Raw genomic sequence first — 229,634 nt, 5'->3', positions numbered from 1 at the left:
CGTTCATTTTCAAACGTTTGCGCGTCAGAGCCGAACGCTTGATGTCCGCATGCGGGTCCAGGCCAGCCTGGACCAGCGTGGGTATGCCCGACGGCGATCCGATGGTGCCCGCGCGCACGGCGTTCAAGGCGCGCGTCTGGCCGCCCGTAATGGCGCTTTGCTGGGTGTTGGGCGGACCCACATTGATGCTGCCGCCGGCTGCGATGCTGCTTTGGCGGATTTCGCGTTCGACATCAATATCCAGGCCGGCGCTGATGATCGCGTTTTCAATGAACTTGGCTTTCAGCGCGCCGCCACAGACGATATGGGCAGTGCGCGCGGTAGCGGCGGAGTCTTGCAGCGCGTCGGCCATGCCGATGATGCCGCCCTTGACCGTCACACTGCCGCCGGCTTCCACCAGCGCGGCTTCGATGGTGCCGTTGACGACAACGTCGCCAGTCACGCGGACTTCCATCGTGGCGGCGATGTCGCCACGAACCTGCAACGACCCTTCAAAGGTGATGTTGCCGGTGGACAGATTCACGGCGTCAACTTCGACCACCGGATTGACCTGCACTCCCTGGTTGATCAGGGTGGGCGTACCTGAGATCGCTGCGCGCAGCAGCAATGGATCTTCGGGGTCTACCGCCACCCCCGACAAATCCATGGCGAAGGGCACGTCCGGCAACTCGTCCGGCAGGATGGCTTCGCCCAGCACGTTGGCGCCGTCCACCCCGGGTAGCGGCGGAATGCGGCGCATCAGCGGCGTGCCGGGCGTGACCAGCAACAGGCTGCCCAGGTCGCGGTAGTCCACTTGCGCCAGTTCGTCGATTTCCTGGGCGCGGGGCTTGAGCCGGTCCAGCAGGCTTTCAAAGCGGGTGGGGGTGCCGCGCGTGGGCGGGGTGCCCTGGGCGATCAGCACGGCTTCGCGGCGGCCCTGTTCCACGGTATCGGCCAGTTCCTTTTCCAGCACGCCATGCACGATGCCGCGGTCCGTCAATGCTTGGCGCAACTCGTCCAGGGTGACTGGCTTGCCGCCTTTGGGCGGATGCAAGACCAGCAGCGCGGCCATGCGGGAAGGGTCCAGGTCCAGCTCGAATGAGCCATCCACCACTTGGCCGACGGCGGCCATCACAGGTTCGCGAGCCGTGCGGCAACGGTCGATAAAGCCCAGGATGGCATGGCTGTCCAGAGCCTCGGCGCTCCAACCCTGCGCCACGGCGGAAGCGGTCAGCGCGTCCCAGCTGGGCAGGTCGGGGTTGATGTAAGGCGCGGCAGCGGCAGCTTCTGCGCTGTCCACAGCGACGGCGGTGTCGCCGTCTTGCTCGGAGTCGTGTTCGGTGACGGGCGCTGCGCTCTGGGAGGGGGCGGCTGCGTCGGTTGCGGAGGCGTCATCGCTGGCCGCTTGCGCGTCAGCCGTGCCCGCAACGGGTGCCGGATCATCGGTATCGGGACGTGGAGGCGGCGTGTAAATGGCCGTCAGGACGTTGGTATTGGCATCCAGCACCAGCTGGAGCGTGTTTTCTGCGCCCATCTACGCCTCCTGCCTGGCACGAGACGGCCAGGTTCATTCATTTAGTAATTAAACGAAATATTGCGTCATATTCTAACGCACTCGCACGCCGCATGGCGTAGTTCAGCCCCTGATTTTCTCCAGTGCGCAGGGCGGCCGCGCAGAACTAGGACGAAGGCACGAGCGACAAAGCGGAAAGATCGACGCAGCATAGGACCTCGCCAACGCGTCTTTGGACGCCGCCGGAGCCCTGTCCATGAACAGACATTTCCGAACCATCCCAACGGCCTTCCGCGCCCTTCTGGCGCGTGCCGGCGGCGTGGCGGTACTGGCTGCTATTGCGGCAGGCGCTCTGGCGCTGGCGCCGGTAAGCAGTGCTCATGCCGCCGAGATCTACCGTTACAAAGATCCTTACGGTGTCTGGCGGGCGATGAAAGTGCCCACGGGGTATGCCAAGTATTACAAGCGGGCCCAGGTGCGGACCGTGTTGCGGGGCAATGGGATCAAGGTCTGCCTGGACTGCGAACCGGGGGCTGGCGACGGGGCGCGGCTGGCCTCGCTTGGACCCACCTCGCGCGCACTGCGCTGGGGAGACGCGAAAACGCCCACCGCGCATGACGGGCTTATCGCCCAGGCCGCGCAGGATTCGGGGGTGGATCAGGCGTTGCTGACCGCGGTGATTGCGATCGAATCGGGCTTTCGCAGCGATGCGCGTTCGCCCAAGGGTGCGCTGGGGCTGATGCAACTGATGCCGGCGACGGCAGCCTCGGTCCTGTCAGTCAACGATATCGAGCGTGCGCTGGTGGACCCGGCAACGAATGTGCGGGCGGGATCACGCCATTTACGCCGCTTGATTGATCAGTATCCCGGCCGGCTGGATCTGGCGCTTGCCGCCTACAACGCGGGTGAGGGCGCCGTACGCAAATACGATGCGGTGCCGCCCTATGCCGAGACTCAGGCCTACGTTCGGGATGTGACAGCGCTCTATCAGCGCTACAAAACGCCTTGATTCAGGCGCTTTGACTGAAAGCGGGAGCGGCCGCAGGCCAGCTCCCGGTCACGATTTAGATCGCCGCGAAGACCTTCTCGGCGATATCCAGCGTGGACTTGATGACGGCGTCGTCATGCGTGGCCGACACAAAACCCGCTTCAAACGCGGACGGCGCAAAGTGCACGCCGTGGTCCAGCATGGCATGGAAGAAGCGGTTGAACGCCTTGGTGTCGCAGGCCGAGACTTCGGCGAACGAGGCCGGGACCTTGTCGCTGAAGTAGATGCCGAACATGCCGCCCACCGAATCAGCCGAGAAGGCCAGGCCAGCAGCGCGCGCGCGCTCTTGCAGGCCCTGGGCCAGTTTGGCGGTTTGGGCGGACAGCTTGTCGTAGAAACCGGGCGCGGCGATCAGGCGCAGCGTGGCCAGACCAGCAGCCACGGCTACCGGGTTGCCGGACAGCGTGCCCGCTTGGTAGACGCCGCCCAACGGGGCGATGTGCTTCATGATTTCAGCGCTGCCGCCAAAGGCGCCCACCGGCATGCCGCCGCCGATCACCTTGGCCAGCGTGGTGATGTCCGGCTTGACGCCGGTCAGTCCTTGCACGCCTTGCGGACCCACGCGGAAACCCGTCATGACTTCATCAAAAATCAGCAGCGCGCCGTGCTGTGTGCAGACTTCGCGCAGGCCTTCCAGAAAGCCTGGCGCCGGTTTGATCAGATTCATGTTGCCGGCGACCGGCTCCACGATGATGCAGGCGATGTCGGCGCCGTGCTTGGCGAAGGCCTCGCGCACGGCGTCCAGGTTGTTGTATTCCAGGGTGAGCGTGTGCGACACGAATTCGGGCGGCACGCCTGCCGAACTCGGATTGCCGAATGTCATCAGGCCGGAGCCCGCCTTGACCAGCAGGCTGTCCGAGTGGCCGTGGTAGCAGCCTTCGAACTTGACGATCTTGGCGCGGCCCGTGGCGCCGCGCGCCAGACGGATGGCCGTCATGGTGGCTTCCGTGCCGGAGCTGACCAGACGCACTTGTTCCAGCGAAGGCAGTCGCGAAATCAGCACTTCAGCCAGTTCAATTTCGGCTTCGGTGGGGGCGCCGAACGACAGGCCGTTCACGGCCGCATCTTGCACTGCGCGCACCACTTCAGGGTGCGAATGGCCCAGGATCGCCGGGCCCCAGGAACCCACGTAATCGATGTACTGCTTGTCGTCCGCATCCCACACGTATGGGCCTTGCGCGCGCTTGATGAAGCGCGGCGTGCCGCCGACGGAGCGGAAGGCGCGCACGGGCGAGTTGACGCCGCCGGGGATGCTGCGGCAGGCGCGTTCGAAAAGCTGTTCGTTACGAGACATGGCGTTCAAGGCTTGCGGTTAGGGTTGGCGGAATAGGGCGCAGAGCAGGCCACCGCGGCGGCTCGGATGCTGGGCGCTTCGAAAAGTGCAGTAATAACGGCGATGGAGTCGGCGCCGGCCTGGGCCACCAGGGGGGCGTTGGCGGGCGTAATGCCGCCGATGGCGACGACCGCTGGCCGGGGCGCATCGCGCTCTTCGACCAGACGGCGGGCTTCGGTCAGCACCGACAGCGGGGCGCGGACGGTATCCGGTTTGACGGTGGACGCGAACATGGCGCCGAAAGCAATGTAATCGGCGCCTGCGTCCAGCAATTCGCGGGCGCGGGTCAGGTCGTCGTAGCTGGAGCCGCCCAGGATCAGGTCGGGACCGGCTTCCGCCCGGATGCGCGCCAGGCTTTCATCTTCACGGCCAACGTGCGCGCCATCGGCGCCCACTTCCAGCGCCAGACGCCAATCGTCATTGATCAGGAACACCACGCCCAGTTCGCGGCACAGCGGCGCCAGAGCGCGGGCCTGTTCGGCGCGCACGGCATCCGGCACGTTTTTGCGCCGCAACTGCAGCGACCGCATGCCGCCCTCGGCAGCATGACGGACCGCCAGCATCAGGCGCTCGGTATCGTCCCATTCCGGGGTGACGCCATACAGGCCAGAGGGAAAGCGCAGCGGTTTCATTGCGGTTGGATCCGATTGGGAATACGCCGGCCCATGCCCGGCAAAAAGCTTGCGGCGACCGAGGCTTCAGCATGCGCCAAGCCCTGGCGCACGGCTTCCGGCATTTCCAGCCCACGGGCAAGCATGGCAGTGATGGCTGTCGCCGCCAGTCCGCCGGCGTCGCCATTGCGATCCGGGGGCGCCTGCCAGGGCCACGTATGCGTTTGCCCATTGGGGCCCAGCAGCACGTTGGCATAGTGGCCAGGGCGCTGAGGGCTGCCCAGTACCAGGACCCACTCTGCGCCAGCGGCGACGAGCGCGTGCATGGGCGACGGTGCGTCCCCGATATCAATGTCGCCGTCGGCGTGCCATTGCGCCAGACGCAGGTGTTCGATGACCAGCAAATCCGTTTGCGGCAGTACGAGTTCCAGCGTGGCGGCGAGCAGGTCGTCGGCCTCGTCCTCGTCGGCGGCATCGGCCGGCAGCGGGGCGCGCTGGCCCAGATGCAGCACAAGCGGCACCTGGCTGTAGTCGGCGGCCACCTGGGCGGCCACGCTTGCCGTTTCCGCGGTGTATAGTCCGCCCACCTTGATGGCCTGCACGGGCATATCTTCGAGCAGGCAGCGGGACTGATCGTCCAGCAGGTCAGGCGAAACGGGATGGATTTCTTCGATGCTTGCCGTGTCCTGCACGGTCAGCGCGGTCACGGCCGACAAGGCATGACAGCCCAGGCGGGCGCAGGTAACGGCGTCCGCGGGCAGGCCGTCGGAACCCGAAGGATCGAACGGGCCGAAGACCAAAACGAGAGGGGGAGTAACGGGGGCCACTTAGACAGCGCTTGAGTGAGGGTACCCGGACTCATTTGAGGTGAATCAGGGGAACCCCTATTGGGTTTCGGTAAGATTGTCCCCATTCTAATGGAAGCCCCCCACCTTTGCCCCGTCGCCGGGACCCGGGCCGGGATTTGATGTAAGAGAGAACTATGCGTACTTGGATGTGTCTGATTTGTGGCTGGGTCTATGACGAAGAGTCTGGCCTGCCCGACGAAGGTATTGCTCCCGGCACCCGCTGGGAAGACGTACCGCCGAACTGGGTCTGTCCTGAATGCGGCGCCCGCAAAGAGGACTTTGAATTGATGGAAATCTGAACCCTTACCGCTGACCTATTCCGCCAGGGCTCGTAAGATGGGGGCATACCCCATCCCACGTAACCGCAGGACGGTCTGCCGACAGGCATGATGGGCCACGTACGCGTGCGCCCCGTCCGCGGTTCATTCAGACTACCCATGAAGGGGTTGCCATGACGGAAACACACCACGAAGACGGCTCGACACAGCCCATCAATTTCGCCAATCATTTCCTGATCGCCATGCCGAGCATGGTCGAAGGCAGTCTGGCGGGTTCGGTCATCTATGTGTGCGAACACTCCGAACGTGGCGCGCTGGGCCTGGTCATCAACCGGCCCACCGACTTGACGCTAGGCACCTTGTTCGAGCGCATCGACCTGACGCTTGAAATCGGCCCCGTGAAAGACACGCTGGTTTTCTTTGGCGGTCCGGTGCAGACCGACCGCGGTTTCGTGCTGCACGCGCCCGCCGGCGATTACAGCTCCAGCATCCGGATGGGCGCGATGGCGCTGACCACCTCGCGCGATGTGCTGCAAGCCGTGGCCGACGGCAACGGGCCTGCCCGCATGCTGGTCACGCTGGGTTACGCAGGCTGGGGCGCTGGCCAGTTGGAAAGCGAGATGGGCCAGAACGCCTGGCTTAGCGTCAGCGCCGATGACCACATCATTTTTGACGTTCCCCCCGAAGATCGCTACCCCGCTGCCTTGAAGCTGCTGGGCATTGATCCGGTGATGCTGGCGGGCGATGCCGGCCATGCCTGAAGAGACTCTGCTCGGCTTTGATTTCGGCGAGAAGAAAATCGGCATCGCCATCGGCAACACCCTGACGCGTCAGGCGCGGCCCCTGGAAATCATTTTCAGCGAGATCCGCGACGCGCGCTTTAACCGCATCGCGGCGCTCTTGCAGGAATGGCAGCCTCACCGCGTGGTGGTGGGGCTGGCGTTTGACGCGGACGGGGGCGAACAGCCTGCCACTGCGCGCTGCCGGCGCTTCGCCAATCAATTGCACGGCCGGTTTGGCATCGCTGTGGAGCTGGTGGACGAACGCGGTTCCAGCATGGAGGCGCAGCGCCTGCTGGGCACGCACGCCGCCGACGATGCGATGGCCGCGGCTGTTATCCTGCAACGATACTTGGACACCCTGCCTGCGTCCTGACGTACGCGGCCCGGCCTGCCTATGCTCAATCCGCAACTTGATCGCCGCGGCGAACTCATTCATCTGCTGACAACGGAAGGGCTGCCCCGGCGTCACGTCGAGCGGTTGCTCGATACCGCAAGCGCTTATGCCGCGGCGGATGTCATGCCGCCTGCCGCGCCGTCCGAACTGCCAGTGTTTCTTTTCCTGCCTGATGACGCCCCGGATCGCGACGCCTTTGCCGACGCGGCCGCGCGTCTGTCGTTGTTGCCCGTGCCGCTGAACGCGCAAGCCGATACGCTGCATAGTGGCGCTGCGCTGGCCCAGACCGTGGCTGGCCTTGCGCCGGGAATCCTGATCTTGCGGCATGCCGCAAGCGGGGCGGCCCATTGCGCGGCCGCCCATGCGGCGCCCGGCTTGCGGGTCATCAATGCGGGCGACGGGCAGCATGCCGATCCCCTGCCTGCGTTGGCGCTGATACGGGCCATGCAGGAAATCAAACAAGACCTGACCAATCTGACCGTGACGATTGTGGGCGATATCCGCCATTCACGCGTTGCGCGTTCCGTTATCCATGTCATGACGACGCTGGGCGTACCAGAGCTGCGCGTGGCCGCGCCCCGCACGCTCTTGCCCGAAGGTTTGCCGCAACTCGGCGTGCGCGCTTGCGCGACCTTGCAGGAAGGCCTGCTCGACGCCGATGTGATCATTGCGCTGCCCCTGCATGTTGAACAGATCAGTGGCGCATGGCTGCCGTCCGCGCGTGAGTACGCCTACACGCACGGCCTGACGCCCGCATCCTTGGCCTTTGCCAAGCCTGATGCGCTGCTGCTGCCCGCCGGAGCACTGAGTCCCGGCGTGGAAATTGACGGTGATGTGGCCGCAAGCTTGTCTGCTATCGAAGGGCAGTTGGCTGATTTTGAGGGGCACTTGCGCGTGGCAGCCATTAGCATTCTGGCCGGAGGCGCGTCATGAGGCTGCACATTGCCAACGGCCGGCTGATCGATCCCGCCAACGGCGTGGACGGATCGCACGATCTTTATCTGGCCGATGGCCGCGTAGTGGCTGTGGGCGCGGCGCCCGATGGGTTCCAGGCCGATCGGCATCTGGATGCGGGCGGCCTGGCCGTGTTGCCGGGCTTGATCGACCTGTCGGCCCGCGTCTCGCAGCCCGGCGTTTCGGCATTCGCGCCAGCCGAGCTGCGGGCGGCGTTGGCAGGCGGCGTAACCCGCCTGGTAATGCCCCCGGACGCCGCCGCTGCACTGGATGAGCCGGGCAAGGTGGGCGGATTGCTGCACCAAAGCGAAGACGCTCAACCCCGGGTGTTGCCGCTGGGCGCGATGACGGTGGGGCTGGCGGGTGAGACCCTGACAGAATTCGGCCTGTTGGCCCAGGCCGGTTGCATCGCCTATGCGCAGGGCGAGCAGGGCATCGCCGACACGCGGGTGCTGTTGGGCGCGATGCGCTACGCCAGCGCTCAGGGCCAAACGCTGTGGCTGCGCCCGCAAGATCCATGGCTGGCGCGCGGCGCGTCCGCAGCCAGCGGCCCCTATGCCGAGCGGCTGGGTCTGGAAGGACTGCCCGTGGCAGCGGAAACCGTGGCGCTGCACACCATTTTTGAGCTGCAACGCGCCACGGGCGCGCGGGTGCACCTGACGCGCTTGTCCTCGGCGGCCGGACTGGAATTGCTGCGCGCCGCCAAGCGCGAGGGGCTGCCCGTTACGGCGGATGTCTCCGCCCACAATCTGCACCTGACGGACGTGGATATCGGTTTCTTTGACACGAATTTCCATCTGCAACCGCCGCTCCGAGGTCAGCGCGACCGCGACGCCATTCATGCGGCGCTGGCCGAAGGCCTGGTCGACGCCCTGTGTTCCGATCACACGGCCGTCGATAGCCACGGCAAGGCGATGCCCTTCCCGTTGTCCACGCCAGGCGCGACCGGGCTGGAATTGCTGCTGTCGCTGACCCTGAAGTGGGTGCGCGACCGCCGCCAGCCGCTGCCTGACGCACTGGCCCGCATCACGTCCGGCCCCGCAGCCGTCCTCGCCCGTATCACTTCTGCCGCAGCCGGCGCCGGGCAGTTGGGCGTCGGCGCGCCAGCCGATTTGTGCCTGGTGGACCTGGACGCGGAATGGCTGGTGACGCCTGCGGCGCTGCAAAGCCGCAGCGCCCACACCCCGTTCGCGGGTATGATGCTGCCCGGTCGGGTACGCGCCACCGTGGTAGGTGGCCGGCTGGCCTGGGAGACTTCAGTTTGAAGCTGCTGCGCTTTGTCCTAAGACTGACCCTTGTTCTACCCCTGATCCTGTTTGGCCTGCTTTGCGTGGGCCTGGTCTATCCCTTCATCGGGCCCAAAACGCGCGCCTGGTTGAATCGCACGTGGTCCCGCTGCCTGATGGCAGTCTGCGGGCTGCGGGTCGTCTTCAAGGGCGAACCGCGAATGACCGGCCCTGTGTTGCTGGTGGCAAACCATGTTTCGTGGATCGATATCTTCGTCCTGAATTCCGCTCGCGCCACGTCTTTCGTGGCCAAAAGCGAAATCCGCAGCTGGCCAGTGATCGGCTGGCTGGTGGCTGGCGCCGGCACACTCTTCATCGAACGCGGCCAGCGCCACGCGGTGCACGCCATGGGCGAAGCCATGCAGGCCCGCTTCAAGCTGGGCGATGCAGTGGGATTGTTCCCGGAAGGCACCACGACGGAAGGCTTCGAACTGCTGCCTTTCCATGCAAGCCTGTTCGAACCGGCCCGCACCACAGGCGTGGAAATCCAACCGGTAGCCCTTCGATTCCTGCAACACGGCAAACGCAACGGCTTCGCCGCGTTCGTGGGAGAAGAAAGCCTGGTCGCAAACCTGTGGAGGGTGATGGGGGCGACGGGGCTATCAGTCGAGGTGGTGTTTTTGCCGGTGCTGGCAACAAAACATGCAGATGGGAGTTTGCCGACGCGGTTGGAGTTGTCGCATCAGGCTCGGGAGGCTATTCAGGGGGCGTTGTCTTAGTCGTGGGGTAGGCTGGGGGGCTTCGTCGGGTAGGCAGGGTGTCTTCGTAGGGGTAGGCCGGGGGTCTTCGTGGGATAGGCAGGGTGTCTTCGTAGGATAGGCAGGGTGTCTTCGTAGGCCGCCCCTCGCCGCAGGCGCCGTGACTGCTCGCGCCCGCGATTGCGGTCCGGAGCCTTCGCTCCGGACTGCCCCTTCGTCATCTTCGTCCGCCTTCGGCTACCTTCAGATTCCCTCGGGCGCATCGAGGTTGCTCGCAGCCACGTCGCCCGCGTCGAGGGGCTGTCGCTGTCTTAAGCCGTTGCGCTGCTAGAGCTGGGTTTACTGACGAGACTTGCGTTGCCCGCCTCTGCGGCCGCCCGGGCGGCGCGCTATCGGCTTACGCGCTGGGGTGCGTCGGGAGGTGGACGCTTCGCGCTTGCGTAGGGTGGTTTGCTAGTGGCGCCGCCGTCGGAGGGGAGGGGAAAAGCGATGGGCGGCGCGCGTTGGATATCGCCGCTCGAATGCCGACCCGTCCGCGCGCCGCCCATCGATTCTAGTGACGATAGTCGTTGGGTTGTGATGCCGCTGGATGGCGGAACAACAGTAACTTGTGGGATATGAGGCTTGAGATGGTTGATGCACATGCTCAGTGCAACATCTCAGAGCACCAGCTCAGGGCCGTTGCGTAAGGCAAGGATAGGGCAACGGCTTAGGGCAAGGACTCAGGGCAAGGATTCAGGGCAAGGATTCAGGGCAAGGATTCAGGGCAAGGACTCAGGGCAAGGATTCAGGGCAAGGATTCAGGGCAAGGACTCAGGGCAAGGACTCAGGGCAACGGCTCAGGGCAACGGCTCAGGGCGAGGACTCAGGGCAACGGCTTAGGGCACGGGCTCAGGGCAACAGCTGATGGCAAAGACTCACCGCAACAGCTCACCGCAACAGCTCACCGCAAAATCTCACCGCAAAACGCGCAGCCCTTGATCACGCATATCCACGCCGATCCCCGCAAACGCAGCTCCCTTGACCCCGCTCCAATCCCAGCCGACCTCCAGCAGAACCGATGGGCGGCGCGCGCGCAGGTCAGCATGCGCAAGCAAAAACTCAACGCGCGCCGCCCATCGCTTTTTCCCTCCCCCAACGTTGTCGGCCTCTTCACTAGCAAACCGCCCACCGCATTCGCGAAGCGCCATCGCCCCGACGCACCCCAACGCGTAAGCCGATCGCGCGCCGCCCGGGCGGCCGCAGAGGCGGGCAACGCAAGTCTCGTCAGTAACAAGCGCCCTAGCAGCGCAACGGCTTAAGACAGCGACAGCCACTCGACGCGGGCGCCGTGGCTGCGAGCAACCTCGATGCGCCCGAGGGAATCTGAAGGGAGCCGAAGGCGGACGAAGATGACGAAGGGGACGAAGGGGACGTCCGGAGCGAAGGCTCCGGACCGCAATCGTGGGCGCGAGCAGACATGGCGCCCGCGGCGAGGGGCGGCCTACGAAGACCCCCAGCCTATCCTACGAAGACCCCCAGCCTACCCTACGAAGCCCCCCAAAGGCACCTACGAAGACCAAGCACCCAAGAAGCCCATCACTCCGACATCGGATCTTGAAACTGTGAGCACTTAACCTGCACAAGTTTCCGATCCTGCAACCGTAACGCCGTCAACGCTCCCCCCCACACGCACCCGGTGTCCAGGCAGATCACATCCGGGCGTTGCAGCAGCCCCAACGTTGACCAATGTCCGAACACCGTCGTGACATCGCGCGTTGCGCGATTGGGGACGTCGAACCATGGGACCAGGCCTGGGGGCCAGGCGCCTGGGGCCACCTTGGTGGCGAACTCCATATGGCCGTTTGGCGTGCACAGGCGAATGCGGGTCAATGCATTGATGATCACCCGCATGCGTTTGCCGCCCTTGTGGTCTTCTTTCCACGTGGCGGGTTCGTTGCCATACATTTTTTGCAGCGCTTTCTGCCAGTTCGGGCCGCGCAGCGCGTCCTGGACTTCGCCAGCCAGGGCCAGCGTTTTGGCGACATCCCATTTGGCCAGCGTGCCGGCATGCACCATCAGATGGTTTTGCTCGAAATGGGCCAGCGGGCGGAAACGCAGCCAATTGATCAGGTCGGCCGCGTCCGGCGCGCGAAGAATGTCTTCGAGCGTGTCTGATTTGGACGGCTTGCGTACCCCGGCGGCGGCGGCCAGCAGGTGCAGGTCATGGTTGCCCAGTACCGATGTCGCACGGTCGCCCAGGTCGATGATGCGACGCAGGGTCTCCAGCGATTGCGGGCCGCGATTAACCAAGTCTCCTGCGAACCAGAAGCGCGACTGGGGGTCGCCGACCAGATCGGGGTGGGTCAGCAAGCGATCCAGCGGCGAGCAGCATCCCTGCACGTCGCCGATCATCCAGATACTGCCGTTCATGCGGGGGTTTTGCTCCAAGGCCAACGTTGTTGGACGATCCGGGTAATGGTGTGACGGTATTCCATGTAGGTCATGGCGCCCAGTGCCAGTGTCATGGCGCCGATGTTCGGTCCCAGTGCGGTCAGCCAGGCTGGCCATTTACCCAGCATGCCCACGTTCAATGCCAACTGATTCAGCATGAAGAAGCCCACGCCCAGCAAAATACCCAGGAATACCTTGGCGCCCACGCCACCGCGGCGCGTCTGCATCAGCCCGATGGGGGCGGCGATGGTGATCATGACCAGCAACGTGAACGGATACGCCAGTTTGCGCCATAGCGCCACAATCTGCCTGCCATATTGCAGCTGGTTGTTGCGCAAATAATCCACATAATCCAGCAGCGTGACGATGGACATGCGTTCCGGCGTCAGGATGCGGGCCAGCAGGCGTTCGGCGCTGAGGGTGGTGTCTACTGTGCGCTCCGGCACCTTGACCACGCTGGCAGGCGGGTTCTTGGGCTGACGGGCATTGGCCAGGGCTTCGGAGGCTTCGGGGTCCAGACGGGTTTCAGAAACGTCTTTAAGCACCAGGTCGCCGTGGGCGAACAGGCCGGTGGGGGCCGTGGACAAAACAGTCAGCGTCAGATCTTTCTTGAACTCGTACAAGGTCACGCCGGCAACCTGGCCATCGCCCTTGAGTTCAGTGATATTGATGATGCGGGTGCCGCCGTTGGCGGTGGGTTCCTTGAACCAGTACCCGCTTTTGAGCCGGTCCCCGCCTGCCTTGCCGCGGAACATCAGGTTGGCCTCGCCGGACTTCATTTCGGCCCACGGGGTGACGTATTCAGACAACAGGGCTGCGCCGATCATCAGCGGAATCGTGACCACCCACAGCATCCGCAGCAATCGCATGCCGCTGACGCCAGATACACGCAAGATGACAAGTTCGTTACGTTGGGCCAGGCCAGCCAGCGCAAGAATGGCGCCGATCAACAGGCCGATGGGCAGCAGGTCATACAAGCGGGTGGGGATGGCCAACGCCTGCATGTACAACAGGGCCATCATGGAGAACTTGTCGCCCACGTTGTCCAGGTCGTCCACCAGCGCGAAGAACGTGAAAAGACCCAGCAGGGCCATAAGGACCACTGCGCAAGAGCGATAGATCTCGCGGGCCAGGTAGCGACGTGCGGTACGCATGAAAAGGATGTGGGGCGCTAAACGTGAAAGCTTAACAAATCCGGCCGCTTAGAGTGTGCCGGGCTGACGGATTTGTCTCGATTCGGGATCAGGGGATATCAACCATCTGCATCCGGCGCGTCAGGACGCCTACCCGGGAGTTCAGATAGTTGGAGTTGCGGTGGCTGTCGTAGAAGCGCGGGTTGGGCAGCATGGCCGCCAGCCGGGCAGATTGGCTGGCGTTCAGATTGGCAGCGGATGTATTGAAATAATGGCGGGCTGCGGCTTGAGCGCCGAAGACGCCCACTCCCCACTCGGCCACATTCAAATACAGTTCAAGAATGCGTTCCTTGGACATCACGTGTTCGATCATATAGGTCAGAACCAGTTCCTGGCCCTTACGGATGTAGCTGCGTGAACTGGACAAAAACAGGTTCTTCGCCAATTGCTGGGTAATGGTTGAGCCGCCGCGCATCTTGGAGCGCCCGGCTTCTTCCTGGCGCTGGTTGTATTCCCAGGCCTTGCGGATGGCGTCCCACTCTATGCCGTCGTGCTCGGTAAAGTTGGAGTCTTCTGACGCCACCACCGCGCGCTTGAGGTTGCGGTTGATTTTGTCGTAGGGCGCCCATTCGTATTGCAGCGCGAAGTCCGGGTTGCCTTCACTCAGGCGGGACAGTTCTTCGCGCATGATCGCGCTGCTGCCAGGATTGCGGTAGTTGTACCAGACGACTTGGCTGAACAGCCAGAACTGGTAGAGCAAAACCAGGCATACCAGCGCCATCAACCCGCCGGTGATCATCCGGAACCAGGAGCGGCCCTTGCGCGTTGCCATGCGGGTCAGGTCCCGGCCACAAGCGCCTCGCGCAGCGCTGCCAGCACCGGCGCCGGGTCGGGCCGCACGCCATGCCAGATGAAGAAACTTTCGGCTGCCTGGCCGACCAGCATACCCAGGCCGTCCGCCGTCAGTGCGGCGCCATCGGCCTCGGCCTGTTTCATGAACGCGGTGGGTTGGGCGCCGTACATCATGTCGTACGCCACGGCGCCTGCTGCATACAGGCCAGCGGGCAGATCTGGGGCGGCATCTTGCAGACCGCTGGCCGTGGCATTGATGACCAGGGACCAGCCGCCCGGCGTGGCGGCGTCTGTCAGACCACCTGCCGTAACCTGGGTCTGCGGCGACACGCCGCCGTCGCGCCACGCAGCAGCCAGCTCGATTGCCTTTGCTGCCGTGCGGTTGACGATATGGATGCGCGAGCAGCCGGCTTCCGCCAGGGGTTGCAGCACGCCCCGGGCAGCACCGCCCGCGCCCACCAGCAGCACGGACGCATCGGCCAGGCGCACGCCCAGGCGTTGCAGATCAGACACCAGGCCCACGCCATCGGTATTGCAGCCATGCCACGCACCGTCACGCCACGACAGCGTGTTCACCGCGCCCGCCAGCCGGGCCCGGTTGGACAGGCGGCCAGATGCCAGCGCATAGGCGTCCAGTTTGAACGGCACCGTGACATTCAGGCCCAGCCCGCCCTCGGCCACAAACGCCTCTACCGCACCGGCAAAGCCATCCACCGGCGCCAGCAGACGCTCGTAGCGCAGCGGTTTGCCGGTTTGTTGGGAAAACAGGGTGTGGATCTGAGGCGAGCGGCTGTGCGCAATGGGATTGCCGATGACGGCGTAAAGGGCAAGAGGGGACGCCTCGGTCATGGGGCTTGTGTTTCCAGGGTGTCGTTGACGAAATGCCAGGTGCGGGTAATGACCAGCACATCCGTATCGCGGGCGATATCGGGAGGGAATGGGGGGAAGGGGGCGGACAGCTGGACGATGCGGCGGGCCGCCTGGTTCAGCACAGCGTGCGGCGAGGGCTGATCGATTTCAACATTGGCGATGCTGCCGTCTGCGCGTACCGACACGGTGATGCGCAGCGTTCCATAGATGCGCCCGCGCGCTTCATCGGGATAGTGCTGGGTACCGACGGCCTCGATCCGGGTGCGCCAGGCGTCCAGATAAGCCGCATAGCGGGAAGCGTCGGCGGACGGCGCCACGAACTGTTTGCGGGGTTCGGCGCTGTACTGCTGCACGCGGGCGGCCAGGGCGGCGACCTGCGCATTCTGAATAAGGCTGGCCTGATCTTCAGCGTCTTGTCCGGGTTCGACGCCATCCGGCCAGGGGTTGACGGCCTGGCGCTCGGCACCGGCTTTGTCGGCCGAGCGCAACTGGGTCATCAAGCGGGTCTGTTCGGCTTCTAGCTGCACCTGACGGCGCCGCATGGCTTCCAGCACGATGGTCTCGGCGGCTGCGCCCGTTTGCGGCAGCGGCGTGGTGGTCATGCCGCGCTCGGCGTTGCCGCCGCCTGTCATTTGATTCTGGGCCTGCGCGCGGGGCGCTTCTGGCGGGGTCTCGCTGCGCGCATTCAGCAGCACCACTTCAAGGCTGGTCACGGGCGGACGCATCAACGCAGGCGCGCCAAAACGCCACGCCAGGGCGCCGGCGTGAAGCAGCAGCGATATTGCGATGCCGATGCGCAGGTAGTGCTGGGCGGGAGCGCCCAGCCACCGCAGGTAACGGCTCAGCGTCGAGGGAGATTCTGCAAGGCTTTGCACCGTCGCATTGTAAGACGAGTCCACGCCGCCCGGGCATGCCTTCCAACGGCTTGTAACAGCTATTGGACGGCTTGCTGGGGCAAGGGCGGGATCATGGCTGGTGGTCACCGCGCCGGGGCTGGCCCCGGCGCAGGGTCAGGCCGGTTTGCGCGGGAAGACCCAGACTTTGCTGGCCGGCAATGCCAGGCGGCACGGTCCGGCTTCACGGCCTTCCGGGCCATAGGCGCGCAGAGCCAGCGTATTGGCGGGGTCCGCGTCCGGGGTGCGGAACAGGTATTCCCAGCGGTCGCCCAGATACATGCTGGTCAGAAGCGGCATGTCCAGATGGTTGCCGTCGGGGTCGTCCGCAAGGCGCACCTGTTCGACACGGATCACGGCGGTGGCGTCCTGGCCCTGGGTCACGCCTTCGCCGGCCTTGCCCCATAGCGCCCAGCCGCGGCCTTCGATGCGGGCCTTGCCGTCACGGACTTCAGTCACCTTGCCGTCCAGGCGGTTGTTGCTGCCCATGAATTCCGCCGTGAACAGCGTGGACGGCGATCCGTACATTTCCTGCGGCGTACCCTGTTGTTCGATCTTGCCGTTGTTCAGCAGCAGGATGCGATCGGAAATCGCCATGGCTTCGCTCTGATCATGGGTCACCATCAGGGCCGACAGCCCCAGGCGGATGATCAGTTCGCGCAAAAAGGCGCGGGCCTCTTCGCGCAGCTTGGCGTCCAGGTTGGACAGGGGTTCGTCCAGCAAGATGACAGGCGGGCTATACACCAGCGCCCGGCCGATGGCCACGCGCTGCTGCTGGCCGCCGGACAACGCGTGCGGATGGCGATGGCCCAGTTTGCCCAGGCCCAATTGGTCCAGCACGGCCTGCACGCGCTCACGCACTTCGGCGGACGGCACCTTGCGCAGCTTGAGCGGGTAGGCCACGTTTTCGTAAACGGTCTTGTGCGGCCACAGCGCATATGACTGGAACACCAGGCCCAGATTGCGCTCTTCGGCCGGAATCTCTTTTCTGGCGCCGCCATCGTAAACAATACGCTCGCCAATCGTGATGCGGCCGCGCTTGGGGCCTTCCAGGCCAGCCACGGCACGCAGCAATGTCGTCTTGCCACTGCCTGACGGGCCCAGCAGCGATACCACTTCGCCCTGGCGCAGTTGCATCGACACGCCCTTGAGCACCGGGTTGTCGCCGTAGTCCAGGTGCAGGTCTTCTACAGAAAGCTCAATCATGAAGTTTGACTCCGAATCGCAGGGCGATGCCCAGGCCGATCACGACCAGAACGATATTGATGAAGGAAAGCGCAGCCACGATGTCGATGGCGCCCGAGGCCCACAACGACACCAGCATGGAACCGATGGTTTCCGTGCCGGGCGACAACAAGTAGACGCCGGTGGAGTATTCGCGCTCGAAAATCAGGAACATCAGCAGCCACGAACCAATCAGGCCGTACTTGGCCAGCGGCACGGTGACGTGGCGGGTGACCTGACCGCGGCGCGCGCCAGCGCTGCGGGCAGCCTCTTCCAGTTCCGGCCCCACTTGCAGCAACGTCGACGAGATCAGGCGCAGGCCATAGGCCATCCACACAACCGTGTAGGCCAGCCACACGCTGAAGATGGTGCTGCGCATGGCGCGCAGCCATTCAATGAAGTTTTCCCGCAGCCATTCGGCAAAAGGCAGTGCAGACAGCCAGCCATCTTCCAGTGAGTTGTCCAGCCACATCGGCACGAACAGGAACACCCACAAGAATGCCAAGCCTGCCAGCAGGCCCGGCACGGCGCGGGGAACCAGCACGCTGTAGTCCATGAAGCGCGTGACGTTGTCCGGCTTGCGGTGCATGGCCAAGCCCACGAACATGTAGCACATCACCGCCAGCGCACCGCCAAACACGCCGATCGCCACCGAGTTCACAATGGCGCGCATCAGGTTCGGTTGAGCGAACACGGTGCGGAAGGCATCTAGCGACAACACGTCGAAGAGCGACACGCCCATGCCCCAGTTGGACACGAACGCGCGCAGCAACACACCCAGCAGCGGCACGACGATGGTGACCAGCAGCCAGAACGCCACCACGGCGCCCGCCACCCAGCGCCACTTGCCCAGCGGCAGCGGACGGGCGCGCGATGCCTTGCCCTTCACGGTCACAAAGCGGTTGGCGGTGCGCATCAGGCGGCGCTGCAGCATGACCAGCGGAATCGTCATGCAGATCAACACCACCGCAACCGCGGCCATCAGGTGATACGACGGGATACCCAGCTTGTTGGTCAACTTGTACAAGTAAGTCGCCAGCACGAGGTTGCCTTCCGGATCACCCAGCACCAGCACCAGACCGAACACTTCCAGTCCCAGGAAGAACAGCAGCACGGTGGCGTACAGCATGGCCGGACGAACCATCGGCAGGCTGACCGACACCATCACGCGCAACGGCGACGCGCCGGTGACGCGGGCGGCTTCTTCAACGTCCGAACCCATGCTGCGCAGCGCCGACGAGATGTACAGATAGGCGTGCGGCACGTGCGTCAGGCCGGCGATGATGACGATGCTGGTCAGCGAATAAACGTTCCAGGGCACAAAACCCAGGATGTTCTGCGCCCAGATCGAAAAAAAGCCGACGGGACCGGCAGCCACCACGTAGCCAAAGCCCAGCACCATAGGCGACACGAACACCGGCACCAGGATCATCGGCTCGATCCAGCGGCGGCCGGGCAGGTCCGTGCGGATCATCAGGAATGCCAGCATGCCGCCTAATGGAATGGCAATGATGGCCAGGCCAAAGGCAAGAATGAAGCCGCTTTTCAGCGCCTTATAAAAATCGGGGTCCGCAAAAATGAAGCGGAATGCATCCAGGCTGAAGACCTTGGACGGGGAAAAGAAGGGCGCCGAGAGAAAGCTCTGAATGATGATGAACGACAGCGGCACATAGATGGCCAGTGCCGTGATCAACACCACCACGCCGCGCGGCAGGGACTGCCATTTTCTGCGCAATGACTGCATGGGGAAATCCTGTTGTCTCAAATGACGCGACGGTCGCGCCGCCGGGTAGGACGTATCCGCCCCGGGGGCGGTCGACGGGCGGCGATGGCCGCCCGCAACGCGTGTGCCAGGTGCAGAGCAAACCCATTGCTCTGCACCTGCGCGGCATTACTTGCCTGCCGCAGCGCGCCAGTCCTTGATGAACTGCAAGCGCTTGTTTTGCTCCAGGTAGTCCAGCAGCGTTTCGTTGACCGGAATCGGCTTGAGCGAGGCGCCCAGCTTCTTGGTCATGCCGTCCACATCGTTGTCGCCTTCGATGTCGTCGCGCACCGATGCCAGGTCAGCCTGATTCGCCATGATGGTCTGGCCCTTCTGCGAGAGCAGGTAGTCCATCCACAGCTTGGCGGCGTTCTTGTTCTTGGCCTTCTTGCTGATGAACGCCACGCGGGACAGAACCAGCGCGTAGTCGGTCGGGTACGCCACGCCCAGCGACGGGTCGGTCTTGGCGCGCGTTTCAGCGTACGAACCCAGGATGTTGTAGCCGATCAGGTTTTCGCCAGACGACACGCGTTCCATCATGGTGCCCGTGGACGACTGCACGATCAGGCCGCCTTTGGCGATGTCCTTGAGCGTATCGAAGTACTTGGGATCGTTCGCCTTGTCCTGCACCGCCAGCATGAAGCCCACGGCCGACTTTTCGATGTCGTAGGTCGTGACCTTGTTCTTGAACTTGTCCGGTTGGCTGGCGATCAGCTTGGCCAGCGCGCCGTGCGTGGTGGGCACTTCAGCGGCGGGAATCAGGCGCTTGTTGTAGATGAATACGGCGGGCTCATACGTGGTGCCGTAGGCCGAATCCTTCCACACGGCCCAGGCCGGCAGCTTGCCGGCTTCGGGCGACTTGTACTGCATCGCGTAGTCGGTGGCCAGCTTCAGCGCCGAATCCATCGACGAGCTCCAGACGATGTCGCCGCTGCTGCCGCCCGCCGCCTGTTCGCTGATGTAGCGGTTGTACAGCTCGGTGCTGTTCATGTCGTTGTATTCGACCTTGATGCCCGGGTACAACGCTTCGAAGCCCTTGATGATGGGGCCGGCGGCCTTGGTGTCGGTGGTCGAATAGATCACGACCTTGCCTTCTTTCTTGGCGCCGTCCAGGATCTTCTGATAATCAGCCGGGTAACCCGTGGGCACGGCTTGAGCAAAGGCGCTACCGGTGGCGATGGCGAATGCAGCGGCGCAAGCGGCCGCCAGTTGGGACTTGGCAAGCATGGGTGTTGTCTCCGATTGGAATTTGTGTGAGCAGGATCTGGGTCCAGCGTGCGCCCATCTTAGGAGGCAGCGTCTGTCGTCGTCCTGTCATGGAGACCTTAGTCAGCTAGGGGTAATCCCGGGCGTATGTGATCGCCGTGCGGGCAGGCCGTGGCAAACCACGGCGGTTTGATGCGGCGCAGCAGCAGCGCTGCCGCCCGCAATGCACTACGGCCGCTTGGGCGTATCCGTCACCAGCCGGACCCAGTTTTGTACAAAGCGCGAATGACGCCGTTGATCCAACCCGACCAGCAAAGCAGGGCTCAGCACCACCGGCTGCACGATGCCGCGCGAGCGCGCCAGCACGGCTTCGGACGTCCAGCGCCCTGGCGTGTCTTCCATGATGGAACCCAGCGCCGCATGGCTGGATGCTACTTGCTGGCCCGCAGGCGACAAAAGCCAGTCCACCAGCGCCCGCGCCAGATCGGGGCTGGGCGCACGCCGTGAAATCAGCACGGAACGCGCCAGCACCAGGACATAGTCCTGCGGAAAGACCACGCCGATTTTGCTGCCGGCAGCTTGGCGCGACAGCGCATAAGACCCCAGGATGTTGTAGCCCAGGTCCATCTCGTCGTTCTCAATGGCGTCCAGGATCTGAGCGGTGGTTGGCGACAGACGCACGCCCACTTGCCCCATCGCGTTGGCCAGCCCCCAGAAATTCGAGGACACCAACTCGTCTTGCTCTGCCAGCAGATAACCGACACTGCTCGCTGCGATGTCGTAGGTGCCGACCCGGCCGTGCAGACTGGCCTGTTCGCGTTCCAGCAGGCGCAGCAGATCTTGACGCGATCTGGGCACAGTGGCTTCCGTAAAACGCTTGGGGTTGTAGACGATCACCGCCGGTTCGAACGTAAAGCCGTAAACCTCGTTACGCCATACCGCCCACGATGGCAGCTTGGGAGCGTAAGGCGACGCATAACTCAGCGCGTAGCCGTCATTGGCCAGCCGGATTTGCAGATCCGAGGCCGAGCTCATCAGCACGTCCACATTGGCCAGCCGCCCGTCGATCGTGGCTTCGTACAGCTCCCGGCTGCCGATCTCGCGGTAGGTTACAGAGACATCCGGCCGCAATGACTGAAAGCCCTGGATCAGCGGCGCGACGACAGGCGTATCGGTGGGCCCCGCGATAACCAGCGTGCGCGATGTGGGCTGCGGCGCGGGGTAGTGCGTGACGATCTCTTCAAGATCCGCCGCCTGCGCGGTATTGGGCGGCGCCGCCCACAACATCAGCGCCGTGCAAGCCGCGCCCAGCCACACCGAAAGATGGCGAGCCGCTTGCTGCGGGGCCAGAGGCAGAATGACGCGTGCGGACAGCCCGCCGCCCGGCCGGTCGTGCAGCCACAACGACCCGCCATGGGCCATTGCTACAGATCGCACGATAGCCAGCCCCAAGCCAGACCCGGACTGAGATTGACCGGCCCGCCCTCGGGTAAAGCGCTGCTGCACGGCTTCTTTCTCATCGTCAGAAATCCCCGGCCCGCGATCAGACACTGTCAGCGCCACGCGAAACCCCGCGACCGGCGTCGCTTGTATATCCACGGTGCCATCCGGCGCGTAGCGCAGCGCGTTATCCACCAGATTGCGCAGCATTTCACGCAATGCCACGCGGTCACCGGCAATACGCGCGCGGCGGACTTCCGGAGCGATCTCGATGCGTAGCCGACCAGCTTCCACGGGGCCGATGCGGCGCCGCGTTTCGTTGATGGTCTCCGCCACCCCCACCGGCTCCCGCGGCCCTTTGCCCAGGCGGTGCGTAATGGTGGCGTCCATCAGCAACTGATTGATCAACTGGCTGGCATGCGTGGCATTCAGATGTATGCGGCCGATGCGTTCGCGCAGGCGCGCCGGATCGGTTTCCTCAAGCGCCACCTCGGCCTGCGCGCGCAAAGAGGCAAGCGGTGTGCGGACCTGGTGCGTGGCGTCGGCCACCAGCGTGTTCAAGGTATCCATGATGATGGAAAGGCGCTGCATGAAGGCGTTCAACGCCTGCACCAGACTGTGCACCTCCCGCGGCACGGGCGTGGTCAGCGGCGTCAGGTCTTCGGGCGCGCGAGTGCGCAGGTCGCGCTCCAGCACGGCCAATGGCGCAAATGCACGCTGCACACCGAACCACAGCAGACCCAAGGCGACCAGCGACACAATCAACAAGGGCAGAACGCCACGCCCCAAAATTTCGTTGGCCAGTTCTTCACGCGAGCCCAGCGTTTCAGCCACGCGCACCGTCACCCAGCCCGCATGCTGGCTGGCGGACACAAGCCGCCCCACAGTCGCTACGCGCACCGCTTCGTCGTGATAGGTCACATACGCGAACACCGGCGTCGCTGCCTGCGCCAGCGGCAGGTTGGGAGCCAGATCGGCGTAACCAGTGATCAGCCGCCCATTGGACGCGCGCGCCTCATAAAACACACGCTCACTGCCCGACAGCATCGCCAGCGACGAAACGGGCGGCTCGACGGTCACGCCGTCATCTTCGATCTGCACGGACCCTGCGATCGTCAGCGCCGACGCCGCCAGCAGCCGGTCAAATGCCTGCTCGGCCGCGCGTTGCGCATAACCGCGCAAAAAAAACACCAGGCCGATCAGCGCGCACGCCAGCAACACCACGCCCAACGTGAAGACGCGGCGGCGGATCGAGGCGCTTTCAGGGATGCTCATGGCTGCGGGCCTGATAACCAACGCCGCGCACGGTAACGATATCAATCGACGCGCCTGCCAGCTTCTTGCGCAATCGCGATATCAAAAGCTCCAGCGCGTTCAGCGAGCCATCGTCCAGATCAAACAGCTGATTCATCAGCCGTTCCTTGGCAACCGTCTGCCCGATCCGGCCCAACAGAATCTCAAGCAACCGAAACTCCCGCCGCCCCAGCTCCAAAGGCGCGCCCGACAACATGACGCTGCGCCCCGCCAGATCCAGGCTGAGATTGCCATAAGTCGTGGTGCTGCTGGTCTGCCCGGCGGGTCGGCGCATCAGCGCCCGCAACCGCGCTTCCAGTTCACGCAAATCAAACGGCTTGACCAGATAGTCATCCGCGCCCAGATCCAGCATATCGATCTTGTCTTCGATTTCAGCGCGTGCAGTCATCACCAGCACAGGCGCTTCCAGCCCGGCGGCACGCAATTCACGTATGACCGAAAACCCATCCTTGCCAGGCAAATTGATATCCAGCACCAGCGCGTCCCAGGTCTCGTCCAGCCCCCACCGCAACGCCGCCAGCCCGTCATGCACCCACTGCACACTGTGTCCAGCCAGCCGCAACTTGCTTTCCACGGCATCGCCCAGATCGAGATTGTCCTCGACCAGCAAAATGCGCATCTTGTTCCTCCGGATGTTGTTGGTTTTTTCCGGGAGTGTAAGGGCACTATGCACGCAGCGGGCAATTGCCCGCGACGGCAATGCAGATTGCACAAGAGAAAGCCGCGCAAATCCACAGCCCCATCAAGGACAATCAAAATCTAAGATGCAAGATGATCGCCATCAGAACCGATGGGCGGCGCGCGATCAGATCAGCATGCGCAAACACCATCCCAACGCGCGCCACCCATCGCTTTTCACCACCACCGTACCGGCAGGACAATCGCAAACCGCTCCGCGCAAGCGCGAAGCGCCCACCGCCCCGACGCACCCCAACGCGTAGGCCGATAGCGCGCCGCCCGGGCGGCCGCAGAGGCGGGCAACGCAAAACTCGTCAGTAAACGCGAACCTAGCAGCGCAACGGCTTAAGACAGCGAGAGCCCCTTGACGCGGGCGACGTGGCTGCGAGCAACCTCGATGCGCCCGAGGGAATCTGAAGGGAAGGCCGCAGGCCTGGACGAAGATGACGAAGGGGCAGTCCGGAGCGAAGGCTCCGGACCGCAATCGCGGGCGCGAGCAGTCACGGCGCCTGCGGCGAGGGGCGGCCTACGAAGCCCCGCCTACGAAGCCCCGCCTACGAAGCCCCGCCTACGAAGCCCCGCCTACGAAGACGCCCCGCCGACGAAAAAAGACGCTACTCCTGCCCACCCACAGCAGCAGCAACCTCCCCCCCATACCGGCAATCCAACTCCAACCCCAACTCATCCATCCCCAAAATATCAATCTCCACAGCCGTCCCCCGCTCCAACTCCGGCATCCCGCCAACCCGAGTCACCAGCGGCGCATTCGCGAGCCGCACCAGATCGTCGCGCAAGACGTGGGCCACCGTCCGGGTGATGTTGTGCTGCTTCAACCAGCGCAGGCACCAGTAGCGCTCCATCGCACTCTGGAACTCCGCCCAGGCGGCGTACTGCGCATCGAACGCGCCGATGATCGCGAACAGATCCGGATCACGCGGTTTGAACGGCGCCACCAGACGCGCTGATACGCCGTGCTCCACGGCGGCAATCAGCTGCCACTGGTTGACCAGATCAACATAGCGGCGCAGCGGCGACGTGCTCCAGGCGTATTGCGGCACGCCGATGGCTTCGTGCGGCAGGGCTTGCGTGCTCATGCGCACACGGCCAGCCTGCTGCGAACGATAAATGCCGGGCACGCCGTGCTGGTTCAGCAGACCGCCCCACAGGTTGTTCGCCAGAATCATGTACTCGGCCACCATCCGGTCCAGCGGCGCATTGCGCTGGCGCGGCACCAGCCGCACGGGGGTGTCGGGGTCGTCCGGGTTGCCGTCCAGGTAGAAGCTGTATTCCACCCGCGAATTGTTCTCGGGCTTGCCACGCACGTTCTCACGCTGCGCGGACAGGGCTTGCGCCAGCTTCCACAGCGGACGCAGCCAATGGCCATAGGGCAGCTCGGCCGACGGATCGGCCAGACTGGCTTCCGTGACCTGGGCGTCCAGCATGTTGTGACGCAGGTTTTCGCGCACCACAACACGTTCCAAACGCGTTTCGGATTCGATGACTTCACCCGTTTCGGGGTCGGCCACCACATACAGCGACAACACCGGGACCTCACGGCCGGCATCCAGCGAGAACGCCTTGATGACGTTGTCCGGCTGCATCGGAATCTTGTCGCCCGGCATGTAGACGGTGGACAGGCGGGCGCGGGCCAGCTTGTCGAACTCACTGTCGCGCGTCACGGTCAGGCCGGGGGCAGCTACGTGCACGCCGACACGCAGGCGGCCATCGGGCAGCGTGGTGACAGACAGCGCGTCGTCGATTTCGGTGGTGGTGACGTCGTCCACGGAATAGATTTCAGCGTCCGACAGCGGCAGTTCGCGGTCGATCGGCGGAAGTTCCAGCTCCGGGAATTCCAGCCCGCGCGGGAAATTCACCGCCAGGAAGCGGCGCTTGTGCAGCGCGAGCGCGTGCGGCCAGGCGCCCAGCTCAAGCAGCAGACGGTCCGGACTCTTGCCCAGCTTTGCGCAGGCAGCGTCCAGCGCTTTCCATTGTTGCGAGTTCTTGTCCGGGCGAATCACCAGGGATTCGGCGACCTGGGCAATAGGTTCGGGCAAGCGGCCTGCGGCCATCTCGTCCACCCATTCTTGCTGCTGCTCGGCCTGGCGCTGCTTTTTTTCCAGCGCGCCCAGTGCGGCGGCCAGAATGTCGGGCGGGGCAGGGCGGTAGCGGCCTTTGCCACGGCGGTGGAAGTAGGCCGGCGCGCTGTGCAGGCGCATCAGCAACGCAGCTTGTTCCACGGGCGTGGGGGCATGGCCGAAGTAGTCGGCAGCCAGGGCTGGCGTATCGAAATCTTCTTGCGGCGCGCATTCCCACAAAAATTGCAGGTCCAGCGCGTCGGCAGCGGCTGCCGCCTGACTCATCAGCGCAGCGGGTTCGGGCGCCGCGAAATTGAACAGCGTGTTGGCGCGCTTGATTTTGCTGCGCTTGCCCGACTCCGATTCCACCTGAAGGCTGGCGTCGGTCTCGGACAGGATATTGCCGGCCTTGAAGCTGCCGTCGTCTTCGTAAAACACATACATGGTGGGGATCGTCCTGGGCGGCGCTTAGGCGCCGCCTTGCGCAGCTATATAGAGTGTTGAGGTTTGGTACTGATTATTGAGGGAGTACCGGCTTGCCGCCAAGGGCGAATTCAAGCACTTCGGGCATCCATTGGTCAAAATCGGATAAACCGTGGTCGCTGCCTTCCACGATACGCTGTCGGCAACCCGCGTAGCGATCGCGCATTTCACGCCAATCCAGCACCTCATCGCCTGTCGCCGCCAACAGGAAATACCGGTCGGGCTGCGTGATGCGGGGAGCGTGGATAGCCGTCAGTTCGTCTACATATTCAGGCAGAAAGACAAACGGCGCGTCGGAATGATACAGGTGGTGCTCGCCAACCTGGGTGGCGAGGTCCCGGGCGGCCTCGACAGCCGGGTTCAGCAAGACGGCCTTGCAGCCCAGTTGTTCGGCGAGCCAGGTGGCGTAGAAGCCGCCTAGCGACGAGCCGATCACGGTCAGCTCGCGGGGGGATTGCGCGGCGGCCAATTGGCCGCGGGCAATGTCCATGGCCAGTTCAATCGCCGCCCGGGGGCTGGCGGGCAGTTGCGGGCAGGCCCAGTCGGCCGACAACCCCCGTTCTGCCATGGCGTCGGCCATCATGCGCGCCTTCATTGATGCGGGCGAGGAACGAAAACCGTGAAGATAGAGAATCATTTCGTTCCTTTCGTGTGCGTCGTGTTCGGAATCAGGCGCGCGCCGCCAAGGCGTCGAGCAATTTGCCGTGCACGCCGCCAAACCCGCCGTTGCTCATGACCAGCACCTGATCGCCCGGACGGGCGGCGCCCGCCACGGCGGCAACCAATGCGCCGATATCATCGTAACTGGAAGCCCGGCCGCCCAAGGGCGCCAATACTTCTGCCGGGTTCCAGCCCAGCGCGTGCTTGCCGCTGTGAGCGCCGAAGCAGAACACCAGATCGGCGTCAGCCAGCGCTTCGGGCAGGCGGGCAGCCATGGTGCCCAGCTTCATCGTGTTTGAGCGCGGTTCCAGCACCGCCAGGATGCGCGCGCTGCCAACCTGCCGGCGCAGGCCTTCCAGCGTGGTGGCGATAGCAGTGGGGTGATGGGCAAAGTCGTCGTAGACCTTCACGCCGTTGACGGTGCCGCGCAGTTCCATGCGGCGTTTGACGCCGCCGAAACGCGTCAGCGCATCGATGCCTTGCGCGACGGGCACGCCCACATGCTCGGCCGCGGCCAGCGCCGCCAGCGCGTTCATGCGGTTGTGTTCGCCGCTCAAGTTCCAGCGGACGGTGCCGGCGGTGACGCCATTGCGCAGCACGCTGAACGCTCCGTCCGCATCCGGGGCCGTGGCCTGCCAGGCGCCATCGGGACCGAACGTGACGGTTTCCGACCAGCATCCGCGCGCAATCACCCGATCCAGTGCGTCTGAGCGCGCCGGCCGCACGATGCGGCCGGAACCCGGGATGGTGCGTACCAGGTGGTGGAATTGCGTTTCGATGGCGGCCAGATCGGCAAAGATGTCGGCGTGATCGTATTCCAGGTTGTTCAGAATGGCGGTGCGCGGGCGGTAGTGGACAAACTTGGAGCGTTTGTCGAAGAACGCCGTGTCGTACTCATCCGCTTCGATCACAAAGGGGCGGCGCGCCGGGTCGTATCGGGCAGAGACATGCAAGTCTTGGGCTACGCCGCCGATCAGAAAGTTGGGCGCCATGCCCGCAGCCTCAAGCACCCAGGCCAGCATCGAGCTGGTAGTGGTCTTGCCGTGCGTGCCCGCCACCGCCAGCACATGCGCGCCCGGCAGAATGTTGTCGCCCAGCCATTGCGGACCGGATACATAGCGCGCGCCCGATTCCATAATGGCTTCCATCAACGGATTGCCACGGCTGACCACATTGCCGATCACGTACAGGTCAGGTTTAAGCGCTAACTGTTCCGCGCCAAAGCCTTCGATCAGCTCGATACCCTGTTCGGATAATTGCGTGCTCATGGGCGGATAAACGCCCGCATCGCAACCGGTGACTTTGTGGCCGGCGGCCCGCGCGATCAGCGCCAGACCACCCATGAACGTACCGCAGATGCCAAGAATATGCAGGTGCATTGAAAACTCTCCTGTCCTGCATTGTATATATAGCGGGCTTGACGGCCGAGGCCACTCGTTGCGGCGCAAATCGGCGGCAGCGGTTATGATCGCGCCATGAATCGACGCCTACTTCTATCCGCCGGCGTGGCTGTTGCTGCCACGGTTGCTGGCGGCTACACCTTGCTGGGCCGCAAGACGCAAACGCCCGCAGCGCCTGCCGATGCCGGAGATCCGGTCGCCGCGCTGATGCAATTGCAATTGCCGGATCTGAACGGAGCGACGCACTCGCTGGCTGGCTGGAAAGGTCAGCCCATGGTGGTCAATTTCTGGGCAACCTGGTGCGCGCCGTGCGTGAAGGAAATGCCTGAACTCGACGCCTTGCAGAAAAAATATCCGAATATTCGATTTGTCGGCATCGGCGTCGATTCCGCTGCGAATATGCAAAAATTTGTCGAGAAAGTACAGGTTTCCTACCCCTTGTGGGTCATAGGCGCCGGTGCGATTGACACCCTGCGCAAGCTGGGTAATCCCAGTGGCGGGCTGCCTTTTACTATTGTTTTCAATGCAGATGGCGGAATTAACCGGAAGATACTGGGTGAAATTCAGCCCGGCGATCTGGATCAAACTTTATCGGGTTTGAAGGCGTAAGTCTGTTGGACAAATAGTAGGAATTGGCGTAAAAAGCTGGTTTATCGGCTGTTTTGCCAACAAATGGCAAACCACTCACTGGCAAGCGCATGGCGCAAAACATACTGGTATTGCATGGCCCGAATCTGAATCTGCTCGGCACCCGGGAACCTCATATCTACGGCAGTTTGACGCTGCCCCAGATCAATGAGCGTCTTGAGCTGCTTGCAGGTGAATTGGGCGCAACGCTGACAGCGTGGCAAGGCAATCACGAAGGCGCGCTGGTTGACCGCATTCAGGCGGCCCGGCAAGACGGCACAGACTTCATCATCATCAACGCGGCGGCATATACGCACACCAGCGTCGCAATTCGCGATGCGCTGGCTGGGGTCGCGATCCCTTTTATTGAAGTACATTTGTCCAATCTGTATAAGCGAGAGCCCTTCAGGCATCACTCTTATCTGTCCGACTTGGCAGTAGGCCTTATCAGCGGCCTGGGCGCGGACGGCTACGAGGCGGCTCTGCGTTACGCAGCGCGGCACTGATCTCGCAAAAACTCATCGCTTTTACATCTTATACGGCGCGGACCCCACGCTGGGACGCCGTCGACACTATCTCGGGAAGCAGCTTCTATGGACCTTCGAAAACTCAAAACCCTGATCGACCTGGTGGCTGAATCGGGTATCGCTGAGCTGGAAATCACGGAAGGCGAAGGCAAGGTACGCATCGTCAAGTTCTCGCAGACCTTGCAGCCCGTGGCCTACCACCAGCCCGAAGCTGGCGCGGCCGCTCCGGTGGCTCAAGCCGCCGCTGCCGCAGCACCGGCCGCAGAAGCGGCTCCGGTCATTTCCGGCCACGTCGTGAAGGCGCCGATGGTTGGCACGTTCTATCGTTCGCCGAACCCGGGCGCATCTCCCTTTATTGAAGTGGGCTCCACCGTCAAGGAAGGCGATCCGCTGTGCATCATTGAAGCCATGAAGCTGCTCAATGAAATCGAGGCCGACAAGTCCGGCGTCATCAAAGAAATCCTGGTCGAAAATGGTGAGCCCGTCGAGTACGGTCAACCCCTCTTCGTCATTGGCTGATAGCTGAAAAATGTTCGAAAAAATCCTGATCGCCAATCGGGGCGAAATCGCCCTGCGCATTCAGCGCGCTTGTCGTGAGCTGGGCATTAAAACCGTGGTCGTGCACTCCGAGGCTGACCGCGACGCCAAGTACGTGCGCCTGGCCGATGAATCCGTGTGCATCGGGCCCGCGCCGTCGCGTGACAGCTACCTGAACATGCCGGCCATTATTTCGGCCGCTGAAGTTACGGATTCCGAGGCCATCCACCCGGGTTACGGGTTCTTGTCCGAGAATGCCGACTTCGCTGATCGCGTCGAAAAAAGCGGCTTCGTCTTCATCGGTCCGCGTCCTGACACCATTCGCCTGATGGGCGATAAGGTCAGCGCCAAGCGTGCCATGATCGAAGCCGGCGTGCCGGTGGTGCCGGGTTCTGAGGGCGCGTTGCCCGAAGATCCGCAGGAATGCATCCGCATTGCGCGCGAAGTGGGTTACCCGGTCATCATCAAGGCAGCAGGCGGCGGCGGTGGCCGCGGCATGCGCGTGGTGTACACCGAGGCCGCGCTGCTGAACGCCATCACCATGACACGTTCGGAAGCGGGCGCCGCGTTCAACAACCCGGAAGTCTATATGGAGAAGTTCCTTGAGAACCCTCGCCATGTGGAAATCCAGGTGCTGGCCGATGGCGGGCGCAACGCTGTCTGGCTGGGCGAACGCGACTGCTCCATGCAGCGCCGTCACCAGAAAGTGATCGAAGAAGCGCCCGCGCCGGGTATCGCTCGCCGCGCGATCGAGCGCATTGGCGACCGTTGCGCCGACGCCTGCCGCAAGATGGGCTATCGCGGCGCCGGCACGTTCGAATTCCTGTTTGAGAACGGCGAGTTCTATTTCATCGAAATGAACACCCGCATCCAGGTCGAACACCCGGTCACCGAACTGATTACCGGCATTGATCTGGTTCAGCAGCAGATCCTGATCGCCGCTGGCGAGAAGTTCACGCTGCGCCAACGCGACATCACGTTCAAGGGCCATGCTCTGGAGTGCCGCATCAACGCTGAAGATCCGTTCCGCTTTGTGCCCAGCCCCGGCCGCATCACCAACTGGCACACGCCGGGCGGTCCTGGCGTGCGTATCGATTCGCATGCGTTCAACGGTTACTTCGTGCCGCCTAACTATGACTCGATGATCGCCAAGGTCATCACGTATGGCGATACGCGCGATCAGGCGCTGGCTCGTATGCGCACGGCGCTGTCGGAAATGGTTGTGGAAGGCATTTCCACCAACATCCCGCTGCACCGCGAGTTGCTGACGGACGCCCGCTTCATCGAAGGCGGCACCAGCATCCACTATCTGGAAAACAAGCTGGCCCAGCGTCCCTGACCAGCCATGGGGGCCTCACGGCCCCTTTTTTTACGTTTCTACGTTTTTACGGTCAATCGGGCCGCGGCATGCGCCGCGGCCCGATGGCCAGATGGAAGAATAATCATGCGTGAACTCGTGCTCCATTGCCTAGAGGCGCAGGCCGAAGCCTTGTCGGATGCGTTGCTGGAAGCTGGCGTGCTGTCGGTGTCTGTCGAAGATGCCGACCTGGGCACTGACGTCGAACGTCCTCTGTTCGGCGAGCCGGGCACCGAGCCCGACGTGCAGGCCTGGGATCGCAACCTTGTGGTTGCGTTGCTGCCTGATGGGGCCGACCCCACGCAAATCATGGAAGAGGCTGCTGCGGCGGCTGAATTGGATCCATCGCTGTTCGCTGGTTGGAGCTTGCGCGATGTGCCCGATGCGGACTGGGTTCGCCTGACGCAATCGCAGTTCGGCCCCATCCACATCGCCGAGCGCCTGTGGATCGTGCCTAGCTGGCATCGCGATAGTCCTGAGGTTCCCGGCCTGGACCTGGCGGCAACCGAAGATGGCGCAATCCATATCGAGCTGGACCCTGGCTTGGCTTTCGGCACCGGCAGCCATCCCACGACCCATCTTTGCCTGGCCTGGCTGGAAGCCGAGCTGCCGGCAGGCGCCACGGTGCTGGATTACGGTTGCGGCTCGGGCATTCTGGCGATCGCTGCGCGCAAGCTGGGCGCGGGTCCGACCCTGGCCGTGGATATCGACGCGCAAGCCGTGCAAAGCACGGTCTTCAATGCCGAGGTCAACCGGGTCGAGCTGCAAGCCATGTTGCCCGACGCCCTGGCGGACGGCACGTTCCAGGTGGTTGTGGCCAACATTCTGTCCAACCCGCTGAAAGTACTGGCTCCCATGCTGGCCGGCCGCGTTGCCGCAGGTGGCCATTTGGTGCTGTCCGGTGTGCTGGAGCGCCAGGCTGAAGAAGTGGCCGCGGCCTACGCGCCCTGGATCGCGATGTCGGTCTGGCGTGCGCGTGACGGCTGGGTGTGCCTGCACGGCCAAAAAGCCTGAGCCTTCGAGCAGCAGGAAAAAGCATCATGGCTCTGACGACCCGTTGCCCGCAATGTGGCACCTCGTTCAAGGTGGTGCCTGATCAGCTACGGGTCCGTAATGGCCTGGTGCGTTGCGGCGCGTGCGCTACCGTTTTTGACGGGCGGGCTTGTCTGCTGCCCGAATCCGGCGGGTCGGCGCTGCCTCCCGCCGCTGCTCGGCAAACAGCATCAGTTATGCCGCCGGCCGCCGTGGCGGCAGCGCCTGTGCTGCAAACGCCTGTGGCGCCTGTTCAAGCTGCACCTTTGCCGGCGGGACCTGCGCAGCCTTACATAGCACCGCCTGCGGCATCTCCGCCGCCACTTTCCCGGCCGTCAGCCGAGCCCCGCCTGATTGCGCCTTGGGAGGACGAGCCCGTCGCACCGGCGCCTGCTGCGCCCGCTATGCCGCCTGCTGTCTTGCGCGGCCGTGACGATATCCGCCGCCGCACGGACCCGGATGCCGACTTGCCGGAAGACGACCCGGACGAAGAGGGCGATGACGGCAGCGATAGCGCGCCTCGCTATGCTCAATACCCGGCGCCTTCGCATGAACCCGCTGCCCGCTGGGATGCACCCGCATCCCGCCGGCCGGTGCCGCGCGAGGAACCCATCATTGCGGTGCGCGGCGCCGAACCCGTCATCGATTGGGGCGCCCGTCGCGACGATACACATGCCGAACCGTCGTGGAATGCTGACCGTAGCGAGCGCCACAATGAAGACGCTGATACTGACGACGACGTCCACGAGCGGGAGCGCCTGAACGAGGACGAAGACGACAGCCGCGATCACGGTGATCGGACAGGCCGCGGCAACCGCTACGACCAAGACGACGAAGATTATGAACACGGCGACTCGCGTGAGCCGGTGCTGGGCGATGCGCGTACACGCTATTCCAGCGCTACCGATGTTGGCCGTGCGCCGCCGGAGTTTCTGGATCAGGATCGTCAGGAGCGCCACGGCTTGTGGCGCAAACTTTGGGGTTATGCCTGCCTGTTGGGTTTGATCGCCCTGGGTTTGCAGCTGTTGTATGCGTACCGTACCGACGTCGCTAATTCCGTGCCGGTTTTGCGGCCGGTGCTGGAAACCGCGTGCAAGCCGCTGGGATGCACGGTGGGATATGCAAGGCGTCTAGAGCGCATCGCGATTTCTTCCTCATCGCTGCAGCCCCCGACGGGAGCCGCTGCGATTGATGATGGCCGAACCCGCCTGGTGTTGAATCTGGTCCTGCGCAATCGTTTCGACAAGCCGCAACATTGGCCCGCCCTGGTGCTGGACCTGACCGACCTGTCAGACACGGTAGTCGTACGCAAAGTACTGATGCCCGAAAATTACCTGACTCCCGATCAGTTGAAAGGACCATTCGGTCCTGCCGGTGAATTGAAAATTTCTGTACCCATTGAAGTGACCGGTGTTCAGGTCAATGGCTACCAACTCGATAAGTTTTTCCCTTAAAGGATGACAAGCATGGCAACCCCCGTTCTGGTTTGCGGTTCGATGGCGTTCGACACGATTGCAGTGTTTGAAGGGCGTTTCAAAGAGCACATTCTTGCTGACCGCATCCAATCGTTGAGCGTGTCATTCCTGGTGCCCACCATGCGCAAGGAATACGGCGGTTGCTCTGGCAACATCGCCTACAACATGAATCTGCTGGGCGGCAAGCCGGTGCCGGTGGCCACCGTGGGCGAAGACGCGGGTGAATACATGGAACGCCTGTCGGGTCTGGGCATCGATGTCAGCCGCGTCAAGGTCATCCCCAACACGTTCACCGCGCAGTGCTTCATTACCACTGACCTGGACGACAACCAGATCACGGCCTTCCACCCGGGCGCCATGTCGTTTGCAGCCGAAAATGATTTGAGCGACGCCGATGCGGCTTGGGCCATCGTGGCTCCTGACGCCAAGGAAGGCATGTTCGCGCACGCCGAACGCCTGCAAAAGCGCGGCATCCCGTTCATCTTTGATCTGGGCCAGGCCATGCCGTTGTTCGACGGCGCTGACCTGGAGCGCATGATCAAGATGGCTCAGGCCTTGACGGTCAATGACTACGAAGCCGGCGTGGTGGAACAGCGCACTGGCCGCAGCGTGGCTGACATCGCCAGCACTTTGCAGGCGGTCGTGGTGACGCGTGGCGCTGAAGGCGCAACCTTGCTGACCGGCGGAAAAACCATTCAGATCGCGCCGGTGCGCGCAACGCAGGTGGTGGACCCCACGGGCTGCGGCGATGCGCAGCGCGGCGGTCTGCTTTATGGCCTGACCAGCGGCATGAGCTGGGAAGACAGCTGCCGTTTGGGCAACGTGATGGGTTCCATCAAGATCGCCTCGCGCGGTCCGCAGAACCACACGCCGTCGCGCGCCGATATCGACGCCGTACTGCATGCCACTTACGGTATCCATTTGCCTGCGTAATCGCGACTGCGCTGCGGGAACCCCCGCGCGACTGCGCGGTCGAATGACGAACTGGTTTCTCCTGACGGCGGCCGTGGGGCCGCCGCGCAAAGACGCTGTTTACCGCTTCTTGCTGTGGGTTTCAGTGTGTTGCGGCCGGGCTTTGCGCCCGGGTAGTGCGGAGTATGATCAACAGTCGTCGGCAGTCCCGATCGAGGAGTCCAAATGAATCAAAGCAAATCTTTATCCCTGGTGACGCCGCGTACTGGCCGGTTGTTGGCCATCGCAGCCGTCGTGACCTCGATGGCAGTGCTGGGTGGCTGCGCCAATCCCAGCGCTTCCAGCGGCGTGTACAGCTATGACCAAGCCCAGCGTGAGCAAATTGTCCGCACCGGCACGGTCACTGGTGTGCGTCCGATCGTGATCCAGAACGACAAATCCAGCGGCGTCGGCATGTTGGCCGGTGGCGCGTTGGGCGGCGTGGCAGGCAACGCAGTGGGTGGCGGCACCGGCCGCACCATTGCTACGGTTGGCGGCGCCATCCTGGGTGCATTGGCAGGCAATGCCGTAGAGAACCGGGTTGGCAAGAACTCCGGCTATGAAATTACCGTGCGCCTTGATAACGGCGAAACCCGTGTTGTCGCCCAGGAAGCGGATGTGCCCATCAGTGTGGGCCAGCGCGTCCAGGTGATCAGTGGAGCAGGTCCCACTCGCGTCACCCCGATGTAAAACAAAAAGCCCGCGCAAGCGGGCTTTTTTTCACCCTGGGCAGCCAGTCTTAAAACGGGGGCGGGGCGCTCATACGTAAGAATCTGTCGCTCCGCTGCAACGCAGCACCCGGGAATTACCCGCAGAGGTTACGTTTGCCAGCGTTTTCTCGCGATTTAGCCCATAAGTTTCATGGCGATTCAACGGCCGAAGTGCAATGATTGCGTCTGCGATCGACGTGGCGGTGCGACTTTCATGTAACCAAGTGCATCCCCTCGCTGATCTGGACTGCTGAAACGTCAGTTGGCATTCAGCTTTTTTTCTGTATTCTCGTCGTCCTGGAACTCAGGGCGGGGAATGTTTGCCGACCAGGCAACGTAACGCCGCACTATCTATGCATACCGAGCAAGAACTCCACACCAAGATCGGCGAGATCGTCGAGTCGATCGTCATGAAGAAAGTCACTCCCGACACGCAATTGATTGCCACCGGCCTGGTTGATTCGCTCGCCGCCGTGGATATCACGCTGGCGGTCGAGTCGGAGTACGGTTGCAGCATCCCGGCTCCCGAGATCGCGGAACACCTCCAGTCGGTCCGCACGCTTGCCGGCTATGTCGCTACCCATACTTCGTAATACCCGGTTGTTGTCCCACGTCGCGGCTGCCGCGACAGCGGTGGCCCTGGCGATCGGCACGTATTGCGGAGCAGACGATGTGCTCAGCCGTATCGTCACGCCCGTGTCGACCGCGTCGACGCAGACCACCGACAAGAACAATTACCTGCCCAACCTGGGTCCTGACTGGGGCACTCAGCACGTCAACCTGAATCGCCTGGGCAACGCCCTGAGCGACGGGACGCTGGTCGTGCTCGGTTCTTCCGAGCTGTCCAGCCACGACCTGCGCTTTGTGCCCTATCGCTTTTTCCCCGAAGAGCTGAAAGTGCCGACGCTGGCATATGGCCATGCCATGTTCCAGTCCTACGGCATCGTGAGCGTGCTGGAATCGGTCGCGGATTCGCTGACGCCCAACACGCGCCTGGTGATCATGGTGTCGCCCGCATGGTTCGCCTCGGGCGGCCAGTTGCCGCGCAGCGCATTTGCCGAACACGTGACCGGCCCGGTCTGGGATCGCCTGTGGGATCAGCCCAGCACCCGCGAACAAATGCAGACGTGGATCAGCGACAACGCCAATTGGGGGCTGCTCTGGCTGATCGCCAATGGCCAGGTGGCCGAGCTGAAAGACAAGCTGTCGCTGTGGTGGCACGCCCGCAAGGAGCCAGCGCTTGATCGGCCTCGCAGCAAATTGTCAGTGCCGGCGCACCGGTTCGTATCGTGGCCGTCCGCCGCCCGTCTGAATGAAGGGCAATGGGGCCGGCTGACGCATGAAGCCCGTGAAGTCGAACGCCAATTAGGGAGCAACAACCCCTACGATGTGCGCGATGACTACTACAAGCAGTACCTGGCGCCCCTGTATTCGCCAGCCCGTAACGAGTTCGCCGACGTCGACCCGATCACCCGCACTGAGCTGGGCGATCTGTCGCGCGTGATGGCCTTGCTGCAAAAGCGCAAGGTCAAAGCCTACTTCGTTATCCAGCCGTTCAATCCCAAGCTCATCCTGGATGTCGAACGTTTCGACCCGGTGGTGGCTGCCATTACGGGCATGTGCACGCGATATCAGATGGGTTGCCTGGATCTCTACAGCATCCCGTTTGAACCCGGCATGGTGCGCGACGACATGCATCTGGCCGAGCTCGGTTGGGCGATGGCGGACCAAGGCATTGCGGAGTACTTTTCCCGATGAAATTCTTTCGTAAAGAGGGCGCTGCGCGCCGCTTCTTTTGGCATCTATGCCTGTACATCGGGGTGATCCTGGTGTTTGTGCTTCAGGCACAGCCCACGACGGGCAGCGGCGGACCGATCAAGGTCGAATTCCAATACCAACAGTTCTGACCGCAGCATGGAATTGTTCGCAAGCTTGAGCTTTTTTGGCGGCGCCCTGTTCGGGGGGCTTGGCCTGTTGGCGTACCGCTCTTTTGGTATGCCCTTCCGTATCGGCTACCGGCACATCATCGGCGTTATCTGCCTGGGTGTCTGGATGGCGGTGTTCTGGGCGCGTCCCTATCAGCCGATTGCGCTGCTGGCCATTTCGGGCAGCGCGCTGTGGGCCGTCCGGCGCAACTACATACCGACCTGGCTGGCCGTGATCATCACGATGACGCCGTTGCTGCTGGTGAAAACCGGCGTGTCGCATCTCGGGGCGATGTTGGGTCTGTCGTTCGCGACTTTCCGCGCGATTGATGTGCTGTTGTTCGCGCAGCGTAATGAGCGTGTGTCCCCGCTGGACTACTTCATCTACCTGTTCTTTCCGCTGACTTTGCTGGCCGGTCCCATGTACCGCTGGCGCAATTTCCAGGCGGACTTGAAGCGCGGCTATGAAGGCGTGAATCTGAACACCTGGCTGATCGGCTTGGAGTTGATCATGCTGGGCGTGATCCAGAAGTTCGGCCTGGCCGAGCTGATCTGGCGTTACGGCCTGGCCACGCTCGACGCGCATGACTACTCGTTTACCGGCGTGGCGTTGAACGCGTCGCTCTACAGCGCCTATCTGTTCTTCGACTTTGCCGGCTACTCGACGATGGCGATCGGTATCGGGATGCTGTTCGGCTTTACCTTGCCGATCAACTTCCGCAATCCGCTGGCCACTTTGAATCCGCAGGACTTCTGGCGCCGCTGGCACATCAGCTTGTCGGAATGGTTGCGCGATGTGGTCTTCATGCCGATCTACAAGGCGTTGAGCAAGACCAAGTTTTTCGGCCGCCACCGCATGGCGGCGCAGAACATCGGCATCTTTGCGACCTTGTTGGCAATGGGGGTCTGGAACGGGCTATCTTTGCACTACATCGTTAGCGGGTTGATGTTTGGCGCTTACTCGGTGGGTCACAACCTGCTGATCAATGCCTCACGCACACGCCCCGGGTTGCAGGCTGCGCTGGCGCACCCTGTCATGCGTTTCCTGGGCCGCGTGCTTACCTTGATTTTGGCTGCGTTGGCGCTTTACGTGTTCAGCGGCCGCAGCCCCATCTGACGCAGGGAGTTGCGGCATGCGTTTCGATCTGAAGAGTTTCCAGTTCGTTGATTCCGAACATGCTCCCAATGCGCTGGCTATTGCCGCTGCCGACCGCAGCCTGACCTGGGCGCAATTGCGCACCGAGGCCAGCGCGTGGGCGGACGAGGCCCGCAAACATGGCGTGGCGCAGGACATCCCCGTAGCCATCTACGGCCACAAGGAAGCGTCATTCTTTGTCGCGATGGTGGGCGCCTTGTTGATCGGCGCGCCCTTCGTGCCAGTGGACACCATCTACCCGGCCGAGCGTCTGCGCCGAATCGTCGAGATCGTCCGCGCTGCCGCCGTCTATGACGCGGCTAGCGGCACCTTTACCCCCGGCGAAGGCGCGGTGCTGGCCGAACGCGGCCTGGCCTATGTCATGTTTACGTCCGGAAGCACGGGAGACCCCAAGGGCGTGCAGATCGGCCGCGAAAGCGTCGGCTTGCTGGGTGATTGGATGCTGGGCAGCTTTGGGCTGGGTGATGCGCCCGTGTTCATGAACCAGGCGCCTTTCAGTTTCGACCTGTCCATGTACGAGGTGTTTGCGACTCTGGCATCGGGCGGCGCATGCGTGTTGAACGCGCGCGAACAGATCGCGGCGGCAGGCACCTGGATGCCTCGCCTGGCTGAACATGCAGTGACGGTTTGGGTATCGACGCCATCGTTTGCGCATCAGCAACTGGCCAACCGCGATTTTTCGCCCGCAACCTTGCCTGCGCTTCGCACCTTCCTGTTCTGTGGTGAACCCTTACCGTCGGCGTTGGCCAAAAAGCTGCGTCAACGCTTTCCAGATGCGGTCATTCTGAACACGTACGGCCCCACTGAAGCCACCGTGGCGACCACGTGGATCGAAGTCACCGATGCGGTCTTGGCTGCGCATGATCCGCTGCCGGTGGGGCATGCCAAGCCGGAAAGCGTGTTGATCGTGGATGAAGGCGAGATCTGTATCGTGGGCGACCACGTCATGCGGGGTTACCTGAACCGCCCTGACTTGAACGAGGCCAAGCTCTACACCTACGCCGATGGCCGCCGGGCGTTCCGCACGGGCGATCTGGGCCAGATGGAAGAGGGCGGATTACTGTTCTGCCGCGGCCGCATGGACGACCAGATCAAGCTGAACGGATATCGCATCGAATTGGCTGAGATCGACGAGGCGCTGCATGCGCTGCCCGGCGTCGAAGGCGGGGCGTGCGCAGTCTTGCGCCGGCCAGATGGCACGGCGGTGCGCCTGATTGGTTTTGTGGCGGGTGTGGCGGCCGAAGATCAGTCGGCCAGCTTGCTGGCGCCTGCGGCGCTGGCGGGTTGGAAAGAGCGGCTAGCCCAACGTCTGCCACCCTATATGGTGCCGTCCGAGCTCGTGGCATGCCCGGCGCTGCCCATGTCCAATAATCACAAAATCGACCGCAAGAAGCTGGTCGAGATCTACTCGGGTATTCCGGCGTAGCGGGTAAAGACAACTACGCCGCGATTGCGGCGTAGTCGGGCGTGCGGCTATCGCCGCGCGCTACAGACCCATCATGCGCTGGCTGAGATTATTGAGCACCATCAGCAGCACCTGCGCCAAGACCAGAAGCACCAGCGGCGAAAAGTCGATTGAGGTGCGGGGCAGGATACGGCGGATGGGGTCCAGCATCGGCGCCGTCAGCGATTGCAGCAGCGGCATCATGGGCGCCATCGGGTTGACCCACGACAGCACCGCCTGTATCAACGTCAGCCAGACCACCAGATTCAGCGCCCACTTGATGGCCATCAGCAGTGCCGAGCCCATGGCTTTCGGCAGCATCTCGGCCGGAATAAGCGCGCCGATCGACACCAGCCAGATCAGCACGATATAGACCAGCGCGGCGAGCCAGACGCAGACTAGGCTCGTCCAATCAATCTTGTTGCCGGCGGGAATGATCTTGCGCAGCGGCATCACGAGCCAGTTCGTGGCCTGATAGATCGCACGCGAGAGCGGGTTGAAAGGGTGCAGACGAATCGCGTGCATCCAGGCGCGTGCAATCAAAGCCGCGCCGAACAGCGTGAAGACGATTTCGAGAAGGAAGCGAAAGATTTCACCGAGCATGGACGCGATCACCCTAAGAATAAGGAATCAATTGTCGCATGACAAAGTCCGGAAATTACCTCTACTTACGCTGTACACATAGTGAGCGTTTTCGGACTCTTGAAAGAGGTTTTCTGCTTTGGGGCAATAGGAGCGCAAAAAGCCGCCTGGCCAAGGCCAGGCGGCTCTGGTGAAGCTAACGCTTCGTACCGTCCTGATTAGGGACGGCCACCCGTCGGGAACGGCCACGACGCGGCGGGGTTCAGCGCGGTCTTCGCGCCCGGGGCAGCAGCCGCGGACGGCGGCGTGGCGGGCTTCTTCGGAGCGGCTTTCTTCGCAGCGGGCTTCTTGGCAGCAGCAGGCTTCTTGGCGGCAGCGGCAGGCTTTGCAGCAGCAGCCGGCTTGGCGGCAGGAGCCTTCTTGGCAGCAGGAGCCTTTTTGGCGGCAGGCGCCTTCTTGGCTACGGCTTTCTTGGCAACTGCCTTTTTGGCGGCGGGCGCCTTCTTGGCAACGGCCTTCTTGGCTACAGCCTTTTTGGCGGCGGGCGCCTTCTTGGCAACGGCCTTCTTGGCTACCGCTTTCTTGGCGGCAGGCGCCTTTTTGGCGACAGCCTTCTTAGCAACAGCCTTCTTGGCAACCGCCTTCTTGGCGACAACCTTCTTGGCTACTGCTTTCTTGGCCACGGCCTTCTTGGCGACAACCTTCTTGGCTACCGCTTTCTTGGCCACGGCCTTCTTAGCGACAACCTTCTTGGCTACCGCTTTTTTGGCGACGACCTTCTTGGCGGCTGCCGGCTTCTTGGCGGCAACCTTCTTCACTGCCGGCTTTTTAGCGGCGGCGACTTTCTTCACTGCTACCTTCTTGACAGCGGCTTTCTTGGCCGGTGCGGCCTTCTTCGCGACTGCCTTCTTGGCGGCGGCGGGCTTCTTCACCGCTGCTTTCTTTACGGCTTTTTTGGCTGTTGCCATGGTCATGCTCCTTAGGTTCAGGGGTCCCAGAACTTAAACCCGTGCCCCGCTCCGCCAACAAGGCGGACCGTGCCCGGGCTATTCATCGGCGCATGCCGCTGTTCTGTGCGAGCAACAGCTACTACGGTTTGCGCTAATGAATTCGGCACAGCCATTTGATATGGCCCCCGCTCCTTTGGCGCGAGCCATTTCAAATGGCGCCGGTAGGCAGCCTGATCACAGGCCGCCAACCGCTTGTTCTACGTGTTCGAAAACACCCTGACCTGGAAGACCGTCATCAAGCCTGTCGCGAACGCAACGCTCTATTCAATTGAGCGTGCCCGCGCCGGGCCTGATGACGAACTGCTTTACTCCCAGCTCAGCGTGCCACCAGTTTGGTATTCGATCACGCGAGTTTCAAAAAAGTTGCGTTCCTTTTTAAGATCGATCATTTCCGCCATCCAAGGGAAGGGATTTTCTTCCTGCGGGTACAGCGGTTCGATACCGATTTGCTGGCAACGACGGTTTGCGATGAAGCGCAAATAGGATTTGAACATAGGTGCGTTCAAGCCCAACACGCCGCGCGGCATCGTGTCTTCGGCGTAAGCGTATTCGAGTTCGACCGCTTTGCGGAAAAGTTCTCGAATTTCTTCGCGGAATTCCGGCGTCCACAGATGCGGATTTTCCAGTTTGACGGTGTTGATCAGGTCGATGCCGAAGTTGCAGTGCATGGATTCATCGCGAAGGATGTACATGTACTGCTCGGCCGCGCCGGTCATCTTGTTCTGGCGGCCCAGCGCCAGGATCTGCGTGAAGCCCACGTAGAAGAACAGGCCTTCCATCAGGCAAGCAAAGACGATCAAAGACTTCAGCAGCGTCTGGTCGGCTTCGGGCGTGCCCGTCTTGAAGTGGGGGTCCGCGATCGCGTCGATGAACGGGATCAGGAACTCGTCTTTAGCGCGGATGGACGGAACTTCGTTGTAAGCGTTGAAGATCTCCGCTTCGTCCAGGTCCAGGCTTTCGACGATGTATTGATAGGCGTGCGTGTGGATCGCTTCTTCGAACGCCTGGCGCAGCAGGAACTGGCGGCACTCAGGAGCCGTGATGTGGCGGTAGGTGCCCAACACGATGTTGTTCGCGGCCAGTGAGTCGGCCGTGACGAAGAAACCGAGGTTGCGCTTGACGATGCGGCGTTCGTCCTCGGTGAGCCCGTTCGGGTTCTTCCAGAGGGCGATGTCGCGCGACATGTTGATCTCTTGCGGCATCCAGTGATTGGCGCAAGTGGCCAAATACTTTTCCCACGCCCACTTGTACTTGAACGGTACAAGTTGATTGACGTCGGTTTCGCCGTTGATGATGCGCTTGTCAGCAACCTTTACACGTTGCGAGGTGGCGGAGCCGCTTGCGGCCAGACCCGCTGCGTGTTCAGGCGCAGCTGGCGTGGGCAAGGCGGTGTCGCCGAATACGCCAGTCGCTGCCCGGACTTCGGGCGCAGCCTGCCCGCCAACCGCAGGTGCGGGAGCTTGTGCAGGTTGCGTTGCGATGGTGTCGTCTTCCCAATTAATCATGATTCATTCTCCGGAGGCGGTTATTGGCAGGCTTCGCACTCTTCGAAGCCGGCGTCGCCAGGCCTCATCGTGCAAACCGCTCCGAGAACTTCGGGTTCCGGCAAAACAGGTGCGGTGCCCACAGCCGAAGCCGTGGATTGGCCACCGGCAGTGACGGCGTTCAATTCGCCGCCGCGGCCTGTGGATTTCTCGGCGCTGGTGGCGCCCAGGGTACGCAGGTAGTACGTCGTCTTCAGACCACGCAGCCAAGCCAGCTTGTAGGTGTCATCCAGCTTCTTGCCCGATGCGCCTGCCATGTAGATGTTCAGCGACTGTGCTTGATCGATCCACTTCTGACGGCGCGACGCGCATTCAACCAGCCAGCTCGGTTCGACTTCGAACGCCGTGGCGTAGAGTTCGCGGAGTTCGGAAGGTACGCGATCGATGCGGGACAGGCTGCCGTCGAAGTACTTAAGGTCGGCGACCATGACTTCGTCCCAGAGACCGAGTTTCTTCAGGTCACGCACGAGGTAATCGTTAACGACCGTGAACTCGCCGGAGAGATTCGATTTGACGTACAAGTTCTGGAAAGTAGGTTCGATGCACGCAGATACGCCAATGATATTGGAAATAGTCGCGGTTGGGGCGATTGCAACGCAATTGGAGTTGCGCATGCCATGTTGTTTGATGCGCGCGCGCAACGTATCCCAATCGAGCGTGCTCGATTCATCAACCTCAACGTGACCACCGCGTTCATCACGCAGCATCTTCAATGTGTCTTGCGGCAAGATGCCACGCGACCACAACGAGCCTTCATACGATTGATAGCGGCCGCGTTCTTCAGCAAGCGTGCTCGATGCGAAGTAGGCGTGATAGCACACCGCTTCCATCGAACGATCTGCGAATTCAACAGCAGCTTGCGACGCGTACGGCACGCGCATCATCTGCAGGCAGTCTTGGAAACCCATGATGCCCATGCCCACCGGACGGTGGCGCGAGTTGGACGTGCGGGCCTTTTCGACGGCGTAGTAGTTGATGTCGATCACGTTGTCGAGCATGCGCATTGCGATGCTGACGGTGCGCTTGATCTTGTCGTGGTCGAGTTCGAAACCGCCGCCGGCAGCCGGCTTCATGTGAGCAACCAGGTTCACGGAACCCAGATTGCACACGGCGATTTCGGATTCGTTCGTGTTCAGCGTGATCTCGGTGCACAGGTTCGAGCTGTGAACCACACCCACGTGCTGTTGCGGCGAACGGATGTTGCAAGGATCTTTGAACGTGATCCACGGGTGGCCGGTTTCGAACAGCATCGACAGCATCTTGCGCCACAGCGTCAGCGCCGGCATCTTCTTGTAGAGCGTCAGTTCACCATTGGCGACACGGCGCTCGTAGCCCAGATAGGCTTCTTCGAAGGCGCGGCCAACCTTGTCGTGCAGGTCCGGGCAGTCGGACGGCGAGAACAGCGTCCATTCACCGGCTTCCATCACGCGCTTCATGAACAGGTCGGGAATCCAGTTCGCCGTGTTCATGTCGTGCGTGCGGCGGCGTTCGTCGCCCGTGTTCTTGCGCAGTTCCAGGAATTCTTCGATGTCCAGGTGCCACGATTCCAGATACGTGCAAACCGCGCCCTTGCGCTTGCCGCCCTGGTTCACGGCCACGGCGGTGTCGTTCACGACCTTCAGGAACGGAACAACGCCTTGGCTTTCGCCGTTGGTGCCCTTGATATGGCTGCGCAGCGCGCGAACCGGGGTCCAGTCGTTGCCCAGGCCGCCGGCGTACTTGGCCAGCAGCGCGTTTTCCTTGATGGCGTCGTAGATGCCTTCCAGATCGTCGGAGACGGTCGTCAGGTAGCACGACGACAGTTGCGAATGCAGCGTGCCCGAGTTGAACAGCGTCGGCGTCGAGCTCATGAAGTCGAACGAGGACAGGATCTCGTAGAACTCAACGGCGCGCGTTTCGCGGTCGGCTTCACGCAGCGCCAGGCCCATGGCCACGCGCATGAAGAACACCTGCGGCAATTCGATGCGGGTGTTGCGGATGTGCAGGAAGTAACGGTCGTACAAGGTCTGCAGGCCGAGGTAGCCGAATTGCAGATCGCGCTTGGCGTTCAGCGCTTTGCCCAACCTGGTCAGGTCATAGTTGCCCAATTCGGGCGACAGCAGGCCGGCTTCGATACCGCGAGCGATGAAGGTGGGGAAGTATTCGGCGTAACGCGTGATCATGCCGTCTTGCGACACTTCTTCGCCCAGCACTTCCTTGCGGATCGTGTGCAGCAGCAGACGGGCGGTGACCTGGCTGTAGGCCGGGTCTTTTTCGACGAGGGCACGCGCCGACAGGATGGCGGACTTGAACACTTCGTCGACGGGGATGCCGTCGTACAGGTTCTTGACCGTTTCCTTCAGGATGGATTCGCTATCGATGAATTCGGCCAGACCTTCGCCAGCGGCGATGATCGTTGCGCGCAGTTCCGCCAGATCCAGCGGACGGCGCACACCTGCGTCGGTCACGTTCAGCACGTGTTCCTGCGTCGCGGCGGCGGGGTTTAGCTGGCCTTCAGCGGCAGCGGCGGCGGCGCGCTCTTGCGTGCGCTTTTCGCGGTACAGCACATAGGCGCGGGCAACATCATGCTGGCCCGAACGCATCAGCGCCAGTTCAACCTGGTCTTGAATGTCTTCAATATGGAAGGTGCCGCCATTGGGGCGGTTGCGAACCAGGGCGCTGACGGCTTGCTCGGTCAGCGTCTCGACCAGTTCACGCACGCGCGCGGACGCGGCGCCCTGGCCGCCATTCACGGCCAGGAATGCCTTGGTCATGGCGATGGCGATCTTGCTGGGTTCAAACCCGACCACCGAGCCATTGCGGCGAATGATGTTGTAGCTGGCCCATTGCCCGCCATTGGCGTCGGCTTGGGAATCAGTTTGCGAGGGCGGCACGGCCGAAGGCCGGGTCACAGAGGCGATCGAAGTCTGCATGGAAGCTCCTGTGCGAAAACGCGTAGATAGCGACATGACGACGTCATGTCAGGAACGAAATTTGGATCTTTTGAGGGGGTCGGAACGCTTGGACGGGTCTAGTCCAAATGGCGTGGCCGACAAGAATCAGCGCTTAGGTAACCACAACATGTAGTGTAGCACCCCTCGTTGGACACTAATTCTAGTGATCGAGAACGGTAGGGACAAGAAGAAGATATGACAACGCTCACAAAAGTTTGTTACGAAATGCACTAGGCGCGCCCAGTAAGGCGCGCCCAGGACAGGACCGCTCAGAGCGAATGTTTATGCGGTTTTCCGCAGGGGCATGTCGCGCGGGGCCGGTGCTGTATAGCTCTGCATCAATCGACCCAATTCCGTCCGATACTTCTCGACACTTGCCGCCTTCACATGGCCATAGCCGCGGATGGTTTCAGCAAGGGCGGCGATTGTAGCCGCTTGTGCGAGCTTGTCCCGGGTCAACCCTACAAGCAGCTGGTCTATGGTGTGCCGGTACTCGCTGATGAGCGCCCGTTCCATCTTGCGTTCGGCGGTGTGGCCAAAGGGATCGAACCACGTGCCGCGCAAACCCTTCAGACGGGTCAGGACTTTCAGCGCGGAGAGCGTGCGCGGACCAAGTGTCATCTTGCGGGGGATGCCCGTGCGCGGGTCCTTGCGGGCGAATATCGGCGGCGCCATATGGAAGCGCAGTGAATAATCGCCTTCGAATTGGCCCTTCAACTGCGCCTGGAACGATTCGCCCGTATAAAGACGCGCCACTTCATATTCGTCTTTGTACGCCATGAGCTTGAAGAGGCCGCGTGCAACCGCCATGGCTAGGCGCGGGGTCTTGGCGTCGGGCGCCAATTCGCGTTCGCGGGCCGCGATGGATTCCACCACGTCCTGGTACTCACGCGCGTAAGCGTCGTTTTGATAGGCAGTGAGGTCGGCGACCCGGCGGGCGACAGCGCGCTCGAAGGTCTCGGGCACGTGCAACTGCACGACCTGGGCGCGCGGACGCAGCGCGCTTTCCAATGCGTCGGGCTGATGCGCAGCCAGCCTGCCGCTCTCGAACGCGGCGCGATTCGCGGCGACGGCTACGCCGTTGAGTTCGATAGCGCGGTTGATGGACGCCTGCGACAGCGGCACGCCGCCGCGTTGCCACGCATATCCCAGCATGAACATATTGGACAGAATGCTGTCGCCAAACAGCGCCAAGGCCGCTTCGTGGGCATCGATGGCATGCGTGTTGGCCTCGCCCGCTGCATAGCGGATCTTGGCCAGCAGCGCTTCGGGGCGCATGGCCGCGTCGGGATTGCGCGTGAAGTCGGACACTGGCGCCACATATGTGTTCACCATCACCTGAGTGTGTCCGCGGCGCAGCGCGCCCAGCGAGTCGGGCGCGACCGACGCAACGGGGTCGCACAGAATGGCTGCGTCCGCTTGCTGCCAGTCCAAACGCACCGGACCCGCGCCAGCGCCAGCGGGCGCCAAACGGATGTGGCTGACCACCGTACCGCCTTTCTGTGCCAGACCGGTCAGGTCCAGCACGGCCGCCGACAGACCTTCCAGATGGGCCGCCATCGACACAATGGCGCCGATGGTGATGACACCGGTGCCGCCCATGCCCGCGACCAGCAGGCGATAGGGACGGTCAAGCTGAGGCGTTGCTGGCAACGGCAACTGTTCGATCAGACGTTGCAGGCGTTCCTGATCGGTCTTGGGCGCTGCGCTTTTCTTCGGCTTTCCGCCCATGACGGACACAAAGCTGGGGCAGAATCCTTCCGCGCAGGAATAGTCCTTGTTGCAGCTGGACTGATCGATCGCGCGCTTGCGGCCGTACGGCGTTTCCAGCGGCACGACGGACAGACAGTTCGACTGCACGCCGCAGTCGCCGCAGCCTTCACACACTGCGCTATTGATCAGCATGCGGCGTGCCGGGTCCGGAAACTGGTTCTTCTTCCGGCGGCGGCGCTTTTCGGCCGCGCAGGTCTGATCGTGAATCAGAACCGTCACGCCCTTGATCTCGCGCAGCTCGCGTTGCAGCGCGTCCAGCTCGCGGCGATGGTGCACCGAGATGTTCGGGCCCAGGTCCACGCCCTGGTATTTTTCCGGCTCGTCGCTGGTGACGACGATGCGCGTCACGTTTTCACCGCGCAGTTGCTGGCAGATCTGCGGCACCGAGATCGGACCGTCCACAGGCTGCCCGCCTGTCATCGCAACGGCGTCGTTGAAAAGGATTTTGTAGGTGATGTTGGCGCGCGCGGCAACGGCTTGGCGGATCGCCAGATAACCCGAGTGGTAGTACGTGCCTTCTCCCATGTTCTGGAAGATGTGCGGCATCGTCGTATAGCGCGACAGGCCAATCCAGTCCACGCCTTCGCCACCCATCTGCGTCAGACCGCCGGTATCGCGGTCCATCCAGGCGGCCATATAGTGGCAGCCCACGCCGGACAAGGCCTGGCTGCCTTCGGGCACTTTGGTCGACGTGCTGTGCGGACAGCCCGAACAGAAATACGGGCGGCGGCGCATGCCGTCGGCGTCGTTGGACAGCGCGGCCTGGCATTCAAAGGACGACAGGTCCGTGCTCAGCGGCAGTCCCGCTGTGCGGGTGAGCCATCGGGCCAGCGGCTGGGCCAGCAGTGACGGGCGCAGTTGGCCGGCGGACGGCACCATCGGTTCGCCGTCGAATCCCTTCTTGCCAGTGACCGATGCGCGTTCCGGCATATTGAAAAGCAGATCCTTGATCTGGCTTTCAACGACCGCGCCTTTTTCTTCGATCACCAGAATGTGCGACAAGCCGCGCGCGAATTCCAGCAGGCGCTCGGTGTCCATCGGCCACGTCAGGCCCGGCTTGTAGATGCGCACGGGCGCGTTGGCGGTGACGGTGTCCACGCCCAGCCGCGACAGCGCTTCCATGGTGTCCAGGTGCGCTTTGCCGACCGTGACGATGCCCACGGTGGCCTTGGGTGCCGGACAGGTCAGTTTGTCGATGCTGTGGCGGCGCGCAAACGCGGCCACGGCTTTCATGCGCAGGTTCATGCGCGTCTCTACCGCCAGCGACAGAAAGTCGCGCGCGGAATATTCCAGCGCTTCGGGCGGGGTCTCGGGATCTGCGGGCATGTCGTAGGACTGCACCGGCGCGGGCGTGAACGAATGGCCGCTTTCGATGGTTTCCGACACGGCCTTGAAGGCGACCCAGGTACCCGAGTAGCGCGACAGCGCCCAGCCCCACAACGCAAAGGTCTCATACTCGTCGATAGACGTGGGATGCACGATGGGCATCTGCCAGCCTATCAGCGATGCCTCGCTGGCATGCGGAATCGACGAGGACACGGCGGTGTGATCGTCGCCCACCACCACCAGCACGCCGCCGTTGCGGGATGCGCCCGCGGCGTTGCCGTGATGCAGCGCGTCGCCCGCGCGGTCTACGCCCGGCCCCTTGCCGTACCACATGGCAAATACGCCATCGACATTGCGGTCGCTGCGCACGCCGGCTTGCTGCGTCCCCATGACGGCAGTGGCGGCCATGTCTTCGTTGATGCCAGGCAGGAAGGTGATCTGGTTGGCATCCAGCGCCTTTTGCGCTTTCCACATGGCCATGTCGACGCCGCCCAGCGGCGATCCGCGGTAGCCCGACACAAAACCAGCCGTATTCAGGCCGCGTTCGCGGTCGATCCGGCGCTGCGTAAGCATGATGCGGACCAGGGACTGCGTGCCCGTCAGAAAGATGCGGCCAGACTCTCGGGTCAGGTTGTCGGCAAGCTGGTAGTCAAGGTCCAGCTGGGGTTCGGCGGCGGGGGTACCGTCCATAATGAATGCTCCTGGTATTTCGCACCATGATAGGTTCGCGAGGCATCAGGTTTATTGCGTTTTCGGATCGTGCTATCCCTATAATTCGCAATGAACATTTCGTATTGAACAAAAACCAGGAGACAAAGCGATGGACAAGACCGATATCGGCATCCTCAAGGCCTTGCAAGAGGACGGCCGGGCCTCGGCGCAGCAGCTTTCGGAGAAGGTCGGCCTGTCGGCCGCACCGGTATGGCGGCGGGTGAAGGCGTTGGAAGCCAGCGGGGTTATTCAGGGCTACAGCGCCCAAGTGGATCGCAGCAAGGTCGGGCTGGGCTGCATGTTTGCGCAGATCAGCCTGGAGCGCCATTCCGCCAACACGGTAGAGAACTTTGAGCGGTCGGTGCGTGATGCGCCGGAAATCCTGGAGTGTTATGCCGTCACGGGCGATTCAGATTTCCTGCTGAAAATCCTGGTGGAAAGCCCGGAAGCCTACGACCGCTTCCTGCATCGCTTTCTGTTCAACATGCCCGGTATCCGCCAGACGCGCACCATCGTCGCGCTGCGCGAGATCAAGCACGAACAGCGTCTGCCGCTTTAAAATAGACGTACGCGCCCGCCTCTATATATAGAGGGGGCGCGATTTTCCAGCATCGATCCCGTTTATTGGGGCTGGATGCCCGAGATACGAATCCATTCCTTCCATCGCTCCGTATCTTCTTTCACGAAAGCGTCAAAGCGCGGCACGTCCATCGATTCCGGGGTCAGACCGAGCGCGCGCAGCTTGTTGGCGGTGGCCACATCTTTCACGGCTGCCTGCATGTAGGCGTTCATCTTGGCGACGATTTCTGGCGGTGTGCGCGCAGGGGCGGAAAGTCCCAGCCAACCCGCAACGACAAAGTCCGGATAGTAAGTCGCCATGGCGGGCACGCTGGGCCACGCCGCGTTGGGTTGAGCGCCGGTGACGGCAATAGGGACCAGGCCCTTGCCATCGATCTGGCCCATCGCGGTCAGGTAGTCCACGAACGCAAATCCAATCTGTTTACCGCGCAGGTCCGTGATGATCTGCGTGATGTTCTTGTAGGCCGCGCCGGTGATGTTGATGCCTGCACGCTGCTTGAGCAGTTCGGATGGCACCTGCGAAGACGAGCTGTAGTAGCCGAAGAAGACGTCGCCGGGATGCTGCTTGGCGTAGGCCACCAGCTCGGGCACTGTCCGATAGGGGCTGTCGGGTGCGACCACGCCTACGGTGCCGAAGGTGCCCAGCATGCCGACCTGCTGAAAGTCCTTTTGCGCGTCATAGGGCAGGGACTTGTACAGGAATTGATTGGCGGAATGGGTGGAGTTTGTGGACAACAGGAATGTGTAGCCATCTGCCGCCGCGTTCTTGGCGGCGTTGGTACCCACGATACCCCCAGCGCCTGGGCGGTCTTCGACGATGACAGTCTGGCCAGTCTGCGCGCCCAGATATTGAGCAAACGTCCGAGCCGTCAGGTCTGCGGCCCCGCCCGACGCAGACGGCACGATGAGGGTCACGGGTTTTTCGGGCCAGCCGGCGGCCATCGCCCCGGAGGTGTGCAGCGCGCCAGCAAACAGCAGGCCTGCGCCGATGATGGCCGGGCGTATCAAGTGGTGAAAGGACATGCTTGTCTCCAGATTGCGCGGTTGCGCGTCGTTATCGTTGTTTTGTCGGTATTCGTTGGCCGGGTCAGCCGAATTGCGTCCGGTGCCAAGCCAGAATGGCGGCCGCGCTGATTTGCCAATGGTCTGCATACATCATGCAGTGCGGTTGTCCGGCAAGCACGGCGTGGGTAAATCCGAAGCGCCGCGCTATTGCAAGGTCTTGGCCGGGCGGGTGCCGGTCGTGCGTATCCAACCCGGCCTCCAGGCACAAGCCAGGCGCGGTGATGGATGCTGCGCTGATCGCCACGCGCAGCAGATAGCGGTCATTCAGCACCTGCGGGCTTTCGGCGTTCAGGCGGCGCGATACGGCGCTGACGTCCCGATCGGGCGACGTTGCCAGAAAGCGCGCGCGGATTTCCGTGTCGGCGGGCGCAGGACGAGGCGCGGCGGCAGGTACGGGAGGCAGCGCCAGCGCGCCGGGCAGGTCGCCCGGAGGCGAGGGCGCCATCAGCACAACGCCAGCCACCGGCCGCTGGCTGGCGGCGAGCAAGGCCGGCAAGGCTCCCATGCTATGACCCACGACCACGGTCGGGCCTTTCAATACGTCCAGTGCATTGACGACGTCCTGGCCCAGGTCGGCGATCGTGACGCTGGGGAAATCAGCATCGGGGGCCAAGCCGCCATGGCCGCGCAGGTCCAGTGCCGCGCAGCCCAAGCCCGCTTGCGCGAAATAATCCAAATAATGCGCGTAACACCAGGCGCCGTGATACGCGCCGGGCACGAACAGCAGGCTGGGTTTGCCGGGTTGCGGGGGCGCGCCGATCAGCAAGCGGCCGTGGCCGGCATCGAGAGCAGGCAGGCGGTCGGCCAGGCTGAAATCCAGCGGGTCCGGGCGGCCAGGCGAGGTAGTAGAGGGGGAAGAGGCGGCGATCATGTTGCAGCCATGTTAAGTGTCGCTCTATGATCAGAAAACTTTATTTTTCCTATGATTCAATAAGTTTTTCAAATCACCTATAGCCATGCGTTCCCTACCGGATCTATCCATCGCCCACTATCGGCATTTTCTGCTGGTGGCGGAACTCAAGAGCTTTCGTGCGGCTGCCGCCCGCGCGTTCCGGTCGCAACCCGCGCTGTCCTTGTCTATTCGAGAAATGGAGCAGCGACTGGGGCAGCCCTTGTTTGAGCAAAACAACCGCAACACGCTCACGCGGTTCGGGCAAGATTGCCTGCCGCTGGCGCGAGAACTCGTTGAGCACCACGACCGGGTGGCCGGTGCGCTGTCCGGGCTGGCCAACAATGGCGCGGGTACCTTGACGATGGCATCGGTGGCGACCGTCGCCACGCACTGGCTGCCAGAGCTGGTGGCGTCGTACCGCGAACACTTTCCCGCCGTGTCGTTGCGTCTGTTCGATGACAACTCCGAAGGCGTTGAACGCATGGTGCTGGCGGGCGAGGTGGAATTGGGCGTATGCAGCCCCGTGTCGCAGGATCGCCGCTTGACGTTCGAACCTTTGCTGCGAGATGCGTTTGGCCTGGTTTGCCATCGCGGCCATCCGCTGGCCGGGCGCAAGTCGGTCACCTGGCGCGAGATCGCGGATCTGCCGCTTGTTGGCACGATGGCGCACCGTCAGCTTGCCGGTTATCCGCAAGCGGCGTTCATGCTGGACCGGCAGGTGTTTGTGTCCAACATGATGTCGCTCTTGGCCATGCTGGAGCGGGGCGTGGGGGTGACGGTGCTGGCGCGTCTGGGCGTGCCGCCGGATTCCCCGGGACTCGCGTTTGTGCCGTTGTCCCGGCCGCGGATCGAGCGGGAACTGGGCATCATGAGGCTGGCCGGTCGCAGTCTGTCGCCGGCTGCTTTGCGCATGGAAGAAATGCTGCGCGCAAAGGCGGTTCGAGGCGGACGCACTGTCGCTTGAAACCAACGCATTTTTGCGGTTTTCAGCGGTAAAGCAGGCACTTTCCAGGGTGGACTGTTGCGCAATTGCACACGGCGCGGATCGTCATTGATTCTTCAGATGCGGCTCTTTAGAGTGCGTCATGTTTGCTGCGCGGAGGACGTGCCGGTGTGATCGGTGCGGCGCGTCGACAGACGTGTTGAGGATGTCATGAGCAGTGTGTATTTGCGTTCGGCCGGCATTGCCTGCGCCGTTCTTGTTCTGGCCGGTTGCATTACCCGCAAGCCCGCCACCATCACCGAGGCCCAGCCTGCGGAACCGCCCAAGGCCATGGCATGCGTGCCCGCCAAAGCCGGGGACCCCATGATCGGCACCTGGTTGTCGAATTCGCGGCCACGCGATGTCAGCGGCGATCTGCATTCGCTGATCGTGTTGTCTGCCGATGGCACGATGGCCTACGAAACTTTGCTGAAGATCGGCCGCAAGTCGCGTCCCGCGTTGCGCGAAACCGGTTGCTGGTCTGTGGCGGACGGCATCTATTCGATGCAGACCACCAAATCGGCCGGTGAGCTCGTGGACATCAACGACCCGATCTACCTGAACCGCTATCGCGTCGAAAAGGTCGAGCAGACCAAACTGACGCTGCGCGAATTGAAAAGCAGCGGCCAGGTCTTGACCGCCCGCCGCATGCCTGCCGGCTACCGCCTGCCTTATTGATTAGTGCGTCGGGCGCCGTTGCGCCGGGCGCCGTTGCGCCGGGCGGACACTCCGTCCGGCGCCTTCGCCAAGCGGGCCGGGCTGCTGTAAGGTGCGAGCTTCGACTTTTGCCTCGACGCCGGTTCCTCATGCCCGCCATGTCTTCTGAAGCACGCGCGATCGCGCTGCTTGCCCTGGCCGCCTTTGTCAGCGCCAGTGCTTTCCGTATCTGTGATCCCATGCTGCCGCAATTGGCGGCGGAGTTCGGTACCACCACCGGACAGGCCGCGCGCGCCGTGACGGCGTTTGCGGTGGCCTACGGCGTGTTGCAGATGTTCTTCGGTCCAGTAGGTGACCGATATGGCAAATACCGTGTCGTCAGTGTGGCGACCGTGGCGTGCGCGCTGGGCAGCGCGGGAGCCGTCATGGCCGAATCCCTGGATATGCTCGTGTTCTGCCGGGCCTTGTCGGGGGCGGCGGGGGCGGGCATCGTGCCGCTTTCCATGGCGTGGATCGGCGACAACGTGCCGTATGAGCGCCGGCAGGCGACGCTGGCGCGTTTTCTGACTGGCACCATTCTGGGCATGTCGGCGGGCCAATTGGCTGGGGGCCTGTTCGCGGACACCGTGGGCTGGCGCTGGGCGTTTGCGGCGCTGGTCGTCGGTTATTTGATCGTGGGCGTGCTGCTGCATCTGGAAGTGCGGCGGCAGCAGGTGTCAGGCTTTGGCCGGGTCGACCCGGGAACCGTGCAAAAAGGATTCATGGCGCAGGCCCGGCTGGTGCTGGGCACGCCATGGGCGCGCGTGGTGCTGGCGACGGTGTTTGCCGAGGGCCTGCTTGTGTTCGGCGCACTGGCTTTCGCGCCATCCTACCTGCATGAGCGCTTCGATATTTCCCTGACCGCCGCGGGCGCGCTGGTGGCCGTGTATGCGGTGGGCGGGCTGATCTATACCGTTGTGGCAGGCCGCATCCTCAAGCGCTTGGGAGAACGCGGGCTGGCAGTTGCAGGCGGCCTCGTCCTGAGCGTGGCATTCCTTTCGTATCTGCTGGGTCCGGTCTGGATGTGGAGCCTCTTGGCCAGCGTGTTGGCGGGCTTTGGTTATTACCTGCTGCACGCGACCCTGCAAACGAATGCGACCCAGATGGTGCCGTCCGCACGCGGGACCGCCGTCGCCTGGTTCGCATCCTGCCTGTTCATGGGGCAGGCGGCGGGCGTGGCGCTGGCGGGAGCCGTGGTGGATCAGATCGGAGCGGCCGCCTTGTTCGGCGGATCGGCTGTCTTGCTGCCGTTACTGGGCGCGTTCTTTGCCCTAGCGCTGAAACGGCGCACGGTGACGGTTTGATGCGCGAGTAGGCGGCGAGGCGGGGCGTGGTCACGCCCCATCCTCAACCCGGCTTCTTCAGATTGAAGCCAGACGCTTCAACACCGTTTGCTTGCCCAGCAGGGCCAGCACGGCATCCACCGCGGGCGTTTGCGTTTGGCCCGTTACGGCCACGCGCAGCGGAATTGCCAGTTGCGGCATTTTCAGGCCTCGGTCGGCCAGCACCGCTTTGATCAGGGCGGACAGGGCCTCGCGAGTCCAGTCGGTGTCCTGGGCGCGCTGGGCAAAGTCAGCCAGCGCTTCGCGCGCGGGGGCGGTCAGGTGCTGCTCGATCAGTTCGGGGGCAGCGGGTTTGAATTCCGCGCAGAACAGCATGGCGCCATCCGCCAGTTGTTCCAGCGTTTCGGCGCGGTCTTTCAGCAGGCCGACTACGCCCGGCAGATCGATTTTTTCCGGATGACCGCCACGGTTCGCCACGCGCGGGGCGACGCGTTCGGCCAGTTCCGCATTGTCCATCTGCTTGATGTAGTGGGCGTTGACCCAGTTCAGCTTCTTGGGGTCCCATTGCGAGGCCGACTTCGACAGGTGCTTGGTGTCAAACCACGACACCAGCTGCTCGCGCGAGAACAGCTCATCGTCGCCGTGGCTCCAGCCCAGACGCGCCAGGTAGTTGATCATGGCCTCGGGCAGGTAGCCTTCGTTGTCATATTCCATGACGTTGACCGCGCCGTGGCGTTTGGACAGCTTTTCGCCGTCCGGGCCCAAGATCATCGGCACATGGCCGTATTCAGGCAGAGCCGCGCCCAGCGCGCGCAGGATGTTGATCTGGCGCGGAGTGTTGTTGACGTGGTCATCGCCGCGCAGAACGTGCGTGATGCCCATGTCCCAGTCATCGACCACAACGCAGAAGTTGTAGGTCGGCGTGCCGTCCGGGCGAGCAATGATCAGGTCGTCGAGCTCGGTGTTGTCGAAGCTGATCGTGCCCTTGACCATGTCGTTCCAGGCGGTCGCGCCTTCCTGGGGATTCTTGAAGCGGACGACAGGCTTGCGGTCTGCCGGGATGGCGGGCAGGGTCTTGCCGGTTTCCGGGCGCCAGGTGCCGTCATAACGCGGTTTGTCGCCGCGTGCGCGGGCGGCTTCGCGCATGGCCTCCACTTCCTCGGGCGAGCTGTAGCAGTGGTAAGCGGTACCAGCAGCCAGCATCTGCGCGACCACTTCGCGGTAGCGGTCCATGCGCTGCATCTGATAGAAGGGACCTTCATCGGGCTGCATGCCCAGCCATTCCATGCTGTCGAGAATGGCCTGGACGGCTTCCGGCGTGGAGCGCTCGACATCAGTGTCTTCGATGCGCAACACAAAGGTGCCTTGGTGATGGCGGGCGAAGGCCCACGAGAACAGCGCGGTGCGCGCGCCGCCCAAATGCAGGAAACCCGTCGGCGAAGGTGCGAAGCGGGTACGAATGGGGGAGGAGGCGTTGGAAGTCATAGGTGGCAATGATAGCGGCTGCGGCGCCACAAAGTGGCGTCAGGCAGGGTCCACATCAAGCGGACCGCAAGGTTGTCTTGTTACGATGAACGATATTTTAGATTAGCGCCCGCCACTCCTATGCTGCGACACGCTCTTGCCCCCATGTTCGAACCCAGTTCGCTGGTGCTCGTTGCCGACCGGCCGCTGCCGGCGGCGGGTTCCCTGTCGCCCGCGCTCAAGGCGAAAACCACGGTCGTCGACTGTGTCGTCGGTAGCGCGCCCGAGATGCCCGCCGCCCTGCAAGGGTTGGCGCCCGGCGAGCGGCCTGATCTGGCCCTGGTTTGTGTCTCGCCCGCCGTGCTGCCGGAAACGCTGCGTCGCCTGTCGCCGTTATCGCCCCGTTCGGTCATTCTTCTACCGCATGAGCTCCCGGACCCCTATCCTCGGGGCACGCTGGCCCTGTGCCGGGCCTGGGCCGAGGAAAACCGCTGCGAACTGCTCGGACCCCGTTCGTTCGGCGCCCAGCGGCCTCATGCCGGCCTGAATTTCAGCCAGCACCCGGTGCTGGCGCGGGCCGGGCGGGTCGCCCTGTTGGCGCAGTCCCGCTCCATCATGGCTGCGGTCATGGACTGGGCCGAAGACGTGCACATCGGTTTTTCCACCGCCGTGTCGCTGGGCGACGAGGCGGTCGTGGGCTTGGCCAAGGTGCTGGACTACCTGGCCAGCGATCCGCGCACCGACAGCATCGTGCTCTATCTGGAAGACGTGGGCCCCGCTCGTGAATTCATGAGCACGCTGCGCGCGGCCGCCAGCGTCAAACCGGTGATCGTGCTGAAGGCGGGCCGTTCCGATGCCGATAGCTCGGACGCGATCTTTGACGCCGCGCTGCGCCGGGCTGGCGCGGTCCGCGTGCGGTACTTCGTGCAATTGTTCTCGGCCGTGAAAGTGCTGGGGTACACGCGGCGGCCCAAGGGGCGGCGCGTGGCGCTAATCTCCAACGGCAGCGGGCCACCCCAGTTGGCCATGGACCTGATCGGCCCCGATGCAGCGGTGCTGCGCGCCGACCTCGCGCCCGCCACCCGCCGCACGCTGGAAGCCATGCTGGAACCGGACGCAGCTTGCGCCAATCCCGTCATTACCTATATGCCGCTGACCCCTGAGCGCATCCGCGCCATGCTGGATGCTGTGCTGGACGATGCCGGGGTGGATGGGGTGCTGGTGTTGTTGGCGCCTGATGCGCTGGCCGATATGCCTGCGGTCGCGCGCGAACTTGCACAGATCGCGCCCAACGCGAAAAAGCCGGTGGTGACGTGCTTCATGGGCGACGCGGGCATGCGGCCCTTGCGGCGCATGCTGGACGACGCCGGCACATCCGCTTTCCGCACGCCGGAATCCGCCGCGGATGCGTTCGGCGTGCTGGCGTCGCACCATTACAACCAGCAGTTGCTGTTGCAGACGCAGCCGCAGGACCCTGCCGGCCACGTGCCTGATCTGGCTGCCGCCCGCGAGATCGTGGCGCGCGCCCGCGCCGATTGCCGGCGCGAATTGAATACGTCTGAAATCCGTACCCTGTTAAGCCTGTTCTACGTGCCGCTGCGCGATACGCCAGTGGACGTGGCGGCCGCAGAACCCGAGTCACGCCCCATGGCGATCCGCGTGCGGCGCGACCCGCAATTCGGCCCGGTCATCCGCTTTGGCGCGGGCGGCCCGGACGCAGTGCTGTCGCTGGCGGATCGCGGCATGGATCTGCCGCCGCTCAACGGTTTCCTGGCCCGGCAACTGATCGAACGCAGCCGTTTGTGGCGCCGCGTGCTGGCCCCGCGCATTGGGCACATGGCGGCTGAATCGCTGCAACAGACCGTGGTGCTCGTGTCTGAACTGGTGTCGGAGCTGCCGGATATCGAATCCCTGGATATCGACCCGCTCTATGCGGGTGAAACGCATCTGCGCGCGGGCGGTCTGCGCATGACCCTGACCGAAACCCCGGGTTGTGAATCGCCGCAAACGGCGGGTTATCCGCATATGGCGATTCATCCGTATCCGGCGCGCCTGGTGCAGGTGCGCCGGTTTGACGATGGCATTCCGTGGGTATTGCGGCCCATTCGCCCCGAAGACGGCGAAGCCTTGCAAGAGTTCATTCGCGGTTTGTCGGAGCGGTCGCGCTACATGCGGTTTGTGTCCATGATGCGCGAGCTGACGCCGCGTATGGTGTCGCGCTACACCCAGGTGGACTACCACCGTGAACTGGCGCTGGTGGCAGCAACGCAAGTGCCCAACCCCGCCAATCGCGGACATCCGCGTGAAGTGCTGGTCGGGTTCGCGCACTATCTGCGCAACCCGGATGGGCGCGGCGCCGAGTACGCGCTGGTGATTGGCGACGACTGGCAGCGGCGCGGCCTGGGCCGTCAACTGATGACGGCGCTGATCGATGCCGCGCGCGAGCAGGGCCTGGAATACATCGACGGCCTGGTGCTGTCGACCAACCGGCCCATGCTGGCCCTGATGACCAGCCTGGGCTTCACCAACGACGCAGATCCCGAAGACCCGACCATGCGCCGGGTGTGGCTGGGGCTGGCCTGACGCCTGCGGTAAAGGATCAGGCGATTTTTCGAGTGGCGTGCGCGGGCTTTAGCCGCGCCGTCACTTCGTCCACCGTCAACACGTCGCCAAAGAACAGTAGCCAGCCGTGCAGTGCATGCTCGTGCTCGGCCGGTGTGACCGCCGCCAGCGCGTCGTCCACCATGATGGTGCGGAAGTTGCGCATCATGGCGTCACGCGCGGTGGATTCGCAGCACACATTGGTGACCGTGCCAGTGATGAGCAACGTGTCGATTCCCAAGCCGCGCAGCAATGGTTCCAGCTCTGACGAGCCGGGCGCCATGGCGCTATAGAAGCGTTTGGTCACGCGCAGATCTGTGTCGTGCGCATGCAGGTCGGGATGCAAGGCATAACCTGGGGCATCGCTCCGCAAGGTCTGCAAGCGCCTGGCGCTGCGTTCCGGCGTCAACATCACGCTGTGATGGTGCGACCAGAACGCGTCGGCATTGTCGGACGCAGTCTGCACCCAGACGATGACGCCGCCCGCCTCGCGCACCGCATCACACAGCCGGTTGATGGGATCGATGATCTCGCGAGCCGGGGCGCATTCGCCCTGGTAGCCGGGCATCGTGAAGTATTGCTGCATGTCCACGACGACCACCGCCAGGCGGCCCGCAGGCAGCTCGTCATAGGGATGCAGACAGCCCTGGCGGGCTATCACCCGGTCCTGTACCCATTGCGGAAATTCCATGGTGCTTCCTTATCCGTAGCGCCGCGCCACGGCGGCTTCGATGCGATAGACGACCAGATACATCAGGCTGGAAATAACGGCCAGCATGGCAATGGCGGTCATGACGATGTTCAGCTTGAACACTTGGCTGCCGTTCATGATCAGAAAGCCCAGACCGGAATCCGCAGACTGGAATTCCCCGACGATGACGCCCACCAGCGCCAAGCCGATGTTCATTTTCACGGCGGCGATCAGCGTGGGCACGCTGCCCGGCAGCACGACCTTGGTCAGCACTTGCCAGCGGCTGGCGCCAAAGGTGTGGGCCAGCTTCACTTTGTTCAGATCAATGCCCCGAAAACCCGCGTACACCACCATGATGGTCACGAACACGGCGATGGCAACGGCCATGCCGTACACCGCGTAATCCGAGCCCAGCCACAGGTAGAAAATCGGCACGAAGGCGATCTTGGGCATGGCGTTGGCCACGACCAGAAAGGGGTCCAGCACCTTGTATAAAAAGTCCGACCACCACAGCGCAGCGGCCACGATGATGCCGATCACCATGCTTAAGGTAAAGCCGACCAGCGTGGCCCACAGCGTAGTCATGATGTGCTTGGCCAGGTTGCCGTTGTTCCACAAGTCTATGAATGTGGGCCATAGCGCGCTGGGGTAGCTGGTCAGCAGCGGATTCAGAATGTGCATGCGCGGCAAGATCTCCCAGGCACACAGAAACACCACCAGCAGCAAGGCTTGCGCCAGCCGGATATTGCGCTTGCGTGCGCGATCCCGGCGCAGATAATCCAGATATTTGTCGCTGGGCGCGCGAACGGCGCGCAGGGGAACGGTATTGGCAATGGGCGCGTTCATGGGTCAACCCTCCACGTGGACGTCCAACTCGTCCCAAAGCTGTTTGAAGTAGGTATTGAATTCCGGCCGCGAGCGCGCCTGAAACGGCGTGGGCCGGGCGCCATCGCCATAGTGGATGCGGTACTGGCTCTTTAGCCGTCCAGGCCGGCGCGACAGCACAATGACGCGATCGGTCATGGCGATGGCCTCGCCAATATCGTGTGTCACCAGCACTACCGTCTTGCCTTCGCGGCGCAGGATGTCCACGACTTCGTCAGAGATCGCCAGCCGGGTTTGTGAGTCCAGTGCCGAGAAGGGCTCGTCCAGCAAAATCACGTCGGGTTCGGTCACCAGGGTGCGCGCCAATGCGGCGCGCTGGCGCATCCCGCCCGATAACTGGCGCGGCGTATGCGACAGAAATGCGCCCAGCCCGCATTTTTCAAGCAGGTGGACTGCGCGCGCTTCACTGCGAGCATCGCGCCGGCCTTGAATTTCGGCGCCCAGCATCACGTTGTCCAGAATGGTGCGCCACTCAAACAGGTAGTCCTGCTGGAGCATGTAGCCGATGCGGGGGTTGGGTTTGGTGACGGCATGGCCGTCGATCATCACCGCGCCCGCGGTTGGCGGAATCAGGCCAGCGATCAGCGACAGCAACGTGCTCTTGCCACAGCCGCTTTGCCCGATCAGGCTGACGAATTCCCCCGGCGCCAACGAAAACGACACGTTCGACAGCGCCTCGGTTTCGCCTTCGGTCGTGAAGTACGACAGGCACACTTCGCGCAGTTCGATCTTGGCCGTAGCCGTCTCGGGTTTCAGGTTATGAACGACGGCGCTCATCATTGCACCTTCTTGGCAAAGTCGGTCACCACCACGTCTTCATACTTCACGCGCGCGGCGTCCTTCATGACAGCGCTGGCGATCAGCATGTCTTGCAGCTTCGTCATGGCCTCGGCCGTGACCAGCGGTGATGTCTTCCAGATTTGATATTGCTTGTAGCGGTCGATGGCTTCCGTTATTGCGCCCTGATCCATGCCGGGAAAGAACGTCATGATCTGGGGGGCCAGCGTAGCGGCGGGCGTATCTTTCACGTACTTTTCGGCGCGCGCCACCACGTCGGTCCAGGCCTGAATGACCTTGGGATTGTCGCGGATGTACTTATCCGTGGCGGTGAAAACCGTGTAGTCCACCTGGCCGACTTCATGGCCTACCGATGCCACGATATAACCCTTGCCGTTGCGCACCAGTTCACCCGCTTCGGGCTCCAGGAATATGCCGTATTCCCCCTGGCCGGCCATCCATGCGCCAGCACGCGCTGGAATGCCGATATTGTTCAAGAGCTTGACGTCTTTTTGCGGATCGATCCCGTGCTTGCGCAGCGCGGTCTCCAGGAAGACGATGGGATTTGAGCCGGGGCGAAAGCCGATGATGTCTTTGCCCTTGAGCATCGACCAGTCAAATTTTTCGATCGGTTTGCGCGCAAGCAGGAAGAAGCCGTCAGTGGCCGTCAGCCCGGCGAAAATCTTCGGTTTGACGGGCGATTCGCTGTTCTGCACATAGATGGACGCTTCTGGGCCGATCAGCACAATGTCGGCGCTGCCCGACAGCAGGGCGGTCATGCCCTTGTCGGTGCCTTGGGACGTTTTCATGGACACGTCCAATCCGGCGTCCTTGAAGTAACCCTGAGACAGGGCAACGTATTTCGGCACGTACAGGATGGAGCGCACGACCTCTTCGTAGCGGACCTTCACGGGTGGATTCAGGGCTTCGGCCTGAGCGGCCAAAGGTGCAATCAGCGCAAGCAGCGCTGCGCCCGCCAGGCGGGGCAATGGCAAAAATTTCACGGGACTTTCTCCTGCGTCTTGTATGACACGCCGAAACCCGGCGCAACACGGCCAATGGGATGGAATCGACAGCAACAACAGGGAAGCCCGAACGCATGCTGCCCGGGCCGGCAAGGCATGGATCGAATACTATATTCAATACAAATGAGCGACAAGCATTTTGGGATTGGCGTTTTTCTCTATGGACGAGCGCCGTTAGACCCCGGACAATTCGGAGCTTGAATACCAGTTGGTATACCAAATAGGTTTTTAAGGCGCAGGAAAGCGACAGCGAACGGATAGGTTTCGAGCGCTGCGCTTCTGGCTATGAGGGATGTGTGCTGCGCGGGATGCAGGTCAAATGAATCTCGACGCCAAACGCGCGCAAGGCGTCATCGGTCCTGCACCCCAAGCGCTCAGACCAGCACTTCGTTCAAGAACGCCGAAATATCTCGCACTTCTTCGGCGCAGACCGAATGCGGCATCGGGTAGGTGTGCCAGCGCACGTCATAACCCAAGCGTTGCAGTTCAGCCAGCGAAGCCTCGGCGCGCGTCAGCGACACCACCGGATCGTACTGGCCGTGAGCCATGAAGATCGGCGTCGCATTATTGGCGCTGTGGCGCTCGGCCTCGGCGGTATCCACCAACGGCAGATAACCCGACAAGGCCATCATGCCCGCCAGCTTTTCCGGCAGGCGCAAGCCCGTGTGCAACGTCATGGCGCTACCCTGCGAAAAGCCGGCCAGCACGATGTTCGATGTCGGGATGCCCCTCGCATTTTCACGGGCAATCAGCTTGTGAATGGCGGCTTCGGATACCCGGATGCCCTTGCTGTCTTCTACGCGAACCAGGTCCATCACCAGGATGTCGTACCAGGAACGCATGGCCATGCCGTTGTTGATCGTCACGCGCTGCACAGGCGCGTTCGGGAACACAAAGCGCACGGCCAGCCCGGCCGGCAAGTCGAGCTCCGGCACGATGGGCGCGAAGTCATTGCCGTCGGCGCCCAGGCCATGCAACCAGATCACGGCATGCGTGGGATGAGGGGCGGTTTCGATTTCAATGCAATCGAGCAGGTCGGTCGGAGCAGTCATGAACGGCGGACAGGTAGATTCAAGGGGAGGGGATCAGAGCGTAAGGGTCTTCAACGCCTGGAACAACGCACGGTAATGCTTCTTTTGCGGTTCCTGGCCTTGCAGCAGCCCGGCATTGCCCTGCTTTTCCTTGCGGGCGGCACGAATCAGCGCACGCAACTGCTGCACATCCGCTTGCGGATTGTTCGCCAGCAATTTGGTCAGCGCGTCGTCATCGTCCAGCAGGCGGTCGCGCAGCGTCTCCAGGCGATGCATGGCGGCGGTTTCTTCGCGCGAGCCGTTTTCCCAGACATCGAGCTGGGCGCGGATTTCATCCGCAGGCGCGTCGCGCATCAGCTTGCCCACAAAATGGACCTGACGGCGCAGGCCTTCCCGGCCAGTGGTGCGCTGCGCTGTGCGGATGGCCTCATAGAGGCGTTCGGCCAGCGGCAGCTGTTTGAGACGTTCGGGGGACAGATCGATCAACTGTTTGCCCAGGTCCAGTAAGGCGTGCATATCACGCTTGATCTGGGACTTGCTGGGACGGTCGTAGCCGTTCTCGTCGTAACCGTCGTCGACGGATTCTTCTTCAGTATGGGAATTCATGGAAAACTGCGCAATGACAGACTTGGCTATGATAACCGTCTCTGCAAATTGGACAGCAATGGTTAAATCCTCCTCATCCTTGCCGCTGGCGGCGAATCACGCGCGTTTTTCCGAACTCGTCGAACAAACCCTCGCCTACGCGCGCCAGATTGGCGCCTCTGACGCCGCGGCGGAAGTCTCGGAAAGCCTGGGTCTGTCGGTCTCGGTACGCAAAAACGACATTGAAACCGTTGAGCAGACACGCGACCGGTCGCTCGACCTGACGGTCTACGCCGGCCAAAGCCGCGGTTCCGCCTCGACCTCCGACTTTTCCGAAGCCGCCCTGCGCCAGACGGTCGAAGCCGCCTGGCACATCGCCCGGCATACCGCCGCCGATCCGGCCGCCGGTCTGCCCGACGCCGATCAATTGGCCACCGAATTCCCCGATCTGGACCTGCATCGCGCCTGGACCGTGACCACCGAGGAAGCCGCCGAACTCGCGCTGCGCGCCGAACGCGCCGCGCGCGACGTGGACCCGCGCATCACCAATACCGATGGCGCCACCGTAGGCACCTACGAAGGCCAATTCGTGATGGGCAACACACGCGGCTTTTTGGGCGGGTATCCGTATTCGCGCCACAGCCTGTCCGTCGCGCCCATCGCGGGCCGCGGCAATGGCATGCAGCGAGACTACTGGTACACCTCCGAGCGCGACCCGGCCAAAATGGCATCGCCCGAGGCCATCGGCCGTTACGCCGCCGAGCGCACGCTGTCGCGCCTGTCGGCCCGCCGTATCCGCACGGGCAAGTTTCCTGTCCTGTTCGAAGCGCCGTTGGCGCTCGGTTTGGTCGGCGCCTTGACGCAAGCCGTCAATGGCGGCGCGCTCTATCGCAAGGCCAGCTTCCTGCTGGATTCCTTGGGTAAGCCTATCTTTGCCAAGCACATCAACCTGACCGAAGACCCGCATATCCCCGGCGCCATGGGCAGCTCGCCCTTTGACGACGAAGGCGTGCGCACACGCCGCCGCAACGTCGTGTCGGACGGTGTGTTGGAAGGCTATTTCCTGTCGTCTTACACCGCTCGCAAGCTGGGGATGACCACGACCGGTAACGCCGGCGGCTCGCACAACCTGGTGTTCAGCTCCACGCTCACCCAGCGCGGCGACGACTTTGAAGCCATGCTCAAGAAACTGGGCACCGGCTTCCTGGTCACCGAACTGATCGGCCAGGGCGTCAACTACGTTACGGGCGACTACTCGCGCGGCGCGTTCGGTTACTGGGTCGAAAACGGCAAGATCCAGCACGCGGTGCAGGAAATCACCATTGCCGGCAACCTGGCCGACATGTTCCAGCAGATCGTCGCCGTGGGCGCGGACACCATTTCTCGCGGCACCAAGACCACGGGTTCGATCCTGATCGAACAAATGGCAATCGCCGGGACCTGATCCCAGGCGTGGCGTTTGGCCGGCGCGCAGATCAGGCGCGCGCGGCCGACGCTGGTGTTCCAGACCCGATCCGTCCGCTCTTTGCACGTTGCCCCTCTTGCGGGAATTCCTCTAGCCATACCACCCCCGCTCAACGTGTAATATCCGGCGGGTATCGCTCGAAGTCGCGGGTGTTGCTGTGTAGGAGCAAAGAGATGCAACGACGTTCATTCTTGAAGCACGCCGGACTCGGCGCCGTCGCAACGGGAGCCGCCGTCAGCACGCCTGCGTTCGCGCAGGACATGCCGTCGATCAGCTGGCGCCTGTCCTCTGGCTTTCCCAGCACGCTGGACCTGCGCATCGGCGCAGGCGAAAGCTTCTGCAAGTACGTCTCGGAAGCCACGGGCGGAAAATTCAACATCCGCCATTTTCCTGCTGGCGAAATCGTTGCTGCGGAAGACCTGCTGGAAGCGGTGTCTACCCATAAGGTGGACTGCGGCCACGCCTCTTCCCGCATGCTGTACGCCAAGAATCCCGCCTTTTGCTTCGACGCCGCCGTGCCCTTCGGGCTGAATGCGCGCCAGATGAACGCCTGGATGAGCGAAGGCGACGGCCTGCGTCTGACCCGCGAGCTCTTCAAACCCGAAAAAATCATCAATTTCCCGCTCGGTAATACCGGCGCCCAGATGGGCGGCTGGTACGCGAAGGAAATCAAGCGTTTGGCTGATCTGAAAGACCTGAAAATGCGCGTCAGCGGACTGGCAGCGGACGTTCTGACGCGTATGGGCGTATCGCCGCAACCGGCAGATCTGGCCAAGTTGGCAGAAGCTTTCCAGAAAGACGGCTTGCAGGCAGTGGCGGGCGCCGGCGCCTACGATGACGACAAGCTGGGCATCAATAAGGTAGCTAAGTATTACTACGCACCCGGCTGGTGGGCGGGCGGCGAACAGTTGTCGCTCTATATCAATGACGAGGCCTGGAGCAAGCTGCCGAAGAACTACCAGTCAGTGCTTGAGGCTGCGGCGCTGGCCGCGCATGTGTCTACGACCGCGCGCTATGACGCCCGCAACCCGGTGGCTTTGGCGCAATTGACGGCAAATGGCGCGCAAGTCCGCACGTTTCCCCGATCGATCATGGACGTCGCGTTCGAGACCACGCAGCAGGTCTACAAAGACTTGGGCGCCAAAGACCCGAAGTTCAAGGCAATACACGACAGTTATATGGGCTTTCGCGATAGCGAGATGCCGTGGTTCCGCCTGACTGAAAGCGCTTACGGCCAATACTTGGGCGTGGCGCTTTCGGCCCGGGCGTAAAGGAGGCTCCGTCAGCCGAATGGCATTCGGCGGAGAGTAGGGTTTTTGCTAGTAACACGTCGTTTTTTACAAAAAAATGGGCGGTTTTCAGGCTTTTGTCGAACCACATTCGAGTATCGGCCTGATACAAAGGAGTAATATCCCGGGTCTTGACGCGCAAACATGGCGCCTTTAGGCGGCATAAGACGTCAATCCGGCGGGATTACACCAGCCCGGATTACCAATATTCCGAGACAGACTTTAGGGTGGTATCAACCATGCAATCCAAGACCAAGAAGCTGCTGGCCGCGCTCATCGCCGCCGGTGTCCTCCCGGCTGCGCACGCGGCTGACATCAAGCTGGGTGTGGCAGAAGCCCTGTCCGGCGGCGCCGCCCAATACGGCGTATCGATCCGCAATGGTTTCCAGCTTGCCGCTGATGAAATCAACGCTGCGGGCGGTATCAACGGCGACAAGATTGTGCTGGTGATCGAAGACGAACAAGGCAAGAAAGAAGAAGCCATCAACGTCTTCAAGAAACTGATCTTCAAGGACAACGTCCTGATGGTCTTCGGCCCCACGCTGTCGAATTCGGCCCAAGCTGCCGACCCGGTCGCACAGGCTGCCAAGACGGTCGCCTTCGGCACGTCCAACACCGCTGACGGCATCACGTCCATCGGCAACTACGTGTTCCGCAACTCGGTTACCGAAGCCGACGTGCTGCCGGCCACCATCTCCACCGTCAAGGCCAAGACCGGCCTGAAGAACGTGGCGGTGCTCTACGGTAACGACGACGTCTTCACCAAGAGCGGCTACGACAACTTCAAGAAGGCGCTGGAAGACCAGAAGATCCCGGTCACGACGACCGAAACCTTCGCCAAGGGCGATGTGGACTTCAAGGCCCAGCTGACCAAGATCAAGGGCACCAACCCTGACGCCATCGTGCTGTCCGCACTGTTGGCTGAAGGCGCTCCGATCATGGTTCAAGCCCGTCAATTGGGTCTGAACGTGCCGGTTATCGGCGGCAACGGCATGAACTCGGTCAAGATTTTCGACCTGGCCCCTGGCGGCGCGTCGAACAATCTGTGGATCGGCAGCCCGTGGTCGATCGAAAACAAGGCGCCCGAGAACACCAAGTTCATCGACGCTTACAAGGCGAAGTTCAACGGTTCGCCCGACCAGTTCGCAGCCCAGTCGTATGACGCCATGTACATCGTGGCTCAGGCGCTGAAGAACACCAAGCGCACTGGCGAACTGCCCAAGGACCGCGCCGCACTGCGCGACGCTCTGCCGGCTGTGACCTGGACTGGCGCCACCGGCCCGTTCAAGTTCCGCCAAGCCAACGATCGCGCCGGCAAGCCCGCCGGCTACGACGCCGACCAGGCGCCGATCGTCAGCGTGACCAAGGACGGCAAGTACGTCATCGAGAAGTAAGCAGTACGCATCCCCGCGCGGGGGGATGCGCCTTGCGGACGGCGCCGCCGCCGTTCGCAAGGCGCTTTTGATTTGGAAAGTCCCATCATGTTCGAACAACAATTCGTCAACGCCTTGTCGCTGGGCTGTGTGTATGCACTGTTCGCGCTGGGCTTCACGCTGATTTTCGGCGTGCTCGGGGTGATCAACCTGGCGCATGGCGCCGTATTCATGGTTGGCGCCTACGCGGCACTGTTCGTCGTTCAGCAATTCGGCCTGCCCCTGTGGGGCGCGCTGATGGTTGCCTTTTTCGTCGCTGGCTTTACCGGAGTCATCATTGACTACCTGGTGCTCAAGCCGCTGCGCAAACGCAACGCTCCCCACTTGATTCCCATGATCGCCACGATTGGCGTGGGCATCATCCTGAATAACGGCGCGCAAAGCATCTTCGGCGCCAGCAACCTGCGCTTCCCGCATGGCACTGTGCCCGAGGAAGTGATCGAGGTCGCTGGCCTGCACCTGACCGTCATCGAACTCGGCATTATTTTCCTGTCGTTCGCGCTGATGGCCGTGCTGATGTATGTCATGCGCCGCACGCAGTTCGGCCGCGCCTTGCGCGCCATTGCCGAATCGCCCAAGGCCGCATGGCTGTTGGGCATCAACGTTGAAAAGCTGTTCGTCACGACCTCGTTCGCGGCCGCCGCCCTGGGTGGCGTGGCTGGCGTGCTGATCGGTCTGTACTCGAATGCGCTGTTCCCGCTGATGGGCCAGCCGATGCTGCACAAAGGCATCGCGGTCATCATCCTGGGCGGCATGGGCGACATTCGCGGCGCCATGCTGGGCGGTCTCTTCCTGGGCTTCGCCGAGGTGTTGTCGGTGGCTTACATCGGCTCCACCATGCGCGACGCGGTGGCTTTCGGCCTGCTGTTCCTGATCCTGCTGGTGCGCCCGCAAGGACTGTTCGGCAAAGTGGTTCAACGCAAGGCTTAAAGAATGAGCGGATTCGAAAACTTCTGGGCCATCTATGGCAACCTGGTGCTCACCTTGGGCACCAACGCATTGCTGGCCCTCTCTATCTGGCTGACCCTGGCTTGCGGCATGCTGGCCATGGCGAATGCGGCCTTCATGGGCATCGGGGCGTATGCCGCCGCGCTGCTCACCATGAACTACGACGCGCCGTTCTCGGTTGCCATTGCTGGCGGCATGGCGGCGCCAGCCCTGGTTGCGGCGCTTATCGGCATACCAACCATACGGTTATCAGGCGTCTACCTTGCCATGGCAACGCTGGGTTTTGGCGAAGTCGTGCGCGTGACCGTGCTGAATACGGAATCGGTCACGGGCGGCGCGTTGGGCCTTAACGGCATTCCGCAGCTGACGCAGTGGTGGCACGTGGTGCTGGCGGTCGTCATTGTGTTGTTCGTGCTGTGGCGTGTTCGCGCCTCCAAGATCGGCCGCTCGTTTGACGCCATACGCGGCGACGAAACGGCGGCTGGCCTGATGGGCATCGATGTGCGCGCCAACAAGATGCTGGCGTTTGTGGCCGGCGCGATGATCGCTGGCCTGGCCGGCGCATTGAACGCACACCTGACCTTCTTTATTGGTCCCAACGAATACGGTTTCGACCGGGGCGTTGAAATCCTGACCATGGCAATTCTGGGTGGCATCGGCGGCCTGGCTGGCCCCGTGATTGGCAGCTTCATCATTACGGTTCTGCCTGAACTGCTGCGCGGATTTGCGGATTTGCGTCTGATCGCGAACGGAGTGATCCTGGTGTTGATTGTGTTGTTCCTGCCGCAAGGCATCTGGGACCCGGCGCGCTTCAAGCGCTGGATGCGTCAAGGTCGTCAAGGAGGCAAGCGCCATGCTTGAACTGTCCTCCGTCTCCAAGAGTTTTGGCGGCCTGCACGTGTTGCATGACGTCAGCCTGTCGGTCCCCGAAGGCGCCATCTTTGGCCTGATCGGCCCGAACGGCGCTGGCAAGACCACGGTGTTCAACCTGATCACCGGGCTGCTGCCGCCCAGCGGCGGCTCCATTACGTTCAACGGCGAAAGCGTGCTGGGCAAAAAACCGCACAGCATCACGCGGATGGGCATTGCCCGCACCTTCCAGAACATCCGTCTCTTCAAAGAGATGACGCTGCTGGAAAACGTGGTGGTGGGCGCATACCGTCACATGAACTACGGTTTCCCCAGCTTGCTGCTGGGCTTGCCTGCGTACCGCGAGCACGAAAAGCGCGCCCGTGAGCGTGCGCACGAGCTGTTGACGTGGATGCGCCTGGACCACAAGGCCAATGATCTGGCCGACAACCTGTCTTACGGCGAGCAGCGCCGCCTGGAGCTGGCGCGCGCGCTGGCCACCGAGCCCAAGCTGTTGTTGCTGGATGAGCCGGTGGCCGGCATGAACACCGGCGAACGCGCAGAACTCATGCGTGAGATTCTGGCGATTCGCGATCGCGGCTACACCATCCTGATGATTGAGCACGATATGCGCTTCGTCATGGGTCTGTGCGAGCGCATCGCGGTGTTGAACTTCGGCAAGATCATCGCTTGCGGCGGCCCCGAAGAGATCCGCAATAACGAGCAAGTCATCGAAGCCTATCTGGGCCGCGAAGACGACGAAGACACTGAACAAGCGGAGGCCGCACAATGAGCGTGATGCTGGAAGTCCGCGGACTCGAAGTCAACTATGGCCATATTGAAGCCGTGCGCGGCATTGATCTGGACCTGAACGCCAACGAAATCACTGCCCTGGTCGGCGCCAACGGCGCCGGCAAATCGACCACGCTGCTGGCGCTGTCGGGCCTGTTGCCCAAGGCACGCGGCCGCATCCTGTTCGAAGGCGAAGACATTACCAATCTGGCGCCTCACCAATTGGTGGCGCGCGGCATTGTGCAGGTGCCGGAAGGCCGGGCCATTCTGACCACCATGACGGTGCTGGAAAACCTGGAGCTGGGCGCTTACCGCCGCGGTCTGAAGAACGTCAGTTCGGATCTGGAATATGTGTTCAACCTGTTCCCGCGCCTGAAGGAACGGATCACCGGCACGGCGGGCAATCTGTCGGGCGGCGAACAGCAGATGCTGGCCATCGGCCGGGCCTTGATGGCCAAGCCCCGTCTGTTGCTGCTGGACGAGCCGTCGATGGGCCTGGCCCCGATCGTCGTGCAAGAAATCTTCCGTTCATTGCGTGCTATCAACGCCGATGGCCTGACGCTGTTCCTGGTGGAGCAGAACGTTCGTCAAGCATTGAAGATTGCGCAGCAAGGTTATGTGCTGGAAAACGGCGCCATGGCGCTGACCGGCACGGGCCGTGAATTGCTGGGCCATCCTCGCGTGCTGGAAGCCTACCTGGGCGCCTGATGCTCACGGGCGGGGGATGCGTCCCCTGATCGCATATGCACCGGCCGCAGCTTATTGATGCGGCCGGCTGCTTTCTGGATTCTTCACGCTTGCCCATTTTTTGAGCAACCGTGTTAGAATTTCAGGCTTTCCCTCATTTTGACTATTGCACGGGCGGGTAATAACGCTTAGGCGGGATGTCGATAAGGGCTTGAAATTTCAGCAGATTTGTCATTTTACTTCTGCCGGTTTTGGGTCTAGTTGGGGAAAGAACACTGGTTAGATGTTCTAGCCAGAAGAAATTTTAATTCTTAGGAACCATCATGAAGACCTTTGTGGCCAAGCCGCATGAAGTCCAACGTGACTGGTTTGTGATCGACGCCAAGGGCAAAGTCCTCGGTCGTGTGGCCAGCGAAGTCGCACGTCGTCTGCGTGGCAAGCACAAACCTGAATTCACGCCGCACGTTGATACTGGCGATTACATCGTCATCATCAACGCTTCCGATATCGTCGTTACCGGTACCAAGGCGAAGGACAAGAAGTACTTCCGCCACACCACGTACCCGGGCGGTATCCGCGAAACGAACTTCGAGAAAATGCAAGAGCGTTTTCCCGGTCGCGCCATTCAGAAGGCCGTCAAGGGCATGCTGCCCAAGGGTCCTCTGGGCTACGCCATGATCAAGAAGCTGAAGGTCTATGCTGGTGCCGAGCACCCGCACACCGCCCAACAGCCCAAGACGCTGGATCTCTAAGGAAACGCCATGATCGGTAACTGGAATTACGGAACCGGCCGTCGCAAAACTTCGGTGGCTCGCGTTTTCATCAAGAAGGGCACGGGTAAGATCGTTGTCAACGGCAAGCCCGTTGATGATTTCTTCGCCCGCGAAACTGGCCGCATGATTGTGCGCCAACCGCTGGAACTGACCGGCCACCTGGAATCGTTTGACATCAAAGTCAACGTCCATGGCGGCGGCGAAACCGGCCAAGCCGGCGCAATCCGTCACGGCATCACGCGTGCTCTGATCGATTACGACGCCACGCTGAAGCCCTCGCTGTCGCAAGCTGGCTTTGTTACTCGCGACGCCCGCGAAGTCGAACGTAAGAAGGTCGGCTTCCGCAAGGCACGTCGCCGGAAGCAGTTCAGCAAGCGTTAATGTTGCTGCAAAAAACCCGCCTCGGCGGGTTTTTTGTTTTTTTGCGGCGGGATACTGGGCAGAGACTTCAGAGCCGCTCAGTGTGGAACTCCACGCATCTGGTCCGGTCGGAAATAAGGGCTCAGCGCGCCAATTTAGGCACGGTACGGCAAGACCCGTTTTCCGAGCGATACAATCTAGCCTCGTTCTACGAAGAGCACACCATCATGGCCCAAGCATCGAACACCCGTATCAAGGTTGGTATCGTCGGCGGCACCGGTTATACCGGCGTCGAGTTGCTGCGCTTGCTATCGCAGCATCCCAATGTGGAATTGACCGCCATCACGTCCCGCAAGGAAGACGGGCTGCCGGTCGCTGATATGTATCCGAACCTGCGCGGCCACGTGAAGCTGGCCTTCTCCGCGCCGGAAAAGGCATCCTTGACGGATTGCGATGTGGTGTTCTTCGCAACGCCCCATGGCGTGGCCATGGCGCAAGCCCAGGAACTGATCGCAGCCGGCACCCGCGTCATCGACCTGGCTGCTGACTTCCGCTTGCAAGACATCCCCACCTTCGAGCGTTGGTACAAAATTCCCCATACCTGCCCGGACATTCTGGCTGAATCCCAATATGGCCTGGTGGAACTGAACCGCGAAGCCATTTCCAAGGCTCGCGTGATCGGTAACCCGGGCTGCTACCCCACCACCGTGCTGCTGGGCCTGGCCCCGCTGCTCGAAGGCGGCAAGGCGCTGGTGGATGCGCAAACCCTGATCGCCGACTGCAAGTCGGGCGTGTCGGGCGCTGGCCGCAAGGCAGAAGTGGGTTCGCTGTTCTCGGAAGCCTCTGACAACTTCAAGGCCTACGGCGTGTCGGGTCACCGCCATCACCCGGAAATTGTTGCCCAGCTGGAAAAGATCTCTGGCGGCAAAGTCGGCCTGACCTTCGTGCCGCACTTGGTGCCCATGATTCGCGGCATGTTTTCCACGATCTACGCGCGCATCCTGCCGGAAGCCCGTGATACGGATTTCCAGGCCCTGTTTGAAGCGCGTTATGCAGATGAACCGTTCGTGGACGTCATGCCTGCCGGCAGCCTGCCCGAAACGCGTTCGGTGCGCGCATCGAACAACCTGCGCATCGCACTGAGCCGTCCTGGCAATGGCGATCAACTGATCGTGATGGTTGTGCAGGACAATCTGGTCAAGGGTGCTGCGGGTCAAGCCGTTCAGAACATGAATCTGATGTTCGGTATTCCCGAGTCGGTGGGTCTGGATCAGGTTGCGATCCTGCCCTGATGATGCCCTTGCGGGTGGCCATCGGCCACCCGGCTGCCGCTCTTTATGTCCGCTGACTCGTCCGCTCCGCTTTCCTCCGGCTCCCCTCGCGGGTGGCTGCGCCTGTTTGCTGGCTTGCTGATTGGCGTGTTGCTGGGCAGTTCGGCAGGGTACTTTTATGCGCGGCAACTGTACCGGCCGCAAGATGCGGTGGTGATCACGAGCCAGCAGGCCTCGGATCAAGAAGAGGCGATGCGTCAACAGACCACGCAACTGCGTTATACGCGCGGCCAATTGGATACTGCTGATGGCGAACTCGTCATCGAGCGTGCCGCACGTGAAGAGCTTGAAGCCCAGCTGCTTACCGCTCAAGCGGAATTGGGCCGAGTGCGCGATCAGCTCGCCTTCTACGAGCAATTGCTGCCGCCCGGGCCGGAAGGTTCGGTGGACATTCGCAGCGTGCAGATCGAGCGCGATGGCGGGGGTTTGCGCTACAAGGTGCTGCTGATGCGCAGCGGCCGCAATGGTGGAACGCCATTCGCTGGCGCCTTGCGGTTCCAGGCAACGGGCGTATTAAAGGGCGAAACCGTAACGGTGGACTTGGCGCCGATGCAGGTCAAGGCCGAGACTGGCCCGGTCACCGTTACCGGCGAAAGCACGTCGGCGGCGTCTCTGGCCCTGCAATTCGATCAGTATCAACGCAGTCAGGGCATGCTGGCTGTGCCCGAGGGATTTGTCCCCGAAAACGTGACTGTCAGCGTCCTGGAAGGTGAAACCGTCCGGGCTACCCGTAGTGTCAAGCTGGAACTTTGAGTCTGGTCAAGGCCTGCGCTATAGTGACACTATACGAGCGGCGACGCCGCTCACTGAAATATGGCCTGACCGGCCAGGAGTTAACCATGAATGCAGTGACCGAAACCGTCGACCTGCAGGCTGCGCCGCCTGCCCCCCTGGTATTTACTGACTCGGCTGCCGCCAAAGTGAAAGACCTGTTGCTCGAAGAAGGCAACCCTGAGCTGAAGCTCCGTGTATTTGTGCAGGGCGGCGGCTGTTCGGGCTTTCAGTACGGTTTTACGTTCGACGAAGTCGTGAACGAAGACGACACCGTGCTGGACAAGGCTGGCGTGCAACTGCTCGTCGATCCGATGAGCTTCCAGTACCTGGTCGGCGCTGAGATCGACTACAAGGAAGACCTGGAAGGCGCGCAGTTCGTCATCCGCAACCCCAACGCCAGCACCACCTGCGGCTGCGGTTCCTCGTTCTCGGTCTAAGACTCAACCGAACGCGAAGTAAAAAGCCCTTCGGCAATCCGAAGGGCTTTTTGTTGGCCTATTGATCAACGGTTTGATCACCCCATCCTTCGATCGCAGGATGGGTTTCTCGCGTCGAAACACCGCATATTTCTTTGGGCTTTGCGCGTGGTGCATCCACCCTACGACGGGTAGAGGGCGCCCAGGATTCGAGCGCCGCGTGCGCCTGTCACTTCGGGCAGTCCGGCAGCAATACGATGCGTGAACGCATGCGCCAGCCACGCAAAGGCTAATGCTTCGACCTCTTGCGCCGGCACGCCCAGCGCGTCGGTCGGATGGACAGGGCGCTGCAAGCAGTACGCCAATTCGCGCATGAGACCCGCATTACGGGCACCGCCGCCGCATACGTAGACCTCTTGAACCGCCGCTGCTGCGGCCTCGATGGCGTTGGCTACGGTTCGGGCAGTTAAACGTTGCAGAGTGGCCTGCACGTCCTGCGGGGCGGGCTTCGGTCCGTCGAACATCGCCAGGCGTTCATCCAGCCACCGCATGCTGAAAAGGTCCCGTCCGGTGGATTTGGGCGGAGTCAGGGCGAACCAGGGTTCGCTGGCAATCAACTGTTCCAGCAAGGAAGCAAGCACCTGGCCTGTGGCGGCCCAGCGGCCGTCGGCATCATAAGGTTTGCCCAGATGCCGCTGACACCAGCCATCCATCAGAACGTTCGCGGGGCCAGTGTCAAAGCCACGCACGGGCTGTCCGGGCTGTAGCAGTGTCACGTTAGCGATGCCGCCTAGATTGAGTACGGCACGTCCGTGGCCGGTCCCAAAAATCGCGGCATGAAACGGCGGCACCAGCGGTGCGCCTTGGCCGCCCGCGGCGACGTCGCGGCTGCGGAAGTCCGCCACCACATCGATCCCGGTCAGTTCTGCGAGCAGGGCGGGCGCATTCAATTGCACGGTGTAGCCGTTGTCAGGCCGGTGCCGCACGGTCTGGCCGTGCGCGCCAATGGCGATTACGTCGTGGGCTGGGACACCAGCATCTTGGAGCAGGGTGGCGACGGCCTGGGCATACACGCGGACCAAGGCGTTTGACGCCAGCGCGGCGCGCGCCAGTTCGTCATCGCCCGCCTGATTCAAGGCCAGCAATTCGCGCCGCAAGTTCTCGGGCATGGGCAAGCTCGCGCTTGCCAGCATGTGCGGCGCCTGATGGTCTGCCAGGCGCACCAGCACGCCATCGACGCCATCAACGCTAGTGCCGGACATCAAGCCGATGTAGAGCCCCGCGCCTTGCGCAGGCTGGGGGCCGCGCGCGGTAGATGGGGCTGCGGTGTGTAGAGGGTCTGCCATGAGGGTCCGCCTAAAGAAAAAGGCGGTCCGGCATCGATGTGCGCGGACCGCCTTCTTGGTGCGTCATGCCGACGGGGCTGTCTAGCGGCTGGCCACGTTGGTCAGCGAGTCGGGAAGGGTCTGCTGGAACTCGGTCAGCAGCTGAATCTGCTGCTTGTACGGAGCCACGGCCTGATTGAACGCGCGAACTTCCGCGGGTTCCAGAGCGCGAGCGACGGGCAGGTCCACAGCCAGCGGGTCGATCGGCTGATTATCCACGCGGAACTCATAATGCAGGTGCGGGCCGGTAGCCCAGCCGGTGGAACCGACATAACCCAGCAACTGGCCTTGCGAGATCTTCGAGCCCTTGGTGATGCCTTCGGCAATGCGGCTCTGGTGAGCGTACAGCGTCGAGTACTTGCCGTGATGCTTCACGATGACCACGTTGCCGTAGCCGTTCTGCCATCCCGAGAATTCGACCGTGCCATCGGCGGTGGAGTGGATCGGCGTGCCAGTCGGCGCGGCGTAATCCACGCCCTTGTGGCCCGTCCAGGTCTTGTGGATGGGGTGCATCCGCATGCCGAACGTCGAGCTGATCCGGCTGAACTTCAGGGCGGTACGCAGGAACGCGCCGCGCAGGCTGGTGCCGTCGAAGTCGTAGTACGAACCGCTTTTCTCGTCGGGGCTGAACCAGACAGCGCTGTAGGTCTTGCCGCCGTTGATGAATTCCAGGGCCAGCACGCGGCCAGCGCCGGCGTAGCGGCCGTCGTGCGAACGCACTTCGTAGACCACGCGGAACTGATCGCCTTGGCGCAGATCGCGCAGGAAGTCGATCTTGGCGCTGAGGATGTCGGCCATCTGCATGGTGACCGAATCGGGGATGCCAGCGGCGTCCGTTGCGCCAAACAGTGAAGACTTGATCGTGCCCACGGCGACGCGGGTCTGGCGATCAGTGCTTTCAGTGACTTCTTCAGCCTTGTAGCTGTCGCCCGCAGGCGCAACGTGCAGCATGCGCGTCACGACCTGGCCATCCGTCTCGTTGCCGGGCGTGTGGATGTAACGCAGCCAGATCAGATTGCCTTGCTCGTCCGTCGCGGCTTGCACCGAGCGGCCCGGGTACAGCTTGTAGATGCTGCGGGCGCTGGCGTCGTGCGTCAGGAAGGTCTGAAGGTTGGGGGCGTCCAGCTCCAGGCGTTGCAGCACCGCAGCCAGCGTGTCGCCGGCACGAATGCGGGTCTCGCTGATGTACGGCGCGGCGCTCGGGCTGCTGACTTCGACTTGGTCGGCGGTCAGTGGCAAGACGCTTTGGATGATGCGGGTCTGGGGAAGTTCAGTGCGGTCAGGTTGCTGCACCATGCCTAGAGCGGCGGCGCCTGCAAACAGACCGATTGCGCTGACGAGAAGCGTGCGGCGGAAAAGTCCCGAGCGATGGGGCTTGGGCTCAACGGGCGCAAACAGGGCAGCAACTTTGCGTTTGATGCTACTCGCCAGTTCGTGGAGGCCACGATTCATCGTGAAGATACCCTCTCAGGTGGCTTGAGCTCGCAGGGTGCGTGACACGAACGGCCCCCGCGCGCCACGTTTTCCGGGGCAAGGGCTGGCGCGGGGCGCAACTTGTGAACAACGGGTGGTAGGCCGAAGCAACTGCGTATATATGACAGTTGCGTATGATTAGGGCGTTATCCTAGCCGATTAGGCTAGAATTTTCGATAGTTTTCGTCACTTTTTACACCTTTTTGTCGGCTGAAGCCGCTTTGGTCCCCCTGCCATGTCACCCTCAGAAGCCCCTATTACTCCCGAAGTTGAAGCTGATCTGCGTATAGCCAAGCGCGGATGCGATGAGCTGCTGGTTGAAGCGGAATTTGCCCGCAAGCTGGCCAAGAGCCGCGCCACCGGCGTGCCTCTGCGCATCAAACTGGGGCTGGATCCCACCGCGCCGGACATCCACCTGGGTCACACCGTGGTGCTGAACAAGATGCGCCAGCTGCAGGATCTGGGTCACAACGTCATTTTCTTGATTGGCGATTTCACCTCCACCATTGGAGACCCCAGCGGCCGCAACAGCACGCGTCCGCCGCTCACGCGCGAACAGATCGAATCCAATGCCAAGACCTACTATGCGCAGGCTAGTTTGGTGCTGGACCCGGCGCGCACCGAGATCCGTTACAACTCTGAGTGGTGCGATCCGCTGGGCGCACGCGGCATGATTCAGCTGGCCTCCCGTTACACGGTGGCCCGCATGATGGAACGCGAAGACTTCACCAAGCGGTTCAAGGGCGGCATCCCGATCTCGGTACATGAATTTTTGTATCCGCTGATGCAGGGTTACGACTCGGTGGCGCTTAAGTCCGATCTGGAGCTGGGGGGCACCGATCAGAAGTTCAACCTGCTGGTTGGACGCGAGCTGCAAAAAGAGTATGGCCAGGAGCCGCAGTGCATCTTGACGATGCCGCTGCTGGTTGGCACCGACGGCGTAGAGAAAATGTCCAAGTCCAAGGGCAACTACATCGGTATTTCGGAGTCGCCCGATTCGATGTTCGGCAAGCTCATGTCGATTTCCGACACGCTGATGTGGCGCTATTTCGAATTGCTGTCCTTCCGCACCCTGGAAGACATCGCGGGTCTCAAGCAAGAGATCGATGGCGGCCGCAACCCGCGGGATGCGAAAGTGATGCTGGCTCAGGAAATCATCACCCGCTTCCATTCCGCGAAGGCAGCGGAGGATGCGCTGGCCTCGTTCGAAGCCCGTTTCCGCGATGGCGCCATTCCGGAAGATATGCCCGAAGTGAATATCGGCGGCGCGCCGGTGGGAATTTTGAAATTGTTGCGCGAAGCGGGGCTGGTCGCGTCTGGGTCAGAAGCGCAGCGCAACGTGGAGCAGGGCGGCGTGCGCGTGAATGGCGATCGCGTGGAAGACAAATCGTTGCAATTGCCGGCGGGGACTTACGTTGTTCAGGTGGGCAAGCGCAAGTTCGCCCGTGTTAACTTGAACTCGTAAGTGCGAAGTTTGATACGCTGAGGGTACAGACAGGGGCAAGGACGCCTTTCTCGGCACTTCAAGGAGCACGACATGAAACTCTCGAGTTTGTCTTTTTCCGATCACGAGTCAATTCCCGAACGCTACGCTTTCGGCAGGATTGATGCGCAATCGCACGTCGCGCTGGCAGACAACTACAACCCGCAGTTTTCCTGGGACGATGTTCCGGCGGGAACGCAGTCGTTTGCGCTGATCTGTCACGACCCCGACGTGCCTTCCCGGCCCGATGACGTCAACCAGGACGGCCGTGAAGTGCCGGCCGATCTGCCACGCGTGGATTTCTTCCATTGGGTGCTGGTGGACCTGGCGGCCGACATGCGAGACATCGAGGAAGGCGCCTTTTCCAATGGCATTACGCCACGCGGAAAGGGCGGCCCCTTGGCGCCGCTGGATGCGCGCCAAGGCATCAATTCGTATTCCTCATGGTTCGCCAATGACCACGACATGAGCGGCGACTACTTCGGTTACGACGGCCCATGCCCGCCCTGGAACGATGCAATCGTGCATCGCTACGTGTTCACGCTGTACGCGCTGGATGTGCCCAGCCTGAATCTGAATGGCGCGTTCACGGGCGACGACGCGCTGCGGGCCATGCAAAAACACGTGCTGGCGCAGGCATCGATTACGGGTACCTACACCTTGAATCCCAGGCTGGCGCCGAAGCAAATCGGAGCTACGTCCACCTGACAACTGCTACGCCGTGATCAAGGGCCGCAAATTGCGGCCTTTTTTTCGTCTGCTCAGTTCGCCACAGCTGAGGGCGCGAAGCTGCGGTCGACCGTATTGCCGTTGGTCTTCCATTCAGGTCCAAATTGACCGGATGCGGGTTGGATTTGCTGGAATAGGACTAGCCCGGTATGGATAGTCCCGTTACAGCCTTGAAGGTAGCTGACGCCATTTCCATTTCGGTATAAAATTTTATACATTATGGTTTCGCATGGCATCGGAAAAGGCAATTATTTGGATCGGCTCTTCATACTCGGATCTGCTGAAATTTCCGGGCGATGTCCGGCGCCAAGCGGGTTTTCAATTGAGCAAGATCCAATGGGGGTTGGAACCTGATGATTGGAAGGCGTTTGATAACGCCGGAAGCGGCTTGCGAGAAATACGAATTCGAGAGCTCGCTGGCGAATTTCGCATCATGATAGTCGCCAAGTTTGAAGAGGCACTCTACGTCTTGCATTGCTTTCATAAGACGTCCCGTGCCACCAGTCATCGCGACAAGGACATCGTGAGCGCGCGCTATCGGGCAGTGCTCAATGCACGGAGAGGCGGGAAATGAAGGACATCGATACTGAAATTCGCCGTGTGACCCCGGCGGGAGCCAATATTTTCCTGGAATTAGGATTTCCGCCTGTCGAGGCCGACCGCCTGCTTGCCGCGTCCAACAAGCAGATCAACGACGCGAAAGCCTTGAAAGAGCAACTAATGGCTGAGCTGGCGTCTTGGATTGAACAACATCATTTGAAGCAGGCTGAGGCCGCTCAAATTCTGATGATCTCTCGGCCGCGCGTGTCCGATGTCGTGAACAAGAAAACCGCCAAGTTCACCATGGACGCTTTGGTGGAGATGCTTGGGCGTGCCGGCAAAGCGATTCAGCTCAACGTGACAACGGCTACGCCATGATCAAGGGCCGCAAATTGCGGCCTTTTTTTTCGTGGGCTGATTCGTGCCGCAGTTCAGGTCGTTAACCGGCAGACCGCTTCAACCGCAGCAGCGCCAAGCCAAACGCGACAAAAATAGATCCGACCAGGCGATTTAGCCACACCACAATCCGGGGCTGGCGCAGCAGGCCGCGGGCGCGGCGGGCCAGCGCACCGTAGGTCAGCAGGGATACCAGCGACATGGCCATGAAGATGCCGGTCAGGATGAAGAACTGCGGCAGCAAGGGTTCGTGCGCGTTCAGAAATTGTGGAAACAACGCGGTAAAAAACAGGATGGGCTTGGGATTCATGGCGGCCACGAACGTGGCTTCCAGGTACAGACGGCCGGGGCGGCGCTGCATCGTGGCGGTCGCCAAGTCGTCCGGCGGCGCAATATGGGCGCGCCCGAGCAGGTGGCGCAGGCCTACATAGATCAGATAGGCGGCGCCTGCCACTTTCAAGATTGTGAATAACATGGCCGACGATTGCAGCACCACGCCCAGGCCCAACATGGCCGCCGCTGACAGCAGGAACAGACCGGTGACATTTCCCAGTGTGGACGGCACCACCGCGCGCACGCCACCCGCCGCGCCATTGCGAATCGCCAGCATGGTGGCGGGACCGGGACTGATGACGCTTGCTGCGGCTACTAGCGAGTAGGTTATGAGAGTGGCGGTTTGCATGAAAGTTTCTCAAGTCGGATTGAGAGGGGTTTCCGGGCGCGCGGCGATAGCGTGGTTTTCGTGCCCATCGGCGTTATTTTGCCCAGGTTCAGCGCATTTTGGCGGCAATTCATTCCGTGTGACGCGGTAAACTATCCAGCATTCTCCGGGTTTACCCACCCGACGCAGTTTTCCCCTCTCTTACCGCCTCAGGAAACCCCCGTCATGTTTGACCGCAACCTCACCCTGTCCAAGGCTGACCCGGACGTTTGGGCCGCCATCCAGAAGGAAGACGTTCGCCAAGAGCAGCACATTGAGCTGATCGCTTCGGAGAACTACGCCAGCCCGGCCGTCATGGAAGCCCAAGGCACGCAGCTTACGAACAAGTACGCCGAAGGCTATCCGGGCAAGCGCTACTACGGCGGTTGCGAATACGTGGACGTGGTTGAACAACTGGCCATCGACCGCCTGAAGGAAATCTTCGGCGCCGAAGCTGCCAACGTGCAGCCGAACTCCGGTTCGCAGGCCAACCAAGGCGTGTACATGGCTGTGCTCAAGCCGGGCGACACCGTGCTGGGCATGAGCCTGGCTGAAGGCGGCCACCTGACGCACGGCGCGTCGGTCAACGCTTCGGGCAAGCTGTACAACTTCATCTCGTACGGTCTGGACGCCGATGAAGTCCTGAACTACGACCAAGTCGAACAACTGGCCAAAGAACACAAGCCCAAGCTGATCGTGGCTGGCGCTTCGGCTTACGCCCTGCATATCGACTTCGAACGCATGGCCCGCATTGCCCGTGAAAACGGCGCGCTGTTCATGGTCGACATCGCTCACTACGCCGGTCTGGTCGCCGGCGGCGCCTACCCCAACCCGGTTCCGCACGCTGACTTCGTCACCTCGACGACGCACAAGTCGCTGCGCGGTCCGCGCGGCGGCGTCATCATGATGAAGGCCGAGCACGAGAAGATCATCAACTCGGCAATCTTCCCCGGCATCCAAGGCGGTCCGCTGATGCACGTCATCGCTGGCAAGGCCGTGGCGTTCAAGGAAGCGCTGGAACCCAGCTTCAAGGACTACGCGCAGCAAGTGGTCAAGAACGCCAAGGTGCTGGCTGACACGCTGGTCAAGCGCGGCCTGCGCATTGTGTCTGGCCGTACTGAAAGCCACGTCATGCTGGTGGACCTGCGTTCCAAGGGCATCACGGGCAAGGAAGCGGAAGCCGTTCTGGGCCAGGCCCACATCACGGTCAACAAGAACGCGATCCCGAATGATCCGGAAAAGCCCTTCGTGACCAGCGGCATCCGTCTGGGCACGCCGGCAATGACGACCCGTGGTTTCACGGAAGCCGACGCCGAACTGACCGCCAACCTGATCGCCGACGTGCTGGACAATCCGCGTGATGAAGCCAACATTGCCGCCGTACGCGCTCGCGTCAACGAATTGACTTCGCGTCTGCCGGTTTACGGCACGAAGTAAGCAGGCTTGCTCGGCGGAGCGTAGCTACGCCGAAAAGTACTGATCCAAAGGGACGGCCCCGTCAGGCGCCGTCCCTTTGCTTTACGACCAGCGGGCGCTATGCTCGAGCGGACTCGCCCATAATAAAAGGGACGAATTAGTCATATTGGCGCTATCCAAGGGTCGGATCGTTACAATATGCTTAATTATTGCTATTCACGTCTTTAGGGAACACACATGCGGTGTCCATTTTGCGGCAATGCCGACACGCAGGTCGTTGATAGCCGCGTCTCGGAAGAAGGGGACGCCATTCGCCGTCGCCGCCGCTGCCAGTCCTGTGACAAGCGGTTCACGACCTACGAACGGGTAGAACTCGCCCTGCCTTCGGTCGTGAAGCGCAATGGCAGCCGCAGCGAATATGATCCAACCAAATTGCGCGCCAGCCTGAGTCTGGCGCTGCGCAAGCGTCCCGTCAGCACAGAAGACGTGGATGCCGCCGTGGCACGCATTGAAGAACAACTGTTGGCCACAGGCCTGCGTGAGGTGCCGACAGAGCACATTGGCGAGCTCGTCATGAACGAACTGCGCAAGCTGGACAAGGTGGCGTATGTGCGGTTTGCCTCGGTCTATAAAAGCTTTGAGGACATCGGCGAATTCGTCGAGGCCATCCGCGAAATGCAAGGCCCGTTGCTGCCTGGCAAGCTGCGCAAGGAATAAGCGGCATCGGCCAAGCTGGACCATAACGGCGCTTCGGCGCCGTTATGGCATGGGCGCCGCCCGTGCCAGGCTTGGTGTCAGCGGTTGGAATTTGCGCCATACGCGGCGCATGTGCTGGGCCGAGCTGAACCCTGTTTTTTCCGCCACCCGTTCCAGGTCCAGCCGGGTTTCACGCAGCAGGTCACGAGCCAGCGCAACACGTATCTGATAGAGATAGTCCATGGGCGTGCAGCCCGCGTGTTCATGGAACAGCCGCGTCAGGTGACGCGCGCTGGTGTGTGCGTGGTCCGCCAACGATTGCGCGGACCAGGGCGCGGCGGGGTTGCGCACGACGGCGTCCTGCACCCGATGTACGCCGGGGTGCATGTGGCTGCGATGTTCCAGCCACGGTGACAAGGTGGAATCCGTTCCGGCCCGGCGTTGGTAGACCACCATGTCGCGGGCCACTTCGCCCGCCACTCGCGGCCCGCAATGGCGAGACACCATGTGCAACGCCAGATCAATACCCGCCGTGATGCCAGCGCTGCTGACCAGGTTGCCATCTTCCACAAAAATGCGGTTGTCCTGTACGCGGGCGCTGGGGTCAAGGCCCGCAAGTTGATCCAGACAAGAGTGGTGCGTGGTGCATTCGCGCTGACGGGTCAGCCCGGCAGCGGCGGCAAACAAGGCGCCCGCGCAGACCGTCATCAGCGTGAAGCCGTCTGCGGGGTGGCGGACAGCCAGCCAGTCAATAATGGCGTGCGCATCCGGATCTTGCAGCTCGGTGTGCTTGCCCACTACCCCTGAAATGATGACCAGGGCATGGGCCGGCAGCGCGGCGGGCAGGGGCTGGATATGCGCCAGATGCAGTCCGGCAATGCCGCTTTCCACGTCGGAGGACGGGCCGCAGAAGTGCTGTTCGAACGTGCCGGGGCACAGCTTGTTGGCGACCCGGAAGGCCTCGGCAGGACCGGCAAGGTCCAGCAGCACGATGCCTCGCGGCAGCACGAAGTAAACGGGAATCATGCTGCCGCCGGGGTGGGTCAGGCGGTCAGCGCGTCAGCGGCGCGGACAATACGGGCGAAGCGGCCTTGCAGCACCAGCTCGGTATGGTCGCGAATTTCGGCGGGTGAGTAATGCTTGCCGGACGGGCTTTGCATGGCGAACGTCAGGGTGGCGTCGGTCGGAAACACGACTTTAAACCCCGCATCGCTGGCATGGCGCGACGTGGTTTCGCAGCATTGCTCGGTGCGGATGCCGCTGACGATAATGCCTTCAATGCCGTTGTCCCGAAGCCAGTCATGCAGCGTGGCGCCGTCGGCGCCCTTGGCGTATAGCGACGAATGCACCGTTTTGTGGAACACGGCTGCCGGGGCAATGCGCAGTTCCTTGAGCGTCTTGACGTGGCCGGAGGCCAAAGAAAAAGGGTTGGCGGGATCGTCAGAGGGGCTGGTATGGAACACTTGCAGTACCGGAATGCCCTGCGCGGTGGCCGAATCGATCAGCCCCTGGATCTGCGCGACGAATGCCGGATATTCGGTTTCATCCCAAAACGGACGTTGCCGGAATGAGTCTTGTACGTCGATGACGATCAGTGCTTGTTTCATGTTCCGGGCTCCAGGCCAAGGTTTTCAAAGGGTACGGACATCATTTTCACGCAGACATGAGCCTGGTGCGAGTCCGCCCAGAGACCTTGATCAGTCAAAAACGGACATTTAATAACGATACCCATCGTACCAACATGGCGCCTTGCCCGGTTGCGCCACGCCAGACATACAATTCCTGCCATGACGAAAGCAAGCGAATCCGACGATATCTACTGGATGCAGCGCGCTCTGGCGCTGGCCGAGAGCGTGCTGTACACAACGGCGCCCAACCCTCGGGTCGGGTGCGTCATTGTGCGCGACGGCCGTGTGCTGGGCGAGGGGGCGACGCAGCCTCCGGGCGGCCCCCATGCCGAAGTTTGCGCCTTGCGCGATGCAGAGGGCCGTCAGGAATCGGTTGAGGGCGCGACGCTCTATGTCACGCTGGAACCGTGCAGCCATTTCGGCCGCACGCCGCCTTGCGTGGACGCTGTGCTGGCCGCCCGGCCGGCGCGAGTGGTCGTGGCGATTGGCGACCCCAATCCGCTGGTCAATGGGCAGGGGCTGGCGCGCCTGCGTGCCGCCGGCATCGAGGTTACGACGGGCGTATGCGCCCCAGAGGCGCTGGCCCTCAACGCCGGCTTCATTTCGCGTATGAGCCGGGGCTTGCCTTGGGTATGGATGAAGATGGCGGCATCCCTGGACGGCCGCAGCGCGCTGCATAACGGCCTGTCGCAGTGGATTACCGGCCCGGAGGCTCGCGCGGACGGGCATCGCTGGCGTGCCCGCAGCTGCGTTGTGCTGACGGGTATGGGCACGATATTGAAAGACGATCCTCAACTGAATGTGCGCAGTGTGGAGACACCGCGTCAGCCGCGTAAGGCGGTGGTGGACGGCCGTTTCGAAATACCCGAAGACGCCCGTCTGTTCGACGGCGCTGAGGTCATTGTCTTCACCGCCCGCGAGGACGCGGCCAAGAGCGAACGGCTGGCGCAGCAAAACGCGCGGGCCGTCTATCTGCCGGGCAACGCGCCGGATCGGGTGGATCTGCCCGCGATGATGCGCTGGTTCGCGCAGGAACAGTTCAACGAAGTCCATGTCGAGGCCGGCGCGGGTTTGAGCGGCGCGCTGGTGTCCGCGGGATGCGTAGACGAGTTGCTGCTGTATCTGGCGCCCGTGTTGCTGGGGGACGCCGCTGGCATGGTGCGGCTACCGATGCTGACTCATCTGGACGGCGCCCAACGCTACGAATTCATCGACACCAGCGCGGTGGGACAAGACCTGCGGCTGCGCGCCAGAGTGGCCGAAAACTGGCGGCAGTTGATGCAGCGCGTGGCGTTGCCCGCGCTTTCCTAAGCCTGCCCGTCAGACTTGAGGCGGCGGGACGCGCTGACGTTGTTACGCCACGCGAACACGCAAGCAGCGCTCGCCGCCAGAATCAGCAGCCCCGCAGACCACAACAACCCGCTATGGTCGCGCCGCAGGCGTTCCCAGGCTTTCCAGGCCTGCGTGTAATGGAACCACGCCGCCGCTTGAAAGTCGGGTTCCGGGCATTCACGCCCGAATCCCCCTGCAAAGGGCACTTGCGCACCCAGTTCTATATATTGCAGATACACCTTGGATGCGCGCTCCGGCGAGTCGTCGATGATGTACCGGGCGCCATGGCACAGTACGGCGGCGAAGGCCTGCGACCGGTTAGGCAGCATTTCGGATGCTTTCAGCGCGTGATCGGTTGCGATCTGGCGATAGTGAAAGCGCGAGTAGGGCTTGGCTTCACTGGCGGCAAAGCGCAGGCGCTCATCTGTCGTCACCAACGGGCCGGGCAGCGCGGCTTCAGCGCGCTTTGCCGGCGTGTCCAGGAGCGGCTGCGAGCCATTGCCATCATCGCTTTGCCGCCAAGGTTCCGGGCTGCGCCCCGCACCGTAGGTGTAGTTGCCGTCGTAGACCGCGAAATCGGGAGATTGTTCGTAGCCCATGATCTCCAAGCCATTGCGCCGCGCCAGCCGTCCGGCCTCGAACCACGCTTGTGCCCGTGCTGTTCTGCCCCAAGCGTTGTCCGCCTTTTTCAAGGTGGCGGTGTACTGCGCGGCATGTTGGCGGCTGGTGGATGGCACAACCCGCCACTTTTCACCGTCAGACGTCAGCGTGGCAAAACGTGCATCGGCGTCGGCGGGAAAGTAAGGCAAGGCCAAATCCATGCGGCCTTCGCGCATCAGCCGCCGTGCCAGCAATTCCCGTAGCCGGTCGGCGACCGGGATGGGGTTTTTCACCTGCCACGCATAAAAATGCTCGTAGTCGAAGTGCAGGAAACCGGCGGGAACCGGCGGCATGGCCGAAGCGGGCGCCTGCTGGTCCACATAGGTTTTGAGTTCATCGGCAGTCAGCACCCGTTCGGCCACGTACGCGGCATCGTTCCAATAGGGAGCCAGTTGCCAGCCATCGTCCAGCAGGGAGTTGGCGTCACTCTGGCTTGCGGCATGCAGGAGTTGATCCAGAGCTTCCACGTACTGGCCGCGCGATAGAGCCAGCACGCCTTGCTCGGCCTTGAGCCGCACCATGCCCGATGCCTCAATGCTATCGTCGTTACGCGGAAATGCGGCCGCCGCTCGGGCATAGGCTTGCGCAGCTTGCTGCATATCGCCTTGGCGGATTGCCAGCTTGGCGCGAATCCACCATGCCAGAGCCGTGTCGAGTCTGCTCGCCAACGCTTGCGCCAGGTCGTAGCGGCCAACGCGGTAAGCCAAAGCCGCGACGCGGTCAGCGTCTTGAATGCGGCGCACATCCTGGGTGTCCAGTGCCTTGACCAACGCCTGCAAGACAGGATTTGGGGTGACGTTCGGAGTGCCTGTTGCGGCGTCTGCATACCCCCGCTGGCCGGTAGTGTCGAAGGTCGCAAAGGTGTCGAAGGCGCTGTCCGGCTTGCCGTCGACAATATCGCCAACCCGCGAGAGCGCGTAGGCCACCAGCAGGCGTTGCGATATTGGATCATCGATCAGCCTGCTGGCGCGCGCCGGCGCGCTCAGGGCCCAATCCGCAACAAGCCGCAGCGACGCCTGTCCGTCGGAGGAGCCGCGAGCGGCTTGTTCTGCATATAGCCGGATAGCTTCTTTCAATGCCGATGCGGATAGGTCATCGGTACACGGCGCGCCGTTGACGAGATCTAGGTACGTACACATCCCTTCGGGTCCCGCCAGATATTGGCGGGCTTGTTGGCCGTAACTGGCAAGCGCCAGCCCCAGAGGATCTTGCGCGCCGTCCCGGACCAGTTGCCGAATGCGGGCATAGGCTTGCGATGAAATATCAAGCGGCTTCGCACCGGTGTCCTCTGTTAGCCCGTCCCCTATTTCGGCAAGCATATAGGCAGCCCATGCGCTACGTGCTGACCCTTCGGCAGTTGGCAAATCAAGAATGGCTTGCAAGCGAGCGCGTGCCCGCGAGATCGCAGCATCGCGGTCCGGGAGCGCTGTCGCACGAATGTCTACGGCCGCAGCGGTGTATAGACGGGCAGCTTCGGGCAGAGCCGCGCCTGCCGCATAGGCCTGATCGCCATCGGGTAATGCGCGCATGGCGCGCGCGATGGCGCACTGTTCCGGGGTAAGTGCGCCGTCGAAATCTTCCGGTATGGCGTCTGAGCGGTAGCTGCCGTCAGGGAGTAATCCTGATTCGCGCGCTTGCAGCTTGTCCGAGGGCACAACCAGATGCGAGGCTTCAAAACGGAAGGAGTTGGCGGGCGTGCTGTAGAGCGTGCCGCTGCGGTCATCCAGCAGTTGAGCGGGAAAATCCGGCCCGCAGGCGACAACGATACCGGCGGCAATAGCACCCGTCAGCAAGACAAATTTGGCAAGCGATTTACGGTTGTACATGAAAGGCGGTAGGTGGGGTTTCACAGCGTATCCAGCCGATATTGCGTTGACTGCCGGCGCGCAGCAAGCCGTCTTGCCCGCGGCGCAAATACAGTCCTTCAGCATCGCGTTCAAGGGTATAGCCGTTAATGCCGTCCGCCGCTCGGCAAACGCCGTTCCAACGGATCGTGAAGGGCAATGCGGAGTCAGCGTTGCCGGTGTTCGACAGCATCAGGTCCTGCGTACGGCCGCCAGTAAGGGGCCGCATGCTGACATCCAACGCCGGCTGTAGCGGTTGGCGCAGCAGCACGGCGCGCCAGGTGGCCAGGCTCCAGGCGCGTTCATCTTGCATGGTGGGCAAGCGGAACCAGACAATACCGGCCAGTCCATCCGGGCGTGTGCGATGAATGAGATCGGAAAATGCCGCCATGGCGGCGGGCGTCGCTACGAGTTCACTCGCCCGATTCCCAGATTGCAGCGCAGGCCGCTCACTTTCAATCGCAGCAATATTGCCGTCTTCGTCCCAAGTGACTCGGCTGCCGTAAGTCGGCAGCGCCACGCGCCAGGGCCGGCTGGTGTGTTTGGCAAAAGCGCTCAGCCACGTTTGGGCGCGTTTGGCGTCGAACAATCCTTGCGTGGGATTCAGGACCGCATGCACTTGCAATACCGCTTCGTCAGGAATCTTTAGCAAAGCGTCTAGCTCAGAACTGGTCAGCCAGGTGGGTAAGGCAGTGATCGACAGGTCCAGATCTGCATTCAGGCGACCCTTCAATGCGGTCAGGAACGCGGCATAAGCGGCAAGTTTCGACGTGGCGCAGTCATAGTCGATTTCGACGCCGGTCACGCTAACACCGGCGTTGCGCCATGCGTCGCGGGCGGCGGCAATGCGCGCAAACGTGTCGTCTACGTCCAGCGTATCGATCCGGCCATCCAACCGGAACACCATGATGACCGGGCGTTTAGCGGCTTTTAGCGCTTCCAGGTTGGGCGCCGCGTCAAACCATCGGCCGCCCGCAGTCTTTTCGGCGGCCAGTACGCGCCAGGCCCGCACGGCGCTGGCGCCTTCGGCCAAGGCTTGCGCGACCGCTGGCTGCCAGCTTCGTTGCCAGACATAAGCATCGTTGGACAAGTCTTGCGCGGGCTTGCCGCATGCCATCAAGGTCAGCAGCAAAGCGGCAGCACACACCGCGGCCCCGCGCTTTCTCGCCGGAACGGCAAGGGTTTTGATCGACCTGATGGCGTGCTGCAAGCGAAGCAACATGACGCAAGAAAGAGGGGGTTGCGAAGTTTGAATGACGCCATGCAGGTTAAGGCGTTTTTTCAGATGCGTGATTCTATCGTTGAACCCGATGTGATGCTGGACAGGCTTCTGGTCTTTTCTTGCAGGTACCCGTGCTGCGGCAAGGGGTACTAGCACTCTGCACGCTTGGCTGCCAATCGCGCGAAAGCACCTGGAAATAAGGCTTGCTTGAAGACTTCCAACAATTGAAGCCGCAGTGATGACACCAAGTTTGCGAGCGATTCCAGCGCGTAAAAGTTATGTCGAAATCGTTATCACTTTTTTGGGCAAAGCTGCAAATGAATTGCCACAAAAACGTCAATTGGCTTTAGCATAGGTCTATGACTTGGCGCTAAGTGCTTACGGACTTCACCGTGCAGAACCACGCGCCCTCGTCACCACGGATTCCCGTGCCGCGATTTCGGTGCTTTTCATAACCGGACCGGCACGTTGCTGAACGCAGACGCATAGCGCCGTTCAGACCGTTCGCTGCCATCGCATAGCGGGCGCATCGGGTTTACGCCCGAATCATAAGAATCCATCGGGATATCGCTCATCCCTTCAAAACATTGCTGACCATTTCACAAGCGGCTGCATCAACCGTGCGTGCTACAGCGATAAGCTGAAGGCGTTTAGCGTACTTATTCACGTAAGTTGCATTCGCTGACGGAACTTGTGTCCGAAGGGTGCAGCCTAAATGGAAAGGGTCCCAACGTGCTACATGGATGATGTGTGGCGAAAGCAACATTACATCTGGCCGACAATGCTTATCGCTAGTTTGTCTAGTAAAGCGCTAGCACTGAGGCACAATGGGGACACGTAGGGACGTACTGAATTTTTCGCGTGTTGTAGGAGGTTTCCGTGCATAACATCGTCGAAGGCTTCAAGTCGCAGTATGCAAGAGAGCAAGAGTCAGAGCTTTCCCTTGAGGAATATCTGGCCCTTGCCAAACGCGACCCCATGGCATACGCCAGCCCCGCTGAGCGCATGTTGGCAGCGATCGGCGATCCCGAAATCGTGGATACGCGCAACGACCAGCGGCTGTCCCGTTTGTTTTCCAACCGTACGATCCGGCGCTACCCAGCGTTTCAGGAGTTCTACGGCATGGAAGATGTGATCGGGCAGATCGTTGCGTTCTTCAAGCATGCCGCTCAAGGATTGGAAGAGCGCAAGCAAATCCTTTATTTGCTGGGCCCCGTTGGCGGCGGCAAGTCGTCCATTGCCGAACGCCTCAAGGTGCTGATGGAGAGCTATCCCATCTATGCCTTGAAGGGATCACCGGTGAATGAGTCGCCGCTGGGCTTGTTCCATCCAGAGCGTTTTGGCGACACCCTGGAAAAGGAATACGGCATTCCTCGGCGCTACCTGAGCGGCATCATGTCGCCTTGGGCGATAAAGCGCTTGAAGGAATTCGACGGCGATATTTCGCAATTCCGCGTTGTGCGCCTGAACCCTTCGGTGCTGCGCCAGATCGCGATTGCGAAGACCGAGCCGGGCGATGAGAACAACCAGGACATCTCGTCTTTGGTGGGTAAGGTCGATATCCGCAAGCTGGACCGTCACTCGCAGGATGACCCTGACGCGTACAGCTACTCGGGCGGGTTGTGCCTGGCCAACCAAGGGCTGCTTGAGTTCGTGGAAATGTTCAAGGCCCCGATCAAGATGCTGCATCCTTTGTTGACCGCAACTCAGGAAGGCAACTTCAAGGGCACGGAAGGATTCTCTGCGATTCCGTTCAACGGCACGATCCTTGCTCACTCGAACGAATCAGAGTGGCAGACCTTCCGCAACAACAAGCACAACGAAGCGTTCCTTGACCGTATCTATATCGTCAAGGTGCCTTACTGCTTGCAGGTGGCTGAAGAAGTCCGCATCTACGAAAAGCTGCTGCATCACAGCTCGCTGTCCGCCGCGCCGTGCGCGCCCGGAACGCTGGACATGATGGCGCAATTCTCGGTGTTGACCCGCCTGAAGGAACCTGAAAACTCCAGCATCTACTCGAAGCTGCGCGTGTACGACGGCGAAAGCCTGAAGGACGTAGACCCGAAGGCCAAGGCCTTGCAGGAATACAAGGACTACGCCGGCACGGACGAAGGCATGAACGGGGTGTCGACGCGCTTCGCGTACAAAATCCTGTCCAGCGTCTTCAACTACGACCAAACGGAAGTGGCCGCCAACCCCGTGCATCTGATGTACGTGCTTGAGCAACGTATTGGCCGCGAAGACTACCCGGACGAAATCCGTCGCCGCTACCTGGAATTCATCAAGGGATTCCTGGCCCCGCGTTATGCGGAGTTCATCGGCAAGGAAATCCAAACGGCTTATCTGGAGTCGTATTCCGAATATGGCCAGAACATCTTTGACCGCTACGTAACCTTTGCCGATTGCTGGATTCAGGACGAGGAATTCCGCGACCCTGAAACCGGTGAAAGCTTTGATCGCGGCGCGTTGAATGACGAGCTGGAGAAAATCGAGAAACCAGCGGGCATCGCGAACCCGAAGGACTTCCGAAACGAGATCGTGAACTTCGTGCTGCGGGCGCGTGCCAACAACAATGGCCGCAATCCCACCTGGACCAGCTATGAAAAGCTGCGCGAAGTGATCGAGAAGAAGATGTTCTCGAATACGGAAGATCTGTTGCCGGTGATTTCGTTCAACGCCAAGGCATCGGCCGAGGACAAGTCCAAACATCAGAGCTTCGTGGATCGCATGGTGGATAAGGGCTACACGGAAAAGCAGGTCAGGCTGCTGTGCGAGTGGTACCTCCGTGTGAGGAAATCTTCCTGAGCGAGGTGAATCATGAATTCACTGATCGATCGCCGTCTGAATGGGCGCAATAAAAGCGCTGTCAACCGTGAGCGCTTTTTGCGGCGCTATAAGGATCAGATCCGTAAGGCGGTTCACGGGATGATCCGTGACCGCTCCATTCAGGATATGGATCAAGGCGGAGAGATCAACCTGCCCGCCCGCGATATTTCCGAGCCTAGTTTCCGGCACGGACAGGGCGGCGACCGCGAGATGGTGCACCCGGGCAATCGTGAGTTTGCCAAGGGTGACTCTTTCGACCGGCCGCAAGGCGGGCAGGGCGAGGGCGGCTCCGACCCGGGCGAGGGTGAAGCGGTTGATCAGTTCACCTTCAGCCTGTCCCGGGCGGAGTTCCTGAACCTGTTCTTCGAGGATCTTGAACTGCCGCACCTGGCGCGCAACCAATTGGGCGAAGTCAGCCAAAAGAAGTGGCAACGCGCGGGCTATACGACGACCGGCTCGCCCAGCATGTTGAGCATCAGCCGCACGCTCAAATCGTCATTGGCGCGCCGCGTAGCGCTGAATGTAAAGGCGCGCGCCGATCTGGAAGATGCCGAAGAGGCGTTGGCCAAAGCGTTGGCGGCGGGTGCGCCCGCTGCCGAGATTCGCACCTTGGAGCAAACCGTCGAAGAGTGCCGCGAACGCGTGGCTCGCGTGCCGTTCCTGGACGATCTGGACTTGCGTTACCGCAACCGCGTGTCGGTCTCGATTCCCATGGCGCGCGCGGTCATGTTCTGCCTGATGGATGTGTCCGGGTCCATGGACGAAGGCAAGAAGGATCTGGCCAAGCGCTTCTTTACGTTGTTGTACCTGTTCTTGTCGCGCAAGTACGAGCACGTGGATCTGGTCTTTATCCGTCACACGGACAACGCCGAGGAAGTGGACGAGAAGACCTTCTTCTATGATCCCAAGAGCGGGGGCACCATAGTGTTGTCCGCGCTGGAGCTGATGCGCGAGATTCTGGAAAAGCGCTATCCGCCCTCGGCTTGGAACGTGTATGCGGCCCAGGCCAGCGACGGCGATTCGTTCGGCGCCGACGCGGGCAAGAGCGCGCGGTTCCTGGCCGAGCATCTGTTGCCATCGACGCGTTACTTTGCCTATATCGAGATTCCGGATTCGCAGGAAGCCCGCAAGAGCAGCCTGTGGGCGGAGTATGAACAGAAGCTGGAGCCGCATTTCGCGATGCGGCGCATCTGCGATCGCGGGGAGATCTTTCCCGTGTTCCATGACCTGTTCAAGAAGGAAACCGCATGAATGCCATCGTAGGTGCTCTCGTGGAGCCGGAATCGGCCGGCGGGACTCGGCCGATTTCCCAAGGTTCCGAATGGACGTTCGAACTGATCCAGACCTATGACGACGCGATCTCAAAGGTTGCGGCGGAATACGGCTTGGACACCTATCCGAACCAGATCGAGGTAATCACCTCGGAACAGATGCTGGACGCTTATGCGTCGGCCGGGTTGCCTATCGGGTATCCGCATTGGTCGTACGGCAAGGAGTTCATTCGTAACGAGCAGGGCTACCGGCGCGGCATGCAGGGCTTGGCGTACGAAATCGTCATCAACTCCAATCCTTGTATCTCGTATCTCATGGAAGAAAACTCCATGACGATGCAGGCGCTGGTGATTGCTCATGCGTGCTACGGCCACAACTCGTTTTTCAAAGGCAACTATCTGTTCCGCCAGTGGACGGACGCCGATGGCGTGCTGGACTATCTGGTGTTTGCCCGCAAGTACGTGATGTCCTGCGAAGACCGCTACGGCATCGAAGCGGTCGAGGCCTTGCTGGATTCTTGCCACGCGCTGTCCCACCATGGCGTAGACCGCTACAAGCGGCCGACACCGGTGTCATACAAAGAAGAGGCCGCGCGCCAAGCGGAACGCAAGGAACACGCGCGGCTGCAATACAACGATTTGTGGCGCACCTTGCCGCGTCTGGAAGCAGACAAGGACACTCGCGCCCAAGCCGCGGTATTCCCGCCTGAACCCGAAGAGAACCTGCTGTACTTCATCGAGAAGTACTCGCCCAAGCTGCAACCCTGGCAGAAAGAACTGGTGCGCATCGTGCGCAAGATTGCGCAGTATTTCTATCCCCAGACGCAGACCAAGGTCATGAACGAAGGCTGGGCCACGTTCTGGCACTACACCATCCTGAATCGCCTTCACGAAAAGGGGCTGGTGAACGACGGCTTCATGATGGAGTTCTTGCAAAGCCATACGAACGTGGTCAGTCAGCGCGGCTTTGATGAGCGCGGTTATGGCGGCATCAACCCGTATGCGCTGGGCTTTGCCATGATGACGGACATCCGCCGCATCTGTCAGTCGCCGACGCCCGAGGACCGCCGCTGGTTTCCGGATATCGCGGGCAGTGACTGGTTGAAGACGCTGGACTTCGCGATGCGCAACTTCAAGGATGAGTCTTTTATCTCGCAATACCTGTCGCCGCGTCTGATCCGTGAATTCCGCTTCTTCGCGATCTCGGACCATCAAGCCAATCCGAAGCTGGAAGTCGCTGCCATCCACGATGACGAGGGTTACCGGGACATCCGCCGCCTGCTGGCCGCGCAGCACAACCGCGACAATCAGGTGCCGGATATCCAGGTGGTGCGCTTTAACCGTGACTCCGACCGGTCGCTGGTCTTGCGCCATCTGAAGAGCCGAGGCCGTCCGCTAGCCGGCGACGATGCCGAGCAGGTCATGAAACATCTGGGCCGGCTGTGGGGGTTCAAGGTGCGTCTGGAAGAGACTGAGCCGGACGGCACCGTCAGCGCATACCGGGAACAAGACCCGCCTGCCAACGCTTGAGGCCTGGCAAGAAGTGGGGACGTCCAGTGCGTCCCCTTTTCTTTGCGGGCTTGCTCTGCTGCATTTAATTCTGCTAGAATCGCGGATTCGCAAAATTCGTATCAGTGAAAACGCTAGTAGTATTGGTCGGCGTTGGTAGAAAGCAATAGGGGGTGGCAAGTAATGACCCCATTGAACCTTCATCACTGCTCACGAAAATGCAGAATTAGGACAGGTGGCCGAGCGGTTGAAGGCGCACGCCTGGAAAGCGTGTATACGTGAACAACGTATCGGGGGTTCGAATCCCCCTCTGTCCGCCAAGTTTCCCCCTGAGGTAGCCTCAGGTAGTACATGAAACCCGCACGAGCTAAGGCTGTGCGGGTTTTTTGTCGTCTGAGGGAATCAACGGTGGTCTACCGTCATAGACGAATCCAGATGCCTGTTCTGTACATGAAATACCCTGCGTTGCGGAGAAGATCCGGAGCATGTCGCCCGTGCAGAATGAGCCGGCCCCTAAACGTTGGTCACCGATCCGATCTCTGGTGGGGTTTCTAGCTGCAATGCAATAGCCCCGATCGGAATCTCCGTTTCGGGGCTAAGTTTGGAGCGTACATTTCAGGCCCGAGTTGAAACTCGAAGCTTGTGTTCTTATCCTTATCTTGGCTCTGCCGACGGTTGATTGTCTTGCCGGTAAGTGCGCATGGGATTGATAACCACGTGCTTGACCACGGTGGCCAGCTCCTCGCTGTGATACAGATCCAGGCATTTCAGCAAACTAAATTGGATCCCCTTGATCTCTGCTTCGGCCAGGGGATTGTGATAGTCGCGGGCCAAGTACTTTTCCACCAACGGCGAAACGACCTCGTCATACGCGTGCTTGTCCCAATCGTAGTTGGTCCAGTCTCGAAGGGCGGTGACGCTACTTCCCGCATCCGTAGAGGCTTGTCTATCGTCTTTGTATGCTGTGGCAATGCATTGGGCCAGCACCATGTCCTTGTAGTTCTGGGCGTAAGTACGTGCCCCTGCCTGCGGCGAAGTACGTCCAGCATCATTTGCATGGCTGTAGGATGCAAAAAGCACAAGGATCAGTGACAGGCTGCGAACCAGCGTGATCTTCAAGGCAGGCTCCAGAAGTAAGCGCGCTCAGTACGATAGTTCGCGCCGGGCTCATTGAAATAGCATTGGTCGTAGCACGCACTGCCATTGAACAGCGTCGCGTGTCCTTCGGCATCTGACCAACCGGACACCTCAAACAAGATCAGCCCCTTCTTTCCTGCGAGAGTGCCCCACCAGACGGCTGATACTTCACGATTTCCGCCTTACCCCACCGGCTTTCCAGAAAAGAAATCAGATTCTTGACGCGGTAGAAGTATGACTTCTTATCGGAGCCGGATACGGTTTGTCCCGGCATGTGAGGTATTGACATCCCCGCCTGGTTCAAAATGTAGCTCAACCGCATCGCACATGTATTTTTCCAGCGCACCTTGGGATCGGCGCTGTTGATATTGGTCGCGACTTTTCCACCAATTACTTGACCCACCTTGGCGGCAGAATTGGCGGGGTCATAGATGCGCTGGGATGCTATCCATGCTTGGGCGAAGGTAGGCCGTGCCATGCCTCTTCCTTAGGTTTTGTTGCCTTGCGTTTGAGCATGATTGCCGACGGAAAGGGTACAGATATAGCTTCCCTTTGGCATTAGGCGTCGTCTGAAATGCCGGACCCGCCGGCGGGACATTCTTGCTGAATGCCTGCAAGGCGAAAGGAGCATCATGGCCGCGTATGTCGAGAGGGAAGATCGTGCGCTCTATGTCGACGTCTGATCTAGCCATGGCGATGCTGGCCAGCCGGGCATTGTTGATTGTCTACCTGCGCGGGGGGAAATTCGGCGCTATGAGCTGATGTCTTGCGCGCGCGATGTGCTCGTTCGGCCCGTGGCGTCGTGTTCCGCGCCTGAATCCGTCGTGCTTCCGAGTCGAAGATTCGGATTGTTCTTATTGTTATTGGGCATTGGCTCTCCTAGGATAAATCCGGAATTCTGCGGGCCACGCCCGAATTTCGTCGCCGTTCACCCTCGCGTACCCCGCCCGCCTATCAACCGACAAATACTGCGCGCTTCCCGAGACAGGTGCGCGTTGATGTTCTTCAAGGACGCATGCGCATGCAATGGTTTTTCATGCTGGTTGGATCGGTCTTGGGTTTGATCCTCGATCAGTCGCCAGCCGCCGCTTTGCTCGGAGCCTTGTTAGGCCTGATAGTCTGGCAAACGATCGCGTTGAAGGGCCTGACGCAGCAGTATGAACGGTTGCAGAACGAGTTCTCGGATTTTGCCCAGCGCCTGGGACCCGGCGCGGTAACAACGCATCCATCACCACGACATACAGAGTCCGAGATAGCGCTTGCAAAAGCGCGGTCCACGCATGCCGTCCGTGCTACGGCGCCAGCAGGGGGGGATGAGAGTTCGATCAAGGCCACTCAGAAGCCGGCGATCAAACCATCCGTGGCAATCCTAGAGCGGAATATTCAGTCGCCAGTTCTAGCTGCGCCGGCGATGGCAGACGCAGACGCGATGCCGGCCACTGTGGTGGCTTCGCCCCTCACGCCGTCTCCGCGGCAGGTGGCGGAGCAGTCTGAGACGCCAGGGCCTTCTTTGCTGGATCAGGGTTTTGAGATAGCCAAGTCGTGGCTGCTAGGCGGCAATACGGTGCTGCGGACAGGGGTGGTGCTGCTGTTCATCGGCCTGGCTTTTCTGTTGCGCTACGCCTCCGAGCAAGTCGTGGTGGCTATCGAGCTGCGATATGCCGGGGTAGCGTTGGCCGGTATCGTACTGTTGGGAATTGGTTGGCGGGCGCGGCTGCGAAAAGCCGCTTATGGTTTGATCTTGCAGGGCGCTGGCATCGCGGTGCTGTATCTGACGGCATTCGCTGCAATGCGCCTGCATCCCTTGATTTCGCCCGCTGCCGCGTTCGCGTTGCTGATCGCGGTAACGCTTTGTCTGGCGGCTCTTGCCATTGTGCAGAACGCGATGAGTTTGGCCGTGGTCGCCGTGCTCGGCGGTTTTGCCGCGCCCATCCTGACCTCCAGCGGCAGTGGCAACCACGTGGCGCTGTTCAGTTATTTCGCCTTGCTCAACGCCTGCATCTTTGCGATTGCCTGGTTTCAGGCCTGGCGGCAGCTCAATCTGGTTGGTTTTATTGGAACATTCGGCATCGGTCTCGCCTGGGGCCTTAGGTCGTATACGCCAGAGTTGTTCATCAGCACAGAGCCTTTCCTGCTGTTGTTTTTTCTTATGTATGTGGGCATCGGCTTGCTCTTTGCCCGCCGCAAATTGCGCGATGCGGCCAAGGCGCCGCAAGAGCGCGGGGTCCAGTTGCGATGGTCGGTGCAACAGGCTGATTACGTCGACGCCAGTGTGTTGTTCGGTCCGCCGCTGGCAGGCTTTGGCTTGCAATGCGCGGTGGTGGGGCATCTTGAATTTGGCATGGCCTTCAGTGCCTTGGCGCTGGGTCTGTTTTATCTTGCGCTGGGATGGGTGCTGCGGCGGCGTGCAACAGCCGATCGCACTTGCCTGCTGGTGGAAATTTGTTTGGCACTGGGCGTCGTTTTCAGCACGCTGTCGATTCCGTTGGCGCTTGATGCTCGCTGGACCTCGGCCGCGTGGGCGGTGGAAGGCGCTGCATTCTATTGGCTCGCGCTCAAGCAAGGGCGGAGATTGGCGCGTATGTTCGCCTTGTTGCTGCAAGGTGGCGCTGCTGCGGCGTTTCTGGTGGATATCCAGCTCGCGCAGGAACGCTTGCTGGATGGGTCGCCGCTGGGAGCGCTGATGTTGGGGGCTGCGCTTATGTTCAGTCTGGCTCAACTGCGGCGCGCCGATACAAAACAGTTGTGGGCCTGGGAGACATCCTTGCAGCCGATGTTCGGCTGCGCGGCATTGTTTTTTCTCTATTTGATCGCGCCGCTGTGCTTTGGCGTGAATGCCACCGCGATCATCTGGGCTTTTGCCGGATTGGCCACGCTACACGCAGGTTTGCGATTGGGCGAGCGCAGTTTCCTCGGTTGCGCATTTGTCATCCAATTGCTGGGCGGCACCCTGTTTGCCACGTCACCTATTGGGTTGATGTCGAGCGACGCTTTGCGTCCGCTGGCTCATAGCGGCTTTTGGACCCCCGCGATGTTGGCGCTCGCAGGATTGGCTGGGGCTTGGTGTCTGCATCGTGGCAGCAAGAAACAACAGCAAATGACGAATGGCAGCATAGGGTTGCAATCGATGTCGCGGGTATTGCTGGTTTGGGGCGCTGGCTGGTGGGCGCTGACGGCGTGGTGCGAGGCGAACCAGTTCTTGCCCTACGGTCTGCGGGAACATGCGCTGATCGGATTGGCCTCGCTTAGCGTACTGTGGTGCGCTTGGCTGGCGCGCCGCGAGCAATGGTGCGACATGACGCTGTTCTGCCTGTTGCTGACGCCTGTGGCGGCGCTGGCGCCATTGAACCTATGGCGTTCTGACTATCAGCCATTGGCGAATCTGGGCTGGCTGGCTTGGCTGATGTGGCTGGGCACGCATCTGCTGACATTGCGGGGTTTGGCCCATCTGGCGCCGGTGCGGGCGCTGGGTGCCTCGCATATTCTGGGTTGTTGGCTGCTGCTCGCGGTGTTGGCGCTAGAGGCGCGCTACCTGGTGATGCTGCTGGGGGAACAGCACACCGTGTGGCAGTGGCTGGGGTGGGCGGTAGTGCCGTGCGCGTTCTTGCTGCTGATGAGTTGGGGAAGGCGCATTCCCTGGCCACTTGATGCCTTTTCGCGGGAATACAGGGTTGTCGCCGCGCTGCCAGTCGCATTGGCGCTGTTGGCGTGGTTTTGGCTGGCCAATTTATTAAGTAGCGGCGCAGCGAATCCATTGCCTTATGTGCCCCTGTTCAATCCGCTGGAGCTGGGCCTGTTGACCGCGCTGTTCGTTCTGTATCGCTGGAGCGATCGGATGCTGCCATCCTCGTTCAACCATGCCGAAGCGCTGCGTTTGCTACGCCTAGCTGTGCTGGGCGCGTCTCTGTTCGCAATGCTGACATTGATGGTTTGCCGCGTGGCTCATCATTTCTTCGGCGTGTTTTTCGAGGTCCACGCGTTATACCGCTCACTGCTGGTGCAGGCGGGCCTGTCGCTGCTTTGGACGCTTTGCGCGTTGGTCCTGACAATTCTGGGAAGCAGGCTAAGACGCCGAGACCTGTGGATGGCGGGCGCGGGACTGGTCGCAGTGGTGGTCGTAAAACTGTTCTTCATCGAACTGGGCAATAGCGGCAGCCTGGAGAGGATCATTTCGTTTATTGGGGTGGGCGTTCTGCTGCTGTTGGTCGGCTATTTTTCGCCTTTGCCGCCGCGTCACAAAGAGGTCGAGTTAGATCCCGAAAGCGTCCTCGGCGAGGCTGCATAAGCACGGAATCTATCCAATTCTGTCGAATATCGATGCTCGATTTAAGCCCGCCAAACATGGATTTCACCAAAAATGAGACGAATCCTATCAATTTCCATCAGATCTTCGGTCGGGTCTCGTTGAGCTGGCGTGCTGTCACGGATAGGCTTACCTAAATTCTTATAAAACTGTGTCAGTGGGTAGTTGAGGCGTTGCCGTAACCCTTCGTTGGGGGCCGAAATTGGAACCCGTCGATGTTCACAGCGTGCGATATCAGGGTGTGCGCGCTGTGGGACCGGTTCACTGCTCGCTGACAAAATAATGTGGAGATGACGTGGTTGGTTTCATTCGAGTAGTACTGGCAGACGCACACCCGGTCTGCGTCAAAGGGGTGCAAGTTGAGCTATCGATGGACGGCGTGGCGAGAGTCGTGGGCAGCGCCTTTGACTCGACGCAGCTGTTCGATGTGTTGGAGCATCACGAGTGTGATGTGCTTGTGAGCGACTACGCGCTACCAGGCACTGACTTCGGTGATGGTCTGAGCATGTTCGAACACATACAGCAGCGCTATCCTGCTCTAGGGCTGGTGGTGTTGACGTCAATCGACAATCCCATGGCATTGCGGGCGTTGGAGTTGCGGGGCGTTCGCGCAATCGTCAGCAAGCGCGACTTGCCCGAACACTTGCGTCAGGCTTTGCGCGCCGCATCTCGGGGAGGCGCTTACCGGTCTCCCCGGATCAGGGAAGCGTTAGGTGGCGGCGCCGGTTCCGCTTGCGCCACACCGCCCGTTGCGCTGACCGGACGCGAAGTGGAAGTCGTTCGCCTGTTTGCGTCGGGATATTCGCTGGGTGAGATTGCTGAAAAATTCAGGCGCAGCAAGAAGGCCATTAGCGCTCAAAAGCGTGCGGCCATGCGCAAGTTGAATGTGCGCAATGATATGGATCTACTCAGCTACGGTCTTCAGAATGGTCTAGCTGCTTGATGTTCGACAGTGCCTGTATCCGATTGATGTTCCAGGCATCTTGAATGGCGGGCGCATGCAATGCGCCCGCCATTTTTCATATCACGCTTTAGTGGTGGAACCCGCCTGACTCGTCTTGTTGACCCTGCACCGACACCGGATGCGACGCAAAATAATCCAGGCTGCGGCGGAAGTCCTCGATCAACAAGGCCCCCATGTCGCGGCTTACGCCATGTCGAACCAGAATGCGCTGGATGACAAGATCCTGGCGGTTTGCGGGCATTGAGTACGCCGGCACTTGCCAGCCACGCGAACGCAGGCGGTCAGCCAGGTCATAGAGGTTGAAGCCTGGGTTCTTTTGGCCCTCTTTCAACTTCCAGCACAGTGCGGGAATGCCTTTGTTGGGGTCTCCGTCGAAGAGGATTTCGAAGGGTCCGAGTTTTTCAATTTCTTGAGCCAAATAACGAGCCGTGTCGTAGCAAGCGGTTTGGACCTGGCGATAGCCCTCCTTGCCGAGGCGCAAAAAGTTGTAGTACTGCGCCACGATCTGGCCGCCAGGACGCGAAAAATTCAACGCAAATGTGGGCATGTTGCCGCCCAGGTAATTGACGTTGAAAATCAGTTCTTCTGGCAGGTGCGCGGCATCGCGCCAAATGATCCAACCCACGCCCAATGGCGCCAGGCCGAACTTATGGCCTGATGTATTGATGGACACCACGCGCGGCAGACGGAAGTCCCATTGCAAGTCGGGTGCGCAGAAGGGGGCAAGGAAGCCGCCGCTTGCGCCATCCACGTGAATTGGCACGTCCAGTCCGGTGTCTTTCGCTAGCTTGTCCAGCGCGTCATGCACCGCCTTGACGGGTTCATATTCGCAGGTGAAGGTTACGCCCAGCGTCGGCACGACGCCTATGGTGTTTTCATCGACCCGCTTGATGACCTCGGCAGGGTCCATGATGAGACGCCCATTCTCCATGGGAATCTCGCGCAGTTCCACATCGAAATAACGCGCGAACTTGTGCCAGCAAATCTGGACGGGACCGCAGATCATGTTGGGTTTGTCGGTGGGCAAGCCAGCTGCCTGGCGCTTTTTGCGCCATGCCCATTTCAGCGCCAGTCCACCCAGCATGGCGGCTTCCGAAGAACCGGTGGTCGAGCAACCCAAGGTGTTCGCGGCATCCGGCGAATGCCACAGGTCTGCCAGCATGTGGACGCAGCGCGCCTCGATTTCTGCGGTCTGGGGATACTCGTCCTTGTCGATCATATTTTTATCGATCGACTCGTCCATCAACTTATGCACTTCTTCGTCCACCCAGGTCTGGCAGAAGGTGGCCAGATTCTGCCGCGAGTTGCCGTCCAGCATGAGCTCATCATGGACGACCTGATACGCGTGACGAGGGGCGTGCTCTTGCGTCGGAAACTTGTACTTGGGCATGGCCACCGAAAGATCGGTGGATGCGTAGACATCATCAAAGAGATGATGACGTACAGCGTTTTTGGCGTGCAGTGGCATAACTATCCTTCATGATCCGTCGGACAAACACGAGCTGCTGTCCAGCTTAGAGGGGCGGGAGGCACTGGCATGGGAACGGCTGTTCCTTGGCCAGTGCCGTCCAGTCCGGCAAGGAGCGGGGACGCGCCTTACTTCTTGGCCTTGGCCCAGGTTTGCACCAGCGCGTCGCGCAACGCAATCTTGGGATTTTCCTTGCAGTAAGTCAGTACTGCCGGCTTGATCTTGGTGATGCCTTCGACATCCAGCACGGCCTCTTCGGGCTTGCCCTGACGGTTGATGGCTTCAGCGAAACCCAGCGCGGTGGGCTGGGTCGTTTCATCAACCTCCAGATAGTCGCTGCAAAGCCACAAGGCCACGGGCTTTTTCGTGTCGGCGTGGGCCAGTCCGGAAACGGCGGCCAAACCCACGATGCCAAGTGCGCAAAGTGCTCTCTTCATTTGCATTTCTCCGATCTGTTGAATCAGCTACGCTCCAGGACAGAAAGCACTGACACGGATGGAGCTGTTCGCGTGTCAGGCCAAACGGCACAATCTCACATGCTCAAGCGGCGTAAAGGTTGTAGTCCATGGCTTTCGCCACTGCGGCCACCATCAGTTGGCCGCGCACGCTATTGCCAACCGGATCAAGGGGCGGCGAAAACGCAGCAATGCCCATCACGCCAGGAACCACGCACAAAATGCCGCCGCCCACACCACTTTTTGCTGGCAGCCCCACCGTGTAAGCCCAGTCGCCGGAGCTGCCATACATGCCTTCCATGGTCATCTCAGCCAGCACATACCGCGTATGCCCTTCATGCAGGACTTTGTCTTTCGTAATGGGGTTGATGCCCTTGCCGGCAAGCGTGGCCCCCATGGTTGCCAGCTGTGTGGTGGTAATCAGGGTGGAACATTGCCGCGTATAAACATCGCAGGCCTCCATCGGATCGCAATACATGGCGTCGGCGGAATACAGCAACCAGGCGATCGCGCGGTTGTGTGCGTTGGTTGTCTGTTCTGATTGATTGACGTCGTTGGATAGCTCAATTTTCGCGCCCGCCAGCGCGGATTGCATAGCCAGAATCCGCTGCCAACGTTCTTCGACTGAATTTGCCTGCACCAGACTGACTGTGGACATTGCGCCAGCGTTGACCAAGGGGGATAGAGGTTTGCCGTTGTGCAATTCCAGCGCGATGACGGAATTGAAAGGCAGACCGGTCGGGTCGGCGCCGACCTTTTCCTGTACAGCATCGGCGCCGACATCATCCAGTGCCAAAGCCAGCGTGCACGCTTTGGATATCGATTCGATGGCAAACTGAAAATCCGAATCGCCGGCGGCGATGATGTCGCCATTTACCGTCACCGCTGCTACTGCGGACAAGGTCGACGGGACGTTGGCCAGATAGGGGATATAGCTGGCGTTTTCGCCGCCCGCCGCGGTGTGGTGCTGGTCGTACGCAGTTTGCACGGCGTGCCTGAGCATCGCGAGATCTATTGCCATGGGAAGCTCCAGAAACGAGGGGATTCGATGTGTTGAATCCCCCGTGGCATGCATCAGGATTTAGAAATGGGAGGCAGGCTCGTTTTACCCAGTCCTGATGACAGGCCCGCAGGTTGCGCGCTCAAGGCCGGGTCCCCTACACCGGTTTGCCAAGTGAATGGCGCAAAGTCGCTGTTCTCCGCCCGCCACGAAGGTTTTCTGACCATGTAGATCAAAAATGGCAGGATGCAAAAGAACAGCGTCAGCGCCACGAGTATGCCGACATACATCGTCGGGCTGCCCACTGAAATCTGGCTGGGGGGGATGAAACTGAACACAAAGGCCAGTAGCGATCCTATGAAGCCCGCGCCTCCAATAATCCACATCCCAAAGTTGCCGCCAGGAATACGGTAGGGGCGGGCGCGCGTCGGCTGGCTGTGCCGCAGGTAGAGAGCCGCGGCGAACATCAGCAAATACATGACCAGGTACAGAATCACGGTCAGTTGGCTAAGCATCTGGTAGACCGCTTGCACGGACGGCAGCACCACGAAAAGTACGGCAAGCAGACTGACCAGCGTGGCCTGTAGCAACAGGATGTGCGTGGCCATGCCATGCGCATTCGTGTGTTGCCACCAACGGGGCAGGTAGCCCGCTTTGGCGACAACGAGCAACCCCGATGAGGGGCCAGCAACCCACGTTACGACGCCTGCCAATACGCCGATGGCCAACGCGACTGCGGTGACCGGACCCAGCCATTCAAGTCCTGCCCACTTGAACATATCGTCGTAGGCAACCAGCAGACTTTGGGTCAGGTTGATGTCGGCCTGCGGGATCACAAATGCAATGGCCAGCGTGCCAAGTACAAATATCAGCACTGTGCCTAACGCCGACAGCATGATGGCGATGGGGTAATTGCGCTTCGGGTTGTCGACTTCGGTGACGTGGATGGCGTTCATCTCCATCCCCGCGTAGAACAGGAAGATGCTTGCGGCCAACACCACGTTGTCAAAATTGGTGAAGTCGGGCACGACCTGATCCCAGGACAATTGAATCTGCGGCGTGTTGCCCGCGAACAGATAGGAAAAGCCCAGAACAATCAGAATCGTGGCCGGAATAATGGTGCCGATGATTCCACCCCATTTGGAAACCTTTGCAAAGGTCTCCACGCCGCGGAACGCAATGAAGGTCGCTAACCAGTAGACCGCAAGGACGATGGCCAGGATAAAGAATTTGTTGGCTGAAAGCGCCTCGTCCCAGCGTTGATCCGGTCCAATAAAAGCCAGTGACACTGCGGCAAACGTGAGCGCCGTGGGAAACCACACCGTCACTTCTATCCAGAGCATGAACATGGCCAAAAATGCGAGTTTTGGCCCGAAGGCTTCTCCCACCCACCGGAAAATTCCGCCCTTTTCCGACCAGCCTGTAGCCAGTTCGGCGGCGACCAGGGATACAGGGATGAGGAAAAATACCGCAGCAAACAGATAGTAGAAAACGGAACTCAGACCGTATTCGGCTTCAGCGGGAAGGCCTCTGAGGCTGACCACCGCGACGATATTCATAATCGCCACAGTACCGATGCCAAGCTTTTTTGACGTTGCCAGGGGTGGCGTGTTGCGAGTGTGCGTATCAGACATGGATCACCGTAATTAGGTAGGCACTAAGCCTGTCAAACGGAAAGTCAACGAATTACACAAAACACACTGACCTGCTGGCGATGCGCCGCAGCTCAACATTCAAAAGTAGGAGATGTATCGGTCAGCTCGCTTGTAGGCTGCCGTCGTTCGCAAGCCGAAGGAAGTAGGACATTTGGATCAGTCCTGTTCGGCATGTAAGTGAGGATGTCTAATCTTAGGAAGAATAATTCTCAGACGGCCGATATTGTTTAGTAATTCTTAGCCGCTAAAGCTATCGAAAGTTATCGGTTCAGTATGAAATGTGAAACGATTGGATATGTTTCTCCGCTCTGAAATATATTGATATATTTCAACAGATATCTGCACTGAGCCGTATTTGGATTTAATCCCGTGAATGGCCTTTATTGCGCGACTTGCGTTTGATTTGCACACCATCGAGCTGCGTGGCGCGGCGTGCGTCCAGCGTTGGCCGTAGCACTTCCAGAAAATGCCGAGTCGACACCGATGGCCGGGCGCGGCTGCGCTGTATCAGCGAGATCTGGTGCACGGTGGGCGATACCCCAGCGATTGCGATTGTGTGCATGCCCCATTGTTCGGCGATGGCCGCCGCGTAGCCTGGCACGATCAACAAGCCAGCGCCGCAGCGCACCAAGCCGAGAGCAGCCGTTAGCGTTCCGGCCTCGATGGCGCTGGGCAAGGTCACGCCGCGATGAGCCAGAATCAGGTCCAAGCTGCGTCGGACACTGTAGAAGTTGCGCAGCGAAATGTGGTTCCACGCGGCCAGTTCGTCCAGCGCGACCGAGGCGCGGCGGATCAGCGGGTGGCCGGGGTTGACCACCACATACATGCCATCTTCCAGCACCACTTCGCTCTGAATGCCGGGAATGCGCATATCGATTGCGCCCAAACCAAAATCAACCGTGCCTGCCCGAACACTTTCCACGGTGTCATCAGTGGATAACTCGTGCAGCTCGAATTGAATGCCAGGGTGCCGCGTCCGATAGTCCGCGATGACCTGGGCGAGCAGGCCGTAAATCATCAGGGGTGACGCTGCGATGCTGACCTTGCCACGGTCTAGCGAGATCAGTTCCTCGACGCTGCGTGTCGCCGTTTGCATGGTGGCAACCACGTCTACGGCGAAGGCATGGAATTCACGCGCGGCGTCGTTGGGAGTGACGCGGCGCGTGGTTCGGTCAAACAGCACCAGGTTCAGTTGCGATTCCAGCTCGGCGATCATTTTGCTGGCCGCCGACTGCGTCACATGAAGTCTCGCGGCGGCCGCTGTAAAGCTGCCGGTTTCAAACAGTTCGAGGAATATGCGCAGTTGCCGGAAAGAGATATTCATTCCACTATGGACTGAGTGAAGTCTAAGAATTCCATTGTCTCATCAATAGGGCCAAACCTATGATCCCTCGCATCTATCCAGCGAGGCTTCCATGCAGACCCAGACTCCGCAATGCCATATTGAACGACGCGCCGAAGGCGTAGTCGCTATCACCTTTGACAACGGCCGCTTGAACTTGCTGACCTCAGAGGCCGCAGCGATCTACACGGCAACGCTGCGCGATCTTGCTCGTGATGACAGCATCCGGCTGTTGATCGTGCAGGGCGGCGCCGCTGCGTTCCTGGGCGGCGCTGACATCAAGTTCTTGAAGGATGCTGGCAAGGCTGACATTGATGCCTACATACGCGGCGTCTACGCGCTGTGCGAGCAACTGCGCGATCTGCCATTTCCAACCATGTCGATCATCTCTGGCTACTGCCTGGGAGCTGGCATGGAAGTGGCCGCTGTTTGCGACATCAAGGTCGCAAGCGGGGATGCGAAGTTTGGGATGCCGGAAGTGAAGCTGGGTGTGCCGTCGGTGATCCATGGCGCCATGCTGCCAGGCATGATCGGCTGGACTCGCACCCGAGACCTGCTACTGAGCGGCCGCATGATAGGCGCGCAGCAGGCGTGCGACTGGGGATTGATTTCGGACGTGGCGGGCGAGGGCGGGCTCGCGCAATGCGCAGCGGCCTGGCAGAAAGAGCTGCTGGAAGGCGGCCCGCACGCGATGCGTATTCAGAAAAAGCTGATTCGCGATTGGGAACGCTTGCCGCTGGCGGAAGCAATATCGATCGGCATAGACGCCTTGGTGTCGGCGTACGAGACCGACGAACCCAAACGGTACATGGAAGCCTTTCTGCTGCACCGCAAGCGCGCCTGACGCCCAGCCGCCAAAGAGGAGACAAAAAAATGAATCAGAAATTACGCATTAAAAATTGGGTGGCAGGCGCATGCGCCGTGTTCATTACCGCAATGACGCACGCTGCGGACTATCCTTCCCAGCCCATCACCCTGGTTGTGCCGTTCGCCGCGGGCGGCATGACGGATGTGCTGGCGCGGCAATTGGCCAAGACGCTGCAAGGTGAATTCAAGCAGCCAGTGGTCGTCGACAACCGCACGGGCGCGGGTGGCGTTATTGGCGCTGAGAAGGTGGCGCGCGCAACGGGTGATGGATACACGCTGCTGGTCACGACAACCGCGCATGTCGTGAATCCTGCCGTCACCAAGCAGCTGCCCTACGATACCGAAAAGGATTTCACCCCAATTGCGATGTTGGCGCGTACGCCTAACGTGTTGGTCGTGAACCCCACGGTACCGGCGGCGAATCTCCAGGAGCTGCTGGCCTACGCCCGGCGTTCGGGCAGCCTGAGCTATGGCTCATCCGGCGTGGGCGGCACGACTCATCTGTCGGGCGAACTGCTGGCCAGCCGTAGCGGCGCCCCGCTATTGCATGTGCCCTACAAGGGCACGGCGCTGGCGTTGAACGATCTGTTGGGTGGACAGATTCAGGCGTCGTTCGTGGATGCGTTGACCGCCATCAAGTATGTGCAGAGCGGCAAGCTGCGCGCCATCGCTGTGTCCACGCGCGACCGCAATCCCATGCTGCCCGCTGTGCCCACGGTGGCCGAGCAAGGCGTGGACGGCTACGAAACAGAAATCTGGATCGGCTTTTATGCGCCTGCCGGCACGCCGCCTGCGCTGATCGACCGGTTGAACTCGCTTGCGCGAACATCGATGCACGAGCCGGTCTTTGTCAAACTGCTTGCCGAACAGGGCACGACACCGGGCGAGCTGGATGCGCCCCGCTTTCGGGAGTATGTGAGCGCCGAGATTCGCAAGTGGGGCGATATCGTGCGTGACGCGCACATCGTGGTGCAGTGACAAGGAGAGGGTGATATGAGCCAACTTCCCTTGAGCGGCGTGCGGGTACTGGACCTGACGAGCGTCATCATGGGCCCCTACGCCACGCAGATGCTGGCGGAGTATGGCGCCGATGTGATCAAGCTGGAATCACCCGAAGGCGACATCATGCGCGAGATGGGACCTGCGCGCGAAGCTGGCATGGGTCCGGTATTTTTGAACCTGAATCGCGGCAAACGCAGTCTGTGCCTGGACCTGAAGGTGAATGCGTCCTTCGGCATTCTTCGCAGCGCCGTGGAATCCGCAGATGTATTCATTACCAATATGCGAGGCAGGGCTTTACAAAAGCTCGGCCTGGATTGGGCCACGTTACGTGCTTACAACCCGAGGCTTCTATACGTGTTTTTGTCGGGCTTTGCCGAAGATGGGCCGGATGCGGGACGCCCTGCCTACGATGATCTGATCCAAGGCATGGTGGCGCTGCCCGATCTTGTGGCGCGTGCCGGTGGGGGCGAACCCCACTACCTGCCTTTGAATCTTGCGGACAAAACGATGGGTCTGTTTGCGGCGCAAACGGTGTTGGCAGCGCTATTGCAGCGGGGCCGCGACGGCGCCGGGCAATACATCGAGCTGCCGATGTACGAGACGATGGCGTCGTTTGTGTTGGCTGACCACCTGGGCGCGGCTACGTTTGAACCTGCGCTGGCAGCGCCCGGTAACCCGCGTCTGCTGTCGCGCTATCGCCGCCCGTACAAGACATTGGATGGCTGGATCAGCACCATTGTTTATACCGACCGGCATTGGGAAGACTTTCTGCGTTTGGCGGGAGCCGGGCACTTGTGGGATGAAGATCCGCGCTTTCGCAGCATGGCAAGCCGCACACGCCATATCGACGAGGTATATGCCTTTGTCGACGAACAGATGGCCCGGCAGACGACCGCGACCTGGCTGCAATTGCTCAATGGCGCCGATATTCCTGCGGCCCAAGCTCAGGATTTGGAGACGTTGATCGATCGTTTGGAAGCGCCGGCCCATGGCGTGGTTCAGCGCTATCAGGACGACAACGGCAACTGGTATCGCGGCATGGTTCCCACGGCGCGCTGGTCCGCCACGCCGCTACAGGCAGGGAGCATGGCCCCTCGTCTGGGACAGCACACCGAAGAAATTCTGCGCGAGCTGAATGAACTCGCGAATCGGCAGGGCAGCCAGGGCCTCGCGTCTGGCTAGTGGGTTTGATTTACTCTCTGGATTGCTGACTATCATTTTTCTCTGCTGATGCGGCCACGGACGGCGGCGTCAGCAGATCATTCCGGAGAGACCCCATGGCCAAGATCCATATCGATTTCGTGTCCGATGTTGCGTGCCCGTGGTGCGCAGTGGGACTGGGCGGTTTGCTGGAAGCCATGCGCCGGCTTGATAGCGAAGTCGACGTCGAGCTGCATTTCCGGCCGTTCGAACTGAACCCCGACATGCCTGGTGGCGGGCAGAACACCATCGAGCGTTTGATGGCCAAGTACGGCTACGACCGGGAACAGGTGCAGGCGAATCGCAAGGTGATCAGCGAGCGCGCCGCCGCGGTCGGTATGCCCATGCGCATGGCCGAGGACAATCGTTCATTCAATACGTTTGATGCGCATCGGCTGATTCATTGGGCTGGCCTGCAGGGCCAGACGCAGCAGATCGCAATGAAGAAAAGTCTGTTGGATATGTATCACCATCAGAATCGCGACACCAGCGATGCAGAGGTATTGGCGCAGGCGGCGCGCGACGCTGGCCTGGACGAGTCTGCCGCGCGCGAAGTGCTGGCGTCCAACCGCTACGCCGATGACGTACGCGCCGAAGAAGACGCCTGGCGCAACCGGGGAATTACGTCGGTGCCGTCAGTCATTCTTAACGGCCAGTATCTGGTGTCAGGCGGCCAGCCGCCCGAAGCTTTCGAGCAGGCGTTGCGCCAGGTCGCGCAGGAAAGCTAGCGCGACCGGCGCTGCCGCGTTATCCGCGCACGATCGCGGCGACGTCCAGCACGTACATCTGCCGCTCGTCTTCGTGTACGGAATCGATACATACCTGCATGCCGTCGCGGCTCCAGCGCGGATGCAGGTCACAACGGTTTTCTTTGGACAGGCCAGGGTCGGCGTAGAAGCTGCCCAGATCGTGGCGCTGGCCGGTCTGCATGTCGTAGATGAACAAAATACGTTCATGGGTGACGTCGTCAGGGTAGGTGTCACTTAACAGCCATCGCGAGTCGGCGGGTGAGAAGCTCATATGCCCGTTTTCGGTCAGGATGCCATCGCCCACGACCTGCACCTGTCCGTCCGGCGCATCTTCATACAGGTGGTAGTGAATGCTGCCAGCGTGCGGCCCCCAGACGATGATGGAGTGGTCGTCGCGCCAGAGCGGGTGCGAAATCTGGTATTCCGATTTTTCGTAGTCGAAGGTACCGACGGCGTTGGGGTCGAAGTCGTCGGCCAGCTGCGGCAGGGGATGGTCAGAGCATTCCAGCAGCCGCATGTCGCTGCCATCGGCATTCATGGTGATCAGGCGATGCAGAAAACATGTCTCGTCTTTGACTCGCTCGGTCCAGCGGTGCAGGAACAGGATGCGGGACGAAGACGGGTTCACTTCTATGTGGCTGACCCAGTGGATGGCGCGTTCCATCGAGGCGCGAGGATGGAAGTTGCGCAGGTCTGCATAGCTGACCAGCATGCGGTGCGCGCCGGTATCCAGATCCAGCGAATGGATGCCGTCGTCGGCGGGTGCGTTGGTGACAGTGGGGGCGACCGTGTCGCTGTAGCCGATCGTCTGGTGCGTGATGTATAGCCGGCGGTAGTCCACGCATAGCGCGTATCGGCCGTTGGGCGCGGCGACGTAGATGGGCAGCGGGAGATAGCGTGTTTGGCCTGTGGCGATGTCGTGAATCGCCGAGCGCAGGCCGGGGTAAAAACCGCTGTCGTCGTCGTTGCGGCAGTTGTAGATCATCTGCGGCGACGCCGCGCCGTCCAACCACTGTAGTTGACAGCCCATCTGCCAGTTCCATGCGGTAGTGCTGCCCACTGCGTAATAGCGGTCGCCGTCCTGGCTGTCGAAATATCCCACCTCGGCCCGCAATTCAGGCGTCAGTACCGCGTCCATCATGGGCGTGCGGTTACCCAAAATGTATCGGCCATCACGATGCCAGACGGTCTTGTTGTAGTAGCCGAAGAAATGATGGTGCGGGCGCGCGCCCAAACGGCGGCACGGAACGGGCGTGGCGATCAAACGATTCATGGATGGCATTCTTGGGTGAGGCGGTGTTCAGGATAGAAATGCGGGCGGCGGCGGCATCAGCCGGCGGTGATGCGCTCGGTTTCGATGACCTTGTTCCAGCGGGCGCGCTCGCGCTCGACGAACTCGCGGGCTTCTGCCGGGCTATTGCCCACAGGCGTCATCCCCAGCTTTTCCAGCCCTGCGCGGAACGACGGATCGGCATAGACGCGCCGCAGATCGGCGCTGATCTTCTCGATCAGCGCATCGGGCACATCTTTGCTGGCCGCAAGTGTCGTCCAGGACGTGACCGTCAAGCCTGGCAATCCCGCTTCCGCAGCGGTGGGCACATCGGGCAATGCGGGTGAGCGGGTGGCGCCGGTGATGGCCAGGGCTTTGAGTTTGTTGGTCTGGATATAGCCAATGGTGGTGGGTACGTTTTCAAAGAGCAGTTCAATCTGCCCGCCGAGCAGATCGTTGGTGGCGGCGGAGCTGCCGCGATAAGGAATGTGAACGATCGGCGCTTGTGCGGCCATCTTGTAGAGCTCGCCCACCATATGCACGGACGAGCCGACTCCGGCGGAGCCAAAGTGCACGGTCTCGGGTTTGGCCTTGGCCAGTGCGGTCAGCTCGGCAAGCGTGTTGGCGCTCAACCCGGGCGTCGCGACGACGACGTGCGGCATTTCCGCCACGATGGTGATCAGTTTCAGGTCCTGGGCGGGCCGATAGTTCAGCGATTTGTACACGCCGTAAGTGGCATGTAGACCGATGGAACCCAGGAGCAAGGTGTAGCCGTCAGGACCCGAGTCCGCGACGAATTTGCCGCCGATATGCCCTCCGGCGCCCGGGCGGTTTTCCACGACCACGGATTGCCCGTACAGCTTGCCCAGGTGTTCCGCCAACAAGCGGCCTTGGATGTCCGAACTGCCCCCAGCCGTGAAAGGCACCACGATACGCAGCGGCCGGTCGGGGTAGTTGGCTTGTGCATGAGCGGCGAGCGGCAGCGCCGCGGATGTGAGCGCCAGGAACAGCGAGCGCAGGGCGCGGCGCCAGGAATGTGCAGTCATGATGGTATTTCCCCAATCGAAAGGATGTCGTCGCGGCCGCGTCTGATGGCGTCCTTGGAAAACCGAGTGTAGGAAAGGTCTGGTATTTGAAAAAATTCTTTTTTAGTCATAGCCTATGCAAGATTGCTATACCTTGAGACCTTATGAGCCGGCCACTGAACTTTCGCCAGATAGAAGCCTTTCGCGCGGTCATGCTGGCCGGTACCACCACGGGCGCCGCCCAAATGCTGCGCACAACCCAACCGTCCGTGAGCCGGCTGCTGGCGCAGGCCCAGCAGGCCTGCGGCGTGAAACTGTTCGATCTGGATCGGGGGCGTTTGCGTCCCACGCGTGAGGCGAAGGATCTGTTCGACACCGTCAAGCGCCATTTCGCAGGCCTGGAGCGTATTGAGGACCGCGTGGCGGCAATGCGGCGCAGCGGTAGCGGCGTGCTGAGGCTGGCCTGCACCCCGGCGCTGGGACTCGGCGTCATGCCTGCGGCGTTGGAAGAATTCCTGCAGCGCTACCCCGATGTACACATCAATATGCAGACCGTCGGCAGCCAATACCTGCGCGAAGGGCTGCTGCATGGCACCTACGATGTTGTGATCACCACAGCCGCGCTGGACGACGCGAACCTGTCGCTGCGTACGCTGCACGCGAGTTCAGCGGTGTGCGTCATGCGGCCCGACCACGCGCTGGCGCAACAGGAAGCCGTTGATGTCGGCGACTTGAATGCGCGCCGGCTGCTGGTGCTGAACGCTGATGACGACGTGCATCAGCAATTGCGCGGCGCGATGCTCGCCCAGGCGGTGCAGCCGCAGGGCGAAATCGAGACGACCTATTCGTCGACCATTTGTGCGCTTGCCGCAGCGGGTAACGGGGTGGGGGTGGTCAACGCGTACATCGCACGCGTGTTCGCGGGGCAGCTTGCCATCCGGCCTTTCACCCCGCAATTGCCGGTGAAGGTCAATATGGCGTATCCGGCGCAGATCGCGCCTTCCGTGGTGACAGAGGCGTTCGCCGATATTCTGGCCCGGTGCTTTGAGGCCTTCGGCGCGGGCGAGCCAGCAGAGCGCATCGCCGCAACGCCTGTGCAAAGTTGATCTGCCGCCAGCGGCTAGGGTTTAGCCCTTGCGGTTCTCGTACGACGTGTCCAGCACATCGTCTTCGGGGGTGATGACGCCGGGGTCGCCTGGTTCTTCTATGGCGCGGCCGCGCCTGGGCATGCCAGCGACCATCTTGCTCTGGTCTGGCATGGGCATGATGCCGGTGCCCTTGCGGGGATCGACGGCCTGGGGTTTTTCTTCGCTGGCGGGTTTCGTGGTGGGGGTGTCTGGGGCGGTTTTCAACATGTTGGCTGCTCCGCTTGCGGGCGTCCCAGGATGGCGACGCGCCTGGATTCAGCTTTTATCTTAGGCGCTTCGCGCGGACGCGAGGGCGACCCGGATGTCACGTTTGCAAGGGGCTGTTGCAGGGACAGAACCTTATAATCCGGTTCGTCCTGCGCATGCAGCCAGCCGGCACGCAGTTTTTCAGCTTTTTCTTTGTTTTCATACGCCTAACTTGACTGATTCTGTCGAACGCTCCGTCCATACCGAACTCGTCGCCGTCCTTGTCGCCGTTACCAACGGCGAGCCACGCGTGCTGACGACGGATGACGCACGCGCCTTGCCGGCAGGGCCGTTCGAGCTGTCGCACCGGTCCCTGCAGGCCGGTTTGCGGGCCTGGGTGGAAACGCAGACGCATCATCCGCTGGGTTATGTCGAACAGCTGTACACCTTTGCTGATGGCGACCGCTCCGACGAGTCAGGTGCACGGGTTATGTCGGTCAGCTATCTGGGGCTGACGCGAGAGGCGGGCGAGACCGGCGTGGCCCAAGTGGGCTGGCAAGACTGGTATCGCTACTTTCCGTGGGAAGACCGCCGCGCGGGCACCCCGGCGCTGGTCGAAGAACAGATCGTGCCGCAACTGGCCGCCTGGTGTGAAGACAGCGCTGACGCCGCAGTGCGCACGCGCCGCCATCAGCGCGCCGCCATCACGTTCGGTTTGGAAGGGGCCGCGTGGAACGAGGACATGGTGCTGCAGCGTTATGAGCTGCTGTTTGAGGCCGGTCTGGTGCCCGAAGCCGCTCGGCGCGGCGGTGGCAAGGCCGTGTTGCCTGGGGAGCCGATGCGTCACGACCATCGCCGCATCCTGGCCACGGGCATGGCGCGCTTGCGAGCCAAGATCAAGTACCGGGCCGTGGTGTTTGAGTTGATGCCGGCGCAGTTCACGTTGCTGCAACTGCAACTGGCCGTGGAAGCCCTGGCTGGCCGCGGGCTGCACAAGCAGAATTTCCGCCGGCTGATTGAACAGCAGGCGTTGGTCGAAGAGACGGGGGAAATGGCAACGGGCACAGCTGGCCGGCCTGCAAAACTATTCCGGTTTCGACGTGACGTGCTGCTGGAACGCGCCATCGCCGGCAGCAAGTTGCCGCTGTCTCGCGCGCTTTGATGCTTGACAATGATTATGCTCGTCTCTAGCATAAGTGGTGCGCAATGCTTGCGCGCCTTTTTTTAACTCACAAATACTCAAAATGAGCATTATTGCCGAAGCGCCCTCGACCGCCTCTCGCCTGGCTGTTCCCCCTTTGCCGGACGTCATGCTGGAGCCGCTGGTGCGCGCGGCCTTGCTGGAAGATCTGGGCCGCGCCGGCGATCTGACGACGGATGCCATCGTGCCCGCCGACGCGGTTGCAGAGACTCGGCTGGTTGCGCGTCAAGCAGGGGTGCTGGCCGGTTTGGATATGGCGCGCCTGGCATTTCGGGTGATGGACCCGGCCATTGAATTCGCGGTGTCGCAGCGCGATGGCAGCGATCTGCTGCCGGGCACCGAGATTGCGCGAATTCGCGGCAATGCACGGGCGATGCTCACGGCCGAGCGCGTGGCGCTGAACTTCCTGTGCCATTTGAGCGGCGTGGCAAGCGCCACGGCGTCAATCGCACGGGCTATTTCGGCCTATGGCGCTCGCGTTACCTGCACGCGCAAGACCATGCCGGGGCTGCGCGCCGTGCAGAAATATGCGGTGCGCGTCGGCGGCGGCAGCAATCATCGCTTCGGCCTGGATGACGCTGTGCTGATCAAGGACAACCATATCGCTTTGGCTGGTGACGTCGCGACGGCGGTGCAGCGCGCCCGGGCGGGCATTGGCCATATGGTCAAGATCGAATTGGAAGTGGATACCTTGGAGCAGCTGGAAGTGGCGCTGTCCCTGGGTGTGGATGTGGTGTTGCTGGACAACATGAGCCTGGACGATCTGCGCCGCGCGGTCGGTATGGCGCGCGGCCGGGCAATTACGGAAGCGTCGGGCCGGATCACGCCCGAGACGGCGGCAGAGGTCGCCGCTACTGGCGTCGATCAGATCGCAGTGGGTTGGCTGACGCATAGCGCCAAGGTGCTGGATATTGGCCTGGACGCCTGAGTCCCTACGCCGGTCCGCCCGGCTTCTGCCATCGCACGCGCTTTGAGCGCGGCAACGGCGCATACAAGTCCGCATCATGAAACGTTTGCTTCGATCGTCCCTTTCCCTGCTGGCGCTGTCTTTGGCGGCTTGCGGCAATTCGCCATCAGGCGAAGCGTCTGGCGACGCGGCCTATCCGTCCCATCCCATCACCATCGTCGTCACGTTTCCGCCTGGTGGTGGCACCGACCTGCTGGCGCGGCGCATAGGCGCCAGCCTGCAAGAACAACTGGGCCAGCCGGTAGTGGTGGAAAACCGGCCCGGCGCCAGCGGCAATATTGGCGCGCGCATCGTTGCGGAAGCGCCGCCCGATGGCTACACGCTGCTCATGGTGAACAGTTCGTTTGCGATCAATCCGGGCGTCTACCGCAACTTGGGATTCAGCCCCAAGCGGGATTTCGCGGCCGTTATCAACGTAGCCTTTGTACCGTCCGTATTCGTTGTGCCGGCCGCATCGCCGCTGCAAAAGCTGGATGATGCGCTGGCGGCGGCGCAGGCGGGCAAGCCACTGGCCTTTGCGTCTTGCGGCAATGGCACGCCGCAGCACTTGGCGGGCGAGATGTTGGCCCGCTCGACGGGCGCGATATTGCAGCATGTGCCGTACAAGGGCTGCGGCCCCGCGCTGACCGATGTGATGGCGGGGCAGGTGGCGATGGGGGTTGTGACGGCGTCCAGCGCTGGACCGCTGATCGCGGCGGGCAAACTGCGGGCGTTGGCCGTGACTTCACCTGCTCGCTCGCCGCTGTTGCCTGCCGTACCCACGGTGGCAGAGCTAGGCGTGCGCGGTTACGCGCTGGATCAGTGGCATGGCTTGTTGACGCCAGCGGCCACGCCACCGGCCGTGGTCGATAAGCTGAATGCCGCAGTGGCGAAGATCATGGCGCGTCAGGAGGTACAGGCCTCGTTGCGCGAACAGGGCTTCACGCCTGCCAGCAGCACGCCCCGTGAATTTCAGACCATGATTAACGCCGACATCGACCGCTACACCGCCCTGACCGAATCGATCGGGCTGCGTGCGGACTAAGTGTGGCTGTACGGGAGGCAGGGACCGTTTGGCCCCCGCCTTTACCTGATCAGGCGACGGCGGCTTTGGCGTGCTGTTCCAGCTGTTCTTTCAGGCCGGGCGCAAGCTTGAGCTGACGGGCCAGTTCGTCCAGATAAGCGCGTTCCATATAGCTTTCTTCGTCGACGACAAGCAGGCTGGCCAAATACATTTCGGCTGCCATTTCCGGTGTTTTTGCCGACTGCGCTACGGCGCTGGGGTCCAGCGGGCGCGACAGCTCGGTTTCAAGCCAGCGGCGGTCTTGGGCGTCTGTGGATAGTTTGGCCAGTTCGGTTTCCAGCAGTGCGCGCTCTTCGGGGCCAATATGGCCATCGGCCTTGGCCGCGCCGATCATGGCGGTCAGCACGGCGGAGCTGTGCAATTCGGCTTCGGGGGCGGGCAGGCGGTCCAGCGTCTGCGGCGGCGCGGCGGGTGCGCCAGCCTGGTTGCGCTGCCAGTCGCCATAGGCGCGATAGGCCAACGCGCCCAACGCGGCCATGCCGCCGTACATGGCAACCTTGCCGCCGATATTGCGGGCTTTCTTGCTGCCCATCAGCAAGCCCAGCGCCCCGGCGCCCAATGCGCCGCCGCCCAGGCCGGAAAGAAAGGACGAACCCTTGCCGCCGCCCGAAGACCCGCCGGTGGCGTTCTGGACGCGGCTGGTGGCGTCGGACAGCAGGCCTTGGCCGGACTGCAATAGTTGATCAAGAAGTTGTCTGGCGCTCATGTGGCCCCCTATGTCTGTGCGTGAATTACGGATTGGGATATCTGACTGACAGAGCCGAAAAAAGTTCAGCTTACAGTCAGCATTAGGAAGGGGCCGCGGGTGCTACAACGTCGAATGGGGCGCCCGCGCCGGACGCCCATCTCCCGGAGATACGATTCATGAGCATCCGCGTCCGCCAGAATGCGCCCAACGCCCTGCAATTCACCGCGACTGCCGAAGGGCACGACCTGCCGCTGGCCATGCCCCAGCCTGTGGGAGAAGGCCCCGATCCCCACGATTATTTCGATACCGCGCTGGGCGGCTGCAAGGCCATGACGCTGATGGTCTACGCGCAGCGCAAGGCGCTGCCGCTGGAATCAGTAGGGGTGGAGGTGGTGCGGGATGCCAGCGAAGAGCGCAAAGGCGTCTACCGCTTGACGGCCAAGCTCACCTTGCATGGCGAGCTGTCGGATGCCCAGATTGACGAGCTGCTGGCGGTGGCCGAGAAATGTCCGATCCACAAGCTGATGACTGCGGTGGACGTGCAGGTGTCCACTCTGATTGTGCGGCCGGACTGAGGTGCCGGCCGGGCGGGGCGCGATGCCCCGCCTGCAAGAAAGATCAGTCTTCCATGCCCGGAACAACGGTAGAGAACCCGCCGTCCACGTGGGTGATTTCACCCGTGACGCCGGCAGCCAGATCCGACAGCATGAAAGCCGCGACGTTGCCCACGTCTTCGATGGTGACGTTGCGGCGCAGCGGGGCCTGGGCTTCCACGAACTTCAGGATGGCCGAAAAGTCTTTGATGCCGCTTGCGGCCAGCGTCTTGATGGGGCCGGCCGAAATGCCGTTGGCGCGGATGCCGCGGGGACCCAGCGCCGTGGCCAGATAACGCACGCTGGCTTCCAGCGATGCCTTGGCCAGGCCCATCGTGTTGTAGTTGGGCACTACGCGTTCCGCACCCAGGTAGGTCAGCGTCAGCACGGAACCGTTGCGGCCTTCCATCAACGGCAGCGCAGCCTTGGCCATGGCGGCAAAGCTGTAGGCGGAAATGTCGTGGGCGATGCGGAAACCTTCACGCGACAAGCCGTCCAGGAAATTGCCGGCGATGGCTTCGCGCGGGGCAAAACCGATCGAGTGCACCAAGCCGTCCAAACCGTCCCAATGCTGCGCTAATTCCGTGAAGGCGCCTTCGATCTGGCTGTCTTCGGCCACATCACAAGGCAGCACGATCTTGCTGCCGAATTCGGCGGCGAATTCGCTCACGCGTTCTTTGAACCGGTCGCCCACATACGTGAACGCCAGTTCGGCGCCTTGCTGGTGACAGGCGCGAGCGATGCCGTAGGCGATGGATCGATTCGAAAGCACCCCGGTGACCAGGATGCGCTTGCCGGCGAGAAAGCCCATATATTTTTCCTTTGATTTTGCCCTGCTGGAGACCGCCCATTTTAAGGAATTTGGCGGCGCCGGGGGACTTAGAAGAACGGCGCCCGCAGGGGCGCCGTTCTGTCGTCGATATTGTGATCAGCCGCGGGCGTTGGTACCCGGGACTCGCAGTTGCGCGCCGACCTTCAGGGCATTGCCCTTCAGGTTGTTCAGGGCGCGCAGCGCGTCGATCGAGGTGCCGTATTGCTTGGCCAGCGAAAACAGCGTGTCGCCCTGGCGGACCTTGTGGGTACGAACATTGGGACGGGCGCCCGACACACGAGCCGCGGGGGCTGGCGTGGCGCGGCTGCGCGGGGCGGCAGCCTTGTTGTCGGACGGTGCAGATTCCAATGCGCCAACCGGGGGCGCCAGCGATGCCAACTGCACGCCGCCTGTGCCTGGGTCTCCGGGCACCAGCAGCGATTGGCCGGAAGCCGACTTCTGGCGCGAGCCGATGTCGTTGGTTTCACGCAGCTTGGATTCCGTCACGCCAAAACGCTTGGCGATCGACGCAAAAGATTCCCCGCGGCGCGTGTGATAAACCTTCCAGGCGCTCAGGTCGCCCTTGAAGTTCGTCAGATTGGCGTTGAAGATCTCAACGCGGTCAGCCGGCAGCAACAGGGTGGGGCCATGATCGGCGCGAATGACCGGGCGGTTGAACGACGGGTTCAGCGCTTTGAATTCGTCCAGCGGCATTTCGGCCAGCTTGGCGGCGATTTCCTGATCAATATCGCCATTCTTTTGCACCGTGACGAAGTACGGCGTGTTGCCCACGGGGGGCAGCGCCACCGCGTAGCGCTGCGGGTCGGCAATGATGTTCTTGATGGCCTGCAACTTGGGTACGTAGTTGCGGGTTTCGTCCGGCATGTTCAGGGACAGATAGTCGGTCGGCTGACCGGCGTTCTCGTTCTTGGCCATGGCGCGCTGGACGGAGCCTTCGCCCCAGTTGTAGGACGCCAGCGCCAGATACCAGTCGCCCTGCATTTCAAACAGCTTTTCCAGATAGTCCAGCGCCGCGTTGGTCGAGGCGATGGGGTCGCGGCGTTCGTCGCGCCACCAGTCTTGCTTCAGGTTGAAGTGCTGGCCGGTTGCCGGCACAAATTGCCACAGGCCCGAGGCTTGAGCGCGCGACAGCGCGGTCGGGTTGTAGGCGCTTTCGACAAACGGCAGCAGGGCCAGTTCTGTCGGCAGGCCGCGGCGATTGATCTCGTCCACGATGAAATACAGGTATTTCCCTGCGCGTTCCGCCATGCGCTGAACGGCCTCGGGGTGGGACGCGTAATAGTCGGTCCACTGCCGGGAGAGGTCGGTGTTCAGGTTGGGAATGGCGAAACCGCGGCGGATGCGGTCCCAGGCGTCGGCAGGCGGGTTGGTCAGATCAACCGTTCTTGACGTGTCCCGGGCGATGTAACGCCCTTGGGAATTGGTAGTGAGGTTCTTGCTATCGGGGGCTTTGGTTCCTGCGCAACCGGCGAGGACTGCCAGCAGCACTGGCAGAAGGAGTCGGGATAGATTCATCGGGCGGTCACTTGAAATCGTTCTTCCATTCACGAAGGGAGGCAAAAACCTCTACCGGCGTAGGGTGGGTGCGTCCGGCCCAGCTGGCTGCGGCACGAACGACGTCGACTTGCTGCGTACGCAAAAACGGATTCGTCTCGCGTTCCTGACCGATGGTCGATGGAAGCGTGGGAATTCCTTCCGTTCGTAATTGCTGGGCTCGCTGATACCACTGTTGCAGGGTGCGATTGGCGGGTTCCACAGCCAGTGCCCAGCGCAAGTTCGCTAGAGTGTACTCGTGCGCGCAAAAAACCTGTGTATCTGGCGGTAAAACGGAAAATTTTTCCAAAGAATCAAGCATTTGCGCGGGAGTTCCCTCGAAAAGCCGGCCGCAGCCGCCCGCAAACAGGGTGTCCCCACAGAATAGGACGGGTTCTATTCCGGCCGCGCGGCCGGTGTAGGCGATGTGTCCGGCGGTGTGGCCGGGCACGTCCAGCACCCGCAGGTCCAGGTCCAGATCGGGCAGGGCGACGCGGTCGCCTTCCTTGAGCGCCACGTCACAACGCGGCAGGCGTTCCCGCGCCGGACCATATACGGTAATGTCCCCGATGCGTGACAATTCAAGCACACCGCCCACATGGTCGCCGTGATGGTGCGTGAGTAGAATGGCGCGCAGCTTCAAGCCTTCTTGCTCCAGCCATTTCAGTACCGGACCGGCTTCGCCCGGGTCCACCACGGCGGCATTTTCGCCGTGCACGATGGCCCAGATGTAGTTGTCGGAGAAAGCGGGTAGAGGCAAAACCGCGGCTTGGCGCTCGCGGCCGCCTGCGGGGGCGGTCAAGGCTTGCATGAGATCTGAAGGAATAGAACGTGGCAGAAGATACTCCGCCGATTGTAGAACTGGCCGAATGGTTCCAGACGCCACCGGGGCAATACGCCCTGGCCTGGGAGCGGGCCCAGTTCGACGCGGCTGTCGCGGATGTGTTTGGATATTACGCCTGGCAGGTCGGCTTGGCCGACATGAATCTGCTGCGCGCCAACCGCATGCCTTTCAAAGGTTATGTCGGCACCGAAACGCCAACGCCCGAAAATACTACCGGCTGGCAGTCCCGCGTTGTGATTGCGCAGCCCGAGGCCCTGCCGTTTGAGTCCCAGAGCGTGGACTTGCTAGTCCTGCCGCATGCCTTTGAATGCACGCTGGAACCGCACAACGTGCTCCGCGAAGTCGAGCGAGTGCTGGTGCCGGAAGGGCGCGTCGTGATTTCGGGGTTCAACCCCTGGAGCATGTGGGGCGCGCGCACGCGCATGCCCGGCATGGAACCCTGGCTGCCCCAGCCGCCGTCGTCCCAGGTGTCGTCGCAGCGGCTGAAAGATTGGTTCAAGCTGCTGTCGCTGGAAGTCAAAGAAAGCCATTTTGGCTGCTATGCACCCGCCTGCCGTAGCGAAAAATGGCTGCAACGCTGGGGCTTTCTGGAATCGGCCGGCGCCCGCTGGTGGAGCCTGGGCGGGGCGGTCTACATGGTGTCGGCCGTCAAGCGCGTGGCCGGCATGCGTATCATCGGCCCTGCCTGGAAGACCAAGCCGAAGCGCGCGCGCGCAGCGTCCGTGGTGGTCAACCGCCAGGCGGACGACGGCTTTGACCCCTCTTGAGCGGCCGGCCGGAATCACTTTGCACGAACAAGGAAATCCAAGCAGCACCATGCAGGACAACAAAGCGAACGACCAGAAAGTAGAGATGTGGACGGATGGAGCCTGCAAAGGCAACCCCGGTCCGGGCGGCTGGGGCGTGCTGATGCGCGCGGGCGGCCATGAAAAAACCATGCACGGCGGCGAACTTCAAACCACCAACAACCGTATGGAGCTGCTGGCGGTCATCGAAGGCCTGCGCGCGTTGAAGCGTGCGTGCGTCGTCACGATACACACTGACTCGCAGTACGTGATGAAAGGCATGACCGAGTGGCTGACCAACTGGAAGCGGCGCGGCTGGATGACGGCGGACAAGAAGCCGGTAAAAAACGTTGAACTCTGGCAGGCGCTGGATGAGCAAGTGCAACGCCACCAGGTGTCCTGGCGCTGGGTGCGCGGGCATGCGGGCGATCCGGGCAACGAACGGGCCGATCAATTGGCCAATATGGGCGTGGAGTCGGCCCGGCGGGGCTGAAGACATCGGGATAAACCCTCAAATCAGCCCTAGGGGCTGATTTAGTTCTTTCATCCGGCTTCTGGATTGTTCCAGTATGTAAATTCGGGTGCTAAAGTGCCTTCCCTCATACCTGTTCCTGTGGCGTCGTCCGAGTGGGGCATGCTCGGCCCGCGCCGCAATACCGCCACATTCGCGCATGAAAAAAGCTGTACTGCTGGCCGCCGTCGCGGCCGGGTTGGCCGCGGGGGCCGCACTCGGTGTATTTGTGCCGCGTTGGCTCGCGCCCGGCGCCTCCCCCACTCAGACCTCCGATAAGCCGCTTGTCACACCCGCTGGCCCAAGTCGGGTTGCCGTGGCGATCGTGAAGGAAATCCCTTTTGCGCGAGGCTTGTCCGCTGTGGGCAGTCTGCGTTCGGATGAATCCGTTGTGTTGCGGCCGGAAGTGGCGGGCCGCATTCAGTCCATTGAATTCAAAGAAGGGCAGCCGGTTGCGCGTGGGCAGGTCTTGATTCGGCTGGACGATTCCGTGCCGCGCGCAGAACTGGCGCAGGCTCGCGCCAATCTGACATTGGCGCAAAGCCACTACCGGCGCGCAGTGGAGTTGCAGGGCAAGGGTTTTGTCAGTCAACAGGCTCGCGACGAATCCGCCAGCACGCTGAAAGTCCAGGAAGCTGCCGTCGCGCTGGCACAGGCGCGGCTGGACAAACTGACCATCTCTGCCCCGTTTGGCGGCATTGTGGGGCTGCGCAGCGTGTCGGTGGGCGACTACGTCAATCAAGGGCAGGACCTGGCGCCGCTGGAAGCGATCGACCCGCTGAAAGTGGACTTCCGGGTGCCGGAAATGTACTTGAGCAAGGTGGGCGTGGGGCAACAGCTGACCTTGCGCCTGGATGCGCTGCCCGGGCAGGAACGGCAAGGCATGGTCTACGCGGTCAGCCCGCTGATTGATGCGGGCGGGCGGTCCATCTTGCTGCGGGCCACGGTCGACAATAAAGACGCGGTGCTGCGCCCCGGCATGTTTGCGCGGGTGCAGTTGCAGTTCAATTTGGACCGCGCATTGGTCGTGCCAGAAGCCGCGTTGTCGCCCTCTGGCCAGGTTCAGTATGTATATCGAGTCAAGGACGGCCGCGCAGAGCGGCGTGAAGTCACGATAGGCGAGCGCCGCGAAGGCCTCGTCGAAATCCTGACTGGCGTGGGCGAGGGCGATCAACTTGTGGTCGCGGGCATGCAACGCGTGACGGACGGCGGCGCCGTGACCGTCTTGAACGGCGTGTGACGCCGGCTTTTCATCTTCTTTAGCGGCGGCGCACCATGCGTATTTCGGAAACCTGCATCAAGCGGCCGGTGTTTGCGTCGGTTTTGTCGCTGATCATCGTGCTGATCGGCCTGATCTCCTACTCGCGGCTGACCGTGCGCGAGTATCCCAAGATCGATGAGCCCATTGTGTCCGTGGACACCACCTACAAGGGCGCATCGCCCGAGGTGATCGAATCGCAGGTGACCAAGCCGCTGGAAGATCAGTTGGCGGGCATCGAGGGCGTGGACGTCATGACGTCTCGCAGCCGATCGGAACGCAGCCTGATCAACATCAAGTTCAATCTGTCGCGCAATCCGGATGCCGCCGCGGCAGAAGTGCGCGACAAGGTATCGCGCGCGCGCCGCTTCCTGCCGGATGAAATCGACGAACCCATCATCGGCAAGGTCGAGGCGGATTCCCAGCCGATCATTTACATCGCGGTAGAGTCGGGCACGTTCTCGGCGATTCAGACGTCTGACTACATCAACCGCTATATCAAGACGCGTTTGTCGGTGTTGCCTGGCGCGGCCGAAGTCCGTGTGTTCGGCGAACGTTTGCCGTCGATGCGTATCTATGTAGATCGCGACAAACTCGCTGCCTACGGTCTGACCGTTCAGGACGTAGAGGCCGCGCTGCGCAGCCAGAACGTCGAGATCCCGGCAGGCCGGATCGAATCGCGCGCCCGTGAGTTCTCGGTGGTGTCGTCCACCGATCTGCAAACGCCCGCGCAATTCGAAGACGTGATCGTGGCGAACGTAAAGGGCTACCCCGTGCGTCTGCGCGATGTGTCCAAGGTGGAAATCGCCGCCGCCAGCGACCGCGTGCTATCCCGGTTCAACGGCAAGCCGGCCATCAACATCGGCGTGACGCGCCAATCCACCGCCAACCCGCTGGAACTGTCCAAGGCAGCGCGTCAGGAAGTGGACCGCCTGAACGAGAACCTGCCTGCGGGCATGAAGCTGAACATCGCGTATGACTCGTCGGTGTTTATCGAGCGTTCCATTGATTCCGTGTTCCACACCATCGGCGAAGCCATCGTTTTGGTGGTGCTGGTGATCTTCTTCTTTTTGCGCAACCTGCGCGCCAGCATCATTCCCATCGTCACGATTCCCGTGTCGCTGGTGGGCGCATGCGCGCTGATGTACTTCTTTGGTTTTTCGATCAATACGCTGACGCTCCTGGCCATGGTGCTGGCGATTGGCCTGGTGGTGGACGACGCCATCGTGGTGCTGGAGAACATTTACCGGCACATCGAAGAGGGCATGCCGCGCAAGGAAGCGGCCTTGCGCGGCTCGAAGGAAATCGGCTTTGCGGTGGTTGCCATGACCATGACCTTGGTCACGGTGTATGCGCCGCTGGCGTTTGCCACGGGGCGCACCGGGCGGCTGTTCATTGAGTTCGCGCTGGCGCTGGCCGGCGCGGTGCTGGTGTCGGGTTTTGTCGCGCTGACGCTGACGCCCATGATGTGCTCGGTGCTGCTGCGCCACGAGAGCAGCCATAGCCGCTGGTACAACCTGATTGAAGGCTGGCTCAACGCCATGAGCAATGGCTACCGCCGCCTGCTGGGCGCGTCCTTGCGCCATCGTTGGCTGGTTGTAGCGATAGGCGTGGCGGTGGCGGCAGGCAGCGGCGTGCTGTTCCAAGTGGTCAAAAGCGAACTGGCGCCCATCGAAGACCGTGGCGTGGTGTTTGGCATTGTCAGCTCGCCGGAAGGCGCGACGCTGAACTACACGCTGGACAGCATGCTGGGCATCGAGAAGTTCTACTCCGAGATCCCCGAGGCCAGTGGCAACCAGGTCACGGTGGGTTTTCCCACGGTGACGGACGGCACTGCCATTCTGCGCTTGAAACCCTGGGAAGAACGCGACCGCAAGCAGCAGGCCATCACGCAGCAGTTGCAGCCGCAGTTTGCATCGTTGCCCGGCGTGCGGGCGTTTCCGACCAATCCGCCGTCGCTCGGCCAGTCTGCGCGCTCCAAGCCGGTGGAGTTCATCATCATGAGCCAGGCGTCGTACGGAGAGCTGTCGCGGCTGACGGAGTTGTTCCTGGCCGAGTTGCGCAAGTATCCCGGCCTGCTCAACCTGGACACCGATTTGCGCCTGAACACGCCCGAACTGCGCGTGCGGGTAGACCGCGACAAGATGGCCGACGTGGGCGCCAATGTCGACACCGTGGGCCGCACCTTGGAGTCCATGCTGGGCGGGCGTCAGGTGACCCGCTATAAAGACGAGGGTGAACAGTACGACGTGATCGTGCAGGTCACGCCGCGCGACCGTGCCAATCCTACGGATATCTCTGGCATCTACGTGCGGGCTCGCGACGGCAGCATGGTGCAGCTGGACAATTTGCTGGGCGTACACGAAGGCGTGTCGCCGCAATCGCTGAACCACTTCAACCGTCTGCGCGCCGTAAAGATCGACGCTGCGGTAGCGCCGGGTTATGCCTTGGGCGAAGTGCTGGCCCACATGCACCAGGTGGCGCGCGACGTGCTGCCCAACACGATCGTGACGGACCTGGACGGCCAGTCGCGAGAATTCCGCGATTCGTCGGGCAGCATTTACCTGGTCTTCGGCATGGCGCTGGCGTTTATCTACTTGGTGCTGGCTGCGCAATTCGAAAGCTGGCGCAACCCGTTCATCATCATGCTGTCCGTGCCGTTGTCCATGACCGGAGCGCTGCTGGCCTTGTGGCTCACGGGCGGCACGCTGTCCATCTACAGCCAGATCGGCCTGATCACACTGGTGGGACTGATCACCAAACACGGCATCCTGATCGTGGAATTCACGAACCAGCTGCGCGACGAGGGCAAGGAACTGTTCGCCGCAGTCACCGAGGCCAGTGTGCTGCGGCTGCGCCCGATTCTCATGACAACCGGGGCCATGGTGCTGGGCACCGTGCCGCTGGCGCTGTCGACGGGCGCGGGTGCGGAATCCCGCCAGCAGATCGGCTGGGTTCTGGTCGGCGGCCTGATGCTGGGTACACTACTGACCTTGTTCGTCGTGCCGGTGGCCTACACGCTGATTGCCACTGCACGCAAGAAACCCGGCCATGCCGGCAGCGAAGCGCATCCTCCGCACACGCCGCCGGCCTCGCCAGCTCAAGCGTCGGAATAGTATTTATGCGCCAGATCATCTTTGACACGGAAACCACCGGACTGGACCCTGCCCAGGGCCACCGCATCGTCGAGATCGGCTGCGTGGAAATGGTCAACCGGATGTCCACGGGCAACAACCTGCACATCTACCTGAACCCGGACCGCGACAGCGACCCCGAGGCGTTGGCGGTGCACGGCCTGACGACGGAATTTCTGTCCGACAAGCCGCGCTTTGCCGAGGTGGCCGATGAATTCGTCAAGTTCATCCAGGGCGCCGAACTGATCGCGCACAACGCCGCGTTCGACGTGAAGTTCTTCAACGCCGAACTTGCGAAGACGGGCCGCGGCCCGATCACCGAGTATTGCGAGACGGTCACCGATTCGCTCTTGCACGCGCGTTCGCTGTTCCCAGGCAAGCGCAACTCGCTGGATGCGCTGTGCGACCGCTTCGGCATTTCCAACGCCCATCGGACCTTGCACGGCGCCTTGCTTGACTCGCAATTGCTTGCGGAAGTCTGGCTGGCCATGACACGCGGGCAGGACGCGCTGTTGATCGATGTAGACGATAACGACGGCGCGGGCAGCAACGGCATCGTGCTGGCAAAGTTCGACGCCTCGGGCTTGCCGGTGCTGACGGCAAGCGCGGACGAGCTTGCTGAACACGAGACCTACCTGGTCGCGCTGGATAAATCGGTGGGCGGCGAATGCGTGTGGCGCAAGCTGGATGCGCCGGTTGCAGCCGGCTGATTGTTTTCTGCGAAGCGACTTGCGCACGTTTTAAAAAACATGCTATTATTTCGCCTCTTTCAGGGTGGTTAGCTCAGTGGTAGAGCACTGCCTTCACACGGCAGGGGTCACAAGTTCGAAACTTGTACCACCCACCAAAGACCCTTGAGAGGCAGCGCTAAAGCCAAGATGCACAGCGGTACGGTAGATAAAGTGACCGCTCGGCAGTACAGCAACAAAGCTTGAATGTATGTCTACTACAAGTGGAAATTGGGTAAGAAAGCAAGAGTGAAAGCAAGTCTAAGAATCGGATAACACCGGTTCAACACAACCAAGCCAACCTTAACGGTTGGCTTTTTTGTTTTCGCGCCTGCTTGAGTTTGTTGGGGCAATCTCGTTGCCGCCACCGGCCACATTCTTTACTCTTAGCTTGATTTGACTCAAGCGCGCTCTTGGCGATTGCGTTTCATCGCGTCTGCGCCTGTTTATCATTGTGTATGGCAGTCCCCAGTACGGCATTGCTGACGCAAACAGGAGGAGTCTATGGGCCCCCACACGAATACCATGTTGATCATCATTGTCACGGGCGTGGCGCTGATGCTGGTCGGTTTCGGGCTGCGCGACCGCAATATCGGGATGGGATTGATGGGCGTGGGCTTAATCACGGCCATCGGCACCATCATATACAAGGCTTACATCACCTTTTATTGATTCTTTGGGGGCGCCTGGCGCGCCACCCGAGACAGCAGCGTATCCAGCTGATTGGCGAACGCCTTGCGATCCGCCTGGCTGAACGAGGGCGGGCCGCCTGTGTCCACGCCGCTTGCACGCAGTTCTTCCATCATGTCCCGCACAGCCAGCCGTTCCCGGATCGTTTCGGGCGAGTAGCGCTCACCGCGCGGATTCAGCGCCATGGCGCCTTTCTCCAGTACTTCAGCGGCCAGCGGAATGTCTGCCGTAATGACCAGGTCGCCAACTTCAGCCCGTTCAACAATGTGCGCATCGGCCACATCAAACCCGCGCGGCACTTGCACTGCGCGGATCAGCGGCGACGGGGGCGTATGAAGCGGCTGATTGGCCACCAGGGTCAGCGGCACCTGCCAGCGTTGCGAGGCGCGAAACAAGATGTCCTTGATCACCACGGGACAAGCGTCCGCATCGACCCAGATATGCATGCTCAGGCGCTCAGCGCTTTTTGCAGCACTTCAGCCACGATGTCATTGGTGGACACGCCGCGTTCGGCAGCCAGGGCGCGCAGCTTGTCGGCGTGCTCTTGCGACAGCTTCAGCGGAAACGGCACCAGGCCTGCGGCTTGATCCAGCTTGCGTTGTTCGCGGCGGTCCGGCGTCTGCGAGGCGGTGCCGAAGCGGTCCGGCGTGGCGGACTGCTTGAGCTGGCCAGCCAGCTTCAGGGCCTGGGTTTTTTGAAGATCGAATTTATTCATGAGAATTCCTGATTAGGATCGCAATCATAAGCGCATCCGGGATCATCGCGGTTTGGCAAGTTCCAATGCCGCCAATCCCTCTTCGGCGCCATCGTGCAGCGGCACGGTCAGGCCGCGCCGGGCGTTAGCGACAGGAGACCTGGGCGCCTTGGGAAAGAGGGCTACAGCGGAAAGCTGCGCGACATGTAGCGGGCCTCTGGCCCATAGCCCGCCAGCTTTTCAGTCAGTGCGTCGTCCTGGCCGGTAATGGGGACGTAGCCATGGCGCAGCCAATAGCCTACGGCCGATTCCAGCGAGACCAGGCTCGCCCGGTGCAAGCCCTGATCCATGGCTTGTGTGGCGGCGGTCCGCAGCAGCGCCTGGCCCACGCCCAATCCTTGGGCCGCAGGCACAACCGCGCAGTCGTGCAGAAACCAATGATCGGCATGGTCGGGCAGCACGGCCAGGGATACGCCCAGGGCGGGCGGCAATCCAGCGTCCCAGGGGTAGGAAATCAAATAACCCAGCACGCCCTCGTGCCCGGAAGCGCTCGCGATCCAGCAATGGGCGGGTGCCAGCGCCAGCCGGTTTAGGAAGAACTCTGCGCTTTCCAGAAGAAAGTCGGGATAAGCCAGGGTTTGGGCATCCAAGATGCCGTCCACGTCGCTGGCCAGCATAGGGCGGACACGGTATTGCATAGCAACCTGCGTAAACAAAAACTAGGGGAAGTTTAACGGGGGCGGGCGCAGGCCGCTTTACGAGGCTTCACAAATCAGGGACAGAGATTCACGGGCGCTGCACTGCACTTCATAAATTTTCCGGTCCTGAAATCTAGAATTCGGTGGACTTACTGGCATCAGCAGCCGCGCGTTGTATTTCATGAAAATTCGACGAGGCCATCCGCATACTGCATGCCATAGAGTCCTGTATTCCGAAGCCAAAGTCCTATGCACACCCAATTCCGGTCCCATCCGATTCCGCAGCAAGTGCTGACCAAAACGTATCCGTTGGAGTCGTTGTGGTCTTCAAGGGCTGCGCCTGTGCCATATGACACTTGCGTGACTTGCGTCATCCCTTGCCTGAACGAAGCTGAAAACCTGCGTGTTCTGCTGCCGTTGCTGCGTAGCCGCCTGGCGGCGTTGTGCACTAGTTGGGAAATCATCGTGTCCGACGACGGCAGCACGGACGGCACAGAGGCGCTCATGGCGGAATGGACGCAGCACGAAGGTTTTCGCTATGTGCAACTGTCCCGCAATTTTGGCAAGGAAGCGGCACTCAGCGCAGGCCTGGAAGCCGCCGCAGGCAATGCGGTGATCTGTCTGGATGCCGATCTGCAGCATCCCCCCGCGCTTATCGAGCAAATGCTGGCGCGCTGGGCGGCAGGTGCCGAAATGGTCTACGCCGTGCGCGAAACCCGCGCCGATGAATCCTGGCTCAAGCGCTCCGGCGCCAGCTGGTTCTACAAACTTCTTAGCAGCTCCCGCGGGGTGGACGTGCCCGCGCACGCAGGCGACTTCCGCCTGATGGATCGCTGCGTGGTGGACGCGCTGATTGCCTTGCCCGAGCGCACTCGCTTTATGAAGGGCCTGTACGCCTGGGTCGGCTTCAAGGGCGAAGCGCTGTCCTATACCCCTGATGAACGCATGCATGGCGACAGCCGCTTCAGCGGCCTGAGGCTTGTCCGTTTGGCACTGGATGGTTTGACCGCATTTACGACCTGGCCGCTGCGTCTGGTTAGCTTGGTGGGCGTGGCCTTTGCTGTATTGGCGATGGGTTACGCCGCTTACCTTGTCGGCGAGTATTTATTGTCAGGCAACCAGGTATCCGGGTGGACGACGATTGTCACGGCCGTGCTGTTCTTTGCCGGCGTCAATCTGATTTCCTTGGGAGTGGTGGGCGAATACGTTGCCCGGATCTTCGATGAAGTGAAAGGCCGTCCCCTGTACGTGGTGCGCAGGCGTCAAGGCCGGACCTCCGGCGCGGACAAGGCTTCCGGCTGATATGGCCAAGGCCTTATCCCCGGCGAGTTCTGATTGGACCCCGCCGGCGGGTCGGTTTTTGCTTGCCGTTGGCGTATGGCTGGCGTGGCTGGCCTGGATGCGGCCGCTGACATTACCCGACGAGGGTCGTTACGCCGGTGTGGCGTGGGACATGCTGCGCAGTGGCTCGCATGCGGTGCCGCTGCTGGACGGCATGCCGTATTTCCACAAGCCGCCGCTTTACTACTGGCTGACAGAGCTGTCTTATTCGGTGTTTGGCGTACACCCCTGGGCAGCGCGCACGCCCTCATGGCTGGCTGCATGGGGCGCTTGCGTTGCGCTGTACTGCTTTGTGCGGCGGTATCGCGATCACGCTGCCGCGACATTGACCGTGCTGATTCTTGCGACGCTTCCGTTTTTCTACGGCGGCGCGCAATTCGCAAACCTGGATATGCTGGTTGCCGGCATGATCACGCTGAGTGTGTTGGCGGCCGTGGACACCGTGTTGCGCGCCGAGCGTGCGCAGCCTTACCGCTGGATGTCGTTGGCCGCCGCGGTGTTGGCCGCCCTGGCGGTGCTGGCAAAGGGCTTGATCGGGCTGGCGCTGCCTGGCGCAATCCTGCTGATCTGGCTGATTTGGACCCGCCGCTGGCAAGGGTTGGCCGCATTGCTGTGGTGGCCGGCGATGCTGGTATTTGTGGCCGTTGCCGCGCCGTGGTTTGTGTTGATGCAACTGCGGTTTCCGGGCTTTTACGACTACTTCTTCGTCTACCAGCATTTTCAGCGGTTTGCGGCCAGCGGCTTCAACAATGCCCAGCCTTTTTGGTTCTATCTGCCAGTTGTCGTGGGCCTGAGCTTGCCATGGTCGCTGTGGGGCGGGGGCATGATGCGCAAGGCGTTCTGGTCGGAAGGCCCGGCGCGTGATTTGCGGCTTCTGGCCGCGATCTGGTTCGTAGTAGTGATCACATTCTTTTCAATTCCCCAATCCAAGCTGGTTGGGTATGTGATGCCGGCGCTGGTGCCACTGGCGTTCTTACTCGCCGAGGTCATTCTGGCCGCGTGGCGGGCCGGCAGCGATGGGCTTACCTCGCGCCTGGTTCGTATCAGCGCGGCAGTTGCGGCAGGAATATGTGTGATTGCAGTGGGAGTGGCTACCAATAGCGCACGTGGCAGCGCCGAGCCGTTGGCGCAGGTCGTCCGGGCGCAGGCGCGTCCAGACGATACCTTCGTGTCGCTGCATACCTACCCCTTCGATCTGGCGCTGTATGCCCGAGCGGCCAGGCCGTCCTGGGTAGTGGATGACTGGCTCAGCGCGGATGTGCCCGTGCGGGACAACTGGCGTAAAGAACTGTACGACGCTGCGAAGTTCGACCCGATAACGGGCAAAGAGATCCTGGTCAGCGTAGCGGACTTCAATACGCGGTTGTGCGCAGCGCCCGAAGGCTCACGCTACTGGATCTGGGGTTCGCGTGCGGATGGCGCCCGCTATGCGCCGCTGCAAGGCTTGGCGCCCGCGGCCAGCAGCGTGAAATACGTGATGTGGCGAGTGGATGTGGACGAGGCTTTCAGGCAGCGGGTTTGTGGCGGAACGCCCAAAGCCGGCTAGCGATAAAGGTCACAAACGCCAGTCCGATCAAAATCAGGGCCAGCAAGAGGTCATAGGGGATGGCAGTGGTATGCAGCAACAGCGCATAGGCGGATTCATTGATGATGAATCCGGCCGCTGAAATGAGAAAGAAACGACGGACTGCTATGGTCCAAGGCGTTTTGGAAAGTCTGAAAGTGAGCCGGTAGTGACCGTAGAACGAAACCACAAAAGCGACCAGCCAGCCCACCAGGTTGGCGGCGAGCGGAGCGATGCCGAAGGCTTCGACACAGCCAACCGCCACCGCCCAGTGGGTTGCGGCAGCGGCGCATCCGACGGCGATGAACAGGCTGATTTGTTGCAGCAGGGCGCGCATGTAGGGTGTGGTGGAATGAAAACTCTAGGTGGGTCAATGAGCAAGCGTATCGTGGTTTGCGGTGACGATTTTGGCATGAATGCCGACATCGATGAAGGGATGCTTACGCTGGCCAGCATGGGCCGTATCAGTGCGGTCAGCTGCTTGTCTCTGGGGCCAACATTCTCTTCGAATGCGCGCCAATTGGCGCAGATGAATGTGGACATCGGCTTGCACCTGAATTTCTCTGAACAGCTCACTGCGGATGCTGCCCCCATGCCGTCTTTGCGCGGATTGATCCTGCGCGCTTACACCGGCCGGCTCGATCCTGACTGGATCGATGCACAACTGAATCTTCAATTCGATGCGGTGGAAGCCGTATTGGGTCGAGCCCCGGATTACGTCGATGGCCATCAGCACGTACATCAATTGCCCGGCATCAGGGAACGTGTGCTGTTGCAGTTAAAGCAGCGCTACGGCGATGCCCGGCCCTGGCTGCGTCAAACAACGCCGGGCATGCTTTGCGGTATCCCCCTTAAAGAGTCGATCAAAGCTCGCATCATCGGTGCTTTGGGGGCGGGGGCATTGGCGCGCCAAGCAAGCAAGGAAGGTGTGCGGACCAATCGCCGTCTGCTGGGTGTGTATGGTTTTGAAGGCGGCAAACGCCGCTACGCCGATCTGTTGCAGAACTGGCTGTTCAATGCGCGGGATGGTGATCTGCTGATGTGCCACCCTGCGGCGGATAGCAAGGAAGGCAGTGCGATGTCGCGGCAGCGCCGGGCCGAGTTCGACGTGCTGACCTCGCCCAAGCTGGGCGACTGGTTAAGCGCCAATGGCGTGCGCATTGCGCGGCTAAGCGCCGTCGCCCATTGATGGTTCTGCTGGCGCATTGATTGAATCTTGCGTCAGGCTTTGCAGCAGCCACGCGCCAGCGGGGCCTAGCGCGCGGCGGGTGGACCACACCGCATCGACTCGGATATGCCGCGGCCAGCCGGGCACGGTCAGTTCCACCAGTTGGTCGCGGCCAAAGCGCTGGATCATCCAGCGTGGCAGTTCGGCCCAGCCAAATCCCAGACTGGCCATTTCAAGCAGCATCAGATATCCGGGCGCCGACCAGGTCGAATGTGAAGGCGCTGCATCCTTGTCGTCAAGCTCATAGGTGCTCAAGCGCAGTTCTCGTTCGGCCTTCAGCTCATCGTCCGTAACGCGGGTTTTGCCTGCCAGTGGATGGCTGCGGCCCACGCACAGCACAATCTCAGACAGGTCCGCCAAGGTCGCGTGCGCGACATCGGGCGGATAACTGTCCTGCGCGGCCATCAGCCCCAGATGCGCGCGCCCCTGCTGCACCAACGCCACCACGTCCTCGTATTCCGCGATCAAACATTCAAAGCGCAGCGCCGGGTAGCGCCGGTCGATCTGACTAAGCATCGTTTCGAAGGTCTGCGACTGGAAGGTGTCGGACAGCACCACGGTAAGACGGGGTTCCAGCCCTTCGGACAACTGGCTGGCACTGCGGTTTAGGCGGTCATTGGCGGCCAAGACTTGCAAAGCCTGTCCCAGCAGGATCTGGCCTGCCGGGGTCAACGCTGGCTGACGCTGGCTGCGGTCAAACAGCGTGACGTTCAGGTCCACCTCCAGGTTGGCGATGGTTTCGCTGATGGTGGATTGGCTCTTGCCCAGCTTGCGCGCCGCTGCTGAAAACGTGCCTTCGGAGGCGACCTGCGCAAAAGCGGCTAGCGATTCCAGGGAGTGGCGCATTGGGGGGCAACCTGATGGCGGGTGGCGGAGTATCGGTTTTTCCGATGGATATTATCTTTATCGTACCGGAAATATCGTCGAAAATCGCTTCCACTTTGTAGAAACCGACCGCAGGTGGGTCATGACGCAAGCCAAGAAAACCCTTAAAGAACGCTTTTTCCACGCCTTTTTATTCGAGATTCTCGCCATCGGCATCTGCGCGCCAGCAGCCGCTTGGGCCATGGGCAAATCCCTGTTTGAGATGGGGGTGCTGACCGCAGTCATCGCCTGGATCGCGCTGGTCTGGAACATGATTTACAACGCGGGCTTTGACCGCATCGAGAACCGCATGGGCTGGACCCGCAATCTGCGCTTGCGCGTGGTGCACGCGTTTGGCTTTGAGCTGGGCCTGATCCTGATTGTGATCCCGCTGGCGGCCTGGTGGCTCAGTATCAGCCTCTGGGAAGCCTTCGTGCTCGACATCGCCCTGGTACTGTTCTACCTGCCATACGCCTTTTTCTACAACCTGGCCTATGACCGCTCACGTCCGCGCGTCATGCAATGGCTGGGCCGGGGCAAGGTAGAGGCAGCGGCCGTTACGGCCACCGCTACGGTCACGCATCAATCACCTTGCGCGTGAACATTTCCAGGTAATCCATCAATGAATCCGCGCCTTTGATGGCCGCGGATTCATTGCCGGTGGCGATGCCTTCGGCCATCAGCATGTGGCGGCGGGCGCCTTCGGCGACATCGCCCTCGTGCTGATAGGCGTACCAGAAGCGCCGGCACTGAATGATCAGCGGCTCTACCGCATTCACGGCTGACACGTTGCGGCTGGCGGCGTGGCAGACGTGATCCAGCAACTGATCGGCGTGCATATAGTCGTCCAGATTGCCGCCTTCGGCGGCGCGGATCATCTGCGCCGCGCAATCCACAATTTGGGTGCGTTGCACGGGTGTGGCACGCCGCGCCGCGCTGGCCGCGATCAATTGCTCCAGGGCGCGACGGGTCTGGATAAGGTCCATGTGATCCGCCAGTTGGATCACGGACACGCGCAAGCCCCGCCGGGGCTCTTGGCGAATGAGGCCCGCGGCCACCATGCGCAGCAGCGCCTCGCGCAAGGGCGTGCGCCCCAGCCCGGTTTTTTCCACCAGATCCGCTTCTACCACCGCACTGCCGGGCTGCAATTGCAGCGTGGCGATCATGCTTTCGATCTGGTCGTAGGCGACATCCGCGGCGCGCCGTTTGGGTTCTGCTCCTGCCATCAATTATTATTTTCCTTCGTTTTGCGCCACTGCGTGTAGGCCAGCCATTCGCCGACGAACCCGCGCCGGAAGAACGACACGCACAACACGAAAATCAGCCCGATGACGATGGTGACGACATCGCCCAGGGTGGCAAGATAGTTTTGCAGACTGACGACCAGCGTCGCGCCCACCACGGGGCCCCACACCGTGCCGATGCCGCCCAACAGCGTCATCAGCAACACTTCGGTAGAGGTTGCGAGCGACACGTCGTTCAGCGCCACCAACTGAAGCACCAGCGCCTTGAGCGAGCCGGCCAGACCGGCAACCGAGGCGGACAGCACAAAGGCCAGCAGCTTGCACCGATCCGTATCGTAACCTAGCGAAATAGCGCGCGGCGCGTTGTCCCGAATGGTCTTTAGCACTTGGCCGAATGGCGAATGGATCACCCGGTAGACGAACAGAAAGCCCAGAACAAACACGGCCAGTGAGAAGTAATACATATTGGTGTCCACGCTCAGGTCCACCAGGCCCAGAAACTTGCCGCGCGGAATGCCTTGCATGCCGTCTTCGCCCCGCGTCCAGCCCACCTGCACCGCCATGAAGTACGCCACTTGCGACAAGGCCAGCGTGATCATCGCGAAATAGATCCCGGTGCGCCGGATCGCAAGCCAGCCGATCGCATAGCCGATGGCAGCGGCCATCGCCACGCCGCAGAGAATGGCAATTTCAGGAGGCAGGCCGCGAGCGCCGAACAGAATCATCATTTCGCCAGCCGCGTAGCCAGCCCATCCGAAGAAGGCGGCATGGCCGAAAGAAACCAGACCGGTAAAACCCGTCAGCAGATTGAAGGCCAGTGCAAACAGCGCAAAGCAGAGCACCTTCATGACAAATACGGGGTAGACCACTTGCGGAAAGAACGGCACTAGCAGCGCAGGCACCACCAGCAGCGCAAGAATGCGGATCGAAAGAGGGATGCGCGGCACCTTATTTCTCCTTGCCGAAAAGGCCAGCGGGGCGCATCAGCAAAACGATGGCCATCACGATAAATACGACCACGGTGGATGCTTCGGGATAGAACACTTTGGTCAACCCTTCCAGCAGGCCCAGCGCCAGGCCGGTGACGATGGCACCCATGATGGAGCCCAGGCCCCCGATCACCACCACGGCGAAAACGATGTTCAACAGGTTCGAGCCCATCAGCGGATTGATTTGCATGACGGGAGCGGCCAATACACCCGCCACCCCAGCCAGCGCCACACCAAAGCCGTAGGTCAGGGTAATCATCACCGGCACGTTCACTCCGAAGGCTTGCAGCAGCTTCGGATTCTCGGTGCCGGCGCGCAGCATGGCGCCCAGACGGGTGCGTTCGAACAGATACCAAGTGGCGAAACACAGCGTCAGCGATGCCACCACGACAAAACCGCGATAGGCAGGCAGAAACATGAAGCCCAGGTCAAACCCGCCTTGCAGGATTTCCGGCGGTTCGTAGCCCACGCCCGAGATGCCGTAGAAATAGCGGAAGCCGCCTTCCATCATCAGCGCGATCCCGAACGTCAGCAGCAGTCCGTACAAGTGATCCAGGTGATACAGACGCTTGAGCAACGTCTTTTCGATCAGGACGCCTACTGCGCCTACAAGCAGGGGAGCTATGATCAGCGCCGCCCAGAAGTTGATCTGTACGCCGGGTCCCAACAGCTGTGGCAACTGCGTGAAGCCGATCCACGCCAGAAACGCCGCCATCATGAACTGGGCGCCATGCGTGAAGTTGACGATATTGAGCAGGCCAAAAATGATGGCCAGCCCCATGCTCAGGATGGCGTAGAAGCAGCCATTGATCAGCCCCACGAGCAGTTGGGCGAGCAGGGCGGGAAGTGAGATGTCGAACATAGTGGGCGGCAGGCGGTTGAGCGCGTCGGGTTCCGGGACGTGCGCGGCGGCAAGACAAGCCGCGCACAGGGCGGACGCGCCGGGCTGGGCGCCCGGCGCGCGGCTTGGGCTTTACGTCTTATTCAACGCGCACGCGGCTTGGGGCTTGGGGAAGACCTCTTCGCCCTTCAACACGGACTTCACGTTGTAGTAGTCCCAAGGCGCCTTGGATTCAGCCGGCGTCTTCACTTGCAGAAGCAGCATGTCATGCACCAGCGCGCCGTCCGCACGCAGCTTGCCGTTGCGGATCACTGCGTCATTGATCGTCATTTCGCGCAGCTTGGCCATGACGGTGGGCGCGTCATCCGTGCCTGCGGCTTCGATCGCTTTCAGATAGGACAAGGTGGCCGAATAGACGCCGGCTTGAGAGGCCGTCGGCATTTTCTTGGCCTTCTCGAAGAACTTCTTGGCCCAGGCGCGCGAAGCGTCGTCATAGTCCCAATAAAAGGCTTCGGTCAGGTACATGCCCTGCGCCTTGGGCAGGCCCATGCTGTGCACGTCCGAAATATAGGTCAGCAGCGGCGCGACGATCTGCTTCTTGTTGATGCCGAATTCGTTGGCCTGCTTGACGGCGTTGACGGTGTCATTGCCGGCGTTGGCCAGCGCAATCACGTCCGCCTTGGATGCCTGGGCCTTCAATAGGAACGACGAGAAATCATTGCCGGGGAAGGGGTGGCGCGACACTCCCACCACCGTGCCTCCGTTCTCCTTGATCACTTCGGTCGCATCTTTTTCGAGCGAGTGGCCAAAGGTGTAGTCGGCCGTGATGAAGTACCAGGTCTTCTTGCCTTCCTTGACCAGTGCGCGCGCGGTGCCGGCGGCCAGCGCGTAGGTGTTGGTCGTCCATTGCGCGTTGAGCGGCGAGCACTTTTCGCCCAGGATCGCCGTGGACAGGCCGGCGGACGGCATGGTCACGCGATTCTTCTGCTTTGCGATTTCCATCACGGCCAGCGCGGTGGATGCGGTGGGGAAGTCGGTGATCATGTCCACCTTGCCCTGGTCGAACCATTCGCGCGCCAGGTTGGCCGCCACGTCGGGCTTGTTCTGGTGATCGGCAGCCACCACTTCCACCGGCTTGCCCAACACCTTGTTGCCCATCTCTTCGGCCGCCAGGCGGGCAGCGATCACGGAGCCGTTGCCCGCCAGATCGGAATACACACCGGACAAGTCGGTCAGCACGCCAATCTTGACGACATCGTCGCTGATCTTGGCTTGGGCGTGAACCGCGCCAGCTGTGCTCAAGGCCAGCAACGCTACTGCGATTTGATTCAATTTCATCTGACTACGCTCCGTGTAGGAAGGGGGGACTGCGGTCGGAAGGAATACGGCGGGGATATCAAATGCCGAGCAAAGCGTTCAGCCTTTCCTGCGATTGCTGGACCTCGGCGCGGTCGATCACGGCAACCACTTGACCGTGTTCGATGACGTAATGACGGTCTGCCAGGTGCTGGGCGAAACGGAAGTTCTGTTCGACCAGCACGGTGGTGTAGCCGCGCTCTTTCAATTGCCGGATCACACGGCCCAGCGACTGCACGATGACAGGGGCCAGGCCTTCCGTGATTTCATCCAGCAACAGCAAGCGGGCGCCGGTGCGCAAGATGCGCGCCATTGCCAGCATCTGCTGCTCGCCACCCGACAAGCGCGTGCCGGGGCTGTGCGCACGCTCTTTCAGGTTGGGGAACATCTTGTAGATCTCCTCCACCGACATGCCGTCCGGCCCCACCGAGGGCAGCAGCATGAGGTTTTCTTCGGCGGTCAACGACGCATAGATGCCGCGCTCTTCGGGGCAATAACCAATGCCTCGGCGCGCGATCTTGTGGGTGGGCAGGCCTACGGTTTCCTGCCCTTCGATCTTGATGGAGCCGCTGCGGCGGCCCACCAATCCCAATATGGATTTCAATGTCGAGCTGCGGCCTGCGCCGTTGCGGCCTAACAGCGTGATGCACTCACCCGGCTTCACGTCCAGGTCGATCCCATGCAGGATGTGCGATTCGCCGTACCAGGCGTGCAGGTTGCGGATCTCCAGCATGCTGGCGGATGCGCCGGCCACGGCTTCACTCATCTTCGGCTCCCATGTAGGCCTCGCGCACCGCCGGGTTTTCCGACACGGTGGCGTAGGGGCCTTCGGCCAGAATCTCGCCCCGTTGCAATACGGTGATGGTGTCGGAGATGTCCGCCACCACTTTCATGTTGTGTTCGACCATCAGGATGGTGCGCCCGGCCGACACTTGCTTGATCAAGTGTTTGATGCGGTCGACGTCTTCGTGGCCCATGCCCTGCGTGGGTTCGTCCAGCAGCAGCAATTCGGGTTCCAGCGCCAGCGTGGTCGCGATCTCCAGCGTGCGCTTGCGGCCATAAGGCAGGTCGCCCGCTGCCACGTCCAGATGCGTGCGCAGTCCCACTTGGTCCAGCAGTTCTTCGACGCGGTGGTGCAGGCTTTCCAGCGTGCTTTCCGAACGCCAGAAGCAATAGTCCACCCCCAACTTGCGTTGCAGAGCCACGCGCACGTTCTCGCGCACCGACAACTGCGGAAACACGGCGGATATCTGAAATGAACGCACGATGCCGCGGCGCGCGGTCTGCGCGGGGCGTTCCTGCGTGATATCTACGCCGTCGTAAAGGATCTCGCCGCGAGTCGGTATATGGAACTTGGTCAGCAGATTGAAGAACGTTGTCTTTCCTGCGCCGTTGGGGCCAATCAACGCATGAATGGCGCCGCGCCGCACGCTCAAGTTGACGTTGTTGACCGCCACGAAACCGCGGAATTCCTTGGTCAGGCCCCGGGTCTGAAGGATGATGTCGCTTTGCATGGTGTTCGATAGGCGTGCAGTGAGACAGGCTCTGGCGTGCGGCGGCGTTGCCGCACGCCAGAGAGGTTGTTCTTCGTCCGGGGCTGCGCCGCTCAGGCCGATTGGTACTGTTTCGGACGCTTGGCCAGGGCGGCCTGGATGATGGCTGTGCAGCGTTCGCGTTCGGCGCCTGTCAGCGGCAAGCGCGGACGGCGCACATGTTCATTGCCGACGCCAGCCAGTGTTTCGGCCAGCTTGATGTTTTGCACCAGTTTGGTGGACACATCCAGGTGCAAGAGCGGCGTGAACCATTGATACAGCGCCAGCGCTTCTTGCCACTTGCCGGCCTTCATCAGGTCGTACAGCGCAACCGTTTCGCGGGGGAAGGCGGTGACAAGTCCAGCCAGCAGGCCGTCGGCGCCTAGTGCCAACGCTTCAAACGACAGATCGTCCACACCAATAAACAACTGATAGCGCGTGCCCAGCGCGTTGCGCAGGTCTGTCAGGCGGCGCACGTCGTCGCTGCTTTCCTTGATGGCGACGAGCCACTTGCAGTCGGCCAGTTCGACCATGTGTTCGGTCTTCAAGTCGACGCGGTAGGCGACCGGATTGTTGTAGATCATGCAGGGCTTTTGCGCCGCTTCCGCCATGGTGCGAATGCTCTGCATGGCTTCACGCGCGTCTGCCACGTAGATCAGCGAGGGCATCAGCATGAAGCCGTCTACGCCCAGGTCCACCGCGGCCTTGATGAAGCGCAGCGCTTCGCGGGTGCTGGTTTCCGACACGTTTGCCAGTACCGGGATGCGGCCGGCGCTGACTTCCACTGCGCAGCGCGTGACCTCCAACTTTTCTTCAAGCGTAAGGGTGCTGGCTTCGCCTAGCGAGCCGCAGGTGACCAGGCCGTGAACGCCGTTGTCGATCAGGAAGCCGAAGTGCTTGCGCATGGCTTCAAAGTCGAGGGTTTCGTCGGCATGGAATTTACTGGTTACGGCAGGAAATACACCCTGCCAACGGACGTTACTCAACTGGGTTCTCCTCAGGATTGCGTCGCTTCAATGGTGGAGCGGCGAGCAGAACCAAAGTCTAATATTCGATAAATATATTTAGTAGATATTTTTATATGGGAGTTTCCCGAGAGCGGGTTTTCCCGGCGGGCGAGCACTGCTATGTGTGGGGTGCGCGGCGCGCGAATGCCACCGCAGGAGAGAAATCAGCCTTGCTTGCGCTTGTATGCCCGCGTGGCGTCCTGCATGAAAGTTTTAACGGCGGCTTCGTATTGCGCGCCACTGCGGAAAGCGCCCGAATGCGAAGCGCCTTCGATCTTCACAAGCCGCTTCAGATCGGGCGCCACATTGCGAGCAGCGGCAAACAATTCATCGCTCATCGTGTGCGGCACCACGCGGTCTGCGGTGCCGTGCATGAACAGCATGGGCGTGTGCATTTGCGCCAGCTTATCCACCGAGTCAAAGGGCTGCGTCACCAGCAGACTGGCGCCGGGCAACTTGCCCCAGCGCAACGTGGCAAGCATCGCACCGATGCTGGTGAAGCTGGATTCCACGATGAGCCCGGCAAAATCAGGCTGTTCCGGACGTGCTGCAAGGTCAATGGCAATGGCGCCGCCCAGACTGTGCCCGTAGACAAAACGCCGGCTGGCGTCGGGTTGCAGCCGCGCCAGCTCCTTCAAGCCCGCCATGGCGTCTTCCAACGCGCTGGCTTCCGATGGCAAACGGGGTGTGGATGCGCCAAAGCCGCGATAGTCGATCGCCAGCACGGAATAGCCCATGCGTGTCCATCCGTCGATGCGGAAGGCGCTGCCGTTCAGATTCCAGCGCGCCCCGTGCAGGTACAGCACGGTGGGCGCATTGGCTTTGGGACTTTGCCAATACCAGGCGCGCACTTTGTCGCCATTGGCCAGCGCCAGGTCATAGACTTGCGTACCGTCGGCGGGATCTCGCCACCAGGTCTGAGGTTCGGCCTGGGGTGAAAAAATGGTCTGGCGTTGCCAAGAATCCAGCTGCGAGCAGCCGACGACGCTGGCGGCTGCAAGTACACCGGCCGCAAACAGGCGGCGGCCGGAAAATCGGGGCAGAAGGCGGGTCAGGGCGGGCATGAAAGATATGACCGTGTCCGGCCGTGTGGGTTCCGGCACCAGCATACTCCCGCCTGTGCGACCCGGCCCTCGCTTGCTATCCGGCGTTGGGATACACCTCGCGGGTCAAGGCCAGCCACGCCTGCGCCGCATGGGAGAGGTAGCCGCCGCGACGCCACACCAGCGCCATTTCCCAATCGGTGCCCGCATCTTGAAGCGGTACGCGGCTGACTCCAGCGTGCACAGCTTCACGTACTGTCAGGCGCGGCAGAAATGCCACGCCCAATCCGGCGGCGACCAGCGCCACGATGAAATCGATCTGACCGCTACGCGCCGCGATGACGGGCGCAAAGCCAGCACGCTGGCACGCGTCATGGATGATGCGGTTCAAGGCAAAGCCCGTCTCGAACAGAATGAAAGGGGAATCGCGCAAATCCGCAAGACGGGTCGATTCGGCCTGTGCCTGCGGGTGGTCTGCGGGCAATAAGGCCACCAGCGGTTCGCGCGCCACCGCTTGCCATTCCACGTTGTCCGGCAAGGGTTTAAGCGAAGCAGCGAGTTCAATCTCGCCCGCCATCACCATTTCTTCAAGGCGTCTGCTGCCGTGTTCGACCAAGCTGATTTCAATGTCTGGATAGCGGCTGCGAAAGCGCGCGAACATCGGTGCAAATAGCGAGCTGCTGCCCAGCGGAGGCAGCCCCAGACGCAGCACGCCGCGTTTCAATCCCTTCAGATCGTCCAGCTCGGCGTAGAGATCGTCGCGTTCCGCCAACATTCTGAGCGCTCGCCGATAGACGATTTCGCCCGCCTCCGTCAGCCGTATGGGCTGCGCGTGGCGGTCCAGTAGCGGCGTGCCCAGCTCGTCCTCCAACTGACGCACCGCCTTGCTGATCGTGGGCTGGGTGGCATGGATGATCTTGGCCGCCTGTGAGAAACCGCCTTGGCGGATCACTTCTACCAAGGCACGTAATGGGCGCAGTTCCATGGTTATGCCTGTTTGGAATAGATTGGATTCTTAGAATTCATTTTATCTATGGTGCGCGCGGGCGTAAAACAGGGACTTGCCGCTGGAATTCCTCTCATGCCTCGCCTTCGTACCGTCATTGTTTTGCGCAACGCGCTGCGCCGCAGCCGCGCGCTGCAAATCGCCATCATCGTTCTGTTTTCTCTGGCTGGCCAAGCCATGGTGACATTCTTGGACTTGCCCGTGCCCGGCGGCGTGATCGGCATGGCGCTGATGCTGATCCTGCTGGCAACCCGGCGCCTGCGGGTGCGCAACGTGCAGCGCGGCGCGAGCTTATTGCTGGGCGAGATGCTGCTGTTCTTTGTGCCGGCTGTCATGTCGCTGCTGGATCACCGCGAATTCCTGGGGTTGCTGGGGATAAAGTTGCTGACCGTCATTGCACTCGGGACCATGCTCGTCATGGCCGGCACCGCGCTGACCATCGACCTTTGCTACCGCTGGATGAACCGCCATGCCGCTTGAGTTCAACCTGTTTTTCTGGCCTGTGGCGACGGTGCTGGCATACGTCTGTGCACGCCTGATCTACCGGCGCTATGCCTATTGGTGGACGTCCACTCTGGTGATCGCACCGGCACTGCTATTGGCTCTGGCCATCGCTTTGCACACCGGCTACCGGGACTATATGTCCGGCTCGCACTGGCTGATGGCGATGCTGGGGCCGGTCATCGTGGCCTTTGCCCTGCCGCTGTTTGAGCAGCGCGCATTGATCCGCCGCTACTGGCCGGTGCTGGCCGCGGGCGTTGCGGTAGGCAGCCTGATCGCGGGAGTCAGCGCCTGGGTGCTGGGCAGCCTGCTGGATCTGCCGCCCGACCTGCGCTTGAGCCTGCTGCCGCGCTCGGTCGCCACTCCCTTTGCTATTGCCGTGTCGTCTCATGTGGGCGGTGTGCCCGATCTGACTGCCGTATTCGTCATCGTGACGGGCGTATTTGGCGCGGCGATCGGTCAACTGATGCGTCAATGGCTGCCGCTACGTTCCGCTTTGGCTAGGGGGGCGTTGTTTGGCATGGGCGCGCACGGCGCCGGAACAGCAAAAGCCCGCGAGCTGGCAGCCGATGAAGGCGCCGTCGCGGGCTTGGTCATGGTGATGGCGGGTTTGTTCAACGTGTTGATCACCCCCGCAGTCGTCGCCGGCCTGCTGGCCTGACGCAGCTTATCAGTGGGCCAGTTCCAGCACCACCGGGTACAAGGACGCCACCAGCAGCAGGGCCATGCCGACATTGAAGGCGCGGATCGCCCAAGGCTTGTGCAGCACGCGGCGCAGGGCGGTGCCAAACGTTACCCAGACGCCAATGCTGGGCAGGTTGACGACACCGCACACAATCGTGGCAATGACCAGGTTGGCAAAAAAGCCGTTCTGCGGCGTATAGGTCGCCACGACGCCAACGGCCATCACCCAGGCTTTAGGGTTGACCCATTGGAACGCGGCAGCCTGCAGAAAGGTGAATGGCTTGCCGCGTGCTTCCCCGTCGTCCATTGCGCCTGAGTTCGCGATTTTCCAAGCCAGGTACAGCAGATACGCCGCACCCGCGTATTTCAGGATGGTGTACAGCACGGGCACCTGTTGAAACACCGATCCCAGGCCCACGCCGACCAGGAAAATCATCAAGGTAAAACCCAGGTTCACGCCCAGCAGGTGGGGCATGCTGCGCCGGAAGCCAAAATTCAGCCCGGACGACGCCAGCATCACATTGTTGGGTCCCGGGGTAATGGAGCTGACCAGGGCAAACAGCGCCAGCGGACCTAATAACGATGCGGAGGCAAGGGGCACATCAGCCCAATTGGTCGGGAAAAGAGTCATGACAACAGCCAGAAGAGAAATGCGAGGGGGCACGGCGGGCAAGCAGAAGAGTCCTGGTTGCGGGCTTACCGTATTGCTGTCACTCTACGCATAGTTAGCGGTACAGTACCGGTACACATTGGCATGTCACTTTAATCACTGGCCTGGTCAAATCCCCATGACAGTTGCTCCCGCCTCATCTTTGCCCTGGCAGCCCGTGCGCCAGGCCGATGCCACTTTGGTGGCCCAACTGGCCGATGGCCTGGCCCGCCGCATTGACGAGCAAGGCTTGCGGCCCGGCACCCGCTTGCCGTCCATCCGCAAGATGGCCGAACAATCCGGTGTCAGCCGCTTCACGGTGGTGGAGGCCTATGACCGGCTGGTGGCGCGCGGTCTGGTGCAGTCACGCCGGGGCGCGGGATTTTTTGTGCGGGCGCGCAGCGGTCCGTTGACAGCGGTTTCCGCGCCTTCCAGTTCGCTGGCGCCACCCGCCCGCATCGACATCGCCTGGCTGCTGCGCAGCATGTTCCGCGAAACTGGAACGCAGGGCATGCCCGGGGGCGCCGGCTTGCTGCCGGCCGACTGGCTCGATCCCGACATGGTGGCGGGCGCGGTGCGCGCGGTAGGGCGGTCGGTACGCGCCAATCTGGTCAGCTACGGCCATCCCCAAGGTTTTGCGCCCTTGCGCCAGCAAATCGCCGCTACGCTGCAAAGCGATGGCGTGCCGGCGCACCCGGATCTCAATCTGCTGACGACCAATGGCGTCACGCACGCGTTGGATCTGATCGCGCGTTACATGGTTAAGCCGGGCGACACCGTACTGGTCGAAGATCCCGCCTGGTTCGTCATCTTTGGCCGCCTTGCGGCGTTTGGCGCGCGGCTGATCGGCGTGCCGCGCCGGCCGGATGGCCCAGACTGCGCGATGCTGGAACAACTAGCCGCCCAGCACAAACCGAAGCTTTTTCTGATCAACAGCGCTGTGCATAACCCGACCGGCCATTCGTTGTCGGCTGGCGTGGCCTATGACATTCTGCGCATTGCCGAGCGTCACGACTTCATGGTGGTCGAAGACGACACCTATGGCGAGCTGCATCCCGGCGGCGCCATGAAGCTGGCAGTGCTAGACCGCCTGAACCGCGTCATCCTGGTGGGCGGCTACTCCAAGATGCTGGCTGCCAGCCTGCGTGTGGGTTATGTGGCGGCCAATCCTGACATTCTGCAAAAACTGGCCGACCTGAAGATGCTGGCCGGTTTGACCTCGCCCGAGCTGGGCGAGCGCGTGATCCATCGGGTGCTGATGGAAGGGCAGTACCGGCGCCATATCGAGCGCGTGCGGGCGCGGGTGGACGACGCCCGGCAGCGATGCCTGAAAGGGTTGATGAAATTGGGCTTGACCGTGCACCACGAACCGAACGCCGGGATGTTTGTGTGGGCGGATTGCGGCCGCGATACCGAGGTTCTGGCGCGCGAGGCTGCCGATCGTGGCATGCTGCTGGCGCCTGGCACCCTGTTTTCACCGTCCCAGGCGCCGTCGACCATGCTGCGCTTTTCCGTCCCCATCGTGGACGATCGCGGGATCTGGACGGAACTTGAAAAACTCTTCGCGCAAAACGGCCCCTACAATCAATAATATGCAGCTGTCTATCTGAAGGAACCGTCATGTCCGCACCGATCAAACCCCTGACCGAAAACTTTGCCGTCGCGCCTCAACTGGGTCCCGACGATATGGCTGATGTTGCCGCAGCCGGCTACAAAAGCGTGATCATCAATCGCCCCGACTTTGAAGGCGGCCCGGACCAGCCCACTGCGGCGGATGTGTCCAAGGCTGCGGAAGCCGCTGGCTTGAAGGTTGAATATCAACCCGTCGTGGGCAGTGCGATGACGGTCTCTGATGTCGTGCGTTTCGACGAGCTGCTGCGGACTCTGCCCGCGCCCGTGCTGGCCTATTGCCGCACCGGCACCCGTTGCACCAATTTGTTCGCCGCAGCTCAACAGCTGCGCTGAATCCAGCATTGACGCGTATCAAGTGCGCCGGGTTCAATTGATGTGAACCCGGCAGCTTTCCGGTAGCATAAAGATTCCTCTCAAACAGGAGCAGGCAAGATGTTCAAGAAGATCCTGATTCCCACCGACGGCTCGCCGCTGTCGGCTCAAGCCGCCAATGCGGGCATTACCTTTGCACGTTCCGTGGGGGCTGAGGTTGTCGGCCTGTACGTGACGCAGCCCTTCGCTGCCACGATCGGTTTCGACGGCATGGCCGCAGCCTATGCCATTACCGACGAAGACTACGAAAAGGCATCGGCCGAACAAGCCGACAAGTACCTGAAGCAAATTATTGACCGCGCCGATACCGCCGGGGTCAAAGCCGAATCTCGCGCCGTGTCCAACTTCAATGTGGCCGACGGCATCGTGCAAGCCGCAACCGATGCTGGTTGCGACCTGATCTTCATCGGCAGCCACGGCCGCAGCGGCCTGTCGCGCTTGCTGTTGGGCAGCGTCACCGCCAAGGTGCTGTCGCTGGCCAGCACCGCCGTGCTGGTGTATCGCGTCAAAGAAGATAAGAAGTAAGCACGGCACCGCCGTTGCGACAAAGCCCCTCTTTATCGAGGGGCTTTTTTTGGCTTGTATCTTGCCGCGCGGCGCGTAATATTTACGCATCAGTGCGGGCGCGATTTCGCTAGACCCCTGCAAGACACGCGGCATGGCGCCCGCCGCGGCAGCGCCCGGTCGGGCTTGCCGTATTTGCCAGGTGGTTCACTGCAAGGAAAGAGGCCATGACTCGCAAGACGCGTATCGAGCTTTACCGCAATATCGGCATCAGCGCCCATATCGACGCGGGCAAAACGACGACAACCGAGCGCATCCTCTTTTATACCGGCATCACCCACAAAATCGGTGAAGTGCATGACGGCGCTGCCGTGATGGACTGGATGGAGCAAGAGCAGGAGCGCGGCATCACGATCACGTCTGCCGCCACTACCGCCTTCTGGAAAGGCATGGCCGGCAACTACCCGGAACATCGCATCAACATCATCGACACCCCCGGGCACGTGGACTTCACGATTGAAGTCGAACGCTCGATGCGCGTGCTGGACGGCGCGGTCATGGTCTATGACGCGGTGGGCGGCGTGCAGCCGCAATCCGAAACTGTCTGGCGTCAGGCCAACAAATACAAAGTGCCGCGCCTGGCTTTCGTCAACAAGATGGACCGGGTTGGCGCCGACTTCCTGCGCGTGCAGCGCCAGATTGCCGAGCGCCTGAAAGGCGATGCCGTGCCCATCCAATTGCCCGTGGGCGCCGAAGACCATTTCGAAGGCGTGATTGACCTGGTCAAGATGAAGGCCATCATCTGGGACGACGCCAGCCAAGGCGTGAAATTCGAATACCGGGACATCCCCGAGTCCATGCAGGCGCAGGCTCAGGAATGGCACGACAAAATGGTGGAAAAGGCCGCAGAGGCCAACGAGACCTTGCTTGAAAAATACCTGTCGGGTGAAACGCTGACCGAAGCGGAAATCAAGCAGGGGCTGCGCATACGCACCGTGGCCAATGAGATCGTGCCCATGTTGTGCGGCAGCGCCTTTAAAAACAAGGGCGTGCAGGCCATGCTGGACGCTGTCATCGACTACATGCCGTCGCCGCTGGATGTGCCTGCCATTAAGGGCCATGACGAACGCGACCGCGAAATCGAACGTCATCCCGCCGACAACGAGCCGTTCTCCGCGCTGGCCTTCAAGATCATGACGGACCCGTTCGTAGGCCAACTCGTGTTCTTCCGCGTTTATTCGGGCGTGGTGAAATCCGGCGATTCAATCTTCAATCCGATCAAGGAAAAGAAAGAGCGGCTAGGGCGCATCTTGCAGATGCACGCCAATGAACGGCGCGAAATCACCGAGGTGTATGCAGGCGACATCGCGGCCGCCGTGGGCATCAAGGATGTCACCACCGGCGATACCTTGTCCGATCCCGCGCACGTCATCATTCTTGAGCGCATGGTCTTCCCCGAACCCGTGATTTCACAAGCGGTAGAGCCCAAGACCAAGGCCGACCAGGAAAAGATGGGCATCGCGCTGAACCGGCTGGCACAAGAAGATCCTTCGTTTCGCGTGCGCACGGACGAGGAATCGGGCCAGACCATTATTTCGGGCATGGGTGAGTTGCACCTGGAGATTCTGGTCGACCGCATGAAGCGCGAGTTCCACGTCGAGGCCACGGTGGGCAAGCCGCAAGTGGCCTACCGCGAAACGATCCGCAAGCCTTGCAACGAAGTCGAAGGCAAGTTCGTCAAACAATCTGGCGGACGCGGCCAGTATGGCCACGTGGTGCTGAAGCTGGAGCCGCAGGAACCAGGCAAGGGCTACGAATTTGTGGATGCGATCAAGGGCGGGGTGGTGCCGCGCGAATACATCCCCGCCGTGGACAAGGGCATACGCGAGTCATTGAACGCTGGCGTGTTGGCGGGATACCCCGTCGTAGACATCAAGGTGACGCTGTTCTTTGGGTCTTACCATGACGTTGACTCAAACGAAAACGCCTTCAAGATGGCGGGTTCGATGGCGTTCAAGGAAGGCATGCGCCGCGCCGATCCCGTGCTGCTGGAACCAATGATGAAGGTGGAAGTGGAAACGCCCGAAGACTTTACCGGCAACGTCATGGGCGACCTGTCATCGCGGCGCGGCATGGTGCAAGGCATGGAAGACATCGCGGGCGGCGGCGGCAAGGTAGTGCGTGCCGAAGTGCCGCTGGCCGAGATGTTCGGCTATTCCACGTCTTTGCGTTCACTGACACAAGGCCGCGCGACGTACACCATGGAGTTCAAGCACTACGCCGAAGCGCCGCGTCAGGTAGCGCAGGATGTCATTGCGGCCCAAGGCTCGGGCCGCTGATTTCGCTATGGCAATGTCAGGCGGGGGCGGTTTCTGCGGCCGCCCTTGCCCGTATCCGCGACGAGGCCAGTTTCACGCCCATCAGAATCATCACGAAGCCATAGGCATGAAATAGTTGCGGGGTCTCGCCCAGCAACGGCCAAGCCAGCAGTGCGGCGTACACCGGCACCAGGAACATCGATAAGCCAGCCGTTGCGGGGCCGGCCTGGCTGATCAGCCGGCCGTACACGTAGTACGCGCCCAGGCTGGGCACAATAGCCAGGAACAGCAGCACGGCTGCCAGCCGTGGATCGGTCCAGGGCGGCGTTGCGCCAGTCGCTGCTTCGATACCGGCAAAGGGCGCCAACGCCAGCACGCCACCCAGCATCATCGTTGCCAACCGCGCGCTGTCCGGCACGGCGGGCAGCGTCAGGCGCTTTTGCAGCACGGTATAAAACGCCCACCCCGTAGCCGCCAGCAGCACCCACAGATCCCCTTGCCCGAAAGCCAGGCGGGCCAGCGCATAGGCATCCCCTCGCGACAGCACGATCAGAACGCCGCCCAAGGCCAGCGCCAGACCTGTTGCGCGCACCGCGGACAGCGCCTTGCGCCAGATAAGAGCTTCCAGCAACGCGACCAAAATAGGGCTGCAGGAAAAAATCAGCGCAATATTCGTGGCGCTGGTGGTTTGCGCGCCGATGTACTGCGGCGCCACGGCCACGCCCATACCCAGGACCGCAAGCGGCAACAAGGCGGGCAATCCACGCCATAGCGCGCGGCGGTGCGTACGCAAGGCAGGCAAGGCGATGGGAAGCAGAATCAGCAAGGCAATCAGCCATCGGCCAAAAGCGAGAAAGACGGGGGGCAGGCTGGCGTCATGGGCCCAGCGGGCCGCAACCATATTCGAAGCGAATAACGCGGGGGCGGTCAGTAGCATGGCGGTGCCGGACAGGCCCAGACCAGATCTTGCGGGTAGCGCGGATGCGTGCGACATGATTTCCAGCCGCGCGGATCGGCGCGCGGGTTGCTGCGTGGTAGCTACCGGCGCTTGCGCCGGGTTGTGCCGCAGCGAAAGCGCCGAAATACGACAGGCGGGATAGGCGCCTGTCTTGCTGGAAAGTCTACGGCCGGGTGAACAAAATAGGTTTCTTGATTCACGCCAATTTGGCGTGTTGTGAAAAATATCTTCCCTATAAAATAGAATTTCGTAGAGAAAATATCCTTTAATTCGCTCCCCCTATGTCCGTACCTCCAAAAATCGACGAAACCGATCGCAAAATCCTGCGTGCATTGCGCCTGGACGGGCGGTTGACCAATCTGAAACTTGCCGAGCTGGTGGGCCTGTCGCCCACGCCGTGTTGGAATCGCGTCAAGGCGCTGGAAGAGGCGGGTGTGATCGAGGGTTACGCGGCCTTGTTGAATCAAAAGGCGCTGGGTTTGCCGGATACCGTCATGATCGAGGTAACCCTTGAGCACCATGATGACGAGACGCTGGCGCGCTTTGGCGAAGAGATCACCCGGCTGCCAGAAGTCGTCGAAGCCTTTCTTGTCTCGGGGGAATACGACTACCTGATCAAGGTTGCCGTGGCGGGCACCGAAGGCTATGAAGAATTCCTGCGCAAGCGCCTGTACAAGCTGCGCGGCGTGCGCCACAGCCGTTCCACGTTTGTGCTGCGGCGGTTGAAACACACGCCATCGGTTGAGCCTTGAGCAGCGTGCGGGGCCGGTATCAGCCGTTGATGAAGGCGTCCAACGCGCCATTGAAGGCGCGCGGATTGCCCAGGTTCATGCCATGGGAAGAACCGGCAATCGTTACGCGCTGCGCTTCTGGCAACCAGGACGCCAGTGCGTCGAGCACCGCAGGGTAGGGCGCGGGGCTCAGTGCGCCGCCAATCAGCAAAGCGGGCATTGTCAGGCTGCCGATTTGTTGCGCAGTCAGGGTTTCAGGCTTTTCCTCGGCTTGACCGAAGAGCGTGCCGACGTTGTCGCGCACCATCTCTTTGAACCAAGGAACCATCCGTTGCCAGGTGTCGGGCCCTGTCACGGTATCCACAAACAGCGCCAGCCCTTCTTCGATCTCGCCCTGGCGAATGAGCGCCAGCGCGCGTTGGCGAAAGCCGCCACGCAAATCGTCTTCGCCGGGCAGCGGCAGGCCGGGATCGGCCAGGGTCAGGCTACGCAACGCATCAGGTCGGCGCAGCGCGGCTTCCAGCGCTACACGGCCGCCGCGGGAATGCCCCACCAGATGGGCGGCTTCGCCGGCTACCGTTTCGATGAATTCCAATACGTCGCTGGCGTGCTGTGCGATCGAGAATCCGCCGCCTTCGCCGTCCCAGGTCTCGGGCCAGTAGCGGCGCAGGCAGACGGCCAGCACGCGGAACGACTTACCCAGCGGCGCCATCTGCGACTTCCAGTAGCGGCAGTCGGACAACGACCCATGCACCAGGACCAGAGGCGCGCCGCTGCCGTATTCGGTGTAGGACATGGCATAACCGCCGATCAACGCGGTTTGCAGGGGCAGGACGGGTTCGGAACGCATGGGTGTCGGGATGGGAAAGCCAGGTCGGCATTCTAGCCCGCTGGCGCTGATAAACTCGTTTATCGACCCATTTGCGCGCGGCACGCCCGCTGGCGCTTCCTTCCACAGAGCCTGCCCCGATGTCCCCCGAATCTCTTGCCGCCTTGCCCGAATCCGCCCAACGCGTCGCCCGTCTGCTGCTGGATATCGGCCATGACAAGCCTGTAGTGGTCCTGCCGCAATCGGGCAAGACCTCGGCGGAAGCGGCTGCGGGCCTGGGGTGTCAGGTGGCTCAGATTGCCAAGTCGATTATTTTTCGGCGCGCGTCGGACAATGCGCCTGTGCTGGTGATCGCCAGCGGCGCGAATCGCGTGGATGAGGTCAAAGTGGCCGGGCAGGTAGGGGCGCTGGCCAAGGCCGACGCCAAATTCGTGCGCGACATGACGGGTTATGCGATTGGCGGCGTGTGCCCCATCGGTCATGCCGTCAAACCGGTGATGTTGCTGGACGCCGATTTGTTCAATTACGACAGTCTTTGGGCGGCTGCTGGCCATCCGCATGCCGTATTCAATCTGACACCGCAGCAACTGGCCGATATGACCGGCGCGCCTGTCGTGGACGTGGCGCAACGCGCCTGACCGTCCAGGCGCGGCCGCGTCAGCGCGGGTGCTCGTCCAGCGCGTCAACCAGCACCTGTCGAACCCCGCGTGAACACGCTTCCACGCGCGCTTGCACGCCATAGACCGTGGCCAGCGAGGCGGGCGTAATGACATCAGCAGGCGGTCCTTCCGCGTGCAGTCGGCCGCCCTGGATCATCACCGCGCGATCCGCGTGTTGCAATGCCACGTTCAGATCATGCAGAACGATGATGCTGATCAGCCCGTGTTCCCGTGTTTCCTGTTTCAGCAGCTGCATCACGTGGAACTGATAGTTCAGATCCAGCGCGGACAGCGGCTCGTCCAGCAACAGGACGCGGGGGTGGCGAATCAACGCCTGCGCCAGTCCGACAAGCTGCTTTTGGCCGCCAGACAGTGCATCCAGATAATGCAGCGCCAAATGGCCGATGCCCAACCGGTCCAGCAGGCGGTCAATCGCCGCCATATCTACGGGCGTGCTCAACGCTTCGCCCGCCTTGGCCGCCACGAGTACCGATTCAAAAACCCGTAGGTGTACCGCGGCGGGCAGGCTCTGGGGCAGGTACACCACATGACGGGCTCGTTCGCCAAACCCCAGGCGGGTCAGATCCTGGCCGTCCAGCGATGCGCTCCCGGCGCGTACACGCACCAAACCCGCCAGCGCTTTTAGCAGGGTCGATTTTCCGCTGCCGTTGGGACCCAACAGGGCCGTGACTTGGCCTGCCGCCAGTGCTGGAACGGACAAGCCATGCAAGACGTCACCGCTGCCGTAACCGGCAGTCAGCCCATGGATATCCAGCGATGCGGCAGCAGTGCGCGTCATGGCATTTGCCGGCGCAACACCACCGACACGAAAAAGGGTATGCCGACCAGTGCCGTGACGATGCCTACCGGCACCACGACGCCGGGCAATAGGTTCTTGGAGACCACGGAGGCCAGAGACAGGATCAGCGCGCCCACCAACGCGCTGCCCGGCAGGTAATAACGATGGTCTTCGCCGAACAGCCGGCGCGCGATATGCGGTGCAACCAAGCCTATGAAACCTATCGTGCCCACAAAGGCCACCGCCAGCGCCGACAGCAAGCTGACTCTTGCCAGCGCCGCCACACGTACGCGCCGCACATCCACGCCAAAGCTGGCAGCACGGTCTTCGCCCAATCGCAACGCGGTCAGTTTCCAGGATTGCCGCATGGCCAGCGGCAAGGCCAGCGCAAAGGCCAGCGCCAGCACGCCGGCTGTCGTCCAGCTGGATCGCGACAGGCTGCCCATGGTCCAGAACACCAGATTCTGCAGCGCTTCGGCGCTCGCTACGAACTGCACCAACGACACCAGCGCGTTGAATGTAAACACCATGGCAATGCCAAACAGCACAACGCCTGACGTGTTCATCCCGCTCCAGCGGGCAACGCCGTCCAGCAGCAAGGCCGCCAGCAGCGCAAACAGAAATGCATTGCCGGCGATCAGCCAGCCGCTGGGCACGCCCGGCAATCCAAATTGCAGAACAATCGCCAGAGAGGCGCCGAAAGCGGCGGCGGACGACACGCCCAGCGTGAATGGGCTGGCCAGCGGATTGTTCAAAATGGTCTGCATCTCGGCACCTGCCAAACCCAGCGCCATCCCGACCAAGGCGGCCGTCAGGGCGGATGGCAGCCGGATATCCCACACAATCACGCGGGATGTGGGGTCAGCAGAAGCGGGAGAGGTCAGCGTGTGCCAGAGCTCCCGCCACGGCAGGCCAGACGGCCCCACCGTGAAGTCGATGAGCAGTGCAAAGAAAATGGCCGCCAGCAGCAGGGCGAGTAGCCCTGCGCGGCGGCGCAGGATGTGCCGATAGGCGCTGACCGCGCTTGCGGCTTGCGGCATTACTGCAACAGTTGCAGCCGGCTCTTGGCCGTGGCGGCCGCCGGAGTCGTGGGATAGTCGCGAACAATGCGCTGCAACGTCGTCTTGGCGCCTGCGCGGTTGTTCATTTCGATCTGGCTGCCTGCGATGATCAGCAGTGCGTCCGGGGCCCGCGCATTGTCAGGCGACTTTTGGACCATGGTGGTCAATTGCTCGATCGAGCCCTTGAAGTCCTTCATGCCGTAGCGGCTGCTGCCCAGATAGAACTGTGCGCTCGGGGCGAGCTGGCTGTTGGGGTAGAGCGCAATAAAGCCAGCCAGCGATTCCGCGGCGTCTTTGTATTGGCCCTTGCGGAACAATTCCATGGCGCCGTCATAGGCTGCTTGTTCTTGAGGGTCGCCAGCGGCGGCGCCCGGCGGGTTCGCGCCGCCCGCACCGCCCGGCTTGGCGCTGGGCTGCTGGCGGGACACCAGTTCAAGCTGGTCACGCAGCTGCGCGACTTCTTGTTGCAGAGATTGAATCTGATCGGCCAATTGAAGCTTGGCGCGTTGGCTTTGCTCGTTCTGCTGCTGCACCTGCTGGCGCAAATCCAGAATGGCCTTACGGGCTTCATCATCGGAAAAAGCGTGAGCGGGCGCCGTCAGGGCCGCAAGCACCAGACCAGTGGCCACAATCAGAGGACGCAGGGACAGAACGTTATCGCGCATGAAATTTCCCGGGGTATAAAAACAAACGTCGGGACGGCCGGCTGACCGTCCCGACGCGTGGTAGGGCTCTTGACTAGACGAAAAGCTTAACGCAGATAGTTGATATCGGCGCGGCGGTTTTCGGCAAAGTCGGCTTCAGACGTACCCGTCGACTTCGGCTTTTCTTTGCCGAAGCTGATGGTTTCGATCTGGTTGTCGCTAACACCCAGCAAGGTCATCATGCGACGCACGGCGTCTGCACGACGCTGGCCCAGGGCCAGGTTGTACTCAGCACCGCCGCGTTCGTCGGTGTTGCCTTCAATCTTGACCTTCTGCTGTTGGTGCGAGGCCAGGTAACGGGCGTGGGTTTCGACCAGGCCGCGGTATTGGTCCGACACGGTGTAGCTGTCGAAATCAAAGTACACCGAGCGCTGTTGCGCCAGGATGCTTTGGGGGTTAAACGGATCAAGGATCTGGCCAGAGGCCGATCCTTGGCCAGCGCCTCCGCCCTGACCCGCTTTATCGTCGAGAGGGACGGAGCTGCAAGCTGCCAGGGTGGCGGCCAGAGCGGCGATGGTTAGGCTTTTGGCAATGCGCGACTTCATGATAGTTCCTTTGCAAAGAGAGTCACACGTGTTATCGGGTAAATGGGCCCCAAGTCGGTTCACGTATTTCCCCGTTCAGTACCGAAAGCGTCTGCCGTACACGGCCATCGCTCGAAACACCCGCAAGTACGCTACGGCCATTTTGGATAGCAGCGTAAAGGACTTGCATGCCATTCGGCGCAAAGCTCGGCGACTGATCGTCACGACCATCAGTGAGCAAAGCTTCGGAGCCTGAGGACAGGTTCAACGACGCGATTCGAAACGCACCGTCGCGTCTTGCAACGTACAGTAGCGTCGATCCATCGGGGGAAATTCGGGGTGATATGTTGTAACCACCATTAAACGTGAGGCGGCGTGCTTCGCCACCTGTCGAGCCGGTCTGATAGATTTGCGGCCCGCCGCTGCGGTCACTCGTAAAGATAATGGAAGCACCGTCTGGCGTAAAGGTCGGCTCGGTGTCAATCCCGGGAGAACGCGTAACTCGGGTCGGATTTGAGCCGTCGGACGCGCCAACGATGTAAATTTGCGACAAACCGTCACGAGTCAGCGCCACAGCAAGCTTGGAACCGTCGGGCGACCAGGCGGGTGCGCTGTTGTTGCCCTTGAAGTTTGCAACGGGCACGCGGGCGCTGGTGGCCAGGGTGTGCACGTAAACAACGGGCTTTCCGGATTCAAAGCTCACATAGGCCAGCTTGGCGCCATCGGGCGACCAGGACGGCGAAATGATCGGCTCACGCGAACGCAGCGCGACTTGCGGGTTTTGCCCGTCAGCGTCGGCAACTTGCAGTTCGTAGGTGGCGCCCTTTTTCAGCACATAAGCGATGCGGGTCGAGAACACGCCGCGAACGCCGGTGATCTTTTCGTAGATGCGGTCAGCGATCTGGTGGGCCACGCGGCGCAGTTCCTGCTCGGTGCCGGAGAATGCCACGCCGTCCAATTGACCCTTCTTGACCGTATCGGCCAGACGGTAGCGCACGTCGTAGCGGCCATCGGCGCCACGGGTGATGCTGCCATAGGCGATGAAGTCGGCACCCTTGCCGCGCCAGTCGTCGTGGGCGATGGGGGAATCGACATTCAGGCCGGAGCCGGCGGCATTGATCAGGCGGAACTGGCCCGTGCGGGTCAGGTCGGCGCGGATCACTTCAGCCAATGCGCGGCCGTGCGTGTCATCAACGGCAAAATCTGCGATAGCGACCGGGTACTGGGTAGCACCGGTGCCGGAAATATCGACGCGTAGCTGAGCTTGGGCGGGTTTCATGGCCATCAGGCAGGCCAGCGCAAGCAGCAGCAAGCCGAGCCCATAAGTTCGCCAGAGGGCGAGGGGGGGTACTCGTCGGCTATAGGCGGGAGTCATAGTCAGCAATCTCCTGTCATTCATACATTTTGTACACAACATCGATGATGGGTTCGTAGCGCCCGGTCGAAGGCTTCGGGAATGGGTTGCAACGGCGGATGCCAGTCTCGACAGCGCGGTCAAAGCCCGTGATGCCAGAAGAACTGGTCAGCGTGACGCCGTTAACCTTCCCGTCAGATCCTAACTGTACCCGGTATTCCGCAGTGGGATTTCCCGAGCCGCTACGGGCCTGAGCCGGATATGCCACACCTGGTTGCACGCAAGCGCGCACCTTGGCGCCATAGCCGTTATCGCGTCCGCCGCCCGCCTGGTTGCGGTCCGCCGTACCGCCTGGGATGCCTGCGGCACCCAGGGCGTCATTGCGGAAGGCATCCTTCAGCGCCTTGTCGGCGGCAGCCTTTTTGGCGGCAGCAGCCTTCTCAGCAGCCGCTTTTTCTGCGGCGGCCTTGTCAGCCGCGGCTTTCTCGGTAGCCGCCTTGTCAGCAGCAGCTTTATCCGCCGCAGCCTTCTCGGTGGCAGCCTTTTCGGCAGCAGCCTTCTTGGCGGCGTCGTCCTTGGCTTTCTTCTCGGCGGCGGCCTTGTCTGCAGCAGCCTTGTCGGCAGCGGCTTTCTCGGCGGCCGCCTTGTCAGCGGCCTGGCGTTCTTGCTCCAGGCGTTTCTTTTCTTTCAGTTCGGCCTGCTTGCGTTCATCTTCCAGGCGTGCCTTTTCCTTGGCCGCTTCAGCGGCCTGGCGGGCCTTTTCTTCCTGCTCACGCTTTTTCTTGGCTTCCTGAATAGCAATCTCAGGGTCCACTTCCTCGGTCTTGGGCTGAACCTGCGGTTCAGGCTCGGGCGGAGGCGGCGGTGGCGGAGGAGGGGGTTCCGGCGCCTTTTCGGGCTCCGGCTTGGGTTCGGGCTTGGGTGGCGGCTTGGGCTGCTCGGGCTGAGGCGTGGGCGGCGGTGAGACGGGCGAATTGCCGTCCGCCCAAAGCTGAACCTGGACGGGGCCAGGGGCCTCGGTGTGCCAGCTCACGCCGAAGATCAAGGCGACCAACAGCAGCAAATGCACCGCCACCGCCAGAATGAGCGAATTCCGGTTGTCGTTATTGGGCGGAGTGCCCGGGGGGCCGCTGCGGTGTCGAATAATGGGTGGCGTCATGAGCGTTGCATGCCGGCAAAGCCGGTGGAAGGCGTCGCGTTAGCGTTTTTTCGCAGGGGCGGGCTGGGATGTGCCGGCGGACTGATCCACCAGCAGGCCCAGGCGGGTGATGCCGTTGGTGCGCAGTTCATCCATTACCTTCACAACTGTCTCGTAGGGCACCTTGCCGTCGGCGGCGATAACCACCGGCGTTTCCGCGGTAATGCGTGACCGCACTTGCGCAATGAGTTCAGGGCGCGCGATGTCTTGCAGAGTGGCGCCGGGTTCCCGCATGCGCAGGGCGATCTTGCCGTCTTCCGAAATCTGGACTTCCAGCGGTTTGACTGGCACGTCCGAAGCCGCGCCGACCGAGGGCAGCTGAATCAGGCCGGGCGTGATCAGGGGCGCGGTCACCATGAAGATGACCAGCAGCACCAGCATCACGTCGATGTACGGCACCACGTTGATGTCGGCCTTCATGCGGCGGCCGGACCTGCCGCGTGAGCTTACCGATGGCATTAGCGCACCTGCCGTTGCAGAATGTTCAGGAATTCATCGACGAAGCTGTCGAAACGGATCGAGATGCGGTCGATGTCGTTCGTGAAACGGTTGTAGGCAACCACGGCCGGAATAGCAGCGAACAGGCCGATGGCGGTCGCGATCAGCGCTTCTGCAATACCGGGGGCCACCGAAGCCAGCGTGGCCTGCTGCATGTTCGACAGGCCGATAAAGGCGTGCATGATCCCCCAAACCGTACCCAACAGGCCGATATAAGGAGACACCGAACCGGCGGACGCCAGGAAGTTCAGGTGCGATTCCAGCGAATCCATTTCACGCTGGTAGGCGGCGCGCATGGCGCGGCGCGGGCCGTCCAGCAGTGCGGTGGCATCGCCCGACGCATTGCCACGGCGGGCCTTCAGGAATTCAGTCATGCCGGCATCGAAGATGCGGGCAAGTGCGCCTTGTTCGTCGCGGCGCGAAGCCACGGCCTGTTGCAGCATGGACAGATCGCCGCCCGACCAGAAGTCGTCTTCAAAACGGCGGGTTTGGGTATGGGCGCGCTTGATCGCCATGCGCTTGCCGAAAATATACGTCCAAGACATGATCGAGATGCCCAACAGCATCAGCATGATCAGCTGGACGGGCACGCTGGCGTGCGAAATCAATGAAAGCAACGACATGTCGCTGGTGGCTTGCATGGTTATTCCTGAATTGATTCCAGTTTGGCGCGGAGTTCGGTTGGCAGTTCCGTCGGCCGCATATTGACGGCATCGACGCAACAGACTTGGATGTTGCCTTCGGCAAGCAGTTCCCCATCCCGCTCCGCGCGCTGCGCGAAGTGTATCGAAGCGCGGCCCAGTTTGGTGACTTGGCTGCGTATGGTAAGCAAATCGTCCAGTCTGGCGGGTTTCCGATAGGACATGTCCAAGGAGCGGACAACAAACAGGCGTTGTTCGCTGGCTGCCAGGCCAGATTGGTTGACTCCCAGATCGCGCAGCCACTCGGTGCGCGCGCGTTCCAGGAATTTCAAGTAGTTAGCGTAGAAAACCACTCCGCCTGCATCCGTGTCTTCGTAGTAGACGCGGACTTGCAGGGTGGATTCAGAGGACTTCGGGTCGGTCACGATACGGATAGGGATGGTACGGGTCGGGACGCGGGAAGTCCGTAGCTGCTTTAGGGTTTAAAGGGTGTCGAGTTTCGTCAGCACGGCTTCAAGCGCGGACTCTACCGGAATCTTGGCCGCTTCGGTTTCCCGACGCGCTTGCAATTCCACCACACCATCGTTCAAGCCGCGTTCTCCAACTGTTACACGCAGCGGCGCACCGATCAATTCCCACTCGGCAAACATGACGCCCGGGCGTGCATCGCGGTCGTCAAGAATGACGTCCACGCCTCGTGCCAGCAGCGATTCATAGAGCTTCAAAGCGGTGTCACGCACGGTTTCACTTTTGCCCCAGCCGACCGGGCAGATCACCACTTCAAAGGGAGCAATCGCGCGCGGCCAGATAATGCCGCGGGCGTCGTGGTTCTGCTCAATGGCAGCGCCCACAATGCGAGTCACGCCTATGCCGTAGCAGCCCATTTCCAGCACGGCCGGCTTGCCGGTTTCGTCCAGGAAGGTGGCCTTCAGGGCTTCGGAGTACTTCTTGCCCAGATAGAAAACGTGTCCCACTTCGATGCCGCGTTGGATGGAGAGCGTGCCCTTGCCATCCGGAGAGGGATCACCTGCAACCACGTTGCGCAAATCGGCCACCAGCTCGGGCTCGGGCAGGTCGCGGCCCCAGTTTACTCCCTGGGTGTGGAAATCTTCCTTGTTGGCGCCGCAGACGAAATCGGCCATGTTGGCCACCGTGCGGTCAGCGATGACGTGCACGGGCTTGACGGTCTTGACCGGGCCAAGATAGCCGGGTTTGCAGCCGAAATACTCGACGATCTCGCTTTCGGAGGCAAAACGGAAGCCTGCCAGACCGGGCAGTTTGCCGGCCTTGATTTCGTTCAATTCATGGTCGCCGCGCAAGAGCAGCAGCCAGATATCGACTTTGCCCTTGTCGCCGTCGGTGGCCAGGACGATGGACTTGATCGTTTTTTCCAACGGCAGGCCCAGCAGCTTGGCCACGTCTTCGCACTTGGCGGCGCCGGGGGTGGCCACATCGGCCATGGCCTGGGTGGCTTCGCCACGGGCCGGGTACAGCGAAACGGCTTCCGCCAGTTCGATGTTGGCGGCGTAGTCGGTCTCGGCGTTGTAGACCAGCAGGTCTTCGCCCGTGTCCGCAATCACCTGGAATTCATGGCTGCGGGTGCCGCCAATCGAGCCGGTATCGGCCGAAACGGCGCGGAATTGCAGGCCCAGACGCCCGAAAATGCGCATGTAGGCGGCGAACATATTGTCGTAGCTGCGCAGCGCGCCGGCTTCGTCGCGGTCGAAGGAGTACGCGTCCTTCATCGTGAATTCGCGACCGCGCATCAGGCCAAAGCGCGGGCGGCGTTCATCCCGGAACTTGGTCTGAATGTGATAGAAATTCAGCGGCAACTGGCGATAGCTGTGAATTTCGTTGCGCGCGATGTCGGTGATGACTTCTTCGGACGTCGGCTGCAACACGAAATCGCGCTGGTGGCGGTCCTTGATGCGCAGCAGCTCGGCGCCATATTGCTCCCAGCGGCCCGATTCCTGCCAGAGCTCGGCGGGCTGAACCACTGGCATCAGCAGTTCGATGGCGCCAGAGGAGTTCATTTCCTCCCGGACGATCGCCTCGACCTTGCGGATGATCTTCAGGCCCAGAGGCATGTAGGTGTAGATGCCGCCCGCGAGTTTGCGGATCATCCCGGCCCGGGTCATCAGCTGATGGCTGGCGACTTCGGCTTCGGAAGGGGCTTCTTTGAGGGTGTTGATGTGGTAGTTGGATGCGCGCATGTTTAAAGGTGGCAGCAGATACGTATAATCGACTGTAATTGTATTGAATTCGGTGGGGGTGGCCCATGCTTGACCGCGAAGGCTACCGCCCCAATGTCGGCATCATTCTCGTCAACAGTCGAAACGAGGTCTTTTGGGGTAAGCGTATCAGGGAACATGCATGGCAGTTCCCCCAGGGCGGCATCAAGTATGGCGAAAGCCCGGTGCAGGCCATGTATCGCGAACTCCATGAAGAGGTGGGCCTAAAGCCCGAGCATGTCCGTATTTTGGGGCGTACACGAGATTGGTTACGTTATAACGTGCCCGATCACTTCGTCCGGCGTGAGTGGCGTGGCCACTATAAAGGACAAAAACAGATTTGGTTCTTGTTGCGCCTGGTAGGACGTGACAGTGATGTTTGCTTGCGAGCGACGCAGCATCCGGAATTCGACGCCTGGCGCTGGAGCCAGTATTGGGTTCCCCTGGACGCTGTTATTGAGTTCAAGCGCGACGTCTATACCCAGGCGTTGAACGAGTTGTCGGCGATCCTCTTTCGGCGTCATCACGAAACCCGCTACCTGCGCCAGCGCGTGCATGGACAGCGGGGAGCAGAGAATTTGCCCGAAGGAACGGACGGTCATGCGCATATTGTTGGTTGAAGACGAACGGGACATGGCGTCCTGGTTGATGCGCGCGCTCGCTCAGAGCGGGTTTGTGCCGGACCACGCGGCAGACGCCCGTACGGCCGAGGCATTCATGGCAGGCACGGAATATGACGCTATCGTCATGGATCTGCGCCTGCCGGATAAGCACGGGCTGGTGGTGTTGCGCGAAATGCGTAATCGCGACGACCGTACGCCAGTCTTGCTGCTGACCGCCCAGGGCGCGCTGCAAGACCGGGTGCGCGGTCTGAACTTGGGCGCGGACGATTTCCTGACCAAGCCCTTCGCGCTTGAAGAGCTGGAAGCGCGCTTGACCGCGCTGGTGCGCCGCAGCCGCGGCCGCCAGCATCCCCGCTTGCAGTGCGGCTCGTTGTCCTACGACAGCGAAAGTCGTGCGTTCACGCTGGACGGCTCGCTGCTGTTCCTGACCCCGCGCGAACATGCCGCCCTGGCGGCGCTGCTGACCCGTAGCGGGTATCCGGTGGATAAGTCGCAATTGTTCGGCAAGGTGTTCACGCATGACAGCGAAGCCAATCCCGATGCCATCGAGGTCGTGCTCCACCGTCTGCGCAAGAAACTGGCCGGCAGCGATGTGCGCATCGTCACGGTGCGTGGGCTCGGCTATATGCTCGAGAGCGTCGCCAGCGAGTCAACGGAAACCTAAGTGAGCTTGCGGATTCCCGGACTGCCGCGTGTCGGGATTCGCGCGCTGCTGATCATTTTGCTGCTGCCCGGCGTGGTGGCGCTGTTGGTCATCGATAGTCTTAACGACTATCGCACCTTGTCGGAGATCACCAACGAAGCGTATGACAGCGCGTTGGTGGAGCCCGCCCGCGTACTGGAAAGCAGCCTGGAATTCACCCCGGACGGCAATCTCCAGGTCGCTACCCCCCTGTACGCGCAGGTCATGCTGGAATCTCGCGCCGGCCTGCGCAAGTACTTCCGTATTGAACAGATCGATCCGCCCCTGCCCGAAGATGCTCCGGTCCCGACAGACCAGGGCAAGACCTTGCTGGGCATGCCGGAGATGCCGCGCCCGCCCGTCTGGCCGCGCTCTAACGGTCAGCCGATTTTCTACGATGGCGTTTATCGCAATGACCCGGTCCGGGTAGTAGCCGTGGTGCGTGATCTGTATTACCAGGGGCAGCATCGCCAGGTGCTGGTCGTGGTGGCGGAAAGCACGGGCAAACGGATCGAGGCGGAAAACAATGCACGGCGCCAGGAAATCCTGCGGGATGCGCGCATGCTGGCGCTGGTGGTGCTGTTGGTATGGTGGGGCGTGTCGTGGGCGCTCAAACCGCTGCGCCGCCTGCGCGCCGATATCCGCAACCGCCGTCCCGACGATCTGACGCCGCTGGATGCCTCACGCGTCCCGAGCGAGGTCGCGCCGCTGGTCGACGCGGTGAATCACCACATCGCCCGCTACCGTCTGGTCTTGGATGAGCAATCGCACTTTCTGGCTGATGCGTCGCATCAGCTGCGCACGCCGCTGGCCATCATGCTGACCCAAGCGCAATACGCGCTGCGCGAGCGCGATCCGGAGCGTGCGCAGGAAGGGCTGCGCGCCATTGTCGATCAGTTGGGCCGCACGCGCCGCCTGACTGAACAGCTGCTGTCTTTGGCGCACGCCAATCAGGCCAATCACTTGCCCAGGCAGTTGCTGGACATGAATGCAGTGTCGCGGGAAGTGGTGCTGCAATACCTGCCTTTGGCGCATGAAAAGCAGCAGGACCTGGGGTGGGTGCAGGCGGGTTCTGAAGAAGGCCTTGAAACTCCCGTGCCCGTTTCCGGCAATGAAGCTGAACTGCACGAAGCGTTGTCGAACCTGGTCCACAACGCCATTAACTATGCGCCCATAGGCGCGCGCATTACCGTCTCCGTTTGCCGCCTGGAAAATCGAGCCGAAGTCGCCGTATCCGACAACGGGCCGGGCCTGGAGCCCGACTTGCGCGGGCGCGCGTTTGCCCGGTTTGAACGTGTTGGCACGGACAAGCCTGTGACATCGACAGGATCGGGCCTTGGCCTGGCCATCGCACGGGCCTATGCGCGCCGTAACGATGGGGATATCGAACTGCGTGATGGCGAACCCAATGCCCAAGGCGGCGTCGGCCTGGCTTCGGTACTGTGGCTGCCCTTGGCTGCGACCCTCTCGCAATATCCGCGACCGCTCGACGTAGAGCTCAAAGGCGAGCAGTAAGACGCTCTGCTTTCACTTTTTTTACGGCTTCACTTCCATCTTGCGCCGCTTCTGCTCAGGGATAACCCCTGGATTCAGGAGCGCGACAGCGCATAGAAAGCGGATTAGCAGCTTCCTTCCGTAATCTGCGCTCCGGTCTGCTGTAAAGGGCCGGGTGCCGCTCGTTTCGAGCGCCATGTCAGGGGCCTGCACGGCCCTGCATCAGGAAGGAGGATGGAAGTGCAAAAAAATATCAACAGAAAGGACTACTACGGCGGCGCGCTGATGGTCCTGATCGGGTTGGGGGCAATCTACGGCGGCACCGACTATCACATCGGTTCGCTCAGCCACATGGGCCCCGGATTCTTTCCCGCAGCGCTGGGCGGCCTGCTCGCATTGACGGGTGTGCTGATTGCAATTTCCGCGCGCTCGGGTGACTCCACCCCGCCGGCTCCCGGCGACGGCCACGCGCACGGTCTGCCAGATTTCCGTGGCAGCGCATGCATCCTGCTGGGCACGCTGGCGTTCCTCTTGCTGGGCCACTATGGCGGCCTGTTGCCCGCCACATTTGCCATCGTCTTCATCTCGGCCTTGGGTGATCGCAAAAACACGATCAAGCAGGCCCTGCTTTTGTCGATCGGCATGTCCGCGATCGCCGTGATTGTCTTCTGGTGGGCGCTGCAATTGCAGCTGCCGCTGTTTCGTTGGGGTTGAAGCGCCATGATCTCTCAATCTTTGATGGACCTTTGGTACGGCTTCGGCGTCGCGTTCCAGTGGCACAACCTGATGTGGTCGTTCTTCGGTGTGCTGGTGGGCAACCTGATCGGCGTGCTGCCGGGCATGGGTGCGTTGTCGGCAATCTCGATCCTGTTGCCGCTGACCTACGTGATGCAGCCGGTGCCCGCCATCCTGATGCTGGCCGGTATTTTCTATGGCTCGCAATATGGCGGCGCCATCGGCGCGATCTTGCTGAACCTGCCTTCACATCCGCCGCATGCGGTCACTTGTCTTGATGGTTATCCATTAACCAAACAAGGCAAGGGAGGGACAGCGTTGGGCATCACGATGATCTGTTCCTTCTTCGCGGCGTCCGTGGGCATCATCGTCATGATCTTCGCGTCGCCCTTGCTGGTGGAAGTGGCGTTCAAGTTCGGTCCGACGGAAATCTTCTCGATCATGCTGCTGGGCCTCTTGGCAGGCGCCACGATGTCGCGCGGATCGCCGCTCAAAGGCGTGGCCATGACCTTGTTCGGGCTGATGTGCGGCGTGGTCGGCACCGACGTGAACACCGGCACCATCCGATTTTCGTTCGGCTTGCTGGATCTTTCCGATGGTCTGGAACTGGTGGCGATCTCGATGGGTTTGTTCGGCGTGGCCGACTTCCTGATGAGCGTGAACCGCATGACCATCATCGGCAGCGGCGCGAAGCTGCGCTTGCGCGATATGCGGCCCAGCAAGCAAGAGCTGAAAACGGCTTTTTGGCCGATGGTGCGCGGCACGGCGGTCGGCACGCTGTTTGGCGCGATGCCCGGCACGGGTCCCACCATCACGACTTTTGTGGCGTATGCGCTGGAGCGCAAGATTTCCAAGACGCCAGAGAAGTTCGGCACCGGCATGATCGCCGGGGTGGCGTCGCCGGAAGCGTCGTCGCACTCCAAGACACAGGTCGATTTCATCCCGACGATGAGCCTGGGCATTCCTGGCGACGCCGTGATGGCGCTGATTCTGGGCGCGCTGCTGATCCAGGGCATCCAGCCCGGCCCGCAATTGATCACGGAGCATCCGGACATCTTCTGGGGCCTTATTGCCAGCTTCTGGGTGGGCAACGTGCTGTTGATGGTGCTGAACGTGCCGCTGATCGGCGTGTGGGTCAAGCTGTTGCAAGTGCCTTATCGCTATTTGTTCCCGTCCGCGTTGTTCTTTATCGCAGTGGGTGTGTTCAGCACGCAAAACAGCTTGTTCCAGATTTGGGAAGTGCTGGCTTTTGGCGTGATCGGTGCAATTCTGATGACGCTGGAGTTCTCGGTGGCGCCCATCCTGCTTGGCTTCGTGCTGGGTCCAATGGTGGAAGAAAACTTCCGCCGCGCATTATTGCTGTCGCGTGGTGATCTGGCGGTGTTCGTCCAACGTCCGATCAGCGCCTGGTTCATTGGCGCAAGCGCACTGCTGATCGGGCTGCAAGTGTGGGCGTTCCTGCGCCGCGGCAAAGGCAAGGGCAAGAACAAGCCGGAAGTCCCGCAAACGGTCTAAGCGGTTCCTGCTCAGATAGATCAATGGCCCGGCTTCATGCCGGGCCGTTTGATTTGTAGGGCGGCATCCCTCATGCTTGAGGTTTCCAACGCCTTGCAACGATCGCGCCATGCACATCCTCTTTGCTTGTCCCCATCACGATCCCGACGTCTGGGTGCCGCGTTTAGAAGCCGCCATGCCCGGCTGCCGCATTTCCGTGTGGAATCCCGACGGTCCGCCTTCGGGCGCGGAAGTGGCTCTGGTCTGGCGTCCGCCGGTAGAACTCTTCAAGCACGAAACCCAACTGGCAACGCTGTTCAATCTGGGTGCAGGCGTGGATGCTTTGTTGAAGATGCCGGAGATCCCCGCGCACGTGCGCATCGTGCGCCTGGAAGACGCGGGCATGTCGGTACAGATGGCGGAGTACGCCTTGTACGCGCTATTGCGCGTGTCGCGCGATTTTGAAGCGTTCGACGAGGCGCAGTCGCGTCAGCATTGGGACACCCGCGAAGGCACGCGGCAGGCTGACTGGCCGGTCGGTGTGCTGGGTCTGGGGCAGGTGGGTGCGCGCGTGGCGCAGACCTTGGCTGATTTTGGCTATCCCGTCGCCGGCTGGTCGCGCTCGCCGCGAGACATTCCTGGTGTGGAGTCCTTCGCTGGCGAAGCCGCTTTGCCGGCCTTTCTGGCGCGCACGCGTTTCCTGGTGAATGTGTTGCCGCTCACACCCGACACGCACGGAATTCTTAACCGCGAAACGCTGTCGCAGCTGTTGCCTGAAGCGCATCTGGTCAATGTGGGGCGCGGCGAGCATCTGGTCGAAGATGATCTGGTGCAGATGCTTGAAGAGGGCGAAATTGCTGGCGCAACGCTGGACGTCTTCCACACCGAACCGCTGCCCAAGGACCACCCGTTCTGGCGCGACCCACGCGTGCACGTCACGCCGCATATCGCCGCGCGCACGCTGCGCGACGAGAGCATTGAGCAGATCGCCGCCAAGGTCGCCCAGTTGATGCGCGGCGAAGCCATTACTGGCGTGGTGGAACGTACCCGCGGCTATTGAGCCGCTGGCACAGCGGATTTTTCTAGCCGCTGATACATGGCCGGCAATCGCTGCGACAGGAAATCCAGCAATGTTCGAACGGCGGGCATCATGCCCCGCCGCGACGGATAGATGCAGTGGACAATGCCTTCCGGCGATTGCCATTGCGGCAGCACCGGCACCAGTTGGCCTCGCCGCAGTTCATCCTGCGTGGCAATAGAGGGCAGCAGGGCAATGCCGCGCCCGCGCACGGCGGCTTCGGTCAGCACGATGAAGTCATTGCAGGACAGTTGTGGTTTCAGGTCGATCTGTACCTCTTCGCCCTTGTCATTACGCAAGGGCCAACGCACTTCGTTCTGCGGATCGCTAAAGCTCAACGTCGTATGAGACGCCAGATCCTGCGGTGTGTCGGGCGTGCCGTGCCGTTGCAGATAACCGGGGCTGGCTACCAGCGTGCCGCGCGCCGTGCCCAAATGGCGCACCACCAGTTCGGCATCCGTGTCCAGCTTGGTGCGTACGCGCAATGCCAGATCCACGCCTTCGCGTATCAAGTCCACCCGGCGATTGGTCACCAGCAACTGCACGGATATGGCTGGCCACGCATCCAGAAATTCAGGCAGCAGCGGCGCCAGCACATCCTGCGCGATGGAGACCGGGCAACTCACAATCACTGGGCCGGAGGGTTCGGACTGCAATTGCCGCATGGCGTCATCTGCGGCACGGGCCGAGGCGGCCATTTCCCGGCAGTAGTGCAGGTAGCGTTCGCCCGCCGTGGTGAGCCGCAACCGTCGTGTCGTGCGTTGCAGCAGCCTGACGCCTAGGCTCTCTTCCAGGTGTGAGATCCGTCGCGACAGACGCGATTTCGGTATGTCCAGCGCCCTTGCCGCAGCACTGAAGCCGCCTTGCTCGACCACCTGAGAGAAATAGTAGAGGTCATTGAGATCTTGCATGATTGTTCTGTATTTGGAACGAACAGTTCATCATAGCCTAGTTTATGCGAACAATTAACCCGTCTACATTGCATCCATGCACTCGGGATCTGTCCACGCCAACCCGGCGGCAAGCGCCTACTGGCAACCCTTTCGGGGCCGGATGTGGCGCTGACAGATTCCGGCCGCCCGCGTACCGCGGGCCATCAATGGAGAATTTGCAATGAAGACCCTGGTTATCCTTTCCTCTATTCTCGGCGACCGTTCCAATAGCAAGCAATTGGCCGATCACCTGATTGCGCGTGTGAAAAAAGCGAATCCCGCTGCGGCCGTGAAGGTCCGCGACATCGGCGCACAGCCCATTCCTTACTTCGACGGCAATACCGCCGGCGCCTTGTTTACCCCGGCGGACGCCCGCAGCGTCGAACAGCAACGCATCGTTGAACTTAGCGACACGCTGGTCGCCGAACTGATGGAAGCCGATCGCATTGTGTTCGCAGTCCCGGTCTACAACTTCAACCTGCCGGCGCAGTTCAAGAGCTATCTGGACCATCTGGCCCGCGCTGGCGTCACGTTCCGTTATACGCCCGAAGGTGTGGCCGAGGGGCTCGTTAAGGGTAAGCAGGTGGTGGTGCTCACGGCGCGTGGCGGCAAGGCCGAAGGTACGCCTTCAGACACGATGACGCCGTACCTGCGCCAAATGCTCGGCTTCCTGGGTATGTCGGACGTTACCTTCATCGCGGCCGAAGGCATGGCGATGGGGGAGGTGGCTGCGCTGGAAGGCGTGGCGCTGGCCAAGCAACGTATCGACGCGCTGGTGCCGCACTCGTTGCAAACCGGTTTGGCAGCGTAAACGCAAGAGCAGGGCAGCAAAAAGGCGAGCCGGAAGGCTCGCCTTTTGCATTACCGCGTTTGTTACCGCGCAATCGCGCGGTGCAGCCTAGTCGCGCAAACGCTTGATCAAGCTGGATGTATCCCAACGGCCGCCGCCCATCTTCTGGACATCGCCGTAGAACTGGTCCACCAGGGCGGTCAGCGGGACACGGGCGCCGTTCGCGCGGGCTTCAGCCAGCACCAGTCCCAAGTCCTTGCGCATCCAATCCACGGCAAAGCCGAACTCGAACTTGTCGTCGACCATGGTGCCGCCGCGATTTTCCATCTGCCAGCTTTGGGCCGCGCCCTTGCTGATCACGTCCAGCACCAGCTTCATGTCCAAGTCAGCCGCCTGACCAAAGGCTACTGCTTCGGACAAGCCTTGCACGATGCCGGCGATGCAGATCTGGTTCACCATTTTGGCCAATTGTCCGGCGCCGGGGGCGCCCACCAGGGTCACTGCGCGGCCAAAGCACTGGGCCACCGGCTTGATGGCGTCGAACACCGCTTCTTCACCACCGCACATGATGGTAAGAGCGCCGTTGACAGCGCCCGCCTGTCCGCCCGAGACGGGGGCGTCAATGAAATTCAAGCCCAGGCCTTTGGCCTGCGCATAGAGTTCGCGTGCGACGTCAGCGGATGCCGTTGTGTGGTCCACGAACACGGCGCCCGGCGCCATGCCTGAGAACGCGCCGTCGGGCCCCAGCACAATACTGCGCAGGTCGTCGTCATTGCCCACGCAGGCGAATACGATCTGTGCGCCTGCAACGGCCTCACGCGGCGTAGCGGCATGATGGCCGCCGAACTCGGCAGCCCAGGCTTGTGCCTTGGCGGGGGTGCGGTTGTAGACAGTCACATCATGTCCGGCGCGAGCCAAATGGCCGGCCATGGGCAGACCCATCACGCCCAAACCGAGGAAAGCGACTTTCTGGGCTACGACCGCGTCGTAGCTCTTGGTACCGATCGTTGCCATGCAGGGAACTCCGCTTATTTAGATAAGGTCAGTCTGAGGACATCAACCTTAACGCAATCAATAGCCGGCGGCGAGTATGCCGCAAAGAAAAACCCCCGGGCAAAGGCCCGGGGGTTTTCGGAAGGCGATGTCACCGCCCGAAGGCGGTGGACGGCGCTTTACTCTTCTTCGACGAAGGTCTGTTCGCGCTTCTTGCGAATGGCGGGCAGTGCCACCAGGATCACAAGCAGGGCGGCCACAGCCAGCAGCGATGCGGACAGCGGACGCGTCACGAAGGTCGTGAAGTCGCCACGCGACAGCAGCAGGGCACGGCGGAAGTTCTCTTCCATCATGGGGCCCAGAACCAGGCCCAGCAGCAGCGGCGCGCCTTCGCACTTGAGCTTGGACCACACGTAGCCGACGATACCGAACATGGCGGTAGTGAAGATGTCGAATGCGTTGTAGTTCAGCGAGTACACACCGATCGTGCAGAACACCAGAATCGCCGGGAACAAGATGCGGTAAGGCACCTTCAGCAGCTTGACCCACAAACCGATCAGCGGCAGGTTCAGAACCACCAGCATCAGGTTGCCGATCCACATAGAGGCGATCAGGCCCCAGAACAGCTCCGGGTGGCTCGTCATGACTTGCGGGCCGGGCTGAATGTTGTGAATCGTCATTGCGCCAACCATCAGCGCCATCACGGCGTTACCCGGGATGCCGAGCGTCAGCAGCGGGATGAAAGAGGTCTGGGCAGCGGCGTTGTTCGCCGATTCCGGACCAGCCAGGCCGGCCGGGTGGCCCTTGCCGAAGCGTTCCGGATTCTTCGAGATCTTCTTTTCCAGCGTGTAGGACGCAAACGACGACAACACGGCGCCACCGCCCGGCAAGATACCCAAGGCCGAACCCAGGGCGGTACCGCGCAGCACTGCCGGGTACGATTCCTTGAATTCCTGCTTGTTCGGGTACAGCGAGCCGATCTTGTCGGTGATGTCGACGCGGTTTTCCTTCTGCTCGAGGTTGGTCATGATTTCGGCAAAGCCGAACACGCCCATGGCCACGATGGCGAAGTCGATACCGTCTTGCAGTTCCGGCACGCCGAAGTCAAAGCGGGCAACGCCCGAGTTCACGTCGGTGCCAACCATGCCCAGCAACAGGCCCAGGATGATCATCGCGATTGCCTTGGGCAGCGAGCCCGAGGCCAGCACAACAGCGCCAACCAGGCCCAAGCACATCAGCGAGAAGTACTCGGCGGGGCCGAACTTGAACGCGACTTCAGCCAGCGGGGGAGCGAAGGCAGCCAGCAGCAACGTGGCCACGCAACCCGCGAAGAACGAACCCAGAGCGGCGATTGCCAGAGCGGCGCCAGCACGGCCGTTGCGGGCCATCTGGTGGCCGTCCAGCACGGTCACCACTGCGGATGTTTCCCCTGGCAGCGCGACAAGAATTGCTGTCGTGGAACCGCCGTATTGGGCGCCGTAGTAGATACCTGCAAGCATGATCAGGCCGGCCACCGGGGGCAGCACGTACGTGATCGGCAACAGCATTGCGATGGTCGGGACGGGGCCAATGCCCGGCAGCACGCCAATCAGCGTACCCAGGACGCAGCCCAGCAGGGCGTACAACAGGTTTTCAGGCGTAAATGCGACCTGGAAACCCAACATCAGGTTGTCAAACAATTCCATGACCGGTTGCTCCTCAGTTCATGCCTAGAAACGACGGCCACAGCGGGAAAATCAGCCCCAGCCCCTTAACGAACGCCAGATACGAGAACACCACCAGGAAGATGCCGTTGGCAACGGCGACCTTCAGGCTGAACTCGTGGCTGGCCAGGCTGCTGATGATTACCAAGAGGAACACCGAGATGTAGATGCCCAGCAACTTGAGGACCAGACCGTAGATGACTACGGATCCAACCACCAGGAAGACGATGCGCCAGTCGAACTTGTCGATGTGCGTTTCGTCGGCTTTCTTGGACAGCGAGCCGAGCAGCACGATGGCGCCCAGCAAAGCCAGAACAATGCCTAGCCAGAAAGGAAAATACCCTGGGCCCATGCGGGCGGCAGTACCCATTTGGTAGCTGCTGGCCTGCCAGGCGAATCCCAGTCCAAGGGCGATGAACATCACCCCAGACCAGAAGTCCTGTCGATTGCGTAGCTGCATGATTGGTTGGCTCCTGTTTACAGCATGTAGATAAAAAAGGTTTGTAGCCGGATTTGGCTTGCCGAAAGGCAAGTGACAGGCACAAAAAAGGCACTTCGGGGTGCCATTAGTTCTTTTGAAAGCGACGATGTGGATTCTTGAAAGGGCGAATGGTAATTGACGCCCGCCACGCTGCAAACCCTGTAAGCTCGGTGAAAGCCTGGGGTTTTCCCTAGAATTCGGGTACTCCCGACCCCCAGATGTAACCTCATCGACAGATTGAGGGCTTTTTGAAAGCTAAGTGAAAGTTTATAGAAAGAAATGCGAAAGCCGAATCGGCCGGATGCGGGGCATTTGGAGGAGGTCGCGCATTTTTTTCGAGGTCAAAACCGGCTAGCGTTGCACGAGCGGCGTCACGACCGTAATTCCTACTGAATATTGCCGTGTTTCTCACCTTGCGTGAAGAGGCCCGATTGACCCCAGGATGGTTTACGATAGCGCCCATGCTGCAAGATCTAGACCAACTCGCTGCCCGAATCGGGCAACTGGTGCATCGCACCCGCCAACTCCACGCTGAGCGTGACGCGTTGCGCCTTCGCCTGAACGAATTTGAAGCTGAACAGCGTTCGCTGAAGCAGCGCGCCGCCGAGCGCGAGGCTGACATCGTCACGCTGCAAAGCAAGCTTCAGGATCACGACGGCGCCGTCACCTCGATGCTCGAGCAAGCCCAGCAGGCCGAAGTCGCCTTGCGGGAACAGCTCGCGCGCGAGACCGCAGAACGCCAGTCCCTCGAATCGCGTTTCGCCGCCCGCGAAACCGAATTGCAGGGCAATCTGCAATCGCGCGACACTGAACTACAGCGCTTGCGTGTGGCCGCAGCAGCGGCCCGTGAGCGCATTGACGCCGTGCTGGCCCGCCTGCCGGGCGCGCCGGCTGGAGAGCAACACTGATGGAACGCGTTGACGTAAGCATATTGGGGCGCGAGTACTCTCTGGCGTGCTCCGCCGAAGAAAAGCCCACCTTGCTGGCCGCCGTGCGCCATGTGGATCAATTGATGCTCCGCATTCAGGGCACCGGCAAGGTTTCCAGCAACGAACGTATCGCTGTAATGGCTGCATTGCAGGTCGCGGGCGAGCTGCTTGCCATGAAAGCACCCGACGGTCCGCTGGGCGGTTTGGCAGTCGGCGACTTCAAGCGTAGAATTGAGGACATGAACGCAGTACTCGATGACGCCTTGTCGGGTCAGGAAAAACTGCTCTAACCGTTCATAAGCTGTTTTCAAGAATTTTCAGTTTGTCCCTGCCGTGTCCGTGACTAGGCCATACATTCTCTGAACCTATGCTTTCGGCATATGGTTGCGGGAGTGTAGAGCTGGAGTGATCGTCTCTCGTAGACGAACCCGATGCTCTGCGGAACGCGACCACCTCTTACCTTAGGGTTCGAGATGCCGGCCTTGACGGCACAGGCGGGGCATCTATCCCAGCGGGCCTGCCATAAGCGCAGGTCCGCGTCGGGCGCATCATCCCTCCCTCTTCGTCCTCCCTCCTAGGACTAGTCCATGTTCAAACACCCTGTACTTACGCTGACGAAACTCGGCGCAGCGTGCGCAGCCGTGGCCGCTTTGGCCGCTGTGCAACCGGTTTACGCACAGGCGCAAGCGCCCGCAGCAACGGAATCGGCCGTTAACCGGTCGCCCGAAATGACGTTGCAAGCGATGGCATCTTCCGAGGTCAAGCAGGACACCGTCCGCATTTCGCTCTCCGCTGAAGTCGAGGCGCCCGATCAGCCGGCCGCGGGCAAGAAGCTGACCGCCGTCCTGGATGACGTGGTCAAGCGCGCACGCGATACCAAAGGCGTGGAAGTTCGTACAGGCGGTTTTAACGTCTGGCCCAACACCAATAGCAAGGGCAAGATCGGCACCTGGCGCGGCCAGGGCGAGATCATTCTGGAATCCAAAGATTTCGAGGCCGCTGCGGCCCTGGCTTCCAAGCTGTCCGACAAGACCGCCATTTCCAATATCGGCTTCTCGCTGTCCCGCGAAGCTCGCGATGTCGAAGAGCGCAAATTGCTGAAAGAAGCCGCGCAGGCTTTCAAAGATCGTGCGCTGGCCGCCGCGAATGCCTTTGGCTTCTCAGGCTACCGTTTGTCCAAGCTTGAGTTGGGCGGCGCGGGCGGTCCGGTGCCGATGCCGCGCATGTTGGGCGCGGCAATGGCCAAGGACTCATCGGGTGGCGGCTATAGCCCGGACGTCCCGCTGGAAGCGGGAGAGGTCACGGTCAGCGTCGCGGTTAACGGGACGATCGTTTTGCAGTAAGACTGAACATGATGGCGCCCAAGGCGACCATCGGCAGGGACAGCCACTGTCCCATGCTCAGTCCGCCCGCGAGCAGACCCAGGAAATTGTCCGGCTCGCGGGTGAATTCCACCAGGAAGCGGAAGGTCCCGTAACCGATCAGGAATAGCCCGCTCACCTGCCCAAGCGGGCGCGGCTTGCTGGAAAACCACCACAGCAGTGCAAACAGCACGATGCCTTCCAGGCCCAGCTCATACAGCTGAGACGGGTGGCGAGCCAGTCCGTCACCGCTGTCCGGGAACACCATTGCCCACGGCACGTCGGTTGGCCGGCCCCAGAGTTCGCCGTTGATGAAGTTGCCCAGGCGGCCAAAGCCCAGGCCCAGCGGAATCAGTGGCGCGATGAAATCGCTTACCGCGAAAAACGGCAGCTTTTTCTTTCGCGCAAACAGCAGCATGACCAGAATCACGCCGATCAGGCCACCGTGAAAGGACATGCCGCCTTGCCACAGGTAGGCCACCTCTAGCGGATGCGCCAGGTAGTAGGCGGGCTTGTAGAACAGCACGTAGCCCAGACGGCCGCCGAGCACTACGCCCAGCACGCTGTAGAAAATCAGGTCTTCCAGATCACGCACATTCAACGACGTGGTGTGTCCGCTGGTGATGCGCCGGCGTCCCAGCACATAGACAAGGGCAAATCCCGCCAGGTACATCAGTCCGTACCAATGAATGGCCAGGGGCCCGATCTGCAGGGCAATGGGGTCAAACTTCGGATATTGCAGCATGTTCTGCCCGACACAATAAAGTTGAATGATAATAACCGGCGAGCACTGAAGATTCGCGTCAAGCGAGCCAGCTTCCCGGGTGCGACTGCCTTGTCCGCGCCCCGACGGCCGACAGGAGAGACAGACCATGCCGAACAACGAACGTTCCCGCCACATCACCCACGGTGTCGCGCGTGCGCCGAACCGCGCGATGTACTACGCGCTGGGCTACACGGAAGCCGACTTCGAAAACCCCATGATCGGCGTGGCCAACGGCCACTCGACGATCACGCCGTGCAATAGCGGCCTGCAGCGGCTGGCCGACGCGGCTATCGATGCCATCCGCGAGTCCCGCGCCAATCCCCAGGTTTTCGGCACGCCCACCATATCGGATGGTATGTCGATGGGCACCGAAGGCATGAAGTACTCGTTGGTATCCCGCGAAGTCATCGCAGACTGTATCGAGACCGCCGCACAAGGGCAGTGGATGGACGGCGTAGTGGTGATCGGTGGCTGCGACAAAAATATGCCTGGCGGCATGATCGCCTTGGCCCGCACCAATGTGCCGGGCATCTACGTCTATGGCGGCACCATCAAGCCCGGCCACTACAAAGGTAAGGACCTGACCATTGTCTCGGTGTTCGAGGCCGTGGGTGAATACACCATGGGCCGCATGCCCGAAGCGGACTTCAAGCAGATTGAAAAATGCGCAATTCCCGGCTCGGGTTCCTGTGGCGGTATGTATACCGCCAACACCATGAGTTCCGCATTCGAAGCCATGGGTATGAGCCTGCCGTATTCCAGCACGATGGCCAACGAGGACGAAGAAAAGGTCGTGTCCGCGGCCGAGTCGGCGCGTGTGCTCGTTGCTGCGGTCCGCCTCAACCTGCGCCCGCGCGACATCATCACGCGGGAATCCATTGAAAATGCGGTGTCCGTCATCATGGCCACTGGCGGTTCTACCAACGCTGTGCTGCACTTCCTGGCTATCGCGCATGCCGCCGAAGTGCCCTGGACCATTGATGATTTTGAGCGCATCCGCAAGCGCGTTCCGGTGCTGTGCGACTTGAAGCCTTCTGGTAAATATGTCGCCACCGATCTGCATCGTGCAGGCGGCATTCCGCAAGTCATGAAATTGCTGCTGAATGCCGGCTTGCTGCATGGCGACTGCATCACCATCAGCGGCAAGACCATCGCCGAGACCCTGGCCGGCATACCCGATGCGCCGCGAGCGGATCAAGACGTCATCATGCCGATGGATCGTGCGCTTTATCCACAAGGGCATTTGGCGATCCTTAAAGGCAACCTGTCGCCTGAAGGTTGTGTTGCCAAGATCACCGGCTTGAAGAATCCCGTCATCACTGGCCCCGCGCGTGTATTCGATTCGGAAGACGACGCCATGACGGCCATCATGGCTCAGCAGATCAAAGATGGCGATATTGTCGTCATTCGCTATGAGGGACCCAAGGGTGGTCCCGGGATGCGCGAAATGCTGGCGCCGACCTCCGCCTTGGTGGGCCAAGGCCTGGGCGAAACGGTGGGCCTGATTACCGACGGGCGTTTTTCAGGAGGAACGTGGGGCATGGTCGTCGGCCACGTTGCGCCCGAGGCCTTCGTAGGCGGCCCAATCGCGCTGATTCAAGAGGGCGATTCGGTTACCATCGATGCCCACAAGCTGCTATTGCAGCTCAACATCAGCGACGAAGACATGGCGGCTCGTCGTAAGGCCTGGGTACAACCCAAGCCGCGTTATACACGCGGTGTGCTCGCCAAATTCGGCAAGCTCGCCAGCACCGCGAGCCGTGGGGCAGTAACTGATGCATTTGAAGATTAGTCTATGGATGGCCGTGGCCAGCGTCTTGGGCGCTGGCGCGGTGCAGGCCCAAACCACGGGTCTGGATCTAGCCAAGAACAAAGCCTGTATGGCGTGCCACCAAGTTGAAGCCAAGCGTGTCGGCCCGCCACTAAAGAGTGTGGCCGAACGCTATGCGGGGCAGGGCGACGCCATGGTTGACTATCTTGCTGGCAAGATCCGAGGCGGCGGCCGTGGCGCCTGGGGGGCGGTGCCTATGCCCGCGCAAACGCAAGTCAGTCCGGAAGATGCCCGCTTGCTGGCCGAATGGATCTTGTCGCTGGCGCCGCCCAAGCAGTAGTCTTATTCTCTATGCCCCGCAAAGCCGGGGCCGCTAATAGAAAGGAATCGTCATGGCAGAACAACCATCCCCGGGCAATGAAGTCGCCGTTCTAGGCGGCGGCTGCTTTTGGTGCGTAGAGGCCGTATTTACCGAATTGCGGGGTGTCAAAAGTGTCCTACCTGGCTACAGCGGCGGTCATGTAGACAATCCCAGCTACGAGCAGGTATGCGGCAAGGATACGGGCCACATTGAGGTGGCTCGAGTCGAATTCGATCCGGCTGAGCTGTCCTACAGCGACTTGCTCCGCGTATTTTTCGCAACCCATGACCCCACCACACCGGGCCGTCAGGGCAATGACATCGGCCCGCAATATGAATCGGCCATCTTTTGGCAGAACGAATCCCAGCGCGAACAGGCCGAAGCGGTCATTGCAGAGGTCGAAGCGCAACAGGTATACGACGCGCCTATCGTCACCAAGCTGTTGGCTCCCGTCAAGTTCTGGCAAGCCGAGGACTACCACAGCAACTATTTCGCCTTGCATCCCGAGCAAGGTTATTGCCAGTTCGTGATCGCGCCCAAGGTCTCCAAGTTCCGCAAGCAATTCCAGGACAGGCTTCAGCGCTAACTGCTACGGTCAACTGATAGCTCGGCCGCAGGCAAAAAAAACCTCACCAGGCGGTGAGGTTTCAAAGCCAGCGCCGGCGCTTTGAGCGCCTGGCACTGGAGGGGGAAGCAGTTAGTCGACGGTCTTCACCACGCCGCGGCGCATCTGGTCCAACTCGATCGATTCGAACAATGCCTTGAAGTTGCCTTCACCGAATCCATCATTGCCCTTGCGCTGGATAATCTCGAAGAAGATCGGGCCGATCTGATTCTCGGTGAAAATCTGCAGCAGCAGACCGCCGCCGGGGGCGCCATCCAGCAAGATGCGATTCTTCTGCAGGCGCGCAACGTCCTCGCCATGATTCGGCAGACGGCGATCCAGCAGTTCATAGTACGTTTCCGGCGTATCCAGGAACACGACGCCCATGTTGCGCAGCGCTTCAATGGTGCCGTAAATATCATCCGTCGCCATTGCGATGTGCTGAATGCCTTCACCGCGGTACAGATCCAGATACTCTTGAATCTGACCTTTCTCTTCGGTGCCTTCCTCGTTGATCGGAATCCGGATATTGCCGCAAGGCGACGTCATGGCCTTGGACTTCACGCCAGTGACCTTGCCTTCAATGTCGAAATACCGGACTTCGCGGAAGTTGAACAGGCGCTCGTAGAACTCCGACCACTCCGCCATGCGGCCCTTGTGCACGTTGTGCGTCAAGTGATCGACCAAAGTCAGGCCGGCGCCACGATGATTCAAGTCGGCCTGGGCGTTATCCGGGTCCACCGGCACGAAGTCCACGTCGTAGATGCTGATATCGCCAATACCGCCGTGCCCTTCTTTGCCCGTCCAGCGGTCCACCAGATAAATCAGCGAATCGCCGATCCCCTTGATGGCCGGAATGTTCAATTCCATCGGCCCGCTGTGCGAGTCAAAGCCCCAAGCGCCCAATTCCAGTGCGCGCTTGTACGCTGCATTGGCATCTTGCACCCGAAAGCCGATTGCACAGATGGAAGGGCCGTGCAGGCGGGCGAAGCGTTGAGCGAAAGAATCGGGTTCGGCATTGATCAGGAAATTGACGCCGCCCTGGCGGTACAAAGTCACGTCCTTGTGGCGGTGCTTGGCAATAGCCTTGAATCCCAGCAACTCAAACACCTTGCGCAACGCTGCAGGGTCCGGTGCTGCGTATTCAATGAACTCGAACCCGGCGGTGCCCATCGGGTTGTCCCAGGGTTGGAAAGCGCTGCTCATATGTCTATTCCCTTGCATCGTTATTCAGGACGACTTGGTCTTCAAGTCTAGACCCAAATTGTAGGTAGGAACGCCAGGCAGACAATTGCAAAGATGGCGCGAAAGCAGCCAGCTTGAGCAATAATATTGCTGTTCTAAGAAAAATTAGGGTTGAAAATGTCTGACATTGAGCTTGATAGGACAGATATCAAGATTCTGGCCGAACTCCAGCGGGACGGGCGCCTCAGCAACCAGGAGCTGGCTGATCGAGTCTCTCTGTCCCCCAGTCCTTGCCTGCGCCGGGTGCGGCGGCTGGAAGAGAAGGGTTTCATCAAGAAGTATGTGGCGCTGATCGATGCCGAAAAGGTGGGGTTGGGGCTGCTCGCGTACGTGAACATCCGTTTGAACAAGCACAGCGGGTCCAGTCACGCGCCTATGAGCGACTTCGCGCGGGACGTCCAGCTATGGCCGGAGGTGGTTGAGTGCTATGCGATGTCCGGCGACATGGACTACCTGCTTCGCATACAGGTCGCCGATCTGGCGCACTTCTCCCGCTTCGCGATGGATACGCTGATGCGCCATCCGGCGGTCATCGACATGCGTTCCTTCTTTGCGCTTCAGCAGATCAAAGAAACGACCGAGCTTCGCCTCTAGTCGAATGAGCCTGGGCGTCGCTCTCTCTATATATAGGCAAGTGCGGAAAGCAAAGGCACATGCGGAACGCTGCCTCTATATATATAGGCGGCCTCTCTATATATAGAGCAGTGCTGCGGCCAGGGGCAGCATTCGCGGGTGATCCGCCCCTCTATATATAGAGGGGATGTGTGCAAAGCGCTTTTCAGATGGGGTGCGTCCCCTAAAAATTTCATCTTTCTGCAAAATGGGTGTCATGCTGGCCGCACACGGAAAAATTCCGTGCTATAGTCTCGCTCCTTCGCAGTTCAAGCAGTTCTGAACCGCGAAGCCAAGCAAGGCACAACGGATTTGAAGGCGTTGCCCGATACGGGCTCACCAGCGAATCTGCCGCACAGTACTCAGCAATGAGCACGCCGCGGTTGTTGCAAGGATGGATGCAAATCAGGCAAAAGCCAGTTGCACTATCTGCAAAAATCGTGCTATAGTCTTGGGCTTGGCTGGTGATTAGTTTTAAGGGTTTACCCTAAAACGAGTTGCTAGCCACCTGAGCGGTAACCAACCTCTGGATTCCAGAGCCAAAACCGAGGCGAAGCCAAGGTGGCGGGGTTGCAAGATAGGATGCAAATCAGGCAGAAGCCGGTTGCATAATCTGCAAAAGTTGTGTTATAGTTTCAGGCTTGGCAGTTGCCGAAAACTTAGGGTTTACCCTGATATTTCGATAGCTGCTAAAGAGAAGCAGACCTGAAGGGGTTGTGAGTCAAGCGGTAGAGTGAAGCGAAAGCAGAAACGAAGCCAACTTGACAAACGATAAAAACTCCTTCATAATCTCGCCTCTCTGCTGCTGAAAACAGCAAGCGACGCGGTAGCGAAAGCAGCCCGAAGCGAGCCGGATTGAAGCAGTAGCAGTAAGTAGTACAGAATTTAGCAGCACCGCTCTTTAACAATTAAACAACCGATAAGTGTGGGCGCTTGATGCGATGCGCTGTGATTAGGTAAGGGGTTAAACCCGAGCTTATTCACAAGCACAAGAAATCAAGTGCTCACTAGAAGTGAAGTACCTTAGACGTCAAGTTTAAGAACATACCTCACTTCCTTTGAGTAGCGACGTATGACCTGGTTCGGATTTATTCGGACCAAGAATACGAACAAATACAGAGATTAAACTGAAGAGTTTGATCCTGGCTCAGATTGAACGCTAGCGGGATGCCTTACACATGCAAGTCGAACGGCAGCACGGACTTCGGTCTGGTGGCGAGTGGCGAACGGGTGAGTAATGTATCGGAACGTGCCTAGTAGCGGGGGATAACTACGCGAAAGCGTGGCTAATACCGCATACGCCCTACGGGGGAAAGCAGGGGATCGCAAGACCTTGCACTATTAGAGCGGCCGATATCGGATTAGCTAGTTGGTGGGGTAATGGCTCACCAAGGCGACGATCCGTAGCTGGTTTGAGAGGACGACCAGCCACACTGGGACTGAGACACGGCCCAGACTCCTACGGGAGGCAGCAGTGGGGAATTTTGGACAATGGGGGAAACCCTGATCCAGCCATCCCGCGTGTGCGATGAAGGCCTTCGGGTTGTAAAGCACTTTTGGCAGGAAAGAAACGTCATGGGTTAATACCCTATGAAACTGACGGTACCTGCAGAATAAGCACCGGCTAACTACGTGCCAGCAGCCGCGGTAATACGTAGGGTGCAAGCGTTAATCGGAATTACTGGGCGTAAAGCGTGCGCAGGCGGTTCGGAAAGAAAGATGTGAAATCCCAGAGCTTAACTTTGGAACTGCATTTTTAACTACCGGGCTAGAGTGTGTCAGAGGGAGGTGGAATTCCGCGTGTAGCAGTGAAATGCGTAGATATGCGGAGGAACACCGATGGCGAAGGCAGCCTCCTGGGATAACACTGACGCTCATGCACGAAAGCGTGGGGAGCAAACAGGATTAGATACCCTGGTAGTCCACGCCCTAAACGATGTCAACTAGCTGTTGGGGCCTTCGGGCCTTAGTAGCGCAGCTAACGCGTGAAGTTGACCGCCTGGGGAGTACGGTCGCAAGATTAAAACTCAAAGGAATTGACGGGGACCCGCACAAGCGGTGGATGATGTGGATTAATTCGATGCAACGCGAAAAACCTTACCTACCCTTGACATGTCTGGAATTCCGAAGAGATTTGGAAGTGCTCGCAAGAGAACCGGAACACAGGTGCTGCATGGCTGTCGTCAGCTCGTGTCGTGAGATGTTGGGTTAAGTCCCGCAACGAGCGCAACCCTTGTCATTAGTTGCTACGAAAGGGCACTCTAATGAGACTGCCGGTGACAAACCGGAGGAAGGTGGGGATGACGTCAAGTCCTCATGGCCCTTATGGGTAGGGCTTCACACGTCATACAATGGTCGGGACAGAGGGTCGCCAACCCGCGAGGGGGAGCCAATCCCAGAAACCCGATCGTAGTCCGGATCGCAGTCTGCAACTCGACTGCGTGAAGTCGGAATCGCTAGTAATCGCGGATCAGCATGTCGCGGTGAATACGTTCCCGGGTCTTGTACACACCGCCCGTCACACCATGGGAGTGGGTTTTACCAGAAGTAGTTAGCCTAACCGTAAGGGGGGCGATTACCACGGTAGGATTCATGACTGGGGTGAAGTCGTAACAAGGTAGCCGTATCGGAAGGTGCGGCTGGATCACCTCCTTTCAGAGCTTAAGTGCTCGTGTTAAGCGTCCACTCTTATCGGTTGTTTTTTGTAGCTGGAATCAAGAATGCTTGATTCCGCGTAGAAGCTAACTCATAGCGCTGCTTGCAGTGTTATGAGTTGGGTTTTACTCAACAGCTATATCGTTCTTTAACAATCTGGAAGAAGCACAACGAAATGTACTTATTAAGTACTCAGCGCAAGCTGAAGAAAATAAGTACGGGTTGTGATTGCATTATTTTTGTTCCAAGTTCTCAAGACTGGGGTGAATAACCTCAGACTGCTTTGAAACTTATGAACGGCACAAACGCTAATACTCAGGTCCTATAGCCTACAGCGTTATAGGATCAAGCGACTAAGTGCATATGGTGGATGCCTTGGCGATCACAGGCGATGAAGGACGTAGTAGCCTGCGAAAAGCTACGGGGAGCTGGCAAACAAGCTTTGATCCGTAGATATCCGAATGGGGAAACCCACCGCAGCAATGCGGTATCCCTAGCTGAATACATAGGCTAGTGGAAGCGAACCGGGTGAACTGAAACATCTCAGTAGCTCGAGGAAAAGAAATCAACCGAGATTCCGAAAGTAGTGGCGAGCGAAATCGGAAGAGCCTTTACGTTTTAGCATGCAAGATAATCGAAGGGGATGGAAAGCCCCGCCGTAGCAGGTGATAGCCCTGTAGATGAAATTTTGTGTGTGGAACTAAGCGTAAGATAAGTAGGGCGGGACACGTGAAATCCTGTTTGAAGATGGGGGGACCATCCTCCAAGGCTAAATACTCGTGATCGACCGATAGTGAACCAGTACCGTGAGGGAAAGGCGAAAAGAACCCCGGAAGGGGAGTGAAATAGATCCTGAAACCGTATGCATACAAACAGTAGGAGCCTCCTTGTGGGGTGACTGCGTACCTTTTGTATAATGGGTCAGCGACTTACATTCAGTGGCAAGGTTAACCGAATAGGGAAGCCGTAGCGAAAGCGAGTCCGAATAGGGCGATTCAGTCGCTGGGTGTAGACCCGAAACCAGATGATCTATCCATGGCCAGGTTGAAGGCACGGTAACACGTGCTGGAGGACCGAACCCACTAATGTTGAAAAATTAGGGGATGAGCTGTGGATAGGGGTGAAAGGCTAAACAAATCTGGAAATAGCTGGTTCTCTCCGAAAACTATTTAGGTAGTGCCTCAAGTATTACTGCGGGGGGTAGAGCACTGTTATAGCTAGGGGGTCATGGCGACTTACCAAACTATGGCAAACTCCGAATACCCGCAAGTACAGCTTGGGAGACAGAGCACCGGGTGCTAACGTCCGGACTCAAGAGGGAAACAACCCAGACCGCCAGCTAAGGTCCCGAATTATCGCTAAGTGGGAAACGAAGTGGGAAGGCATAGACAGTCAGGAGGTTGGCTTAGAAGCAGCCATCCTTTAAAGAAAGCGTAATAGCTCACTGATCGAGTCGTCCTGCGCGGAAGATGTAACGGGGCTAAGCGATAAACCGAAGCTGCGGGTGTGCACTTTTAGTGCACGCGGTAGGAGAGCGTTCTGTAAGCCTGCGAAGGTGGCTTGTAAAGGCTGCTGGAGGTATCAGAAGTGCGAATGCTGACATGAGTAGCGATAAAGGGGGTGAAAAGCCCCCTCGCCGTAAGTCCAAGGTTTCCTGCGCAACGTTCATCGGCGCAGGGTGAGTCGGCCCCTAAGGCGAGGCAGAGATGCGTAGCTGATGGGAAACTGGTTAATATTCCAGTACCGTCGTACAGTGCGATGGGGGGACGGATCGCGGAAGATCATCAGGGTGTTGGATGTCCCTGTTGCTGCATCGAAGATGGCGCTTAGGCAAATCCGGGCGCGTAAATCAAGGGTGTGACACGAGCGAGCATTGCTTGCGAAGTGATTGGAAGTGGTTCCAAGAAAAGCCTCTAAGCTTCAGCTGTACGAGACCGTACCGCAAACCGACACAGGTGGACGGGATGAATATTCCAAGGCGCTTGAGAGAACTCAGGAGAAGGAACTCGGCAAATTGATACCGTAACTTCGGGAGAAGGTATACCCCGGTAGTGTGAAGCGCCTGCGCGCTTAGCATGATGGGGTCGCAGAGAATCGGTGGCTGCGACTGTTTATTAAAAACACAGCACTCTGCAAAGACGAAAGTCGACGTATAGGGTGTGACGCCTGCCCGGTGCCGGAAGGTTAAGTGATGGGGTGCAAGCTCTTGATCGAAGCCCCGGTAAACGGCGGCCGTAACTATAACGGTCCTAAGGTAGCGAAATTCCTTGTCGGGTAAGTTCCGACCTGCACGAATGGCGTAACGATGGCCACACTGTCTCCTCCTGAGACTCAGCGAAGTTGAAGTGTTTGTGATGATGCAATCTACCCGCGGCTAGACGGAAAGACCCCATGAACCTTTACTGTAGCTTTGCATTGATCTGTGAACCGGCCTGTGTAGGATAGGTGGGAGGCTTTGAAGCGTAGTCGCTAGATTACGTGGAGCCAACCTTGAAATACCACCCTGGTTTGTTTGCGGTTCTAACCTTGGTCCGTTATCCGGATCGGGGACAGTGCATGGTGGGCAGTTTGACTGGGGCGGTCTCCTCCCAAAGTGTAACGGAGGAGTTCGAAGGTACGCTAGGTACGGTCGGAAATCGTGCTGATAGTGCAATGGCATAAGCGTGCTTGACTGTGAGACTGACAAGTCGAACAGGTGCGAAAGCAGGACATAGTGATCCGGTGGTTCTGAATGGAAGGGCCATCGCTCAACGGATAAAAGGTACTCTGGGGATAACAGGCTGATACCGCCCAAGAGTTCATATCGACGGCGGTGTTTGGCACCTCGATGTCGGCTCATCTCATCCTGGGGCTGTAGCCGGTCCCAAGGGTATGGCTGTTCGCCATTTAAAGAGGTACGTGAGCTGGGTTTAAAACGTCGTGAGACAGTTTGGTCCCTATCTGCCGTGGGCGTTGGATACTTGACGGAGCCTGCTCCTAGTACGAGAGGACCGGAGTGGACGTACCTCTGGTGTACCGGTTGTCATGCCAATGGCATTGCCGGGTAGCTAAGTACGGAAGAGATAACCGCTGAAGGCATCTAAGCGGGAAACTCGTCTGAAGATTAGGTATCCCGGGGACTTGATCCCCCTAAAGAGTCGTTCGAGACCAGGACGTTGATAGGTCAGGTGTGGAAGCGCAGTAATGCGTTAAGCTAACTGATACTAATTGCTCGTGAGGCTTGATCCTATAACACTGATGGTTATTGACCTGGTGATATAGCGTTCCAAGTGTCGTTCAATACAAAATCTGACTGCACCGTCGGCAGTCAGCCAACAATTACACCCCCCTGTGCATGATCATCGAGCTAGTCTCTGATCATCCACACGTTGTGTTTCTTCCAAGATTGGAGCAGTTGCCTAACCGCAGCCGCTCAACCAGTTACGCCTGACGACCATAGCAAGGTGGTACCACTCCTTCCCATCCCGAACAGGACAGTGAAACGCCTTCGCGCCGATGATAGTGGACGGACGTCTGTGAAAGTAGGTCATCGTCAGGCTTTTATTCCGCGAAACCCCGCAGGTAATCCTGCGGGGTTTTGTCTTTATATAGTGTGAGAACCTATAATTCTTACTGCTGTAAAACTGAAGAAATTCAGCAAAACAGCGGATTTGCAAGATGTGATGCAAGTTAGGCAAAAGCCAGTTGCAAGATCTGCAAAAATGATGTTATAGTTTCAGGCTTGGCTGCTACCGAAAGATCAGGGGTTTACCCCGACATTTCGATAGCTGCTAAAAGAGAAGCTAGTGTGAAAACGCTAGCGAGGCTTGAAGAAGTTGTTAGTTAGCAGTGCGGCAGGCGTTTGAGGCAATCGCTGGAAAGCGAAGGTTAAAAAACAAAAGCTACACTGATTTGACAAACGATAAAAACTCCTTCATAATCTCGTTTCTCTGCTGCTGACACAGCAACCAGCGATGCGAAAGCAAAGCGAATTGACCGAAGTTAGCGGCAAGATGCAGTAAGAAGTGTGTAGTACAGAATTTAGCAGTACCGCTCTTTAACAATTAAACAACCGATAAGTGTGGGCGCTTGATGCGATGCACTGTGATTAGGTAAGGGGTTAAACCCGAGCTTACTCACAAGCACAAGAAATCAAGTGCTCACTAGAAGTGAAGTACCTTAGACGTCAAGTTTAAGAACATACCTCACTTCCTTTGAGTAGCGACGTATGACCTGGTTCGGATTTATTCGGACCAAGAATACGAACAAATACAGAGATTAAACTGAAGAGTTTGATCCTGGCTCAGATTGAACGCTAGCGGGATGCCTTACACATGCAAGTCGAACGGCAGCACGGACTTCGGTCTGGTGGCGAGTGGCGAACGGGTGAGTAATGTATCGGAACGTGCCTAGTAGCGGGGGATAACTACGCGAAAGCGTGGCTAATACCGCATACGCCCTACGGGGGAAAGCAGGGGATCGCAAGACCTTGCACTATTAGAGCGGCCGATATCGGATTAGCTAGTTGGTGGGGTAATGGCTCACCAAGGCGACGATCCGTAGCTGGTTTGAGAGGACGACCAGCCACACTGGGACTGAGACACGGCCCAGACTCCTACGGGAGGCAGCAGTGGGGAATTTTGGACAATGGGGGAAACCCTGATCCAGCCATCCCGCGTGTGCGATGAAGGCCTTCGGGTTGTAAAGCACTTTTGGCAGGAAAGAAACGTCATGGGTTAATACCCTATGAAACTGACGGTACCTGCAGAATAAGCACCGGCTAACTACGTGCCAGCAGCCGCGGTAATACGTAGGGTGCAAGCGTTAATCGGAATTACTGGGCGTAAAGCGTGCGCAGGCGGTTCGGAAAGAAAGATGTGAAATCCCAGAGCTTAACTTTGGAACTGCATTTTTAACTACCGGGCTAGAGTGTGTCAGAGGGAGGTGGAATTCCGCGTGTAGCAGTGAAATGCGTAGATATGCGGAGGAACACCGATGGCGAAGGCAGCCTCCTGGGATAACACTGACGCTCATGCACGAAAGCGTGGGGAGCAAACAGGATTAGATACCCTGGTAGTCCACGCCCTAAACGATGTCAACTAGCTGTTGGGGCCTTCGGGCCTTAGTAGCGCAGCTAACGCGTGAAGTTGACCGCCTGGGGAGTACGGTCGCAAGATTAAAACTCAAAGGAATTGACGGGGACCCGCACAAGCGGTGGATGATGTGGATTAATTCGATGCAACGCGAAAAACCTTACCTACCCTTGACATGTCTGGAATTCCGAAGAGATTTGGAAGTGCTCGCAAGAGAACTGGAACACAGGTGCTGCATGGCTGTCGTCAGCTCGTGTCGTGAGATGTTGGGTTAAGTCCCGCAACGAGCGCAACCCTTGTCATTAGTTGCTACGAAAGGGCACTCTAATGAGACTGCCGGTGACAAACCGGAGGAAGGTGGGGATGACGTCAAGTCCTCATGGCCCTTATGGGTAGGGCTTCACACGTCATACAATGGTCGGGACAGAGGGTCGCCAACCCGCGAGGGGGAGCCAATCCCAGAAACCCGATCGTAGTCCGGATCGCAGTCTGCAACTCGACTGCGTGAAGTCGGAATCGCTAGTAATCGCGGATCAGCATGTCGCGGTGAATACGTTCCCGGGTCTTGTACACACCGCCCGTCACACCATGGGAGTGGGTTTTACCAGAAGTAGTTAGCCTAACCGTAAGGGGGGCGATTACCACGGTAGGATTCATGACTGGGGTGAAGTCGTAACAAGGTAGCCGTATCGGAAGGTGCGGCTGGATCACCTCCTTTCAGAGCTTAAGTGCTCGTATTAAGTGTCCACTCTTATCGGTTGTTTAATATAGCTGGGATCAGTTGTAGGCATGGGTCGAGGGGTTCTTCCCCAAGTCTTCAGCTACCTGACTACTGATCCGAGAAGGTTTTGGGTCTGTAGCTCAGTTGGTTAGAGCACCGTCTTGATAAGGCGGGGGTCGTTGGTTCGAATCCAACCAGACCCACCAAAGTATTTCGCGTGGTGTTATCACTGTGTGGGATATGGGGGTGTAGCTCAGCTGGGAGAGCGCCTGCTTTGCAAGCAGGATGTCATCGGTTCGATCCCGTTCACCTCCACCATTGATTCTCAAATAAGTCACCTGGTGGTGATGTAGAGGCTAACTCATAGCATCGTTGTTTACGATTCTATGAGTTAGGTTTTACCTAACAGCTATATTCGTTCTTTAACAATCTGGAAGAAGCACAACGAAATGTACTTATTAAGTACTCAGCGCAAGCTGAAGAAAATAAGTACGGGTTGTGATTGCATTATTTTTGTTCCAAGTTCTCAAGACTGGGGTGAATAACCTCAGACTGCTTTGAAACTTATGAACGGCACAAACGCTAATACTCAGGTCCTATAGCCTACAGCGTTATAGGATCAAGCGACTAAGTGCATATGGTGGATGCCTTGGCGATCACAGGCGATGAAGGACGTAGTAGCCTGCGAAAAGCTACGGGGAGCTGGCAAACAAGCTTTGATCCGTAGATATCCGAATGGGGAAACCCACCGCAGCAATGCGGTATCCCTAGCTGAATACATAGGCTAGTGGAGGCGAACCGGGTGAACTGAAACATCTCAGTAGCTCGAGGAAAAGAAATCAACCGAGATTCCGAAAGTAGTGGCGAGCGAAATCGGAAGAGCCTTTACGTTTTAGCATGCAAGATAATCGAAGGGGATGGAAAGCCCCGCCGTAGCAGGTGATAGCCCTGTAGATGAAATTTTGTGTGTGGAACTAAGCGTAAGATAAGTAGGGCGGGACACGTGAAATCCTGTTTGAAGATGGGGGGACCATCCTCCAAGGCTAAATACTCGTGATCGACCGATAGTGAACCAGTACCGTGAGGGAAAGGCGAAAAGAACCCCGGAAGGGGAGTGAAATAGATCCTGAAACCGTATGCATACAAACAGTAGGAGCCTCCTTGTGGGGTGACTGCGTACCTTTTGTATAATGGGTCAGCGACTTACATTCAGTGGCAAGGTTAACCGAATAGGGAAGCCGTAGCGAAAGCGAGTCCGAATAGGGCGATTCAGTCGCTGGGTGTAGACCCGAAACCAGATGATCTATCCATGGCCAGGTTGAAGGCACGGTAACACGTGCTGGAGGACCGAACCCACTAATGTTGAAAAATTAGGGGATGAGCTGTGGATAGGGGTGAAAGGCTAAACAAATCTGGAAATAGCTGGTTCTCTCCGAAAACTATTTAGGTAGTGCCTCAAGTATTACTGCGGGGGGTAGAGCACTGTTATAGCTAGGGGGTCATGGCGACTTACCAAACTATGGCAAACTCCGAATACCCGCAAGTACAGCTTGGGAGACAGAGCACCGGGTGCTAACGTCCGGACTCAAGAGGGAAACAACCCAGACCGCCAGCTAAGGTCCCGAATTATCGCTAAGTGGGAAACGAAGTGGGAAGGCATAGACAGTCAGGAGGTTGGCTTAGAAGCAGCCATCCTTTAAAGAAAGCGTAATAGCTCACTGATCGAGTCGTCCTGCGCGGAAGATGTAACGGGGCTAAGCGATAAACCGAAGCTGCGGGTGTGCACTTTTAGTGCACGCGGTAGGAGAGCGTTCTGTAAGCCTGTGAAGGTGGCTTGTAAAGGCTGCTGGAGGTATCAGAAGTGCGAATGCTGACATGAGTAGCGATAAAGGGGGTGAAAAGCCCCCTCGCCGTAAGTCCAAGGTTTCCTGCGCAACGTTCATCGGCGCAGGGTGAGTCGGCCCCTAAGGCGAGGCAGAGATGCGTAGCTGATGGGAAACTGGTTAATATTCCAGTACCGTCGTACAGTGCGATGGGGGGACGGATCGCGGAAGATCATCAGGGTGTTGGATGTCCCTGTTGCTGCATCGAAGATGGCGCTTAGGCAAATCCGGGCGCGTAAATCAAGGGTGTGACACGAGCGAGCATTGCTTGCGAAGTGATTGGAAGTGGTTCCAAGAAAAGCCTCTAAGCTTCAGCTGTACGAGACCGTACCGCAAACCGACACAGGTGGACGGGATGAATATTCCAAGGCGCTTGAGAGAACTCAGGAGAAGGAACTCGGCAAATTGATACCGTAACTTCGGGAGAAGGTATACCCCGGTAGTGTGAAGCGCCTGCGCGCTTAGCATGATGGGGTCGCAGAGAATCGGTGGCTGCGACTGTTTATTAAAAACACAGCACTCTGCAAAGACGAAAGTCGACGTATAGGGTGTGACGCCTGCCCGGTGCCGGAAGGTTAAGTGATGGGGTGCAAGCTCTTGATCGAAGCCCCGGTAAACGGCGGCCGTAACTATAACGGTCCTAAGGTAGCGAAATTCCTTGTCGGGTAAGTTCCGACCTGCACGAATGGCGTAACGATGGCCACACTGTCTCCTCCTGAGACTCAGCGAAGTTGAAGTGTTTGTGATGATGCAATCTACCCGCGGCTAGACGGAAAGACCCCATGAACCTTTACTGTAGCTTTGCATTGATCTGTGAACCGGCCTGTGTAGGATAGGTGGGAGGCTTTGAAGCGTAGTCGCTAGATTACGTGGAGCCAACCTTGAAATACCACCCTGGTTTGTTTGCGGTTCTAACCTTGGTCCGTTATCCGGATCGGGGACAGTGCATGGTGGGCAGTTTGACTGGGGCGGTCTCCTCCCAAAGTGTAACGGAGGAGTTCGAAGGTACGCTAGGTACGGTCGGAAATCGTGCTGATAGTGCAATGGCATAAGCGTGCTTGACTGTGAGACTGACAAGTCGAACAGGTGCGAAAGCAGGACATAGTGATCCGGTGGTTCTGAATGGAAGGGCCATCGCTCAACGGATAAAAGGTACTCTGGGGATAACAGGCTGATACCGCCCAAGAGTTCATATCGACGGCGGTGTTTGGCACCTCGATGTCGGCTCATCTCATCCTGGGGCTGTAGCCGGTCCCAAGGGTATGGCTGTTCGCCATTTAAAGAGGTACGTGAGCTGGGTTTAAAACGTCGTGAGACAGTTTGGTCCCTATCTGCCGTGGGCGTTGGATACTTGACGGAGCCTGCTCCTAGTACGAGAGGACCGGAGTGGACGTACCTCTGGTGTACCGGTTGTCATGCCAATGGCATTGCCGGGTAGCTAAGTACGGAAGAGATAACCGCTGAAGGCATCTAAGCGGGAAACTCGTCTGAAGATTAGGTATCCCGGGGACTTGATCCCCCTAAAGAGTCGTTCGAGACCAGGACGTTGATAGGTCAGGTGTGGAAGCGCAGTAATGCGTTAAGCTAACTGATACTAATTGCTCGTGAGGCTTGATCCTATAACACTGATGGTTATTGACCTGGTGATATAGCGTTCCAAGTGTCGTTCAATACAAAATCTGACTGCACCGTCGGCAGTCAGCCAACAATTACACCCCCCCCTGTGCATGATCATCGAGCTAGCCTCTGATCATCCACACGTTGTGTTTCTTCCAAGATTGGAGCAGTTGCCTAAACCGCAACCGCTCAACCAGTTACGCCTGACGACCATAGCAAGGTGGTACCACTCCTTCCCATCCCGAACAGGACAGTGAAACGCCTTCGCGCCGATGATAGTGGACGGACGTCTGTGAAAGTAGGTCATCGTCAGGCTTTTATTCCGCAAAACCCCACAGGTAATCCTGTGGGGTTTTGTCTTTGTAGAGTGAGAACCCTACGATTGTGATTGCAGCTAGTGTGCGTTTACAGGCGTGGCGTGTTCCCGATGCAGTACAACGATTGCAATACCCAAGATTCGAGCGGTTGACGCTTTAGTCAGCAGCTCAAGCAGTTACGCTTGACGACCATAGCAAGGTGGTACCACTCCTTCCCATCCCGAACAGGACAGTGAAACGCCTTCGCGCCGATGATAGTGGACGGACGTCTGTGAAAGTAGGTCATCGTCAAGCTCTTATCCCTCAAAGCCCCTCCGGTATCCGGTGGGGCTTTGTCTTTGGGGCAAGGCTAGAGTGCCTGTGTGCTGCGAACATGAAGCATCGCCAATCAGGCTGCAAGCCGCGCCAATGTTGAATGTGCACAAATAACAACGAGCGTGGGCAGCGTGGTTTTGTGCGGTAAGATTGACCGAGTCAATTCGTTGGAGCGTTATCGTGAGTGATCCCCAGACCCCCGTGCCCGGTACGACATTAGACCTGCGCACGTTGACCCACGTGGCTTACGGCTTGTTTGCCTTGGGCTTTTTGACGAGTGGAATTCTGGGCATTGCGACCTTGGCGGCAGTGGTGCTGATGTATTTGAAGCGCTCGGATGCTGCCGGCACGGTTTACGCGGCTCATTTTGATTGGATGCTGCGCACATTCTGGTGGGCCATGCTGTGGCTGGCTATCAGCGGCATTGGCTTGTACATCTTCATTGGTTGGCTGGGTTTGATCGCCACCGTCGTGTGGGTGCTTTACCGCCTGATCAAGGGTTGGCTGGCGTTGCTGGAAGGCAGCGCACCGACCACCTACGCCTGACCTGACTGAGTCTTCACCAGGCACGAAAAAGCCGGCAGCGATGCCGGCTTTTTCATGCGCAAATTCAGTGCGGAAGCTGATGTCGAGTGTGCGGAATCTAAGACTTAGTTGCGCCCGGCCAGCTCACCTTGTGTGACACAAAAGCCGCGAGCAACGTTGTGGCGCGGCGTTGGCTACGATCGAGGTCGGAGTTGGGCTCTGACTTGCCGATCGCTTGGGTTGTACCTTGTGCGCACGTCCGCAGGCTTGCTGAAGTTGCCGCCAGTAAGTGCTTGATCTGGATGGCGCAGTGCTAGGCCTACATGACGCAAGAGACCGAGCGCCTCATTAGGAACCTAGATGAGGTTCTTGGAAAGCATCGGCAGGCGCTTTTTGAGGCATAGGCTAGGGTGGGGGCAACGGGCAATACCGCTGCGCACCGACGTGTATTTGGGCTGATTAAGCGGTGTTGTGTTCAACGGTTTGGGGCTGTATTGCTATCCACCATCAATAGGCACAGTGCGGCGCGTTGATGCGCGTTGAGGGTGCTCGATGATCAGCAAGCGAGATTGCCAATTGCGGCTTTCACTCAAGCATTGCAGAACGTGTGCAGCGGTCGAGCGCGGATAGCCGTGGGGTTGCATAACCGTTCAGAGGCCATCGAATTTCATGACAGGATGCTCGGAAAGCCGCGCCAGGCTTAGCGATCAGGTAGTACAGGTGTGGAGAATTTTGCCGAAGTCCTCCGGAGGTGGAGGCGGCTGTCGCGCCGAGAATAGGGCTTGCACGTAAGGCTAGCTCGCCCGGTTGTGAGCCAGGGCGTCGCGACAATCTAAGCAACAGGGACGTACCGGGTACGCCCTTTGCCTGCTTACTTCAGATGTGCGTTGACCAGTTTGGTCAGTTCGAACATCGTGACTTGATCCTTGCCAAAGATCGGACGCAGCTTGGCGTCGGCGTTGATATTGCGCCTGTTGCTGGCATCTTGCAGGTCGTGCTTCTTGATGTATTCCCAGATCTTCTTGGTGACCTCGGTACGCGGCACGGCTTCCGAGCCGATGACAGCGGCCAAGTCGGCGCTGGGGGTCAGGGGCTTCATGAATGCAGCGTTCGGCTTGCGCGCGGTCGCGGGTTTGGAGGTTGTGGCCATAATGCGGCGCTCCTTCTCTGGCTGTTGGAAAAATTGTCCTGCGGCCGGAGCATAACGTGTCTCTCTGGTAAAGACAAAGGCATTTATCCTCTGTAGCAACTAAAATGCACACACTGATCCCTCTATCACGCGATTCTGTAACCTCCTATGTACGCACGATCTGCTTTGGAATCAATTCGACTGTTTCATGACGAATTGACCGCGCTGCGGCGCGATTTGCATGCACACCCTGAATTGGGCTTCGAGGAGGTCCGAACATCGGGAATCGTCGCGGGCGCCTTGGAGGCGCTGGGGATCGAGGTGCACCGGGGCATCGGCAAGACCGGCGTGGTTGGTGTCATCCGCGGCAAGCGCTGCGACAGCGGCCGCATGATCGGTCTGCGTGCCGACATGGACGCGCTGCCTATGACGGAAGACAACGAGTTTGGCCATAAGTCCACCAAGCCGGGTTTGATGCATGGCTGCGGTCATGACGGTCACACTGCTGTCTTGATCGGCGCCGCGAAGTACCTGGCGCAAACGCGAAACTTTGACGGTACGGCTGTGCTGATCTTCCAGCCGGCCGAAGAGGGCCGAGGCGGCGCGCGTGCCATGCTTGAGGATGGCCTTTTCGACACGTTTCCGTGCGATGCCATCTACGCGTTGCACAATTGGCCGGGTTTGAGGCCAGGTACGATCGGCATCAATCCCGGTCCGATGATGGCGGCGGCGGACCGCTTCGAGATCCAGATCACTGGCCGCGGCGGCCATGGCGCCCATCCTTATCAGACGATTGATCCGGTGATGATCGCCGGCCAGATCATCACTGCGTTGCAGACCATCGTGTCGCGCAACGTGAATCCGTTGGATTCGGCTGTGGTGTCGATTGGGTCGTTGCAGGCCGGGCATCCTGGTGCAATGAGCGTGATTCCGCGGGAAGCCAAGATGGTTGGCACGGTGCGTACGTTCCGCAAGTCAGTTCAAGAGATGGTCGAGACCCGGATGCGTGAATTGGTCACGGCGATTGCCAGCGCGTTTGGCGGCACTGCGGAACTGATCTATGAGCGCATTTATCCCGCGACCCTGAACACGCCGCAGCACGCTAACCTGGTGGCCGATATTGCGACGGAGATGATCGGCAAGGAAAACGTCGTGCGCGATCTGGTGCCGTCCATGGGTTCCGAAGATTTTTCATTCATGTTGCAGAACAAGCCCGGCGCGTATTTCCGTCTGGGGCAGGGCGGCGCCGAGTCGGGCTGCGTACTGCACAACTCGCATTTTGATTTCAACGATGCGGTCATTCCGCTGGGCAGCGCGATGTTCTCTGCGCTGGCCGAACGCGGTATGCCGCTGGCAGATTAAGAAACCATGTCTACTCAAAATACCACTCAGCTTACGATTACCCGGCCCGACGACTGGCACCTGCACTTGCGCGATGGCGCGGCACTAGAGGCCGTGGTCGGTGATACGGCCCGCCAGTTTGCGCGCGCGATCATCATGCCCAACTTGAAGCCGCCGGTGACCACGACCGAGCAAGCGCTGGCCTATCGCGGCCGGATCATGGAGGCGCTGCGCAAGTCGGGCGGCAACCCGGCTGCTTTCACTCCATTGATGACGCTCTATCTGACGGACAACACGCCTGCGGAAGAAATCTACCGTGCGCATGAGTCGGGTCAGGTTCATGCCGTGAAGTTGTATCCCGCAGGCGCGACGACGAACTCCGACGCGGGCGTGACGGATTTGCTGGGCAAATGTTCGCCAGCGCTAGAGGCGCTGCAGCGCTGCGGCATGCCGCTGCTGGTGCATGGTGAAGTGACCGACCCGGCGATTGACGTATTTGATCGGGAAGCCATTTTCGTTGATCGCGTGATGAAGCCGTTGCGTCGTGCATTTCCAGACTTGAAAGTGGTGTTTGAACACATCACGACGAAAGAGGGCGCTGAGTATGTGCGCGACGCCGAAGGGCCGATCGCAGCGACGATCACGCCGCAGCACATGCTGTACAACCGCAACGCGATTTTCCAAGGTGGCGTGCGGCCGCACTTGTATTGCCTGCCGATTCTGAAGCGTGAGGTGCATCGCCTGGCGCTGGTCGAGGCGGCCACCAGCGGCAGTCCGCGTTTCTTCCTGGGCACCGACAGCGCCCCGCACGCACGTGGCCTGAAAGAGCACGCTTGCGGCTGTGCAGGTTGCTACACCGGCTTACATGCCATGGAGTTGTACGCCACTGCGTTCGAAGCGGTTGGCAAGCTCGACAAGCTGGAAGGATTCGCCAGCTTCCATGGTCCGGATTTCTATGGTCTGCCTCGCAACACAGGCACGTTGACGCTGACGCGCGAGACGTACGTGGTGCCTGAAGAACTGGAATTCGGCAATACGACGCTCGTGCCGTTGGCCGCAGGCGAAACATTGGGCTGGCGCGCCCACACTTGATACCTATGCGGACCTGCTGTGGTCCGTTCGTATAAAACAAAACGGGGTGGACGGCTATTGCCATCCACCCCGTTTTGATTGATGCCCTCTCCCTCTATATATATAGAGGGCTCATCACAGCGTGCCTTCGCGGCGCGCTTCCAGCAATTCCCAGCGCGCAAAACGTTCTTCGAGCTCGCTTTCCAGCTTGGCTAATTCGGCGTTGATGCGTTCCACTTCTGCAGGCGCATCGCGATACAGGCTGCCGTCCGCGAGTTTGCCGGCAAGTTCGGCCTGTTGCGCTTCGAGTGCGGCGATGGCGTCTGGCAACCCTTCAAGTTCGCGCAAGTCCCACGCGTGCATCTTGGTGGCTTTGGCGGGCTTGGGCTTCGCAACCTTGGCGCGCGCGGCGCTTTCGTCGACCGGTTTGAGGGCGCTGTCGGTGTCGTCGGCAGGAGCGGAGCGCGCCGGGCGCTGGGCAACCCATTCGTCGTAACCGCCCACGTAATCGCGCCAGCGGCCATCGCCTTCATAGGCGATGGTCTGCGTGACAACGTTGTTCAGGAAGGCGCGGTCGTGGCTGACGAGCAGTACGGTGCCGGAATACTCTTGCAGCAGCTCTTCAAGCAGCTCCAGCGTTTCGATATCCAGGTCGTTGGTGGGCTCGTCCAGCACGAGCACGTTGGCAGGGCGGGCGAACAAGCGGGCCAGCAGCAGACGGGCGCGTTCGCCGCCGGATAGGCTGCGTACGGGGGAGCCGGCGCGGGCGGGGGAAAACAGGAAGTCGCCCAGATAGGTCATGACGTGTTTGCGCGTGCCGCCGATTTCCACCCATTCGCTGCCCGGGCTGATGATGTCGACGAGCGTGGCGTTTTCATCCAGCTGCGCGCGCATCTGGTCGAAATAGGCGACGGCGACGTTGGTGCCAAGGCGCGTAGTGCCCGTGTCGGGCTGCATTTCGCCCAAGATCAGTTTGAGCAGCGTGGTCTTGCCCGCGCCGTTCGGGCCGACGATGCCGATGCGGTCGCCACGCAAGATGGTTGTGGAGTAATCGTCCACAACAATCTTGTCGCCGAAGGTTTTGCCGACGTGCTCAAGTTCGGCCACGAGCTTGCCGGAGCGTTGGCCTTCAGCCAGCGCCAGCGATACGTCGCCAACGCGTTCGCGGCGTTCCGCACGCTGCACACGCAAACTTTCAAGGCGGCGGACGCGGCCTTCGTTGCGAGTGCGGCGGGCTTCAACGCCCTTGCGAATCCAGACTTCTTCCTGTGCCAGCAGCTTGTCGAAGCGGGCCTGCTCCAAGCGCTCGGACTCTAGCCATTGGGCTTTGCGTTCTTGCCATTGTGAGAAATTGCCGGGAAAGCTCAGCAAGCGGCCGCGGTCGAGTTCAACGATGCGGGTGGTGACGGCATCCAGAAAGCGGCGATCGTGGGTGATGATGACCGCGGCGCCTCGCCAGCTGAGAAGCATCTCTTCCAGCCAGGCGATGCCTTCGAAGTCCAGGTGGTTGGTGGGTTCATCCAGCAGCAACAGGTCCGGTTCTTCGACCAGCGCGCGCGCCAGCGCGACGCGCTTGCGCGTTCCGCCCGACAAGCCGGCAATTTGCACATCCGCGGGCAGACCCAGTTTTTCCAGGACGGCGCGCACTCGCGATGGGCGCTGCCAATCTTCGTGGTCGCCGTCGATGTTGCAGACCACATCGAACACGGTGGCATTTTCGTCCAGCTCGGGTTCTTGTTCGACCGTTGCGACGCGCAGCCCTGAAGTGCGGGCGATGTCGCCATCGTCGGGTTGGGTTCTGCCGTCGAGCAGTCGCAGCAACGAGGACTTGCCGGCGCCGTTGCGGCCGATAAGGCCGATGCGCTCGCCAGCCTGAATGGCGAAGTCGGCGTGATCCAGCAGCGGGTGGTGGCCATAGGCCAGCTGGATGTCGGTCAGGGTGATGAGAGTTGCGATGGCCATGTAGTAGGTAGTGTCTGCGGCTTCTAAGCGGATCAAGTCGTATTGTCGCAGGAACATCGGAAGCCCGTTTTTGGACCTCAGATTCGGGGGCTTCTGGGGACGGAGCCGCGACCTGTAATAGAATACGAACCGCAAGGCGGGTCGGGCGATCGCGGTGAATGCAAATTCATCGAGGAAGGTCCGGACTCCACAGGGCAGGATAACGGCTAACGGCCGTCCGGTTGCGTCTTCGGGCGCGGCTGAGGAATAGGGCCACAGAGACGAGACTGCGGGGTGGGCGTGCATGCACGCACAGATACGGCTATCTCCGTATCGCGGGGTTCGGCAACGAACGTCGGCATCGCAGGGTGAAACGCGGCAACCTCTATCCGGAGCAACATCAAATAGGCATGCGTGCGGCCCTCGGGTCGCGAAGGGCGGCTCCGTCCAAGCATGCGGGTAGATGGCTAGAGCGGCTCAGCAATGATCCGCGCAGAGGAATGATCGTCCGCCAGGGAAACCTGGTGTACAGAATCCGGCCTATAGACCCGTCTTGCATTGAATTCCCCACGAAATCGCTGGCCAGGCTGAAAGCCTGGCCTTCAGGGCATCGGCCGCAGCATTTTTGCCTGCGTTGGGCCGCGAAGCCTTGCCAGCCGGCGCAAGAAGGCCCTTCGTAAAACAATGCAAAGCCATTGTTAGCCGCGACTTCTGAAGAAGGACATTTAGATACTGCTGCAACCTCCTGATTTATTAGGGGGTTTTTCTTTTTGCGAATTTACATGTTGATCTAAGTCCTTGTTGTGATTGAAAAAATTGCAACCACGCGCTTGACCGCCCCTGTGCCATACCGTAGAGTGGGAAATAGTAGGAAATTGTGCAATTAAGTGGGGTAAAAGTGGTGTTTCAGGGAAGCAGTGCGCTCACGCTGGATGCCAAGGGACGGATCTCGATTCCGACCCGGCATCGTGACGCGCTGGTGTCGCAGGCCGATGGCCGGCTGACCCTGACCCGCCACCCCGACGGCTGCTTGCTGGTGTATCCGCGGCCGGAGTGGGAAAAGAAGCGCGAGCAGATCGCGGCTTTTCCCATGACGGCTCGTGCATTGCAGCGGCTGTTGCTGGGTAACGCTCAGGATGTGGAACTGGATGGCTCAGGCCGGGTTCTGATCGCTCCTGAACTGCGCAACGCTTCCGGTATGACGCGCGATGTGATGCTGCTCGGTCTGGGCGCGCACTTCGAGCTGTGGGACGCCGCTACTCTGGCCAGCCGCGAGGCTGAGGACTTGGCCAAGGGTATGCCGGATGTGTTGAATCAGTTTTCGTTCTGAAAAATTTATGGAATTCGAACATCGGCCCGTTCTGCTGGAGCCGACAGTGGATGCGCTATTGCTGGCCGACTTCGGCGGCAAGGGTGCAACACGGTCGCATATGCAGACCGAGCCGGCTGCGGCTACGCGGTCAGAAAGCGGCGTCTTCGTCGACGGCACCTTTGGGCGTGGCGGGCACAGTCGCGAACTGCTTGGACGCCTGGGTAAAAACGCCCGGCTGGTGGTGTTCGACAAAGACCCCGAGGCGATCGCCGTAGCCCGCGAGTTGGCGGCAGCGGACCCCAGGGTCACCGTAGTCCATGGGGGCTTTGCCACCATGGCAGAAGAATTAGAGCAGCTCGGCATCGGCAAGGTCGATGGCGTGATGCTGGATCTGGGCGTTTCGTCGCCTCAGATTGATGACGCAGAGCGCGGCTTCTCGTTCATGAGAGACGGCCCGCTCGATATGCGGATGGACACCACACGTGGTCCCACGGTGGCGGAATGGCTGGCGCAAGCCAGTGTGGATGAGATGCGGGAGGTCATAGCGGATTATGGCGAAGAACGGTTTGCTTTTCAGGTTGCAAAGGCGATTGCTGCTCGCCGCGCAACACGGCCGCTGTGCACCACGCTCGAGCTTGCCGAGTGCGTCGCCAGCGCCGTCCGCACGCGCGAAAAGGGGCAACATCCGGCCACACGCACCTTTCAAGCTCTACGGATTTACATCAATCGGGAGCTCGAAGAGCTCGCGCGCACCCTCGCGGCAGCTCTAGATCTGCTTGCCCCGGGAGGGAGGTTGGCGGTGATCAGCTTTCATTCGCTTGAAGACCGCATGGTCAAGCAGTGCATCGTGGCGGCGGCTCGGCCGGCTGCTGCGCATGCACGCTTGCCGCTGCGCGAAAGCGAAATGCCCCAACCCATCCTGCGTTCCCTGGGACGCATTCTGGCCGAAGACGAAGAAGTCTCGGCCAATGCCCGCGCCCGATCCGCCGTCTTGCGCGTTGCCGAACGCACTGAAACGCCGCTGCCCGCCGAGGGCGGCTTTGCGTTTGTGAAGATCGGCTCGCTGCCCGGCAGCGACCTGGCACCGCCGCCTCGCCGCGGTGGCAAGGGGGGGCGCCGGTAATGGGTCGCGTCAACCTGATCGTTGCGGCTTTACTGATGCTGTCGGCCATTTCTCTGGTCACCAGCCGGTATCAGTCGCGCCAGCTCTTTGTAGAGTTGGGACGCGATCAGGCCCAGGCGCGCGACCTGGAAACCAATTGGCGGCGGTTGCAGCTTGACCGCGCCGAACTCGCCCGCAATGCGCGGGTGGACGCCATTGCTCGTGATGGTCTGAAGATGATTTCGATCGTCCCGGATCGCACGCTGTATCTGAATCAGGCGCCTGTCTCCGCTACCGGAGGCGCGCAATGAAACGCGTTCCCTTCTTCGACAATCCCGTGTTGCGCGGACAGTTGCCCAACTGGCGCGCGCGCCTTGTGTTGATTCTGCTGTTTGGCGGATTCACCGTGCTGGCCGGCCGCGCGCTGTTCCTGCAAGGGTTGTCGACGGAGTTCCTGCAGCAGCAGGGCGAGCGACGCTACGAACGCACGCTGACGCTAGCTGCCACACGAGGCAAGATCACGGACCGTAACGGCGCTGTGCTGGCATCGAGTGTGCCGGCGCGCGCGATCTGGGCGATTCCCGAAGATGCCAAGCAATCGACGCCTGCGCAGTTGGATGCGTTGGCCAAACTGCTGGAAACGCCGATTGCCGACCTGCGTCATCGCCTGGTCGATGAAGACAAGAATTTTGTGTACCTGAAGCGCCAGGTCTCGATGGATGTGGCCGACAAGATCAAGCTGTTGGGCCTGCCCGGCGTGCATCAGCAGCCTGAGACGCGGCGCTATTACCCTGACGGCGATGTGATGGCTCACGTGGTGGGCTTTAACAGCGTAGAAGATCAGGGCCAGGAAGGCGTTGAGCTGACCTTCAATCAACAGTTGCAAGGCCGTCCGGGCAGCCGCCGTGTCATCAAGGACCGGCTGGGCCGCGTGATTGAAGACGTGCAGGCCGTGACCCTGCCAGTCGATGGCCGCGATCTGCGCCTGTCCATCGACACTCGTTTGCAGTACCTGGTGTTCAAGGAATTGAAGGACGCCATGGACAAGCATCAGGCCAAGGGCGCAACCGCCGTAGTCGTGGACGTGCAGACTGGCGAAATCCTGGCGCTGGCAAATGTGCCCACCTTTGACCCGAACAAGCGCGAGAGCTTTCACGGATCAAAGCTGCGCAATCAGGCGATCACCGATACGTTCGAGCCCGGCTCGATCATGAAGCCCTTTACCGCCGCGCTGGCGCTGGATCTGGGCCGCATCACCACAACGACTCTGTTCGAAACGGGCAATGGCCGCTTCAACTATCAAGGCAGCACGATCAGCGATGTGAGCCGCAACGGCACGCTGGACGTGGCTGGCGTGCTGCGCAAATCAAGCAATATCGGCATGACCATGATTTCGGAGAAGCTGGATTCCCGCGAAATGTGGGATCGCTTTACGGAATTGGGGTTGGGTCAAGCGCCGCAGGTGGGATTTCCCGGTGCGGCTCCGGGGCGGTTGCGTCCATGGGATCGCTGGCGCCTGATCGAAAAGGCGACCATGGCTTACGGCTATGGCCTGTCGGTGTCACTGCTGCAAGTGGCGCGCGCCTACACGGTGTTCGCCCGCAATGGCGACATGGTTTCGCTGACGCTGGTGAAGCGCGACAGCGACCCGACGAGCGTCAAGATCTACACGCCCAAGACGACCGCCATGGTGCGCGCAATGCTTGAAGCCGCCGCGGGCCCCGAAGGCACGAAGGCTGCTCAGGTGCAGGGCTACCGCGTGGCGGGCAAGAGCGGTACGGCGCGCAAGATCGTTGACGGCAAGTACAGCATGCAGCGTTACCGGAGCTCATACGTGGGCTTCGCGCCGGTGTCGGACCCGAAGATCGTCGTGGCTGTGTCCATCGACGAACCGACAGTTGGCGGTTATTACGGCGGCGCGATCGCCGCGCCCGTGTTCTCTCATATCGTGGGAGGGAGCTTGAGGCTGATGGGGGTGCGTCCGGACGCGCCTTTTGAATCCACGATTGTTGCTGGTCTCAAGGAGCCAGGCAGATGAGCGCCAAAGGCTTCCTCTCTCCTCCCGCCGCCACGGTTGAAGACACCGTGGCGTGGTTGCATGCGCGCGTCTCGTTGACGGCGCACCTCAAGCTGGACTCTCGCGATATCGAGCCGGGCGATGTGTTCGTCGCGTGCCCGGGTCTATCCAGCGATGGACGTCTCTATATAGATAAGGCGTTGGCGCTGGGCGCCAGCGCGGTGCTGTTTGAAGCCCCCGCCGATGAGGCCCTTGTGGCCGCAGCGGGCGATACGCCGATGTTGCCGGTAACCGGTTTGCGCGCTCTGTTGGGCGAGCTGGCCGACACGTGGTACGGCAAGCCGTCCGCCGCGCTGGCAGTGGTGGCAGTGACGGGCACGAACGGCAAGACCTCCTCGGTGCAGTGGATTGCCCACGCACTGAGCCGCAATGACAAGCCTTGCGGAACCATCGGCACCTTGGGCGCCGTGTTGCCCGATGGGCAGACGCTGGGCGGCGACCTGACGACGCCGGATGTGCTGACCGTGCATCGCACGCTGGCCGCGATGCGTGACGCCGGGGCGCGTGCTGTCGCCATGGAAGCGTCGTCGATTGGTATCGAGCAAGGCCGCATGGACGGTGTACGCATTGCATTGGCTGCGTTCACCAACCTGACGCGTGACCATCTTGATTACCACGGCACGATGGAACGCTACGAAGCTGCCAAGGCGCGCTTGTTCCGCTGGCCGGGTCTGACGGCAGCGGTCGTCAATGCCGATGATGAAGCCGGACGCCGTCTGATCGCTTCCATGCCTGCAAACATGAGCGCGATGGGCTACAGCCTGAGCGCCTCGCCTGAAATCCCTGCCGCCATGCGTGCGCGGGATTTGCAGGCTACGTCGCAAGGCCAGATCTTCACCTTGGTTTCGCCGCATGGCGAGGCCCAGATCGTGACGCGCCTTCTGGGCGCGCACAATGTATCGAACCTGCTGCTGGTTGCGGGCGTGTTGTACAAGCTGGGTCTGCCGTTTGCGCAGATAGCACGTGAACTGGCCGCGACCGATCCGGTGGATGGCCGTCTGCAAACCGTGGAATCGGTGGCGGTTACCACGCAGGCCAGTTCCGGGCGCGGCCCCTTGGTCGTGGTGGATTACGCGCACACGCCGGATGCGCTGTCTCGAGCACTGGCCGCGCTGCGTGCGGTGGCGGTTGCGCGTTCGGGCCGGCTGATTTGCCTGTTTGGTTGTGGCGGTGAGCGCGATCCGGGCAAACGCCCGGAAATGGGCCGCATTGCCGCAGAACTGGCTGATCATGTGGTGGTGTCCAGCGACAATCCGCGCACCGAATCGCCTGAGTCCATTGTTGAACAGATTCTGACCGGCATTCCGCAATCGGCGCATGCCGATGTTCAGGTTGATCGCGCACGCGCCATCATGCAGACCATCTGGTCCGCCTTGCCTGAAGACGTGGTGCTGCTGGCCGGTAAGGGGCACGAGACCTATCAGGATATCGGGGGCGAAAAGCTGCCCTTTGACGACCGGGAGTGGGCACGGCTGGCGCTGCTGCTTCCGCAAGTCAAAGGCGTGTCGACCGATACCCGCCGTATTGAAGCTGGTGAACTGTTTGTGGCGCTGGTCGGAGAAAACTTCGATGCGCACAACTATTTGGATCAGGCTGAAGGGCGCGGCGCTTGCGCGGCGATCGTCGCACATGCTGTATCCGATTCGCGCTTGCCGCAGTTGGTGCTGGGTGATACCCGCGTTGCGCTGATGCGTATCGGCGCCGCCTGGCGAGCCCGGTTCACACTGCCCGTGGTGGCGGTGACGGGCAGCAACGGCAAGACGACGACCAAAGAAATGATCTCGGCCATGCTGGCCGACTGGAAGGGCGAGGCGGCCCGTCTGGCTACTGCCGGAAATTTGAATAACGATATCGGCGTGCCGCTGACGCTGCTGCGTTTGCGCCCGGATCATCGCGCTGCGGTGTTTGAACTGGGGATGAACCACCCCGGCGAAATCGCGCAGTTGGCGGCGATGTCTGCGCCGACGGTCACGTTGGTGACCAACGCGCAACGCGAACATCAGGAATTCATGCACACCGTGGAAGCGGTGGCTTACGAGAACGGTGCCGCGATCAGCGCCTTGCCCGACGACGGTATTGCCGTCTATCCGGGCGACGAACCGTATTCGGCCATCTGGGATTCGTTGGCTGAACCGCGCCGCGTCCTGCGTTTTGGTTTGCAGCCGGGTCTGGATGTGTATGCGGAACAGATTCACGCTGGCGTGGACGCAACGCGCTGCCGTGTGGTCACGCCTGTTGGCTCCGCCGATCTGGCGCTCCCAGTGCCTGGCTTGCATAACCTGCGCAACGCATTGGCAGCCATTGCCAGCGCCATCGCCGCAGGCGCGCCGCTGGATAGCGCGGTGCGGGCGTTGGCGGGCTTTGTGCCCGTTGCGGGCCGCATGCAGCACAAACAATTGAGTGACGGAACGTTGCTCATTGATGACACCTACAATGCCAATCCCGATTCGGTTCGTGTGGCCATTGACGTGCTTGCGCGCATTGCCGGCAAGCGTGTCCTGGTGTTGGGCGACATGGGTGAAATTGGGGACAACGGTCCTGCCTTGCATGCCGAGGCGGGCAATTACGCGCGTGAGCAAGGGCTCGACGCGCTCATCACGCTAGGCGAAGCCAGCCGGGCGGCCGCGGCCGCATACGGCGATGGCGCGCACGCCTGCGCATCGGTAGACGAAGTGGTTGCCGCCTTGCGCGGCTTGCGCCCGTCCTGCGTATTGATAAAGGGATCGCGCTTTATGCGCATGGAGCGGGTAGTGAAGGTTTTTACTTCGAATGAAGGGTCGGCAGCCACAGGGCAGGGAGAGCACCATGCTGCTTGAAATCGCCCGTCTGCTTTCCGATGACGTGCGCGCGTTGGGCGTGTTCGAGTACATCACTTTGCGCGCCGTGCTGGCGTGCGCGACGGCGTTGCTGATCGGCCTGGTTGCCGGTCCGCGTGTGATTCGTAAATTGACCGAGATGAAGATCGGCCAGGCCGTGCGCGCCTATGGTCCGGAAACGCATCTGGTCAAGAACGGCACCCCGACCATGGGCGGCGTGCTGATCCTGATTTCGATCGCCATCAGCACTTTGCTGTGGGCGGATTGGACCAACCGCTTTGTGTGGGTGGTGCTGCTGGTGACCTTTGGCTTCGGCTGGATCGGCTGGATGGACGACTACCGCAAAGTTGTTCACCGCGACCCCGAAGGCATGCCCGCCCGCCAAAAATTCTTCTGGCAAGCCACGATCGGCATCGTGGCTGCGGTGTATCTGGCATTCGCGGTTTCCGCGCCCGCCAACACCGAATTGTGGCCCTTGTTCAAGGCGTGGGTCGGTAGCGGCTTCACGATGCCATTGCCGACGCGTGCCGACTTGATCGTGCCGTTCTTCAAGACGGTGAGTTATCCCTTGGGCGTGCTGGGTTTCGTGGCGTTGACGTGGGCCGTGATCGTGGGCACCAGCAATGCGGTGAACCTGACAGATGGCCTGGATGGCCTGGCCATCATGCCTACGGTAATGGTGGGCAGCGCGCTGGGCATCTTTGCCTACGTGGTGGGCCGAGTCGACTATTCAAAGTACTTGCTGTTCCCGTATATCCCCGGTGCATCCGAGCTGATGGTGTTATGCGCGGCGATCGGGGGCGCGGGGCTGGCGTTTTTATGGTTCAACGCGTATCCGGCGCAAGTGTTCATGGGCGACGTCGGAGCCCTGGCTCTTGGTGGCGCGCTGGGCACCATTGCCGTCATCGTGCGCCAGGAAATCGTGCTGTTCATCATGGGCGGCGTGTTCGTGGTTGAAACGCTGTCCGTGATGATTCAGGTGACCTGGTTCAAGTACACGAAGCGACGTTATGGAACAGGTAGACGCATATTCCGCATGGCGCCGTTGCATCATCACTTTGAAGTGGGTGGCTGGAAAGAAACCCAAGTGGTCGTGCGTTTCTGGATTATCAGCATGATGCTGGTGCTGATCGGCCTCTCTACTCTGAAGTTGCGATGAACACGATGGAAACCTCTCACGCTGACGCGCCGCTTGTCCTGATCCTTGGATTGGGCGAGACGGGTGTCGCCGCCGCTCGCTGGAGCGCCCGCCTGGGCGCCCGCTTGCGTGTGGCCGATACGCGCGTGGCGCCGGGAGGGCTAGAAGCGTTGCGCAGTGCGTTGGCGCAAAACGAAGTGGAATACCGCTTGGGTTGCGACGCGTCTTTTGACGTGGCGCTGCTGGATGGCGTGAATCAGGTGGTGCTGAGTCCTGGCCTGATTCCGACTCAGGCGCCTGCTGCCGACCTGCTGCGCGAGGCTGAAGCCCGCGGCATTGAGGTTGTGGGCGAAATCGAATTGTTTGCACGCGCGCTGGCCGATCTGGCTGAAACGCGCGAGTACCGTCCGCGCCTGCTTGCCGTGACCGGAACCAACGGCAAGACCACCGTGACGGCTCTGACGCGCGAGCTGATTGACGCAAGCGGCTTGTCGGTTGTGGCGGCCGGAAATATCAGCCCCGCCGCGTTGACCGCGCTGATGGATGCTCTGGACGGCGACGCGTTGCCGCAGGTTTGGGTGTTGGAACTGTCCAGCTTCCAGTTGGAAACGACGCATTCGCTGATGGCGGACGCGGCCGTAGTGCTGAATGTTTCGCAAGACCATCTGGACTGGCATGGCAGCATGGATGCCTATGTGCAGGCCAAGGCGCGACTGCTGAAGATGGCGCGCATCGCGATCGTGAATCGCGACGATGCGTACACGCTGGACATGGTGCCGGCGGTGAACGCGCTGAATGTGCGCACCTTTGGCCGCGACATGCCCGAATTGGTTGGCGACATGGGCCTGGAATTGGGGCAGGGCGTGGCCTGGCTGGTCGCATCCGAACCTAGCGATTTTTATGAACCGCCGGCCCCTGTGCGCCGCAAGAAGGATGCGCCGGAACCCGTTCGCGCCAATGGACGCATGAGCCGCCTGATGCCGGTGGATGCTTTACGCATTCGCGGCATACACAATGCCTTGAATGCGCTGGCTGCCTTGCAACTGGCCCGTTGCCTGGACTTGGGCTGGGGCGCCATGTTGCGCGCCTTGCGCGATTACGCCGGCGAACCGCATCGCGCGGCGTTTGTGCGCCAGATTGGCGGCGTGGACTACATCAACGACAGCAAAGGCACGAACGTGGGCGCCACCGTGGCTGCCCTGGAAGGCCTGGGTCAGCCGGTGGTGTTGATCGCGGGCGGTGAAGGCAAGGGCCAGGACTTTTCCCCGCTGATTCCTGTGGTGTCGCGCCATGCGCGCGCCGTGATGCTGATTGGGGTGGACGGCCCTGAGATTGGCCGCGTGCTGGCGTCTACAGGCGTCAATTGCGTTGCCGCCGATTCCCTGCATGCCGCTGTGCGAGGCGCGGCCGAGCTGGCGCAGCCCGGCGATGCCGTGTTGCTGTCGCCCGCTTGCGCCAGTTTCGATATGTTCCGCAATTACCCGCATCGCGGGCAAGTGTTCGTGGAAGAGGTCGAGGATCTGGCGCGCGACCGTGGAGAGGTGGCATGAGCCTGATCGCCGACCTCACCGCCAGCGTCAACGCCGTACGGCCCGGCCGTACGCGCATGCGCAATTTCGACCTGCCGCTGGTTATCGCGGCATCGACGTTGCTGCTGCTTGGCCTGCTGATGGTGTATTCGGCATCGATCGCGCTGGCCGATGGCCCGCGCTATGCGTCTTACGGACGCTATTACTTTGTGATTCGTCACGGCCTGTTCGTCAGTGCGGGGCTGCTTGCTGCCGCTATCGTGCTGGCGATTCCGATCCGTGTCTGGCAGCGCCTGGCGGTGCCTATGTTTGTGGTCGCCATCGCATTGCTGGTTGCCGTGCTGATTCCTGGCATCGGCCGCGAAGTCAATGGCGCGCACCGCTGGATTCCCCTGGGACCGCTGAACTTCCAGCCGTCTGAATTGATGAAGCTTGCCGCGCTGCTCTATGCCGCCGATTACACGGTGCGCAAGCAGGAACATATGCAGGCGTTTGCGCGCGGCTTTTTGCCGATGGCTTTTGCGCTGGCGGGCGTGGGCATGCTGCTGTTGCTGGAGCCTGACCTGGGCGCCTTCATGGTGATCGTGGCCATTGCGATCGGCATCTTGTTTCTGGGCGGCATCAACGGTAAATACTTCAGCAGCCTGTTGGCGGTGCTGGTGGGTACGTTCCTGATGCTGATCTGGCTGTCGCCATGGCGCCGTGCGCGCCTGTTCGCCTATCTGGACCCCTGGAACGAAGACAACGCATACGGCAGCGCCTATCAGTTGTCGCACTCGCTGATTGCGCTGGGGCGCGGCGAATGGCTGGGCGTGGGCTTGGGCGCAAGTGTCGAAAAGTTGCACTACCTGCCCGAAGCGCATACGGACTTCCTGATGGCCGTGGTGGGAGAAGAGCTGGGCTTTGCCGGCGTGATGCTGGTGATCACCTTGTTCGCCATCATCGTCTATCGCGGTTTTGATATCGGCCGCCAAGCCATCGCCATGGAACGCACCTTTGCGGGACTGGTGGCGCATGGCGTGGCAATGTGGTTTGGCGTTCAGTCCTTCATCAATATGGGCGTTTGCCTGGGTTTGTTGCCGACCAAGGGTTTGACCCTGCCGCTGATGAGCTATGGCGGATCGGGGGTGGTGATGAACCTGTGCGCCCTGGCGATGCTGATTCGGGTTGACGTGGAAAACCGCGTCATGATGCGTGGGGGGCGGGTATGACCGCGACCCGCACCATCTTGATCATGGCCGGCGGCACCGGCGGCCACATCATGCCTGGCTTGGCTGTGGCCGATGTGCTGCGCGAACGCGGCTGGCGTGTGCTGTGGCTGGGCAACCCCGACAAGATGGAAGGCAAGCTTGTGCCGCCGCGCGGTATCACGCTTGTACCGTTGCGCTTTCAGGGCGTGCGCGGCAAGGGCGCTTCGGCGTTGCTCAAGCTGCCGTTCCTGTTGCTGCGTGCTTTTGCACAAGCCTGGTCGCGTTTGTCCGAAGTCCGCCCCGACGTGGTGCTGGGCATGGGTGGATATGTTGCCTTCCCGGGCGGTGTGATTGCCGCGCTGCGGGGCACTCCGCTGATCGTGCACGAACAGAACGCCGTGGCCGGCACCGCGAACAAGTGCCTGGCCAAGATGTCGCGCCGCGTCTTGAGCGGTTTTCCCGGCGTGTTGCCCAAGGGCGAAGCGATGGGTAACCCGGTGCGGGCCGACCTGTGCGCGTTGCCCGATCCGGCGGCCCGTTATGCCGGGCGCACCGGCGCATTGCGCGTGCTGATCGTGGGCGGCAGCCTGGGCGCCCAGGCATTGAACACGACCGTGCCGCAGGCGCTGGCCCGCCTGCCGCAAGAAAGCCGTCCGATGGTCATCCATCAGGCCGGCGAACAACATTTGCCCGCGTTGCAGCAGGCCTACGCTCAAGCGGGCGTGCAGGCCGACTGCCGCGCATTCATTGATGACATGGCGGGCGCCATGGGTGACGCCGATCTGCTGATCTGCCGCGCCGGAGCCATGACGGTGTCCGAAGTGGCGGCTGCAGGGGTTGCAGCGCTGTTCGTGCCGTTCCCGCATGCCATCGATGATCATCAGACCGCCAACGCGCGCTTTTTGAGCGACGCGCAGGCCGCTTGGTTGCAGCCGCAGAACGCCATGACGCCCGAGTGGCTGGCGGACTGGCTTGCCCAGCGCTCCCGACAAGAACTGGAAGCCGTGGCCGTTCGGGCCCGCGCGCATGCGCGTCCCGAAGCCGCGGCTCATATCGCCGACGTCTGTGAACAAGCAGCGGGGCGTTCATCATGAAACACAGAATTCAACATATCCATTTCGTAGGCATAGGCGGCTCTGGCATGAGCGGCATTGCCGAAGTGCTGCTCAATCTGGGCTACACGATCAGCGGCTCCGACTTGAGCGAGTCGGCCGTGACGCGCCGTTTGGCGAGCCTGGGCGTGAAGATCGCGATTGGCCACCACGGCAGCAATGTGACGGGCGCGGGCGCCATCGTGACGTCTACCGCAGTGGCAGGCGACAACCCGGAAGTGATTGCGGCTCGCGCCGCGCGCATTCCGGTGGTGCCGCGCGCCATCATGCTGGCTGAGCTGATGCGTCTGAAGCGCGGCATCGCCGTGGCCGGCACGCACGGCAAGACGACGACCACGAGCTTGGTGGCCAGCGTATTGGCTGCCGGTGACCTCGATCCGACTTTCGTGATTGGCGGCCGCTTGAATTCCGCAGGCGCCAACGCGCGCCTGGGGCAGGGCGACTACATCGTGGTCGAGGCCGATGAGTCCGACGCGTCGTTCCTGAATCTGCTGCCGGTGATGGCCATCGTGACGAACATCGATGCCGATCACATGGATACCTACGGCCATGATGTGGCGCGCTTGAAAAGCGCGTTTATCGAGTTTACGCAGCGCCTGCCGTTCTATGGCAGCGCAGTGCTGTGCTCGGACGACGCCAATGTGCGCGAGATCATGCCGTTCGTGTCGCGGCCGATCACGACCTACGGCCTGAACGAAGACGCTCAAGTGCGCGCCTATGAAGTGCAGCCGGAAGGCACGCGCATGCGCTTTAACGTGCAGCGCACGCACCGCGATACGCTGTTGCCGCCGCTGCAGGTCGAACTGAATTTGCCGGGCCTGCATAACGTGCGCAACGCGCTGGCCGCGATTGCCGTGGCGACCGAGCTGGGTGTGCCGGATGCCGCCATTTGCGAGGCGTTGTCCTCGTTCAAGGGCGTGGGCCGGCGTTTCACGCAGACGGGTGAATTCGCCGTTCCGGCCAATCATGGCGGCGGCACGTTTACCGTGATCGACGACTACGGCCATCATCCGGTGGAAATGGCCGCCACGTTGGCCGCCGCGCGTGGGGCTTGGCCCGACCGCCGCATCGTGCTGGCATTCCAGCCGCACCGCTACACGCGGACGCGTGATTGCTTTGAAGATTTTGTTCGTGTGCTGGGCACGGCCGATGCCGTGCTGCTGACCGAGGTCTATGCCGCGGGCGAGCCGCCGCTGGTTGCCGCTGATGGCCGTGCCTTGTCGCGCGCGCTGCGGGTGGCCGGTAAGGTCGAACCCGTGTTCGTCGAAGACGTGGCGGACCTGGCGCAAACGATGGTGGATTTTGTGCGTGACGGCGACGTCGTGATTGTGATGGGCGCTGGGTCGATCAGCAAAGTCCCTGGCCAAGTAGGAGAGCTGGCATGAGCACGCAATTCGGCAAAGTGGGTGTGTTGTACGGCGGCCGTTCCGCAGAACGCGAAGTGTCCCTGATGTCGGGCACGGGCGTGCAGCAGGCACTGTTGAGCGCTGGCGTGGATGCACACCTGTTCGACACCGGTGAACGCAGCCTGTCTGAACTGGCGGGTGAAGGTTTTGACCGCGTGTTCATCGCCTTGCACGGCCGCTATGGCGAAGACGGCACGATCCAGGGCGCCCTGGAACTGCTGGGCATTCCCTATACCGGTAGCGGCCCGCTGGCGTCTGCGCTGGCCATGGACAAGACCATGACCAAGCGCGTGTGGTTGCAGCATGGACTGCCGACGCCTGATTTTGAAGTGCTGGATGCCGACACGGAATTGCGTCTGGTGCCGGATCGCCTGAGTCTGCCCTTGATCATCAAGCCGCCGCATGAAGGCTCGACCATGGGCATCACCAAGGTGATGGGCTATTCCGACATGAAGGAAGCCTACGCGGCTGCGGCGCGCTTTGACAGCGACGTGCTGGCCGAGCAGTTCATTACTGGCCGCGAGTTGACCGTAGCGGTGCTTGGCGCAGGCAAGTCAGCGCGCGCCTTGCCCGTGATCGAGATCGCCGCGCCTGGCGGCAACTACGACTACGAACATAAGTACTTCTCGGACGACACTCAGTATTTTTGCCCGGCCACGTTGCCGCCTGAAGTGGCTGACGAGGTTTCCGATATTGCCGTCAAGGCATACCAGGTATTGGGCTGCGAAGGCTGGGGCCGCGCCGACTTTATCCTGGATCGCGACAACCGTCCGTGGCTGCTTGAAATGAATACCTCGCCTGGCATGACCAGCCATTCCCTGGTGCCCATGGCCGCGCGAGCGGTTGGCATCAGCTACGCCGAGTTGTGCGTGGCAATTCTGTCCGAAGCGGCGTGCAAAGTGCGCAGCCCGGCTCGTAACGCTTGACCTGGATATTCCGTGTGGAACGACGCTCGCACTACCAACCTGATTGCCAACACGCTAGCCGTGCTGGCGGTCTGCGCCATGCTGATTGCGGGCGTGGTGTGGGTAGCGCAACGTCCGTTCTTCACGTTGTCGGCCATCGAGCTGGAATCGGTGCCGGACACCGAGCTGCACTACGTGTCCACGGCGGCGGTGCGATCGGCGATCGCGGGCCGCTTCAAGGGCAATTTCTTTACGGTGGACCTGGACGACGCGCGCGAGATTTTCGAATCGGTGCCGTGGGTTCGCCATGCGACCGTGCGCCGGATCTGGCCCAATGTGCTGCGCGTGCGCATCGAGGAACAGCAGCCCTTGGCGCTGTGGAACGAGAACCAGATGATCAATACCTGGGGCGAAGCGTTCACGGCGAACACGGGCGAGGTGGACGACGAAACCGTGCTGCCGCAGTTCTCGGGGCCCGAGGGCACCGAGTCGCTGGTCGTGCAGCGCTATGCCGAGCTGGCGCGCTGGTTCGCGCCGCTGGACATGCATGTCAAACAGTTGGAACTGAGTCCGCGCTACGCCTGGCGCGTGGTGCTGTCCAACGGCATGTTGCTGGACCTGGGCCGCGATCCGGGCGCCGATGCGCCGGACCCGCACGGCTTGCCCGGCGCTTTGCCGTTCGGGGCTCGTATTCAACGCTTTGTGCAGGCGTGGCCCGCCGTGGCGGGGCGCCTGGAAGGGCGCACCATCACGCAGGCCGACCTGCGCTATCCCAATGGTTTCGCCCTGGCGCTGGCCCCGTTGCCCGCGTCAGAAGCCAAATCCAAATCCACACCGAAACCTCCCAAGAAACGCTAACGCCATGACCCGTGACATCAAGGACCTTATCGTCGCCCTCGATATCGGCACCAGCAAGGTGGTGGCTGTGGTGGCTGAAATTTTGCCCGAAGGGCGATTCGAAGTGCTTGGCCTTGGCCAGCACGAATCGCGCGGCATGCGCAAGGGCGTGGTCGTCAATATAGAGACCACTGTGAATTCCATTCAGCGCGCGCTTGAAGAAGCCGAGCTGATGGCAGATTGCAAGATTCGCGACGTCTATACCGGCATTGCCGGCAGCCATATCCGCAGCTTCAATTCCAGCGGCATGGTCGCTGTGAAGGACAAAGAAGTCACCGCCACCGACGTTGCCCGCGTCATCGAGACCGCCAAGGCCGTCAATATTCCGACGGATCAGCAAGTGCTGCACGTGCTGACCCAGGAATTCATCGTTGACGGCCAGGAAGACATCCGTGAGCCGATCGGCATGAGCGGCCTGCGCCTGGAAGTGCGCGTTCACATTGTGACGGGCGCGGTCAGTGCTGCGCAGAACATCGTCAAGTGTGTGCGCCGCTGCGGCCTGGAGGTGCAGGATCTTATCCTGCAACCGCTGGCCTCCAGCCTTGCCGTGCTGACCGCCGACGAGAAAGAACTGGGCGTTGTGCTGGTTGACATCGGCGGGGGCACCACGGATGTGGCGATCTTCACCGGTGGCGCGATCCGCCACACCGCCGTGCTGCCGATCGCTGGCGACCAGATCACCAACGATATCGCGGCCATGCTGCGCACGCCGACGCCGGACGCGGAAGAAATCAAGCTGCGCTACGGCGTGGCCAAGCAGGTGTTGGCCAGCCCGGACGAGTCCGTGGAAGTGCCGGGCCTGGGCGACCGCGGCCCGCGTCAGGTGAAGCGCCAGGCGCTGGGCGCCGTCATCGAACCGCGCGTGGAAGAGCTGTTTACGCTGGTGCAGCAAGTTGTGCGCGACTCGGGTTACGAGGATCTGTTGGCCTCAGGCGTAGTCCTGACCGGGGGTTCTGCGCAGTTGCCCGGCATGATTGAACTGGCCGAGGACGTGTTCCTCAAGCCGGTGCGCGTTGCCGTGCCTGAATATGAAGGCAGCCTGGCCGACGTGATGCGCAATCCGCGCTTTTCGACGGTGATGGGTCTGTTGCAGGAAGCTCGTATGCAACGCGTGCGCGGCCGCAAGGTGGCTGCCCAGACGGGCAACTTCAAGAGCCTGCTGGCGCGCATGAAGGAATGGTTTATGAATTAAAGGGTGCAGGTTGGGGCCTGTTCCTTGATGCGATCCGCGGCTGCTCTGCGGGGCGTATCAAAAAGAGGAGGCGTCTCAAACCCGTGGCGGACCTACGTAGTCGGCATCGGCTTTGAGGCGATTCACAAAAGAAGGGCAGTTGGGAATTTTTGTGATTTGCAAAATCGGACTTGTGAGGGAGTCATCATGATGAACTTTGAGATGCTTGAGAACAACACCAAAGGGACCGTAATCAAGGTCGTTGGTGTGGGCGGTGCGGGCGGCAATGCTGTGGCGCACATGATTCGCAACGGCGTGCATGGCGTGGATTTCATCTGCGCCAACACGGATGCGCAAGCGCTGGCGGCAACCAATGCCCCGGTGCAGATTCGTCTGGGCCGTACTGGTCTGGGCGCGGGCGCCAAGCCCGAGCAGGGACGTGCGTCGGCTGAAACCGCGCGCGAGGAGATCCGTGCTGCGCTGAACGGCGCTCATATGGTCTTCATCACCGCCGGCATGGGCGGTGGCACCGGCACCGGCGCTGGTCCGGTCGTTGCCGAAGTGGCCAAGGAGCTGGGCATTCTGACTGTAGGCGTGGTCACCAAGCCCTTTACCTTTGAAGGCAATAAGCGCCTGAAGATGGCCGAGGACGGTATCTCGGAATTGGCCAAGCACGTGCATTCGCTCATCGTGGTGCTCAATGAGAACCTGTATGAGCTGATGGACGAAGACGCGACGCAGGAAGACTGCTTCCGTTCCGCCGACGACATCCTGCACAACGCGTGCGCGGGTATCGCCGAAATCATCAACGTCGAAGGCAACGTCAACGTCGACTTCGAAGACGTCAAGACGATCATGGGCGAGCAAGGCCAGGCCATGATGGGCACGGCGTCGGCATCGGGCGCGGACCGCGCACGTGTGGCCGCCGAGCACGCCATCGCTTGCCCGCTGCTGGAAGGTGTGGACTTGAACGGCGCTCGCGGCGTTCTGGTCAACATCACCGCCAGCCGCACGCTGAAGATGCGCGAAACGCGCGAAATCATGGAAACGATCCGCAGCTATGCTTCGGACGACGCGACCGTGATCTTCGGTACGGCTTACGACGAAACCATGGGTGAAAACCTGCGCGTGACCGTGGTTGCAACCGGCCTGGGCCGTGCGCAAGCGCGTCCGCAACTGGTTCAAACCACCGCTGAAGTGCTGCGCACCGGTACCGACAACATCCCGATGGGCACGATGCCTGCTGGTCATGGCGGCGATTACCGCAATCTGGACATGCCGTCTGTCATGCGCAATCCGCGCAGCCAGGCGTCGGCCCAGGTGCGCGCTCTGGAAAGCTCGGGTATGGATCATTTCGACATCCCGGCATTCCTGCGTAAGCAAGCGGATTGAACGAAAGAGCCGATTACAGGCTCTAAATGCACTCCCTCATCTCCGGCTTGTTTGTCCCCGCGGACAAGCCGGAGGCGGAGCGGTCCGTGTTTCCCTTGCACGGTATTAAAAAGGGACGGTGGTATCGGTCGATCCAGACGCCAGATGGCGCCCGGCATCGGACAGAGTTACAATACGTCAGTTACGCCGGCAATTTGTTCGCTTCTTGCCGGCTTCCTGGCTCTAACACCCAAGTCTCATGTTCCGACAGCGCAGCATTCAGAATCTAGTCCGCACGACAGGCGTCGGCGTCCACTCCGGACGGCGGGTAGAACTTACCTTGCGCCCGGCACAACCCAACACGGGTATTGTTTTTCATCGCGTTGATTTGCCGCAGGTCGTGGATTTGCCGGCTCAAGCTACTGGCGTGGGCGACACGCGCATGGCGTCGGTGTTGCAGCAAGGAAATGTCCGCGTATCGACAGTGGAACACCTGATGTCGGCATTGGCCGGCCTGGGTATCGACAACCTGCATGTAGACCTTACTGCCGAAGAAGTCCCGATCATGGACGGCAGTGCGGCGACGTTTGTTTATTTGTTGCGCTCGGCGGGCATCGTTGAGCAGAACGCACCCAAGCAGTTCATTCGCGTTTTGAAGCCTGTGGAAGTGCGCGAAGGTGAAGGCCGCAACGAGAAATGGGCCCGGCTTGAACCCCATGAGGGTTATGCGCTGGCGTTCTCGATTGACTTCCGCCATCCCGCCATTGACTCCACCGCTAACTTCGCCGAGATCGATTTTGCGAAGCACTCGTATGTCAGCGAAATTGCTCGGGCGCGCACCTTTGGTTTCGTGAACGAAGTTGAAGCGCTGCGCTCGATGGGCCTGGCCCGCGGCGGCAGCCTGGACAATGCCATCGTCATGGACGAGTACCGCGTGCTGAACAGCGACGGGCTGCGCTATGACGACGAGTTCGTAAAACACAAGATTCTGGACGCCATTGGCGACCTGTATCTGTTGGGCAAACCCCTGGTGGCGCGCTATGTGGCGTGCAAGTCCGGGCATGGTTTGAACAACCAGCTGGCCCGCGCGTTGCTTGCACAGCAAGACGCCTGGGAACTGATCACCTATGAATCGCAGGCGGAAGCTCCGCAAGCGTTTCGTCATGAGTGGCAGTTGGCATAACGCCTTTCTGCCCATTGGGATCTGATTATCGGGGGCTGTCCCCGAATTCGTATCGGATTCCTGCTTTTGGATGACGCTGGCCGCCATCCGATAGCGCAATAGCCGCAATCCGGTCGCAAACCATCGGGCCATCCGCCCCATGACTTGGTTTCGCTTCGTTTCCGGGCGCCCTTGGCGCCGGACAAAGCCGGATCGCTTCAGCTACTCTTGTGGTGCCTCAAGAGCTTGGCAACCGCGTCGGCCAATGGGCCGGGGCGCAGACTATCGTGTAGCGACTCAAACGCGCCCAGGGCGGTATCGCCTAGTGGCTGCGCCTCTTTGGGAGGACGCGGCTGGCGGGCGCCGGGCTTGGGCAAACCCGCTTGTACCTTGATGGCAATTTCGTTAAGGTTCCAGCCCTGGTCTGCCAGAGAGCGCGCGATGCGCGGCGCCAATTGACGCATCTTGGCCGCATGCGCGGCACTAGGCACCACCAGATGCAGGCACTGGTTTTCCAGTTTGCCTACCTGGCAGACAGCACCTAGCGGGGCGGGCAGAACCGCCGCCACCGCGTACTGAATTTGCAAGTGCTTGCGGGCAGTCGCCAACACACCGGCGCCCTGCATGTCATGACCCAGCCATCCCAGGGCGGTATTTTCTTTCCGCCGGCTGGAACTGGAACGTTGACGGTATGAAGTGGGTCTATTCATCCCGGCTCTAAAAGTATTAGGAAAGAATCTTGAAAATCGTGATTATGCACGCCCGCGATGGGCGGGACGGGCATCTCACCCTGGGCGGCGCGAGGTTGGCGTTGTTTCTGGGGGGCGCCCTGATGACGGCGGCCATCTTTGGCGCCGCGCTACAACGATACATTACTCCGATCTTGCCGGCGGTTCACACTGTGGGCTGGCCCTTGGCCGATCAGCCGGGACGGGACGCCGATTTCCTGCGTGGAAACATGAACTTGCTGGCGGCCAAGGTGGGCACGTTGCAGGCGAAGCTGGTCAGTATCGACGGCTTGGGCCAGCGCGTGGCCAAGGTCGCTGGCGTGGCATACACCGACCCGGAACTAGCCAAGCAACTGGCGATGGCGCAGCCTGAAGCCATGACGCAACCAGAAGCCACTCAGGTCATGGACGATTTGTTCACGGATCATCCGCCTCCCAGCGCGGCGTCGGCCGAAGCTCTGGGCCGACAACTGGACGAAATCCAGGCCAGGCTTTCGCAGCAGACCGACAACCTGAAGCTGCTCGATGCCGCGCTGACCAAGCGGTCGGCGGATCAGGCTCGCATGCCGACGGCCATGCCGATTACGGACTACCCCTATTTGAGTTCTTCATATGGCTGGCGCCGCAATCCGGTCACCGGGCGCACCGCCATGCACGAAGGGCTGGATTTTGCCGCGCCTCCGGGCACGCCAATTCTGGCGGCGTCCGGCGGAGTGGTGCTGGAATCCAAGTTTCAACCGGGCTACGGCAATATGGTGGAAATCGATCATGGCGACGGCCTGATCACCCGCTACGCCCATGCTTCGTCCTTGATGGTCAAGCAGGGGCAGTTGGTAGAGCGCGGCCAGCAAGTGGCCCGCGTGGGCAGTTCTGGCCGTTCTACCGGCCCGCATCTGCACTTTGAAGTCCGCCTTGCCGGACAGCCGCTGGACCCCCGCTTGTTTCTGGGCGCCCAGCAACATGCGCCGCCCGCAATGGCGCAAGCCGCAGTCAGTGAACCTGCGCCGCGCTGACCGGTCAAACTGGCCAACAGTGCTACCCTGGCTATAGGTCCAGGCTATTACGCTCCAGGTGCGTTAAACTGGTTCGTTTCCCAGCGGACCCCCGCTCAACCAATAACATCAAAAGTCACGGGCGACGCTGCCCAGGCCTTATGCAGGCGCGGCGTGGTACGTGCGGCCGACATACGCATGGTTTCTCTGCTCAAAAAACTCATAGGTAGCCGCAATGACCGGCTGCTTAAGCAGTATCGCAAGCTGGTAACCCAGATCAATGGGCAAGAGCCCAAGATTTCCGCGCTTTCTGATGCGGAGCTGGCGGCCAAAACCGACGAATTCAGATCCCGTCACGCTCAGGGCACCTCCCTGGACGACTTGCTTCCCGAGGCTTTCGCCGTCGTGCGCGAAGCGGGCAAGCGGGTGTTTGGCATGCGCCACTTCGACGCTCAGATGCTGGGCGGTATCGCCCTGCACAGCGGCAAGATCGCTGAAATGCGCACGGGGGAAGGCAAAACGCTGATGGCGACACTGCCCGTCTACCTCAATGCCATCGCTGGCAAGGGTGTACACGTCGTCACAGTGAACGACTATCTGGCCCGCCGCGACGCGGAATGGATGGGTCGTCTTTATCACTTCCTGGGCATGAGCACGGGCGTGGTCGTGCCGCAGCAGCCTAACGAAGAGAAAAAGGCGGCTTATGCCGCTGATATCACTTACGGCACCAACAACGAATTCGGTTTCGACTACCTGCGCGACAACATGGAATTCCGTGTTGAGGACCGCCGCCAACGCGTGCTGTTCTATGCCATCGTCGACGAAGTGGACTCGATCCTGATCGACGAAGCCCGCACGCCGCTGATCATTTCCGGCCAGGCCGAAGATCACACCGAACTCTACATCCGCATGAATGCGGTGCCGCCGTTGCTCAAGCGCATGGCGAGCGAACCCAAGCCGCAGGAGCCGGAACCCGAAGGCGACTATTGGGTCGACGAGAAGAGCCAGCAGGTGTATCTGTCCGAAGCCGGGCACGAGAACGCCGAAGGCATTCTGGCGCGCCTGGGCATCTTGCCGGACGGCGAATCGCTGTACGACCCCCGCCATATCGCGCTGATGCACCATTTGATGGTGGCTCTGCGCGCTAACAACCTGTTCTTCCGCGACCAGCAGTACGTCGTGCAAGACGGCGAGGTCGTGATTGTTGACGAATTCACGGGCCGCCTGATGGTGGGCCGCCGTTGGTCCGATGGCCTGCACCAGGCTGTCGAAGCCAAGGAAGGCGTGAAGATCCAGCACGAGAACCAGACGCTGGCATCGATCACGTTCCAGAACTACTTCCGCATGTATGAAAAGCTGTCCGGCATGACCGGTACGGCGGATACGGAAGCGTACGAATTCCAGGAAATCTACGGGCTTGAAACGGTCATCATTCCGACCAACAAGCCCATGATCCGCAAGGATCAGAACGATCAGGTCTTCAAGACCGATGCGGAAAAGTACAACGCGATTCTGGAAGACATTCGCGACTGCCACGAACGCGGCCAGCCCGTGCTGGTGGGTACGACCAGCATCGAGAATTCGGAGCTGCTGTCGGGCCTGCTGAAAAAGGCCAAGCTGCCGCACGAAGTGCTGAACGCCAAGCAACACGCTCGCGAAGCCGAGATCGTTGCTGAAGCGGGCAAGCCGGGTCACATCACCATCGCCACCAACATGGCCGGCCGTGGTACCGACATCGTGCTGGGCGGCAGCGTTGACAAGCAAGTCGATCTGATCCGCGCCGACGAATCGCTATCCGAAGCCGAAAAGACCGCGCGTATCGACAAGGTGCGCGCCGACTGGAAGCCGCTGAACGAGCAGGTAAAGGCCGCAGGCGGCCTGCGCATCATCGGCACCGAGCGCCACGAGTCGCGTCGTATCGACAACCAGCTGCGTGGCCGTGCCGGCCGCCAGGGCGATCCGGGTTCGTCCCGTTTCTACCTGTCGCTGGAAGATTCGCTGATGCGCATTTTCGCGGGCGACCGCGTGCGCGCCATCATGGAACGCCTGAAGCTGCCGGAAGGCGAGCCGATCGAGGCGGGCATGGTGTCGCGTTCGATCGAGACCGCGCAGCGCAAGGTGGAAGGCCGTAACTTCGATATCCGCAAGCAATTGCTGGAATACGATGATGTGGCCAACGACCAGCGCAAGGTGCTGTACTCGCAGCGCAATGACGTGTTGGAAGCCGCAAGCGTGGGCGAAACCGTGCAAAACCTGCGCGACGCTGCCGTGACGGACTTGTTCAACACCTATGTGCCGCCGGAATCGGTCGAAGAGCAGTGGGACATTCCTGGTCTGCAAAATGCGCTGGAAGGTGACTGGCACCTGCATCTGCCGTTGACCGAGATGCTGGAAAAAGAACCCAACCTGACGGACGAAGAACTGCGCGAACGCGTGGTGGCTGCCGCTCGCGACGCCTACCAGGCGAAGGTCGATCAGGTGGGCACGGAATCGTGGTCGCAATTCGAACGTTCGATCATGTTGCAAGCCATCGATACGCACTGGCGCGAGCATCTGTCGGCGTTGGATTACTTGCGTCAGGGCATCCATCTGCGCGGTTATGCGCAGAAGAATCCCAAGCAAGAGTACAAACGCGAAGCTTTCGAATTGTTCTCGGGCATGCTGGATCGCATTCGCGACGACGTGGTGCGTGTGCTGATGACGGTGCGTGTGCAGTCGCCGGAACAGGTCGAGCAGGCCGAAGCCGAGGCTGCGCAACCGCACGTGCAGAACGTGCAGTATCACCACTCCGACTACGACGAAGCCTTGGCCCAGACGGAATCGGAAGATGGCGCGCAGCCCGTGCGCAATGTGCTGCCCAAGGTCGGCCGTAATGACCCGTGCCCATGCGGCAGCGGCAAGAAGTTCAAGCAGTGCCACGGCAAGCTCGTCTGATCAGGAAATAACGCCATGCTGCATGCTGTCGGCCGCACCGAATTCGACCACGCTGTCGTGATGGTGCGCGACCGGCTGGATGCGCTGGCGCCCCATTTCGAGCGCCAAGGTTTTCACTTGAGCGACAAAGCGGTGCACAACCTGGGTTCGTGCAACCGTCTTATCGTGCTGGAAGGCACGTATGTCGAGCTGCTGGGCTGGCCGCCCGGCGCGCCGCCCGCCCGTAAGGAAATTGCTGATTCTCCATTTGGGCTGGAAGCGCTGGTCTTCCGGACCTATGACGCGGACGCAACGTATCAACGTCTGCTCGCGGCGGGTTTCGCCGTGAATCCGGTGCAGGAACTGACCCGCCCCGCCATGTTGGATGGGCAGGAAGTCCAAGCCCGTTTTCATACCGTGCGTTTTGCCGAGCAGCCTTTGCCCGGCATCCGCATGTATTTTTGCCGGCACCTGACGCCCGAGTGCGTCTGGTCGCCAGAATTGATGGCTCACCCTAATGGCGCGCGCAATCTGTTGCGCATCGACGCTCGTGCAGCGGATGCCCGTGGTGTTGCCGAACGCCTGGCGCTCGTGGCCGGCGTGACCGCCGAGGCTGCCAACGGCGGCTGGGATGTGCCCCTGGCGAATCTGCGCATTCATGTGCAGCAGGATGCCGAGGCCGATACGCCTGTGCTGTCCACGCTCACGCTGGAAAACCGCGACGGCGCCCACTACACGCTGGATACTGGTCTGTAGGCTGGACTCGGTGCGCGAGTCCTTGTGCATGGACGCCTGAACACCCATTAAAACGCGCGAAACCCATCAAGCGGTGGTGATGCTGTGGCTCGATCAGTCACACCTTTCACCGTTACTTGATGGGTTTCGTGCGTTTGGCGTTGGAATTTCACGGACGGGTGCTGGGCGATCCTCGCATCAATTCCGGGCAAACCCTGCTTGCCTGACAAAGTGTATGCACTTTAGTATGCACTTCATTCCACAGCGAATTCTCCCGTTTTCGATCCGGTATGACGCAATCACCTTCTGCTATCCGTCCCGCTGCTCGCACGTCTGCCGGGCAAGCCGAGCTCTATGGCGCGGTCAAGGCCATGGCGGTGCGCTTTGAGTTCAAGCCGGGCGAGCGCATCAACGAGGTCGAACTTGCCCGCCGCTTGAACGTCAGCCGCACGCCATTGCGCGAAGTGCTGAACCAACTGATGGTGGAAGGGTTTCTTACCCGATCCGTGAATCGCGGATTCATTACCCGTCTGTTGGACGCCAAGCAGATCCACAGCCTGTACGAATACCGCGCCGTGTTGGAGGCTGGCATTGTGCGCGCCGCGTGCGAGCGCGCCACCGACGAAGAATTAGCCAGTCTGCGCGATTTCGTCGAGCGGTCCCGCGATGTGCCCGAAGACAGCGATGCCACGCGCTTGCTGGAATTGGACGAAGCCTTTCATCTGACACTTGCCCGTTATTCACGCAACGAGGAATTCGTGCGCGCATTGGAAAGCGTCAATGCCCGCATTCATTTCGTGCGCTGGATCGACATGCAGCAGGGCAGGCGCAGTCATACCCAGGGCGAACACCTGCGCATCGTGCAGGCGCTGGAGCGGCGCGATATTGACGCGTTGCCCGGCCTGATGGCCGCGCATATCGGCCGGCGCCTGGATCAGATTACCGACGTGATACGCACCGGTTTTTCAACGATTTACATGCGGGACCAGGCCGAACCCGCCACGGCAGCGCCGGCCAACACCACAACAGCAGGGGAAAATAAATGAATCACACAATGAAGCGGGTACTGGCGGGGTTATGCACGCTGGCCGCAGCAGGGGGCGCAGTTATCGCCGCGCCCGCCATCGCCGAGGAACGGCCGTTGATCCTGGTCGTGCCCTATCCGCCGGGCGGCAGCACCGACATTCTGGCGCGCATTTTGCAGCCGCGTCTGTCGCAGCAACTGGGCGGGCGCGCAGTGGTGGTGGAAAACCGCCCCGGCGCCGCCAGCCAGATCGCAACGGCTTTCGTGGCGCGTGCGGAACCGGATGGCAACACCTTGCTGGTCAGCTTTGATAACCACGGCATCAATCCCGCCGTGAAGCCCAAGTTGCCCTACGACACGTTCAAGGACTTTGTCGCGATTTCGCAGACGGTGCGCTTTCCTTTGGTGATCGGCGCAAACCCGAGCGTGCCTGGGGACAACCTGAAAGAGTTCCTGGCCGCTGCCGCCAAGCAGCCGCCGAACAAATTCAACTACGCGTCCACCGGTGTCGGATCGCTGAACCATTTGGCGCCTGAAGAACTCAAGCGCTTGTCGAAGGTGGAACTGCTGCACGTTCCCTATGGCGGCGGCGGACCGGCCATTCAGGCGGTGGTGGGCGGACAGGCCAACATGACGTGGCTGAGTTTCGCCGCGCTGCGCGGTCAGATTCAGGGGGGCAAGATCAAGCCACTGGCGGTGGCTGGCGAGAAGCGCCTGCCGGAATTGCCCAATGTGCCCACCGTGGCCGAGTCTGGATTCCCGGGTTTTGTGGCGTATTCGTGGAGCGGCATGTTCGCCCCGAAGGGCACGCCGGAGGCGACCGTCAAGAAGTTGACGGCAGACTTCAAGGCGGTGCTGGCCGACCCGGAAATCAAGAAGAAGGTGACGGAAGCGGGCTTCGAAATCGTGGCGTCTGACGGCCCTGCGCTGGATGCGTACGTGAAGTCGGAGTACGACCGCTGGAGCGCCTTCATCAAGAGCAGCAATATCAATCTGGATAACTGAGTGGCGGATAGCCGGGCGGCGCGCCGCCCGGCTCTGCACACGAAACGCGTGGAGATGACATGGAAAACCTGAACGGCGCCGAAGCGATGGTGCGGATGCTGCAACACAACGGCGTCAAACATATTTTTGGTTTGTGCGGCGATACCAGCTTGCCGTTTTACGACGCGCTGTACCGCTTGGATCACGGCATGCAGCACGTGCTGACCCGCGATGAACGCAGCGCGGGATATATGGCGGATGCCTATGCTCGCGTGACGGGCAAGGTGGGCGTGTGCGAAGGCCCCAGCGGCGGTGGCGCAACGTATCTGCTGCCTGGCCTGGTTGAGGCCAATGAGTCCTCGATTCCCGTACTGGGCATCACGTCGGATGTGGCGGTCGGTTCACGCGGAAAGTACCCGCTGACTGA

At 60.9% G+C, this 229,634-nt stretch carries 203 protein-coding genes, 4 tRNA genes, 7 rRNA genes and 2 other RNA genes (2 of these 216 cut by a window edge); 128 read left to right on the top strand and 88 right to left on the bottom strand.

The window, feature by feature from the left end; genetic code table 11:
• Positions 1-1,513, bottom strand: partial view of a flagellar assembly protein A gene (locus tag RAS12_RS19090; RefSeq protein ID WP_306938087.1) — the 5' portion only. It extends 305 nt beyond the left edge of the window; only the first 1,513 of its 1,818 coding nucleotides appear in the window; it begins with the start codon at positions 1,511-1,513; the stop codon falls past the left edge of the window.
• Between the two features lie 235 nt (positions 1,514-1,748).
• Between RAS12_RS19090 and RAS12_RS19085 the strand changes: the two genes are divergently transcribed.
• On the top strand, positions 1,749-2,501 hold the full coding sequence (locus RAS12_RS19085) for a lytic transglycosylase domain-containing protein (RefSeq protein WP_306938085.1): 753 nt from the start codon (positions 1,749-1,751) through the stop codon (positions 2,499-2,501).
• Positions 2,502-2,556: 55 nt separating this feature from the next.
• On the opposite strand, the gene hemL is transcribed toward RAS12_RS19085, so the two are convergent.
• The 3 genes from hemL to RAS12_RS19070 are packed head-to-tail and all read right to left on the bottom strand — an operon-like array spanning position 2,557 to position 5,311.
• Positions 2,557-3,834, bottom strand: coding sequence for a glutamate-1-semialdehyde 2,1-aminomutase (gene hemL, locus RAS12_RS19080; protein WP_306938084.1), 1,278 nt, complete (start codon positions 3,832-3,834; stop codon positions 2,557-2,559).
• Between the two features lie 5 nt (positions 3,835-3,839).
• Entirely contained in the window at positions 3,840-4,505 is a 666-nt protein-coding gene (gene thiE / locus RAS12_RS19075) for a thiamine phosphate synthase (protein WP_306938083.1), read from the bottom strand.
• The gene (locus RAS12_RS19070) at positions 4,502-5,311 is read right to left on the bottom strand and encodes a hydroxymethylpyrimidine/phosphomethylpyrimidine kinase (RefSeq protein ID WP_371321209.1); all 810 of its coding nucleotides are present in this window, start codon (positions 5,309-5,311) and stop codon (positions 4,502-4,504) included. The genes thiE and RAS12_RS19070 overlap by 4 nt, the downstream gene beginning before the upstream one ends.
• Positions 5,312-5,466: 155 nt before the next feature.
• Between RAS12_RS19070 and RAS12_RS19065 the strand changes: the two genes are divergently transcribed.
• From RAS12_RS19065 to RAS12_RS19040, 6 genes are all read left to right on the top strand, one after another.
• The gene (locus tag RAS12_RS19065; RefSeq protein ID WP_025515484.1) at positions 5,467-5,631 is read left to right on the top strand and encodes a rubredoxin; all 165 of its coding nucleotides are present in this window, start codon (positions 5,467-5,469) and stop codon (positions 5,629-5,631) included.
• A gap of 152 nt (positions 5,632-5,783) precedes the next feature.
• A complete protein-coding gene (locus RAS12_RS19060) occupies positions 5,784-6,371 on the top strand; it encodes a YqgE/AlgH family protein (protein ID WP_306938070.1) in 588 nt (195 codons plus the stop codon).
• Positions 6,364-6,765, top strand: a complete 402-nt coding sequence (gene ruvX / locus RAS12_RS19055; RefSeq protein WP_306938069.1) for a Holliday junction resolvase RuvX — start codon at positions 6,364-6,366, stop codon at positions 6,763-6,765. The genes RAS12_RS19060 and ruvX overlap by 8 nt, the downstream gene beginning before the upstream one ends.
• A 21-nt stretch (positions 6,766-6,786) precedes the next feature.
• Entirely contained in the window at positions 6,787-7,719 is a 933-nt protein-coding gene (locus tag RAS12_RS19050) for an aspartate carbamoyltransferase (RefSeq protein ID WP_306938067.1), read from the top strand.
• Positions 7,716-9,005 (top strand): dihydroorotase, encoded by a 1,290-nt coding sequence (locus RAS12_RS19045; RefSeq protein WP_306938065.1) that lies wholly within the window; start codon positions 7,716-7,718, stop codon positions 9,003-9,005. The genes RAS12_RS19050 and RAS12_RS19045 overlap by 4 nt, the downstream gene beginning before the upstream one ends.
• Positions 9,002-9,745, top strand: a complete 744-nt coding sequence (locus RAS12_RS19040) for a lysophospholipid acyltransferase family protein (protein ID WP_306938063.1) — start codon at positions 9,002-9,004, stop codon at positions 9,743-9,745. Before RAS12_RS19045 ends, RAS12_RS19040 begins: the two co-directional genes overlap by 4 nt.
• 1,557 nt (positions 9,746-11,302) lie before the next feature.
• Here the strand turns inward: RAS12_RS19040 and RAS12_RS19035 are convergent.
• From RAS12_RS19035 to RAS12_RS18990, 10 genes are all read right to left on the bottom strand, one after another.
• Positions 11,303-12,136: a symmetrical bis(5'-nucleosyl)-tetraphosphatase gene (locus RAS12_RS19035; RefSeq protein ID WP_306938062.1), complete on the bottom strand. Its 834-nt coding sequence runs from the start codon at positions 12,134-12,136 to the stop codon at positions 11,303-11,305.
• Positions 12,133-13,311: an LPS export ABC transporter permease LptG gene (gene lptG, locus RAS12_RS19030; RefSeq protein WP_306938061.1), complete on the bottom strand. Its 1,179-nt coding sequence runs from the start codon at positions 13,309-13,311 to the stop codon at positions 12,133-12,135. The genes RAS12_RS19035 and lptG overlap by 4 nt, the downstream gene beginning before the upstream one ends.
• A gap of 88 nt (positions 13,312-13,399) precedes the next feature.
• Entirely contained in the window at positions 13,400-14,122 is a 723-nt protein-coding gene (mtgA, locus tag RAS12_RS19025) for a monofunctional biosynthetic peptidoglycan transglycosylase (protein ID WP_306938059.1), read from the bottom strand.
• A gap of 5 nt (positions 14,123-14,127) precedes the next feature.
• Positions 14,128-14,991 (bottom strand): shikimate dehydrogenase, encoded by an 864-nt coding sequence (aroE, locus tag RAS12_RS19020; RefSeq protein ID WP_306938058.1) that lies wholly within the window; start codon positions 14,989-14,991, stop codon positions 14,128-14,130.
• The gene (locus RAS12_RS19015) at positions 14,988-15,887 is read right to left on the bottom strand and encodes an energy transducer TonB (protein WP_306951516.1); all 900 of its coding nucleotides are present in this window, start codon (positions 15,885-15,887) and stop codon (positions 14,988-14,990) included. Before RAS12_RS19015 ends, aroE begins: the two co-directional genes overlap by 4 nt.
• Positions 15,888-16,022: 135 nt before the next feature.
• Positions 16,023-17,111, bottom strand: coding sequence for an ABC transporter ATP-binding protein (locus tag RAS12_RS19010; RefSeq protein WP_306938056.1), 1,089 nt, complete (start codon positions 17,109-17,111; stop codon positions 16,023-16,025).
• Positions 17,104-18,873 (bottom strand): ABC transporter permease, encoded by a 1,770-nt coding sequence (locus RAS12_RS19005; protein ID WP_306938054.1) that lies wholly within the window; start codon positions 18,871-18,873, stop codon positions 17,104-17,106. Before RAS12_RS19005 ends, RAS12_RS19010 begins: the two co-directional genes overlap by 8 nt.
• A gap of 147 nt (positions 18,874-19,020) precedes the next feature.
• On the bottom strand, positions 19,021-20,118 hold the full coding sequence (locus tag RAS12_RS19000; RefSeq protein ID WP_306938052.1) for an ABC transporter substrate-binding protein: 1,098 nt from the start codon (positions 20,116-20,118) through the stop codon (positions 19,021-19,023).
• A gap of 207 nt (positions 20,119-20,325) precedes the next feature.
• The gene (locus tag RAS12_RS18995; protein ID WP_306938049.1) at positions 20,326-22,812 is read right to left on the bottom strand and encodes a sensor histidine kinase; all 2,487 of its coding nucleotides are present in this window, start codon (positions 22,810-22,812) and stop codon (positions 20,326-20,328) included.
• Complete coding sequence (locus tag RAS12_RS18990) at positions 22,799-23,470, bottom strand: response regulator transcription factor (RefSeq protein ID WP_306938047.1); 672 nt, start codon at positions 23,468-23,470, stop codon at positions 22,799-22,801. Before RAS12_RS18990 ends, RAS12_RS18995 begins: the two co-directional genes overlap by 14 nt.
• Before the next feature lie 145 nt (positions 23,471-23,615).
• Here RAS12_RS18990 and RAS12_RS18985 point away from each other — a divergent pair, with 145 nt between their 5' ends.
• Positions 23,616-23,792: a hypothetical protein gene (locus tag RAS12_RS18985; RefSeq protein ID WP_306938045.1), complete on the top strand. Its 177-nt coding sequence runs from the start codon at positions 23,616-23,618 to the stop codon at positions 23,790-23,792.
• Positions 23,793-24,143: 351 nt separating this feature from the next.
• Here RAS12_RS18985 and RAS12_RS18980 read toward each other — a convergent pair whose 3' ends face one another.
• From RAS12_RS18980 to mpl, 3 genes are all read right to left on the bottom strand, one after another.
• Complete coding sequence (locus tag RAS12_RS18980; RefSeq protein WP_306938043.1) at positions 24,144-26,048, bottom strand: ribonuclease catalytic domain-containing protein; 1,905 nt, start codon at positions 26,046-26,048, stop codon at positions 24,144-24,146.
• 73 nt (positions 26,049-26,121) lie between these two features.
• Positions 26,122-26,724: a YqiA/YcfP family alpha/beta fold hydrolase gene (locus tag RAS12_RS18975; protein WP_306938041.1), complete on the bottom strand. Its 603-nt coding sequence runs from the start codon at positions 26,722-26,724 to the stop codon at positions 26,122-26,124.
• 31 nt (positions 26,725-26,755) lie between these two features.
• On the bottom strand, positions 26,756-28,126 hold the full coding sequence (gene mpl, locus RAS12_RS18970; protein ID WP_306938039.1) for a UDP-N-acetylmuramate:L-alanyl-gamma-D-glutamyl-meso-diaminopimelate ligase: 1,371 nt from the start codon (positions 28,124-28,126) through the stop codon (positions 26,756-26,758).
• Positions 28,127-28,222: 96 nt separating this feature from the next.
• Here mpl and RAS12_RS18965 point away from each other — a divergent pair, with 96 nt between their 5' ends.
• The 13 genes from RAS12_RS18965 (at position 28,223) to RAS12_RS18905 (ending at position 39,870) form a co-directional block, all read left to right on the top strand.
• Positions 28,223-28,756 (top strand): TlpA family protein disulfide reductase, encoded by a 534-nt coding sequence (locus RAS12_RS18965; RefSeq protein WP_306938037.1) that lies wholly within the window; start codon positions 28,223-28,225, stop codon positions 28,754-28,756.
• An 89-nt stretch (positions 28,757-28,845) separates the two neighbouring features.
• Positions 28,846-29,280: a type II 3-dehydroquinate dehydratase gene (aroQ, locus tag RAS12_RS18960; protein WP_306938036.1), complete on the top strand. Its 435-nt coding sequence runs from the start codon at positions 28,846-28,848 to the stop codon at positions 29,278-29,280.
• 87 nt (positions 29,281-29,367) lie between these two features.
• Entirely contained in the window at positions 29,368-29,820 is a 453-nt protein-coding gene (accB, locus tag RAS12_RS18955; RefSeq protein ID WP_306938035.1) for an acetyl-CoA carboxylase biotin carboxyl carrier protein, read from the top strand.
• Between the two features lie 10 nt (positions 29,821-29,830).
• The gene (gene accC / locus RAS12_RS18950; protein WP_306938033.1) at positions 29,831-31,177 is read left to right on the top strand and encodes an acetyl-CoA carboxylase biotin carboxylase subunit; all 1,347 of its coding nucleotides are present in this window, start codon (positions 29,831-29,833) and stop codon (positions 31,175-31,177) included.
• A 105-nt stretch (positions 31,178-31,282) separates the two neighbouring features.
• Positions 31,283-32,209 (top strand): 50S ribosomal protein L11 methyltransferase, encoded by a 927-nt coding sequence (gene prmA / locus RAS12_RS18945; protein ID WP_306938032.1) that lies wholly within the window; start codon positions 31,283-31,285, stop codon positions 32,207-32,209.
• 26 nt (positions 32,210-32,235) lie between these two features.
• Complete coding sequence (locus tag RAS12_RS18940; RefSeq protein WP_306938031.1) at positions 32,236-33,681, top strand: DUF3426 domain-containing protein; 1,446 nt, start codon at positions 32,236-32,238, stop codon at positions 33,679-33,681.
• A 12-nt stretch (positions 33,682-33,693) separates the two neighbouring features.
• Positions 33,694-34,635, top strand: a complete 942-nt coding sequence (locus RAS12_RS18935; protein ID WP_306938030.1) for a carbohydrate kinase family protein — start codon at positions 33,694-33,696, stop codon at positions 34,633-34,635.
• 204 nt (positions 34,636-34,839) lie between these two features.
• Positions 34,840-35,343: an outer membrane lipoprotein gene (locus tag RAS12_RS18930; protein WP_306938029.1), complete on the top strand. Its 504-nt coding sequence runs from the start codon at positions 34,840-34,842 to the stop codon at positions 35,341-35,343.
• Between the two features lie 373 nt (positions 35,344-35,716).
• Positions 35,717-35,956: an acyl carrier protein gene (locus RAS12_RS18925; RefSeq protein ID WP_306938028.1), complete on the top strand. Its 240-nt coding sequence runs from the start codon at positions 35,717-35,719 to the stop codon at positions 35,954-35,956.
• The gene (locus tag RAS12_RS18920; RefSeq protein ID WP_306938026.1) at positions 35,934-37,121 is read left to right on the top strand and encodes a D-alanyl-lipoteichoic acid biosynthesis protein DltD; all 1,188 of its coding nucleotides are present in this window, start codon (positions 35,934-35,936) and stop codon (positions 37,119-37,121) included. Before RAS12_RS18925 ends, RAS12_RS18920 begins: the two co-directional genes overlap by 23 nt.
• Positions 37,118-37,270 (top strand): hypothetical protein, encoded by a 153-nt coding sequence (locus tag RAS12_RS18915; RefSeq protein WP_006226663.1) that lies wholly within the window; start codon positions 37,118-37,120, stop codon positions 37,268-37,270. The genes RAS12_RS18920 and RAS12_RS18915 overlap by 4 nt, the downstream gene beginning before the upstream one ends.
• Before the next feature lie 7 nt (positions 37,271-37,277).
• Entirely contained in the window at positions 37,278-38,405 is a 1,128-nt protein-coding gene (locus RAS12_RS18910) for an MBOAT family O-acyltransferase (RefSeq protein ID WP_306938021.1), read from the top strand.
• Between the two features lie 16 nt (positions 38,406-38,421).
• Positions 38,422-39,870, top strand: coding sequence for a D-alanine--poly(phosphoribitol) ligase (locus tag RAS12_RS18905; RefSeq protein ID WP_306938019.1), 1,449 nt, complete (start codon positions 38,422-38,424; stop codon positions 39,868-39,870).
• A 60-nt stretch (positions 39,871-39,930) separates the two neighbouring features.
• Here RAS12_RS18905 and RAS12_RS18900 read toward each other — a convergent pair whose 3' ends face one another.
• From RAS12_RS18900 to RAS12_RS18880, 5 genes are all read right to left on the bottom strand, one after another.
• A complete protein-coding gene (locus RAS12_RS18900; protein ID WP_306938017.1) occupies positions 39,931-40,491 on the bottom strand; it encodes a YggT family protein in 561 nt (186 codons plus the stop codon).
• Between the two features lie 197 nt (positions 40,492-40,688).
• On the bottom strand, positions 40,689-41,438 hold the full coding sequence (locus tag RAS12_RS18895; protein WP_306938014.1) for a histone H1-like DNA-binding protein: 750 nt from the start codon (positions 41,436-41,438) through the stop codon (positions 40,689-40,691).
• A gap of 347 nt (positions 41,439-41,785) precedes the next feature.
• The gene (locus RAS12_RS18890) at positions 41,786-42,985 is read right to left on the bottom strand and encodes a ribonucleotide-diphosphate reductase subunit beta (protein WP_306938013.1); all 1,200 of its coding nucleotides are present in this window, start codon (positions 42,983-42,985) and stop codon (positions 41,786-41,788) included.
• Positions 42,986-43,005: 20 nt separating this feature from the next.
• Entirely contained in the window at positions 43,006-45,936 is a 2,931-nt protein-coding gene (locus RAS12_RS18885) for a ribonucleoside-diphosphate reductase subunit alpha (RefSeq protein ID WP_306938011.1), read from the bottom strand.
• Positions 45,937-46,239: 303 nt separating this feature from the next.
• Positions 46,240-49,746, bottom strand: coding sequence for an indolepyruvate ferredoxin oxidoreductase family protein (locus RAS12_RS18880; protein WP_306938010.1), 3,507 nt, complete (start codon positions 49,744-49,746; stop codon positions 46,240-46,242).
• A 130-nt stretch (positions 49,747-49,876) separates the two neighbouring features.
• Between RAS12_RS18880 and RAS12_RS18875 the strand changes: the two genes are divergently transcribed.
• Positions 49,877-50,326, top strand: coding sequence for an Lrp/AsnC family transcriptional regulator (locus RAS12_RS18875; RefSeq protein ID WP_306938008.1), 450 nt, complete (start codon positions 49,877-49,879; stop codon positions 50,324-50,326).
• 62 nt (positions 50,327-50,388) lie between these two features.
• Here RAS12_RS18875 and RAS12_RS18870 read toward each other — a convergent pair whose 3' ends face one another.
• Positions 50,389-51,369, bottom strand: a complete 981-nt coding sequence (locus RAS12_RS18870; RefSeq protein ID WP_306938006.1) for a Bug family tripartite tricarboxylate transporter substrate binding protein — start codon at positions 51,367-51,369, stop codon at positions 50,389-50,391.
• 64 nt (positions 51,370-51,433) lie between these two features.
• Positions 51,434-52,282, bottom strand: a complete 849-nt coding sequence (locus RAS12_RS18865; protein ID WP_306938004.1) for an alpha/beta hydrolase — start codon at positions 52,280-52,282, stop codon at positions 51,434-51,436.
• An 85-nt stretch (positions 52,283-52,367) separates the two neighbouring features.
• On the opposite strand from RAS12_RS18865, the gene RAS12_RS18860 reads away from it, so the two are divergent.
• From RAS12_RS18860 to RAS12_RS18850, 3 genes are all read left to right on the top strand, one after another.
• Positions 52,368-53,267 carry a LysR family transcriptional regulator gene (locus RAS12_RS18860; RefSeq protein WP_306938003.1) on the top strand — a complete coding sequence of 300 codons (900 nt, stop codon included), beginning with the start codon at positions 52,368-52,370 and terminating at the stop codon, positions 53,265-53,267.
• A gap of 189 nt (positions 53,268-53,456) precedes the next feature.
• A complete protein-coding gene (locus RAS12_RS18855; RefSeq protein WP_306938002.1) occupies positions 53,457-53,963 on the top strand; it encodes a hypothetical protein in 507 nt (168 codons plus the stop codon).
• 128 nt (positions 53,964-54,091) lie between these two features.
• Complete coding sequence (locus RAS12_RS18850; RefSeq protein ID WP_306938000.1) at positions 54,092-55,285, top strand: MFS transporter; 1,194 nt, start codon at positions 54,092-54,094, stop codon at positions 55,283-55,285.
• Between the two features lie 57 nt (positions 55,286-55,342).
• Here the strand turns inward: RAS12_RS18850 and gltX are convergent, their stop codons facing one another.
• Entirely contained in the window at positions 55,343-56,749 is a 1,407-nt protein-coding gene (gene gltX, locus RAS12_RS18845) for a glutamate--tRNA ligase (protein ID WP_306937998.1), read from the bottom strand.
• A gap of 120 nt (positions 56,750-56,869) precedes the next feature.
• Between gltX and RAS12_RS18840 the strand changes: the two genes are divergently transcribed.
• Positions 56,870-59,311 carry a bifunctional acetate--CoA ligase family protein/GNAT family N-acetyltransferase gene (locus tag RAS12_RS18840; protein WP_306937997.1) on the top strand — a complete coding sequence of 814 codons (2,442 nt, stop codon included), beginning with the start codon at positions 56,870-56,872 and terminating at the stop codon, positions 59,309-59,311.
• A gap of 16 nt (positions 59,312-59,327) precedes the next feature.
• Here RAS12_RS18840 and RAS12_RS18835 read toward each other — a convergent pair whose 3' ends face one another.
• From RAS12_RS18835 to yjgA, 6 genes are all read right to left on the bottom strand, one after another.
• Positions 59,328-60,020: a cysteine hydrolase family protein gene (locus tag RAS12_RS18835; RefSeq protein WP_306937996.1), complete on the bottom strand. Its 693-nt coding sequence runs from the start codon at positions 60,018-60,020 to the stop codon at positions 59,328-59,330.
• Between the two features lie 9 nt (positions 60,021-60,029).
• Entirely contained in the window at positions 60,030-60,866 is an 837-nt protein-coding gene (locus tag RAS12_RS18830) for an ABC transporter permease (RefSeq protein ID WP_306937995.1), read from the bottom strand.
• Between the two features lie 3 nt (positions 60,867-60,869).
• Positions 60,870-61,682, bottom strand: a complete 813-nt coding sequence (locus RAS12_RS18825) for an ABC transporter ATP-binding protein (RefSeq protein ID WP_306951514.1) — start codon at positions 61,680-61,682, stop codon at positions 60,870-60,872.
• Positions 61,682-62,686: an ABC transporter substrate-binding protein gene (locus RAS12_RS18820; RefSeq protein WP_371321208.1), complete on the bottom strand. Its 1,005-nt coding sequence runs from the start codon at positions 62,684-62,686 to the stop codon at positions 61,682-61,684. Before RAS12_RS18820 ends, RAS12_RS18825 begins: the two co-directional genes overlap by 1 nt.
• Positions 62,687-63,081: 395 nt before the next feature.
• A complete protein-coding gene (locus RAS12_RS18815; RefSeq protein WP_306937993.1) occupies positions 63,082-63,759 on the bottom strand; it encodes an alpha/beta hydrolase in 678 nt (225 codons plus the stop codon).
• A gap of 33 nt (positions 63,760-63,792) precedes the next feature.
• Complete coding sequence (gene yjgA, locus RAS12_RS18810) at positions 63,793-64,344, bottom strand: ribosome biogenesis factor YjgA (RefSeq protein ID WP_306937992.1); 552 nt, start codon at positions 64,342-64,344, stop codon at positions 63,793-63,795.
• A gap of 58 nt (positions 64,345-64,402) precedes the next feature.
• Here yjgA and pmbA point away from each other — a divergent pair, with 58 nt between their 5' ends.
• The 12 genes from pmbA to erpA all read left to right on the top strand — a co-directional run bounded on the left by pmbA (position 64,403) and on the right by erpA (position 75,461).
• Positions 64,403-65,767, top strand: coding sequence for a metalloprotease PmbA (gene pmbA / locus RAS12_RS18805; protein ID WP_306937990.1), 1,365 nt, complete (start codon positions 64,403-64,405; stop codon positions 65,765-65,767).
• A 194-nt stretch (positions 65,768-65,961) separates the two neighbouring features.
• Complete coding sequence (locus RAS12_RS18800; RefSeq protein ID WP_306937989.1) at positions 65,962-67,059, top strand: TRAP transporter substrate-binding protein; 1,098 nt, start codon at positions 65,962-65,964, stop codon at positions 67,057-67,059.
• Positions 67,060-67,316: 257 nt separating this feature from the next.
• Positions 67,317-68,471, top strand: coding sequence for an ABC transporter substrate-binding protein (locus tag RAS12_RS18795; RefSeq protein WP_306937987.1), 1,155 nt, complete (start codon positions 67,317-67,319; stop codon positions 68,469-68,471).
• Between the two features lie 87 nt (positions 68,472-68,558).
• Positions 68,559-69,440 (top strand): branched-chain amino acid ABC transporter permease, encoded by an 882-nt coding sequence (locus RAS12_RS18790; protein ID WP_175177627.1) that lies wholly within the window; start codon positions 68,559-68,561, stop codon positions 69,438-69,440.
• Between the two features lie 3 nt (positions 69,441-69,443).
• A complete protein-coding gene (locus tag RAS12_RS18785; RefSeq protein ID WP_306937984.1) occupies positions 69,444-70,319 on the top strand; it encodes a branched-chain amino acid ABC transporter permease in 876 nt (291 codons plus the stop codon).
• Positions 70,312-71,100, top strand: a complete 789-nt coding sequence (locus RAS12_RS18780) for an ABC transporter ATP-binding protein (protein ID WP_306937983.1) — start codon at positions 70,312-70,314, stop codon at positions 71,098-71,100. Before RAS12_RS18785 ends, RAS12_RS18780 begins: the two co-directional genes overlap by 8 nt.
• Positions 71,097-71,807, top strand: coding sequence for an ABC transporter ATP-binding protein (locus RAS12_RS18775; RefSeq protein ID WP_306937982.1), 711 nt, complete (start codon positions 71,097-71,099; stop codon positions 71,805-71,807). The genes RAS12_RS18780 and RAS12_RS18775 overlap by 4 nt, the downstream gene beginning before the upstream one ends.
• A 302-nt stretch (positions 71,808-72,109) precedes the next feature.
• Positions 72,110-72,538, top strand: a complete 429-nt coding sequence (gene rplM / locus RAS12_RS18770) for a 50S ribosomal protein L13 (RefSeq protein WP_169271842.1) — start codon at positions 72,110-72,112, stop codon at positions 72,536-72,538.
• Positions 72,539-72,547: 9 nt separating this feature from the next.
• On the top strand, positions 72,548-72,940 hold the full coding sequence (rpsI, locus tag RAS12_RS18765; RefSeq protein WP_175177623.1) for a 30S ribosomal protein S9: 393 nt from the start codon (positions 72,548-72,550) through the stop codon (positions 72,938-72,940).
• Between the two features lie 206 nt (positions 72,941-73,146).
• Complete coding sequence (argC, locus tag RAS12_RS18760) at positions 73,147-74,211, top strand: N-acetyl-gamma-glutamyl-phosphate reductase (protein ID WP_306937978.1); 1,065 nt, start codon at positions 73,147-73,149, stop codon at positions 74,209-74,211.
• A 45-nt stretch (positions 74,212-74,256) separates the two neighbouring features.
• Positions 74,257-75,003: a DUF6776 family protein gene (locus RAS12_RS18755; protein ID WP_306937977.1), complete on the top strand. Its 747-nt coding sequence runs from the start codon at positions 74,257-74,259 to the stop codon at positions 75,001-75,003.
• Positions 75,004-75,089: 86 nt separating this feature from the next.
• Positions 75,090-75,461 carry an iron-sulfur cluster insertion protein ErpA gene (gene erpA, locus RAS12_RS18750; protein WP_306937975.1) on the top strand — a complete coding sequence of 124 codons (372 nt, stop codon included), beginning with the start codon at positions 75,090-75,092 and terminating at the stop codon, positions 75,459-75,461.
• Between the two features lie 161 nt (positions 75,462-75,622).
• Here the strand turns inward: erpA and RAS12_RS18745 are convergent, their stop codons facing one another.
• Both RAS12_RS18745 and RAS12_RS18740 read right to left on the bottom strand, forming a co-directional pair.
• Positions 75,623-76,786 carry an anhydro-N-acetylmuramic acid kinase gene (locus RAS12_RS18745; RefSeq protein ID WP_306937973.1) on the bottom strand — a complete coding sequence of 388 codons (1,164 nt, stop codon included), beginning with the start codon at positions 76,784-76,786 and terminating at the stop codon, positions 75,623-75,625.
• 81 nt (positions 76,787-76,867) lie between these two features.
• On the bottom strand, positions 76,868-78,277 hold the full coding sequence (locus RAS12_RS18740) for a M23 family metallopeptidase (RefSeq protein WP_306937971.1): 1,410 nt from the start codon (positions 78,275-78,277) through the stop codon (positions 76,868-76,870).
• A gap of 256 nt (positions 78,278-78,533) precedes the next feature.
• Here RAS12_RS18740 and tyrS point away from each other — a divergent pair, with 256 nt between their 5' ends.
• The 4 genes from tyrS to RAS12_RS18720 all read left to right on the top strand — a co-directional run bounded on the left by tyrS (position 78,534) and on the right by RAS12_RS18720 (position 81,428).
• A complete protein-coding gene (gene tyrS, locus RAS12_RS18735) occupies positions 78,534-79,763 on the top strand; it encodes a tyrosine--tRNA ligase (RefSeq protein ID WP_306937970.1) in 1,230 nt (409 codons plus the stop codon).
• 72 nt (positions 79,764-79,835) lie between these two features.
• Positions 79,836-80,489 carry a YbhB/YbcL family Raf kinase inhibitor-like protein gene (locus tag RAS12_RS18730; RefSeq protein ID WP_306937968.1) on the top strand — a complete coding sequence of 218 codons (654 nt, stop codon included), beginning with the start codon at positions 79,836-79,838 and terminating at the stop codon, positions 80,487-80,489.
• A 250-nt stretch (positions 80,490-80,739) separates the two neighbouring features.
• A complete protein-coding gene (locus tag RAS12_RS18725; RefSeq protein ID WP_306937966.1) occupies positions 80,740-81,084 on the top strand; it encodes a type II toxin-antitoxin system RelE/ParE family toxin in 345 nt (114 codons plus the stop codon).
• Complete coding sequence (locus RAS12_RS18720) at positions 81,081-81,428, top strand: helix-turn-helix domain-containing protein (protein ID WP_306937965.1); 348 nt, start codon at positions 81,081-81,083, stop codon at positions 81,426-81,428. The genes RAS12_RS18725 and RAS12_RS18720 overlap by 4 nt, the downstream gene beginning before the upstream one ends.
• Positions 81,429-81,489: 61 nt before the next feature.
• Here the strand turns inward: RAS12_RS18720 and RAS12_RS18715 are convergent, their stop codons facing one another.
• Positions 81,490-82,128: a LysE family translocator gene (locus tag RAS12_RS18715; protein WP_306937963.1), complete on the bottom strand. Its 639-nt coding sequence runs from the start codon at positions 82,126-82,128 to the stop codon at positions 81,490-81,492.
• Between the two features lie 204 nt (positions 82,129-82,332).
• Here RAS12_RS18715 and glyA point away from each other — a divergent pair, with 204 nt between their 5' ends.
• Both glyA and nrdR read left to right on the top strand, forming a co-directional pair.
• On the top strand, positions 82,333-83,583 hold the full coding sequence (glyA, locus tag RAS12_RS18710; RefSeq protein ID WP_306937962.1) for a serine hydroxymethyltransferase: 1,251 nt from the start codon (positions 82,333-82,335) through the stop codon (positions 83,581-83,583).
• Positions 83,584-83,799: 216 nt separating this feature from the next.
• Complete coding sequence (gene nrdR, locus RAS12_RS18705) at positions 83,800-84,279, top strand: transcriptional regulator NrdR (RefSeq protein WP_306937961.1); 480 nt, start codon at positions 83,800-83,802, stop codon at positions 84,277-84,279.
• 42 nt (positions 84,280-84,321) lie between these two features.
• Here the strand turns inward: nrdR and RAS12_RS18700 are convergent, their stop codons facing one another.
• Both RAS12_RS18700 and RAS12_RS18695 read right to left on the bottom strand, forming a co-directional pair.
• The gene (locus RAS12_RS18700; protein ID WP_306937960.1) at positions 84,322-85,284 is read right to left on the bottom strand and encodes a GlxA family transcriptional regulator; all 963 of its coding nucleotides are present in this window, start codon (positions 85,282-85,284) and stop codon (positions 84,322-84,324) included.
• A 17-nt stretch (positions 85,285-85,301) separates the two neighbouring features.
• Positions 85,302-85,865 carry a cysteine hydrolase family protein gene (locus RAS12_RS18695; protein ID WP_306937958.1) on the bottom strand — a complete coding sequence of 188 codons (564 nt, stop codon included), beginning with the start codon at positions 85,863-85,865 and terminating at the stop codon, positions 85,302-85,304.
• Positions 85,866-86,045: 180 nt separating this feature from the next.
• Here RAS12_RS18695 and ribD point away from each other — a divergent pair, with 180 nt between their 5' ends.
• A complete protein-coding gene (gene ribD, locus RAS12_RS18690) occupies positions 86,046-87,197 on the top strand; it encodes a bifunctional diaminohydroxyphosphoribosylaminopyrimidine deaminase/5-amino-6-(5-phosphoribosylamino)uracil reductase RibD (protein WP_306937956.1) in 1,152 nt (383 codons plus the stop codon).
• Here the strand turns inward: ribD and RAS12_RS18685 are convergent.
• Positions 87,194-89,728, bottom strand: a complete 2,535-nt coding sequence (locus RAS12_RS18685) for a hypothetical protein (RefSeq protein WP_306937954.1) — start codon at positions 89,726-89,728, stop codon at positions 87,194-87,196. The genes ribD and RAS12_RS18685 overlap by 4 nt on opposite strands.
• Positions 89,691-90,869, bottom strand: coding sequence for a DUF3142 domain-containing protein (locus RAS12_RS18680; protein ID WP_306937952.1), 1,179 nt, complete (start codon positions 90,867-90,869; stop codon positions 89,691-89,693). Before RAS12_RS18680 ends, RAS12_RS18685 begins: the two co-directional genes overlap by 38 nt.
• A 963-nt stretch (positions 90,870-91,832) precedes the next feature.
• On the opposite strand from RAS12_RS18680, the gene RAS12_RS18675 reads away from it, so the two are divergent.
• The 4 genes from RAS12_RS18675 (at position 91,833) to RAS12_RS18660 (ending at position 96,870) form a co-directional block, all read left to right on the top strand.
• Positions 91,833-93,749 (top strand): PrkA family serine protein kinase, encoded by a 1,917-nt coding sequence (locus tag RAS12_RS18675; protein ID WP_371321307.1) that lies wholly within the window; start codon positions 91,833-91,835, stop codon positions 93,747-93,749.
• 12 nt (positions 93,750-93,761) lie between these two features.
• Positions 93,762-95,021 carry a YeaH/YhbH family protein gene (locus RAS12_RS18670; RefSeq protein ID WP_306937949.1) on the top strand — a complete coding sequence of 420 codons (1,260 nt, stop codon included), beginning with the start codon at positions 93,762-93,764 and terminating at the stop codon, positions 95,019-95,021.
• Positions 95,018-96,571 (top strand): SpoVR family protein, encoded by a 1,554-nt coding sequence (locus RAS12_RS18665; RefSeq protein ID WP_306937947.1) that lies wholly within the window; start codon positions 95,018-95,020, stop codon positions 96,569-96,571. The genes RAS12_RS18670 and RAS12_RS18665 overlap by 4 nt, the downstream gene beginning before the upstream one ends.
• Before the next feature lie 208 nt (positions 96,572-96,779).
• Positions 96,780-96,870: transfer RNA gene (locus RAS12_RS18660), tRNA-Ser, on the top strand.
• A 334-nt stretch (positions 96,871-97,204) separates the two neighbouring features.
• Here the strand turns inward: RAS12_RS18660 and RAS12_RS18655 are convergent.
• Both RAS12_RS18655 and RAS12_RS18645 read right to left on the bottom strand, forming a co-directional pair.
• On the bottom strand, positions 97,205-97,669 hold the full coding sequence (locus tag RAS12_RS18655; protein ID WP_306937946.1) for a type VI secretion system amidase immunity protein Tai4: 465 nt from the start codon (positions 97,667-97,669) through the stop codon (positions 97,205-97,207).
• Between the two features lie 139 nt (positions 97,670-97,808).
• Positions 97,809-98,165, bottom strand: a complete 357-nt coding sequence (locus RAS12_RS18645; protein WP_306937945.1) for a T6SS effector amidase Tae4 family protein — start codon at positions 98,163-98,165, stop codon at positions 97,809-97,811.
• 543 nt (positions 98,166-98,708) lie between these two features.
• On the opposite strand from RAS12_RS18645, the gene RAS12_RS18640 reads away from it, so the two are divergent.
• A complete protein-coding gene (locus tag RAS12_RS18640; protein WP_306937941.1) occupies positions 98,709-101,972 on the top strand; it encodes a DUF2339 domain-containing protein in 3,264 nt (1,087 codons plus the stop codon).
• Positions 101,973-102,285: 313 nt separating this feature from the next.
• Positions 102,286-102,933 carry a response regulator gene (locus tag RAS12_RS18635; RefSeq protein ID WP_306937938.1) on the top strand — a complete coding sequence of 216 codons (648 nt, stop codon included), beginning with the start codon at positions 102,286-102,288 and terminating at the stop codon, positions 102,931-102,933.
• A gap of 88 nt (positions 102,934-103,021) precedes the next feature.
• Here RAS12_RS18635 and gad read toward each other — a convergent pair whose 3' ends face one another.
• The 5 genes from gad to RAS12_RS18610 all read right to left on the bottom strand — a co-directional run bounded on the left by gad (position 103,022) and on the right by RAS12_RS18610 (position 108,856).
• Positions 103,022-104,422: a glutamate decarboxylase gene (gad, locus tag RAS12_RS18630; RefSeq protein ID WP_306937936.1), complete on the bottom strand. Its 1,401-nt coding sequence runs from the start codon at positions 104,420-104,422 to the stop codon at positions 103,022-103,024.
• Between the two features lie 128 nt (positions 104,423-104,550).
• Positions 104,551-104,859 carry an acid-activated periplasmic chaperone HdeA gene (gene hdeA / locus RAS12_RS18625; RefSeq protein ID WP_306937934.1) on the bottom strand — a complete coding sequence of 103 codons (309 nt, stop codon included), beginning with the start codon at positions 104,857-104,859 and terminating at the stop codon, positions 104,551-104,553.
• A gap of 103 nt (positions 104,860-104,962) precedes the next feature.
• A complete protein-coding gene (glsA, locus tag RAS12_RS18620) occupies positions 104,963-105,898 on the bottom strand; it encodes a glutaminase A (protein ID WP_306937932.1) in 936 nt (311 codons plus the stop codon).
• Positions 105,899-105,951: 53 nt separating this feature from the next.
• Positions 105,952-107,511: a glutamine/gamma-aminobutyrate antiporter GadC gene (gadC, locus tag RAS12_RS18615; protein ID WP_306937931.1), complete on the bottom strand. Its 1,560-nt coding sequence runs from the start codon at positions 107,509-107,511 to the stop codon at positions 105,952-105,954.
• 382 nt (positions 107,512-107,893) lie between these two features.
• Positions 107,894-108,856 carry a LysR family transcriptional regulator gene (locus tag RAS12_RS18610; RefSeq protein WP_306937930.1) on the bottom strand — a complete coding sequence of 321 codons (963 nt, stop codon included), beginning with the start codon at positions 108,854-108,856 and terminating at the stop codon, positions 107,894-107,896.
• Positions 108,857-108,947: 91 nt separating this feature from the next.
• On the opposite strand from RAS12_RS18610, the gene RAS12_RS18605 reads away from it, so the two are divergent.
• The 4 genes from RAS12_RS18605 to RAS12_RS18590 all read left to right on the top strand — a co-directional run bounded on the left by RAS12_RS18605 (position 108,948) and on the right by RAS12_RS18590 (position 112,671).
• Positions 108,948-109,718 carry an enoyl-CoA hydratase-related protein gene (locus tag RAS12_RS18605; RefSeq protein ID WP_306937929.1) on the top strand — a complete coding sequence of 257 codons (771 nt, stop codon included), beginning with the start codon at positions 108,948-108,950 and terminating at the stop codon, positions 109,716-109,718.
• 29 nt (positions 109,719-109,747) lie between these two features.
• Positions 109,748-110,719 carry a Bug family tripartite tricarboxylate transporter substrate binding protein gene (locus tag RAS12_RS18600; protein WP_306937927.1) on the top strand — a complete coding sequence of 324 codons (972 nt, stop codon included), beginning with the start codon at positions 109,748-109,750 and terminating at the stop codon, positions 110,717-110,719.
• A 15-nt stretch (positions 110,720-110,734) separates the two neighbouring features.
• Complete coding sequence (locus tag RAS12_RS18595) at positions 110,735-111,925, top strand: CaiB/BaiF CoA transferase family protein (RefSeq protein WP_306937925.1); 1,191 nt, start codon at positions 110,735-110,737, stop codon at positions 111,923-111,925.
• 95 nt (positions 111,926-112,020) lie between these two features.
• Positions 112,021-112,671: a DsbA family oxidoreductase gene (locus tag RAS12_RS18590; RefSeq protein WP_306937923.1), complete on the top strand. Its 651-nt coding sequence runs from the start codon at positions 112,021-112,023 to the stop codon at positions 112,669-112,671.
• A 19-nt stretch (positions 112,672-112,690) separates the two neighbouring features.
• Here RAS12_RS18590 and RAS12_RS18585 read toward each other — a convergent pair whose 3' ends face one another.
• Together RAS12_RS18585 and RAS12_RS18580 are read right to left on the bottom strand one after the other, a co-directional pair.
• Positions 112,691-113,965 carry a hypothetical protein gene (locus RAS12_RS18585; RefSeq protein ID WP_306937922.1) on the bottom strand — a complete coding sequence of 425 codons (1,275 nt, stop codon included), beginning with the start codon at positions 113,963-113,965 and terminating at the stop codon, positions 112,691-112,693.
• A gap of 56 nt (positions 113,966-114,021) precedes the next feature.
• Positions 114,022-115,008 carry a Bug family tripartite tricarboxylate transporter substrate binding protein gene (locus RAS12_RS18580; protein ID WP_306937921.1) on the bottom strand — a complete coding sequence of 329 codons (987 nt, stop codon included), beginning with the start codon at positions 115,006-115,008 and terminating at the stop codon, positions 114,022-114,024.
• A 143-nt stretch (positions 115,009-115,151) separates the two neighbouring features.
• On the opposite strand from RAS12_RS18580, the gene RAS12_RS18575 reads away from it, so the two are divergent.
• Positions 115,152-116,093 (top strand): LysR family transcriptional regulator, encoded by a 942-nt coding sequence (locus RAS12_RS18575; RefSeq protein WP_306937919.1) that lies wholly within the window; start codon positions 115,152-115,154, stop codon positions 116,091-116,093.
• Positions 116,094-116,114: 21 nt separating this feature from the next.
• Here the strand turns inward: RAS12_RS18575 and RAS12_RS18570 are convergent, their stop codons facing one another.
• On the bottom strand, positions 116,115-116,342 hold the full coding sequence (locus RAS12_RS18570) for a hypothetical protein (RefSeq protein ID WP_306937918.1): 228 nt from the start codon (positions 116,340-116,342) through the stop codon (positions 116,115-116,117).
• 211 nt (positions 116,343-116,553) lie between these two features.
• Here RAS12_RS18570 and RAS12_RS18565 point away from each other — a divergent pair, with 211 nt between their 5' ends.
• The 3 genes from RAS12_RS18565 (at position 116,554) to RAS12_RS18555 (ending at position 119,513) form a co-directional block, all read left to right on the top strand.
• Positions 116,554-117,483 (top strand): NUDIX hydrolase, encoded by a 930-nt coding sequence (locus RAS12_RS18565; protein WP_306937916.1) that lies wholly within the window; start codon positions 116,554-116,556, stop codon positions 117,481-117,483.
• Positions 117,484-117,565: 82 nt separating this feature from the next.
• Positions 117,566-118,450, top strand: a complete 885-nt coding sequence (nadC, locus tag RAS12_RS18560; protein WP_306937914.1) for a carboxylating nicotinate-nucleotide diphosphorylase — start codon at positions 117,566-117,568, stop codon at positions 118,448-118,450.
• A gap of 76 nt (positions 118,451-118,526) precedes the next feature.
• Positions 118,527-119,513: a tripartite tricarboxylate transporter substrate binding protein gene (locus RAS12_RS18555; RefSeq protein WP_306937913.1), complete on the top strand. Its 987-nt coding sequence runs from the start codon at positions 118,527-118,529 to the stop codon at positions 119,511-119,513.
• 49 nt (positions 119,514-119,562) lie between these two features.
• Here the strand turns inward: RAS12_RS18555 and RAS12_RS18550 are convergent, their stop codons facing one another.
• On the bottom strand, positions 119,563-120,258 hold the full coding sequence (locus tag RAS12_RS18550) for a tellurite resistance TerB family protein (protein WP_306937911.1): 696 nt from the start codon (positions 120,256-120,258) through the stop codon (positions 119,563-119,565).
• Between the two features lie 158 nt (positions 120,259-120,416).
• On the opposite strand from RAS12_RS18550, the gene RAS12_RS18545 reads away from it, so the two are divergent.
• Positions 120,417-120,815: an OsmC family protein gene (locus RAS12_RS18545; RefSeq protein ID WP_306937909.1), complete on the top strand. Its 399-nt coding sequence runs from the start codon at positions 120,417-120,419 to the stop codon at positions 120,813-120,815.
• Between the two features lie 43 nt (positions 120,816-120,858).
• Here the strand turns inward: RAS12_RS18545 and fabI are convergent, their stop codons facing one another.
• From fabI to gloB, 3 genes are all read right to left on the bottom strand, one after another.
• Entirely contained in the window at positions 120,859-121,644 is a 786-nt protein-coding gene (fabI, locus tag RAS12_RS18540; protein ID WP_306937907.1) for an enoyl-ACP reductase FabI, read from the bottom strand.
• A gap of 117 nt (positions 121,645-121,761) precedes the next feature.
• On the bottom strand, positions 121,762-123,180 hold the full coding sequence (locus RAS12_RS18535; RefSeq protein WP_306937906.1) for a transglycosylase SLT domain-containing protein: 1,419 nt from the start codon (positions 123,178-123,180) through the stop codon (positions 121,762-121,764).
• A 7-nt stretch (positions 123,181-123,187) separates the two neighbouring features.
• Complete coding sequence (gene gloB / locus RAS12_RS18530; protein ID WP_306937905.1) at positions 123,188-124,009, bottom strand: hydroxyacylglutathione hydrolase; 822 nt, start codon at positions 124,007-124,009, stop codon at positions 123,188-123,190.
• Positions 124,010-124,029: 20 nt separating this feature from the next.
• Here gloB and RAS12_RS18525 point away from each other — a divergent pair, with 20 nt between their 5' ends.
• The 7 genes from RAS12_RS18525 (at position 124,030) to RAS12_RS18495 (ending at position 131,130) form a co-directional block, all read left to right on the top strand.
• Complete coding sequence (locus tag RAS12_RS18525) at positions 124,030-124,809, top strand: class I SAM-dependent methyltransferase (protein ID WP_306937904.1); 780 nt, start codon at positions 124,030-124,032, stop codon at positions 124,807-124,809.
• Positions 124,810-124,858: 49 nt separating this feature from the next.
• A complete protein-coding gene (rnhA, locus tag RAS12_RS18520; RefSeq protein ID WP_306937903.1) occupies positions 124,859-125,320 on the top strand; it encodes a ribonuclease HI in 462 nt (153 codons plus the stop codon).
• Positions 125,321-125,498: 178 nt separating this feature from the next.
• Positions 125,499-126,578, top strand: a complete 1,080-nt coding sequence (locus RAS12_RS18515; protein ID WP_306937902.1) for an efflux RND transporter periplasmic adaptor subunit — start codon at positions 125,499-125,501, stop codon at positions 126,576-126,578.
• 35 nt (positions 126,579-126,613) lie between these two features.
• On the top strand, positions 126,614-129,712 hold the full coding sequence (locus RAS12_RS18510) for an efflux RND transporter permease subunit (protein WP_306937901.1): 3,099 nt from the start codon (positions 126,614-126,616) through the stop codon (positions 129,710-129,712).
• Positions 129,713-129,717: 5 nt separating this feature from the next.
• Positions 129,718-130,440: a DNA polymerase III subunit epsilon gene (dnaQ, locus tag RAS12_RS18505; protein ID WP_306937899.1), complete on the top strand. Its 723-nt coding sequence runs from the start codon at positions 129,718-129,720 to the stop codon at positions 130,438-130,440.
• A gap of 62 nt (positions 130,441-130,502) precedes the next feature.
• Positions 130,503-130,577 (top strand) — tRNA-Val (locus RAS12_RS18500).
• A gap of 385 nt (positions 130,578-130,962) precedes the next feature.
• Positions 130,963-131,130, top strand: coding sequence for a hypothetical protein (locus tag RAS12_RS18495; protein ID WP_306937897.1), 168 nt, complete (start codon positions 130,963-130,965; stop codon positions 131,128-131,130).
• On the opposite strand, the gene RAS12_RS18490 is transcribed toward RAS12_RS18495, so the two are convergent.
• From RAS12_RS18490 to RAS12_RS18480, 3 genes are all read right to left on the bottom strand, one after another.
• The gene (locus tag RAS12_RS18490; RefSeq protein ID WP_306937896.1) at positions 131,124-131,594 is read right to left on the bottom strand and encodes a YaiI/YqxD family protein; all 471 of its coding nucleotides are present in this window, start codon (positions 131,592-131,594) and stop codon (positions 131,124-131,126) included. The two genes, RAS12_RS18495 and RAS12_RS18490, sit on opposite strands and share 7 nt — an antisense overlap.
• A gap of 2 nt (positions 131,595-131,596) precedes the next feature.
• Positions 131,597-131,863 (bottom strand): hypothetical protein, encoded by a 267-nt coding sequence (locus RAS12_RS18485; protein WP_306937894.1) that lies wholly within the window; start codon positions 131,861-131,863, stop codon positions 131,597-131,599.
• Between the two features lie 161 nt (positions 131,864-132,024).
• Entirely contained in the window at positions 132,025-132,519 is a 495-nt protein-coding gene (locus tag RAS12_RS18480; RefSeq protein WP_306951509.1) for a GNAT family N-acetyltransferase, read from the bottom strand.
• Positions 132,520-132,789: 270 nt separating this feature from the next.
• On the opposite strand from RAS12_RS18480, the gene RAS12_RS18475 reads away from it, so the two are divergent.
• Positions 132,790-133,842, top strand: coding sequence for a glycosyltransferase family 2 protein (locus RAS12_RS18475; RefSeq protein WP_306937893.1), 1,053 nt, complete (start codon positions 132,790-132,792; stop codon positions 133,840-133,842).
• A 1-nt stretch (position 133,843) separates the two neighbouring features.
• A complete protein-coding gene (locus RAS12_RS18470; protein WP_306937891.1) occupies positions 133,844-135,427 on the top strand; it encodes a glycosyltransferase family 39 protein in 1,584 nt (527 codons plus the stop codon).
• Here the strand turns inward: RAS12_RS18470 and RAS12_RS18465 are convergent.
• Positions 135,387-135,782 (bottom strand): GtrA family protein, encoded by a 396-nt coding sequence (locus RAS12_RS18465; protein ID WP_306937889.1) that lies wholly within the window; start codon positions 135,780-135,782, stop codon positions 135,387-135,389. The two genes, RAS12_RS18470 and RAS12_RS18465, sit on opposite strands and share 41 nt — an antisense overlap.
• A 36-nt stretch (positions 135,783-135,818) precedes the next feature.
• On the opposite strand from RAS12_RS18465, the gene RAS12_RS18460 reads away from it, so the two are divergent.
• Complete coding sequence (locus RAS12_RS18460; protein WP_306937887.1) at positions 135,819-136,634, top strand: ChbG/HpnK family deacetylase; 816 nt, start codon at positions 135,819-135,821, stop codon at positions 136,632-136,634.
• Here the strand turns inward: RAS12_RS18460 and RAS12_RS18455 are convergent.
• Positions 136,614-137,519, bottom strand: coding sequence for a LysR family transcriptional regulator (locus tag RAS12_RS18455; RefSeq protein WP_306937885.1), 906 nt, complete (start codon positions 137,517-137,519; stop codon positions 136,614-136,616). The genes RAS12_RS18460 and RAS12_RS18455 overlap by 21 nt on opposite strands.
• 121 nt (positions 137,520-137,640) lie before the next feature.
• On the opposite strand from RAS12_RS18455, the gene RAS12_RS18450 reads away from it, so the two are divergent.
• On the top strand, positions 137,641-138,138 hold the full coding sequence (locus RAS12_RS18450; RefSeq protein ID WP_306937883.1) for a multidrug/biocide efflux PACE transporter: 498 nt from the start codon (positions 137,641-137,643) through the stop codon (positions 138,136-138,138).
• On the opposite strand, the gene RAS12_RS18445 is transcribed toward RAS12_RS18450, so the two are convergent.
• From RAS12_RS18445 to RAS12_RS18405, 9 genes are all read right to left on the bottom strand, one after another.
• Complete coding sequence (locus RAS12_RS18445; RefSeq protein ID WP_306937881.1) at positions 138,113-138,763, bottom strand: GntR family transcriptional regulator; 651 nt, start codon at positions 138,761-138,763, stop codon at positions 138,113-138,115. The two genes, RAS12_RS18450 and RAS12_RS18445, sit on opposite strands and share 26 nt — an antisense overlap.
• Positions 138,763-139,728, bottom strand: coding sequence for a branched-chain amino acid ABC transporter permease (locus RAS12_RS18440; RefSeq protein ID WP_306937880.1), 966 nt, complete (start codon positions 139,726-139,728; stop codon positions 138,763-138,765). Before RAS12_RS18440 ends, RAS12_RS18445 begins: the two co-directional genes overlap by 1 nt.
• 1 nt (position 139,729) lies before the next feature.
• Positions 139,730-140,632, bottom strand: a complete 903-nt coding sequence (locus tag RAS12_RS18435) for a branched-chain amino acid ABC transporter permease (protein WP_306937879.1) — start codon at positions 140,630-140,632, stop codon at positions 139,730-139,732.
• Between the two features lie 111 nt (positions 140,633-140,743).
• Positions 140,744-141,949: an ABC transporter substrate-binding protein gene (locus RAS12_RS18430; RefSeq protein WP_306937878.1), complete on the bottom strand. Its 1,206-nt coding sequence runs from the start codon at positions 141,947-141,949 to the stop codon at positions 140,744-140,746.
• Between the two features lie 58 nt (positions 141,950-142,007).
• The gene (locus RAS12_RS18425) at positions 142,008-142,733 is read right to left on the bottom strand and encodes an ABC transporter ATP-binding protein (protein ID WP_306937877.1); all 726 of its coding nucleotides are present in this window, start codon (positions 142,731-142,733) and stop codon (positions 142,008-142,010) included.
• Positions 142,726-143,481, bottom strand: coding sequence for an ABC transporter ATP-binding protein (locus RAS12_RS18420; protein WP_306937876.1), 756 nt, complete (start codon positions 143,479-143,481; stop codon positions 142,726-142,728). The genes RAS12_RS18425 and RAS12_RS18420 overlap by 8 nt, the downstream gene beginning before the upstream one ends.
• A gap of 92 nt (positions 143,482-143,573) precedes the next feature.
• On the bottom strand, positions 143,574-144,485 hold the full coding sequence (locus tag RAS12_RS18415) for a dihydrodipicolinate synthase family protein (protein ID WP_306937873.1): 912 nt from the start codon (positions 144,483-144,485) through the stop codon (positions 143,574-143,576).
• 185 nt (positions 144,486-144,670) lie between these two features.
• Positions 144,671-145,570, bottom strand: coding sequence for an alpha/beta hydrolase (locus RAS12_RS18410; protein ID WP_306937871.1), 900 nt, complete (start codon positions 145,568-145,570; stop codon positions 144,671-144,673).
• Between the two features lie 76 nt (positions 145,571-145,646).
• Complete coding sequence (locus RAS12_RS18405; protein ID WP_306937869.1) at positions 145,647-146,534, bottom strand: LysR family transcriptional regulator; 888 nt, start codon at positions 146,532-146,534, stop codon at positions 145,647-145,649.
• Between the two features lie 96 nt (positions 146,535-146,630).
• Here RAS12_RS18405 and RAS12_RS18400 point away from each other — a divergent pair, with 96 nt between their 5' ends.
• A complete protein-coding gene (locus tag RAS12_RS18400; protein ID WP_306937867.1) occupies positions 146,631-147,035 on the top strand; it encodes a CidA/LrgA family protein in 405 nt (134 codons plus the stop codon).
• Positions 147,025-147,717 carry an LrgB family protein gene (locus RAS12_RS18395; protein WP_306937865.1) on the top strand — a complete coding sequence of 231 codons (693 nt, stop codon included), beginning with the start codon at positions 147,025-147,027 and terminating at the stop codon, positions 147,715-147,717. The genes RAS12_RS18400 and RAS12_RS18395 overlap by 11 nt, the downstream gene beginning before the upstream one ends.
• 9 nt (positions 147,718-147,726) lie before the next feature.
• Here the strand turns inward: RAS12_RS18395 and RAS12_RS18390 are convergent, their stop codons facing one another.
• A complete protein-coding gene (locus tag RAS12_RS18390) occupies positions 147,727-148,371 on the bottom strand; it encodes a LysE family translocator (RefSeq protein ID WP_306937864.1) in 645 nt (214 codons plus the stop codon).
• 196 nt (positions 148,372-148,567) lie between these two features.
• Here RAS12_RS18390 and RAS12_RS18385 point away from each other — a divergent pair, with 196 nt between their 5' ends.
• From RAS12_RS18385 to fusA, 4 genes are all read left to right on the top strand, one after another.
• Positions 148,568-149,980, top strand: coding sequence for an aminotransferase-like domain-containing protein (locus RAS12_RS18385; RefSeq protein ID WP_306951508.1), 1,413 nt, complete (start codon positions 148,568-148,570; stop codon positions 149,978-149,980).
• A gap of 29 nt (positions 149,981-150,009) precedes the next feature.
• On the top strand, positions 150,010-150,354 hold the full coding sequence (locus tag RAS12_RS18380) for a protein tyrosine phosphatase family protein (protein ID WP_306937862.1): 345 nt from the start codon (positions 150,010-150,012) through the stop codon (positions 150,352-150,354).
• A gap of 99 nt (positions 150,355-150,453) precedes the next feature.
• On the top strand, positions 150,454-150,918 hold the full coding sequence (locus tag RAS12_RS18375; protein WP_306937860.1) for a universal stress protein: 465 nt from the start codon (positions 150,454-150,456) through the stop codon (positions 150,916-150,918).
• 206 nt (positions 150,919-151,124) lie between these two features.
• Positions 151,125-153,236, top strand: coding sequence for an elongation factor G (gene fusA, locus RAS12_RS18370; RefSeq protein ID WP_306937859.1), 2,112 nt, complete (start codon positions 151,125-151,127; stop codon positions 153,234-153,236).
• Between the two features lie 16 nt (positions 153,237-153,252).
• Here the strand turns inward: fusA and RAS12_RS18365 are convergent, their stop codons facing one another.
• Positions 153,253-154,209, bottom strand: a complete 957-nt coding sequence (locus RAS12_RS18365; protein WP_306937858.1) for a DMT family transporter — start codon at positions 154,207-154,209, stop codon at positions 153,253-153,255.
• 245 nt (positions 154,210-154,454) lie between these two features.
• On the opposite strand from RAS12_RS18365, the gene RAS12_RS18360 reads away from it, so the two are divergent.
• Positions 154,455-154,925, top strand: a complete 471-nt coding sequence (locus RAS12_RS18360) for an Lrp/AsnC family transcriptional regulator (RefSeq protein WP_306937856.1) — start codon at positions 154,455-154,457, stop codon at positions 154,923-154,925.
• A gap of 19 nt (positions 154,926-154,944) precedes the next feature.
• Here RAS12_RS18360 and RAS12_RS18355 read toward each other — a convergent pair whose 3' ends face one another.
• Positions 154,945-155,754 (bottom strand): alpha/beta fold hydrolase, encoded by an 810-nt coding sequence (locus RAS12_RS18355; RefSeq protein WP_306937855.1) that lies wholly within the window; start codon positions 155,752-155,754, stop codon positions 154,945-154,947.
• Between the two features lie 119 nt (positions 155,755-155,873).
• Here RAS12_RS18355 and RAS12_RS18350 point away from each other — a divergent pair, with 119 nt between their 5' ends.
• Positions 155,874-156,371, top strand: coding sequence for a YbaK/EbsC family protein (locus RAS12_RS18350; RefSeq protein WP_306937853.1), 498 nt, complete (start codon positions 155,874-155,876; stop codon positions 156,369-156,371).
• Positions 156,372-156,390: 19 nt separating this feature from the next.
• Here RAS12_RS18350 and RAS12_RS18345 read toward each other — a convergent pair whose 3' ends face one another.
• The 10 genes from RAS12_RS18345 to RAS12_RS18300 all read right to left on the bottom strand — a co-directional run bounded on the left by RAS12_RS18345 (position 156,391) and on the right by RAS12_RS18300 (position 165,384).
• The gene (locus RAS12_RS18345; protein WP_306937852.1) at positions 156,391-157,191 is read right to left on the bottom strand and encodes an ABC transporter ATP-binding protein; all 801 of its coding nucleotides are present in this window, start codon (positions 157,189-157,191) and stop codon (positions 156,391-156,393) included.
• Positions 157,188-158,231, bottom strand: a complete 1,044-nt coding sequence (locus tag RAS12_RS18340; protein ID WP_306937851.1) for a FecCD family ABC transporter permease — start codon at positions 158,229-158,231, stop codon at positions 157,188-157,190. Before RAS12_RS18340 ends, RAS12_RS18345 begins: the two co-directional genes overlap by 4 nt.
• The gene (gene ybgF / locus RAS12_RS18335; RefSeq protein WP_306937849.1) at positions 158,231-158,917 is read right to left on the bottom strand and encodes a tol-pal system protein YbgF; all 687 of its coding nucleotides are present in this window, start codon (positions 158,915-158,917) and stop codon (positions 158,231-158,233) included. The genes RAS12_RS18340 and ybgF overlap by 1 nt, the downstream gene beginning before the upstream one ends.
• An 86-nt stretch (positions 158,918-159,003) precedes the next feature.
• Complete coding sequence (gene pal, locus RAS12_RS18330; RefSeq protein WP_306937848.1) at positions 159,004-159,501, bottom strand: peptidoglycan-associated lipoprotein Pal; 498 nt, start codon at positions 159,499-159,501, stop codon at positions 159,004-159,006.
• 31 nt (positions 159,502-159,532) lie between these two features.
• Positions 159,533-160,855, bottom strand: coding sequence for a Tol-Pal system beta propeller repeat protein TolB (gene tolB / locus RAS12_RS18325; protein WP_306951507.1), 1,323 nt, complete (start codon positions 160,853-160,855; stop codon positions 159,533-159,535).
• Between the two features lie 16 nt (positions 160,856-160,871).
• A complete protein-coding gene (gene tolA / locus RAS12_RS18320; protein ID WP_306937847.1) occupies positions 160,872-161,993 on the bottom strand; it encodes a cell envelope integrity protein TolA in 1,122 nt (373 codons plus the stop codon).
• Between the two features lie 39 nt (positions 161,994-162,032).
• Positions 162,033-162,491, bottom strand: a complete 459-nt coding sequence (locus RAS12_RS18315; RefSeq protein ID WP_306937846.1) for an ExbD/TolR family protein — start codon at positions 162,489-162,491, stop codon at positions 162,033-162,035.
• A complete protein-coding gene (gene tolQ, locus RAS12_RS18310; protein WP_306937845.1) occupies positions 162,491-163,171 on the bottom strand; it encodes a protein TolQ in 681 nt (226 codons plus the stop codon). The genes RAS12_RS18315 and tolQ overlap by 1 nt, the downstream gene beginning before the upstream one ends.
• 2 nt (positions 163,172-163,173) lie before the next feature.
• Positions 163,174-163,596: a tol-pal system-associated acyl-CoA thioesterase gene (gene ybgC, locus RAS12_RS18305; protein WP_306937843.1), complete on the bottom strand. Its 423-nt coding sequence runs from the start codon at positions 163,594-163,596 to the stop codon at positions 163,174-163,176.
• Positions 163,597-163,653: 57 nt separating this feature from the next.
• Positions 163,654-165,384 (bottom strand): proline--tRNA ligase, encoded by a 1,731-nt coding sequence (locus RAS12_RS18300; RefSeq protein ID WP_306937841.1) that lies wholly within the window; start codon positions 165,382-165,384, stop codon positions 163,654-163,656.
• Between the two features lie 65 nt (positions 165,385-165,449).
• Between RAS12_RS18300 and RAS12_RS18295 the strand changes: the two genes are divergently transcribed.
• The 6 genes from RAS12_RS18295 (at position 165,450) to RAS12_RS18270 (ending at position 171,490) form a co-directional block, all read left to right on the top strand.
• The gene (locus RAS12_RS18295; RefSeq protein WP_169274081.1) at positions 165,450-166,022 is read left to right on the top strand and encodes an RNA pyrophosphohydrolase; all 573 of its coding nucleotides are present in this window, start codon (positions 165,450-165,452) and stop codon (positions 166,020-166,022) included.
• Positions 166,003-166,689, top strand: coding sequence for a response regulator (locus RAS12_RS18290; protein WP_046807613.1), 687 nt, complete (start codon positions 166,003-166,005; stop codon positions 166,687-166,689). Before RAS12_RS18295 ends, RAS12_RS18290 begins: the two co-directional genes overlap by 20 nt.
• Positions 166,690-168,222: a sensor histidine kinase gene (locus RAS12_RS18285; protein ID WP_306937836.1), complete on the top strand. Its 1,533-nt coding sequence runs from the start codon at positions 166,690-166,692 to the stop codon at positions 168,220-168,222. It begins immediately after the preceding gene.
• 213 nt (positions 168,223-168,435) lie between these two features.
• Entirely contained in the window at positions 168,436-168,915 is a 480-nt protein-coding gene (locus tag RAS12_RS18280; RefSeq protein ID WP_306937834.1) for a tripartite tricarboxylate transporter TctB family protein, read from the top strand.
• A gap of 6 nt (positions 168,916-168,921) precedes the next feature.
• Positions 168,922-170,451 (top strand): tripartite tricarboxylate transporter permease, encoded by a 1,530-nt coding sequence (locus RAS12_RS18275; RefSeq protein WP_306937832.1) that lies wholly within the window; start codon positions 168,922-168,924, stop codon positions 170,449-170,451.
• A gap of 109 nt (positions 170,452-170,560) precedes the next feature.
• Positions 170,561-171,490, top strand: a complete 930-nt coding sequence (locus tag RAS12_RS18270; RefSeq protein ID WP_306937829.1) for a 2-hydroxyacid dehydrogenase — start codon at positions 170,561-170,563, stop codon at positions 171,488-171,490.
• Here the strand turns inward: RAS12_RS18270 and RAS12_RS18265 are convergent.
• Positions 171,484-172,419: a LysR family transcriptional regulator gene (locus RAS12_RS18265; RefSeq protein ID WP_306937828.1), complete on the bottom strand. Its 936-nt coding sequence runs from the start codon at positions 172,417-172,419 to the stop codon at positions 171,484-171,486. The two genes, RAS12_RS18270 and RAS12_RS18265, sit on opposite strands and share 7 nt — an antisense overlap.
• Before the next feature lie 202 nt (positions 172,420-172,621).
• Here RAS12_RS18265 and RAS12_RS18260 point away from each other — a divergent pair, with 202 nt between their 5' ends.
• Positions 172,622-173,251: an FMN-dependent NADH-azoreductase gene (locus RAS12_RS18260; protein WP_306937826.1), complete on the top strand. Its 630-nt coding sequence runs from the start codon at positions 172,622-172,624 to the stop codon at positions 173,249-173,251.
• Between the two features lie 87 nt (positions 173,252-173,338).
• Here the strand turns inward: RAS12_RS18260 and RAS12_RS18255 are convergent, their stop codons facing one another.
• From RAS12_RS18255 to RAS12_RS18245, 3 genes are all read right to left on the bottom strand, one after another.
• On the bottom strand, positions 173,339-174,244 hold the full coding sequence (locus tag RAS12_RS18255; protein ID WP_306937825.1) for an NAD(P)-dependent oxidoreductase: 906 nt from the start codon (positions 174,242-174,244) through the stop codon (positions 173,339-173,341).
• Positions 174,245-174,402: 158 nt separating this feature from the next.
• Positions 174,403-175,908 carry a tripartite tricarboxylate transporter permease gene (locus tag RAS12_RS18250; RefSeq protein ID WP_306937823.1) on the bottom strand — a complete coding sequence of 502 codons (1,506 nt, stop codon included), beginning with the start codon at positions 175,906-175,908 and terminating at the stop codon, positions 174,403-174,405.
• 13 nt (positions 175,909-175,921) lie between these two features.
• A complete protein-coding gene (locus tag RAS12_RS18245; protein ID WP_306937822.1) occupies positions 175,922-176,386 on the bottom strand; it encodes a tripartite tricarboxylate transporter TctB family protein in 465 nt (154 codons plus the stop codon).
• A gap of 482 nt (positions 176,387-176,868) precedes the next feature.
• Here RAS12_RS18245 and RAS12_RS18240 point away from each other — a divergent pair, with 482 nt between their 5' ends.
• From RAS12_RS18240 to RAS12_RS18225, 4 genes are all read left to right on the top strand, one after another.
• Positions 176,869-177,315, top strand: a complete 447-nt coding sequence (locus RAS12_RS18240) for a hypothetical protein (protein WP_306937820.1) — start codon at positions 176,869-176,871, stop codon at positions 177,313-177,315.
• Complete coding sequence (locus RAS12_RS18235) at positions 177,315-177,626, top strand: cell division protein ZapA (RefSeq protein WP_056327920.1); 312 nt, start codon at positions 177,315-177,317, stop codon at positions 177,624-177,626. Before RAS12_RS18240 ends, RAS12_RS18235 begins: the two co-directional genes overlap by 1 nt.
• Positions 177,627-177,658: 32 nt before the next feature.
• A non-coding RNA gene (gene ssrS / locus RAS12_RS18230) (6S RNA) lies at positions 177,659-177,841 on the top strand.
• An 82-nt stretch (positions 177,842-177,923) separates the two neighbouring features.
• Entirely contained in the window at positions 177,924-178,679 is a 756-nt protein-coding gene (locus RAS12_RS18225; RefSeq protein ID WP_306937813.1) for an SIMPL domain-containing protein, read from the top strand.
• Here the strand turns inward: RAS12_RS18225 and lgt are convergent.
• Positions 178,654-179,442, bottom strand: a complete 789-nt coding sequence (gene lgt / locus RAS12_RS18220) for a prolipoprotein diacylglyceryl transferase (protein ID WP_306937810.1) — start codon at positions 179,440-179,442, stop codon at positions 178,654-178,656. The genes RAS12_RS18225 and lgt overlap by 26 nt on opposite strands.
• 127 nt (positions 179,443-179,569) lie before the next feature.
• Here lgt and ilvD point away from each other — a divergent pair, with 127 nt between their 5' ends.
• The 3 genes from ilvD to msrA are packed head-to-tail and all read left to right on the top strand — an operon-like array spanning position 179,570 to position 182,181.
• A complete protein-coding gene (gene ilvD, locus RAS12_RS18215; RefSeq protein ID WP_306937809.1) occupies positions 179,570-181,255 on the top strand; it encodes a dihydroxy-acid dehydratase in 1,686 nt (561 codons plus the stop codon).
• Positions 181,239-181,574 carry a c-type cytochrome gene (locus tag RAS12_RS18210; protein ID WP_306937808.1) on the top strand — a complete coding sequence of 112 codons (336 nt, stop codon included), beginning with the start codon at positions 181,239-181,241 and terminating at the stop codon, positions 181,572-181,574. The genes ilvD and RAS12_RS18210 overlap by 17 nt, the downstream gene beginning before the upstream one ends.
• 52 nt (positions 181,575-181,626) lie before the next feature.
• The gene (gene msrA / locus RAS12_RS18205) at positions 181,627-182,181 is read left to right on the top strand and encodes a peptide-methionine (S)-S-oxide reductase MsrA (RefSeq protein WP_306937805.1); all 555 of its coding nucleotides are present in this window, start codon (positions 181,627-181,629) and stop codon (positions 182,179-182,181) included.
• Positions 182,182-182,292: 111 nt separating this feature from the next.
• On the opposite strand, the gene hppD is transcribed toward msrA, so the two are convergent.
• Positions 182,293-183,405 (bottom strand): 4-hydroxyphenylpyruvate dioxygenase, encoded by a 1,113-nt coding sequence (gene hppD / locus RAS12_RS18200; protein ID WP_306937803.1) that lies wholly within the window; start codon positions 183,403-183,405, stop codon positions 182,293-182,295.
• A gap of 156 nt (positions 183,406-183,561) precedes the next feature.
• On the opposite strand from hppD, the gene RAS12_RS18195 reads away from it, so the two are divergent.
• From RAS12_RS18195 to RAS12_RS18145, 11 genes are all read left to right on the top strand, one after another.
• The gene (locus RAS12_RS18195; protein WP_306937801.1) at positions 183,562-184,038 is read left to right on the top strand and encodes an Lrp/AsnC family transcriptional regulator; all 477 of its coding nucleotides are present in this window, start codon (positions 183,562-183,564) and stop codon (positions 184,036-184,038) included.
• Positions 184,039-185,180: 1,142 nt separating this feature from the next.
• Positions 185,181-186,711 (top strand): 16S ribosomal RNA (locus tag RAS12_RS18190).
• A gap of 343 nt (positions 186,712-187,054) precedes the next feature.
• Positions 187,055-189,939, top strand: a 23S ribosomal RNA gene (locus RAS12_RS18185).
• Between the two features lie 197 nt (positions 189,940-190,136).
• Positions 190,137-190,249: ribosomal RNA gene (gene rrf / locus RAS12_RS18180) — 5S ribosomal RNA — on the top strand.
• Between the two features lie 721 nt (positions 190,250-190,970).
• Positions 190,971-192,501: ribosomal RNA gene (locus RAS12_RS18175) — 16S ribosomal RNA — on the top strand.
• Positions 192,502-192,633: 132 nt separating this feature from the next.
• Positions 192,634-192,710, top strand: a tRNA-Ile gene (locus RAS12_RS18170).
• 36 nt (positions 192,711-192,746) lie between these two features.
• A tRNA-Ala gene (locus RAS12_RS18165) sits at positions 192,747-192,822 on the top strand.
• A gap of 299 nt (positions 192,823-193,121) precedes the next feature.
• Positions 193,122-196,006: ribosomal RNA gene (locus RAS12_RS18160) — 23S ribosomal RNA — on the top strand.
• Between the two features lie 200 nt (positions 196,007-196,206).
• Positions 196,207-196,319: ribosomal RNA gene (rrf, locus tag RAS12_RS18155) — 5S ribosomal RNA — on the top strand.
• A gap of 183 nt (positions 196,320-196,502) precedes the next feature.
• Positions 196,503-196,615 (top strand): 5S ribosomal RNA (rrf, locus tag RAS12_RS18150).
• The 16S, 23S and 5S rRNA genes sit together here with 2 tRNA genes alongside, the layout of an rRNA operon.
• Positions 196,616-196,816: 201 nt before the next feature.
• The gene (locus tag RAS12_RS18145) at positions 196,817-197,182 is read left to right on the top strand and encodes a DUF4870 family protein (RefSeq protein ID WP_306937799.1); all 366 of its coding nucleotides are present in this window, start codon (positions 196,817-196,819) and stop codon (positions 197,180-197,182) included.
• A gap of 850 nt (positions 197,183-198,032) precedes the next feature.
• Here RAS12_RS18145 and RAS12_RS18140 read toward each other — a convergent pair.
• A complete protein-coding gene (locus tag RAS12_RS18140; protein WP_306937797.1) occupies positions 198,033-198,311 on the bottom strand; it encodes an SWIB/MDM2 domain-containing protein in 279 nt (92 codons plus the stop codon).
• A 147-nt stretch (positions 198,312-198,458) separates the two neighbouring features.
• Here RAS12_RS18140 and RAS12_RS18135 point away from each other — a divergent pair, with 147 nt between their 5' ends.
• Positions 198,459-199,652, top strand: a complete 1,194-nt coding sequence (locus RAS12_RS18135) for a M20 aminoacylase family protein (protein WP_306937794.1) — start codon at positions 198,459-198,461, stop codon at positions 199,650-199,652.
• Positions 199,653-199,658: 6 nt separating this feature from the next.
• Positions 199,659-200,723, top strand: a complete 1,065-nt coding sequence (gene pyrC / locus RAS12_RS18130; protein WP_306937792.1) for a dihydroorotase — start codon at positions 199,659-199,661, stop codon at positions 200,721-200,723.
• 114 nt (positions 200,724-200,837) lie between these two features.
• Here the strand turns inward: pyrC and RAS12_RS18125 are convergent, their stop codons facing one another.
• Complete coding sequence (locus RAS12_RS18125; protein WP_306951505.1) at positions 200,838-202,664, bottom strand: ATP-binding cassette domain-containing protein; 1,827 nt, start codon at positions 202,662-202,664, stop codon at positions 200,838-200,840.
• Positions 202,665-202,797: 133 nt separating this feature from the next.
• Between RAS12_RS18125 and rnpB the strand changes: the two genes are divergently transcribed.
• The 16 genes from rnpB to lpxC all read left to right on the top strand — a co-directional run bounded on the left by rnpB (position 202,798) and on the right by lpxC (position 221,852).
• An RNA gene (rnpB, locus tag RAS12_RS18120) (RNase P RNA component class A) lies at positions 202,798-203,202 on the top strand.
• A 342-nt stretch (positions 203,203-203,544) separates the two neighbouring features.
• Entirely contained in the window at positions 203,545-203,973 is a 429-nt protein-coding gene (gene mraZ / locus RAS12_RS18115; RefSeq protein WP_057287234.1) for a division/cell wall cluster transcriptional repressor MraZ, read from the top strand.
• Positions 203,974-203,980: 7 nt separating this feature from the next.
• A complete protein-coding gene (gene rsmH, locus RAS12_RS18110; protein WP_306937789.1) occupies positions 203,981-205,078 on the top strand; it encodes a 16S rRNA (cytosine(1402)-N(4))-methyltransferase RsmH in 1,098 nt (365 codons plus the stop codon).
• Positions 205,078-205,368, top strand: a complete 291-nt coding sequence (gene ftsL / locus RAS12_RS18105) for a cell division protein FtsL (RefSeq protein ID WP_306937787.1) — start codon at positions 205,078-205,080, stop codon at positions 205,366-205,368. Before rsmH ends, ftsL begins: the two co-directional genes overlap by 1 nt.
• Positions 205,365-207,095: a peptidoglycan D,D-transpeptidase FtsI family protein gene (locus RAS12_RS18100; RefSeq protein WP_306937785.1), complete on the top strand. Its 1,731-nt coding sequence runs from the start codon at positions 205,365-205,367 to the stop codon at positions 207,093-207,095. The genes ftsL and RAS12_RS18100 overlap by 4 nt, the downstream gene beginning before the upstream one ends.
• Complete coding sequence (gene murF, locus RAS12_RS18095) at positions 207,092-209,950, top strand: bifunctional UDP-N-acetylmuramoyl-L-alanyl-D-glutamate--2,6-diaminopimelate ligase MurE/UDP-N-acetylmuramoyl-tripeptide--D-alanyl-D-alanine ligase MurF (protein ID WP_306937784.1); 2,859 nt, start codon at positions 207,092-207,094, stop codon at positions 209,948-209,950. The genes RAS12_RS18100 and murF overlap by 4 nt, the downstream gene beginning before the upstream one ends.
• Entirely contained in the window at positions 209,940-211,109 is a 1,170-nt protein-coding gene (gene mraY, locus RAS12_RS18090; RefSeq protein ID WP_306937783.1) for a phospho-N-acetylmuramoyl-pentapeptide-transferase, read from the top strand. Before murF ends, mraY begins: the two co-directional genes overlap by 11 nt.
• Entirely contained in the window at positions 211,106-212,638 is a 1,533-nt protein-coding gene (gene murD / locus RAS12_RS18085) for a UDP-N-acetylmuramoyl-L-alanine--D-glutamate ligase (protein ID WP_306937781.1), read from the top strand. Before mraY ends, murD begins: the two co-directional genes overlap by 4 nt.
• Complete coding sequence (gene ftsW, locus RAS12_RS18080; RefSeq protein ID WP_306937779.1) at positions 212,635-213,828, top strand: putative lipid II flippase FtsW; 1,194 nt, start codon at positions 212,635-212,637, stop codon at positions 213,826-213,828. Before murD ends, ftsW begins: the two co-directional genes overlap by 4 nt.
• On the top strand, positions 213,825-214,901 hold the full coding sequence (murG, locus tag RAS12_RS18075) for an undecaprenyldiphospho-muramoylpentapeptide beta-N-acetylglucosaminyltransferase (RefSeq protein ID WP_306937777.1): 1,077 nt from the start codon (positions 213,825-213,827) through the stop codon (positions 214,899-214,901). The genes ftsW and murG overlap by 4 nt, the downstream gene beginning before the upstream one ends.
• Positions 214,898-216,304, top strand: coding sequence for a UDP-N-acetylmuramate--L-alanine ligase (murC, locus tag RAS12_RS18070; RefSeq protein ID WP_306937776.1), 1,407 nt, complete (start codon positions 214,898-214,900; stop codon positions 216,302-216,304). Before murG ends, murC begins: the two co-directional genes overlap by 4 nt.
• Entirely contained in the window at positions 216,301-217,251 is a 951-nt protein-coding gene (locus tag RAS12_RS18065) for a D-alanine--D-alanine ligase (protein WP_306937774.1), read from the top strand. Before murC ends, RAS12_RS18065 begins: the two co-directional genes overlap by 4 nt.
• Before the next feature lie 12 nt (positions 217,252-217,263).
• On the top strand, positions 217,264-218,088 hold the full coding sequence (locus tag RAS12_RS18060; protein WP_306937771.1) for a cell division protein FtsQ/DivIB: 825 nt from the start codon (positions 217,264-217,266) through the stop codon (positions 218,086-218,088).
• 4 nt (positions 218,089-218,092) lie between these two features.
• Positions 218,093-219,319, top strand: coding sequence for a cell division protein FtsA (gene ftsA / locus RAS12_RS18055; protein WP_006217473.1), 1,227 nt, complete (start codon positions 218,093-218,095; stop codon positions 219,317-219,319).
• 186 nt (positions 219,320-219,505) lie between these two features.
• Positions 219,506-220,690 (top strand): cell division protein FtsZ, encoded by a 1,185-nt coding sequence (gene ftsZ, locus RAS12_RS18050; protein WP_306937716.1) that lies wholly within the window; start codon positions 219,506-219,508, stop codon positions 220,688-220,690.
• A 238-nt stretch (positions 220,691-220,928) separates the two neighbouring features.
• Positions 220,929-221,852 carry a UDP-3-O-acyl-N-acetylglucosamine deacetylase gene (gene lpxC, locus RAS12_RS18045; protein ID WP_306937714.1) on the top strand — a complete coding sequence of 308 codons (924 nt, stop codon included), beginning with the start codon at positions 220,929-220,931 and terminating at the stop codon, positions 221,850-221,852.
• Positions 221,853-222,049: 197 nt separating this feature from the next.
• Here the strand turns inward: lpxC and RAS12_RS18040 are convergent, their stop codons facing one another.
• Positions 222,050-222,457, bottom strand: a complete 408-nt coding sequence (locus tag RAS12_RS18040; RefSeq protein WP_306951504.1) for a DciA family protein — start codon at positions 222,455-222,457, stop codon at positions 222,050-222,052.
• 128 nt (positions 222,458-222,585) lie between these two features.
• Between RAS12_RS18040 and RAS12_RS18035 the strand changes: the two genes are divergently transcribed.
• The 6 genes from RAS12_RS18035 to RAS12_RS18010 form a co-directional block, all read left to right on the top strand.
• Positions 222,586-223,572, top strand: coding sequence for a M23 family metallopeptidase (locus RAS12_RS18035; RefSeq protein WP_306951502.1), 987 nt, complete (start codon positions 222,586-222,588; stop codon positions 223,570-223,572).
• A 177-nt stretch (positions 223,573-223,749) separates the two neighbouring features.
• The gene (gene secA / locus RAS12_RS18030; protein WP_306937712.1) at positions 223,750-226,485 is read left to right on the top strand and encodes a preprotein translocase subunit SecA; all 2,736 of its coding nucleotides are present in this window, start codon (positions 223,750-223,752) and stop codon (positions 226,483-226,485) included.
• A gap of 15 nt (positions 226,486-226,500) precedes the next feature.
• Entirely contained in the window at positions 226,501-227,220 is a 720-nt protein-coding gene (locus tag RAS12_RS18025) for a VOC family protein (RefSeq protein ID WP_306937710.1), read from the top strand.
• A gap of 269 nt (positions 227,221-227,489) precedes the next feature.
• Positions 227,490-228,245, top strand: coding sequence for a GntR family transcriptional regulator (locus RAS12_RS18020; protein WP_306937708.1), 756 nt, complete (start codon positions 227,490-227,492; stop codon positions 228,243-228,245).
• A complete protein-coding gene (locus RAS12_RS18015; protein ID WP_371321207.1) occupies positions 228,242-229,228 on the top strand; it encodes a tripartite tricarboxylate transporter substrate binding protein in 987 nt (328 codons plus the stop codon). The genes RAS12_RS18020 and RAS12_RS18015 overlap by 4 nt, the downstream gene beginning before the upstream one ends.
• 59 nt (positions 229,229-229,287) lie before the next feature.
• A protein-coding gene (locus RAS12_RS18010) for a thiamine pyrophosphate-binding protein (protein WP_306937707.1) crosses the window boundary here: on the top strand, positions 229,288-229,634 show its 5' end (the start). The gene runs 1,348 nt beyond the window's last position; 347 of the gene's 1,695 nt are visible here — the first part of the coding sequence; the start codon lies at positions 229,288-229,290; its stop codon lies beyond the right edge, outside the window.

The sequence above is a fragment of the Achromobacter seleniivolatilans genome, from assembly GCF_030864005.1.
Classification (GTDB): Bacteria; Pseudomonadota; Gammaproteobacteria; order Burkholderiales; family Burkholderiaceae_B; genus Achromobacter; species Achromobacter seleniivolatilans.
Note: the sequence above shows the minus strand (reverse complement) of the source record. Positions and strands in the feature narration are given on the sequence as shown.

Bases quoted from the DNA above. Each gene is read 5' to 3' on its own strand.
- RAS12_RS19085 (WP_306938085.1), top strand. From the start codon at position 1,749: ATGAACAGACATTTCCGAACCATCCCAACGGCCTTCCGCGCCCTTCTG.
- hemL (WP_306938084.1), bottom strand. From the start codon at position 3,834: ATGTCTCGTAACGAACAGCTTTTCGAACGCGCCTGCCGCAGCATCCCC.
- thiE (WP_306938083.1), bottom strand. From the start codon at position 4,505: ATGAAACCGCTGCGCTTTCCCTCTGGCCTGTATGGCGTCACCCCGGAA.
- RAS12_RS19065 (WP_025515484.1), top strand. From the start codon at position 5,467: ATGCGTACTTGGATGTGTCTGATTTGTGGCTGGGTCTATGACGAAGAG.
- RAS12_RS19060 (WP_306938070.1), top strand. From the start codon at position 5,784: ATGACGGAAACACACCACGAAGACGGCTCGACACAGCCCATCAATTTC.
- ruvX (WP_306938069.1), top strand. From the start codon at position 6,364: ATGCCTGAAGAGACTCTGCTCGGCTTTGATTTCGGCGAGAAGAAAATC.
- RAS12_RS19050 (WP_306938067.1), top strand. From the start codon at position 6,787: ATGCTCAATCCGCAACTTGATCGCCGCGGCGAACTCATTCATCTGCTG.
- RAS12_RS19045 (WP_306938065.1), top strand. From the start codon at position 7,716: ATGAGGCTGCACATTGCCAACGGCCGGCTGATCGATCCCGCCAACGGC.
- RAS12_RS19035 (WP_306938062.1), bottom strand. From the start codon at position 12,136: ATGAACGGCAGTATCTGGATGATCGGCGACGTGCAGGGATGCTGCTCG.
- lptG (WP_306938061.1), bottom strand. From the start codon at position 13,311: ATGCGTACCGCACGTCGCTACCTGGCCCGCGAGATCTATCGCTCTTGC.
- mtgA (WP_306938059.1), bottom strand. From the start codon at position 14,122: ATGGCAACGCGCAAGGGCCGCTCCTGGTTCCGGATGATCACCGGCGGG.
- aroE (WP_306938058.1), bottom strand. From the start codon at position 14,991: ATGACCGAGGCGTCCCCTCTTGCCCTTTACGCCGTCATCGGCAATCCC.
- RAS12_RS19010 (WP_306938056.1), bottom strand. From the start codon at position 17,111: ATGATTGAGCTTTCTGTAGAAGACCTGCACCTGGACTACGGCGACAAC.
- RAS12_RS19005 (WP_306938054.1), bottom strand. From the start codon at position 18,873: ATGCAGTCATTGCGCAGAAAATGGCAGTCCCTGCCGCGCGGCGTGGTG.
- RAS12_RS19000 (WP_306938052.1), bottom strand. From the start codon at position 20,118: ATGCTTGCCAAGTCCCAACTGGCGGCCGCTTGCGCCGCTGCATTCGCC.
- RAS12_RS18995 (WP_306938049.1), bottom strand. From the start codon at position 22,812: ATGAGCATCCCTGAAAGCGCCTCGATCCGCCGCCGCGTCTTCACGTTG.
- RAS12_RS18990 (WP_306938047.1), bottom strand. From the start codon at position 23,470: ATGCGCATTTTGCTGGTCGAGGACAATCTCGATCTGGGCGATGCCGTG.
- RAS12_RS18985 (WP_306938045.1), top strand. From the start codon at position 23,616: ATGCAAGATGATCGCCATCAGAACCGATGGGCGGCGCGCGATCAGATC.
- RAS12_RS18980 (WP_306938043.1), bottom strand. From the start codon at position 26,048: ATGTATGTGTTTTACGAAGACGACGGCAGCTTCAAGGCCGGCAATATC.
- RAS12_RS18975 (WP_306938041.1), bottom strand. From the start codon at position 26,724: ATGATTCTCTATCTTCACGGTTTTCGTTCCTCGCCCGCATCAATGAAG.
- mpl (WP_306938039.1), bottom strand. From the start codon at position 28,126: ATGCACCTGCATATTCTTGGCATCTGCGGTACGTTCATGGGTGGTCTG.
- RAS12_RS18965 (WP_306938037.1), top strand. From the start codon at position 28,223: ATGAATCGACGCCTACTTCTATCCGCCGGCGTGGCTGTTGCTGCCACG.
- aroQ (WP_306938036.1), top strand. From the start codon at position 28,846: ATGGCGCAAAACATACTGGTATTGCATGGCCCGAATCTGAATCTGCTC.
- accB (WP_306938035.1), top strand. From the start codon at position 29,368: ATGGACCTTCGAAAACTCAAAACCCTGATCGACCTGGTGGCTGAATCG.
- accC (WP_306938033.1), top strand. From the start codon at position 29,831: ATGTTCGAAAAAATCCTGATCGCCAATCGGGGCGAAATCGCCCTGCGC.
- prmA (WP_306938032.1), top strand. From the start codon at position 31,283: ATGCGTGAACTCGTGCTCCATTGCCTAGAGGCGCAGGCCGAAGCCTTG.
- RAS12_RS18940 (WP_306938031.1), top strand. From the start codon at position 32,236: ATGGCTCTGACGACCCGTTGCCCGCAATGTGGCACCTCGTTCAAGGTG.
- RAS12_RS18935 (WP_306938030.1), top strand. From the start codon at position 33,694: ATGGCAACCCCCGTTCTGGTTTGCGGTTCGATGGCGTTCGACACGATT.
- RAS12_RS18930 (WP_306938029.1), top strand. From the start codon at position 34,840: ATGAATCAAAGCAAATCTTTATCCCTGGTGACGCCGCGTACTGGCCGG.
- RAS12_RS18925 (WP_306938028.1), top strand. From the start codon at position 35,717: ATGCATACCGAGCAAGAACTCCACACCAAGATCGGCGAGATCGTCGAG.
- RAS12_RS18920 (WP_306938026.1), top strand. From the start codon at position 35,934: ATGTCGCTACCCATACTTCGTAATACCCGGTTGTTGTCCCACGTCGCG.
- RAS12_RS18915 (WP_006226663.1), top strand. From the start codon at position 37,118: ATGAAATTCTTTCGTAAAGAGGGCGCTGCGCGCCGCTTCTTTTGGCAT.
- RAS12_RS18910 (WP_306938021.1), top strand. From the start codon at position 37,278: ATGGAATTGTTCGCAAGCTTGAGCTTTTTTGGCGGCGCCCTGTTCGGG.
- RAS12_RS18905 (WP_306938019.1), top strand. From the start codon at position 38,422: ATGCGTTTCGATCTGAAGAGTTTCCAGTTCGTTGATTCCGAACATGCT.
- RAS12_RS18900 (WP_306938017.1), bottom strand. From the start codon at position 40,491: ATGCTCGGTGAAATCTTTCGCTTCCTTCTCGAAATCGTCTTCACGCTG.
- RAS12_RS18895 (WP_306938014.1), bottom strand. From the start codon at position 41,438: ATGGCAACAGCCAAAAAAGCCGTAAAGAAAGCAGCGGTGAAGAAGCCC.
- RAS12_RS18890 (WP_306938013.1), bottom strand. From the start codon at position 42,985: ATGATTAATTGGGAAGACGACACCATCGCAACGCAACCTGCACAAGCT.
- RAS12_RS18885 (WP_306938011.1), bottom strand. From the start codon at position 45,936: ATGCAGACTTCGATCGCCTCTGTGACCCGGCCTTCGGCCGTGCCGCCC.
- RAS12_RS18880 (WP_306938010.1), bottom strand. From the start codon at position 49,746: ATGGACGGTACCCCCGCCGCCGAACCCCAGCTGGACCTTGACTACCAG.
- RAS12_RS18875 (WP_306938008.1), top strand. From the start codon at position 49,877: ATGGACAAGACCGATATCGGCATCCTCAAGGCCTTGCAAGAGGACGGC.
- RAS12_RS18870 (WP_306938006.1), bottom strand. From the start codon at position 51,369: ATGTCCTTTCACCACTTGATACGCCCGGCCATCATCGGCGCAGGCCTG.
- RAS12_RS18865 (WP_306938004.1), bottom strand. From the start codon at position 52,282: ATGATCGCCGCCTCTTCCCCCTCTACTACCTCGCCTGGCCGCCCGGAC.
- RAS12_RS18860 (WP_306938003.1), top strand. From the start codon at position 52,368: ATGCGTTCCCTACCGGATCTATCCATCGCCCACTATCGGCATTTTCTG.
- RAS12_RS18855 (WP_306938002.1), top strand. From the start codon at position 53,457: ATGAGCAGTGTGTATTTGCGTTCGGCCGGCATTGCCTGCGCCGTTCTT.
- RAS12_RS18850 (WP_306938000.1), top strand. From the start codon at position 54,092: ATGCCCGCCATGTCTTCTGAAGCACGCGCGATCGCGCTGCTTGCCCTG.
- gltX (WP_306937998.1), bottom strand. From the start codon at position 56,749: ATGACTTCCAACGCCTCCTCCCCCATTCGTACCCGCTTCGCACCTTCG.
- RAS12_RS18840 (WP_306937997.1), top strand. From the start codon at position 56,870: ATGCTGCGACACGCTCTTGCCCCCATGTTCGAACCCAGTTCGCTGGTG.
- RAS12_RS18835 (WP_306937996.1), bottom strand. From the start codon at position 60,020: ATGGAATTTCCGCAATGGGTACAGGACCGGGTGATAGCCCGCCAGGGC.
- RAS12_RS18830 (WP_306937995.1), bottom strand. From the start codon at position 60,866: ATGAACGCGCCCATTGCCAATACCGTTCCCCTGCGCGCCGTTCGCGCG.
- RAS12_RS18825 (WP_306951514.1), bottom strand. From the start codon at position 61,682: ATGAGCGCCGTCGTTCATAACCTGAAACCCGAGACGGCTACGGCCAAG.
- RAS12_RS18815 (WP_306937993.1), bottom strand. From the start codon at position 63,759: ATGACTGCTCCGACCGACCTGCTCGATTGCATTGAAATCGAAACCGCC.
- yjgA (WP_306937992.1), bottom strand. From the start codon at position 64,344: ATGAATTCCCATACTGAAGAAGAATCCGTCGACGACGGTTACGACGAG.
- pmbA (WP_306937990.1), top strand. From the start codon at position 64,403: ATGGTTAAATCCTCCTCATCCTTGCCGCTGGCGGCGAATCACGCGCGT.
- RAS12_RS18800 (WP_306937989.1), top strand. From the start codon at position 65,962: ATGCAACGACGTTCATTCTTGAAGCACGCCGGACTCGGCGCCGTCGCA.
- RAS12_RS18795 (WP_306937987.1), top strand. From the start codon at position 67,317: ATGCAATCCAAGACCAAGAAGCTGCTGGCCGCGCTCATCGCCGCCGGT.
- RAS12_RS18790 (WP_175177627.1), top strand. From the start codon at position 68,559: ATGTTCGAACAACAATTCGTCAACGCCTTGTCGCTGGGCTGTGTGTAT.
- RAS12_RS18785 (WP_306937984.1), top strand. From the start codon at position 69,444: ATGAGCGGATTCGAAAACTTCTGGGCCATCTATGGCAACCTGGTGCTC.
- RAS12_RS18780 (WP_306937983.1), top strand. From the start codon at position 70,312: ATGCTTGAACTGTCCTCCGTCTCCAAGAGTTTTGGCGGCCTGCACGTG.
- RAS12_RS18775 (WP_306937982.1), top strand. From the start codon at position 71,097: ATGAGCGTGATGCTGGAAGTCCGCGGACTCGAAGTCAACTATGGCCAT.
- rplM (WP_169271842.1), top strand. From the start codon at position 72,110: ATGAAGACCTTTGTGGCCAAGCCGCATGAAGTCCAACGTGACTGGTTT.
- rpsI (WP_175177623.1), top strand. From the start codon at position 72,548: ATGATCGGTAACTGGAATTACGGAACCGGCCGTCGCAAAACTTCGGTG.
- argC (WP_306937978.1), top strand. From the start codon at position 73,147: ATGGCCCAAGCATCGAACACCCGTATCAAGGTTGGTATCGTCGGCGGC.
- RAS12_RS18755 (WP_306937977.1), top strand. From the start codon at position 74,257: ATGTCCGCTGACTCGTCCGCTCCGCTTTCCTCCGGCTCCCCTCGCGGG.
- erpA (WP_306937975.1), top strand. From the start codon at position 75,090: ATGAATGCAGTGACCGAAACCGTCGACCTGCAGGCTGCGCCGCCTGCC.
- RAS12_RS18745 (WP_306937973.1), bottom strand. From the start codon at position 76,786: ATGGCAGACCCTCTACACACCGCAGCCCCATCTACCGCGCGCGGCCCC.
- RAS12_RS18740 (WP_306937971.1), bottom strand. From the start codon at position 78,277: ATGAATCGTGGCCTCCACGAACTGGCGAGTAGCATCAAACGCAAAGTT.
- tyrS (WP_306937970.1), top strand. From the start codon at position 78,534: ATGTCACCCTCAGAAGCCCCTATTACTCCCGAAGTTGAAGCTGATCTG.
- RAS12_RS18730 (WP_306937968.1), top strand. From the start codon at position 79,836: ATGAAACTCTCGAGTTTGTCTTTTTCCGATCACGAGTCAATTCCCGAA.
- RAS12_RS18725 (WP_306937966.1), top strand. From the start codon at position 80,740: ATGGCATCGGAAAAGGCAATTATTTGGATCGGCTCTTCATACTCGGAT.
- RAS12_RS18720 (WP_306937965.1), top strand. From the start codon at position 81,081: ATGAAGGACATCGATACTGAAATTCGCCGTGTGACCCCGGCGGGAGCC.
- RAS12_RS18715 (WP_306937963.1), bottom strand. From the start codon at position 82,128: ATGCAAACCGCCACTCTCATAACCTACTCGCTAGTAGCCGCAGCAAGC.
- glyA (WP_306937962.1), top strand. From the start codon at position 82,333: ATGTTTGACCGCAACCTCACCCTGTCCAAGGCTGACCCGGACGTTTGG.
- nrdR (WP_306937961.1), top strand. From the start codon at position 83,800: ATGCGGTGTCCATTTTGCGGCAATGCCGACACGCAGGTCGTTGATAGC.
- RAS12_RS18700 (WP_306937960.1), bottom strand. From the start codon at position 85,284: ATGATTCCCGTTTACTTCGTGCTGCCGCGAGGCATCGTGCTGCTGGAC.
- RAS12_RS18695 (WP_306937958.1), bottom strand. From the start codon at position 85,865: ATGAAACAAGCACTGATCGTCATCGACGTACAAGACTCATTCCGGCAA.
- ribD (WP_306937956.1), top strand. From the start codon at position 86,046: ATGACGAAAGCAAGCGAATCCGACGATATCTACTGGATGCAGCGCGCT.
- RAS12_RS18670 (WP_306937949.1), top strand. From the start codon at position 93,762: ATGAATTCACTGATCGATCGCCGTCTGAATGGGCGCAATAAAAGCGCT.
- RAS12_RS18665 (WP_306937947.1), top strand. From the start codon at position 95,018: ATGAATGCCATCGTAGGTGCTCTCGTGGAGCCGGAATCGGCCGGCGGG.
- RAS12_RS18645 (WP_306937945.1), bottom strand. From the start codon at position 98,165: ATGGCACGGCCTACCTTCGCCCAAGCATGGATAGCATCCCAGCGCATC.
- RAS12_RS18640 (WP_306937941.1), top strand. From the start codon at position 98,709: ATGCAATGGTTTTTCATGCTGGTTGGATCGGTCTTGGGTTTGATCCTC.
- gad (WP_306937936.1), bottom strand. From the start codon at position 104,422: ATGCCACTGCACGCCAAAAACGCTGTACGTCATCATCTCTTTGATGAT.
- hdeA (WP_306937934.1), bottom strand. From the start codon at position 104,859: ATGAAGAGAGCACTTTGCGCACTTGGCATCGTGGGTTTGGCCGCCGTT.
- glsA (WP_306937932.1), bottom strand. From the start codon at position 105,898: ATGGCAATAGATCTCGCGATGCTCAGGCACGCCGTGCAAACTGCGTAC.
- gadC (WP_306937931.1), bottom strand. From the start codon at position 107,511: ATGTCTGATACGCACACTCGCAACACGCCACCCCTGGCAACGTCAAAA.
- RAS12_RS18610 (WP_306937930.1), bottom strand. From the start codon at position 108,856: ATGAATATCTCTTTCCGGCAACTGCGCATATTCCTCGAACTGTTTGAA.
- RAS12_RS18605 (WP_306937929.1), top strand. From the start codon at position 108,948: ATGCAGACCCAGACTCCGCAATGCCATATTGAACGACGCGCCGAAGGC.
- RAS12_RS18600 (WP_306937927.1), top strand. From the start codon at position 109,748: ATGAATCAGAAATTACGCATTAAAAATTGGGTGGCAGGCGCATGCGCC.
- RAS12_RS18595 (WP_306937925.1), top strand. From the start codon at position 110,735: ATGAGCCAACTTCCCTTGAGCGGCGTGCGGGTACTGGACCTGACGAGC.
- RAS12_RS18590 (WP_306937923.1), top strand. From the start codon at position 112,021: ATGGCCAAGATCCATATCGATTTCGTGTCCGATGTTGCGTGCCCGTGG.
- RAS12_RS18585 (WP_306937922.1), bottom strand. From the start codon at position 113,965: ATGAATCGTTTGATCGCCACGCCCGTTCCGTGCCGCCGTTTGGGCGCG.
- RAS12_RS18580 (WP_306937921.1), bottom strand. From the start codon at position 115,008: ATGACTGCACATTCCTGGCGCCGCGCCCTGCGCTCGCTGTTCCTGGCG.
- RAS12_RS18575 (WP_306937919.1), top strand. From the start codon at position 115,152: ATGAGCCGGCCACTGAACTTTCGCCAGATAGAAGCCTTTCGCGCGGTC.
- RAS12_RS18570 (WP_306937918.1), bottom strand. From the start codon at position 116,342: ATGTTGAAAACCGCCCCAGACACCCCCACCACGAAACCCGCCAGCGAA.
- nadC (WP_306937914.1), top strand. From the start codon at position 117,566: ATGAGCATTATTGCCGAAGCGCCCTCGACCGCCTCTCGCCTGGCTGTT.
- RAS12_RS18555 (WP_306937913.1), top strand. From the start codon at position 118,527: ATGAAACGTTTGCTTCGATCGTCCCTTTCCCTGCTGGCGCTGTCTTTG.
- RAS12_RS18550 (WP_306937911.1), bottom strand. From the start codon at position 120,258: ATGAGCGCCAGACAACTTCTTGATCAACTATTGCAGTCCGGCCAAGGC.
- RAS12_RS18545 (WP_306937909.1), top strand. From the start codon at position 120,417: ATGAGCATCCGCGTCCGCCAGAATGCGCCCAACGCCCTGCAATTCACC.
- fabI (WP_306937907.1), bottom strand. From the start codon at position 121,644: ATGGGCTTTCTCGCCGGCAAGCGCATCCTGGTCACCGGGGTGCTTTCG.
- RAS12_RS18535 (WP_306937906.1), bottom strand. From the start codon at position 123,180: ATGAATCTATCCCGACTCCTTCTGCCAGTGCTGCTGGCAGTCCTCGCC.
- gloB (WP_306937905.1), bottom strand. From the start codon at position 124,009: ATGCAAGCCTTGACCGCCCCCGCAGGCGGCCGCGAGCGCCAAGCCGCG.
- rnhA (WP_306937903.1), top strand. From the start codon at position 124,859: ATGCAGGACAACAAAGCGAACGACCAGAAAGTAGAGATGTGGACGGAT.
- RAS12_RS18515 (WP_306937902.1), top strand. From the start codon at position 125,499: ATGAAAAAAGCTGTACTGCTGGCCGCCGTCGCGGCCGGGTTGGCCGCG.
- RAS12_RS18510 (WP_306937901.1), top strand. From the start codon at position 126,614: ATGCGTATTTCGGAAACCTGCATCAAGCGGCCGGTGTTTGCGTCGGTT.
- dnaQ (WP_306937899.1), top strand. From the start codon at position 129,718: ATGCGCCAGATCATCTTTGACACGGAAACCACCGGACTGGACCCTGCC.
- RAS12_RS18495 (WP_306937897.1), top strand. From the start codon at position 130,963: ATGGGCCCCCACACGAATACCATGTTGATCATCATTGTCACGGGCGTG.
- RAS12_RS18490 (WP_306937896.1), bottom strand. From the start codon at position 131,594: ATGCATATCTGGGTCGATGCGGACGCTTGTCCCGTGGTGATCAAGGAC.
- RAS12_RS18485 (WP_306937894.1), bottom strand. From the start codon at position 131,863: ATGAATAAATTCGATCTTCAAAAAACCCAGGCCCTGAAGCTGGCTGGC.
- RAS12_RS18480 (WP_306951509.1), bottom strand. From the start codon at position 132,519: ATGCTGGCCAGCGACGTGGACGGCATCTTGGATGCCCAAACCCTGGCT.
- RAS12_RS18475 (WP_306937893.1), top strand. From the start codon at position 132,790: ATGCACACCCAATTCCGGTCCCATCCGATTCCGCAGCAAGTGCTGACC.
- RAS12_RS18470 (WP_306937891.1), top strand. From the start codon at position 133,844: ATGGCCAAGGCCTTATCCCCGGCGAGTTCTGATTGGACCCCGCCGGCG.
- RAS12_RS18465 (WP_306937889.1), bottom strand. From the start codon at position 135,782: ATGCGCGCCCTGCTGCAACAAATCAGCCTGTTCATCGCCGTCGGATGC.
- RAS12_RS18460 (WP_306937887.1), top strand. From the start codon at position 135,819: ATGAGCAAGCGTATCGTGGTTTGCGGTGACGATTTTGGCATGAATGCC.
- RAS12_RS18455 (WP_306937885.1), bottom strand. From the start codon at position 137,519: ATGCGCCACTCCCTGGAATCGCTAGCCGCTTTTGCGCAGGTCGCCTCC.
- RAS12_RS18450 (WP_306937883.1), top strand. From the start codon at position 137,641: ATGACGCAAGCCAAGAAAACCCTTAAAGAACGCTTTTTCCACGCCTTT.
- RAS12_RS18445 (WP_306937881.1), bottom strand. From the start codon at position 138,763: ATGGCAGGAGCAGAACCCAAACGGCGCGCCGCGGATGTCGCCTACGAC.
- RAS12_RS18435 (WP_306937879.1), bottom strand. From the start codon at position 140,632: ATGTTCGACATCTCACTTCCCGCCCTGCTCGCCCAACTGCTCGTGGGG.
- RAS12_RS18430 (WP_306937878.1), bottom strand. From the start codon at position 141,949: ATGAAATTGAATCAAATCGCAGTAGCGTTGCTGGCCTTGAGCACAGCT.
- RAS12_RS18425 (WP_306937877.1), bottom strand. From the start codon at position 142,733: ATGAGTGAAGCCGTGGCCGGCGCATCCGCCAGCATGCTGGAGATCCGC.
- RAS12_RS18420 (WP_306937876.1), bottom strand. From the start codon at position 143,481: ATGCAAAGCGACATCATCCTTCAGACCCGGGGCCTGACCAAGGAATTC.
- RAS12_RS18410 (WP_306937871.1), bottom strand. From the start codon at position 145,570: ATGCCCGCCCTGACCCGCCTTCTGCCCCGATTTTCCGGCCGCCGCCTG.
- RAS12_RS18405 (WP_306937869.1), bottom strand. From the start codon at position 146,534: ATGGAACTGCGCCCATTACGTGCCTTGGTAGAAGTGATCCGCCAAGGC.
- RAS12_RS18400 (WP_306937867.1), top strand. From the start codon at position 146,631: ATGCCTCGCCTTCGTACCGTCATTGTTTTGCGCAACGCGCTGCGCCGC.
- RAS12_RS18395 (WP_306937865.1), top strand. From the start codon at position 147,025: ATGCCGCTTGAGTTCAACCTGTTTTTCTGGCCTGTGGCGACGGTGCTG.
- RAS12_RS18390 (WP_306937864.1), bottom strand. From the start codon at position 148,371: ATGACTCTTTTCCCGACCAATTGGGCTGATGTGCCCCTTGCCTCCGCA.
- RAS12_RS18380 (WP_306937862.1), top strand. From the start codon at position 150,010: ATGTCCGCACCGATCAAACCCCTGACCGAAAACTTTGCCGTCGCGCCT.
- RAS12_RS18375 (WP_306937860.1), top strand. From the start codon at position 150,454: ATGTTCAAGAAGATCCTGATTCCCACCGACGGCTCGCCGCTGTCGGCT.
- fusA (WP_306937859.1), top strand. From the start codon at position 151,125: ATGACTCGCAAGACGCGTATCGAGCTTTACCGCAATATCGGCATCAGC.
- RAS12_RS18365 (WP_306937858.1), bottom strand. From the start codon at position 154,209: ATGTCGCACGCATCCGCGCTACCCGCAAGATCTGGTCTGGGCCTGTCC.
- RAS12_RS18360 (WP_306937856.1), top strand. From the start codon at position 154,455: ATGTCCGTACCTCCAAAAATCGACGAAACCGATCGCAAAATCCTGCGT.
- RAS12_RS18355 (WP_306937855.1), bottom strand. From the start codon at position 155,754: ATGCGTTCCGAACCCGTCCTGCCCCTGCAAACCGCGTTGATCGGCGGT.
- RAS12_RS18350 (WP_306937853.1), top strand. From the start codon at position 155,874: ATGTCCCCCGAATCTCTTGCCGCCTTGCCCGAATCCGCCCAACGCGTC.
- RAS12_RS18345 (WP_306937852.1), bottom strand. From the start codon at position 157,191: ATGACGCGCACTGCTGCCGCATCGCTGGATATCCATGGGCTGACTGCC.
- RAS12_RS18340 (WP_306937851.1), bottom strand. From the start codon at position 158,231: ATGCCGCAAGCCGCAAGCGCGGTCAGCGCCTATCGGCACATCCTGCGC.
- ybgF (WP_306937849.1), bottom strand. From the start codon at position 158,917: ATGCGCGATAACGTTCTGTCCCTGCGTCCTCTGATTGTGGCCACTGGT.
- pal (WP_306937848.1), bottom strand. From the start codon at position 159,501: ATGAAGTCGCGCATTGCCAAAAGCCTAACCATCGCCGCTCTGGCCGCC.
- tolB (WP_306951507.1), bottom strand. From the start codon at position 160,855: ATGACTCCCGCCTATAGCCGACGAGTACCCCCCCTCGCCCTCTGGCGA.
- tolA (WP_306937847.1), bottom strand. From the start codon at position 161,993: ATGACGCCACCCATTATTCGACACCGCAGCGGCCCCCCGGGCACTCCG.
- RAS12_RS18315 (WP_306937846.1), bottom strand. From the start codon at position 162,491: ATGCCATCGGTAAGCTCACGCGGCAGGTCCGGCCGCCGCATGAAGGCC.
- tolQ (WP_306937845.1), bottom strand. From the start codon at position 163,171: ATGCAAGCCACCAGCGACATGTCGTTGCTTTCATTGATTTCGCACGCC.
- RAS12_RS18300 (WP_306937841.1), bottom strand. From the start codon at position 165,384: ATGCGCGCATCCAACTACCACATCAACACCCTCAAAGAAGCCCCTTCC.
- RAS12_RS18295 (WP_169274081.1), top strand. From the start codon at position 165,450: ATGCTTGACCGCGAAGGCTACCGCCCCAATGTCGGCATCATTCTCGTC.
- RAS12_RS18290 (WP_046807613.1), top strand. From the start codon at position 166,003: ATGCGCATATTGTTGGTTGAAGACGAACGGGACATGGCGTCCTGGTTG.
- RAS12_RS18280 (WP_306937834.1), top strand. From the start codon at position 168,436: ATGGAAGTGCAAAAAAATATCAACAGAAAGGACTACTACGGCGGCGCG.
- RAS12_RS18275 (WP_306937832.1), top strand. From the start codon at position 168,922: ATGATCTCTCAATCTTTGATGGACCTTTGGTACGGCTTCGGCGTCGCG.
- RAS12_RS18270 (WP_306937829.1), top strand. From the start codon at position 170,561: ATGCACATCCTCTTTGCTTGTCCCCATCACGATCCCGACGTCTGGGTG.
- RAS12_RS18265 (WP_306937828.1), bottom strand. From the start codon at position 172,419: ATGCAAGATCTCAATGACCTCTACTATTTCTCTCAGGTGGTCGAGCAA.
- RAS12_RS18260 (WP_306937826.1), top strand. From the start codon at position 172,622: ATGAAGACCCTGGTTATCCTTTCCTCTATTCTCGGCGACCGTTCCAAT.
- RAS12_RS18255 (WP_306937825.1), bottom strand. From the start codon at position 174,244: ATGGCAACGATCGGTACCAAGAGCTACGACGCGGTCGTAGCCCAGAAA.
- RAS12_RS18250 (WP_306937823.1), bottom strand. From the start codon at position 175,908: ATGGAATTGTTTGACAACCTGATGTTGGGTTTCCAGGTCGCATTTACG.
- RAS12_RS18245 (WP_306937822.1), bottom strand. From the start codon at position 176,386: ATGCAGCTACGCAATCGACAGGACTTCTGGTCTGGGGTGATGTTCATC.
- RAS12_RS18240 (WP_306937820.1), top strand. From the start codon at position 176,869: ATGCTGCAAGATCTAGACCAACTCGCTGCCCGAATCGGGCAACTGGTG.
- RAS12_RS18235 (WP_056327920.1), top strand. From the start codon at position 177,315: ATGGAACGCGTTGACGTAAGCATATTGGGGCGCGAGTACTCTCTGGCG.
- RAS12_RS18225 (WP_306937813.1), top strand. From the start codon at position 177,924: ATGTTCAAACACCCTGTACTTACGCTGACGAAACTCGGCGCAGCGTGC.
- lgt (WP_306937810.1), bottom strand. From the start codon at position 179,442: ATGCTGCAATATCCGAAGTTTGACCCCATTGCCCTGCAGATCGGGCCC.
- ilvD (WP_306937809.1), top strand. From the start codon at position 179,570: ATGCCGAACAACGAACGTTCCCGCCACATCACCCACGGTGTCGCGCGT.
- RAS12_RS18210 (WP_306937808.1), top strand. From the start codon at position 181,239: ATGCATTTGAAGATTAGTCTATGGATGGCCGTGGCCAGCGTCTTGGGC.
- msrA (WP_306937805.1), top strand. From the start codon at position 181,627: ATGGCAGAACAACCATCCCCGGGCAATGAAGTCGCCGTTCTAGGCGGC.
- hppD (WP_306937803.1), bottom strand. From the start codon at position 183,405: ATGAGCAGCGCTTTCCAACCCTGGGACAACCCGATGGGCACCGCCGGG.
- RAS12_RS18195 (WP_306937801.1), top strand. From the start codon at position 183,562: ATGTCTGACATTGAGCTTGATAGGACAGATATCAAGATTCTGGCCGAA.
- RAS12_RS18140 (WP_306937797.1), bottom strand. From the start codon at position 198,311: ATGGCCACAACCTCCAAACCCGCGACCGCGCGCAAGCCGAACGCTGCA.
- RAS12_RS18135 (WP_306937794.1), top strand. From the start codon at position 198,459: ATGTACGCACGATCTGCTTTGGAATCAATTCGACTGTTTCATGACGAA.
- pyrC (WP_306937792.1), top strand. From the start codon at position 199,659: ATGTCTACTCAAAATACCACTCAGCTTACGATTACCCGGCCCGACGAC.
- RAS12_RS18125 (WP_306951505.1), bottom strand. From the start codon at position 202,664: ATGGCCATCGCAACTCTCATCACCCTGACCGACATCCAGCTGGCCTAT.
- rsmH (WP_306937789.1), top strand. From the start codon at position 203,981: ATGGAATTCGAACATCGGCCCGTTCTGCTGGAGCCGACAGTGGATGCG.
- ftsL (WP_306937787.1), top strand. From the start codon at position 205,078: ATGGGTCGCGTCAACCTGATCGTTGCGGCTTTACTGATGCTGTCGGCC.
- RAS12_RS18100 (WP_306937785.1), top strand. From the start codon at position 205,365: ATGAAACGCGTTCCCTTCTTCGACAATCCCGTGTTGCGCGGACAGTTG.
- murF (WP_306937784.1), top strand. From the start codon at position 207,092: ATGAGCGCCAAAGGCTTCCTCTCTCCTCCCGCCGCCACGGTTGAAGAC.
- mraY (WP_306937783.1), top strand. From the start codon at position 209,940: ATGCTGCTTGAAATCGCCCGTCTGCTTTCCGATGACGTGCGCGCGTTG.
- murD (WP_306937781.1), top strand. From the start codon at position 211,106: ATGAACACGATGGAAACCTCTCACGCTGACGCGCCGCTTGTCCTGATC.
- ftsW (WP_306937779.1), top strand. From the start codon at position 212,635: ATGAGCCTGATCGCCGACCTCACCGCCAGCGTCAACGCCGTACGGCCC.
- murG (WP_306937777.1), top strand. From the start codon at position 213,825: ATGACCGCGACCCGCACCATCTTGATCATGGCCGGCGGCACCGGCGGC.
- murC (WP_306937776.1), top strand. From the start codon at position 214,898: ATGAAACACAGAATTCAACATATCCATTTCGTAGGCATAGGCGGCTCT.
- RAS12_RS18065 (WP_306937774.1), top strand. From the start codon at position 216,301: ATGAGCACGCAATTCGGCAAAGTGGGTGTGTTGTACGGCGGCCGTTCC.
- ftsA (WP_006217473.1), top strand. From the start codon at position 218,093: ATGACCCGTGACATCAAGGACCTTATCGTCGCCCTCGATATCGGCACC.
- ftsZ (WP_306937716.1), top strand. From the start codon at position 219,506: ATGATGAACTTTGAGATGCTTGAGAACAACACCAAAGGGACCGTAATC.
- lpxC (WP_306937714.1), top strand. From the start codon at position 220,929: ATGTTCCGACAGCGCAGCATTCAGAATCTAGTCCGCACGACAGGCGTC.
- RAS12_RS18040 (WP_306951504.1), bottom strand. From the start codon at position 222,457: ATGCAGGGCGCCGGTGTGTTGGCGACTGCCCGCAAGCACTTGCAAATT.
- RAS12_RS18035 (WP_306951502.1), top strand. From the start codon at position 222,586: ATGCACGCCCGCGATGGGCGGGACGGGCATCTCACCCTGGGCGGCGCG.
- secA (WP_306937712.1), top strand. From the start codon at position 223,750: ATGGTTTCTCTGCTCAAAAAACTCATAGGTAGCCGCAATGACCGGCTG.
- RAS12_RS18025 (WP_306937710.1), top strand. From the start codon at position 226,501: ATGCTGCATGCTGTCGGCCGCACCGAATTCGACCACGCTGTCGTGATG.
- RAS12_RS18020 (WP_306937708.1), top strand. From the start codon at position 227,490: ATGACGCAATCACCTTCTGCTATCCGTCCCGCTGCTCGCACGTCTGCC.
- RAS12_RS18015 (WP_371321207.1), top strand. From the start codon at position 228,242: ATGAATCACACAATGAAGCGGGTACTGGCGGGGTTATGCACGCTGGCC.